This is a genomic window from Gemmobacter fulvus (assembly GCF_018798885.1).
In the GTDB taxonomy this organism is placed as follows: domain Bacteria; phylum Pseudomonadota; class Alphaproteobacteria; order Rhodobacterales; family Rhodobacteraceae; genus Gemmobacter; species Gemmobacter fulvus.
Map to the genome: position 1 here is coordinate 284,579 of NZ_CP076361.1, position 224,380 is coordinate 508,958.

Below are 224,380 nucleotides of genomic sequence, written 5' to 3' on the forward strand. Positions count from 1 at the left end.
CCGCTTTACGCCACCAAGGCCGAATTCGTGATCCAGCAATCGGCCAATCCCAGCAGCCCCGCCGCCGGTCTGGGCGGTTTGCTGCAAGGCTCGCCCATGGCCACCTCGCAGGATTCGATCACCGTGCAGGGCTATCTGCAATCGCGCGACGCCATGTTGCGACTGGATTCCGACAAGGGATTTCGCGCGCATTTCAGTGATCCGGCCATTGATCCGATCCAGCGCCTGACACCCGGCGCCACGCTGGAGGCCGCCTACAAGGCCTATACCCGCAATATCCACATCGCCTATGACCCCACCGAAGGCATCATCAAGATGGAGGTCATCGCCGCCGATCCGCAAAAATCGGTCGAGTTTTCGCGCGCGCTGATCGGCTATGCCGAAGAGCAGGTCGATCACCTGACCCAACGCCTGCGCGAAGATCAGATGAAAGGCGCGGATGACAGCTACAAGAACGCCGAACGCGAAATGCTCGCCTCGCAGCGCCGCGTGGTGGAATTGCAGGAAAAGTTCAAAGTGCTCAGCTCTGAAGTCGAGGTGCAGCTGATCACGGCGCAGATCACCCAGCTGGAGACGCAGCTGACCACCGACAAGCTCTCGTTGCAGCAGATGGAAAGCAATGCCACGCCCAACAAGGCGCGCATGGATCCGCTGAAACGCCGCATCACCGCGATGGAGGATGAGATTGCCAGCCTGCGCTCCAAGCTGACCGAAGCGGGCGCGGGCGGCGAAAGCCTCGCTGTGGTGCAAAGCGAGCTGCTGGTGGCGCAGGCCGATGTGCAGACCCGGCAACTGCTGCTGGCGCAAAGCCTGCAAGCGATGGAAACCGCGCGGATCGAGGCGAACCGGCAGGTGCGCTATCTGTCGGTCTCGGTCAATCCGATCGCACCCGACGAGGCGAGCTATCCACGCGCTTTTGAAAACACCGTGGTTGCGCTGCTGATCTTTGGCGGTATCTACCTGATGATCTCGATGACCGCCGCCATTCTGCGCGAGCAGGTCTCTGCTTAAGGAGCGATGATGAAAGATGTGCAAATCGGCGGGCTGACCGTCAGCAATGACCGCCCGCTGCTGGTGATTGCCGGTCCCTGCCAGTTGGAAAGCCTCGATCACGCGCAGATGATTGCGGGCCGGATGGCCGAGGCCTGTGCCGCCGCAGGCGCGCAATATGTGTTCAAGGCCAGCTATGACAAGGCGAACCGCACCTCGCTGTCCGGGCGGCGCGGCATGGGCATGGAGGCCGGGCTGAAGGTGCTGGAGGCAATCCGCGCCAGTGGCCTGCCGGTGCTGACCGACATCCATGATGCGGGTCAGGCGCGCGAGGCAGCAACCGTGGTCGATGTGATCCAGATCCCGGCCTTTCTGTGCCGCCAGACCGATCTGCTGCTGACAGCCGGGCAAACCGGCGCGGTGGTCAATATCAAGAAGGGCCAGTTCCTCGCGCCCTGGGATATGGCCAATGTCGCCGACAAGGTCGCCAGCACCGGCAATGACCGGATCCTGCTGACAGAACGCGGCGTGAGCTTCGGTTATAACACGCTGGTCGCGGATATGCGCAGCCTGCCCACCATGGCGCGCACCGGCTATCCGGTGATCATGGATGCCACCCATTCGGTGCAGCAACCCGGCGGTCAGGGCAGCAGCAGCGGCGGCCAGCGCGAATTTGCGCCGGTGATGGCGCGCTGCGCCGTGTCGCTGGGCATTGCCGGGGTATTCATCGAAACCCACGAAGCACCGGACAGCGCGCCGTCGGACGGGCCCAACATGATCCCGCTGGATCAGATGCCCGCGCTGATCGACAGCCTGATGCAGTTCGACCGGCTCGCCAAAGCCAACCCGCTGCGGGTGTGAGCCAAACCAAAAGCCGCCCTTCGGGGCGGCTTTTCTGTTCGGGCTGCGGGATTCGACGTCACGTTATGCGCAAACTAGTGCCCTGCACGCAGCAGAGCCTGAACATCTCACCGTAACTCTTTGGAATGCTTGGCGCACCCAGCACGATTCGAACGTGCGACCTTTGCCTTCGGAGGGCAACGCTCTATCCAGCTGAGCTATGGGTGCGTACTGGCGACTAGATAGACCAAGCCGCCGGGGCCTGCAATCGCAAATCGTCAGGCAAACAACTCGTGGCACAATTCCAGTGCCTCGATCAGAACATCGACCTCGGCCTCGGTGTTGTACATGGCGAACGAGGCGCGGCAGGTGGCCCCCACGCCCATATGCGCCATCAGCGGCATGGCGCAATGTGTGCCCGCGCGCACCGCAACGCCCTTCTTGTCCAGCACGGTCGAGATGTCATGCGCATGGGCCGCCCCGTCGAGCGTGAAGGAGAAGATCGCGCCTTTGCCAGCCGAATTTCCCTGCACCGACAACCAGTTCAGCCCGGCCAGCCGGTTGCGCGCATAATCGCGCAGCTGGCGTTCATGGGCGGCGATATTGGCCATGCCGATGCCCATCAGATATTCCAGCGCAACGCCCAGCCCGATCTGCTGCACAATGCCCGGCGTGCCCGCCTCGAACTTCATCGGCGGGTCGTTATAGGTGACGGCATCGCGCGTCACTTCGCGGATCATGTCGCCGCCGCCAAGGAAGGGGCGCATTTCGGCCATGCGCTCGCGCCGGATATAGATCGCGCCGGAGCCGGAGGGGCCGTAAAGCTTGTGCCCGGTGATGGCAAAGAAATCACAGCCCATGGCCTGCACATCCACCGGCATATGCACCGCCGATTGCGAGCCATCGACCAGCACCGGCACACCCTTTTCGCGCGCTGCCCGGCAGATGGCAGCCGTATCCACCACCGTGCCCAGGACATTGGACATCTGCGTGATCGCCACAAGTCTGGTGCGCGGACCGATGGCGTCGATCACCGCCTGCGGATCCAGATCGCCATTGGCGTCACACTCCACCCATTTCAGCACCACGCCCTGCCGTTCACGCAGGAAATGCCAGGGCACGATATTGGCGTGATGTTCCATCACCGACAGCACGATCTCGTCCCCCGGCTGCAAGCGGGGTGCCGCCCAGGCATAGGACACCAGATTGATGCCCTCGGTCGTGCCCGAGGTGAACACGATCTCGTCTTCGGAACCGGCATTCAGGAAGCGCGCGATGGTATGGCGCACCGCCTCGTATTTGTCGGTAGCGAGGTTGGAGAGGTAATGCAGACCGCGATGCACATTGGCATATTCCATCGCATAGGCCTGCGTCACCGCATCAATCACGCAGCGCGGCTTTTGCGCCGAGGCGCCATTGTCGAGGTAAACCAGCGCCTTGCCATTCACCTCGCGCGCGAGGATCGGAAAATCGGCCCGGATTTTTGCCACGTCAAACATCATGCCACCTCGGATGGCGTCTGCGATGCTTCCACAATCGCCCGCGCCCATTGGAACAAAAACCCTGCAAAGGTCAGCAGGCCGATCAGCATCAACTGGCTGCCCGGCCCGATCATGCCCGCCACCAGCCCGACCAGCAGCACAAAGGGGCTGATGGCGACCAGCGCCCAGAACAGCGCCAGCCGCGCGGCATAACCGCCGAGGCCAAAGCCGAAGGCCCGCAGCGCGATATGGCTGATCGCGGCCAGCGCATAAAGAAACGGGATCGTCGCCAGCAGCCCCAACCCCTTGCCCAGCATCTGGGCCGAAACCGGAATTACGGGATCCAGCGCCGTCACCCGCGCCGCTGCCGGAAACTGCGCGATGAAGGCCAGCACCAGAAAGACGATCAGCAGGCTGAAGGCAAATGGCTCTGACCGGCCACGCTGCAAATGCCTGCGCATGACGGCGCGGGGCCGCTGCCAGCTTTGCACGATATCGGTGGTGACAGCCATCTGCGCGCCTGTGCCTTATTGCCCGTGCCGTGCCAGCCAACCTTCCAGCCGGGCGCGGATATCCTCTGCGATGCCGTCATCCTCGATCTCGGCAATCGCCTCGGCCAGGAAGGCCAGCACCAGCAGCGACTGCGCCGCCTTCAGCGGCACGCCGCGCGAGCGCAGGTAATACAGCGCCGTTTCGTCGATCGCGCCCGAAGTGGAGCCGTGGCTGCATTTCACGTCGTCGGCGTAGATTTCCAACTCGGGCTTGGCAAGGAACTGGCTGTCCTCGTCCAGCAGCAGCGACTGGCTGATCTGATAGCCATCGGTTTTCTGCGCCCCGGCCTTGACCAGGATCTTGCCCTGAAACACGCCGACGGCCCCGTTCTTCAGCACCTTCTTGAACACCTGGCGGCTTTCGCAGCGTTCTGCGGCATGGGTCACGAACACCGTGTCATCATGCAGAAACTGGCCATCGCCCACCGCAGCCCCTGCCACATGCGCCATCGCATCGTCGCCGGTCAACTCCAGCACCGCCTCGTTGCGGGTCAGCACGCCATTCGCGGTCAGGGTAAAGCTCTTGAACGCCGACTCGGCCCCGAGCCGGGCGAAGATATGCGTCACCGCGCGGCGCTCATGGTCACGCCCCTGCGAGCGGATGTGGTGGAAGCGCGCGCCATCGGCGATCTCCACTTCCATCACCTGATTGAAGCGCGCCGCCGCCGGGCCGTTTTCCAGCAGGGTGATTTCGGCCCCGGCCTCGACCTTGATGCAGTGATGCAGCGTCGCGTCCGAGGTTTCATCCGCATGCAGATAGATCAGCGAGACGGGTTTGGCCGGTTTGCCAGTGACGCGGATCAGCACGCCATCGGTGGCCGTGGCGGTGTTCAGCGCCGCAAGCGGCCGCGCCACCGGGGTCTGCCCGCGCGTCTCAAGCACGCCATAAAGCGCCTGCGCCCAATGAATATCGGTGCGGTCGGTGGTGGCCAGCCGGTCGATTTCGATCCCGGCCAGCGCCAGATCATCCGAGGCCGCGGCGTCGAACACACCGTCGACGAACACCAGCTTCAGCCGGTCGATGCCGCCGAACACCTCGGCCTCGTCGCCCGCATCAAAGATTGCAGCGCGGGGCGCCTCGGCCTGGGTTAGGCTGGCCGGATCGGTATAGCGCCAGTATTCGTCGCGCTTGCCGGGCAGGCCCATGGCCCGCAACCGTGCCAGAGCATCCACCCGCGCGGACTGTGCCCAGCCGCCCTGCGGCAGGTCCAGCGCCGAAAGCCGATCCTCCAGCGCCTGCTGTTTCGCGTGCGCCAAAGCCATCACTGCACCTCGGCCAGAATACCGGCATAGCCGTTTTCTTCGACCTCCAGCGCCAGTTCCGGCCCGCCGGTCTTCACGATGCGGCCATCGGCCATGATATGCACGACATCGGGTTTGATATGGTCCAGCAGGCGCTGGTAGTGGGTAATCACAAGGAAACCCCGGCCCGCATCGCGCAGCGCATTCACGCCATCCGCGACCAGTTTCATCGCATCGACATCCAGCCCCGAATCCGTCTCGTCAAGGATGCACATCTTCGGCTCAAGCATCGCCATCTGGAGGATTTCGTTGCGCTTTTTCTCGCCGCCCGAGAAGCCGACATTAACCGGGCGCTTCATCATCTCGGCGTCGATCTTTAGCGCCTTGGCCTTTTCGCGCACGACTTTCAGAAACTCGCCCGCCGTCATTTCCTCTTCGCCACGCGCCTTGCGTTGCGCGTTCACCGCCGTGCGCAGGAAGGTCATGTTGCCGACGCCCGGGATCTCCACCGGATATTGGAAGGCCAGAAACAGCCCCGCCGCCGCGCGCTCTTCCGGTTCCATCTCCAGCAGCTCCACGCCTTCCAGCGTGGCAGAGCCTTCAGTGACCTCATAGCCATCGCGGCCCGACAGCACATAAGACAGCGTGGACTTGCCCGAGCCATTCGGCCCCATGATCGCATGAACCTTGCCGGCTTCCACCGTCAGGTTCACACCCTTGAGGATCACCTTGTCCTCTTCTTCCAGCTTCACATGCAGGTTCTTGATTTCCAGCATTTCGTTTTCCTTCATACCCGTCTGCCCGTCTGGGCATGAATTCCGTTAGCCGACCGAGCCTTCAAGGCTGATCGCGACAAGGCTCTGGGCCTCCATCGCGAATTCCATCGGCAGGGCTTGCAGCACTTCTTTGCAGAAGCCGTTCACCACCAGCGCCACGGCTTCTTCTTCGTCCATCCCGCGCGAGCGGCAGTAGAACAGCTGATCGTCATCGACCTTGCTGGTCGTGGCCTCATGCTCCACGCGCGATGAATTGTTCTTCACCTCGATATAGGGCACGGTATGCGCGCCGCATTTGTCGCCGATCAGCAGGCTGTCGCATTGCGTATAGTTGCGGCTGTCGGTGGCCTTGGGGTGCATCGACACCAGACCGCGATAGGTGTTCTGGGCCCGGCCTGCGCTGATGCCCTTGGACACGATCCGCGATTTGGTGCGCTTGCCCAGATGGATCATCTTGGTGCCGGTGTCGGCCTGCTGCGCATTGTTGGCGATGGCGATGGAATAGAACTCGCCCTGGGAATCATCGCCGCGCAGGATGCAGGACGGGTATTTCCAGGTGATCGCCGAGCCGGTTTCCACCTGCGTCCACATCACCTTGGAGCGGTGCCCCCGGCAATCGGCGCGTTTGGTGACAAAGTTGTAGATGCCGCCCTTGCCCTCCTCATCGCCGGGATACCAGTTCTGCACGGTGGAATATTTCACCTCGGCATCATCCAGCAACACGATTTCCACCACCGCCGCGTGCAGCTGGTGGGTGTCGCGTTTCGGGGCGGTGCAGCCTTCCAGATAGCTGACGTAAGAGCCTTTTTCGGCGATGATCAGCGTGCGCTCGAACTGACCGGTATTTTCGGCATTGATGCGGAAATAGGTCGAAAGCTCCATCGGGCAGCGCGTGCCCTCGGGGATATAGACAAACGAGCCATCCGAGAAGACCGCCGAATTCAGCGTGGCAAAGTAGTTATCCGATTGCGGCACCACGCTGCCCAGATATTTCTTCACCAGCTCCGGGTGTTCCTTGATCGCCTCGGAGATGGAACAGAAGATCACCCCCGCCTTGCGCAGCTCGTCCTTGAAGGTGGTGCCGACCGAGACCGAGTCGAACACCGCATCCACAGCCACGCGGCGCGGCTCGTCGCTGCCTTCAACACCGGCCAGAAGCATCTGTTCTTTCAGTGGAATCCCCAGCTTGGCATAGGTTGCCAGCAGCTTGGGGTCCACCTCGTCCAGCGACTGGGGCTTGACGGCCATGCTTTTGGGTTTGGCGTAGTAATACTGGTCCTGATAGTCGATTTCCGGGTAGTGCAGCATCGCCCACCGCGGCTCTTCCATCTGGAGCCAGCGGCGATAGGCGGCCAGACGCCACTCCAGCATCCATTCCGGTTCGCCGTTCTTTTCCGAAATCAGCCGCACGATATCTTCGGACAGGCCCTTGGGCGCATAGTCCATCTCGATGTCGGTTTCCCAGCCGTATTTGTATTTGCCGGCCATGGCCTGCACGGTTTCGATCGTCTCGCGGTCAACGCCTTCGCGCACTTCGATCTGGTCTTCGTTGTCCAGTGCCGTCATGGCTTTTCCCCTGTCATGCCCGCGCGCGGGCCTTGCGATATTGCGCGCCCCACACATCGGCAAAGCGCAACACATCTTCTGTCGTCGTCGCAGGGCCGATGGAGATGCGCAGCGCCGAGCCCGCCGCAACATCGTCAAACCCCATGGCGCGCAGCACCCGGCTGGCCTTCACCTTGCCGCTGGAACAGGCAGAGCCTGCCGAAACGGCAAATCCGGCCAGATCCATCTGCATGACCTGTGTTTCGCCCTTCCAGCCGGGAGTGACGAGGCACAGGGTGTTCGGCAGACGCGGCACACCATTTCCGACCGAAATAGTCTCATTTGCCGTCGCAGACAATGCCGAGTCTAGAATATTTCTAATTTCGGCCACCTGATCCCAGACGCCATTGGCCAGATCGCGGGCCGCCGCCTCGGATGCCGCCGCAAAACCGGCGATGCCGATCAGGTTTTCGGTGCCGGCGCGCCGCCCCATTTCTTGCCCGCCGCCCTTCAGCTGCGCCGCAACATCCAGGCCCCGGCGCAGGATCAGCGCGCCGATTCCCTTGGGCCCGCCCAGCTTGTGCGCCGAGATCAAGCCCATGTCACAGCCCAGCCAGTTAAAGGCGAGTGGCACCTTGCCAAAGGCCTGCGTCAGATCACTGACCGCGAGCCCTTCGGGCAGGGTTTGCAGAATCCCGGTTTCCGAATTGGCATATTGCAGGGCGGTGCGCGCCGGGTCGGTGACATGCACCTGCCCCTGCGCATCGGCGGCAAGATCGGCCTGACACCAGGCCGACACCGCCTCATGTTCGACATCGGCGCAGTGCAGCCCCCGGCCCGCACAGGCCAGCGCCGCCGCCTCTGTTGCGCCCGAGGTGAAGACGATATCCGCCCCGTCGGCCCCCAATGCGGCGGCAATCTGCCCGCGTGCCCGCTCCAGCAGCGATTTCGCTGCCCGGCCCTCGGCATGGACCGAGGACGGGTTGCCGACACACTCCATCGCCGCGATCATCGCCGCCTTCGCCTCGGGGCGCAGCGGCGTGGTGGCGTTCCAGTCGAGATAACTGCGGGGTTTCATAACAGCCCGTCAAGCTTGGTCGCATCAAAGCCCGCGCCCGGAAGCAGCTCTACCCCGGCCTTGGACATGCGCACCTCGACCCCTGCGGCGGTCAACGCGGCTTTCATCGCATCCACCGCCGAGAAATCCTTGGCCGCCATCGCATCGGTCCGCAGTTGCGCCAGCCTGTCGGCATAGGGGCTCAGATCCACGCCGGTCTCCACCCATGCGCCCATATCCGGCAGCAAGAGGCCCAGCAGCTGCGCCGAGGCACACAGCGCCGCAGTATCCCCCTTGCCCGCCAGCGCGTGCAATTCGGCAATCGCGCCTGCGGTGTTCAGATCATCGGCCAGCGCCGCCAGAACCGGCTCTGCCACCTGCCCCGGCCCCACGCCATCGGTCAGCGCCCGCCACTTGCGCAGCGTCGCTTCGGCCTGTGCGGCCTTCTCTGCCGTCCAGTCCATCGGTTTGGTGTAGTGGGTGCCCAGATAGACCATGCGGATCACCTCACCCGGATAGCCCTGATCCAGTAGGTCGCGCACGGTGAAGAAATTGCCCAGACTCTTGGACATCTTCTTGCCCTCGACCTGAAGCATCTCGTTGTGCATCCAGATCTTTGCAAACCCGCCATGCGGATGGGCGCAGCAGCTTTGCGCAATCTCGTTCTCATGGTGCGGAAATTGCAGATCAATGCCGCCGCCGTGAATGTCGAATGTGTCGCCCAGAAGTTCATGGCTCATGGCCGAGCATTCAATATGCCAGCCGGGCCGCCCCCGGCCCCAGGGGCTGTCCCAGCCGGGCAGATCCACACCCGAGGGTTTCCACAGCACGAAATCCATCGGGTCGCGTTTGTAGGGCGCCACTTCGACCCGCGCGCCTGCGATCATGTCATCAATCGAGCGGCCCGACAGCTTGCCGTAATCGGCATAGCTGCGCACATCGAACAGCACATGGCCTTCGGCCTCATAGGCATGGCCCGAGGCGATCAGCCCTTCGATCATATGCACCATGGCGCCGATGAATTCGGTCGCGCGCGGCTCATGCGTCGGGCGCAGCGCCCCCAGCGCATCCATATCGGCGTGATACCAGCCAATCGTTTCATCGGTGATGTCACGGATCGGGCGGCCGGTTTCGGCGGCCCGCGCGTTGATCTTGTCATCCACATCGGTGAAATTGCGCACATAGGTCACCTGCGCGGCCCCATAGACGTGGCGCAGCAGCCGGAACAGCGTGTCAAACACCACCACGGGCCGGGCATTGCCGATATGAGCGCGGTCATAGACGGTCGGGCCACAGACATACAAGCTGATCTGCCCCGGTTTCACCGGCACCAGATCCTCTTTCGTGCGGGTCTTGCTGTTATATAGCCTGATGTGACGCTCGGTCATGGCCAATCCGCCCTCCTTCACCGTCTGTTCCGGGTGCGGGATAGCGGATTGCGCGCGGCTTGAAAACAGCCGATGCGCGGGCCACAAGCGATGTGTCAGGCCTTGTCGGCCAGCGCCAGCCATTCCTCTTCGGCGGCAGCCAGTACGCCCTGCCGCTCTGCCATCATTTCCGAGGCCTTGCGGAATTTCACCGGCTCCTTGGTGAACAGATCCGGCGCTTCCAGCAGTTCGGCCAGCTTGCCGATCTCGCGCTCCAGCTTCTCGATCACGCCCGGCAGTTCATCCAGCCGCTTGCGTTCGGTGAAGGTCAGGCCCTCGGGCTTTTTCGCCGCCGCTTTCGCAGCGGGGGCGGCGCTGGCTGCAGCCTTTTCGGCGCGCTCTTCCAGAACCGCCGGACGCTGCGCCTGATAATCCGACCAGCCGCCGGGATAGGCGGTGGCATTGCCATCGCCTTCCAGCGCGACAGTGGTGGTGGCCACGCGGTCGATGAAATCGCGGTCGTGGCTGACCAGCAGCACAGTGCCGTCGTAATCTCCCAGAATGTCCTGCAACAGATCCAGCGTTTCCACATCCAGATCGTTGGTCGGTTCGTCGAGGATCAGCAGGTTGGATTCCTGCGCCATCAGCCGCGCCAGCAGCAGCCGGGCCTTCTCGCCGCCTGACAGCGACTTGACCGGCGCGCGGGCTTGCCGTTCGTCAAACAGGAAGTCTTTCAGATAGGCCACCACATGTTTGGGCGTGCCGCGTACCATCACCTGATCCGATGCGCCCGAAACGCTCATCTTCGGATCGCCGGTCAGGTTTTCCCACAGGGTCGCCTCGGCGGCCAGTTGCGCGCGGGTCTGATCGAACACCGCCACCTGCAGATTGGTGCCCAGCGTCACCGTGCCCGCATCCGGGGCCACCTCGCCGGTCAGCATCTTCAGCAGCGTGGTCTTGCCCACCCCATTGGGGCCGACAAAGGCCACCCGGTCGCCGCGCAGCACCCGCAGGTCGAAATCGCGGGCAATCTGCAACGCGCCAAAGGCCTTGCAGATGCCCTTCGCCTCGATCACGCGCTTGCCCGAAGTCTGGCCGCTGTCCAGTTCCAGCGCCGCCGTGCCCTGACGGCGAATCTGACTGGCGCGTTCATCGCGCAGGGCGGCCAGCGCCCGCACCCGGCCCTGATTGCGCTTGCGTCGCGCCGAGATGCCCTCGACCGCCCATTTCGCTTCGGCCTTGATCTTGCGGTCCAGCTTGTGCCGCGCCTCGTCCTCCTCGGCCCAGACGGTTTCGCGCCATTCCTCGAAACCGTCAAAGCCCTGATCGCGGCGGCGGACCTGTGCCCGATCCACCCAGAGCGTGCCCCGCGTCAGCGCGCGCAGGAAGGCGCGGTCGTGGCTGATCAGCACAAAGGCGGTGCGGGTGGTCGACAGCTCTGCCTCCAGCCACTGAATCGCCTGAATGTCGAGGTGGTTGGTCGGTTCGTCCAGCAGCATCAGTTCCGGCGCTTCGGCCATCAGCTTGGCCAGAGCCGCGCGGCGACGCTCGCCGCCCGAGGCGCTGAACACCGGGGTTTCAGGGCGGAACTTCAGCCCCTCAGCCACCATTGCCACCCGGTATTCCTCGCCCGAGGGCAGAGCGCTGGCGGCATAATCGCCCAGAGTCTCATAGCCCGACAGATCGGGATCCTGCTCCATGTAACCGACTGTCACGCCCGGCGGCACCACGCGGATGCCCTGATCCGGGTCAACCAGCCCGGCCATCACCTTCATCAGGGTCGATTTGCCAGAGCCGTTGCGCCCCACCAATGCGATGCGATCACCGGGCTGGACCACAAGGTCCAGACCCTCGAACAAGGGATTGCCACCAAAGGTGAGTGAAATGCCGGAAAGCTGAAGAAGGGGTGCGCGTGCCATGCGGGCGAGGTAGCGGGCGGGGCGCACAAGGTCAAGCGGCCAGAGCGCCGCCGCCGTTCAGCCCGCGGCCACCATGCGCAGCGCGCGCGCCCGTGCCGCCGGGATGGCGCGGATCTCGACGCCGGTGAACACATGCAGCGTGTTCATCACCGGATCCACCACCGCATGATCCGACACCCAGCCCCCCATCGCCAGATAGGTGCGCAGCAAGGGCGGCATGGTTGCCATGGCCCGCCGCTGATCCGGCGCGTGGTCTTTCAGCAGATGGGCAAACCGCACCACCTGCGGCGCCTTCACTGCCGGGCCCCAATGCGGCGGCGCCAGATGCGCCTGTTTCAGCACGGCAAAGGCCTCTTGATAGGGGACCGCATCAGTGCCGCTGAACGAGGCGCAGCCCATCAGCAGCTCGGCCCCCGCCAGATCGACAAAGCGGGTCATCGCCCCCCAGGCCAGCCGCAGAACATCAGGGTCACGGCAAGTGGGATGGATGCAGAACCGGCCCATTTCGACCATCGGTGCGGCAAAACCCGCCAGCCGCGACAGATCGTAATATTGCGCGGAATAGCTTTGCCCGATCTGCGCCCCGGTCAGCCGCAACAGCCGGTAGCAGCACAGCAAGGCCCCGCTCTGCATGTCTTCGACCAAGATATGGGTGCAGCGGGCATCAAAGGCATCGGCATCGCGCCCCGGCCCTGCCGCCGCACCGTGAAAGCACAGGTGGCGCAGGCTTTGGGCGCGGTGCAGATCTGCGGCACCCTCGGCGATCCGGGCGATATAGTGGCCTTTGCGCAGCGGCTGCACGCGGTTCTCCTGATGGCTTGGCACGCCGGGGTCAGCGCCCTAGATATGAACCCGGGCAGGTTGCGGCGCAAGTCACCATGGCTTTGCAACCGCATGATGACGGAGACCAGAATGGACAAGATCACCAAGACCGACGAACAATGGCGTGCGCAATTGTCAGAGCTTGCCTACAAGGTCACGCGCAAGCACGGCACTGAACGCGCCTTCAGCCATGACAATTTTCCCAAGGAACCCGGCACCTATCGCTGTATCTGCTGCGATGCGCCGCTGTTCGATCAGGCGCAGAAGTTCGACAGTGGCACCGGCTGGCCGTCGTTCTGGGCCCCGCTGGACCCCGAGCGGATCGAGACTTCCGAAGATCGCAGCTGGTTCATGCGCCGGACCGAGGTGCATTGCGCGGCCTGCGAGGCGCATCTGGGCCATGTCTTTCCCGATGGCCCTGCCCCCACCGGCTTGCGCTACTGCCTGAACGGCGTGGCCCTGACGTTCGAGCCGGAAGACTGACACACGCCCATGAAAAAAACCGCCCGGCGCAGGGCCGGGCGGTGTGATCTGGTGGCAGGGCTGATCAGTCGTCCAGCAGGTCTTCGGCGCGCAGGCGACCGATGCTGCCCATGATCTGACGCAGGAAGCTGACGCCCTCGATATTGGTATCGGTCACGCGGCGCGACAGGGTGATGACGCGGCCATCCTCCAGCCCGAAGCGTTCGACATTCTGCACCACACCGGCATCGGTGAAGGTGATAGAAACCACCTGCCGGTCAATCTCTTTCGGGGCTTTCGCGCCGTAATGTTTCCAGCGGCTTTGCACATAGAACCAGCCGACATCATTCAGCAGGCCCGATGCCGAGGGACGCCCGATCTTTTCGGCCACGGTGTCGCGCGTGTCGCGGCCCACCTCGATCGCCGCCAGATCCGGCTCTGCCGGAATATAGCCATGGTTGCGGAACACCGGCGCACAGGCCAGCAGCGTCACTGCCAGTGCCCCCGCGCCCAGCCAGCGCACCATCCGCCGCAGCCCTGTTGGGCTGCCGCCCTTGTGCCGCTCTCTGCCTGCCAGCCCCATGGTCTCTCCCGCGCGCTGCCGGTGGCGGGTCTTGCCTTCATGGCGCAAGCCCCGTATCCCGGTATCTGTCTGACGCCGTTCCACCGGCACTTCGTCCGGTCGGCCTTTGCTCCGGCTTACAGAAGGACGGGCCACTGTTCAAGAATGGAACGCGGTCCGCTATATCCGGTGGCTCGCCCTGTTGCAGGGCCCATGCTGAGAAAGGGACACCATGACCGGCTCTTCCCCCGGCCCCGAAACCGCGCTGCCCCTGAGCCAGCCGCTGCGCGTGGCCACACTGGCATCGCGCAAGCCGACGCGCTTTGATCTGAAACCCGACGCCGAGGCGCGGGCGCTGCTGGCCGCCGTGCTGGAAATCAGCGCCGTGCCGGAATTCCGCTTCAAGGGCGAATTGCGCCCCGCGGGCAAACATGACTGGGAACTGGAGGCCGATCTGACCGCCGTGGTCGAACAGCCCTGCTCGGTCTCGCTGGCGCCGGTGATCACGCCGATCCGCGAAACGGTGCGCCGCCGCTATTTGGCCGACATGCCCCTGCCCGAGGCCGACGAGATCGAGATCCCCGAGGATGATACGCAGGAAGCCCTGCCCGAAGTGATCGACCCGGGTGCCGTCGCGGTCGAGGCGCTGGCGCTGGCGCTGCCGCTTTATCCGCGCGCCGAGGGCGCCAGCCTGACCGAGGCGGTGTTTGCCGCCCCCGGCGTGGCACCGCTGCGCGACGAGGATCTGCGGCCCTTCGCGGGCCTTGCAGGGCTTGCGCAAAAGCTTGGAACAGGCGATACGGGCCAAAGCTGAGCTGCGGGTGTGCGGCACTCTGGCAGGATCGGACGGGTGCAGAAAAGACTTGCGCCCCGCGAGAATCCCAGTATGTTCCGCGCCTCGTGAACACCGTGGAAACACCGGTTTTTGCCGCATTGGCAAACCGCTTTTCACCATCAAAATCAGGGGCTTGCCCCTCACTAACCCGAGGTCGAGACATGGCTGTCCCGCAGAACCGAGTCACCAAATCCCGTCGCAACATGCGTCGTTCGCATGATGCACTGGTCGCGTCGAACCCGGCCGAGTGCCCGAACTGCGGCGAACTGAAGCGCCCGCACCACGTTTGCGGCGCTTGCGGCCACTACGATCAGCGCGAAATCGTCGCGATGACCAAAGAGGTCGATGTGGACGAGGACGCGGCGTAAGCCGCATCCCTCTCCCCCCGCTGTCAGCATGGTGAACGGAACCTCAAGTCCGGCTCAGGGTGCGCAGCGCACCGTCATATCCGTAGATGCGATGGGTGGGGATCGCGGGCCGGCAGCGGTGGTTGCCGGTCTTGTTGACTCTGCCCGTTCGGATTCCGATATCGCCTTCCTCCTGCACGGGGACGAAGCGGTGCTGCGCCCGATGATCGCGCGCCACACAGAGCTGGCGGGCCGCTGCGAGATCCGCCATGCCGCGCGCGTGGTGACGATGAACGACAAACCCTCGCAGGTCATGCGCAATGGCGAAGGCACGTCCATGTGGTCGGCCATCGACGCTGTGAAGGCGGGCGAAGCGGGGGCCGTGGTCAGCTGCGGCAATACCGGCGCGCTGATGGCGCTGAGCATGATCCGCCTGCGCAAACTGCCGGGCGTGAACCGCCCTGCCATTGCCTGCCTCTGGCCCTCGCGCAATCCGGGCGGCTTCAACGTCATGCTGGACGTGGGCGCGGATATCAAAGCCGAGGCCGAAGATTTCCTGCAATATGCCACGATGGGCGCGGCCTATGCCCGCAACGGGCTGAACCTCAAACGGCCCCGCGTCGGTCTGCTGAATGTCGGCACCGAAGAGCACAAGGGCCGGGCAGAGCTGAAGCTGGCCTTTGACCGCATGGCCGCCGCCGAAGAGGCTGCGGGCTATGAATTCGTCGGCTTCGTGGAGGGTGGCGATATTCCCTCGGACCGCGTGGATGTGATCGTCACCGACGGTTTTACCGGCAATATCGCGCTGAAAACCGGCGAAGGCACGGCCAAGCTGATTGCCGATCTGCTGAAAGAGGCGTTCGGCGCGGGGCTTCTGTCGAAGTTCGCGGCGCTTCTGGCGCTCAACTCCTTGAAGCGGTTGCAAAAACGAATCGATCCGCGCCGGGTGAACGGCGGCGTGTTTCTGGGTCTGAATGGCACGGTGGTGAAAAGCCACGGCTCGGCGGATGCGACAGGTGTGGCCGCGGCGATCCGGCTTGCCGCACAGCTCGCACGTTCGGGCTTTCTGGATCGGCTTGCCGCACGGGTTGCATCGGCAGGCCGCGCGGGGCAGGATGCCGCCGTGAATGGGAGCGGGCAACAAGAATGACAATACGGGCCGTGGTCAGGGGCGTCGGGCATTATCTGCCCGAACGGGTTGTGCCGAACAGCGAGTTCGAGGCAACCATCGACACGTCGGATGAATGGATCCGCTCGCGCTCCGGCATCGAGCGGCGGCATTTCGTGGCCGAGGGGCAGACCACCTCGGATATCGCGACCCGCGCCGCCGAGGCTGCGCTGGCGCAGGCGGGCATGGCTGCGGATGACATTGACGCGATCATTCTGGCCACCTCGACCGCCGATCTCACCTTCCCCTCCGCCGCGACCATGGTGCAGGCCCGGCTGGGCATGACCAAGGGCTATGCCTTTGATGTGCAGGCCGTCTGTGCCGGATTCGTCTTTGCGCTCGCCAATGCCAATGCCCTGATCCTGTCGGGTCAGGCGCGGCGCGTGCTGGTGATCGGCGCCGAAACCTTTTCGCGGCTGATGGACTGGACCGACCGGGGCACCTGTGTCCTGTTCGGCGATGGGGCCGGCGCGCTGATCCTCGAAGGTCAGGAAGGCACCGGCGAGACCAGCGACCGGGGCATCCTCGCCACCGATCTGAATTCCGACGGTCGCCTGCGCGACATCCTTTATGTCGATGGCGGCACCTCGACCGGAACCACCGGCTACCTGCGGATGCAGGGCAAGGAAGTGTTCCGCCATGCCGTTGAAAAGCTTGCGGAAACGGCCCATACCGCGCTGGATAAGATCGGCCTGTCGGGCGCAGATGTGGACTGGATCGTGCCGCATCAGGCCAATATCCGCATCATCGAAGGCACCGCCAAACGGATGCAGGTTCCGATGGACCGGGTGGTTGTGACCGTGCAGGACCACGGCAATACCTCTGCCGCCTCGATCCCGTTGGCGCTTTCGGTCGGTGTTGCACGCGGGCAGATCAAGCCCGGTGATCTGGTGGTGACCGAGGCGATTGGCGGTGGTCTGGCCTGGGGTTCGGTCGTTCTGCGCTGGTAATCGTTGCGCAGGCGCTGACGATCCGGGCAATTCGGCAGGAATTGACCCGAAACGCCTTCTGAACATCCCCCGCCAAGTGGTTGATATTGACTCGAAAACCCAAAGCCCCCAAGCTGCGGGAAAATCCGGGGGGATATGATGAGCGAAAAGACCCTGACGCGTATGGATCTGAGCGAAGCGGTGTTCCGCGAGGTCGGCCTGTCGCGCAATGAATCGGCAGATCTGGTTGAAGCGGTGCTTCAGCATGTTTCGGATGCCTTGGCGGGCGGCGAGACGGTGAAAATCTCGTCCTTCGGCACGTTTTCGGTGCGGGACAAATCGGCGCGCGTGGGCCGCAACCCCAAAACCGGCGATGAAGTGCCGATCAGCCCGCGCCGTGTGCTGACCTTCCGCCCGTCGCATCTGATGAAAGAGCGTGTTGCCGACGGCAAAGCACGCTGATCGGGGCCGAGCGGATGGACAAGTCGCCGGACGCATTCCGCACGATCAGTGAGGTATCAGAACTGCTGGAAACCCCGGCGCATGTTCTGCGATTCTGGGAAACCCGGTTTCCCCAGATCAAACCTGTGAAACGTGCGGGCGGACGGCGCTATTATCGCCCCGCCGATGTCACCCTGCTGTCAGGCATCCGCAAATTGCTGCATGACGAGGGCATGACCATTCGGGGCGTGCAAAAGATCCTGCGCGAACAAGGCGTTCGCCATGTTGCCGGTCTGTCTGGCTCTGACACGGATACGGAGTTCACAGAGATGACCGACGCCCTGGAAGGCGCGCTGGATGCGGTGTTTGACACGCCGGAGGGCGCGGACGCGCCCCAGGTCGGGGCTGAGGTTGTCTCGCTGTCGGAATGGGTGGAGGTGACCGAAATCACCGAAAGCCTGTCTGCCCTGCGGGACGGTGCCGAGCCGGAACCGAAAGCCGAACGGCCACCGCCCGCTGCGCCTGCACCGCCGCTGCAAGGCTCGCTGTTCGATATGGCTGAGGCCCCGCCGTCCGAGGATCCGCATCCGGTGCTGGAACCTGCGACAATCGCGGAACAGCCCCCCGTCACCCCCGAACCTGCGCCAGAGCCCGCCGTTGTGGTGGAGGCCGTGGCAGAAGAGCCAGAGGTGGAACAGCCATCGCCTGAGCCGGTGCAGCAGGCTGCCACCATGGCAGAACCGCCCGAAGCGGAACTGCCAGCCACCGCCCCTGCCCCCGAGTCGCCGCCGGACGACGCGCCCGCCAGGGCCGATGCCCGCGCGCGGGGGCCTGTGCCCGAATCTGTCTGGATTGCCGCGAGCTTGCGTGCCCTGCCGCCCGCCCAATGGCCGCAGAAGGCCACGGAATTACGGCCGTTTTTGCCCCGTCTGACGGCCCTGCGCGCCCGGCTTGGCGAGACGAAAGCGCCGCGTCGCGGATAAATCGCACAGATGCGTTTTGTTGCTTGCCCCCGCCCGGAATATCGTTATGTATCGCCCCGTGTCGGGCCGTGGCGCAGCCTGGTTAGCGCGTCCGTCTGGGGGGCGGAAGGTCGTGAGTTCGAATCTCACCGGCCCGACCAAAACAAAAACGGCCCGCCCTTGGCAACAAGGCGCGGGCGTTTTCTTTAACACCACGGAGATCAGAGCGTGTCACCGACCGGAGTTCTGCCCGCGCAGGCCCTGCGCCAGTTGATTGCCCAAGGCGCGATTGGCGCTGATCCGGCGATCCTGCCCGCACAGATCCAGCCTGCCAGCCTCGATCTGCGGCTGGGCCGCGTGGCCTATCGGGTGCGCGCCTCGTTCCTCGCCGGGCAAGGCCGCAGCGTGGCCGGGCGCATCGCGGAATTTGAAATGCACCGTATGGATCTGACCGAAGGCGCGGTGCTGGAAAAAGGCTGCGTCTATGTGATTCCCCTGATGGAACATCTGGCGCTGCCGCCCGGCATCACGGCGGTGGCCAATGCCAAAAGCTCCACCGGGCGGCTCGATCTGCTGACCCGCACCATCACCGATGGCGGCGTGGAGTTCGACCGCATCCCCGAGGGCTATACCGGCCCGCTCTATGCCGAGGTCTGCCCGCGCAGCTTTTCGGTGCTGGCCCGCGCCGGGCAGCGGCTGAACCAGATCCGGTTCCGCGCCGGGCAAGCGGTGCTGAGCGATGCCGATCTGGCCACCCTGAACGCCGCAGAGCCGCTGGTGAATGGCACGGCGGTGATCTCCGAAGGCCTTGGCTTCTCGGTCGATCTGCGGCCCGCTGAGGGCGATCTGGTGGGCTATCGCGCCAAACCGCATACCGGGGTGATCGACCTGGACCGGATCGGCCATTACCCGGCGGCAGAGTTCTGGGAGGAGGTGCGCACCCGCGATGGCCGCATCATCCTCGATCCGGGGGCGTTCTACATTCTGGTCAGCCGCGAGGCGGTGACGATCCCGCCCGATTATGCCGCCGAAATGGCCCCTTATCTGGCGATGGTGGGCGAATTCCGCGTGCATTATGCCGGGTTCTTCGATCCGGGCTTCGGCCATTCCGACGCGGGCGGTGCCGGGTCGCGCGGGGTGCTGGAGGTGCGCTGCCACGAGGCGCCCTTCGTGCTGGAACATGGCCAGATCGTCGGGCGGCTGGTGTATGAGCGCATGTCAGAGCGCCCCGAGACGCTGTATGGTACAGGGATCGCGTCAAACTATCAGGGTCAGGGCCTGAAGCTGTCGAAACACTTCCGCGCCTGAGCGGGATCAGCTACCAAGGCGGCGGGTCACCTGAGCCGCCTTGCGCGCCTTCTTCACCATATCGCGGGCAGAGGCGGCCTGATCCTTGTCCTTCTGCGTCATGGCCGCCGGTGTCTTGCCGCGCCGCGCCGCATAGTCCACGCCCTTGTTGACCGCCGTATTCACCGCCTTGCGAATGAAGATATTGGCAATCTGCTGGATGATCCGTGCAAAATCCATGTGTCAGTCCTCAAAAAGTTCGGTTTGGCCGCTGGGGTCGTCTTCGTCATCATCGGGCTTTTGCATAGATCCGGGCAAGGGCCGGTTGTCCAGCAGGCCTGCCGCCCGCAGATCTTTCAGGCCCGGCAGATCACGCGCCGATTCCAGCCCGAAATGATCCAGAAAGCCTTCCGTCACCACGAATGTCACCGGGCGGCCCGGTGTCATGCGGCGGCGGCCAAAGCGGATCCATTCCATTTCCAGCAACTGGTCAATCGTGCCGCGCGACACGGCCACACCGCGGATTTCCTCGATCTCGGCCCGCGTGGCCGGCTGGTGATAGGCGATGATCGCCAGCGTTTCGATCGCCGCCCGGCTCAGCTTGCGCTGCTCCACCGTTTCCTTCTGCATCAGATGGCCAAGGTCCGGCGCAGTGCGGAAGGCCCAGCCATCGCCCACCCGCACCAGTCGCACCCCGCGCCCCTCATAGCGCCGCCGCAGATAGGCCAGCGCCTCGGCGGCATCGCAGCCATGCGGCAGACGGGCGGCGAGGGCGGCCACCGTCATCGGCTCGGTCGCGGCAAACAGGATCGCCTCGATCATGCGCTCCTGCTCGGCAATCGGCGGAGCGTCGAACAGGCTCTTTTCGGCGGGCTCGCTCATTCGGGGTCTCTTTTCCGGATCTGGATCGGGGCGAAGACCGCGCCCTGCCGCAATTCCAGCTGACCGCGTTTGGCCATTTCGAGGATCGCCGCGAAATGGGCCGCCACCGAAGATCGTCGCCGCATCGGATGGGTGTCCCACCCCTCGGGCAGCCACATCTCCAGATCGGACCAGCTGTGAACAGCTCCGATCAGGCCGCGCATCCGCTCAAGTGCCTGTTCCATTGTGAACACATGGTCACGATCCATCACGAAGGGGCGGAATTCATCCTTGGTGCGGATCCGGGCATAGGCGCGCATCAGATCGAGCAACGAGGCGCTGTAGGTCACCTTGCGCGCGCGCGTCACCTCTTCGGGCAGGCCCCGGGCAAAGAAATCGCGGCCTAGCTGATCGCGGGCCATCAGCCGCGCCGCCGCCTCGCGCATGGCTTGCAGGCGTTCCAGCTGAAAGGCCAGATGCGCCGCCAGATCCTCGGCGCTGGGGCCATCTTCGGTGGGATCAGGCGGCAGCAGCAGCCGCGATTTCAGATAGGCGAGCCAGGCCGCCATCACCAGATAATCGGCGGCAAGTTCGATGCGCAAGGCCTTGGCCTTGTTGACGAATCCCAGATATTGCTCGGCCAGTTGCAGCACCGAAATGCGGCGCAGGTCCACCTTTTGCGTGCGCGACAGCGTCAGCAGCAGGTCAAGCGGGCCTTCGAACCCGTCGACATCAACGATCAGGGCTTCGGCAGCCAGCCGTTCGCTGACGCTCAGCCGTTCCGCGCCCTGATCCCAGTTGTCAGACATGCCCCTGACCAAGAAGCGCGTCATGTTCGGCCTGAAGCGCGGCCAGATCGGCCTCTTGCGGGGCGCAGCGCGCGGCAAGCGCCGCTGCCGCACGGGCCTGCGCGTCAACGCCCATCTGGCCCGCCGCCGCCGCCACCGCCTGCATTTCCGCCAGATCGCCCTTGCAGTGCAGCGCGATATCACATCCCGCCGCCACGGCCCGCGCCGCGCGCTCGCCCAGGGTGCCGGACAGCGCCTGCATGTTCAGATCATCGCTCATCAGCAGGCCCTGAAAGCCGATCTCGTCGCGGATCAGCCGGGTCATCCGGGCGGAACAGGTGGAGGGTTCGCTGTCAAACGCGGCATAGACGATATGTGCCGTCATTGCCAAAGGCAGGTCGTTCAAGGCCTTGAAGGCGGCAAAATCGCTGCGGCGCAAGGTGTCGGCATCAGCGTTGACCGTGGGCAGATCGTGATGGGTATCGCCTGCGGCGCGGCCATGGCCCGGCATGTGTTTCATCACCGGCAGCACGCCCGCCGCCAGATGCCCGTCCGCCGTGGCGCGGCCCATGGCAATCACCTGCGCCAGATCCTCGCCATAACAGCGGTTCTTCAGGAACGGGTGGGTGTTCTCGGTCGCAATATCCAGACACGGCGCGCAATTGCCGTCAATGCCCGCCGCGCGCAGTTCCGCCCCGATCAGCCGGGCGCGCAGCCACATCATGCGGGCCGCCCCGGCCCCGGCCTGCGCCACCGCATCGCGGGGCGGCAGCCATTCCGTCCAATGCGGCGCGCGCAACCGCTGCACCCGCCCACCTTCCTGATCGACAAAAACCGGCGCATCGCGGCCCATGCAGGCGCGCAGATCCGCCGTCAGCCGGGCCAGCTGTGTCGGAGTTTCGACATTGCGCGCGAACAGGATAAATCCGAACGGATCAGCGTCGCGGAAAAACGCCGCCTCATCCGCTGTCAGCGCCGCTCCGGCAAGGCCGAAGATCGTGGCCCCCCGGCCCATGCTCATCGCAGGGCCACCGGAATGCACTCTGCCCCTTCGGCAGAGATGGCGGCACAGAACCGGCGGGCATCATCTTCGTCAGAAAAGCCATGCGCGCGCAAACGATAGAAGGTGCGCCCGCCGCTTTCGGCAGACTGGATCACCCGCGACTTGCTGGTCAACAACTCGCCAAAGGTTCCGGCCAGTTTGTCCCATTTCGCGCGGGCCTCGTCGGCGCTGTCAAACGCGCCGAATTGCACCAGCCGCGTGCCGGGTTGCAACGTTGCCGCGTCGATCTCGGTGGCGGCCACAGCAATCGCGGCGGTCACGGCACTGTCGACCGCCGCTGCGCTGACACTGCGCCCGCCGGGGCGTGGCAGCGGCCGCAGCGAGGTGCCGATTCCGCCCGGCACCACCGGCGCGTTCACAAAGGCCTCAGCCGCAACTTCGGCCTCCGGCGCGGTCAGCGGCACGGCCCCGGCCGCGAGTTGATCGGCCAGCGCCAGAATATCGGCATTGGGTGCATTTTCCGGCAACGGCGCGATGGTGGTCAGCGGATCCATCGGCGCATCGGCCCCGGTGATCGGGGCCAGCGGCACCGGCGGAGCTGCCGTGGCAGCCAGTTGCGCGGGCGCGGGCAGCAACGGCTGGACCGGCGGCTCTTCCGCCGCAGCGGGCCGCAGCGCGGCGGGCGGCTCGGCGGCCAGACCGGGCGTATCTTCGGCAGACAGATCCACGGCACGCGGCGCCAGAGCGATCTCTTCGGGCAGCGGTGTTGCCACGCCAATCGCGGCCACATCATTGACCGACAGGCCCTGATGCGCGGCCACTTCGCCACCCGGATTGTCGGGCGCGATGCGCATCGGGCCTTCCTGCGCCTTGATCACCGGGATGCCCATCACTTCGCGCACCGCGATCCGGTATCCCCAGACCCCGGCCCCCAGCAGCAGCGCGACCGAAACCGCCCCCGCCGCAAGGTTGATCCAGCGCCGCCCGCGATGGGCGCCACGGAGCATCTGCCCATGGCCCGCATCATAGCCGGCATCGTACTCGTCGAAATCCACGTCTGCCATGCTCTGCCCCGTTGCGGTCCGGCCATGAGCCCCCCGCAGGTTTGCCTGTGTCACGCCGTCGGGCACCATTTGTTTCAGCGCATTTCCTCGACGGGCGTTACGCCCAAGATAGCAAGACCGGAGGAAATCACAACGCCCACGGCGCGCGCGAGGGCGATTTTCGCCTGTGTCACGCCTGCATCCTCTTGCACGAAGCGCAGCGTCACCTCGTCATTGCCGCGATTCCACAGCCCATGCAGGTCCGAGGCCAGCTCATAGAGATAGAAGGCCACGCGATGCGGCTCGTTGCCTTTGGCGGCAACCTCCACCAGACGCGGCCATTCGGCCAGTTTGGCGATCAGCGCGAGTTCGGCGGAATGCGACAGCAGCGCCAGATCGGCCCCAGCCAGCGTGGCATCATCCACCGCAACCCCGGCACCTTGGGCCTTGCGCAGCACCGAATTGATCCGGGCATTGGCGTATTGCACGTAAAAGACCGGATTGTCCTTCGATTGCTCCAACACCTTGTCGAAGTCGAAATCCAGCGCCATGTCGTTCTTGCGGGTCAGCATGACAAAGCGGGTGACATCGGCGCCCACCATTTCCACCACGTCGCGCAGCGTGACAAAGGTGCCCGCGCGTTTCGACATCTTGAAGGGTTCGCCGTTCTTGAACAGCTTCACCAGTTGGATCAGCTTGATGTCAAGCGGCACACGCCCGCCCGACAGCGCCGAAACCGCTGCCTTCATCCGTTTGACATAACCCCCGTGATCGGCACCGAAAATGTCGATCAGCTGATCAAAGCCGCGCTGCACCTTGTTGTAATGATAGGCAATATCCGGCGCGAAATAGGTCCAGGCCCCATCGGATTTCATCACCGGCCGGTCCACGTCATCGCCATGCGCGGTGGAGCGGAACAGCGTCTGTTCGCGCGGCTCCCAATCTTCGGGGGTCTTGCCCTTCGGCGGCTCCAGCACGCCTTCATAGATCAGATCCAGGCCGCGCAGGGTTTCGATCGCGGCTTCAATCTGGCCGGTGCCATAGAGCGCCTTCTCCGACGAGAACACATCCATGCGCACACCAAGCGCCGCCAGATCCTCGCGGATCATCTCCATCATCATCGCGGTGGAAAATTCGCGCAGATCCACCAGCCAGTCGGCTTCGGGGCGATCCAGCAGGCTGGTGCCGTATTTGGCCTTCAGCGCCTCGCCCACCGGGATCAGGTAATCGCCGGGATAAAGGCCCTCGCGGATTTCCGGCTCCAGCCCATTGGCCTCGCGGTAGCGTTCATAGGCCGAGCGTGCCAGAACATCGACCTGCGCGCCGCCATCGTTGATGTAATATTCGCGCGTGACCTGCCAACCGGCAAAGGCCAGCAGATTGGCCAGCGCATCGCCGACCACCGCACCGCGCACATGCCCAACATGCATCGGGCCGGTCGGGTTGGCCGAGACGAATTCGATATTCACCTTGGCCCCGGCCCCGACGGTCGAGCGGCCAAATTCGGTGCCCTGCTCCAGCACCGCCTTCACCAGCCCCTGCCAGACGCCCGGTTGCAGGCGCAGGTTCAGAAAGCCCGGCCCCGCCACTTCGGCGCTGCTGACGCGCGGATCGGTGGCCAGACGGCGGGCCAGCGCATCGGCAATCGCACGCGGCGCAAGCCCAGCCGGTTTGGCCAGCACCATCGCCGCATTGGTTGCCATGTCGCCATGTGCCGGATCGCGCGGCGGCTCGACCGCGACGGCGGTGGTATCAAGGCCCGCGGGCAGCTCGCCTGCGGCAACCATGGCGGCAAGTTCGGCAATCACAAGGCTGCGCAGTTCGGTGAACAGGTTCATCTCTCACGTCCTTCCATTCCCTCTGGCACATGCCAGAGGCGGGAAGGCGGGTCAAGAACGCGGCGGCGGTGCGGCCCCCTGGCGCAGAAAATGCAGGCCCAGAATGGCCGCCACCAGCGCGCAAAGCGGCCAAGGGGTGTGCCGCAGCGCCAGCATCCCGGCAATGTAGCGCGGCGGGTCGACAAAGGCCGCCGCGATCAGGGCAAAGACCGACAGCACCGCCAAAGGGCGCAGCGCCCGGTTCACCATCTCGATCAGCGCCGGAAGCGGCGGCACCTCCGGGCCCAGCCCTGCAAGCAGAAGCGCTCCCACGCGCCGCAGTGTCAGCCCCATGCCGCCACCCGTGCGCGATGCTCTGCCTCGGTCAGATGCAGATGCGGGCGGATGAAGGCCTCGGCGCGGGTGATCCAGCCACCTTTGCCGCCATCACGGCGGCGGGCATATTTGCGGCTGGCCGGGCGGGCATCGGCAAGCGCGTAATAAAAGGCGCGGCGGGCCATGCCATAGGCATCAGCAAAGGCAACCGGATCACCGTCGCTGGCCAGATGCGCCGCCCGCGCCGTGCGTGGCCCGATCACGCCATCCTCGACCAGCGGATAACCCTGCCCGGTCAACAGCCGTTGCAAGAGCTTCACCGCCATGCTGCCCGCATTGACATACATATCAAAGACCGAGGCCTGAATCGCCTCGGGCAATTGCGCCAGTCCGGGCTTGTCATAATAGTCGCGCAGAAAGATCTGCACGGCCTGCGCATGGCTCAGGCGGCGCACATCGGCGCTGGAGATCCGGCCATCGCCGGTCAGATCCAGGCCCAGGCGGCGCATCGTGTGCAGCGTCACACCATATTTGGTGGCCCCGCCAGGATCGTCGGGGTCGTTCACATAGCCGCCCTCACGGGCGACGATCTCTTCGGCGATGCGGGTGACGGATGGCATTGCGGCTCCCCTCTGGCTGATGGTCCGACCATCCGCGCCAAAGGTTAAGCCCGCTCAAATCAACCGTTCGGATCCTGATAGACGCCCTGTTCCTTCAGCGCGTCCATCACCTCTTTCGGCATATAGGTCTCGTCATGTTTGGCGAGGATTTCCGACGCTTCAAACACGCCGCCCACCATCTGCCCGGTGCCGATCATGCCCTGACCTTCGGAAAACAGATCGGGCAATACGCCGGTAAAGGCCACCGGGATCACCTCGGCCCCATCGGTCACGCGGAAGGTGATCGTCTCACCCTGCCCGCGTGTGATGCTGCCAGGCTCCACCAGTCCACCCAGACGGAACACCTCGCCCGCCTCCGGCGGCTCGGCGATCACCTGCGCGGGCGCGCGGAAAAAGTTGATCCCGTCGCGCATCGCATAGCCGATCAGCGCCGTCGATCCCGCCAGGGCCACAAAGGCCAAGGCGATGATCTGGATCCGGCGTGTTTTCTTCAGTCCCTTCATTATCCCCTCACGGGAAAACGGGGGCCAGCATCAGCCCTGCCGTTTCCTCAAGCCCCAGCATCAGATTGGCGTTCTGGATCGCCTGCCCCGACGAGCCTTTCGTCAGATTGTCCAGCACCGCCACGATCAGCGTGCGCCCGGCTATCCGGTCGCCCACCACACCGATGTGACAGAAATTGGACCCGCGAATGTCGCGTGTCGAGGGGAGTGCGCCGAAAGGTAGCACCTCGATGAACGGCTCCAGCGTATAACGCGCCTCCAGCGCCGCCCAGACCGCCTGCGCATCGCCCTTCACATAGACCGAGGCGAGGATGCCCCGGTTCATCGGCGACAGATGCGGGGTGAACTGCACCAGCACCGGACGCCCGGCAATCGCGCTGAACTCCTGATCGAACTCGCCCAGATGCCGGTGCTTGCCGCCAGCCGAATAGGCATGGGTGCCTTCCGACAGTTCGGCATGCAGCAGGTTTTCCTTCAGGCTGCGCCCAGCCCCCGACACGCCCGCCTTCAGATCAATCAGGATATCGTCAAGATCAATGCAGCCCGCCTCGATCAGCGGCCGCAGCGCAAACTGCCCGGTGGCGGCGTTGCAGCCGGTGCCCGCGACCAGACGCGCGCCGCGGATGTCGTCGCGGTAAAATTCGGTCAGACCATAGACCGCTTCTTTCTGCAACTCCGGCGCGGCATGGGGCTGGCCATACCATTTCTGGTATTCGGCCACGTCGCGCAGCCGGAAATCGGCGCTCAGATCCACCACTTTCAGGTCGCGCGGCAATTGCGAGATCACCGCCTGCGAGGTGGCATGGGGCAGCGCACAGAAGGCCAGATCGACCTTGGCAAAATCAATCTCGTCGATCTTGCACAGTTTCGGCAGATCGAGATGGCGCAGGAACGGGAACACCTCGGCCATGGCCATGCCCGCCTTGCGATCCCCGGACAGCGCCACGATCTGCATCTGCGGATGGTTTGCAATCAGGCGGACAAGCTCTGCGCCGGTATAGCCAGATGCACCAAGGATCGCGATTTTCTTTTTCATGTCAGTCAGTTCCGGTCACTTGTTCAAGTCAGTTCAGGCGGCTTCAAAGGTGATCCTGCGGCGCAGGAATTGCGTGGCCTTGCTGGACACATTGCCGGGATCCCCGGTGGTCAGAAACTTCGAGTCCGTGCCAGTCCCGTTGAATTCGGGCCGACGTTCCAGATAATCCGCCAGGCTTTCGGCCACAAGATTGGCCTGGCTGAACACTTTCACATCTGCGCCAAGCGCCTGCTGGAACGCCGCCTGCATCAGCGGGTAATGCGTGCAGCCCAGAATGGCGGCCTGCGGATGCGGCATCCGGCGTTTCAGCGCGTCGACATGGCTGCGCACCAGGGCCTCGGCCAGGATCTCGTCGCCCTGTTCGATCGCATCCACCACGCCGCCGCAGGGCTGCGCCTCGACATCCACGCCGATGGCGCGGAAGGCCAGCTCGCGCTGGAACGCCCGGCTTGCCACCGTGGCCGGCGTGGCAAACAGCGCCACATGTTTGACCGCCACTTCACGCGGCGGGCTGTTGTCGCCCCATTGCCGTTCGGTCAGCGCCTCGATCAGCGGCACAAATACACCCAGCACCCGTTTGTCCTTGGGGATCCAGGTTTCCTGCATCCGTTTCAGCGCCGCCGCCGAAGCCGTGTTGCAGGCAAGGATCACCAGATCACAGCCTTCGTCCCACAGCCGTTCCACCGCCGCACAGGTCAGGTTGAAAATATCGTCATGGGTGCGCACACCATATGGCGCATGGGCATTGTCGCCCAGATAGACAAAGGGCATATCGGGCAGCCGCCGCGCCGCCGCGTCCAGCACCGTCAATCCGCCCAGACCGGAATCAAACACCCCAATTGCCATCTGCTGCCCCTCCCGCTACCGGGTTTTGTATTTAGCCTCGAACTCGTGGCCATAAGCATAAGGGTCCAGCGGCGTCGGGGAAAGCGCATAGGTGGCGCGGCGCAGGAAATCCATCATGCCACGCGCGTCATGGCCAAAGCCCGCCAGCGCGCTGGCCGGGATCGGCGCACCGATGGCCACGCGCACCGGGCGATCCAGCCGGGCGCGGAACTCCTTGATCAGCAGCCCCAGCCGCAACGAGCTGTGCAGATGGCTGGCCAGTTGAAACAATCGGCTGTTGGCCCCGTCGAAAAACACCGGCACCACCGTCGCCCCCGACCGCTGGATCAGCTTGGCCGTGAAATTGCGCCAGCCCGGATCCATCGGGCGGGCAAAGAACGGCCGCGCCGCCGTCGACACCGTGCCGCCCGGAAAGATGCCGATGGCCCCGCCCGCCGCCAGATAATCCAGCGCCACGCGCCGGGTGTGCAGGTTCATCGCAACCGCCGCCTCGGTCGGATCAAAGCTGATCGGCAGCACCACGCGTTGCAAATCCGGCGCTTTTACAAAGACCGAATTGGCCAGAATGCGAAAATCGCCGCGCACCGCATCCAGCAGATGCCCCATCATCAGGCCATCCAGAATGCCGTAAGGATGGTTGGCAATCAGCACCAGCGGCCCCTGCGCCGGAATCGCCTGCAAACTGCCCGCCATGATCCTGAGCGACAGGCCGAACCGCTCTGGCATCACCTGCCAGAAGCTGCGCCCCTGCGCCAGATCGGCCTCATACCCCGCCGCGCGGCGCATCACGCCGCGCCGCCCGGTCACATTTTCGAGCGTGCGGATCAGCACCTGCCCACCGCGCGATTGCGCCGCGCTGGCATAGCTGATGTCGCGGCTTACATCCGATATGGTCATGGCCAGAGCCTCCTGTTGCCTTGCCACTGGCAAGACAACAGGAAGATCACAGCATGATGACGGTCACTCTGCCGCCATGCGCGGCACATCCCCGCCCGCCCGGATCGCGGCCAGCAAGGTCTCGCGCCGCTTGGCCGCCTTGGCGGCATTGGCATCCTTGACCGGGCCGAACCCACGGATGGTCAGCGGCAGTTCCGCCCATTCGCAGATCAGCGCCGCAGTCGCCGGGGTATAAAGCGGCAGCAGCATGTCCAGATCCGCCTCGTATTGCGCGATCAAGGCCCGCTCCATCCGCCGTTCTTCGGTGCGGCCAAACGGATCCAGCGCCGTGCCGCGCAAGCCCTTCATCCTGGCCAGAAGCCCGAACAGCGGCATGATCCACGGGCCGAAGGCGCGTTTCTTCGGGCGGCCATTCGGATCCTTGCCCCCAAGCAGCGGCGGCGCAAGATGGAACGAGGGGCGCATCGGGCCTTCCAGCACCTCTGCGGCCTTGGCCATCGTGTCCAGATGCAGCCGTGCCACCTCGTATTCGTCCTTGTAACTCAACAGCTTGTGATAGCCTTTTGCCACAGGCACACGCAGCGGCTCGGGCAAGGTTTTCAACCGCGCCAGATAGCGTTCGGCCAGTGCGGCGTTCTGATACCGCGTCAGGTGGTCAACGCGGAACGCCACCGGATCCACCGGCACCTTGGCGACTGGCACCATAAGCGCCCGCGCCTGATCGGGATGCACCGCCGCCCAACGACCCAGATCGAAGGCGCGCAGATTGGCCTCGACGCCCGCGCCATTCAGGCGGATGGATTCGCGCAACGCCGCCTCGGACAGGGGCACAAGACCCGACTGCCAGGCCATTCCCAAGAGCAGCATGTTGGAAAAGATCGAATCGCCCAAGGCAACCCGCGCCAGTTCCGACACGTCGAGGAACTGCACGCCTTCGCGCAACCGCGCTTGAAGAGCGACGCGCAAATCCTCGGACGGAATACGGAATTCCGTATTGCGGGTAAATTCGCCGGTCACGATTTCATGGTCATTCACCACGGCCCTAGTGCGGCCCGTCGTCATCAGGCCCAACGTCTTGGCCCCCGCCGTCACCACCAGATCGCCGCCGATCACCGCATCGGCCTCGCCCACCGCCACCCGGATCGCCGAGATGTCTTCGGGCTTCTGCGCCAGACGGCAATGGATATGCACCGCGCCGCCTTTCTGCGCGAGCCCTGCCATTTCCATCATGCCGGCGCCCTTGCCGTCCAGATGCGCCGCCATCGCCAGCAGCGCGCCGATGGTCACGACCCCGGTGCCACCAACGCCGGTGATCACGATGTTATGAGTGCCGCTGATCGTGGGCAGCACAGGCTGCGGCAGATCCGGCAGATCCGGCAGATCCAGCGCCATCGCCCCGGCCTTGCGTGGCTTTGCCCCCGCAAGTGTCACGAAAGACGGACAAAAACCGTTGACGCAAGAGAAATCCTTGTTGCAGCTCGATTGGTCAATGCCACGCTTGCGGCCCAGTTCGGTTTCCACCGGCACAACCGAGACGCAGTTCGACTGCACACCACAATCGCCACAGCCTTCGCAGATGTCAGTGTTGATGAACACGCGCTTGTCGATATCGGGAAAGCTGCCTTTCTTGCGGCGGCGGCGCTTTTCGGCGGCGCAGGTCTGCACATAAACAATGGCCGACACACCTTTGATCTTGCTCATGTTCTCTTGCACGACCATGAGCTCGTCGCGCGTGTGGCGGCTGACCTCGCGTGGGAACAGGCTGAGATCCAGCCCTTCCTTCGGATCATGCACGACGGCCACATGCTTCACGCCCATCGCCAGCAATTCGCGCGCGATCCGATCGGCAGTCAGCCCGCCTTCGTTGAACTGGCCGCCGGTCATGGCCACCGCATCGTTGAACAGGATCTTGTAGGTGATATTGGTGCCCGCCGCCAAAGCGGCGCGGATCGCCAGCGACCCGGAGTGGTTATAGGTGCCGTCGCCAAGGTTCTGGAACACATGGTCCCGCTTGGAAAACGGCGCCTCACCCACCCAGTTCGCGCCTTCGCCACCCATCTGGGTGAAGCCGGTGGTTTCGCGGTCCATCCACTGCACCATGTAGTGACAGCCGATCCCGGCATAGGCGCGCGCGCCGTCCGGCAGTTTGGTGGAGGAGTTGTGCGGGCAGCCCGAACAGAAATAGGGCAAGCGCGCCGCCAGATCGCGGGCATTGTCGGCCCGGCGCATCTCGGCGATGCGGGCGAGGCCCGCCTTCACATGCTCGGTGCCGCGCCCTTCCTCGATCAGGATGCCGCCCAGCTTTTCGGCAATCAGCATCGGGTCCAGCGCATAGCGCGTGGGGAACAGCTCTTCATGGGTGCGGTCATGTTTCCAGCCATGCACCCGGCGGCCCCGGCGGTTGTCAAAGATCGCCTCCTTGACCTGCACTTCGATCAGCTTGCGCTTTTCCTCGACGACAACGATCAGCTCCAGCCCTTCGGCCCAGTCGGAAAAGCCGCGCATGTCCATCGGGAAGGTCTGCCCCACCTTGTAGGTGGTCAGGCCCAGCCGCTCGGCCTCATGCGCGTCGATGCCCAGCAGCGACAGCGCATGGGTCAGATCCAGCCAGTTCTTGCCCGCGGCCACAAAACCGATCTTGGCACCGGGGCGACCCATCACCCGCTTGTCCATCTTGTTGGCATGTGAAAACGCCTCGGCGGCGAAGCGCTTGAAGTCGATCATCCGCGCTTCCTGCGCCACCGGCGTATCGCCCAGCCGGATGTTCAACCCGCCATCGGGCAGGCGGAACTCGGGCAGCACGAAATTCATCCGGTGCGGATTGCCATCCACCACCGCCGTCGCCTCGACCGTGTCCTTCATCGTTTTCAGGCCGACCCACAGCCCGGCATAGCGGCTGAGCGCCCAGCCATAGAGACCGTAATCCAGCACCTCCTGCACCCCCGCCGGGCTGACCACCGGCATATAGGCATCCACCATCGCCCAGTCGGACTGGTGCAGCACGGTGGAGCTTTCGCCGGTATGGTCATCGCCCATCGCCATCAGCACACCACCATGGCGCGACGAGCCCGCCATATTGGCGTGGCGCATCACGTCGCCGGTGCGGTCTACCCCCGGACCCTTGCCATACCACAGCGCAAAGACGCCATCATAGCGCCCCTCGCCGCGCAACTCGGCCTGCTGGCTGCCCCAGATCGCAGTGGCGGCCAGATCCTCGTTCAGGCCGGGCTGAAACAGCACATCTGCCGCCTCCAGCTCGCGTTTGGCCTTGCTCATGGTCAGATCCACCGCGCCCAGCGGCGAGCCGCGATAGCCGGTGCAATAGCCCGCCGTATGAAGCCCCGCCGCCCGGTCGCGCGCCTGCTGCATCAGCATCAACCGCACCAGAGCCTGCGTGCCATTCAGAAGAACCGGAGATTTGGTGAGGTCGTAGCGATCCGAAAGCGAAACATCCTCACGGATCAAATCCTGCCTGCCCATTGTGCACCTCCCCTGTGAAACGAGCCTTGGCGGCATGATAGGTCAAAATTGCTGACCTACAAAGGGGAATTTTTGACGAGGAATTCATTTACAGATCGAATTTACTCTCTAAGTAGGGTCGGAAATGTTAGCGACATACAAAAGAAAAAGAGTTGCGCGATGGATTGGGATAAACTCAGGATATTTCACGCGGTAGCCGATGCCGGCAGCCTGACCCATGCGGGGGACACCCTGCACCTGAGCCAATCCGCCGTCAGCCGCCAGATTCGCGCGCTGGAAGAAAGCCTGAATGTCACGCTGTTCCACCGTCACGCCCGCGGGCTGATTCTGACGGAACAGGGCGAGCTGCTGTTCGATGCCACCACCGCCATGGTGAAACGGCTGGAGGCGACCGCCGCCCGCATCCGCGACAGCGAGGATGAGGTGTTCGGCGAGCTGCGCGTGACCACCACCACCGGCTTTGGCACGCTCTGGCTCGCGCCGCGTCTGCCCAAGCTGTTCAAGAAATTCCCGTCGCTGAAAATCGACCTGATGCTGGAAGAGCGCGTGCTGGATCTGCCGATGCGTGAGGCCGATGTGGCAATCCGCATGAAAGAGCCGTCGCAGGCCGATCTGATCCGGCGGCGGCTGATGAACATCCGCATGCGGCTGTTTGCGACCCCGGAATATCTGGCCGAAAACGGCACCCCGCAAAGCATGGATGATTTCAGCGCGCACCGCCTGATCTGCCAGCACGCGGGCACGGCGCAGGTGGCGGCTGGCGCCCTGCTGGTGGCCGAGCTGATGAGCCATGACATTCCGTCAACGCTTACGGTGAACAACTATTTCGGCGTGCTGCAAGGCGTGCTGAATCATCTGGGGATCGGCGTCCTGCCCGATTACACGACCGAGGATTTCCCGAACCTCGTGCGCGTGCTGCCCGAAACGGAATCGAACGAGGTTCCGGTGTTTCTGGCCTACCCCGAAGAACTGCGTCATTCCAAGCGTGTGGCGGCCTTCCGCGACTTCGTGACGGAAGAGATTTTCCAGTTCCGCAAGGCCCATCAATCCTGACGACAGAAAGCCATGCGCGCAGCGCATGGCAGACATGCTGCACCTGCGGCATGTTTGCCCTTGAACGGAATCGCGGGCAGGCCTAAATCCCACCTCGAAGGCGGTGATCGAGACGTTCTCTCTCATCTTCTTCATACCTCCCTGTTGGACTTGGGCCGAGCTTCTGCTCGGCCTTTTTTTTATTTTCGCCCTGTTTTTTATTTCCTGCCCGACAATGCGGCGGTGCAGCATGGTCCTTGTCCAGAAACGGGGCGGAACAGGTTTCGCGCGCAGGGGTACAAACCCGGCCTGCGATTCGACCAGCAGCCCGCCGCGCAGGATTTTTTACCCGATCCCCCGCTTTCCACCGGAAAGGTCCTGCATCACCCTTCCCCTTTGGCGGCACTTGGCCTAAAGGGGCGCAAACGAGGCCGTTGCGTGGGGATGCTGCCATGAATGAACCCGAAATTACCGCAGAGCTGATCGCCGCGCATGGTCTGAAGCCTGATGAGTATCAGCGCATTCTGGAGATCATCGGGCGGGAGCCAAGCTTCACCGAACTCGGCATCTTCTCGGCCATGTGGAACGAGCATTGTTCCTATAAATCCTCGAAGAAATGGCTGCGCACCCTGCCGACCACCGGCCCGCAGGTGATCTGCGGCCCGGGTGAAAACGCGGGCGTGGTGGATATCGGCGATGGTCAGGCCGTCATCTTCAAGATGGAAAGCCACAACCACCCCTCTTACATCGAACCGCATCAGGGCGCGGCCACCGGCGTCGGCGGCATTCTGCGCGACGTGTTCACCATGGGCGCGCGTCCGATTGCCGCGATGAACTCGCTCAGCTTCGGCCTGCCCTCGCATCCCAAAACCGCGCATCTGGTCAAGGGCGTGGTCGAAGGTGTGGGCAGCTATGGCAATGCGTTCGGCGTGCCGACCGTGGGTGGCGAAGTGCGCTTCCATGCCAGCTATAACGGCAACTGCCTCGTCAACGCCTTTGCGGCGGGTCTGGCCGATGCCGACAAGATTTTCTACTCGGTCGCCTCGGGTGTGGGTATGCCGGTTGTGTATCTGGGGGCCAAGACCGGGCGCGATGGCGTCGGCGGTGCCACCATGGCCAGCGCGGAATTCGATGACACGATCGAGGAAAAACGCCCCACTGTACAGGTTGGCGACCCCTTCACCGAAAAGCGCCTGCTGGAAGCCTGTCTGGAACTGATGGCCTCCGGCTCGGTCATTTCGATTCAGGACATGGGTGCCGCCGGTCTGACTTGTTCGGCGGTGGAAATGGGCGACAAGGGCGGGCTGGGCATCAAGCTGATCCTCGACGCCGTGCCGCAGCGCGAAGCGGCGATGACCGCCTATGAAATGATGCTGTCCGAAAGCCAGGAGCGGATGCTCATGGTGCTGAAGCCGGAAATGGAAGCCATTGCGCGTGCCATTTTCGTGAAATGGGATCTCGATTTCGCGATTGTCGGCGAAACCATCCCCGAGGATCGCTTCCTGATCGTGCATGGCAATGAGGTGAAAGCCGATCTGCCGCTCTCGAAACTGTCCTCCTCGGCCCCGGAATATGATCGTCCCTGGGTGGAAACGCCGAAACAGGCGCCGCTCGGCCCGGTTCCGGCCATTGCCCCCATCGCCGGTCTGATGGCGCTGATCTCTTCGCCCAGCTACGCGCACAAGGCCTGGGTCTATGAGCAATATGATTGCCAGGTCGGCGGCGATACCGTGGTGCGTCCGGGCATGGGCGCGGGTGTGGTGCGGGTGCATGGCACCACAAAGGCGCTGGCCTTCACCTCGGATGTGACACCGCGCTATGTGAAGGCCAACCCGTTCGAGGGCGGCAAGCAGGCGGTGGCCGAAGCGTATCGTAACCTGACCGCCGTGGGCGCGACCCCGCTGGCCACCACCGACAACCTGAACTTCGGCAACCCGGAAAAGCCCGAAATCATGGGTCAATTCGTCGGCGCGATCAAAGGCATCGGCGCGGCGGTGGCGGCGCTGGATATGCCGATCGTGTCGGGCAACGTCTCGCTGTATAACGAAACCGATGGTTCGGGCATCCTGCCGACGCCGACGATTGGCGCGGTGGGTATTCTGGCCTCGCTGGATGATCTGATCTCGGGGCAGCCGGTCGAAGGCGATATCGCGCTGGTGATCGGCGAAACCTTTGGCCATCTGGGCCAGTCGGCGCTGCTGGCCGAGGCCTTCGGGATCGAGGCGGGCGATGCGCCCGAGGTCGATCTGGACGCAGAAAAGCGCCATGGCGATTTCCTGCGTGCGAACCGTCGCGCGCTGCGCTGCGCCACCGATCTTGCGGATGGTGGTCTGGCGCTGGCCGCGTTCGAGATGGCCGAGGCCGCCGGGCTGGGCCTGTCGCTCGACGCGGGCGACATTCCGACGCTGTTTGGCGAGGATCAGGCGCGCTATCTGGTGGCCTGTTCGGCCGAAGGCGCACGCGCGCTGGAAGCGGCGGCCATCACCACCGGCGTTCCGCTGCTGCGGGTGGGCCGGTTTGGTGGCGACACGGTGCGCCTTGGCGCGGATGCGGCCCCGCTGGCCGATCTGTCGCGCGCCTATCGCGGTGCCTTTGCGGCAGCGGTGGAATAAGGGGGGCGGGTGCCCCCTACTATTTTGTCGGGCTGAACGCGGGGCAAGCGCTGTGTTGCCTTGCGGTGGCCGGTTGCGCATCCTAGATTTGGGCAAAGGACAGGAGGCGTTCACATGCCGATGGAAGGCAAGGATATCGAGGCGCTGATCCGGGAAGGTTTCCCGAAGGCGAAGATCACCATCACCGATCTGGCGGGCGACGGAAACCACTGGGCCGCCGAGGTGATTGACGACAGTTTCAAGGGCATGAACCGGGTGCAGCAACAGCGCGCCGTCTATGCCAGCCTCAAGGGCAAGATGGACGGGGCACATGGCGAGCTTCATGCGCTGGCGCTGACCACCAAGGCCCCCGAATGACACCGCAGCTGGTCTGGCTGCTGCTGGCGGGCTTGGCCCTTGTTGTTGCGATTGCCGTCGAGGCTTGGCTGCGGCGCGGGCGCAGCGGTGCGTCGTCGGCACAGCGGTTCGCCGCGAACCTCGGCAAACCTGCCGATTTGGGCACCGAGGCGCTGGATACGGCGCAGTTCCACAGCGACATGGCCCGCAATGCCCCCTTTGCCCAGACCGCCGATTTCAGGGCGCGCCCCGATGCCTTGCAGACCGATCTGCGCCCTGTGAAAGATGACACCAGCTATGCCACCCGCTTTCACGCGGCGTTTGGCAAGAAGAAGGATGACTGAGATGACAAGCGCGCAGGATCAAATCCGCGAAACGGTTGAGAAAAACGACGTGGTGTTGTTCATGAAGGGCACCAAGATGATGCCGCAATGCGGATTTTCGTCCCGCGTCGCAGGCGTTCTGAACTATATGGGCGTCGATTTTGCCGATGTGAACGTGCTGGCCGATGCCGAGATCCGTCAGGGCATCAAGGACTTTTCCGACTGGCCGACCATTCCGCAGCTTTATGTGAAGGGCGAATTTGTCGGCGGCTGCGATATTGTCACCGAAATGACCCTGTCGGGCGAGCTGGACGCGCTGTTCGAGGCCAAGGGCGTCGCCTATGACAAGGACGCTGCCGAAAAGATCCGCGAAGCCAACGCCTGATCCCGGCACAATCTGATGAAAAAGCCCGCCTTCCGGCGGGCTTTTGTCATTCGGCGGCCTGTTCGTCCAGCCGGGCGGCCAGGGCCTCGGCCCTTGCGGCGATCTCGGCCAGGGTTTCTGTCACCTGCGGCGGTATCACCGGCACCTCGATCCGCTGCGGCGCAGGCGCTGCGCGGTTTTCCAGTTCGGCCACACGGGCCTGATGGCTGCGCAGCTCGTCTTCCAGTGCGGCGGTCTTGTCGGCCAGCATCAGCCCGGCCATCAGCAGCATCCGCGATTCCGGCAGACGGCCCATCTGCGTCACCAGCGGCTGCGCCTCGATGTCCAGCATCTTGGCGGCCGAGCGCAGGAAATGCTCTTCGCCGGTCTGGCAGGCCACCTGAAAGCTGCGGCCGCCGATGGTGATTTCAACCTCAGGCATCTGTCTTTTCCTCTGCCAGAATGGGCGCAAGCTCTGCGAGGATCTCGTCCAGTTCCGCCGCTTCGGACGAGCGGGCCGCGCGCAGCGCCTCCAGCTCGGCCAGCATCGCCTTGTTGATCAGATGCGCCTCGACCGAGCCTTCCTGCTGTTCACGCAGGCCCCGCAGCGCCTCGCGCAGCTGGATGGTGCTTTTGCGCATCCGGTGAATCTCCAGCCCCTGCACATCCAGCTGGCGGGTCAGCTGTTCGATCCGCGCCTCCAGCACAGCTTCCTGTTTGCCGTCGCGCTCCTTGATCGCGCGCAGCCGTTCAGTCAGCTGCGCATTGGTGCCGCGCTCGGCCTCCAGCGCCTCTTGCAGGCGGCTGATTTCGGCAGTGTCCACGGCTGGCGTGGCCGGTTCAACAGGCGCGACTTCGGGGGGGGCGGGTTCAGGGTCTTGCGCCTGCACCGCGGTCTGGCTGGCCAATCTGTCCAGCCCCGTTCCGATCCGTGCAAGCGCCGCCGTGATGCGCCGCTCCAGCTCTGCCAAATCGCTCATGCCCTTGCCTTCTGACTTGCGTTCCGCTTGCGATGGGCGCGACCCGCCTGCCCCGGTCTGCCGCCTTGGCCAACCTATGGGCGAATCGCATCGCGCCCCGCTTTTTGTGATCTTAACGCAAAGATTGGCGGGAATGTGCCCCCAATCGACCAGCCTTTCCGCCCAAGGACATGCGCGCCACGCTTGATCTTGCTGACCGGGCTGCTATGGACCTTGGCAATTCATCCGAAACAACGAGGATCTGCCCCGTGGATATTGCAAGCCTGCGCGCCCAGCACCCCGACCATTGGAAAAAAGCCTGTGCCATCCGGGTGCTGACGCTGGATGCGGTCGCAGCCGCGAATTCGGGCCATTCCGGCATGCCGATGGGCATGGCCGATGTGGCGACTGTCCTGTTTGAAAAGCACCTGAACTTCGATCCCTCGGCACCACTCTGGCCGAACCGCGACCGGTTCATCCTGTCGGCGGGCCATGGCTCGATGCTGATCTACAGCCTGCTGCACCTGACCGGCTACAAACAGGCCACGCTGGACGAACTGAAGAATTTCCGCCAATGGGGTGCCCGCACCGCAGGCCACCCGGAATATGGCCATCTGGAAGGCGTGGAAACCACCACCGGCCCGCTGGGTCAGGGCATCTCGAACGCCGTGGGCTTTGCCATGGCCGAAGAATCCCTGCGCGCCCGCTGGGGGGCCAAGGTGATGGACCATTACACCTATGTCATCGCGGGCGATGGCTGCCTGATGGAAGGTGTCAGCCAGGAAGCCATCGGCATCGCCGGCAAGCACGAGCTGTCGCGCCTGATCGTGCTGTGGGACAACAACGGCATCACCATCGACGGCAAGGTCTCGCTGTCGGACGTGACCGACCAGAAGGCGCGCTTTGCCGCCAGCGGTTGGGATGTGTTCGAATGTGACGGGCATGACCCGGTGGCGATTGATGCGGCGATCACCGCCGCCAAGGCCTCGCCCCGCCCGGCGATGATTGCCTGCGCCACGCATATCGCGCTTGGCTCTTCGGCACAGGATACGTCCAAGGGCCATGGCGCCCTGACCGACAAGCAGCTGATCGCCGACACCCGCGCCGCCTATGGCTGGGAGCATGGCCCGTTCGAGATTCCGGCCGATGTGAAAGCGGCATGGGATGCGATCGGCGCGCGCGGCGTGGCAACGCGCCGCGAATGGGAAGGCCGTCTGGCCATGCTGTCCGCCGGAAAACAGGCGGAGTTCAACCGTATCTTCGCAGGCGACGCCCCGGCCAAACTGGCCGCTGCCGTGCGCGGTGTGAAAAAGGCCGCGACCGAAGCGCCGAAGAAGCTGGCCACCCGCTCGGCCTCCGAAATCGCGCTGGCCGCGATCAATCCGGTGATGCAGGAAACCATTGGCGGTTCGGCCGACCTGACCGGATCGAACAACACCAAGACCGCGGATCTGGGTGTGTTCGACCCGATCAACCGCAAGGGCCGCTACGTCTATTGGGGCATCCGCGAGCATGGCATGGCCGCCGCAATGAACGGCATGGTGCTGCATGGTGGCGTGCGCCCCTATTCGGGCACCTTCATGTGCTTCACCGACTATGCCCGCCCCGCGATGCGCCTGTCGGCGCTGATGCAGGTGCCGGTGGTCTATGTGATGACGCATGACAGCATCGGTCTGGGCGAAGACGGCCCGACCCACCAGCCGGTTGAACATCTGGCTATTTCGCGCGCCACGCCCAACACCTGGGTATTCCGCCCCGCCGATCTGGTCGAAGTGGCCGAGGCCTGGGAATGTGCCTTCAGCACCAACACCACGCCGACGGTCATGGCGCTCAGCCGCCAGAACCTTGCGCCGGTGCGTCTGACCCACACCAATCAGAACCTCAGCGCCAAGGGGGCCTATGTTCTGGCCGAGTCCACCGGCAAACGTCAGGTGATCCTGATCGCGACCGGCTCCGAGGTGGAGATCGCCATGAAAGCCCGCGAGATGCTGGAGGCCGAAGGCATCGGCACCCGCGTCGTCTCCATGCCCTGCATGGAGCTGTTCGCGGCGCAGGACGAAGCCTATCGCAAGAAAGTGCTGCCCGCAGGCCCGGTGCGCGTCGCCATCGAGGCAGGCGTGCGCATGGGTTGGGATCGCTGGCTGCTGGGCGAGCGTGGCAAGGAAACGAAGGCCGATTTCGTCGGCATGTCGGGCTTTGGCGCCTCTGCTCCGGCGGACCGCCTTTACAAGGAATTCGGCATCACCGCCGAAAACGCCGTGGCAAAGGCCAAGGCGCTGCTCTGATCCTGCCGCTTGGCAAACGAAAGGGCCGCATCGCAAGATGCGGCCCTTTTTCATACAGGCTTGGGGGGTGACGCTCAGTCTTTCGGCGGCAAGGGCACTTCGACGCTTTGCTGCTCTTCCGGGAACAACTGGTCATCGCCCTGATCGGTCAGGCCCGGCATCTCTCCCTGATTTTCAACCGCCAGCAGCGGCTCGCCCCGGGGCGGGATGGATTGCGCGATGGTCAAGCGCCCCGCCTCGGGGTTTTCAGAGATTTCCAGCAAGGCGCGCGCCCGGTCGACATAGGGTTGCTCACCGCCTTCGGGGCAGCCCGCCTCTTCCCACATGCTATGGGCCTTTTCGGCCACGCGGCGTTCAAAATCGGCAAAGGCTTTCGCATCCATGGCAGTTCTCCTGTTCAGGTGACTGTCAACGGCGCGACCGCCCTTCGGGTTCCGAACGCGTCAATGGGCGGCGGCCTTGCGCCCCGTCACTGCCCCCCAGAGCGGCACGATCACCCGCGTCGCCACCGGGATCAGCAATACCCCCAGGATCAGCCCCAGCACCCCGTCACAAACCGCTGTGACCAGCCAGACAACAAGGCCACGAATGCCTTCGGGCGACGCCGCACCCGCGACCTCGGCCCAGTGATGGATCGTGGCATAGGGTTCGTGCAGGCCGAGCGTATGCAAGCCATGCACGACGATATTGCCGCCCACCCACAGCATCGCCAGGGTGCCCACCGTCGACAGCAGCGCCATCAGCTTGGGCATGCCCACAACCAGCCCCCGGCCAAAGCCGCGTGCCGCCCCGGTGCGGGCCTTGGCGGCCATGTGCAGGCCGATGTCATCCATCTTCACGATCAGCGCCACCGCACCATAGACGGCAAGCGTGATGAACGCCCCCACAACCGCCAGCGTGATTGCCTGCATCCAGAAGCTCGGGCTTTCCACGGTGGCAAGCGCGATGGTCATGATCTCGGCGCTCAGGATGAAATCGGTCTTGATGGCGCCTGCAATCTTTTCTTCTTCCAGATGGGTCGGATCTTTGGTGTCGAAATCAGCCTCCACCACCGCGTCCCCATGCGGGAACAGCGCGTGGAACACCTTTTCGGCGCCCTCAAAACACAGATAGGCCCCGCCCAGCATCAACAACGGCGTGATGACCCAAGGCGCAAAATAGCTCAGCGCCAGCAAGCCGGGCAGCAGCACGACCAGCTTGTTTTTCAGCGAGCCCATGGCGATGCGCCAGATGATCGGCAACTCCCTGTCCGCCGAAAAGCCATGCACATATTTCGGCGTCACGGCGGCATCGTCGATCACGACGCCCGCCGCCTTGGCCCCCGCCTTGGCCGCCGCTGCCGCCACATCATCAACCGAAGCGGCCGCAACCTTGGCAATGGCCGCCACATCGTCCAGCAGCGCAAGCAATCCACTCATACCCGTATCCTTATCCTGTTCACCGGCAGCTTACCCAACGCATCATGTGGCGAAAAGATGCCCATTCCATGAACCCTGTTAGCGGAAACAAAGGAAGTTTGCGCTAACACAATGATAAATCGTCGTTTTTCTGCTATGCGGCAGAAAATGCCCGCGTTATAGGCAAAGCCATTCAAGCGGGCTGACAGCACGGAGACGTTCGGGATGACCATCACCATCGGGATCAATGGCTTCGGCCGTATCGGGCGCTGCACTCTGGCGCATATCGCAGAATCCGGGCGCAACGACGTGCAGGTGGTGGCCATCAATGCCACCGGGCCGATTGAAACCAACGCGCATCTGCTGAAATACGACTCGGTGCATGGCCGGTTTCCGGGCAAGGTGAAGGTTGAGGGCAATACGCTGGATCTGGGCCGTGGCCCGATGCGCGTGATGTCGACCTACAACCCCGAAGAGCTGGATTGGGAAGGCGTTGACGTCGTGCTGGAATGCACCGGCAATTTCAACGAACGCGAGAAGGCGGCGGTCCATCTGGGCCGGGGTGCCAAGCGGGTTCTGGTCTCGGCCCCCGCCAAGCGCGCCGACAAGACCATCGTCTACGGTGTGAACCACCGCCAGCTGCTATCGGAACATCTGGTCGTGTCGAACGGCTCCTGCACCACCAACTGCCTCGCGCCGCTGGCCAAGGTGCTGAACGATGCGATCGGCATCGAAAGCGGCATCATGACCACGATCCACTCCTATACAGGCGACCAGCCGACGCTGGACCGCCGCCACAGCGACCTCTATCGCGCCCGCGCCGCCGCCATGGCGATGATTCCCACCTCCACCGGTGCGGCCAAGGCCCTTGGCGAAGTGCTGCCGGAGTTGGCGGGCAAGCTGGATGGCACCGCCATCCGCGTCCCCACCCCGAACGTGTCGGCGGTGGATCTGACCTTCGTCGCCTCGAAGGATGTGACGGTGCAGGACGTGAACGAGATCGTGCGCGAAGCCGCTGCCGGTTACATGGGCATGGTTCTGTCTTACGACCCGGAGCCGAAAGTCTCGATCGACTTCAATCACACGACGTATTCGTCTATCTTCGCCCCTGACCAGACCAAGGTTGTCGGAAAGCGCACCGTGCGCGTTCTGGCATGGTATGACAACGAATGGGGCTTCTCTTGCCGTATGGCCGACGTGGCCGGGGCGATGGGGCGGCTCCTCCAATAACGGAGGGGTCGTGACAGACCGTCTTGCGCTTGTCCTCGGGCTGTTGCTCGTGACGCTGATTACAGCCGACATCCTCGCCAATGGCGGGGATGTTTTGCTGTTTCTTGCGAAAAAATTTGCCGATCTGACCGAATATCTGATCTTCTGGCGCTGAGCGGGCAGAAGTTCCGGTTGATATTTGCGCCGATCCGCTCATGTTAGCGCTAGCATCGCGCCGCGAGATTCGCAGGCGCATCTGTCCATGGGCAAGGAGGCTACCATGACCGTCAAAGTAGCAATCAATGGCTTCGGCCGTATCGGGCGCAACGTGCTGCGCGGCATCATCGAATCAGGTCGGACCGATATCGAGGTGGTCGCGATCAACGATCTGGGCCCGGTGGAAACCAATGCCCATCTGCTGCGGTTTGATTCGGTGCATGGCCGGTTTCCGGCAACCGTGACCACCACCGCGGACACCATCGACGTGGGTCGCGGCCCGATCCGCGTGACCGCGATGCGCAACCCGGCAGATCTGCCCTGGGGCGATGTGGACATCGTGATGGAATGCACCGGCATTTTCACCTCCAAGGAAAAATGCCTGGCCCATCTGGAAAACGGCTCGAAGCGGGTGCTGATCTCGGCCCCCGGTGACGGCGCCGACAAGACCATCGTCTATGGCGTGAACCATGGCACGCTGACCAAGGACGATGTGGTGGTCTCCAACGCCTCCTGCACCACCAACTGCCTGTCGCCGGTCGCCAAGGTGCTGAATGACGCCATCGGCATCAAGCGCGGCTTCATGACCACGATCCATTCCTACACCGGCGACCAGCCGACGCTGGATACCATGCACAAGGATCTGTATCGCGCCCGGGCCGCGGCCCTGTCGATGATCCCCACCTCGACCGGGGCGGCCAAGGCCGTGGGTCTGGTGCTGCCGGAACTGAAGGGCAAGCTGGATGGCGTGGCGATCCGGGTGCCGACGCCGAATGTCTCGGTGGTGGATTTCGTGTTTGAGACGCTGCGCGAAACGACGGTGCAGGAAGTCAACGATGCGGTCCGGGCGGCGGCCAATGGCCCGCTGAAGGGGATTCTGGGCTTTACCGATCAGCCGAATGTCAGCTCTGACTTCAACCACGACCCCCATTCCAGCGTGTTCCACATGGATCAGACCAAGGTGATGGAGGGCACGATGGTGCGTATCCTCAGCTGGTATGACAATGAATGGGGCTTCTCCAACCGCATGGCGGATACCGCCGTCGCCATGGGCAAACTGATCTGATCGCGGCCACCTCTGGTCAGAGGGGCGCCTTCGGGCGCCCTTTTCACATCGGCAAGCCATGCACATGCTGCATTGCGGCATCCCGGGTTTGATGGGTTGTTAGCGCCATCATCCTCCCCCATCTAGGTGTCATGGCAGGCATACGGCCCGCCATGGACGCCACGAGATGTGGAAAGGATACGACCATGCTGACCTTGATCGAAAAACTGCAAACTGCTGCCCGCAACCATGCACGCTATCGCCAGACCCGTGACGAGATCGCCCGCCTGCCTATGGATGTGGCGCTGGATCTGGGCATCTATCCCGGCGATGCGCATCACATTGCCCGCGACGCGGTCTATGGCCGGGCCTGAGCCCGCCTAGCTGTATTTGGCGCGCAGCGCTTCTTGGACCGGCGGTGTCACGAATTTCGAGACATCGCCATTCAACCGCGCAATCTCTTTCACCAGTTTCGACGCGATGGCCTGCCTGCGGGCATCGGCCATCATGAACACCGTCTCGATGCTGGCATCCAGCGCACGGTTCATTCCAACCATCTGAAATTCATATTCAAAATCGGCAACCGCGCGCAGACCGCGCACGATGACTCCCGCGCCCACGTCGCGGGCGCAGTCGATCAGCAGATTTTCGAACGGATGCACGACAATCTCGCCGCCGGTCTTGGCCAGGATACCGGCACATTCGGCTTCGACCATGGCCACCCGCTCTTCAAGGCTGAACAGCGGGCCCTTGTCCCGGTTGATGGCAACGCCGATCACAAGCCGATCCACCAGCTGCATTGCGCGCTGAATGATATCGACATGGCCAAGCGTGATCGGGTCAAATGTCCCCGGATACAGACCGATGCGCATGGCTTTCCCCTCCGATGCCTCGCGACACGCAACAATATTGCGCGGCGCTTTGCAAGAACAAAGCGCCGCGGCGCAGCATTTGCCGCAGATCGGCGGGTCCCCGGTTCAGAACCCCTTGATCATGCCTTCCAGCGCATCCTTCTCGGCCGCCAGTTCCATCAGGCGCGATTTCACCACGTCCCCGATGGAAATGAGGCCGACCATTTCGTCGCCTTCCATCACCGGCATATGGCGGAACCGGCCATCGGTCATCTTTTGCAACACCGAATGGGTTGTTTCTTCGCGTTTGCAGCTGATGATCTTGGCCGTCATCAGCGTATCCACGGCCTCGGTCAGGCAAGACGGGCCGCGTTTGCCCAATTCGCGCACGATGTCACGTTCCGACACGATCCCCGCCACGCGCTTGCCATCCGGCGACACGATCACCGCCCCGATTCGGCGTGACGACAGCACCTCGGCCACCTGAGCAACGGGCGTTCCGGGCATTACAGTCACAACACCATCATCCGCCTTTGATTTCAGGATCTGCGATACGAGCATGGGCTCCTCCTTCTCTATGGTCAAAGCCTTGCGCCTGCGCAATTTTATGTCAAGCCAAAGCTTCCAGGCGCAACACTTCTTTGCGTATTCCCTGCGCCAGCAAGTCGGCAAAGCGATTGAGCCGTTCGACCCGCCCGTCATCCGCATGACGGATCAGCCAGAAGCTGCGGGTGAGGCTGATCTGGTCGGCTATCACCCGGATCAGCTCGGGTGCCGAAGGCAGCGCAAAGTCATGCACCACGCCGATCCCTGCCCCGTGCCGCAACCAGTTCAGCTGCACCGACACCGAATTTGACGCCAGCGGGATCCGCTCGGCCCCCAATTGGCCCAGATAATCCAGCTCTTTGTCAAAGATCATGTCGGCAATATAGCCCACCATGCGATGCGCCCGCAGATCCTCCACCGACTGCACCGCCGGGTGCTGCGCAAGATATTGGGTCGAGGCCGCCAGATGCAGCCGGTAATCGGTCAGCTTCTGCACCGTCAGCCGCCCGGTTTCGGGGCGCGAGACCGCAATGGCAATATCCGCCTCGCGTTTTGACAGGTTGAACACCCGCGGCAGCGCCACGATCTGCACCTCCAGCCCCGGATTGTTATCGCAGATCGCCGCCAGAACCTGCGGCAGCAGATAGTTGGCACAACCATCCGGGGCACCGATGCGAATCTGCCCGGTCAGCCCATGGGTGCCGCGCAACTCTTCCACCGCCCCCGCCATCGCCAGTTCGGCGCGTTCGGCATGGGCCAGGATGCGGCTGCCCTCGGCGGTCAGCCCATAGCCTTGCGGGCTTTTCACGAAAAGCCGCGCCTCCAGCACATCCTCCAGCCGCGCGATGCGGCGGCCTACCGTCGCCGGATCCAGCCGCAGCGCCTTGCCCGCGCCCGACAGGCTTTCAGCGCGCGTCACCGCCAGAAACAGCCGCAGGTCGTCCCAATCCATCATACACCCAAAAATGCAAAGCGTTTTTGAAATATTGCCGCTTTGCCGGGCAAAAATGCAAGGCTATTGTCAGTGCAGCTTATTGGGCCGGCTGACTTCGGCCAAACCGTTCGGGAGGACGCCATGAAAGAGATCGGACACTGGATCAACGGCAAGCATGTGAAGGGCAACTCGGGCCGCTTTGCTGATGTTTTCAACCCCGCCACCGGCGAAGTGCAGGCGCGTGTCGCGCTCGCCAGCAAGGCCGAGCTGGACGCCGCCACCGCCGATGCGGCCAAGGCGCAGGTCAAATGGGGTGCCACCAACCCGCAGCGCCGCGCCCGGGTGATGATGAAATTCGTCGACCTGCTGAACCGCGACATGGACAAGCTGGCCGAGGCGCTGTCCTCAGAACATGGCAAGACCATCCCGGATGCCAAGGGCGACATCCAGCGCGGCCTTGAAGTGATCGAATTCTGCATTGCCGCGCCGCATCTGCTCAAGGGCGAATTCACCGACAGCGCAGGCCCCGGCATCGACATGTATTCCATGCGTCAGCCGATCGGCGTGGCGGCGGGCATCACCCCGTTCAACTTCCCCGCCATGATCCCGCTGTGGAAAATGGGCCCGGCGCTGGCCTGCGGCAATGCCTTCATCCTCAAGCCGTCCGAGCGTGACCCCTCGGTGCCGATGATGCTGGCCGAGTTGATGAAAGAAGCGGGCCTGCCCGATGGCGTGCTGCAAGTGATCAACGGCGACAAGGAATCGGTCGATGCGATCATCGACAATCCGGATATCGCCGGGATCGGTTTTGTCGGCTCCACCCCGATTGCCGAATATATCTATGGGCGCGGCTGCTCCAACGGCAAGCGCGTGCAGTGCTTCGGCGGTGCCAAGAACCACATGATCATCATGCCGGATGCCGATCTCGATCAGGCCGCCGATGCGCTGGTGGGCGCGGGCTATGGCGCCGCTGGCGAACGCTGCATGGCGATTTCGGTCGCGGTGCCGGTGGGTGATGAAACCGCAGACCGCCTGATCGAAAAGCTGATCCCGCGGATCGAAAAGCTGAAGGTCGGCCCCTATACGGGCGGCAATGATGTGGATTATGGCCCGGTCGTGACCGCCGCCGCCAAGGCCAATATCCTCAAACTGGTGGAAAGCGGCGTGGCACAGGGCGCCAAGCTGGTGGTCGATGGCCGAAACTTCAACCTGCAAGGCTATGAGGACGGCTTCTTTGTCGGCCCGCACCTGTTTGACCATGTGACCACCGACATGGACATCTATCGCAAGGAAATCTTCGGCCCCGTGCTGTCGACCGTGCGCGCCAAAACCTATGAAGAGGCGCTGGGATATGCGATGGACCATGAATATGGCAATGGCACCGCGATCTTCACCCGCGATGGTGACACCGCGCGCGATTTTGCCAACCGCATCAACGTCGGCATGATCGGCATCAACGTGCCGATCCCGGTTCCGCTGGCCTATCACACCTTCGGCGGCTGGAAAAAATCCGCCTTTGGCGACCTGAACCAGCACGGGCCGGATTCCTTCCGCTTCTACACGCGCACCAAGACCATCACCTCGCGCTGGCCCAGCGGCATCAAGGAAGGCGCAAGCCTGAACTTCAAGCAGATGGATTGATCTACGGTGGGTGCCGCCACGGCGGCACCCGCACCCCTTCGGATGCCCCGGCGCGCATCCTCCCCGGCTTCGGCCATGGCTTCGCAGAGCGGCCCTGCAAATCTGTCACCTTGCAAAACTTCTGCAATGTTCCACAATTAAACAGGCGTTCAATTCCAGCAAGGGAGGCTCGGGATGGATTTCGCACTCAGCGAAGAACAGCAGGCCATTTTCGATATGGCGCAGGCATTCGGGCAGGATCATATCGCGCCCCATGCCCGGCAATGGGAGGCCGAGGGCACGATTCCGAAAGCCCTGTGGGCCAAGGTGGCGGAACTGGGTCTGGGCGGCATCTATGTCAGCGAAGATCACGGCGGATCGGGGCTGACCCGGCTGGATGCGACGCTGGTGTTCGAAGCGCTCGCCATGGCCTGCCCGGCGGTGTCCTCCTTCCTGTCGATCCACAATATGTGCGGCGGCATGATCGACAAATTCGGCAGCGACGCGCTGAAGGCGCGGGTTTTGCCAAAGCTGTGCAGCATGGAGCAGATCTTTGCCTATTGCCTGACGGAACCCGGTTCCGGCTCGGATGCGGCGGCGCTGCGCACCAAGGCCCTGCGCGACAACGAGGGTTATCGGCTGACCGGCACCAAGGCCTTCATTTCCGGCGGTGGCTATGCCGATGGCTATATCGTCATGGCCCGCACCGGAGAGGACGGGCCGCGCGGCATTTCGGCCATCGTCGTCCCCGATGGCGCGGCGGGCCTGTCCTTTGGCGGGCTGGAAGACAAGATGGGCTGGCGCGCACAGCCGACGCGGCAGGTGCAGATGGATGATTGCGCCGTGCCTGCCGACAATCTGATCGGCGTGGAGGGCAAGGGCTTTGCCTATGCTATGGCCGGGCTGGATGGCGGGCGGCTGAACATCGCGGCCAGCGCCCTTGGCGGCGCACAGGCGGCCTTTGACGCGACGCTGGCCTATATGGGCGAACGCCGGGCCTTTGGCAAAACGCTGGACCAGTTTCAGGCGCTGCAATTCCGTCTGGCCGAACTGGAGGTCAAACTGCAATCGGCGCGCATCTTCCTGCGACAGGCGGCGTGGAAGCTGGACAATGCCGCCCCGGATGCCACGAAATTCTGTGCCATGGCCAAGCTTTATGTCACGGATGCGGCCTTTGATGTCGCCAATCAATGCCTGCAACTGCATGGTGGTTACGGCTATCTGGCCGATTACGGCGTGGAAAAGATCATGCGGGATCTTCGCGTGCATCAGATTCTGGAAGGTACCAATGAAATCATGCGCCTGATCGTGTCGCGCGCTCTTCTGGAGGCACGCGGATGAGCGAGATCCTGATCCGCCGCGAGGGCCGTGCCGGGCGGATCACGCTCAACCGCCCCGAGGCGCTGAATGCGCTCAGCTATCCGATGTGTCTGGCGCTGGATGCGGCCCTGATCGGCTGGCGCGATGACCCCGATGTGGCGCTGGTGCTGATTGATGCCGCAGGCGACCGGGCCTTCTGTGCGGGTGGCGATATTGCCCAGCTTTATGCCGAAGGCATCGCGGGCAATCACGACCATGGCCGCGATTTCTGGCGCGATGAATACCGGATGAACGCGCGGATTGCCGACTATGCCAAACCCGTGGTCAGTCTGATCCATGGCTTCTGCATGGGCGGCGGTGTCGGGGTGGCCTGCCATGCCAGCCATCGCATCGTCGGCGAAACCGCGCAGATCGCCATGCCCGAATGTGCCATCGGTCTGGTGCCGGATGTGGGCGGCTCGGCCCTGCTGGCCCATGCGCCGGGGCATCTGGGCGCCTATCTGGGCACGACCGGGCGGCGCATGGGGCCTGCCGATGCGATCTATGCCGGGTTTGCCGATTGTTTTGTGCCGCAAGCCGCATGGCCGGACCTGATTGCCACGCTGTGCGCCACCGGTGATGTGGCGGCGATTCGGGGCCAGACGCCCCCGCCCGCCAGCCTGCCCGCCTTGCAACCCCAGATCGACCGGCATTTCGCCAGCGCCGATCTGGCCCGCGTGCTGGCCAGCCTTGACGGCGACGACAGCGATTTCGCGCGCGAGACACGCCTGACGCTCGGCCGTGTGTCGCCGCTGGCGGCGGCGCTGACCCTCGCCATTCAGGCGCAGCTTGGGCCGCCCCCCAGCCTGCGGCAGGCCCTGGAGCTGGAATACCGGGTGTCGTTCCGCGCGCAGGCCGATACCGATTTTCTGGAAGGCATCCGCGCGATGATCATCGACAAGGATCGCAAACCCCGCTGGCAGGCGGCGGCGGATGCGGTGGCGATTGCCGCCCTTCTGGCCCCACTCGGCCCGGATACCCTGACATTCACGGAGGAATAGCCATGCAGATCGGCTTTATCGGATTGGGCAATATGGGCGGGCCGATGGCGGCCAACCTCGCCAAGGCGGGCCATGTGGTGCGCGGCTATGACATGGCCGCCCCAATGCCCGAAGGTGTGGCGGCGGCGGCTTCGGCGGCTGAGGCGGCGGCGGGCGCGGATGTGGTCATCACCATGCTGCCGAATGGCGCGATCCTGCGCGCCGTGGCGGATCAGGTGATCCCGGCCATGCCGCAAGGATCGGTGCTCTGCGATTGTTCCACCGTCGATGTGGAAAGCGCGCGCGCCGTGGCCGAACAGGCGCAGGCAGCCGGGCTTGGCGCACTGGATGCGCCGGTGTCGGGCGGTGTTGGCGGGGCCACCGCAGGCACGCTGACCTTCATGGTTGGCGGCTCCGATGCGGCCTTTGCCACGGTGCAGCCGCTGTTCGCGGTGATGGGGCAGAAAGCGGTGCATTGCGGTGCCGCCGGGGCCGGTCAGGCCGCCAAAATCTGCAACAACATGATTCTCGGCGTGACCATGATCGCCACCTGCGAGGCCTTTGCCCTTGCCGACAAGCTGGGGCTGGACCGGGCGCGCATGTTCGATGTCGTCTCCACCTCCTCGGGGTACAGCTGGACCATGAACGCCTATTGCCCTGCCCCCGGCGTTGGGCCGAAATCGCCTGCCGACAACAGCTACAAACCCGGCTTCGCGGCCGAGCTGATGCTGAAGGATCTGCGCCTGTCGCAACAGGCCGCCGAGGCCGCCGATGCCGACACACCGATGGGGCAACTGGCAGCGGATCTCTATCGCCGCTTTGTCGAGGATGAGGACGGCAAGGGCATGGATTTTTCGGCCATGCTGCCGCGCTTTGAAAAGCGCGGTCGCGGCTGACTGCGACACTTTGGGCAGAGGCCGCGCGGCGCGTGACTTTGGCCTCCTCGCATGTTATATTCGGAATATGTAATATGAAATGCGAGGATGGCCATGTTCACCACCAATGTCGGCGGGATTGATCGGATCCTGCGTATCGTGATCGGCGCGGCGCTGCTGATCTGGTTCTTCACCGATCAGGGTAGCGGCTTCTGGCACTATGCCAAGCTGATCGGCATCGTGCCCTTGCTCACGGGCCTGCTGTCAACCTGCCCGCTCTATTCGGTGCTGGGGATCAGCACCTGCCCGATGAAAGCCTGAGGCGGCGTGCGGCGGATCATTCCGCCGCAACCCTTTTCGGTCTGAGCATGTCTTTCAGATAGCGGCCCGTGTGGCTTTCGGTGGATTTGGCCACCTCTTCGGGGGTGCCCACCGCCACGATCTGCCCGCCGCCATCGCCGCCTTCCGGCCCGATGTCGATCAGCCAGTCCGCCGTCTTGATCACATCCAGATTGTGTTCGATCACCACGACCGTATTGCCCTGATCGACCAGTTCATGCAGCACTTCCAACAGCTTGCGCACGTCTTCAAAGTGCAGGCCGGTGGTCGGTTCATCCAGGATATACAGCGTGCGCCCAGTGGCGCGACGGCTCAGCTCCTTCGACAGCTTGACCCGCTGCGCCTCGCCGCCCGACAGGGTGGTCGCCTGCTGGCCGACCTTGATATAACCAAGCCCGACTTGGCACAGTGCCTCCATCTTGTCACGGATGCTGGGCACGGCCTGAAAGAACTCGCGGGCATCTTCGCAGGTCATATCAAGAACGTCGGCTATGCTTTTGCCTTTGAAGCGAATTTCAAGAGTCTCGCGGTTATAGCGATGACCCTTGCAGGTTTCGCAGGTCACATAAACATCCGGCAGGAAGTGCATCTCGATCTTGATCACGCCATCGCCCTGACAGGCCTCGCAGCGCCCGCCTTTGACGTTGAAGCTGAACCTGCCGGGCAGATAGCCGCGCGCCTTCGATTCCGGCAGACCGGCAAACCAGTCGCGGATCGGGGTGAAGGCGCCGGTATAAGTGGCCGGGTTTGACCGGGGCGTGCGACCGATGGCGCGCTGGTCAATGTCGATCACCTTGTCCAGATGCTCAAACCCCTTGATGGTCTCGCAGGGGGCCGGGGTTTCGCGCGCGCCATTCAGCCGGGTCGCGGCGGTCTTGAACAGCGTTTCAATCGTCAGCGTCGATTTGCCCCCGCCCGACACGCCGGTCACGCAGACAAATTTGCCCAGCGGAAATTCCGCCGTCACGTTGCGCAGGTTGTTCCCGGTCGCCCCGACCACCGTCAGCTTCTTGCCATTGCCCTTGCGCCGCACCTTGGGCACGGCAATCTCGCGCGCGCCCGACAGGTATTGCCCGGTCAGGCTGGCCGGATCGGCCAGAATCTCGGACGGGGTGCCGCGCGAGACGATCTGGCCGCCATGCACCCCCGCACCCGGCCCCATGTCGAACACATAATCCGCCTCACGGATCGCATCCTCGTCATGTTCCACCACCAGCACGGTATTGCCCTGATCGCGCAGGTTCTTCAGCGTGGTCAGCAGCCGGTCATTGTCGCGCTGATGCAGCCCGATCGAGGGTTCATCCAGCACATACAGCACCCCGGTCAGGCCCGAGCCGATCTGGCTGGCCAATCGGATCCGCTGGCTTTCTCCCCCTGACAGCGTGCCCGCATTGCGCGACAGCGTCAGATAGTCCAACCCTACATTCACAAGGAATCCAAGGCGTTCGCGGATTTCCTTCAGTATGGCGCGGGCAATCTCGTTCTTCTGGTTGGTCAGGCTCTCCGGCACGGTGCCGATCCAGTCAAACGCCTCGCGGATTGACATCTGCACCACCTGGCCCACATGCAGCCCGGCGATCTTGACCGCCAGCGCCTCGGGTTTCAGGCGATAGCCGCCACAGGCGCCGCAAGGCCGGTTGTTCTGATAACGCTCCATCTCTTCGCGCGACCAGGCGCTGTCGGTCTCGCGGTAGCGGCGTTCCATGTTCGGAATGACGCCTTCAAACACGCGGCTGACCTGATAGATGCGCCCGCCCTCGTCATAGCGAAACTGGATCTCTTCGCCGCCGGAGCCGTTCAGAAAGACCTGCTGCACCTTTTCCGGCAGATCCTTCCACTTTTTCTTCTTGTCGAACTCGTAATGTTTCGCAATCGCTTCAATGGTCTGCAGGAAGTAAGGCGATTTGCTCTTCGACCAGGGCGCAATGGCCCCCTGAGCCAGGCTCAGCCCCTGATCGGGCACCACGAGGCGCTCGTCGAAAAACAGTTCAACCCCCAAACCATCGCAAACCGGGCAGGCACCGAACGGTGCGTTGAACGAGAACAGCCGCGGTTCGATCTCGGGGATGGTGAAGCCCGACACCGGGCAAGAGAAATTCTCGCTGAAGGTCTTGCGCTCTGGCTCTCCCTCGGTCGGGGCGGTTTCCAGAATGGCGATGCCGTCGGCCAGGTTCAGTGCGGTGCGAAAGCTGTCGGCAAGGCGGGTGCCGATATCACCCCGCACCACGATTCGGTCGACCACCACGTCGATGTCATGGCGGAATTTCTTGTCGAGCGTCGGCGGCTCTTCCAGCTCGTAGAACTGGCCATCCACCTTGATGCGCTGGAACCCCTGCTTGCGCAGCTCCAGAAACTCTTTTTTGTATTCGCCTTTGCGGTCGCGCACGATGGGAGCCAGCAGATAGGCGCGGGTGCCCTCGGGCATCACCAGCACCGCATCCACCATGTCCTGCACCTGCATGGCTTCAATCGGCAGGCCGGTCGCGGGGCTGTAGGGCGTGCCGACACGGGCGAACAGCAGGCGCATGTAGTCGTAGATCTCGGTCACCGTGCCAACGGTGGAGCGCGGGTTTTTCGAGGTGGTTTTCTGTTCAATCGAAATCGCGGGCGACAGCCCGCTGATGTGGTCCACATCCGGCTTGCCCATCATGTCCAGGAACTGCCGCGCATAGGCGCTCAGGCTTTCGACATAGCGGCGCTGGCCTTCGGCATAGATCGTGTCAAAGGCGAGGCTGGATTTGCCGGAGCCGGACAGGCCGGTGATCACCACCAGCTGATCGCGCGGGATATCGAGGTCGATCCCCTTCAGGTTATGTTCGCGCGCGCCGCGCACCTCGATGAACTTCTGTTCCGCCATGATCATACCCACCCTCGTGACGGCTTAGAGATAGGGCAAGATTGGCATCTTTCCAATGGGAAAACGTGAACAATGGATGAACAAGGGCAGATTCAGGCGGCCTTGCGCCGCCCTGCCTGCCAAAGATGCAGCACGATCCCCAAAAGCGAAAAGCCCAGAACAAACAGCGCCAATCCGGCACTGCCCTGTGACAGGATCAGCGCCGACAGGATCGGCGTCCCGGTGGTGGTGCCCAGATTGCCAAGCTGCGCCACGGCCCCCGCCGCCTGCGCCCGTGCCGCACCGCCCGCGTTCAGCTGCGGAATGGCGGCAAAAGACGCCCCCTGCACAAGCCCGAGCGCCCCGGCCATGATCAGACTTCCGGTAATGATCCCATAAGGATGGCCCCAGAAGCTCAACAAGATCAGCGCCGCCGCACAGGCCGCCGCAAACCCTGCCATCACCGCCCGCACCGCCGTCATCCGCCCCAGCAACCAGACCCCGAGGGTCAGGGACACCGCGATGCTGACCAGCGGCATGGCGGTGGCCAGCACCGGCTGCAACGCGCCACCTGCCAGCGGCGGCAGCAGGGTCAGCACCGCGACATAGGTGATGGTGTAACAAAAGAACCCCATGGCCGGGGCCGCCAGCGTGGCGGAGGCATAGATATGGCCATGCTGGCGCAGCACCGCTGTGAAAGACAGCGCCACCCGCTGCGACGGCGGATCGGCGGGCAGCAGCACCGCCAACAGCGCCGCAAACCCCGCCATATAGGTGCCATGTGCCGCCATCAGCGCGCCCGGCCCAAAGGCCTCGGCCAAGGGTCGCCCCACCACCGCCAGCAGGGCAAATGTCACCGCAAAGAAGCTGGACCACAGCGTCATCGCCAGCCCCTGCCGGGCCACCGGCGTCACCTGCGCGATCAGCACCGGGGCCGCGACCACAATCGCCAGATGCGATACGCCTTCCACCGCCCGCAGCGTCAGCATCACCGTCAGCGGCAGATCCAGCGCCTGAACCCCGGACAGCACCGCCCCCAGCGCCAAAGCCGCCACCAGCACCCGCCGATAGCCATAGCCTTGCACCAGAATGCCTGCCGTGGTGCCAAATACCAATCCGGTAAAGCCGACGATGGAGACCAAGAGGCCCAGCCCGGTTGGCCCCGCCTGCGGATAGGAGGCCGCGATCAGATCATAGATCACCGCAATCTTGCCGAATTGCGCCGCAGCGCCCAGCCCGGCACCCCAAAGCGCCAGCACGATCCACAGGGAGGAAATCTGTCTCATGCCTCTTGCTAGCGCGGCACGGAGGCTTGCACCATGCAAAAACGGGCGGCTTTTGACCGCCCGTTCAAATTCATGCCCGTGTCAGCCGCTTACATATGCAGCGCGCGGCCATAGGCATCCAGCACCGCCTCGTGCATCATCTCGCTCAGCGTCGGATGCGGGAACACGGTGTTCATCAGGTCTTCTTCGGTGGTTTCCAGCGCGCGGCCCACCACATAGCCCTGAATCAGCTCTGTCACTTCGGCGCCAACCATATGCGCACCCAGCAATTCGCCGGTTTTCGCATCGAAGATAGTCTTGATCATGCCCTCGGCCTCGCCCAGGGCAATCGCCTTGCCATTGCCGATGAAGGGGAAGCGCCCGACCTTGATGGCGATACCCGCCTCTTTCGCCTTGGCTTCGGTCATACCGACCGAGGCCACCTGCGGATGGCAATAGGTGCAACCGGCAATCGAGCCGGGCTTGATCGGATGCGGATGGCCGCCCGCGATCAATTCAGCCACCATCACGCCTTCATGGCTGGCCTTGTGGGCAAGCCAAGGCGCGCCCGCGATGTCGCCAATCGCAAAAAGGCCCGGCACGCCGGTGCGGCAATATTCATCCGTCACCACATGGGTGCGGTCGATCTTGACGCCAAGCGCCTCCAGCCCCAGCCCTTCGACATTGCCGACAATGCCGACCGCCGAAATCACCGTGTCGAATTCCTGCGTCGTGGTGCCTTTGGCATCTTCCAGATGCGCCACAACCTTGCCATTGCCGCGGTCCAGCTTCTTGACCGTGGTCTTTTCCAGGATCTTCATGCCTTGTTTGACAAAGGCCTTTTTGGCGAAGGCCGAAATCTCGGCATCTTCCACCGGCAACACACGGTCCATCACCTCGACCACCGTCGTATCGGCGCCCAGTGTGTTGAAGAAGCTGGCAAATTCGATACCGATTGCGCCCGAGCCGATGACCAGAAGCTTTTTCGGCATCCGCTTGGGTTGCAGCGCGTGTTTATAGGTCCAGACCAGATCGCCATCGGCCTCAAGCCCCGGCAGTTCCCGCGCCCGCGCGCCGGTCGCCAGCACGATGGCGGGGGCGGTCAGCTCTTCGGTGCCCTTTTCGGTCTTGACCGATACAACACCGGCCTTCGGCAGGGTTGCGGCCCCCATGATCACGGTGATCTTGTTCTTTTTCATCAGATGGCCGATGCCACCCGACAATTGTTTCGCCACGCCGCGCGAGCGGGCGACGACGGCATCCAGATCATAGCTGATGCCCTCGGCCTTCAGGCCGAATTCCTTGGCGCGGTGCATCAGATGGAACACCTCGGCCGAACGCAGCAGCGCCTTGGTCGGGATACAGCCCCAGTTGAGACAGATGCCGCCCAGATGTTCGCGTTCCACGATGGCCACGGATTTGCCCAGCTGCGCCGCACGGATGGCGGCAACATAGCCCCCGGGCCCGGCACCGATCACGATTACATCAAAACTCTTGGCAGCCATCATTCCCCTCCTCTGGAAAAGTAGTTTGGCATTAAACTATATTGTGATTTCAAGCAATGCCAGCGGTGCGCTACCCCCATGCGCCTGCTGCATGACTGTGGCTGTCATACCCCGGCCTCGCGAAGACTGTTTACCATTGAAGCATATCCGCCCTCGGCCAGAAACGCGGCCTCCTCTGCCGTGCTGTCCCGACCAAGCGCGGCATTGCGATAGGGAAAGCGCCCGAAGCGCGCGATGATGGCCTGATGCGCGCGGGCATGCAGCGCCATTTCGGGGTCCGAGGACATGCGTTCGGTCAGCAACGCGACCGACAGCGCCTGATCCTCCGGATCCTCGCTATGCTCGAACGGCATGTAGAAGAACTGCCGCTCCGGCTCTGGTGCCTGAAGATCCCAGCCCTCGGCCAGCGCCCGCCGCGCCGTGGCCCGGGCCAGCGGATCGGTGGCAAAGGCCTGTGCATCGCCCCGGAACATGTTGCGCGGAAACTGGTCGGCCAGAATGATCAGCGCAAGGCTGCCCGCGACGCCTTCGCCCCAGTGGTCCAGCCCGCCGTCGCGTGCGGCCTGCCACAGATCCAGCCACATGCCGCGAATCTCTGCATCCAGATCCTCGCCCCCGGCATACCAGCCTGCCGGGCCAACATCGCCCAGCCAATAATCCAGCACCATGACCGGGTCAGACATCCGTTCCTCCACTACAGCACACAGCCTGAGCGTGAGCCTGACAGGGAAATCCGCCTGCCGCAAGCCAAGGCTCAGCGATGCGAGGGCGCGTCCTCGGCCTGTTCCATGACCGCCCCCACCGCCAGCGCTGAGGCTTGCGGTGTCAGGTTGGCATAGCCGCCGGTCGATTCCGGCGCGTTGCGGCGCGTCATGCGCCATGCGGCATAGCCGGCCAGCCCGATGAAATTGGCGGCTATGAACAAGAAGAACCCGTGCGGCCCGATCACGCCCATGATCCAGCCGGTGATCAGCGGCCCGAAAATCGCACCCAACCCGTTCAGGAACAACAGCCCCGACGAGGCCGCGGCCATTTCCTCTTTTTTCAGGAAGTCGTTGGTATAGGCAATCAGCAGTGAATACAGCGGGTTGGTAATGCCGCCCAGCACCATGGCCACGCCCAGCATCACCACAAACGGCAGATCGAACAGACCGGCCAGCACCATCACCACGCCCGCCACCGCCGACAGGATCAGGATCAGCCGCCGCCGGTCGCCCCGGTCGGAAATCCAGCCGATGGGATATTGCAGGATCAGGCCGCCCACATACATCGCGCCGACAAACATCGAAATCTCGCGCACCGACAGCCCGGATTTGGAGCCCCAGACCGCCGACATGCCGAACATCGCGGCGAATACGCCCCCGGTCAGCAGCATCCCCATGCAGCCCAGCGGCGAAATGCGCCACAGCGCCAGGAAGCTCAGCCGCCGGGTTGTCTCGAAGGTGGGGGCCGGGGTATCGGCCAGCAGCAGGGGCATGAAGGCCAGGCTGACCAGCACCGAAGGGATCACGAACAGCGTGAAACTGGCCGGGCTTGCGACATTGAGCAGAACCTGGCTGGAAATGATGCCGATCATCTGCACGATCATATAGGCCGACAGCGCCTGCCCCCGCGTCTCGTTCGTCGCGGTGTTGTTCAGCCAGCTTTCGGCGGTGATATAGACGCCGCAGAACGAAAACCCTATCAGCACCCGCAAGGCGGCCCAGACCATCCAGTCGGGCGCCACCGGATAAACGACCAGCACGGCAGAGATCATCGAACCGAGTGCTGCAAACACCCGCACATGGCCCACGCGGCGCAACATGCCGGGGATCATCTGCGAGCCAACCAGAAAGCCCGCGAAATAGGCCGACATCACGACCGACAGCTCGAAGGTGGTGAAGCCCTCGATCGTGCCCCGGATGCCCAGCAGCGATCCCTGCATGCCATTGCCCAGCATAAGCAGCATCACGCCCAGAAGCAGCGGCCAGGTGCTGGCAATGACCTTCAACATGATGAAACTCCGGCAGGACCAAGCGCGCAGTCTAGCAGCGCGGCACATGAATGAACGGCAAAAGGCGACATCGGCGCGCGACAAGCGCCCTCAGGGAATCAGCAAAGACGAGTCGCCATAGGAAAAGAAACGATAGCCGTTGCGGATGGCATGATCATAGATCTTCATCACCCGATCCTTGCCGATCAGCGCCGAGACCAGCATCAGCAGCGTCGATTTCGGCAGATGGAAATTGGTCATCAGCGCATCGGCAATCTGAAAGCGGAAGCCCGGATAGATGAAGATATCCGTCTCGCCCTGCCAGGGCTGCAACTGCCCGCCCTGTGCCGCAGTTTCGATCAGCCGCAGGGCCGTGGTGCCCACCGGGATCACCCGCCCGCCAGCGGCCTTGGTCGCGTTGATGGCGGCGGCGGCCTCGGCCGTCACCTCGCCCCATTCGGCGTGCATCCGGTGGGTGGTCACATCCTCCACCTTCACCGGCAGAAAGGTGCCCGCACCGACATGCAGCGTCACTTCGCTGAAGGCCACGCCCCTGTCGCGCAGCGCGGCCAGCAGCGCCGCGTCGAAATGCAGGCTGGCGGTCGGGGCCGCGACCGCGCCGGAGTGGCGGGCAAAGACCGTCTGGTAATCGTCATGGTCCTGCGCATCGGGCGCGCGTTTTGCGGCGATATAGGGCGGCAGCGGCATCGCCCCCGCCGCGGCCAGCGCCGCATCGAAATCGTCGCCGGTCAGGTTGAAGCGCAGCGCCACATCCGTGTCACCCTTGGCCATCACAGTGGCGGTCAGAGCATCGGAAAAGCGGATCTCCTCGCCCTCTGCCAGCTTGCGCAGCGGCTTGGCCAGCGCGCGCCAGTCGCCGCCGGGCTGCGGTTCCAGCAGCGTGATTTCCACCTTCGCCTCGACCGGGCCCTGCGCCGACAGGCGCCGCCGGATGCCCGACAGCCGCGCCGGGATGACCTTGGTGTTGTTCAGCACCAGCCGGTCGCCGGGGCGGAAGATCGTCACCAGATCGGTCACATGCAGATCCCGGATCGCCGCGCCTTCGGCCAGCAGCAATCGCGCCGACGAGCGGGGTTTCGCCGGGCGCGTGGCAATCAACGCTTCGGGCAGATCGAAATCGAAATCGGACAGTTTCATCCCTGCGGCTCCAGCCGGGGCACGGGGCGGCGAAAAATGTCGCGGAACATGCCGGGGGTAAAGATCGACAGCGGGTTGACCGAAACGCGCGGGCGTTCCGACGTGCCGCCAATATCATAGTTGAAGCCGAACAGCCCTTCGCCCCGGCGCGTCAACACCGCGCCAATTCCGTTGAGCAGATAGATCGGAGAGATGACGCCCTGCATGTTGAGCCGCTTGCTGCCAATATCATAGGTTCCCGCCATGGAGACCCCCATCGAGGCCCCCACCGCAGCGCCTCTGGTGACTTCGATCCCTGCGGGCGTCAAGCGGAACTCTGCATCCGCCTCGTTGAACACCAGCCCCTCGCCGTTCAGCTGCTCCAGAATCCCCACGACAGAGATGGCCGACAGCAGCGCCGCCAGCACCGGCGCATTGCGCACCCGGAAATCCTTTGCCGTCACAAGGCCGCGGTAATGCCCCTTGGCCCCGGTGGGCGCGAGTTGCAGATCCATCGCCCCGCCCCGCGCATTGCTGAAGATCCCGGCCGAGGCCAGCACCCCGCCCGCATTGGCAGAGATCAGCCGCAGCGCCGTGCCCGCGCGCATCGGCACCACGGTGCCCCGCACCTCGGCCACCTCGTTCACCCGCGCGGTGAAACTGCCGTTGAAGCCGCCGCGCGTGGCAAACTCGCCGCGCAGCCCGGTCAGTGCGATGCCCTCGGACACCTGCACCCGGTCCAGCGCCACCCGCATCGGCGCGCTGTCACCGCCGCCGCCGCCGCCGCCCAGATCGGGCAGCCGACGCAGATCGAACAGCCCGCCCTCGACACTGACCGCCGCCGACCGGCCCTTGCCGCGCCCGGTCAGCGTGACCGGCGCATCCAGCCAGTCAGCCACCTGCACGCGGCTGAACCGTGCCCGCTCAAGCCCGCCCTCGGGCCGCAGGCTGAGGCTGCCGCGCAGCGACAGGCCGGGGGCCTCCAGCGTCAGCGCCTGCACATTCGCGGGTTTGCCCAGCGTGGCCGAAAGCGTCAGCTTGCCTGCCCGCTCTGCCGGTTTGCGCCAGCCCAGTTCCGGCACCGCCAGCACCAGCCCGCGCAGATCCGAGCTGAGAGAGAGTTGCGGTGCCGCCCCCTTCACCAGATCCAACGTGAAATCGCCGCGCCCCTTGCCCGACAATGCGCCCTTCGGCAGGCCCAGCGAAAACTCGGCCTCGGCGCGGGGCGAAATCTCGGCCCAGCCCGTCACCTGTGACCGGCCCTTGGCTTCGGGTTTGAAATCCTGGCTATAAGTCGCTTCGAACGGCACCGCGCCCATCAGCCCCGCGCCCGAAATGCGCATCCCGGAGGGACTGGCGATCAGCGTCAGCGCCGGGGCCGTCAGCACCTTGCCGGGCACCAGCAGGTCAGAGCGCACATCGCTGAGCCGCCCTTCCACCTGATAGGACACATCCTTGAGCAGGATCTTTTTCACCAACGGCATCCGCAGCACCGCCGTCAGCTCGGCCCGCCCTTCGCCCAGTTCGACCGGACGCCCGGCCTTGGTCAGAAAATTGAAGGGCTTTTCGTCCAGCAAGGACAGCGCCGCCGTCAGGCTGGAAGAGGTGCGCAGATTGATTTCGGCCTGTGCCGGCTTTTGCAGGATGTCCAGCACCGAAAACACCGATCCGGCCATGTCGATGGCCCCGCCCTTGGGCGGCGTCACCTGCCCCTGATCCAGCACCATCGTATAGCTGTTGCCCTCGATGGTCGCATAGCCATGGCCCTTGCGGATCGGCGGCAGGGTTTTCAGAAAGCGCACATCGGCATCGGCAAAATCATAGCCCAGCGAAAAGCGCGGCTCCTGCCCCGGCTCCAGCCGCAGTGCCACTTTCACATTGGCGAGCAGCCCTTCCTGCACATTCTCCACCAGCCATTCGCGCGTCTTGGGCACCGCCGACACCGGCCACAGCGCGAGCAGCCGATCATGCCGGATCGCATCCAGCGCCAGATCGAGCGACAGCCGCCAGCCCTTCGCATCGGCGCTGGCCTGACCGCGCGCCTCCAGCCGCCGCCCCTCTTCCAGCAGGGTCAGTTGCCCCACCTCGATGCGGAACGGATCCAGCCGCAGCCGCAGATCCAGCGCGCCCTGACTGAAGGTCACCGGCTCGGTGAACAGGCCTTCGGGATCCACCATCACCTGCGCAAAGGCGATCTGGCCCAGAAACGCCTCGGGCCGCCCCTGCGTCACCCCCGGCGCATAGACATGCCCCGAGGCCGACAGCCGCAGCGACGGGCTTTGCACCTGCACATCGGTCAGGGTGATCTTTTCTTCGGTCGGATCAAAGGACAGGCCGATCACCGCGCTGTCAAAGGCGATGGGATGGCTTTCCGGGCTGGGCCGCAAGGCCCCCGCCGCCAGCCGCAATTCACCGTCCAGCGCCGCCACCTGCCCGGTCTTGTCCAGCGCCGCGTTCAGCTTGCCAGAGATCGGCGCATCCAGCACCGACAGAAAGCCCAGCACCGGGGCCTGACCGGCAATGTCGCGCGCGGCCACCCGCTCCACCGTGGCGCGCAGCCGGGCCTCGGAGCTGGCCTTTTCCGACGTGACCGACAGCAGCGCCTGCGCCGGATCCTGCCCCGGTGTGGTCAGCGTCAGGCCCAGCTCCATCCCCAGCGTGTCGGCGGCGTTCAGCAGCGCAAAGCGCCCGTCGCCCACCTGCCAGACCCGACCGGCGCGCGCATCCTCCAGCGTCAGCGACAGTGCCTCGGCGGTCACGTCGCGCAGGCTGGCCAGTTCGGGGGCGGCGAACACCCGGTCGATGCCATCCAGCACCTCGGCAAAGCTGCCCAGATCCTTGGCCGCCATGCCGCCACCCAGATCCAGATCAAACCGCCCCGTCGCATCCCGGCGCAACCGCACCGAGGCACCCGACAGCACCACCGACGACGGGCGCAGCGCGCCGCGCAGCAGCGCCGCCGGATCAAAGGCCACCCGCGCTTCGGGCAGGCGCAGGATGGTGCCGCCGCCGCTGCGCCGCGCGAGGTTCAGGTTTTCCAGCCGCAGCCGTGGCACCCAGTCGGTGCCCACCGTCACCTCGACCCCGCCCAGCGACAGCGCGGTTTCCGACAGCGGCAGCGCCGCATTCAGCCGTGCCTCGGCCTCGGCCACCGCCCAGACCGGCAGGCGCAGCGGCTTGCCGGTCAGCGCCAGAACCCCGAACCCCGCAGTCGCCACCAGCAACAGCAGGCTCAGCAGCAGCCACAGGCCGAAACGCGCGCGGCGGCGCGGTTTGGCCTGCGCCGTCGTCTCCGCCGCTGGGGTGCCCGTCTCGGTCATTGTCGGTCTGGTCTCTTCACCTTTGGCCGTTTTGCCGGGGTTGCCTTTATCTTTGCCGGAAGGCAACTAAAACCCGAAGCATGTTCACGCTTTTGGCAAGGAGCCGCCCATGACCGAGATCACCGCCGTCGGACAGCCCGCCCCCGATTTCACCCTGCCGCGCGATGGCGGCGGCGAGATCCGCCTTTCCGCCCTGCAAGGTGGCAAGGTGGTGCTGTATTTCTATCCCAAGGACGACACGCCCGGCTGCACCACCGAGGCGCTGGATTTCACCGCCCGCGCAGCCGAGTTTGCCGCAGCAGGCACCACGGTGATCGGCATTTCCAAGGACAGCGTCAAGAAACACGACAAATTCGTCGCCAAACACGGGCTTGGCATCGCACTGGTCTCTGACGAGGCAGGCACCACCTGCGAGGATTACGGCGTCTGGGTCGAAAAAAGCATGTATGGCAAGACCTATATGGGCATCGAACGCGCCACCTTTCTGATCGGCAGCGATGGCAGGCTGGCCCAGATCTGGCGCAAGGTCTCGGTCCCCGGCCATGTCGATGCGGTGCTGGCGGCGGCGCAGGCGCTCTGATGCCGCAGAGCCTGGCCCAGATGGCGGTGGAGGTGCTGACCACCGCCGACGGGCGCGCCAAATCTGCCCTGTCGCGCGCCCATGCCGCCACATGGCGGGCGGCACGGGCGGCGGGCACGCCGCTGCCCGTCGGCACGGCCACGCCGCCCCTGCATCCGGCCCGGCCCACCACACCACGCCTGCTGCCGCCGCGCGACGTCCCGCGCCGCCGCCCCGGCAGCCCGCAAGGCAGGATCGCCCTGCTGCACGCCGTCGCGCATATCGAGCTGAACGCGGTGGATCTGCACTGGGACATCATCGCCCGCTTCGGCCATGTTCCCATGCCGCTGGGTTTCTATGATGACTGGGTGAAATGCGCCGATGAAGAATCCAATCATTTCAATCTGATCTGTGATTGTCTTGAAGCGCAGGGCAGCCATTATGGCGCCCTGGATGCCCATGCGGGCATGTGGCGCGCCGCCGAGGATACCGCCGAAGACCTGTTCGGGCGGCTGGCGGTGGTGCCGATGGTGCTGGAGGCGCGGGGGCTGGACGTAACCCCCGGCATGATCGAGATCTTCCGCAAGGCCGGGGATCCGCAGACGCTGGCCGCGCTGAGCGTGATCTATGCCGAAGAAGTCGCCCATGTGGCCTATGGTTCCAAATGGTTCAACTGGCTCTGTGGCCGCGACGGGCTGGACCCGAAAGACCAGTTCCACGCGCTGGTGCGCCGCTATTTTCACGGCAGCCTGAAACCGCCGTTCAACGAGGAAAAACGCGCCGAGGCCGGGCTGCCCCCGGATTTCTACTGGCCGCTGACCGAGGCGGATGCCCCGTAAAACAGCCAATAATCGGCGGGATGTTGCCGATTTCCGCCATCGCACCGGAACCCTGCCGCCGAGGCCCGTGCAAATTTGTTGCGACAGCCCCGACCCGGCTCTAAGCACGTCCGGGGATGAGCGGCACAGCAGCGTGCCGAATTGCCGGTTTTGCGCAGAGGGCCCTTCGGACCCGCGCAGCCAGTCCGGCGTTGAAGAAGTGGAACCTGCCTCGTGCTGACGCGCCTTGCCTACCGGATCAATGCCACGCTCGACCGTTATCTGCCCGAGCAGCGGCTGTTCCTGAAATCGGACGCCTCGACCCGGTTTATCCGCCTGCGCCCCACCACGCAGGCGCTCGCCCTTGCCGGGGGCGCCGCCCTGCTGACCTGGACCTTCATTGCCACCTCGATCCTGCTGATGGACAGCATTGCCGCAGGTTCGGACGGCGATCAGGCGCTGCGCCAGCAGGCACTGTTTGAAGAACGGCTGACCGCCCTGTCGAATGACCGCGACCTGCGCGCCGAAGAAGCGCTGCGCGCGCAGGAACGCTTCAACCTTGCCCTGGCCGAAGTCAGCCAGATGCAGGGCCGGCTTCTCGCCTCCGAGGATCGCCGCAAGGAGCTGGAAACCGGCATCGATGTGATCCAGAACACCCTGCGCCGCACCATCAAGGAACGCGACGAGGCGCGCGGCGAGGCCGAGCGTGTGGCGGTTGCCCTGTCGGAACAGACCGGCGCGCCGCGCACCGAAGCGGGCCGCGCCCGCGATGCGCTGGCCACGCTCGACATCATGGCCGGGGCGCTTGGCTCCACCGCCCGCGAACGCGACGAAATGGTCGAAATGGCCAACCGTGCCCGCGAGGAAACCGCCGAAATCGCCCAGGCGAAAGAGGCGCTGGAACTGCGCAATGACGCGATCTTTGCCCGGCTGGAAGAGGCCGTCACCGTGTCGATGGAGCCGCTGGACAATATGTTCCGCGCGGCGGGCCTGTCGCCGGATGACCTGCTCAATCAGGTGCGCAAGGGCTATTCCGGCCAAGGCGGGCCGCTGACGCCTTTCGTCTCCACCAAGGGCGGCGCGCTGGCGCCTGATGAAACCCGCGCCAATGCCATTCTGGGCGGGCTGGACCGGATGAACCTCTATCGTCTGGCCGCCGTCAAATCGCCCTTCGCCAATCCGATCCCGTCGGGCCGCTATCGCTTTACCTCGGGCTTCGGCACCCGCAACGATCCCAAGGGCGCCGGGCGGCGGATGCACGAAGGCCTCGATTTCGCGGGCAGCTATGGCACGCCGATCACCGCCACCGCCGATGGCACGGTGATCGAGGCGGGCTGGGGCAATGGCTATGGCCGGATGGTGAAGATCCGGCATGACTTCGGCGTCACTACACTTTATGCTCATATGTCTGAAATCCACGTCAGCGCCGGTCAAAGGGTATCGCGCGGCGACCGGATCGGTGATATGGGCAATTCAGGCCGGTCGACCGGCACACATCTCCACTACGAGGTTCATATCGGGGGCCGTCCGGTCAATCCGATGACCTTCATCAAGGCAGCGAGCGATGTTTTCTAAAAGCAGAATCAACGAACCCGGTCCGAAGCAGGTCGAGGGCGACAAGCCCAAGGCGCCGGAGGTGCCCGCCGCGAAACCTGCCATGGATTACATGCCTTCCGCGTCGAAGGCCAAGCCGAACGCTTCGGTGCTTTCCTCCGACCTGACGGTCGTGGGCAATCTGAAAACCACCGGCGACATTCAGGTCGAAGGCACGGTCGAGGGCGATATCCGCGCCCATCTGCTGACCGTGGGCGAGACCGCCACCATCAGGGGCGAAATCGTCGCGGATGACATCGTGGTCAATGGCCGGGTGATCGGCCGCGTCCGTGGCCTGAAGGTGCGTCTGACCTCGACTGCGCGGGTCGAAGGCGACATCATCCACAAGACCATCGCCATCGAAAGCGGTGCGCATTTCGAAGGCTCGGTGCAGCGTCAGGATGACCCGCTGAATGGCGTGAAGGCCATTGCACCGCCCGCCGCCGAATAAGCGAATCGGCATTATGTGACCACAAAGGGTGCCCTTGGGCACCCTTTTGCATGGGTCAGACCAGCGCGCGGCGATAGAGATGCCAGGTGGCATGGCCCAGCACCGGCAGCACCACGAACAGCCCCAGAAACCACGGCAGCATCGCTGCAAACAGGCTGATGGCGATAAGGCCGCCCCAGACCAGCATGACCAGCGGATTGGCCTGCACCAGCGCAAAGCTGGTCAGCATCGCGGTCACGAAATCCACCTCGCGGTCCAGCAACAGCGGCAGGCTGACCACGGTCAGCGCATAGAGCAGCGTGGCAAACACCGCCCCCACGCCGCTGCCCACCGCCAGCATGGTCATGCCCTGCGCGGTGGTGAACACCTCCAGCGAGCTGGAAATATTGGTCATCGACATGGTGCCCAGAAACAGCGCGAAGATCATATGCGCCAGAAAGTTCCAGAACAGGAAGAACACCACGATGACCGCCGCAATCGACGGGATCTGGCGGTCCTTCTGGCGGAAGATCACCCCGGCCACGCCGCGCCATGTCAAAGGCTCTGCCTGTTCCAGCCGCCGCGAAATCTCGTAAAAACCGCAGGCGATGAAGGGGCCAAGGATGGGAAACCCGGCGCTGGCGGGCAGCGTCCACCACAATTGCCCCTTTGCGGTCATCGCCCACAGGATCAGCCAGCCCCCGGCCACATAGACGCCGGAGAACAGCAACCCATAGAGCGGTGCCGCCCTGAAATCCCGCCACCCTGCCGCAAGACTGGCGCGCAGATCGCCCCAGCCCACTTGCCCGATCTCGATATCCGTCATGCTGCCTCCCCGGTTGCGGGCAGGGTAAACCGGCTTCGACGGCAACAGAAAGATCTATCTGCGACAGGTCATTTTTCCTGTGCGCGCAATCACATGGCGCAACGGGCAGGATCAGTCGGCATTGGCCTCGGCGCGGGATTTGCCGGCCACGTCCATCGCCAGCGTCGCCGCCATGAACTTGTCCAGATCCCCGTCCAGCGTGCCCTGGGTATCCGAGGTTTCGACCCCGGTGCGCAGGTCTTTCACCATCTGATAGGGCTGCAACACATAGGAGCGGATCTGGTTGCCCCAGCCCGCATCGCCCTTGGCCTCATGCGCCGCGTTGATCGCCGCGTTCCGCTTGTCCAGCTCCATCTGATACAGCCGCGATTTCAGCGCCTTCATGGCGATGTCGCGGTTCTGGTGCTGTGATTTTTCGGAACTGGTGGTCACGATGCCGGTGGGCAAGTGGGTGATCCGCACCGCCGAGTCGGTGGTGTTGACGTGCTGCCCGCCCGCGCCCGACGACCGATAGGTGTCAATGCGGATCTCGTTGGGGGCCACCTCGATTTCGATATTGTCGTCCACCACCGGATAGACCCAGACCGAGCTGAACGAGGTATGCCGCCGCGCCGCCGAATCGTAGGGCGAAATCCGCACCAGACGATGCACGCCACTTTCCGATTTCAGCCAGCCATAGGCATTGGGGCCGGAAATCTTGTAGGCCGCCGATTTGATCCCGGCCTCTTCGCCTTCGGACATGGATTGCAGTTCGACCTTGTAGCCCTTCTTCTCGGCCCAGCGAACATACATGCGCGCCAGCATGCTGGCCCAATCGCAGCTTTCGGTGCCGCCTGCCCCGGCATTCACCTCAAGGAAAGTGTCATTGCCATCGGCCTCACCATCCAGCAGCGCCTCCAGCTCTTTTGCCCGTGCTGTCTCGACCAGCGCGCGGATCGCGGCTTCGGCTTCGGTGATGATCTCCTGATCATCCTCCATCTCGCCCAGTTCGATCAGCTCCACATTATCGCGCAGCCCGCTGTCGATCATCTTGTAGGTGCCGACGGCATCCAGCAGCATCTGGCGTTCGCGCATCAGCTTTTGCGCCTTGGCCGGATCGTTCCACAGGTTCGGGTCTTCGATCATCGCATTGAATTCTTCAAGCCGATGCGGTGCCGTGTCCCAATCCATCCGCTGCGCCAGAAGCTTCAGCGACTTGCGGATGGCGTCAACATGGTTCTGGGTTTCGGAGCGCATGGTCGGGTCTTTCCGGTGATCTGTCGAACAGGGATTGGCGCGGGTGATAGCCGCTTGATGGCCGCCGGGCAAGAGACCCGGCAGCCGCAGGCGGCAGTGGGGTCAATAAAGGCCGCCGGAGCTGAGCGTTCCGAAGTCCGCCTTCTTGGGGATAACCCTGGTCTTGCCGGTCGAGGTGGTCACGGTGGCCGAGGCCCCGCCGGTATCGGCCTCGCCATAAGCAAACAGCGGCAGGTTGGAGCCCATGCCAAAGCCGCCATCGACCATCTGACCGGTGCCGAAGATCGGGTCTTCGCCTTCGCGGAAATACTCGGACACGACATGATCGCCCTGCGCATCATCCGACAGGCGCGCGCCGGTGAAACGGTCGATCTTGATGAAATACCCGCCCGGCGGCACGGCGAACTTGCCGCCGCCGTATTTCTTGATCGCTGTCCGCATGAAGCTTTCAAACACCGGGCCGCAGAAGCCGCCGCCCGACGCACTGCTGCCCAGCGTGCGCGGATTGTCATACCCGATGTAGCAGCCCGCCGCGATGTTCGACGTATAGCCGATGAACCACACGTCCTTAGCATCATTGGTGGTGCCGGTCTTGCCTGCAACCGGCACCGGCAGGTTGATGCCGCGCGCCGTGCCGCGTTCCACCACGCCCTGCATCATTGAGGTGAGCTGATAGGCGGTGATCGGATCCATCACCCGTTCACGGCTGGAGCTGATGCGCGGGGCGGCACCCTTGGGCAGCGTGCCCAGACTGCAATCCTCGCATTTGCGCAGATCGTGACGGTAGACCGATTTGCCATAGCGGTCCTGCACCCGGTCCACCAGCGTCGGCTCCACCCGCTCGCCGCCATTGGCGAACATGGCATAGGCGGCAACCATCTTGAACAGCGTGGTTTCCTGCGAGCCCAGCGAGTTCGACAGGAAGGCCTGCATCCGGTCATAGACGCCAAAGCGTTCGGCATATCCGGCCACGGTTTCCATGCCGATTTCCTGCGCGATCCGCACCGTCATCAGGTTCCGGCTCTGCTCGATCCCGGTGCGCAGCGGCGTCGGGCCGTAGAATTTGTTCGAGGCATTCTTGGGCCGCCACAGGCCCTGCGGCGTGTTCAGCTCGATCGGGGCGTCGACCACGATGGTGGCGGGGGTAAAGCCGCTGTCCAAGGCGGCGGCATAGACGAAGGGCTTGAAGCTCGACCCCGGCTGGCGCGCGGCCTGGGTGGTGCGGTTGAACACCGAATCCTGATAGGAAAACCCGCCCTGCATCGCCAGAACCCGGCCCGAGAACACATCCATCGCCATGAAGGCGCCCTGCACTTCCGGCACCTGCCGCAGCGACCAGCGTTTGAAGCTGCCATCGTCATCCGAGGTGACAGCCCGCACCAGCACCACATCGCCGACATCGAGCAGGTCGGCAGGCACACGGGCCTTCTTGCCCAGCTTGCCATCCTTCAGCCGCTTGCGCGCCCAGGTTACATCCTCAGCCGGGATGAAATGGCCATCGGCATCCTCATCCACGCCTTCGATGCCGATCCGGGCCGAGCTTTCACCCAGTTCCAGCACCACTGCCGGATGCCAGCCCGCAATATCGCGCGGCACTTCCACATCGGCCAGCGCGGCGCGCCATGCGTCTTGTGAGGTCAGCTGCTCCACCGGCAGGGTCTTGCGGGTGCCGCGCCAGACGCCCTGCCCGCGGTCATAGCGTTCCAGCCCGGCGCGCAGCGCTTTCGCGGCGGCCTCTTGCAGCTCGGGGTCGACCGTGGCCCGAATCGCAAGGCCGCCACCGAAGAACTCCTGCTGGCCAAAGCTGCCCGACAGCTGGCGGCGGATTTCGTCGGTGAAATAGTCCCGCGGCGGCAGGCCGTTGCGGAAGGCCGGGTAATCGCCATTCTGCACCGATTTCAGCGGCATGTCCTTTTCGGACAGATAGGTCGCCTCGTCGATATAGCCGTTCTGCCACATCTCGCGCAGCACATAGTTGCGGCGCTGGGTCACGCGCTCCTTGGCGCGCACCGGATGATATTCGCCGGGGGCCTGCGGCATCGAGGCCAGCATCGCCGCCTCATGCGGGGCCAGCTGCACCAGCGATTTGTTGAAATAGGTCTGCGCCGCTGCCGCCACGCCGTAAGAGTTCTGCCCAAGGAAGATCTCGTTCAGATACAGCTCAAGGATCTTGTCCTTGCTCAGCGTCTCTTCCAGCCGGGTGGCGAGGATGATTTCCTTGATCTTGCGCTCTGCCTTGCGTTCACCGCCCAACAGGAAGTTCTTCATCACCTGCTGTGTGATGGTCGAGGCGCCGCGCACATTCTGCCCGCGCGAGGTGACCGCCTCGATGCCCGCCGCAAGAATACCGCGCGCGTCATAGCCCTTGTGGGTATAGAAATTCTTGTCCTCGGCCGAGACGAACGCATGTTTGATCAGGTCGGGCACATCTTCGATCGGTACGAACAGGCGGCGCTCTTCGGCGAATTCGTCGATCATGCGGCCTTCACCGTCATAGATGCGGCTGATCGTCGGCGGGGTATATTGGGCGAGGCTTTCGTGGCTGGGCAGATCGCGCGAATAGATCCAGAACACCGCTCCGATCGACAGGGCAATGAACAACAGCGCCAGCGTCACCGCTGTGAAAATCGCTCCGAAGAAAGACCCGACAAACCTCAGCACGAATTCACCCCCGTTCGATCCCGTTCACATATGCGCGCGCCCCGCGTCCATGGCAGCAGGGTTCGGGATGTGCCCCATATAGGCGCTCTGCGGCCAGAGGTCAAAACCCCGTGCCGCCCTGCCGGGCGTTTTCCCGCTGACCACACGGCTTTGTGCCCACAGGGCCTACGGTGTTACTGCCGCCTGAGGCCCGAGAGGGCCGCGTCCTGCGCCGCCCATGCTGTCAGCCCGTCCCGAACCGCTGCCGCCATTTTCGCCCGCCATGCCGGATCGCGCAGCCGCGCCAGATCGCGTTCCGACGACAGAAAGCCCAGCTCGATCAGGATCGAGGGAATATCGGGCGATTTCAACACCGAAAACCCCGCCTCCTGAATCGGATGGCGGTGCATCTTCAGCTCTGCCCCCTTGATCGCACCTTCCAGCGCCAGCGCCAGCCGGTCGACGCGCGGCATGGTTTCGGTGCGGGCCATATCCATCAGCACGGTCGCCACCAGATCATCCTGTTCGGTCAGATCGACGCCTGCCAGCAGATCGGCCCGGTCATGCCGTTCGGCCAGCGTTTTCGCCGCCGCGTCCGAGGCCTCGTCCGACAGGGTGTAAAGTGTGGCCCCCACCGCCTCGCCTTCGGCCAGCGCATCGGCGTGGAGCGAGACAAACACATGCGCCCCCGCCGCGCGGCTGACCGAGATTCGCGTCTCCAGCGGCACGAAGACATCCTCTTCGCGCGTCAGCACCACCACGAATCCGCCATCGCGCAGCAGCACCTCTTTCAGTTCGCGCGCAAAGGTCAGCATCAGATCCGCCTCGGTGAACCCGTCACGCTCGGCCCCCGGATCAATGCCGCCATGGCCGGGATCCAGCACCACGACCAGCGGCCCCTCGCCCTGACGCGCCGGTTTCGGCAGATCGGCGGGGGCAGGCAAGGCCCAGCCCGCAGGCTCGGGCGCGGCAGCACTGGCGGCGAATGTCTCGGCGGTTGTCGGCTCCAGCACCAGCTGCACATGGGTGCCGCCTTCGGTGTCCATCCCGGCCGTGCGGATGCGGAACGGCCCCGGAAGTTCAGCCACCAGCCGCGACCAGCCGGGGCGGAATATGCCTGCGCGCAGATCGGTGATCCCGGCGCGCGGCACGCGGTCGATCCCAGTCCAGTCCACCTCGCGCACATCCAGCACCAGCCGGGGCGGATCGGCCATCAGACGCACCCGCCACGGCACTGGCTGCGACAGCGCAAGCGTGATCTCCAGCGCAGGCCCGGTCTGCGTGATGGACGACCCCGCAGGCTCCAGCCGCGCCAGTGCCGAAAGCTCCTGCGCGCCGACGTTGCCCGCCCATAATCCCACCGTCCAGATCATCGCCAGCGCCAGTATGACCGCCCGCATCCCGCCCCCCGCATCCCGCGCTATTGTCACACCCAAGCGCGGATAACCGCAGCACGGGCCTCCATCAAATCACGCTTTGGCGCGCGTCGCCATGAAGCGCTGCAACCGTGCCAGCCCCTCGACAATATCCGCCGTCGCCCGCGCATAGGAAAACCGCAGGGTCTGCGCCCCGCGCGCCGGATCGAAATCCAGCCCCGGCGTCACCGCCACCCCGGCGCCCTCCAGAATCTCGGAGGCAAAGCGCAGGCTGTCATCGGTCAGATCCGACACATCGGCATAGACGTAAAACGCGCCATCCGGCGGCGCAAAACGGGTGAAGCCAGCCTTGGGCAGGCCCTCCAGCATCAGGCGGCGGTTTTCGGCATAGACGGCGCGGTTCGCCTCCAGCGCGTCAATGCAGTCCAGCGCCGCAAGCGCGGCGATCTGGCTGGCATGGGGCGGGCAGATGAACATGTTCTGCGCCAGCCGCTCGACCACGCGCACATGATCTTCGGGCACCACCATCCAGCCGATCCGCCAGCCGGTCATGCTGAAATATTTGGAAAACGAGTTGATGACGTAACAGTCATCAGTGATTTCCAGCGCCGAAACCGCGCGGTCGCCATAATGCAGCCCGTGATAGATCTCGTCCGACACGAAGGAAATGCCGCGTGCCGCGCAATGCCCGATCAGCGCCGACAGCGCCGCGCGATCCAGCATGGTGCCCGAAGGATTGCCGGGGCTGGCCACGATCAGGCCCTGCATCTCCACCCCGTCCAGATCGGCGGGCACCGGCTGAAGCCGGTTCGCGGCAGAGGACGGAATGCCCACGGGCGTCAGGCTTAGCGCGCGCAGGATCTGGCGATAGCTGGGATAGCCCGGCTCGCCCAAGGCAACGCGGTTGCCCGCCTCAAACAGCGCGGTGAAGGCCAGAAGGAAGGCGGCAGAAGACCCGGCCGTCACCACCACCCGCTCGGGGTTCAGATCCACCCCATACCAGCGGCGATACAGCGCCGCGATGCCTGCGCGCAGTTCCGGCAGGCCAAGCGCCACGGTATAGCCCAAAGGCCCGGTCTGCATCGCCTGTGCCAGCGCCTGCGCCGCCGGTGCGGGTGCCCCCGTGCCCGGCTGGCCCACCTCCATGTGAATGATGTGCCGCCCCGCGGCTTCGGCAGCCCGCGCCGCCTCCATCACATCCATCACGATGAAGGGATCGACAACACCACGTCTTGAAACCTGCATCCGCACCCCCTTAAAGTCGGCGCGACACTGGCCCGGCGGGGCGCGCGCGTCAAGGCGGGGCCACGGGTCCAGCCCGGTCTCTGCGCCCACCTTGCCCTACGGAGAGACAGATGACCAAGAAGACCTTCCTTGCTGGCACCGCGCTGGCCCTTTTGCTTGCGATGCCCGCACAGGCCTTCGACCCCGCCGCGATGACGGATGCCGAACGCGACGCCTTTGGCGCGCAGGTCCGTGCCTATCTGATGGAAAACCCCGAAGTGCTGATGGAAGCCATCGCCGTGCTGGAACAACGTCAGCAGGATGATTCCGCGCAGGCCGATCTGGCGCTGATGGCCGAAAACAAGGAGGCGATCTTCAATGACGGCGTCTCATGGGTCGGCGGCAACCCGGATGGCGATATCACCATGGTTGAATTCATCGACTATCGCTGCGGATATTGCCGCAAATCCTATGAAGAAACCGAAGAGTTGGTGAAAACCGATGGCAACATCCGTTTTGTGGTCAAGGAATTCCCGATCCTCGGCGAAGGCTCGATGATCTCGTCGCAATTCGCCATTGCGGTGAAACAGGTGGCGGGCGACGCGGCCTACAAGAAGGCGCATGACGCGCTGATCACCCTGCGCGGTGATGCGACGCCCGAAGCGATGGCCGCCCTTGCAACAGAACTCGGTCTCGACAGCGCCGAAATCCTCGCAAAGATGGACACGCCCGAGGTGATGGCCGTCATTCAGGCCAATCACGATCTGGGCACGACGCTACAGATCAACGGCACGCCCAGCTTCATCATTGATCAGACCATGGTGCGCGGTTACGTGCCGCTGGATGCCATGCGCCAGATCGTCGATGGCCAGCGCAAAGACGGCTGACACGGTGCCGGGGGTGTGGGGCTGGCCCAAGCTCCCGGCGCTGTCTTACCGGGGTTCCGCCACCGGAGTGCCCCGCTGGGCCAGCATCACGAGGCCCAGCATCAGGCCAAGCGCCATCAGCCCCAGTGCCATCACGTCAAACGCGCCGCGCAGGCCATAGGCCAGTACCAGCGGTGCCGAAATCAGCGGCGAGGCGAACTGACCGGCGAAAAACGCCGTGGTCAGCAGGCCCGAAGCCCGGCCCCGCTGTGCCGCCGGAACAAAGCCCATGAAATAAGCCGTGTAATTTGGCAGCGACGGCCCCATGCCGATCCCCGCCACCAGCGCACCGGCCACCACCAGCCCCGGCCCCTGTGCCTGCGCGATGATCAGCACGCCCAGCCCCATCAGCACATAAGACATGGCAAAGATTGCCATCGGTGACAGAAACCGCCGGATCCGCCCATACAGAAGCGCGCCCGGCATCTGGGCCACGGTCATCGAGGCCATCAGCGCCCCGACAGCCAGCGTATTGCTGATCCCGATCTCGCCCAGCAGGAAGGGCAGACGCGTCGGCATCACATAAAATGCCGCCATGAACAGAAACGCGAGCGGCCCGACCACGGCATAGGCGCGCCACGGAAAGGCCCCCTCCACCCGCGAGGGCGTGGCAACCCGCAGCCCGCGCTCGGCCCGCAGCCGCCGCGCGTGGGGGGCCAGCATCACCAGCGCAAAAGCCGCAATCGGCAGCACCAGCGCATAGACCGCAAACGCCCCGCGCCAATGCAATGTCGCCAGTGCCCCGCCCAGCAGCATCACCACGATGCCGCCGCCCGACATCGCAGCGCCCTGCCAGCCCAGATAGCGTTCGCGCGCCGCGCCCTGCCACAGATCCGCCGCCCAGGCCATGCTCAGCGTCATGGTGCCTGCAACGCCAAAGCCCAGCAGCAACCTCCCCGCCAGAAGCTGCGGCAGGGTTTCGGCCCAGAGCCCCGTGGTGCCGCCAATCGCATAGGCCAGCGCCGAGGCCGCCAGCATGGTCTGGCGGCTGAAACGGTCGGCCATCCAGCCGACCAGCCCCGCGCTCAGCATGATCGCCAGTGACGGCAGGGTCAGAATCAGCCCGGTCAGCGTATCAATCCCCGCCACATCGGCGAAATGCGCCTTGAGGCCAGGCAGCGAGGGGGCAATCGTGGCATTGGCCATGATGGTCATGGCAGCAAGCAGCAGAACCGAAACGGTCAGCCGCCGCCCCGGTTTCGGAACGTCGGTCATATCAATGTCTTTCGCAGGTTTCCGCTGGTAATCTGGGGCAAAACATAAATCTGGACAAGTCAGCCTCATTTGGAATTATAATCCACGATTATGGACAATGAACTTGATCTTGCCGCCCTGCGCGCCTTCCGGTCGGTGATCCGCGAAGGATCGTTCACGGCAGCGGCCTTGGCGCTGCGGGTGCCCAAAAGCACCCTCTCCAAACGGATTGCCGATCTCGAGGCGTTGCTGGGCACCCGGCTGTTTGAACGCAGCACCCGCCATCTGCGCATCACGCAGGAAGGCGAGGTTCTGGCGCTGCGGGTGGAGCGTTTGCTGGGCGAGGCCGATGACATCCGCCGCGCCTTGGGCGAACAGGGCGGTGCGCCCAAGGGTCATCTGCGGCTGGCGGTGCCGCCGGTGATGGGCCATGTGATGATGGGGCGCATCGCCGCCGAGTTTCGCGCCACCTACCCCGAGGTGACGCTGGAGCTGCATTTCCTCGACCGCACGCCGGATCTGCTGGAACAAGGCTTTGACGGCGCGATCCGCTTTGGCCCGCTGGAGGATTCCACCCAGATCGCCCGCCTGCTGCTGCATGGCCATGCCACACTTGCCGCCGCCCCCGGGTTGGACGGGCTGGACAGGATCCGCCATCCTGCCGATCTGGCAGGCTTTCCGCAGGTCACGCTGGCTGCGGGCTGGATCGGCCCCTGGGTGCTGGAAAATGGCGGCGAACGGGTGGAAATTGCGCCGCGCCCGGGCCTTGCGCTCGGCTCATTTCTGGCGGTGCGGGATGCGGTGGTGGCCGGGGCCGGAGTGGCCCTGCTGCCCTGGCTACTGGCCCAGCCCGCCTTTGCCGATGGCAGCCTGCGCCCGGTGCTGCCCGACTGGGCCACACCGCATCGCGGCATGTATTTCGTCTATCCGTCGGCGCACAGCCTGACTGCCCGCCTGCGCGCCTTCATCGACCATCTGGCCCAGTCGATCCAGCGGCTCGATCTGCCCGCCTGAGGCGGGCGGATGTCACTCTGCCGCCTGCGCCGCCTCGGCTGCTTCGATGGACGCGGCCTTTTCTTCGACCAGCTCGACGATATGGTCGATCATCTGCTCGTTGTTGAGCTTGTGGCTTTGTTTGCCCGCCAGATACACCATGCCCGATCCGGCCCCGCCGCCGGTAAATCCGATATCGGTCATCAGCGCCTCGCCCGGGCCGTTCACCACACAGCCGATGATGCTGAGGCTCATCGAGGTGGTGATATGCGCCAGCCGGTCTTCCAGCGCCGACACCGTCTTGATCACGTCAAACCCCTGCCGCGCACAGGAGGGGCAGGAGATGATGGTGACGCCGCGATGGCGCAGGCCCAGACTTTTCAGGATCTCGTAACCAACCTTCACCTCTTCCACCGGATCGGCAGACAGGCTGACCCGGATCGTATCGCCAATGCCGGACCACAGCAGATTGCCCAGCCCCACCGCCGATTTCACCGTGCCGGACACCAGCCCGCCCGCCTCGGTGATGCCCAGATGGATCGGCGCATCGGTGGCATCGGCCAGTGCCTGATAGGCGGCGGCGGCCAGAAAGACGTCCGAGGCCTTCACCGAAATCTTGAATTCGTGAAAATCGTTGTCCTGCAACAGCTTGATGTGATCGAGACCACTTTCCACCATCGCATCGGGGCACGGCTCGCCGTATTTCTCCAGCAAGTGCCGCTCCAGCGAGCCGGCGTTCACGCCGATACGGATAGAACAGCCGTGATCCTTGGCCGCGCGCACCACCTCGGCCACGCGCTTGGCATCGCCGATATTGCCGGGGTTGATGCGCAGACAGGCCGCCCCCGCCTCGGCGGCTTCAATCGCCCGTTTGTAGTGGAAATGGATATCGGCCACGATCGGCACCGGACTTTCGGCAACGATGGCCTTCAGCGCCCGCGTGCTGTCCTCGTCCGGGGTGGAGATACGCACGATATCGGCCCCGGCGACCGCGCAGCGCTGCACCTGTTCCAGCGTCGCCGCCACATCCGAAGTAATGGTATTAGTCATGGTCTGCACCGAAATCGGCGCATCCCCGCCCACGGCCACCTTGCCCACCATGATCTGACGCGACTTGCGCCGGTCCATGTTGCGCCACGGGCGGATCGGATTATGCGACATGGGTCTGCGCCTTTCGGAAAGCTTCGCGCGATACATAAAGACGCAAAGGCCCCGGAGCAACTGCTGCCGGGGCCCTGTGCATCAAACCTGCTTGAGAGCGGTCACTCGCTGGGTGCTGCCACGGCCTGATCGGCTTGGGCCACGTTCACGATGCGCGCCAGATCGGCATCATCGCTCAGATCCGCCACGGCATATTTCTGCGTCAGCGCATCCTGGGTCAGCGCGATGTTCTTCACCACCTGCGGGCCGGGGGCGGCGGGGCCATAGGTCTGGCCGTTCACCACAAAATAGACCGAACCGGAGTTGCCCGACCGCAGGGTCGAGGGTTCTTCCATCGTCGGCACCTGATAACGTTCGCCGGCATTCAGGATCTTTTCAAACAGCACGGTGCCATCTGCCGCCGATACGCGCACCCAGGACGGGCGCACGGCCAGCACTTCGATGCCCTGCTTGGCATCGGCCATCACCTGCACGCCATCGGATGCAGCGGCAGCGGTACTGCCATCAGCCTGCACCAGATCGGGCTGCGTGGTCGCTGCACTGCCCGCCTGGGCAATCGCCATGCCCATGCCCGGATAGGTGCCGGTCTGGCGCGGATCAATGCTGGCAATCGGGCCGTCACGCGACACCATCACCGGCACATCCAGCGCCTCGGGGCGATAGAGCCGGTTCATCAGATCGGGATTCTGCACCGTGGAGGCATCTGCCACGGCAACATCGCCCGCCGCCGGGGCCGAGCGCACCATCGGCGCCACGCCATCAATATTGCCCAGCGGATCAATCTCGGCCACGACCGAGGGGGCCTGCTCCACCGGCGAGAGTTGCACGCGCTGCACTTCCTGCAACACCGACCAGCCGCCATATCCCAGCGCACCGATCAGCGCGACCAGCACCAGCAACGAGCCCACGGCACCGGGTTCGACCCGGCTGAGGAAGCTTTCGCTGCGCGGCACGAACAGCGCATTGGGATTGGCCAGCGGATCACGGTTTTCTGCCGCCGCACTGCGCGACCGCGCGGCGGTGATCGCCGCCGGGGCGGCTGCGGCAGACATGCCATGCGCCACTTCAAAATTCGCCTCGGCACAGAAGCGTTTGAACGCCCAGTCCGGGTCCATGCCCAGATAGCGCGCATAAGACCGGACATAACCGGCCACAAACCCTTGTGTTTCAAAGGCGGACACATCGCAATTCTCGATCGCGGCGATATAGGTCGCCTTGATCTTCAATTCGCGTTGAACATCCAGAAGTGATTTGCCCAGTGTGGCGCGCTCACCGCGCATCACATCGCCCAAGCGCAGTTCGAAATCGTCAAAGCCCTTTGGTTTGTCGAGTTCTGTCGTCGAAGGTTTCGTCCTCCGCCAGATCATGCGCCCTGCCCCGTGCTGTCTTGCCGTTATCGAGTCGCGTTGCCCCGCGACTCATGCGTTCTATTGGGGCTAACGCTAGCACAGGGCAAGCGCCTTTTGCACCCGCAGAAGGCTTTCAGGCAGAGAGCTCGGCACGATTCAGCGCACAATGCCGCCAGAGTGCATCCATCGCCATCACAACTGCGTCAATCTGCGCCGCATCGTGAACGGGCGACGGGGTGAAGCGCAAACGCTCGGTGCCGCGGGGCACGGTGGGGAAGTTGATCGGCTGCACATAGATGCCGAATTGCTCCAGCAACATGTCGGACAACATCTTGCAATGCACCGGATCGCCGACATGCACCGGCACGATATGCGAGCCGTGGTCGATGATCGGCAGGCCCAGCCCCTTGAGCCGCATCTTGAGGATATTGGCGTGCAGCTGCTGTGCATCGCGCAGATGCTGCGCGGTCTTCAACACCCGCACCGAGGCGGCGGCCCCGGCGGCAATCACCGGCGGCAGCGAGGTGGTGAAGATGAAGCCTGGCGCATAAGACCGGACGGCATCAATCATTTTCGCGCTGGCCGCAATATAGCCGCCAAACACGCCAAAGGCCTTGCCCAGCGTCGCGTTGATGATGTCGACCCGCGCCATCTGCCCGTCGCGTTCGGCCACGCCGCCGCCGCGCGGACCATACATGCCGACGGCATGCACCTCGTCCAGATAGGTCAGCGCGCCCACCTCTTCGGCCAGATCACAGATTTCCTTGATCGGGCCAAAATCGCCATCCATCGAATAGATCGATTCGAAGGCAATCAGCTTGGGCGCCGCCGGATCATCCGCCGCGATCAGCGCCCGCAGATGTGCCACGTCATTGTGGCGGAACACACGCCGCGCGCCGCCATTGCGCCGGATGCCTTCGATCATCGAGGCATGGTTGAGCGCATCCGAATAGATGATCAGCCCCGGAAACAGTTTGTGCAACGTGGACAGCGTGGCGTCATTGGCGACATAGGCCGACGAAAACACCAGCGCCTTGTCCTTGCCATGCAGGTCTGCCAGCTCGGCCTCCAGCCGGTTGTGATAGACCGTGGTGCCCGAGATGTTGCGCGTGCCGCCCGACCCGGCGCCGGTGGCGTCCAGCGCCTCGTGCATTGCCGCCAGAACCTCGGGGTGCTGGCCCATGCCCAGATAGTCATTGCCGCACCAGACGGTGATCGGCTTTTCCGTGCCATCCGCCTTGCGCCAGATCGCATGGGGGAAATGGCCCTTGCGCCGTTCGATGTCGATGAAGGTGCGATAGCGCCCCTCGTCATGCAGACGGGAAATCGCGCTGTCGAGCGCCGCATCATAATCGAATTCGTGGCTCATGTCCGTCTCCCTGGCGCGCGGCAAGATCCGCGCTCTGCTGGGCCTGTCTCTAGGCTGCCTGAATTTTCAGCGCCTTGATATTGGTCAAATCCTGCATCGCAAAGAGGGCATTTTGCCACCCCTGCCGTCAATTCCGACTTTTGGCCCGTTTAATCGGCAATCACCACCGTGCAATCGCCCGCCTTGGCCTTGTCTTCACAGGCTTTTACCGCCGCATCGCCAGCCGCGTCACCCTTGGCGAGGCCGAAAAGCCCGGTCGAGGCCGAAATCGCCAATGCCCCCGGTGCGGCATAATGCGCCTTTAGCGCCGCCGTGGCATCCGCCGAAAGTTGCAGGTCGCGGGCTTCCCAGCCTTCGGGGCGGATCAGCGCCACCACCTGACAGGCCACAGCGCCCTTGCGTTTGGCCTCGCAGCCCTTCAGCGCCGCCGCCTGCGCCGCATCGGTATCGTGATAGTTCACTGAAGCGACCGTCGCCTCGACCATCAGCCCCTCGGCGGGTGAAATCGCAATCGCCCCGTAATAGGGCTGTCCGGTGCCCACGAGGGTCAGGGCGGCGGTATCCTGCGCGCTCAGCCCCTCTTGCGACTGCATTTCCACGGCGGATCCCTCTGCCGGATACATCAGCTTTGCCGCCGCCTTGCCGGTCAGCGATTCCGCCGCTGCGGCCCCGGCCAATGTCAGACAGCACAGCCCCGCGAGGGCAGGCGCACCAAACCACATCATCGCAACATCTCCCTTGCACTTGGCCCCTTTTACCCTGTCCCGGTGGCTCTGGACAGGGGGGCAGAGCCTGCTAGGGTCCGGCGCAACGTCACGAAAAGGAGAAGACCCATGCCGCATGATCCACAGGCGCCCGACGCCGTGCTGGCGCGCATCGACGCCATGCTGCCCGCCGCACTGGACCGGCTGATGGACCTGCTGCGCATTCCGTCCATTTCCACCGACCCGGCCTTCAAGGCCGACTGTGACCGCGCCGCCGACTGGCTGGTGGCCGATCTGCAAAGCCTGGGCTTCGACGCCGCCAAACGGCCCACCCCCGGTCATCCGATGGTGGTGGCGCATGGCGACGGCCCCGCCGATGCCAGCGGCCCGCATCTGCTGTTCTATGGTCATTACGACGTGCAGCCGGTGGATCCGCTGTCGCTGTGGGACCGCGATCCGTTCGACCCGGCCCTTGAAAATACGCCCAAGGGTCAGGTGATCCGGGCGCGCGGGGCCTCGGATGACAAGGGCCAGTTGATGACCTTTCTGGAGGCTCTGCGCGCCTGGAAGGCCGAAACGGGCCAGCTGCCCTGCAAGCTGACGATCTTTCTGGAGGGAGAAGAGGAATCGGGCTCGCCCTCGCTCATCCCGTTCCTGCAAGACAATGCGGCTGAATTGCAGGCCGATATCGCGCTGATCTGCGACACTGGCCTGTTTCAGGATACCGCCCCTGCGATTGTCACCATGCTGCGCGGGCTGCTGGGCGAAGAGATCACCCTGCACGCCGCCAACAAGGATCTTCATTCCGGCATGTTCGGCGGGCTGGCAGCCAACCCGATCCGCGCGCTGACCCGCATCCTTGCCAATCTGCATGACGATCAGGGCCGCATCACCCTGCCCGGCTTTTACGATGGCGTCAGCGAATTGCCCGATGCGATTCGCGCCCAATGGCAAAACCTTGCCTTCGATCACGCGGCCTTCCTCGGTGATGTCGGGCTGTCGGTGCCCGCGGGAGAGCTGGACCGCACGCCGCTGGAAATGCTCTGGTCGCGCCCGACGGCCGAGGTGAATGGCATCTGGGGCGGCTATACCGGCGACGGGTTCAAGACCGTGCTGCCCGCCGAAGCCCATGCCAAGGTCAGCTTCCGCCTTGTCGGCACCCAGGATCCCCATGCGATCCGCGCCGCGTTCCGCGCCTGGGTGCAGGCGCAATTGCCTGCCGATTGCAGCGCCACATTCACCGAACACGGTGCGAGCCCGGCGGGCCTGATGCAGATCACCCACCCCGCCTTCGAGGCCGCCCGCGCCGCGCTTGGCGATGAATGGGGGCGCGCTGCCGCCTATGTCGGCTGCGGCGGGTCGATCCCGATTGCCGGATATTTCAAGACCTATCTCGGCATGGATGCGATGCTGCTGGGCTTTGCCCGCGATGATGACCAGATCCATTCGCCCAATGAAAAATACGATGTGGAATGTTTCCACAAGGGCATCCGCTCCTGGGCGCGACTGCTGGCGCGGCTGGCATGACGGTTCAGATCCGCACGGCCGCAGCCGCAGACGAAACCGGATGGCGCGCCCTCTGGGACGCCTATCTGGCATTCTACAACGTCAGCCTCGATCCCGCGATCACCGCCCACACCTGGGCGCGCATCCTTGATCCCGCCTCGCCGCTCACGGCGCGGCTGGGCTTTGTCGATGGCAGGATGCAGGGATTCGCCCTGCATCATCACCACGCCTCGACCTGGGTCATGGGCGAGGATTGTTATCTGGAGGATCTGTTTGTCGCGGATTCGGCGCGGGGCCATGGGCTTGGCCGCGCCTTGATCGACGATCTGAAGGCGCTGGCCAAGGCGGCGGGCTGGCATCGGCTGTATTGGCACACCGACGAGGGCAATGCCCGCGCCCGTGCGCTATATGATTCCTATGCGCCCTATGATGGCCATGTGCGCTACCGGATCACCTTGTGACCCTCTGCTGCGGGGCCGGATCACCCGGCCCTGCGGCGCAGCCCAATTCCGGAAACGGCGAAAGCCGGACCTGATGGCCCGGCTTTTCGTCGTATAATGGAAAGTCTTGAAACTGGCGCGGTGGACGGGGCTCGAACCCGCGACCCCCGGCGTGACAGGCCGGTACTCTAACCAACTGAGCTACCACCGCGCACTGTTTCAGACATCCGGGGCGAAGGCGGGCGGTGGCGCGGTGGACGGGGCTCGAACCCGCGACCCCCGGCGTGACAGGCCGGTACTCTAACCAACTGAGCTACCACCGCATTGCCGCCCGAGCCTTCGCCCGGATGTGTGGAGGGTATTACGGAAGCCCGCGTGCGCCGTCAAGCGCCCCAAAGCGGATTTCTTTCATAATCTCGCAAATATCTGGAAAGGCGTTACTTTTCGGGTGCCGGGATGAACTCGGCGTCATCTGCCGGTGGCAGTCGGAACCTTCCATGCGCCCAATCCCCCGCGCGCCAGGCTTCTTTGGCCGCATCAATGCGCGCCTGGCTGGAGGCCACGAAGTTCCACCAGATAAAGCGCGGCCCATCCATCGTGGCACCGCCCAGAACCATGACCCGCGCGCCCGACTCTCCGGCCTTCACGCTGATCCGGTCGCCCGGACGGAAGATCAGCATCTGGCCCGGCCCGAACACCTGCCCGCCCACCGACACCTCCCCGCTCAGCACATAGACCCCGCGATCTTCGTGATCGTCGGGCAAGGGCAGCTGCGCCCCCGCCATCAGCACGGCATCGGCATAGATGGTTTCGCTGGCCACCGGCACCGGCGCGCGCGCGCCCCAGCCATGGCCAAGGATCAGCCGCACCTGCTTGCCCTCGCCCTCCAGCATCGGCAAGTCGTCCTTCGGGCTGTGATGGAAGGCGGCCGGATTGTCCTCGGCGTCTTTCGGCAAGGCGACCCAGCTTTGCAGGCCAAACATCTTGTGCGGCGCGCGGCGAATCTCGCCATCCGTGCGTTCGGAATGGGTGATGCCCTGCCCCGCCACCATCAGGTTCACCTCGCCCGGTTCGATCCATCGGTCGGTGCCCAGGCTGTCGCGGTGGTGCAGCTTGCCCTTCAGCAGATAGGTTACGGTGGCGAGACCGATATGCGGATGCGGGCGCACGTCGATGCCCTGCCCGGTCAGAAACTCTGCCGGTCCCATCTGGTCGAAAAAGATGAATGGGCCGACCATCTGCCGCTGCACCGAGGGCAGCGCCCGGCGCACCTCGAAGCCGCCCAGATCGCGGGCGCGCGCCACGATGACCGTCTCGATGGCGTCCACGGCATCGCCAAGCGGAATGTCGGGGTCCAATGCGGGGTTCCAGCTCATGTCGTCCTCCTGTTCTGCTGTTCCCAACATAGGCTCAGAGGCGGCACAGGTCATCTGCTGCAATCGGCAAAGACCTGTGCAAACGGGACGGATACCTACAGGCGCGGAGCAGGAATGCAAAAGGGCCGGGGTTTCCCCCGGCCCGTCGGCATCGCAATTGGAAAAGGCTTATTCGGCCTTGGTGGCTTCGATCGAGATCTGCACCGTCACGTCATCGCCGACGAAGGGCGCGAACTGGCCCAGATTGTATTCGGTGCGCTTCAGGACCGTGGTGCCGGTGAAGCCCAGCCACGGCTTTTTCGCCATCGGATGTTCGCCCGCCTGCGTCAGCGCCGCATCCAGCACCACCGATTTGGTCACGCCGTTCAGCGTCAGGTCGCCGGTGATCTTGGCGGTCTTTTCGCCGGTCACTTCGATGCCGGTGGATTTGAAGCTGACCATCTCGTCATCGGTCGCATCAAAGAAATCCGCGGTCATGAAGTGGTCGAAGCGCTCTTGCCAGCCGGTCAGCATGGTCTTGACCGGGAAGGACACTTCAACGCTGGAATTGGCCGGGGCCTCGGCGTCGAACGTGATCTTGCCGTCAAACCCCGAGAACAGGCCATAGGTGGTCGAATAGCCAAGGTGGTTGTAGCTGAACAGGATCTGGCTGTGGCTGGGATCCAGCACATAGGCCTCCGGTGCAGCGAAAACCGGGGCGGCGGCAAGCGCGCCAAGCAGGGAAAGGGTGGAAAGGCGGATCACGAGGACACTCCGTCTGTTGAATTCATCAGTTGATCGCAGCCCATGCTGCATGTGCAAACAGATAGCGATCCGGCCCATCTGCACACAACTCACTGAATCCGAACAGGGTCTGTTCGCTCACGAACAGTCACCTTTGCGCCAGCCGGTGAAACACCGATCAGGATTGCGCCATCAGGCGCAGCATCCTTGTGCGCTCGCCACTGTCGCCGGGATCCGAGATGGCCGCCGCCAGCCCTTCCAGCGAGGCAATGGAATGGCCCGCGCGAAAGGCATCGACATGCGGCATCATCGCGCGGATTCCGGTGGCCCTGGGGGCGAATCCCTCCCAGCGCAGCAAGGGGTTCAGCCAGATCAGGCGGCGCGCCGACAGGTGCAGCCGCTCCATCTCGCGCGCCAGTTGCCCGGTATCGTCGCGGTCCAGCCCGTCGGTGATCAGCAGCACCACCGCGCCCTGCCCCAGCACGCGGCGCGACCAATCGCGGTTGAACAGATGCAGGCAGGCGCCGATCCGCGTGCCGCCCGACCAGTCCTGCGCCTCGGCCCCCGCCGCCTTCAGCGCCGCATCCACATCGCGGTGGCGCAGATGGCGGGTGATATTGGTCAGCCGCGTGCCAAAGGTGAAGCCATGCACCCGCGCCCAGCCCTGCCCCTTGCGATTGGCGACCGCGTGCAGGAAATGCAGCACCATCCGGCTGTATTGCGACATGGAGCCGGAAATATCGCAGATCACCACCAGATTGGGCCAGCGCGTGGTCGGGCTGCGATGCGCCAGCGCAGTGATCTCGCCGCCCCGGCGCAGGCTGTCGCGCAGGGTGCGCCGCCCATCGGGTCGCCGCCCCAGCGCATCCGCCGCCAGCCGGCGCGAGGGCAAGGGTTTCACCGGCAGCGCCAGCCGCGCCAGCATCCGCTTCGCCTCGGCCATTTCGGCAAGGCTCATCTGTTCAAAATCCAGGGTTTTCAGGCGCTCTTCGCGCGAGAGCGTGGCAGAGGCATCAATCTCCACCTGCTCATCCCCGGTCTGATCCGGCCCGGCCTGCGGCACATCGCGGTTGGCCCCGTCCAGCAGCGCCTCGGCGGCGCGTTTTTCGGCAGCCTCTGCCAGACGTTCCTCCTGCACGCCGCGGATGGCGGGCAGCATCAGGCTCATCATCTGTTCCATATAGCGCGGGTCGCGCCAGTACAGGCGGAAGATCTGCCGGAACACCGGGCGATGTTCGGGGCGATTGACGAAACAGGCGTGCAGCGTCCAATAGAAATCGCGTTTTTCGGTAAAGCCCACCGCCTCCACCGCGCGGATCGCATCAATCACCCGCCCCGGCCCGATTGGCAGCCCTGCCTTGCGCAAGGCCCGCGCGAACCACAAGATGTTGCGGCTCAACTCACCCTGTTCGGGCAGATCCAGATCCGCATAAACCGCCATGTGCCCCCTGCCTGCCCAACCGCCCTGCCGCAGCATAGGCGCAAAGCGCGCGTATCGCGCACTGCCATTAGGTCGGGGTTTGCGATCTGTCGCAAGGGTCAGCTTTGCGCAAACCGGGGCTTGCCCATCCCGATCCGATCCGGTATCGGAAGCGCGGGGGCTGTTAGCTCAGTTGGTAGAGCGCTTCGTTTACACCGAAGATGTCGGCGGTTCGAGTCCGTCACGGCCCACCAGTCCCCTCCCTCGCCATGGAAGTCAGTAGATCTTCTTGCGGATCCGGCGCAGGCCCAGCCAGACCGCGCCGATCACCAGCGGGGTCAGGATCGCCGTGGCCATGCCCTTGCTCAGCCCCACCGCCTCGGTCAGCGGATAGGCGGCATAGGCGGCGAGGCTGACGGCGTAATAGCTGATCGCCACCACCGACAACCCTTCGACCGTATGTTGCAGGCGCAGCGCCAGATCGGCGCGGCGGTCCATGCTTTCCAGCAGCTTCTGATTCTGCGCCGAGCGTTCGACATCGACCCGGGTGCGCAGCAATTCCGCCGCGCGCTGCGCGCGTTCGGCCATGGCCGCCAGCCGGTTTTCGGTGGATTTCACCGTGCGCATCGCCGGATCATAGCGCCGCATCATGAATTCGCCAAAGGTCTGCCGCCCCTGCAACCGGGTTTCGCGCAGCACTTCGATCCGCTGGTTGACGATGGCCTCATAGGCCCCGGTCGCGCCAAAGCGGAACGAAAAGCGCACGGCAAGGCTTTCCAGCTCGGCCGAGATCGACAGCAATTCGTTCAACGCGTCCTCGGGCGAGTGGTTGGACGCATCCAGCCCCGAGACCAGCGCCGACAGCTTGGGGTCCAGCGCATTCAGCCGCGCCGACAATTCGCGCGACCGCATCAGCCCCAGCATCGACATGGCGCGATAGGTCTCGATCTCGCACAGGCGCTGCACGATCCGGCCAATGCGCCGCGCCCCCACGCCCTCGCGCACAAAGACCACAAAGCGCATATGCCCGGCGGCATCTATGCGAAAATCCCCGGCGATGACGGCAGCCCCATCCACCACCCAGGACACCGCAAGGCTTTCGGCCACAAACCATTCCTCAAGCCGCGCCAGCACCTCCTCTTCGGAGTCGGGCAGACGTTCGACCCGGATCAGCACCGAGGCCAGACGTTTGCCGGGGGCCACCGCCAGCCACTCCGCCGGAAACACCTTGGCCTCCATCGGGTCGAAGGGCCGGTCGGACAGGCCGGGCGTGAAGGCCGAATAGGTGACGAACTCGGTATGGCTTTCCCATTTCAGTTCGGCCCGGCCAATGGAGCCGGAGAAATGCGTGGCATCCGGTTGCGGGTGGCCCGATCCGTGCCGGTCCAGCAGTGCCAGCAGATGCGCACGGTCGGCGGCACGGTCACGGTTTGCCGCATCATCGGGTTCCTTGATCGCCACATAGGCGGCCATGCAAGGCACATGCAGCGCCGGAAACGGCCGGGCGTGCAGCTCGTTGACCAGGGAGTAGCGCAGGGGGTGATCGGGGATCGGGGGCATCGGCACTTCCGCAGGGTTTTCCCCTTCTTTCCGCAGCGGAAGGCGCTTTTGAAAGGGATTTGTCGGGATGCCGGGGTATGCCGCAAGGCTGTTGCAGAAATGACAAAGCCCCGGCTTTCTGCCGGGGCCCTGTGCTGTTTTTTACATCGCCCTGTGACTGAACGCGGCGCGTCCGATCACTCGATCATCGGCAGCAGCTGGTCGATGCTCTTCTTGGCATCACCATAGAACATGCGCGTATTCTCTTTGTAGAACAGCGGGTTCTCGATGCCGGAATAGCCAGTGCCCTGACCACGTTTGCTGACGAACACCTGTTTCGCCTTCCAGCATTCCAGCACCGGCATGCCGGCGATGGGGCTGTTCGGGTCTTCCTGTGCCGCCGGGTTCACGATGTCGTTCGAGCCGATGACGATGGCCACATCGGTGGAGGGGAAATCCTCGTTGATCTCGTCCATTTCCAGCACGATGTCATAGGGCACCTTCGCCTCGGCCAGCAGCACGTTCATGTGCCCCGGCAGACGGCCCGCGACCGGGTGGATGGCAAAGCGCACGGTCTTGCCCTTGGCGCGCAGCTTGCGCGTCAGTTCCGACACCGATTGCTGTGCCTGTGCCACCGCCATGCCATAGCCCGGAATGATGATGACCGAATCCGCATCATTCAGCGCCGCCGCCACACCATCGGCATCAATGGCGATCTGTTCGCCGGTGACTTCCATCGCGGGGCCGGTGGTGCCACCGAAACCGCCGAGGATCACGCTGATGAACGAGCGGTTCATCGCCTTGCACATGATGTAGGACAGGATCGCCCCCGAGGAGCCGACCAGCGCGCCAACCACGATCAGCAGGTCATTCGACAGCGAGAAGCCGATCGCCGCCGCCGCCCAGCCGGAATAGCTGTTCAGCATCGACACCACCACCGGCATGTCGGCGCCGCCGATGCCCATGATCAGATGATAGCCGATGAACAGCGCCGCCACCGTCATCACCAGCAGGGCCAGCGTGCTGCCCGATTGCAGATAGACCACCAGCAACACCAGCGAGATCAGCGCCGAGCCCGCGTTCAGAACATGGCCGCCCGGCAGCTTTTTCGCCTTGCCATCCACCTTGCCCGCCAGCTTGCCAAAGGCAATGACAGAGCCGGTGAAGGTGACGGCCCCGATGAACACGCCAAGGAAAGTTTCCACCCGCAGGATGGCGATTTCCACGCCCGACTTATGCGCGATCACACCGGCAAAGCCGTCCAGCGCGGCCCGCGCCGCTTCGTCCAGCGCGGCGACCTGCACCATCTCGATATGGGTGTTGAAGCCAATGAACACCGCTGCAAGGCCGACGAGGCTGTGCATCGCCGCCACAAGCTGTGGCATCTCGGTCATCTGCACGCGCTTGGCCACAACCCAGCCAATCGCGCCGCCTGCCGCGACCATGATCACAGAGATCAGCCAGTTGCCCGCACCCGGGCCATAAAGCGTGGCCGCAACCGCCAGCGCCATGCCGACAATGCCATACCACACGGCGCGTTTCGCGCTTTCCTGGCCGGACAGACCGCCCAGGGATTGAATGAACAGAACTGCCGCAACGACATAGGCGGCCGTGGTGAATCCGTATTCCATTGCTCGGCCTCCCCCTTAAGACTTCTGGAACATGGCGAGCATCCGCCGGGTGACCATGAAGCCCCCGAAGATGTTGATCCCGGCCATGAAGACCGACAGCGCCGCCAGCACGACCACGAGCAGGCTGCCCGATCCGATCTGCATCAATGCGCCCAGAATGATGATCGACGAAATCGCGTTGGTCACGGCCATCAGAGGCGTGTGCAGCGAATGCGACACGTTCCAGATGACCTGCACGCCGACATAGACCGACAGCACGAACACGATGAAATGCGACATGAAGCTGGCGGGGGCATAAAGCCCGGCCAGCAGGATCAGCGCGCCACCGCCGACCAACATGCCGATCTGGTTGCGGGTCTGTGCCTTGAAGGCCGCGGTTTCCTGTGCGCGCTTCTCTTCCGGCGTCAGCTCCTTGGCCTTTTCCTTCGGTTTCTGCGCCGCGATGGCAGCCACTTTCGGCGGCGGCGGCGGGAAGGTGATCACCCCTTCATGTGTGGCCGTCGCGCCGCGGATCACGTCATCTTCCATATTGTGGAAGATGACGCCGTCTTTCTTGGGCGTCAGATCCGTCAGCATGTGGCGGATATTGGTCGAATAAAGCGTGGAGGCCTGCGCCGCCATCCGGCTCGGGAAATCGGTATACCCGACCACCGTCACGCCATTGTCGCTGACGATCTTCTGATCCGGAACCGTCAGATCACAGTTGCCGCCGCGTTCCGCCGCCAAGTCAACGATGACCGAGCCGGGCTTCATCAGCGCCACCATATCGGCCGTCCACAGCTTGGGTGCGGGACGTCCGGGGATCAGCGCCGTGGTGATGACGATATCCATTTCGGGGGCCAGCTCGCGGAATTTCGCCAGCTGCTTTTCGCGGAATTCGGGGCTGGAGGGGGCCGCATAGCCGCCGGTCGCCGCACCGTCCTGCGCCTGTTCGAATTCGAGGAACACGAAATTCGCGCCCATGCTCTCGATCTGTTCGGCCACTTCGGGGCGCACGTCAAAGGCGTTGACGATGGCACCCAGGCTGACTGCTGTGCCGATGGCAGCAAGACCCGCCACACCGGCGCCCACGATCAGCACCTTGGCCGGGGGAACCTTGCCCGCAGCCGTCACCTGCCCGGTGAAGAAGCGGCCAAAATTGCTGCCCGCCTCGATCACCGCACGGTAGCCCGCGATATTGGCCATCGACGACAGCGCATCCATCTTCTGCGCCCGGCTGATACGCGGCACCATGTCCATGGCGATCACGGTCGCGCCACGCGCCTTTGCCGCCTCCAGCAGCTCGGGGTTCTGCGCGGGCCAGAAGAAGCTGATCAGCGTCTGGCCGACGCGCAGCATCGCCACTTCCGACATCTCGGGGCCGCGCACCTTGACGATGACATCCGCCGCATCAATCACCGCCTGCGCCGAGGGCAGAACCTCGACACCCGCCGCAAGATATACCGCGTCGGAAAAGCCCGCCTTCGCGCCCGCCCCGGTTTCTATCACACATGTATGGCCCAGTTTGACCAGTTGCAGGGCCGAATCCGGCGTCATCGAAACGCGGTTCTCTCCCTGATAGATCTCTCTCAGTGCACCAATCTTCACTGGATCTCCCCCGTATGGATGCGCCGGGTGGCGCAGAATCTTTCAAACTTCACTAGAGCCTGCGCAACAAAATTACAAAGCAAAATTGCTGCTCTGCGGCATACTTTGGTCTTGGCGCTGCGGCAGCTGCCGTTTTTTGCCGTTTTCCTGCCCGTGCTCTGGTGTCCGCGATCACTCGCCTGCGCGATCTTCCGCCCATGCTGTTCACAAACGGCATATTCCCGTTGATTTCCGACTTTGCAACCCTTCGCAAACCCCGGCCACCATATCTTCGCAACCTGTGTCACAGACTGTCTCAACCTATAAATTTTAAGCTTGAAATTTAACGGCGGATCCGCTTGAACTGAAGCGACCTCCGGCGCATCCTGCGCAGGCCGAAGAAGGACAGATCATGACCACCGATTTCGCCGCCACCCGCGCCCTGTTCGACCTGCCGGAGGGCATGGTTTACCTTGATGGCAATTCGCTGGGTCCGCTGCCACGGGCCACGGCGGCACGGGTGGCGCAGACCGTGACCGAGGAATGGGGCAAACTGCTGATCACCGGCTGGAACAAGGCCGGATGGATGGAGCAGCCCGCCCGTGTCGGCAATCGCATCGCGCGGCTGGTGGGGGCAGAACCGGGCAGCGTGGTGATGGGCGATACCCTGTCGATCAAGGTCTATCAGGCGCTGGCCTCGGCTCTGGAGATGGTGCCGGGCCGCAAGATCATCCTGTCCGATACCGGCAACTTCCCGTCAGACCTTTACATGGCCGAAGGCCTGTGCCGCACGCTTGGCCCGGATTACCAGTTGAAGACGGTCGCGCCCGAGGCGGTGATGGACGCGCTGGATGACAGTATCGCCGTGATGATGATCACCGAAGTGGATTACCGCACCGGGCGGCGGCATGACATGGCGGCGCTGACAGAGCGCGCGCATGCGGTGGGCGCGCTGGCCATCTGGGATCTGGCGCATAGCGCCGGCGCGCTGCCGGTTGAACTGGCCAAGGGGGGGGCGGATTTCGGGGTGGGATGCAGCTATAAGTATCTCAATTCCGGTCCCGGTGGCCCGGCCTTCATCTATGTGGCGCCGCGCCATGCCGACCGCGTGCGCCCGGCCCTGTCCGGCTGGCTGGGCCATGACGCTCCCTTTGCCTTTGACCTGAGCTATCGCCCCGGCGCGGGGATCGAGCGGATGCGGGTCGGCACCCCGCCCGTGCTGCAACTGGCGGCACTGGAGGCCTCGCTCGACATCTGGGATCAGGTCGATATGGCCGATCTGCGCGCCACCTCGCTGGCGCTGACCGATCAGTTCATCGCGGGCGTCGAGGCGGCCTGCCCAAGCCTGCACCTGGCGACCCCGCGCAATCATGCGCAGCGCGGCAGCCAGGTCAGCTTCCGCCACCCGCAGGGCTATGCCATCATGCAGGCACTGATTGCGCGCGGCGTGGTCGGCGATTTCCGCGCCCCCGACATCCTGCGCTTCGGCTTTACGCCGCTGTTCATCAATGCCGAGGATGTGGCCCGCGCCATCGCCATCATCGCCGAGGTGATGCAGGGCGATCTGTGGGACCGGCCCGAATACATGACCCGCGCCAAGGTCACCTGATGGCGCTGCATCTGGCCATTGCCCCACCGCCCTTATGCCGCCCGGCAGGCTGGATCTGCCTGTGGCGCACCCTCGGGGCCTTTTCGGTGCTGAACCGGCGGCGCGCGGCCTGAGCCGCCCTGCCCCAGTTTGACCGGAGAGAGAAAAATGACCACCTATGATCCCAGCCGCGACGGCGCCCAGATGTCTTTCGACGGCCGCATGTCTTACGGCGATTATCTGCAGATCGACACGATCCTGAACGCCCAGACCCTGCTGACCGGCGCGCATGATGAAATGCTGTTCATCATCCAGCACCAGACCTCGGAACTGTGGATGCGGCTTGCGCTGCACGAGATGGATGCCGCGCGCGCGGCCATTGCGGCGGGCGAGGTGCGCGCCGCCTTCAAGATGCTGGCGCGCATTGCCCGGATCTTCGAACAGCTCAACTCGGCCTGGGATGTGCTGCGCACCATGACGCCCTCGGAATACACCCGTTTCCGCGACGGGCTGGGCCAAAGCTCGGGCTTTCAGTCCTGGCAATACCGCCTGATCGAATTCGCCGTGGGCAACCGCAATGCCGCCATGCTGCGCCCCCATGCCCACCGCCCCGACCTGTTGGCGCGGCTGGAGGCGGAACTGGCGCGCCCATCACTTTATGACGAGGCGCTGCGCCATCTGGCGCGTGAGGGCCTGCCGGTCCCCGCCGAGGTTCTGAACCGCGATCTGCGCGGGCCCTGGGTCGCGCATGAGGGTGTGCAGGCGGTGTGGGAAATCGTCTACCGTGCGCCGGAACAGCATTGGGAGGCCTATGAGCTTGCCGAAAAGCTGGTGGATTTCGAGGATTATTTCCGCCGCTGGCGCTTCAACCACGTCACCACGGTGGAACGGGTGATCGGGTTCAAGCGCGGAACCGGGGGCACATCTGGTGTGCAATACCTGCGGCGTATGCTGGAAGTGGAGCTTTTCCCCGAATTGTGGCACCTGCGCACGTCTCTGTGATCATTTGAGAGGTGGACCGCTGCGGCACTCTCCCTTAATCCTGAAAATGGTGTAACGGGTGAAAAAGTTCCGTATCGGATTCTGCTGGAGATGATCGACATGCTGCGCAATGTGATGAGCCTCGTTCTGGGGGGCGCGCTGGTGGGGGCGCTTGGGGCTTGTGTGCCGGACCCTTCGCTCACCGGGGCAACCAAAGCGCCTGCCGAACAGGCCCCGGTGGTCAAGCAGCCGGTGCCGGAAGATTTCGTCAACGCTTATACGGCGCGGCAGGATGGGGCCTTCACCGTTCCCGCCGTGCCGGAAGACAAGATCCCGCCGCATCTGAAACGGCAGGAAGTGGCCTATGCCTCGGACGATGCGCCGGGCACGATCATCATTGATCCGACCGCCAAGACCCTGCACCTGATCACCGCACCCGGCAAGGCGATGCGCTATGGCATCGCGGTCGGCAAGGACGGGTTCCAGTGGGCGGGCGAGTCGCTGATCACCAACCGCCGCCACTGGCCGACCTGGACACCGCCCAAGGAAATGATCGCGCGCAAGCCCGAACTGTCGAAATGGGAAAAGGGTCAGCCCGGCGGGCCGACCAACCCGCTTGGCGCGCGCGCGCTGTATCTGACCACCAATGGTGTGGATTACGGCTTCCGCATCCATGGCACGCCGGAATGGAATTCGATCGGGCGCAATGCCTCGTCGGGCTGTTTCCGCATGATCAACCAGGACGTGATGGATCTGTATGACCGGGTGCCGAATGGCGTGAAGGTGGTGGTGCTGAATGCCGATGGCAGCCGCCCCACCGCGCTGAAACTGCCGCCGCCCGCCCCGGCTCCGAAGAAAAAGGCCGCCGCCGCGAAGCCGAAGGCCACGCCCGCCGTTGCCCCGGCAAGCCCCGGTGCGCCAGCCCCCGGCTTCCCCACCATGATGGCCCCGATCACCGCACCGCCGGTGATTGCGCCCGCAGCGCCCGCGCCCGCTGCAACGCCGACGGCGGCAACCCCGGCACCTGCGCCGGTCGTCGTGCCCCCCGCCCCCGCACCTGCCGCGGTCACGCCAGCGCCTGCCGCAGATACCCCGCCGGAACCGCCAGCTCCTGCCGCAGCGGCGACTTGCGTTGCCACGGCTGAAAAACCCTGCCCGTAACAGCGCAGACCCCGGAACGCAAAAGGGCGGCCCCGCATCGGGCCGCCCTTTTCTGTTCTGTGTCGGCCTTGTTCCGGCTCAGCGCGCCAGCCAGCGGTCGTAATCGCTGACCAGAAGATGCAGCGGCGGCACGTCCTCGTCGATTTCGGCAAAGCGGCCGATCGGGGCGCGGAAGATATTGTCGGTCAGGTCATCATTCACCGTCGACACTTCGCCGATCAGCACATCGCCGCCCTCACCCCAGAAGGCATGCCAATCGCCCGGCATCAGGGTCACGCTTTCGCCCGGGGCCAGCCGCAGCTTTTCGCCCGGCGCATAGTCGCGCAGAATGCCGTCGCACAGCACTGATCCGCCACGATCCTCGGCAAAGCCGCCCGCATCATCCGAGCCATACAGCTCGATCAGCAGCGTGGCCCCGCCGCGGTTGATGATGTCTTCGGCCTTGATGACATGGGTGTGCATTGGGCTGATCTGATCCTGCCGCGAAATCAGCAGTTTTTCGGCGTAGCACATGCCGCCGCCGCGTTGCAGATCCGCCAGCTCGCCATTGCGCAGCGTGAACAGGAACAGGCCCAGATCATCAAAGTTGCCCTGCCCGTAATCGGTGATGTCCCAGCCCATGCGCCGCGCCACGATCCGTTCGGCATCCGGGCGGGCGCGAAACTGCTCGGGCGTCCAATAGGCAAAGGGCGGCAGCACAAAGCCGTAATGCCGGATCATCTCATCCGCCGCCTGCATGATCTCGTTGATGCGTGACCGTTTCATCCTGCCCTCCCATGATGCGGGAGCAGCATATCACGCCCGTTAGCGCAAACAAGCCGCGCCGTGGTCAGCCGACCGAGGCCGCCCGTCCCACAGGCGGCGCGTCTGCCACCGCGCGCTGCCCCGCGGCCCAATCGGCCACCGCCTTGCCAAAGGCGGTGAACAGCGGGCGCGAGACCGGATCGCCCGCCGCATTCCATTCAGGGTGCCATTGCACCGACAGGGTGAAGCCCGGCGCATCCTGCACATAGATCGCTTCCGGTGTGCCATCCGGGGCCAGCCCGTCGATCACGATGCGGCAGCCCGCGCGGTTGATGCCCTGCCCGTGCAGCGTATTGGTCATCACCTCTTGCGCGCCCAACAGCCGCGCGAACACACCATCCGGCGTGAACTGCACCGGATGGCGCAGCGCGAACTTCTCTTCCAGCGTGCCATCCGGCGGCATGCGGTGGTTCATCCGGCCCGGCAGGTCGCGGATTTCAGGGTAAAGCGTGCCGCCCATCGCCACGTTCACCTCTTGAAAACCACGGCAGATGCCCAGAAACGGCTGGCCCCGATCCACACAGGCGCGGATCAGTGGCAGGGTGATCGCATCGCGGCACCGGTCAAAATCGCCATGCGCCGGGGTTTCATCCTCGCCATATTCCGACGGATGCACATTGGGCCGCCCACCGGTCAGCAGAAAGCCGTCGCACAGATCCAGCAGTTCATCCACGCTCACCAGATGCGGATCGGACGGGATGATCAGCGGCAGACAGCCCGCCACCTGCGCCACCGCTTCGGAATTCATCGTGCCGCCCGCGTGAACGGGATAACTTTCGTTCAGCAGGTTCATGTTGCCGATGATGCCCACGACGGGGCGGCGCGAGGCGAGATGGGGCATTTCTGGGCCATTTCCGGTTATGCCCCCTCAATCTAGGCCCGCGCGCCCCGGCGGTGAAGGGGAAAAGCGGGCTGTTTGCGTGCATCACCGCAGAACTCGCCTGCTTTTCGGGCAGAGTGGCCCGAGGCTGCCCCGGATGCTGCCCCCGATGCGACCATAGAACTCACGCGGTGGTGACTTGCCCTCCCCCCACTGGAAGGCTGCACCGTGGCGCAGCACCCAAAAAGGAGGTCCAGATGAAAACCCTTGCCCTTGCGCTGACGCTCGCCCTGTCTGCCCCCGCCTTTGCCGAAGGCGAGATGGATCACTCCGGCCATGGCATGACCGGCACCGAAAGCGCCGCAACGCGCGCTTATATGGAGGCCAATGCCCGGATGCACGCCGATATGGCCGTGCCCTATACCGGCAATGCCGATGTGGATTTCATCGCGGGCATGATTCCGCATCATCAGGGCGCGGTGGAAATGGCCCGGATCGTGCTGGAACATGGCAGCGACCCGGAGGTGCGCAAGCTGGCCGAAGATGTGATCGCCGCGCAGGAGGCGGAGATTGCCTGGATGACGGACTGGCTTGTCAAAAACAAAAAATAAGTCTTTTAAGAAAAATAAAAGCAACTATTGCGGAAAACTTTACAACATACCATAAATTCCACCAAGGAATCAGCCTTGGGGGCATTTATGGATCTGGATGAAACCGACCTGCGCATTGCCGCCCTCCTGCAACAGGATGGGCGGCTCTCGGCGACAGAGATCGCCCGCGAGATCGGGCTTTCCGTCTCGGCTGCGAATGAACGGCTGCGCCGCCTGCTGAGCAATGGCACGGTGCGGCAGACGGCGGCCCTGCTGGATCCCGCAGCGGTGGACGCGGCCTGTTGCTGTTTTCTGCTGCTGGATCTGGCCTGGCAGGGCGAGGCCGAGGCGATTGCCGCCCTCGCAGCACGCCCCGAGGTGATGGAGCTGCATCACATTTCGGGGCCACATTCCTATCTGATGAAGATCCGCGTCAAGGATCCCGCCGCCGTGCAGCGGTTCCTGACCGAGGCGGTGAAGCCGCTGCCCGCCATCCTCAGAACCGAGACGATCTTTTCGCTTCAGGCCGAAAAGGAAAGCCCGACCCTGCTACTGCCGGAGGGTAAGGCATGAGCGCCTTTGCCACCGGGGCCCTGATGGGCTTTGCCATTGCCGCGCCCGTGGGGCCGATCGGGTTGCTGTGCATCCGCCGCAGCCTTGCCGATGGCCGGGCCGCCGGGCTGGCCACCGGGCTGGGGGCGGCAGCGGCGGATGCGACCTATGGCATTGCCGTGGCGATGGGCCTCGCCGCCACCGGGCTGCTGGCCTATGCGCTGCCGATGCAGATCCTGGGCGGGCTGTTGCTGATCTGGCTGGGCATAGGCCCATTGCGCAGCTTTCTGCACCCGGCCACGCATCCCCCCGCAGGTCGCACCGGGCTCGACACGCTGCGCGCCTTTTCCGGCACCTATCTGCTGACGCTGTCGAACCCGGCCACCATTCTGGCGTTTCTGGCCATGCTGGCGGGGCTTGGCACTGCGGCAGCCGGTGGCCCGGTCTGGCTGGTTGCCGGGGTCTTTGCTGGATCGGCGCTGTGGTGGCTGATGCTGGTGCATGCCGCGCTTTACGCAGGCCGCTATCTGACACCACAAAGCCTGCGCCGGATCGACCTCGCTTCGGGGGTGATCCTGATCCTGTGGGGGGCCGTTCTGGTGGTGAAGCCGCTGATCTAAAGCGTCTTGCGGAAGAACACCCGGTCAAACCCCTGATCCTGGCGCCGCTCGATTTCGGCATAGCCCAGCCGGGGATAGAGCCGCAGCGCGCCGGCCATCGCGGCATTGGTGTAAAGCTCCACCACAGGCAGACCGGCAGACCGCGCCAGCGCCTCGCACTGCGCCACCAGCCCCGCTGCCAGCCCCCGGCCCTGCGCCTCGGGGGCGATGGCAAGGATGTCCAGCTCCATCGCGCCGGGTTTGGCGAAACAGGCCATCACTCCCGGCCCGTCCACTAGCCAGACCTGCCCCGCCGCGATCTGGCCCGCGTGATCGGCATCCATCGGTGCTGGGCGTCGCCCGATCTGCGCCACAAAGGGCGCAAAGGCGGCGGTGATACAGGCCTGCACCAGCGGCAGATCTGTGGCGGTGGCGCGGCGCGGCGTCATGCGCCTGCCGCCCCGGCCACCACGCGGGCGGCGGCATCCAGCGCGCCCGGCCCATGCGGAATGTCCAGCGCCACCATGCCCGCCTGCATCGCGGCCAACACGCCCAGCGTCATATGCGCATTGACATGGCCCATATGCGCCACGCGCAGAAAGCCGTCATAGGCAGGCTCTGATGGCAGCGCCATGCCCAGACCGATGCCAAGCGTGACCCCGGCCTTCTGCTCCAGCCAGATGCGCAGACGGGTTGCGTGCGGCGCGCCAAGCCGTGCCGCCGTCACTGCATGGCCACGATGCGCCGGGTCGGCCACGTTCAGCGCGATGTCGGGGTTGCCCACGCCCCAGGCCTCGAACGCGGCCCAGACCGTGCGCGCCAGCGCCGCATGCCGCGCCCAGACCACCGCGCGCCCTTCCTCGGCAATCATGTTCAGGCTTTCGCGCAGGCCGAACAGGTGATGCGTCGGCGCGGTTCCGGCCCAGTGCTGCCAGAATTCCGTCGCAGTGGCACGCGGCGTCCAATCCCAATAGGGCGTGCGCAGATCGGCAGAACGGCTCCGCGCCAGCGCCTGGTCAGAAAACCACAGGATGCCCAGCCCCGGTGGCACCATCAGCCCCTTCTGGCTGGCTGCCACCGCCACATCGACGCCCCAGGCATCCATCTCGAACGGATCGCAGCCCATCGAGGCGATGCAATCCACCGCCAGCAAGGCCGGATGCCCCACCACATCCAGCACGGCGCGGATGGCGGCAATGTCATTCTTCACCGAAGACGCGGTATCGACATGCGTGACCAGCACCGCCTTGAGTTCATGCCCCGGATCCGCCCGCAAGGCTGCCTCCAATTGCGCCAGATCGACCGGCGCGGATTTGCCGAAATCGAGACATTCGGCCCGCACCCCCATCGCCAGCGCGCTTTCCTTCCAGCCATGGCCAAAGCGCCCGGTCGCCAGCACCAGCGCGCGGTCCCCCCGGCTGAACAGGTTGGCATTGGCCGCCTCCCACGCGCCATGGCCATTGGCGATATAGAGCGCCACATGCCCCGCCGTGCCCGCCAGCGCCCGCAGATCGGGCCAGAGCGTCTGCACCATATCGGGCAAGGCCCCGGCATAGATGTTCGGCGCGGCCCGGTGCATCGCCGCCAGCACCCGGTCCGGCATGACCGAGGGACCGGGAATGGCAAGATAGGGGCGACCGTTGGCTAGGTTCATGGCTGTCTCCGCGCTGTGCGCCCCATGGCTACGCCTGCCCCCGGCGAAGGTCAACGCAGGCAAGGTCAACGCGGCCCCAGTCAAGTTGGCCGAAGTGAACCCGGGTTGCCCTGCCCCGCCTGCCGGGCTAGACCCAAGCCACCCTGAACGGAGTTTCCTGTGGCCAAGGCCCCGCAAGACCCGCGCTATACCACCGGCCCGCTGTTCCGCAGATTGTGGCGCGGTTACCTGCATGGCCATGCGCCGCTGATGGCCGTGGCCTTCCTGCTGATGGTGCTGGAGGGCAGCACGCTCGGCGCGCTGTCCTGGCTGCTGGAGCCGCTGTTCGACACGGTGTTCGCGCCCGGCGGCTCGGATGCGCTGATTTGGGTCGGGCTGGCAATCCTTGGCCTGTTCCTGATCCGCGCCGTGACCTCGGTTCTGTCCAAGACCCTGCTCACCACCATTGCGCAGAAAAGCTCCACCGCGATGCAGGTCGATCTGCTGGCGCATGTGCTGACGCTCGACAGCCGGTTTTTCCAGCAAAACCCGCCCGGTGCGCTGATGGAGCGGCTGGTGGGTGACACCGCCGCCGTGCAGCGTGTCTGGTCGGCGGTGATTGTCGGCGTGGGCCGGGATTTCGTGGCGCTGATCGCGCTGTTCGTCGTGGCGCTGTCGATCGACGTGACCTGGACCTTCGCCGCCCTGATCGGCGCACCGCTGCTGCTGCTGCCCGCGCTGATCGTGCAGCGCTATATCCGGCGCAAGACGATGCAGATGCGCGAACAGGCAGGGAGCCGCGCCACGCGGCTGGACGAGATCTTTCACGGCATTCAGGCGATCAAGCTGAACCGGATGGAAACCTATCAGACCGGGCGCTTCCGCCGCATCGCAGGCTCCATCGTGCGGGCCGAAGTGCGCACCATGCTGGGCCGCTCCACCATCCCGGCGCTGATCGACGTGGTGACCGGCATCGGCTTTTTCACCGTGCTGATCCTTGGCGGCCGCGAGATTGCCGCAGGCACCCGCACGACAGGCGAGTTCATGGCGTTTTTCACCGCCATGTCGCTGACCTTCCAGCCGATCCGTCGGCTGGGCGAGATGTCGGGCGTCTGGCAGATCGCCTCGGCCAGCCTCGAGCGGCTCTATCGGCTGTTCGATACCACCGCAGCCCCGCGCGCCGCCCCCGGCCCGGACCGCCCCGTCCCCGGCGCGCCCGAAGTCCGGCTGGAGGATCTGCGCTTTTCCTATGGTGATGCGCCGGTGCTGAACGGCCTCAGCTTCACCGCCGAGGCGGGGCGGATGACGGCGCTTGTCGGGGCGTCCGGCGCGGGCAAATCCACCGTGTTCCATCTGCTGACCGGGCTGGCCGAGCCTGACAGTGGCCGCATCTCGCTGGGCGGGGCCGATATTGCGCAGATCCCGCTGGCCGATCTGCGTGGCAATTTTGCCGTGGTGTCGCAGGATTCCATGCTGTTCGATGAAACCATCCGCGAAAACGTGGCGCTTGGCCGCGATCTGCCGCCAGAGCGGCTGACCCGCGCGCTGGAGGCCGCCCATGTCAGCGAATTCCTGAAATCCTTTCCGCAGGGCATGGATACGCCCGCAGGGCCGCGCGGCTCTGCCCTCTCGGGCGGGCAGCGGCAGCGCGTGGCGATTGCGCGCGCCCTGATCTCGGACGCGCCGGTGCTGCTGCTGGACGAGGCCACCTCGGCGCTGGATGCGCAATCCGAGGCGCTGGTCGCCGATGCGATCCGCCGCCTGGGTGAGGGCCGCACCACGCTGGTCATCGCCCACAGGCTCGCCACTGTGCGCGAGGCCGACAAGATCGTGGTGATGGACAAGGGCCGTGTGGTGCAGCAGGGCAGCCACGACGACCTGCTGGCCGAGGGCGGGCTTTACGCCGATCTCTATCGTTTGCAGTTTCAGGGCTGATCTTCCCCCCGCCGCGCCAGATGCTATATCTGAGGCGTATCAAGGAGAGATGTCATGATGGGCGAAACCGCGCCGCACCGCCGCCTTGTCGCGCTGCAAGGCCCCGATGCGCTGACCTTCCTGCAAGGGCTGGTCAGCAATGACGTGCTGCCGCTGACCAAGGCCGAGGGGGTGGTCTATACCGCGCTGCTGTCGCCGCAGGGCAAATATCTTGCCGATTTCTTTGTGGTGCAGACCGGCGGGCAGGTGCTGCTAGATCTGCCCGAGTCGCTGGCCGATGGCATCCTGCGCCGCCTGACGCTGTATCGGCTGCGCGCCGCCGTCAGCTTTGCGCCCTGTGACCTCAGCGTGACCCGTGGCCTTGGTGAACCGCCTGCCGGGGCCCTGCCCGACCCGCGCCACAGCGCGCTTGGCTGGCGCGCCTATGGCGCCCCCGGCGCGGCACCGCAGATCGACTGGGATGCGATCCGCGTGGCCCATGTGATCCCCGAAACCGGGATCGAACTGATCCCCGACGAGACCTTCATTCTAGAAGCCGGGTTCGAGACGCTGCATGGCGTCGATTTCCGCAAGGGCTGTTACGTCGGGCAGGAAGTGACCGCGCGCATGAAACACAAAACGGAACTGCGCAAGGGCCTGATCCGCGTCGGAGTCAGCGGCAGCGCCCCGCCCGGCACGCCGATCCTGATGGCGGACGGGCGCGAGGCGGGCACGCTTTACACCCAGTCGGGCGGTGCCGCGCTGGCGCATCTGCGATTTGACCGGCTGTCCGGCCCGCTGACCGCCGGGGACGCCAGCCTGATGGCCGCCTGAACAAAAAGGCCCCCTCGAGGGGGGCCGTTTTCTTAGGCGCGTTCCGAATATTCCATCAGTTCCGTATGCACGATGATGTCCTCATCCGGCCCGATGAACGGCGGGATCATGATCCGCACGCCATTGTCCAGCACCGCCGGCTTGAAGCTTTTGGTCGCGGTCTGCCCGTTCAGCACCGGCTCGGTTTCCACCACCTTGCAGGTCACTTTCTGCGGCAGCTGCACCGACAGCGGCTCCTCGCCGTAGAACAGCACCGTGGCGGTCATGCCGTCTTGCAGGAAGGGGCGGCGGTCGCCCAGCAGTTCGGCGTCAATCTCGATCTGCTCATAGCTTTCCGCATCCATGAACACCAGACGGCCATCGGTCTCGTACAGGAATTGCTGATCCTTGTTTTCCAGCGTGACCTGATCGACCTTGTCTTCCGACCGGAAGCGTTCGTTCAACTTGCGCCCGTCACGCAGGTTCTTCAGCTCAACCTGCGCGAAGGCCCCGCCCTTGCCCGGCTTCACATGGTTGACCTTGACGGCCGCCCAGAGCCCGCCTTCATGCTCGAGGATATTCCCCGGACGGATTTCATTCCCGTTGATCTTCGGCATTGCGGCAAAACCTTGTCAAAAGCTTGAGTTTCTTCAGCGGGCCCCTATATATCGGCAGCGAACCGCTGACAAGGCAACTAGATGCAGTAGCACGATGAAGAACCCATGCAGCATACGCATGGCGGATATGTTAAAGGTGGCATACCGAATCGTTGCGAAAACGTCATATTCCCGGTGCGCCGGAACATGCAAGAGCAAGAACAAGGACAACTCAAATGGCTGACTTCATCGACGGCACTGCGTTCAACTATGAGCAAGGGCAACGCGCCCGCAAGCTTTTTGCCGCCGTGGTGCTGGCTGCGCTGGATGACGCAATTGCCGATGACAAGAAATATGGCAACGGGCCGGAACAGATCGCCCGTTGGGCACGGTCGCGCGATGGGCGTGAAGTGCTGTCCTGTGCCGGGATCGACCCGAACGAGCGGGTTGTGAAGGGCCTGATGGAATTTGTGTCGAAGGGCATTCGCACCTCTGTCGCGCTGTCGCGCGAAGAAAGCGAACGCCGTCACGCCCTGGAACTGGATCAGGCCGAAGCCGCCTGATCCAGCCTGCGGCATTACGAAAAAGCGCGCCCATCTTGGGCGCGTTTTTCATTTCAGATCTGCGGGTTATGGCGCGACCTTCATGCAAGGCATGAGGTCAGTTCAACTCGCGGCTCGACAGAACCCGGTTGATCTCGGCCCGCACCAGCTTGCGCACATTGCGGGTGATACGTTCGCCCAAGGCGCCCTGCAATTCCTCACGGATGATGTCGCGCACCAGATCCCCCAGCGCCTCTTCATCCAGAACCTGATCCTCGTCGTCGAACATGCGGGTGGTGGTGTTCGGCGCATCGGCCCCGCTGGCGCGCTGGATTTCGGCCACGGCGGCGGCTTCGGCCAGATCGGCCAGCGTGCTGTCCTCCGGCCCGGTCACATCGTCCAGATCCGCCTCCAGCGGCCCGCCCGGCCAGGCGCCATCGCGCCAGGCCTCGTCCAGACGTGACTGGTCCGGGGCGACGACCTGCAGAACCTCGGCCTCTTCGACCTGATCCAGATCGACCTCGACCACCTCAGGTGAGGCCCAGCCCGCCTGCGGCCAACCGGCATTTGCCATGTCCTCCACCAGATCTTCGGCCTCGGCCTCCCACCCTTCGGGGCTGACACGCGCGCCGACAGCGGCCACCACATCCTCCAGCGAGGGCGAGGCCCCGACATGGGCATCCTCGGCCGGATCGGGCAGATCTTCCGCCTCGGTCAGGCGCGGCGTGCCATCGGCGATCTGCTCCAGCAGCGCTGCCAGAACCGAGCCATCCTGCGATACGGAGGCAGGTTTTGCAACGGACTCGGGCACAACCGGATCGGACACCACGCGCAGCGCCGGCGTCAGGATCAACCTGTCAGAGGTTTTGGCTGGCAGGCCGCCCGCGCGGCTCTGCGGCCGCAGATCTTCAGAGACGAGCCGCCGGATGGAGGACAGCACATCTTCGATCTCCACAGAACTCATCGGCTCGCTCATGCCTGCCCCGTTATGCTCATTGTGGAAACAGTAGCTGTTGCGCCATCGTCTTACAAGACAATGGCGCAACAGCAGTTAACAATTCACAAGGATCAGAGGCACTTGGCGCGGATCGCCGCCTGACGGCGCATCAGTCCTTGCCGATGGCGCGCAGCACGCGGTCCAGACTGTCACCCTGAAACGACGGGGCCGGGGCATCCTTGACCACGTTGTAATAGGCCGTCACGTCATAGGTCGGGATGCCAAGGTTCATGCCCTCGACCGTCAGCAGACCCATCGCCGACAGCACGTTGTAGACGGCGTAATAGCGCTGCGCTTCGGATTGCACGCGGGCGGCGCGGGCGTCGAGCAGATCCTGCTCGGCATCGAGAACCTCCAGCGTGGTGCGCGCGCCCAGCTTGGCCTCTTCGCGCAGACCGTCAAAGGCCACCTGCGCCGCTTCGATCTGGCGGATATTGGCCGCGATCTGCGCTGCCGACACATCCAGATTGGCCCAGGCATTGCCCAGATTCTGATCAATACTCACCCGCGTCTGATGCAGGGCGGCGCGCTGCGCCTCGCGCTGCGCCATGGCCCGGCGATACAGCGCCGACAGACGCCCGCCAGCATAAAGCGTCTGATTGAACGACACGCCCGCCGACTGGTAATCATAATCGCTGTTGAATTGGTTGGAGCTGTTGACGCCCGCGCTCGCCTGAAGCCCAATGGTCGGGCGCATATTGGCCTGCGCCAGTTCCACGTTAAGGTCGGCGACCTTCACCAGATGCTGCGCGCGGATCATGTCGGGATGGGTACGCCGCGCAATGGCCAGCGCCTCGTCAAGCGAGCGCGGCAATTTCGGGGCTTTCGGCACCGCGGCCAGACGGCCCGGATAGGCCCCGGTCGAGGCCTTGTAGGACTCGCGCGCCACCAGCACATCGCCTTCGGCGGCGGCCAGCGCCGCCCGCGACGCCGCCAGCTGCGATTCCGCCAGCGCCACGTCGGTGCGCGTCACCTCACCCACATCAAAGCGGTCTTCGGCAGCGCGCAATTCTTCGGTCAGCAGGCGCAGGTTGTTCTGGCGCAGCTCGACAATCTCTTGTGCCAGCCGCACATTCACATAGGCCTCAACCGTGCCCAGCAGCACCGATTGTTCCACCCCCACCAGCCCGGCGCGGGTGGCCAGCACGCTTTCCTTGGCCGCCGCAATACTGGCCGCCGTGCGTCCGAAGTCGAACAGCATCAGCTCCCACGACAGTTCCAGCGCGGTGTTTTCGGTAAAGCTTTCGTTGCCGGTCAGATCCGACACCCGGCGCTGGCGCGACGACGAGGCGGTGAATTCCACCACCGGCCGCATCGCCGAAACCGCTGTCGCCACATCCTCATCCGCCGCGCGCAGCAGGGCGCGGTTCTGGTCGAGCAGGTGCGAATTCTTGTAGGCGGCGATCATTGCATCGCCCAGCGTTTCGGCCCGCGCCATGGGGGCCAATGCCACCAGCACTGTCGCAGCCGTTGCCGCCAAGACCTGCCTCATCCCGAACATCGCCTGCTCCTGTTGTTGTATCGCCCCTGATCAGATCAGAGCGTGAACGCCTTCTTGGCCGCAAAGCCGGGCAGAACCGGAGCCGATGCGTTGAATACATTGCGCCAGGTCACCTGGCCGTCGATCTTGTAGCCGACGCGCGCCACACCCAACGCGCCTTCCATGAAGATGCAGCCGATCCGCCCGCCCTCTTTCAACTGCGCCAGCAGCGCGTCGGGCACGACCTCGACAGCGCCTTGCAGCGTGATCACGTCATAGGGGCCGGGTTTCACCGCCCCGGCGGCCAGCGGCCCGACGATCACCGCCGCATTGTCGACACCCTGCGACGACAACGTACGCTGCGCCTCGGAGGCCAGCGCCTCGTTCTCTTCCACCGCCACCACGGCTTCGGCCATGCGGGCAATCACCGCCGTCGAATAACCAAGCCCGCAGCCCAGATCAAGCACGGTTTCCGTCGGCTGGATATCCAGCGCATCCAGCAGCTTGGCCAGCGTGCGCGCATCCAGAACCACCCGGCCACCACCGATCATCACATGCTCGCCCATATAGGCGGCCTCGCGCTTGTCATAAGGCACATAGGCCTCGCGCGGCACCGACAGCATCGCCGCGATGATCGGGAATTTCGTGACATCGGAGGGACGAACCTGGGTGTCGACCATGATGGTGCGGCGGGCAGCGAAATCGGTCATGCTAAACTCATCGGTCTAGTTTCTGTCCCTTCCGTGATGCCACAGAAACGGACCAACAGCAACACGCCTTCTAAGCCCGCAACGCAGCACATATTCCACCCTTGCAATACAATCACAGGTGCATTTTGCCCTGCCTGTTCCGGCTTTGAACGCCGCCCGGATCGCCCTCCGTCGCCAAAGACACAGATAAACTCTGCCGCCCCGCAAGGCCCGGCACATGGGCCCGAGATGAATTAGCCAAATCCTAATCAAAGCTGAAAAACACAATGCTTTTCCCTTAAGCCATGCTGCGCCACTGTAGGGGAACCCGCTTCACTTGGCACAATGCCACGGAACCGCAAAGGGCACCGCGATGAACAAGCATACCCCCCTGAGCCCCGCACAGGAATTGCACGCAAATGTCGCCGTGCCGTTCACCGAAGCCCATGCCATGCCGAAATCGGTCTATACCGATCCGGGGTTTCTGGCGCTGGAACAGAAACACATCTTTGCGCAGGACTGGCTCTGCGTGGGTCGGGCCGAAAGCCTGCCCAATCCGGGCGATTACCTGACGCTGCAAATCGCCGATGAGCCGGTGATCGTGCTGCGCGACCGCGAAGGGCAGATCCGCGCGATGTCCAACGTCTGCCGCCACCGCATGTCGACGCTGTTGCAGGGCCGCGGCCATACCCGCAGCATCGTCTGCCCCTATCACGCCTGGACCTATAATCTGGACGGCAGCCTGCGCGGCGCACCCGCGATGTCCCTCAATTCAAGCTTCTGCAAAGAGGCCCAGGGTCTGCCCGCCATCCGCTGTGAGGTCTGGCAGGGCTGGATCATGGTCTCGCTCAACCCCGACGCCCCGGCCCCCGCCGAGACCCTGGCCGAGGCGGCAGCGCTGATCGCGCCGCTGGACATGACGACCTATACCGAAACCTTCCGCGAAACCTTCCGCTGGGCCACCAACTGGAAGGTGCTGGCCGAGAATTTCATGGAAAGCTACCACCTGCCCGTCTGCCATGCCGGCACGATCGGCGGCGCGTCGAAGCTCGAAGAGATGGTCTGCCCCGAAGGACTGGCGGCCTTCAACTATCACTGGATCCTGAAGAACGATACCGTGCCGCTGGCCCTTGCCCATCCCGGCAATACCACGCTGACCGGCGATGACCGCCGCAAGACCTGGCTTCTGGCGATCTATCCGGCGCTGCTGATCACCCTGACCCCCGGCTATTTCTGGTATCTGTCGCTGACGCCCGATGGCCCCGGCCATGTGAATGTGCTGTTCGGCGGCGGCATGTCTGCCGATTGGCTGGCCGATCCCGAGGCGGCGACCCATCTCGCCAATGTCAAAGCCCTGCTGGACGATGTGAACATCGAGGACAAGGGCTGCACCGAAAAGGTCTATCGCGGCCTCTCTGCCGGCCTGGCACAGCCCGGCCCGCTCAGCCATCTGGAGCGGCCCAATTACGATTTTGCCCGCTACCTCGCCTCGCGCATCCCCGCGTGATCCTCCCGCGTGTCTGGGCCAGGCGATCTCGCCTGCTGCCCGAAATCTGCTGAATTCCAAAGGACATGATGATGTCAGTCGAAAAGATCGAAGCGCTGGTGGTCGGCGCCGGCCAGGCCGGTGTGGCCATGAGCGAACATCTGAGCCGCTGCGGCGTGCCGCATCTGGTGCTGGAAAAAGGCCGCATCGCTGAACGCTGGCGCACCGCGCGCTGGGATTCGCTGGTGGCCAATGGCCCCGCCTGGCATGACCGCTTTCCGGGCATGGAGTTCTCCGGCGACCCCGAGGCCTTTGTCGGCAAGGATCAGGTGGCCGATTACTTCGCCGCCTATGCCGAAAAATTCCACGCCCCGATCCGCTGCGGCGTCTCTGTTACCGAAGTGGTGCGCAAACCCGGCGGCGGCTTCCGGGTCGACACCTCGCAAGGCCCGGTCGAGGCGCAATATGTGATCGCCGCCACCGGCGCGTTTCAGGTGCCGCTGATCCCGGCGCTGGTGCCGGAAACGGACGGCATCACCCAGATCCACTCCAACAGCTACCGCAACCCCGGCCAATTGCCGCCCGGCGCGGTGCTGGTGGTCGGTGCCGGATCCTCCGGCGCGCAGATCGCCGAAGAGCTGATGGAGGCCGGTCGCAAGGTCTATCTCTCGGTCGGGCCGCATGACCGCCCGCCGCGCCGCTACCGGGGCCGCGATTTCGTCTGGTGGCTGGGCGTGTTGAACATGTGGGACGCCGATGCCCCGAAAGGCGCAGACCATACCACCATCGCCGTCAGCGGCGCCCATGGCGGCCAGACAGTCGATTTCCGCAAACTGGCCGCGCGCGGCATGACCCTGGTGGGCCGGACCGAACAGTTTGCCGATGGCACCATGACCTTCGCCCCTGATCTGGTCCGCAACATCGACCGCGGCGATGCCAACCTGCTGGCACTGCTGGACGAGGCCGACGCCTGGGTCACCCGCAACGGCATCGACCTGCCGGAAGACCCCGAGGCCCGCGCCATCGGCCCCGCCCCCGACTGCATGGTCAACCCGCTGCTCAGCCTCGATCTGGCCGAAGCGGGCGTGACCACGATCCTCTGGGCCACCGGCTTCCGCAATGATTACGGCTGGCTCAAGGTCGATGCGCTGGATGACACCGGCAAACCCCGCCACCAGCGCGGCGTCTCCTCCGAACCGGGGATCTACTTCCTGGGTCTGCCCTACCAGTCCCGCCGCGGCTCGTCCTTCATCTGGGGCGTATGGCATGATGCCAAATTCGTGGCCGACCATATCGCCAAACAACGCAGCTACCTGGCCTACCGCGCGCCCGGCGATGCCGCCGCCGCCGAATGAAAGAGACCACCATGGAACATACCCGCTACCGCACCTTCAACACCAAGGACACCTATCCCGAACAACGGCTGGACAATGATCTGTGCCAGGCAGTCGCCACCCGCGGCGGCACCACGCTCTGGATGCGCGGCCAATGCCCGCAAGACCTTGATACCGCCGTCAACATCAAGGGCAATGATCCGGTGGAGCAAACCCACAAGGTGATGCAGAACATCCGGCAACTGGTTGAAGAGGCTGGCGGATCCATGACTCACGTGGTCAAGCTGGTGGTCTACCTGACCGATGTGCGCCACCGCGAGGTGGTCTATCGCACCATGGGCGAATATATCAAAGGCGTGCATCCGGTCTGTACCGGCCTGACCGTGGTGGCGCTGGCCCGCCCCGAATGGCTGGTGGAAATCGATGCCACCGCCGTGATCCCCGATTGACCCCACAGGGCCGACGCTCCGCCACTCCGGCTCCCGCTGGCCAGACTGGCCCATTCTGAAAACACCCGCCTTTCATCTTGGCAAAAATATCCTCGGGGGTCCGGGGGCAGACAGCCCCCGGCCTCTCCAACCCAAGGCACCGCATGACCTTTTCCCTCGTCGCCCGCTGCGCGAAAACCGGCCAGTTCGGCATGGTGATCGCCTCCTCCTCGCCCGCTGTTGCGGCCCGCTGCGCCCATACCCGTGCGGGCGTGGGGGTAGTGGCCAGCCAGAACGTCACCGACCCGGCGCTGGGGCCTTTGGTGCTCGATGCGCTGGCCTCTGGCCTTGGCGCGGCCGCGGCGCTGGCTCACGTCAAGACTGGTCGCGAACATATTGATTACCGTCAGATTCTCGTGATTGACCGCGATGGTGGCGTGGCCATTCATTCGGGCGGTCAGGTGCTGGGCCTCTGGGGCGAGGCGCAGGGGCGCGACTGTGCCGCGGGCGGCAATCTGCTAGCCAATGAGGACGTGCCCCGCGCCATGGTCGCGGCTTTCGAGAGCGCCACAGGCCATCTGGGCGACCGGCTGATGGCCGCCTTGCAGGCCGGGTTGTCAGCGGGCGGCGAGGCGGGGCCGGTGCATTCCGCCGGGCTGCGCATCGCCGACCGGCTCAGCTGGCCGCTGGTTGATCTGCGCTGCGACTGGACCGACAGCTGCCCGATCCAGGCCGTTGAAACCGCTTGGAAAATCTACAAACCGCAGATGGCCGCCTATGTGCAGCGCGCCATGGATCCGACGCAGGCACCCTCTTACGGCGTGCCCGGAGACGAATGAGGACATGATGTTCACCCATGCCGAATGGCAGACCCGTACCGCTGCCCTGACCTTCCGCAACCAGATCTGGCTGGATGGCAAGCCCGTGCCCGCCGCCTCGGGCGCGCGCTTCGAGTCCGTGAACCCGGCCACGGCGCAGATCCTGACAGATGTTGCAAAGGGCGGCGCCGAAGATGTTGATCGTGCTGTCAAATCCGCGCGCCGCGCCTTTGACGACGGGCGCTGGAGCCGCAAGACCCCCGGAGACCGCAAGGAGGTGCTGCTGCGCCTTGCCGCGCTGATCCGCGACAATATCCCCGAACTGGCGCTGCTCGACAGTCTGGATATGGGCAAGCTCATCACCGATGCCGCCACCATCGACGCGCCCGGCTCGGCGCATTTCTTCCAATGGCACGCCGAGGCGATCGACAAGCTCTATGACGAGATTGCCCCCACGGGTGGCCGCGATCTGGCTATGGTGCGCCGGGTGCCGCTGGGCGTGATCGGCGCGGTGGTTCCGTGGAACTTCCCGCTCGACATGGCCACATGGAAACTCGCGCCCGCCCTTGCCATGGGCAATTCGGTGGTGCTGAAACCGGCCGAACAAAGCCCGCTTTCGGCGCTGCGGCTGGCCGAACTGGCCAGCGAGGCCGGGCTGCCGGATGGGGTTCTGAACGTGGTGCCCGGCTTTGGCCAGGATGCCGGGCAGGCACTTGGCCGCCACCCCGATGTCGATGCGCTAGTGTTCACCGGATCGACCGCCGTGGGCAAGCTGTTCCTGCGCTATGCGGGCGAAAGCAACATGAAACAGGTCTGGCTGGAGACGGGCGGCAAAAGCCCGAACCTGATCTTTGCCGATTCCGATCTGGATGCGGCGGCGGATATGGCCGCCTTCGGCATCTTTTTCAATCAGGGCGAGGTTTGTTCCGCCAATTCCCGCATGTTGGTCCATACATCCATCGCCGAGGAGATGATCGAGCGGATGCGCAGCCGCGCCGCTGCCATGCAGCCGGGCGATCCGCTTGATCCCGCCTCGCGCATGGGGGCCATGGTCGATCAGGCCCATGCCGATACCGTGATGGGCTTCATCGACAGCGGCAAACAGCAGGCGCGGCTGGTCTGCGGCGGCGAGCGGGTCCGGCTGAACGGGGCGGAAACCTTCATCCAGCCGACAATCTTTGCTGATGCCGGATCCGAGGCACGCATCGTGCGCGAAGAGATCTTCGGCCCCATCCTGTCGATCCAGACCTTCACCTCGGAAGACGAGGCCATCGCCATGGCGAATGACAGCCCTTATGGTCTGGCCGCCTCGGTCTGGACGCGTGATCTGAGCCGGGCCTTGTCGGTGTCGGATCGTCTGGTGGCGGGCACGGTGTCAGTGAACACGGTAGATGCGCTGTCGGCCATGACGCCGTTCGGCGGCATGAAACAATCGGGCTTCGGGCGCGATCTGTCGCTGCACAGCTTTGACAAATATTCGGCGCTGAAAACAACTTGGATCAAATACTGAATGCGCTTAGGATTATCCTAACCCCAACGGGAGGTGGATAAGCCATGCCCTTGCGCTTCACCCTGCGACAACTTGAATATCTGGTGGCGGTGGGCGAGTCCGGCTCCATCGCCATGGCGTCGGAAAAGGTGAATGTGTCGTCGCCGTCGATTTCGGCGGCGATTTCGCAATTGGAACAAGAATTTGGTCTGCCGCTTTTCGTGCGCAAACATGCGCATGGCCTGTCGTTGACCCAAGGCGGCAAACAGTTTGTCGAACAGGCCAAGGTGGTGCTGGCCCATGCCGCGCGGCTGAACAATCTGGCCAATGACATCACCGGCAAGGTGCGCGGCCCGCTGCATGTGGGCTGCCTGCTGACCTTTGCCCAAGTGGTGCTGCCGCATCTGCGCCGCGGCTTTGTCGACATGAACCCCGAAGTCGATTTCCATCAGTTCGAACGCAACCAGTCCGAGATCTTCGAGGGGCTGCGCAATGCCACCCTTGATCTGGCGCTGAGCTATGACCTCAACATCCCGCCCGATCTTGAGTTCGTGCCGCTGACCAGCCTGCCCCCCTATGCCGTGCTGCATGACACGCATGAGCTGGCGCATCTGACGGCAGTCTCCCCGGCAGAGTTGGCAGAATACCCGATGGTGCTGCTGGATCTGCCGATGAGCGCCGAATATTTCCTGTCGTTTTTCAGCGAGATCGGCGTGAAACCCCGGATTGCCGAACGCACCCGCGACATGGCGGTGATGCAAAGCCTTGTCGGGCAGGGATTCGGCTATTCCATTGCCAATATCCGCCCGCACAGCAACCACGCCCCCGATGGCCGCAAGCTGCGTTATGTGCCGCTGACGGGCCCGGTGCGCCCGATGGAACTGGGGCTGGTGCTGTCAGAAGGCGCGCGCGCCTCGCAAACCGTGCGGGCTTTTGTCGATCATTGTCAGGCCCAGTTGACGCCGGAAAACACGCCGGGGTTGCGCCTGCGGCTGAGCGATACCGACACGGGCGTCTGACACCTTCCTATGCTGCCGAAAGCGCGGGCACTTCGCCCAAATCGAACGCGCCGGGACGACCTGTTAGCCTTTCCCTAAGTCCAGCTTCCAGAAGCAATCATTTACCAAAGCCGCTGCGACGGGTCTTTTGGCCGCACCGCCGCGACGCTGTGCCGCATCGCGCATCCACTGAAGGGAGCCAGGGCCTTGCGCGATCCTCGCTATGATATCCTGTTTGAACCGATGGCCATTGGCCCGCTGATGGCGAAGAACCGCTTTTATCAGGTGCCGCACTGCAATGGCGGTGGCTACCGCGACCCTTCGGCCGCCGCCGCGATGCGGGGCATCAAGGCCGAGGGCGGCTGGGGCGTGATCTTCACCGAACAGACCGAGATGCACCACACCTCGGAAATCACCCCGTTCATCGAGCTGCGGCTGTGGGAGGACAAGGATATTCCGATGCTGCGCAAGATGGCGCAGGCGATGAAAACCCATGGGGCGCTGGCGGGCATCCAGCTGGCCTATTCCGGCATCAATGGCCCAAACATGTATACCAAAGAGGTGCCGCTGGCGCCCTCGGCGCTGCCGATCCGCACCTTCACCAATGATCCGGTGCAGGCCCGCGCGATGGACAAGACCGACATCCGCAATCTGCGCCGCTGGTTCGTCAATGCCGCCAAACGCTGCAAGCTGGCAGAGTTTGACCTGATCTGCCTGTATGGCGCGCATGGCTTCGGCATCTTTCAGCATTTCCTCAGCCGGGCCACCAACCAGCGCAGCGATGAATATGGCGGCAGCCTGGAAAACCGCTCGCGCTTTGCCCGCGAAGTGATTGCCGACATGCGCGATGCCGTGGGTGACAGCATGGCGATCACCCTGCGGGTCAGTCTGGATGAAACCATTGGCGAGCTTGGCTTTTCCAACGCCGAGGTGCGCGATTTCATCGCGATGAATGCCGAACTGCCCGACCTGTGGGATCTGGCGCAGGGCACCTGGGAAGATTGCTCTGGCCCGTCGCGCTTCAAGGAGGAAGCCGCGCAAGAGGCCCTCGTGCGCGGCATCCGCGACCTGTCGCCGAAACCCGTGGTCGGCGTGGGCCGCTTCACCTCGCCCGATGTGATGGCCAAGATGATCCGGCAGGGCACGCTTGATTTCATCGGCTGCGCCCGCCCGTCGATTGCCGACCCGTTCCTGCCGAAAAAGATCGAAGAGGGCCGGATCGACGATATCCGCGAATGTATCGGCTGCAATATCTGCATCACCGGCGACATGACGCAGGCGATCAGCCGCTGCACCCAGAACCCAACCTTCATGGAGGAATGGCGGCGCGGCTGGCACCCCGAAAAGATCGCCACACGCGGTGACAGCGAAAATGTGCTGGTCATCGGCTCCGGCCCTGCCGGGCTGGAGGCGGCGCGGGCACTGGCCCTGCGTGGCTATGACGTGGCGGTGGCCGAGGCGCGCGACAGCTTTGGCGGCCGGGTGGCGCGCGAACGGATGTTGCCGGGCCTGTCGGCCTGGGGCCGGGTGGCGGATTACCGACTGTATCAGATCGGCCAACGCCCGAATGTGCAGATGTATCCGGGGTCGGATCTGGGCGTGCAGGATGTGCTCGATTTCGGCTTCCAGAACATCTGCATCGCCACTGGCAGCCGCTGGCGCGCCGATGGTGTCGCGCGTCAGCATGTGCTGCCGATGCCCGGCGCCGATGCCCTGCCCGTCTTTACCCCCGATGATCTGATGGAGGGGCGCATGCCCGCAGGCAAGGTCATGGTCTTTGATGACGACCATTATTACATGGGCGGCGTTCTGGCCGAACTGGCGGCGCAGAAGGGCTGCGATGTGACGCTGGTGACGCCCTCGGCCTATGTCAGCGACTGGACGATCAACACGCTGGAACAGGGGGCGATTCACCGCCGCCTGATCGCCGCCGGGGTGAAGATCGTGCTGAACACCGGCATTGCCCGCCTGCACGCGGATGGGGTGGAAACCAGTTGCAGCTATACCGATCAGCGCGGGCGCCTGGCCTGCGATGCCGTGATCATGGTCGCCTCGCGCGTGGCGAATGACAGCCTGTTCCATGCGCTGAAGGCCCGGCAGGCCGAATGGGCGGATGCGGGCATCCGTTCGGTGCAGCTGATCGGCGATGCTAGCGCGCCCGGCCCGATCGCCTGGGCCACCTTTGCCGGCCACCGCTATGCACGCGAGCTGGACAGCGGGGTCTGGGCCGATGAGCATGGCGGCGATTGGGGCGACAGCCTGCCCTTCCGCCGAGAGATCACCGAACTGGCGGCGGATTGAGCCATGGATACCCGTAACAAAGCCATCGAGGTCGTCAATGTCGCCAAATCCTTCGGCACCTATCAGGCGCTGAAAGGGGTCAGCTTCGACATCTATGACAACGAGTTCTTCACCATGCTCGGCCCGTCGGGCTGTGGCAAGACCACGCTGCTGCGCATGATCGCCGGGTTCGAAGCCCCGACCAGCGGCACCATCCGCCTGCATGGCAAGGACATCCTGAGCCTGCCCCCGCACAAGCGACGGGTGAATACGGTGTTCCAAAGCTATGCGCTGTTCCCGCACATGACACTGGAGGCGAATATCGCCTTCGGGCTGGAGAACATGGGCTGGGCGAAAGACCGGCGCGAGGCCCGCGTGGCCGAGATGCTGGCCATGGTGCATATGTCGCAATTCGCCCGCCGCAAACCGGCGCAGCTGTCGGGCGGCCAGCGGCAGCGCGTGGCGCTGGCCCGCGCGCTTGCCCCCGAACCCGAAGTGCTGCTGCTGGACGAGCCGCTCTCGGCGCTGGACCTCAAGCTGCGTCAGGCGATGCGCGATGAATTGCGCGCCCTGCAACGCGCCACCGGCATCACCTTTGTCTTCGTGACCCATGATCAGGAAGAGGCGCTGGATATGTCGGACCGGATCTGCGTGCTGGGCCATGGCGAGATTCAGCATCTGGGCACCCCGACCGACATTTACGAAGACCCGGAAAACCGCTTTGTCGCGGATTTCATCGGCGAGACGAATTTCTTCGAGGTCGATGTGCTGCGCGTGGACGGCGATCAGGCCACCGTGCGCACGCCGATGGGGGTCACGCTGACCACCCTGCACAAGGGCGCACAGCCCGGCCAGCGCGCCACCCTGTCGCTGCGCCCCGAAAAGATCGGGATGGAGGATCAGGCGGCGGGCGAGCTGATGGAAGGTCAGATCATCACCAAGAATTACATGGGCGGCTATACCCATTACACGGTCGATGTGGGCGGCACCAAATTGCGCGTGTCCAAACGCAACGCGATTTCGCACAGCACCAGCTTCGATCTGGGCCGCCGGGTGAAACTGGGCTTCCGCCATGACAGCGCACGGGTGCTGGCGCGATGAAAACCCCCGATTTCCGCCTCTGGGGCCTTGCCCCGGCCTGGATCATCATGGCCTTCACGCTCATCCTGCCGATTGCCATCGTGCTGATGGTCAGCTTTGCCACGCGCGGCGCCTATGGCGGGTTTGAATGGGGCTTTTCGCCTGCCTCCTACACCCAGATCCTGTTCGAGGAAGGCTGGGAGGGCGAAACCGAATTTACCGCGCAATATCTGTGGATCATCGGGCGCACGCTCTGGCTTGCCGGGCTCACCACGCTGATCTGCGCCGCACTGGCCCTGCCCGCCGCCTATACCATCGCGCAGGCCGGGCCACGGCTGCGCGCGGTTCTGATCTATCTGGTGACGCTACCGTTCTGGGTGTCGATGATCGTGCGGGTCTATGCCTGGATCATCATTCTGGGCAATGACGGCGTGATCGAGAAAACCCTGCGCGGGCTGGGGCTGCTGGCCGATATCGACAGCCTGCTGTTCACCAATGGCGCGATGCTGACTGGCCTTGTTTACTCTTATATCCCGCTGATGATCCTGCCGGTGTTCGCCTCGGTCGAAAAGCTGGATCCGGCACTGATCGAGGCCAGCCATGATCTCTATGGCTCGCGCTGGGTCACGGCCCGGCGGGTGATCCTGCCGCTGGCGATGCCGGGGCTGATGGCCGGGGCGATCCTTGTGTTCGTGCCCTGCCTGGGGGCGGTGCTGGAGCCGATCCTGCTGGGCGGCGGCAAGGCCATGCTGATGGGCAACCTGATCCAGACGCAGTTCGGCGGCGGGCGCAACTGGCCCTTCGGCGCGGCCATTGCCATCCTGCTGATGGGGCTGGTGATGATCTTTCTGATGCTGAACGCGCTCAGGGCGCAGCGCGAGGTGGCCCATGGCGCATGATGTGAAACGCTATCCCGGCGCGCGCCTGTTTACCGCGCTGTTCTTTCTGTATCTCTATCTGCCCATCGCTGTGGTCATCGCGTTTTCCTTCAACGAAAACCGGCTCGTCTCGGTCTGGACCGGGTTTTCGCTGAAATGGTATGAAAGTGCGCTGTCCAACCGCGCGCTGATGGATGCGGTGAAGATCTCGCTCACCGTGGCGGTGATCGCCACCGCCATTGCCACCACCGTCGCACTGATGGCCGCGCTGGTGATCGTGCGGGGCCGCGATGTGCGCTTTCGCCGGGTGTCGGAAACCGTGGTCAACCTGCCCCTGCTGCTGCCCGAGATCGTGCTGGCGGTGGCGGTGCTGATCCTGTTTTCGCAGCTGGGCCTGCAAAACGGCATGGCCAAGCTGATCATCGCCCATACCGCCTTCTGCATCCCCTTTGCCTTCCTGCCGATCCGCGCCCGTCTGCAAGGCATGGAGGCGGATTTCGAAGAGGCGGCGCAGGATCTTTATGCCAGCCCCTGGGTGACCTTTCGCCGGGTCACGCTGCCGCTGATCGCGCCGGGGGTGTTTGCGGGGGCCATGCTGGCCTTCGTGATCTCGATGGATGATTTCATCACCTCCAACCTGCTGAACTCGGGCGGGTCGACCACCCTGCCCGTCTATATCTTCGGCCTGATCAAACAGGGCACCACGCCGGAGCTGAACGCGATTTCCACTCTGATCGTCGCAGGCTCGCTCATCCTTGCCACCACGGCCCTTGTGCTGACCTTCCGCAACCCGAACCGGGGCTGAACCCCGGCCCAATCTCAACAGGAGATCCCCATGAAACGCTTGCTTCTTACCTCCACGCTCATCACCCTGCCGCTGGCCGCCCAGGCCGCGGGAGAGCTGAACCTCTATGTCTGGTCCGACAGCATCGCGCCCGAGCTGATCGCCAAGTTCGAGACAGAGACCGGCATCAAGGTCAATGTCGACGGTTACAACTCCAACGAAGATCTGCTGACCAAATTGCAGGCCGGGGCCTCGGGCTATGATGTTGTCACCCCGTCGCAGCACTTCCTGAAGATCATGGTCGATGAAGGGCTGCTGGAGGATATCGACGCCCATTCGCTGGCGGCCTATCAGGCGGTCGACGTCAAATGGCGCAGCCAGTGGTGGGATCCGACCAACGAATTTTCGATTCCCGTTGCCTATGGCACCGCCGGTTTCACCGTGAACCGCGACCAATATACCGGCCCGGTCGACAGCTGGGCGGTGTATTTCGAACCGTCGGCAGAGCTTCAGGGCAAGATCGCCTCGCTGTCCTACCCCGACGAGGTGATCGGCGCGGCACAGCTCTATCTCGGCGTGCCCTTCTGTTCGGAGGATTCCGCCGAAATGAAAAAGGTTCTGGATCTGCTGATGGCGCAAAAGCCCTTCGTGGCCGCCTATACGTCGGACAATATCGAGAACCGCATTGGCGGCGGCGAGGTTGCGGCGCATTTCTGGTGGGATGGCAATTCGATGAAAACCCGGATGAATGACGGGGCAAAGATCGAATTTGCCATGCCGAAAGAAGGGCTTGTTGGCTGGCTTGACAGTTTTGCCGTGCCGAAGGGCGCGCCGAACGTCGACAATGCGAAAGCCTTCATCGACTTCATGTCGAAGGTCGAAAACGCGACGATGCAATACAATTACTACGGCCATTCCGCCCCGGTGGCGATTGATACCGCCACGGCGAAATACACGCCGGAAAATGCGCCGGAGCTGTTCCCCACGGTCCCGGTCGAGTTTTCGCGCACCTGCTCGCCCGCCGCGCAGGATCTGGTGACCAAGGTCTGGACCCAGCTCCTGCAATAACCCCCCAATCCCCCCGGCCCGCGTCGGGGGGGCTTTTTGCCTGAGGTGGCGCATGACGGCTGATCTTCTGTTGCACAACGCCCGCCTGTTCGGCGGCACGGCCCCGGTGGCGCTGGCGATCAGGGCGGGTCTGATCGACTGGATCGGGCCGGATGCCGATGCGCCGCCCGCGCAGCGCCGGATGGACGCCGAAGGGGCCACCCTGCTGCCCGGCTTCACCGAAAGCCATCTGCACATCTTTCTGGGCGGCACGGCGCTGGGGCAGCTCAATCTGGCCAGCCTCAGCACGGCAGAGGATTTCGCCACCGCGCTGCGCCGCTTTGCCGACACGCTGCCGCCCGGCGCATTCCTCTGCGCCTATGCTGCCAATTACGAAATGCTCGGCCCCGGCACCCGGCCCGATCGGCATGCGATTGACGCCGTGGTGGCGGACCGGCCAGTGTTCATCACCTCGACGGATTTTCACGCCGCCTGGGCCAATACCGCCGCCCTGACGCTGGCGGGCCTGTTGCACGGGGCCGAAACGCCGCCCGGCTCCGAAGTTGTGCTCGGCCCCGATGGTTTGGCGACCGGCGAGCTGCGCGAAGGGGCCGCGATGGAGCTGGTGCGCTGTCTGACCCCGACCGGCGGGCGCGACAGCACGGCGATGATCGGGCAGGAACCGCCCCATACCACGCCCGAACACCGCGCCCGCGACAAGGCCACCATCCTGCGCGCGCTGGAGTATTGTGCGCGCCATGGCATCACCTCGGCGGTGAACATGGATGGCAACCTCTATCAGGCCGGGCTGTTCACTGAACTCGCAGACCAGCTGCCGATCCGCGTCAAACTGCCGATGAACCTGACCGAAGATCAGGACGAAGCCCGGCGCGCAGCGCTGATTGCACAGGCGCAAAGCCCCGACCTCGGCAAGCTGTCCTTCGGTATGATCAAGATGTTCATGGACGGCGTCTATGACACCTGGACCGCGCATGTGGTCGGCGGCTATCCCGGCGATCCCGGCAATGACGGGCCGCGCCTGATTTCTGCGGCGGGCTTTGCCGATCTGGCGACCCGCGCCGATGCGGCGGGGCTGCAAATCGCGGTGCATGCCGTGGGTGATGGCGCGGTGCGGACGGTGATCGACGGTTATCAGGCGGCGCAGACCGCGAATGGCGCGCGCGACAGCCGCCACCGGATCGAACATATCGACACGATCCAGCCCGCCGATCTGCCGCGCCTGAAGGCGCTGGGGATCATGGCCTCGATGCAGCCGGTGCATCCGCCCGGCAGCGCGGGCCTGCCGCTGGAGCCGACGACCACGATCATGGGGCGCGACCGCTGGCCCACCGCCTTTCCGTGGCGGATGATCGTGGATCAGGGCACGCCGCTGGCCTTTGGCACCGATTGGCCGGTCTCGCCGCTGGATCCGCTGTTCTGCCTGCATTGCGCGCTGACCCGTCAGCTCTGGGCCGAAGACCTGCCCGACCAGCGGCTGACCCTGCCCGAGGCGCTGGCCGCTTATAGTGCCGCCGGGGCCTATGGCATGTTTGCCGACACCCGGCGCGGCCGTCTGGCGGTGGGGATGCAGGGCGATGTGATCCTGGTGGCGGGCGATCTGGCCGGGCTGTCGCACCACCCCGATGCCGCCCGCGTCACGCTGACGCTTTGTGACGGCAAGGTGATCTGGCAGGGCTGAGCCTCAGCGCTGCCGCCGCACCACCGGAACCCGCGATTTGTTGAGCGGATAGGCCACCGGCGGATGCGCCGGATGGCCCTCGGTCCGCCGCCAGAACCCCGGCCCGCCGCGCCGCGCCCAGGGGATCAGCGCCATGGCAAGGCCCGACACAAAGCCGCCCGCATGGGCCCAATAGGCCACGCCCCCCATATCGGTGGGCGTGTTCAGCCCGCCCAGAATCTGGATCCCGAACCAGAGGCCGAGCACGATCCACGCGGGAATCGCAAAGATGCGGAAGAAGATGATGAAGATGAACAGCACATCGACCTTGGCGCGCGGGAACAGCAGCAGATAGCCCCCCATCACCCCGGCAATCGCGCCCGAGGCCCCGACCATCGGGATCATCGACACCGGGTCCATCGCCACTTGCAGCAGCGCCGCGCCGATCCCGCTGAGGACATAAAAGGCCAGAAAGCCCAGATGCCCCATCAGATCTTCCAGATTGTCGCCGAAGATCCACAGGAACAGCATATTGCCGAACAGGTGCATCCAGCCGCCATGCAGGAACATCGAGGTCAGCACCCCGCCCCAGGCCCCGCTTTGCGTCAGTTCGGCGGGCACAAGGCCATAGGTATAGAAGAACCAGCCAATCGCATCCTCGTCCGGCAGGGTAAACCAGTAGCCAAGGAAGATCAGCACATTGGCCGCGATCAGCGCCCAGGTGACATATGCGGTGCGCCCCGAAGGGTTATGGTCGCGGATCGGAAACATGGCTCACGCTTTCCGATCCGCGCCCATCCGTCAAGCCATCAGCTGCCCGAAACCTCGGCCAGAAGCTGTGCATTGCCGCCCGAAGCGGTGGTGTCGATGCAGACGTGGCGTTCCAGCACCACATGCGCCAGATCCGGCATCCCGCCGATCAACGGCAGAATCGGCCCGCGCCGCTGGGCCAGTGCCTGCGCATGGGCACGCGGTTCTGTCCCCCAGTAGAGCGCGCCCGAAAAGCTCGACAGCCGGGTCAGTGCTGCCGGATCAAGGCCGGGGGCCTCGACCGCGAGCCCGCCCAGACGGCGCACCGCCTCGGCCTGCGCCAGGGCCGTCGCGGCATCAGGGCCAAGGCACAGAAGCGGCTGGCGCTGATAACCAGACAGGCGGTTGCTTTCGCCCGTCGGCCCCGGCAGATCATGGGTGAACAGGGCCGCCGCAGCCGGTGTCACCGCCGCAAGCTGGCGCGCGACCTCGGCTTCGGAAGCGGCGACCGCCGTTGAGGTTTCAGGGGCCGCCGGTTGGTACTGCACCGAGAACCGCGCCAGATAGTCTGGGCCGCCCGCTTTAGGGCCAGTGCCCGACAGGCCCTCGCCGCCAAAGGGCTGGCTGCCCACCACGGCGCCGATCTGGTTGCGGTTCACATAGGTGTTGCCGACATGCAGCCGTTCGATGATGCGCTGCACCCGGTCGTCGATACGGGTGTGCAGGCCGAAGGTCAGACCATAGCCGGTGGCATTCACCGCGTCGATCACCGCGTCGATCTCGCTGGCCTTGAATGGCACCACATGCAGCACCGGTCCGAAAATCTCGCGCGTCATCTGCGCGATGCCCGACACCCGGATCACCGTCGGCGCGATGAAGGTGCCGCCTTCGGGGGCTGTCAACTCCTTGACCACCCGGCCCTCGGCGCGGGCCGCCGCGATATAGGCGCGGATGTCGGCCTGTGCCTCGGCGTCGATCACCGGGCCGATGTCGGTGGCCAGATGCCAGGGGTTGCCCAGCGTCAGCTCGTCCATCGCGCCGGACAGCATCTCCAGCAGGTGATCGGCAATATCCTCCTGCACATAAAGGCAGCGCAGCGCCGAACAGCGTTGCCCCGCCGATTGGAACGAGGCCGCCAGAATATCGCGCACCGCCTGTTCGGGCAGCGCCGTGCTGTCGACCAGCATGGCATTCAGCCCGCCGGTTTCCGCGATCAGCGGCGCGGTCGGATCCAGATGATCGGCCATGGATTTGCGGATCAGCAGCGCGGTTTCGGTCGATCCGGTGAAACAGACGCCATTGACGCGCGGGTCGCGGGTCAGGGCCGCGCCGACGGTCGGGCCATCGCCGGGCAGCAGTTGCAGCGCCGTCGCCGGCACCCCTGCCCGGTGCAGGAGATCCACCGCCAGCGTCGCAATCAGCGGCGTCTGTTCGGCGGGTTTGGCCAGCACCGCATTGCCCGCGGCCAAAGCGGCGGCAATCTGGCCGGTGAAGATGGCAAGAGGGAAGTTCCACGGGCTGATACAGGTGAACAGGCCGCGCGGCGCGCCGGTCAGGCTTTCGCCCTGATCGGCATAATAACGCAGGAAATCCACCGCTTCGCGCAGTTCGGCGACGGCATCGGCCAGAGACTTGCCCGCCTCCCGCGCCAGCAGCGCGAAGATCGGGCCGAACTCGGCCTCGTAAAGATCGGCGGCGCGGCGCAGGATGGCGGCGCGCTCCATCGCGCTGGCCTCCCATATCTGCGCCCGGGCCAGCGCGGTCTCCACATCCGGCGTGCTGGCGGGCAGCACATTGCCGACGTGATCGCCCGTGGCGGGGTTGCGCATCTCGATCCGCTGCCCTCCGGCCACCGACCCGGCAAGGCGGGGGCGCGCATCAAAAATGGTGGTCTCGTGCGGATCGCGCGCTGCCGCGATGGCGGCCAGATCGGCGCTGTCGGTCAGATCCCAGCCCTTGGAATTGGTGCGGCGGCCAAATAGGCGTGGCCCGGTGGCGATGGCCGGGCTTTCCACCGGCATCATGCGTTCCATCGCGGTGATCGGGCAGGCCGCCACCTCTTCGGGAGTAACCTCCTCGTTGACGATCTGGTTCACGAAAGAGCTGTTGGCCCCGTTTTCCAGCAGACGCCGCACCAGATAGGCCAGCAGATCGCGATGCGCCCCGACCGGCGCATAGATGCGGCAGCGAGTCTTGCGGTCGGTCAGCACGATGTCATGCAGCCGCTCGCCCATGCCATGCAGGCGTTGGAATTCAAAGGATTTCAGATCGGTTGCCAGATCGAGGATCGCGGCCACCGTATGCGCATTATGCGTGGCGAATTGCGGATAGATCCGGTCGGTCATGCCCAGAAGCTTCTTGGCATTGGAGATATAGGACACATCGGTCGCCTGTTTGCGGGTGAACACCGGAAAGCTTTCCAGCCCCATCACCTGCGCCCGCTTCACCTCGGCATCCCAATAGGCGCCTTTCACCAGACGCACCATGATCTTGCGGTCCAGCCGGGCGGCAAGCGCATAGAGCCAGTCGATCACCGCGCCGGCCCGGCGGCCATAAGCCTGCACCACCACACCGAACCCGGCCCAGCCTTTCAGGCTTTTATCCTTCAGCACCTCTTCGATCACCTCCAGCGACAACGCCAGACGGTCCGCCTCTTCGGCGTCGATGTTGAAGCCCAGGCCCGCGGCCTTGGCCAGCCCGGCCAGAGCGCGCACGCGCGGCACCAGTTCGGCCATCACCCGGTCGCGCTTGGCAACCTCGTAGCGCGGATGCAGCGCCGACAGCTTGACCGAAATGCCCGGATTTTCGCGGATGTCGGCGCTGTGGGCGGCGGCGGCAATCGCGGTGATCGCCTTGGAATAGGCCAGATGATAGCGCCGGGCATCGCCTTCGGTGCGCGCCGCCTCGCCCAGCATGTCATAGCTGTAGGTATAGCCCTGCCCCTCCAGTTCGCGCGCGCGTTTCATCGCGGCTTCGATGGTTTCACCCAGCACGAACTGGCGGCCCATTTCTTTCATCGCGCGGCTCACGGCGGTGCGGATCACCGGCTCGCCCAGCCGTTTCATCGCGGCGCGCAGATGGCCGACGACGCCGGGCTCGCGGTCCTCCAGCACCTTGCCGGTCAGCATCAGCGCCCAGGTCGAGGCATTCACGAGGCTGGAGGCCGACCGGCCCAGATGGCGACCCCAGTCGGAGGGCGCAATCTTGTCCTCGATCAGCGCATCCATGGTTTCGGCATCCGGCACGCGCAGAAGCGCCTCTGCCAGACACATCAGCGCGATGCCCTCTTCGGTGGACAGGCCATATTCGGCCAGAAACACCTCCATCAGGCCGGGCTTCACCGAATTGCGGATGCGGCGCACCAGATCCGCACCCGAGGCGGTGATGCGGGTGCGGGTCGGCTCGTCCAGCCCCGCCTCTGCGATCAGGCTGCGCACCAATGCGGCCTCATCGCGCAGGCTTTGAGTGTCGATGATGGTCCAGCTGTCCTGATGGTCGCGCGGCATGGTGCCCTCCTGATATTTGCGCCAAGAATAGCGCGGAAGTTGCGGGCGGTTTTCCCGATCCTGTGACAACATGCAGGCGATTCGCCTGAAATTGAGGGGACAGATCATGCCATCCGCCCGCATCGCACTGGATTCCTTTGATGATGCGATTCTGCGCATCCTCGCCGCCGAAGGACGGATCAGCGCCACCGAACTGGCCCGCCGCATCGGCCTGTCCAAATCACCCACCCAGGCCCGGCTGAAGCGGCTGGAGGACAGCGGCGTGATTGCCGGCTATCGTGCCCTGCTGGACCCCATCGCCATGGGCCTTGCGCATGTGGCCTTTGTCGAGGTCCGCCTATCGGACACGCGCGAGGCGGCGCTGCAAGCCTTCAACCGCGCGGTGCGTGCCATCCCTGAGGTGGAACAATGCCACATGATCGCCTCGCGTTTCGACTATCTGCTCAAGGTGCGCACCGCCGATATTCAGGATTATCGCCGTGTTCTGGCCGAGCGGCTGTCGGCCCTGCCCCATGTCGCCGCCACCTCGACCTATGTGGCGATGGAAGCGGTGAAGGAAAGCCCGATCTGACCGCGACCCTGCCACGTTTGCTATAAAACCGCCTGCGTGGTAGCCTGTGAGGGTTCGGGCACCGCGTTTTCAAAAGGCAGGTCATGGCCAGAATCGTTTTCTTTTCCCCGCAGGATTTCCGCAGCTTCACCGTCAGCAACCGGGATGTTCAACTGGGCGATGACATTGATATGTCCTTCGACATCATCGGTGTGGGCGCGCGCAGCTTTGCCGATGCGCTGTTCCTTCAGGCCCCAGCCGCGCCGCTGCATCCCCAGCAGCTGTTCGTCGGCTCCGGCGTCAGCGCCACAGGCAGCGGCATCAGCGGCGGGCGCTTCACCGGCTGGTTTGACTATGACACCGTGGCCTATAGCGACTATATCCTCGGCTTCTCGATCCGGTCCGAGACGGTTTTCGCCGCCGCCAACACCGCCCGCCTGACCGATGATCGGGCACTGTTGCGGCAGATGCTGGCGGGTGATGACAGCATCACCCTGCACCATGCCGCAGACGATGGTCGCTCCAATCTGGTCTTTGGCGGTGCGGGGCGGGATACGATCCGTGGTGCCGCGGGGGACGATCAGCTCACCGGCGATGTGGGCAATGACCGGCTGTTCGGGGGCCGGGGCGATGACACCCTGCGCGGCGGCGCGGAGGAAGACCGCCTGTCGGGCGCGGGTGGCGCGGATCGGCTGGTCGGTGACAGCGGGGCCGATACCCTGCTGGGTCACGCCGGGGAGGACAGTCTGGAGGGCGGCCGCGACGCCGATCTGCTGCGGGGCGGCACCGGGCACGACAGCCTGACCGGCGGCAGGGGCGATGATACCTGCGCCGGGGGCACGGGTGCCGATATCTTTGTCTTTCGGGCCGGAGACGGGCATGACCTTCTGCGCGATTTTGATCAGGGCAGCGACAAGATCCATATTCTTCTGGCGCGCGACGACCCCGAAGAGGTGCAGTTCGACATCCGCTATCAGAACGGAGATGCCGAGCTGCGCTTTTTGGATGTGGTCATCACCCTCGACAACATCGCGCAGGGCAGCCTGATCTTCAACGGCCCGGATGCGGATGTGGAGCTGATCCGCCTTTAATCCCCGGTGTCGGGTCGCTCTTTCAGGGGGCCATGCAGCACAGATGGAGACTTGGAGGCGGGTACCGGAATCGAACCGGTCTTCACGGATTTGCAATCCGCTGCGTAACCTCTCCGCCAACCCGCCGTTCCTTCAAGGTAGGCAGCATTTAGACTGTGGCGGCGACATGTGCAAGATATCTTCGCAACATTGCGGCCTTGATCATGCGATGAATTTTGTGTGCGAAAGGTGCAAACACCTTGGGCACGGGGGTGTCGGGGACGTATCGCCCTCGCGCCGCAAACCGATGCACGGCCGCTGCCTTCCGGCGCTGATTTTCAGGCATATGGTAGGCCCACTGGGACTCGAACCCAGACTGTATGGAGTTTAAGTCCACTCTCTCTACCGGTTGGAGTATGGGCCCCGGGATCCGAGCAATATCAGCCCTGTGGCGGGCGTTCAACCTCGCATGGGGTGCGGCGCTGACGGCAAAAGCCGCAGAGCCCGCGGCATGTCTTGCGGCACTCGACCGCTGATGCGGTCTCATGCCCTGCGCGTCAGACAGCCGCCGTTACATCAGCGGTTTCGCAGGCCCGCCGCAGAGCAGCGTGACAATCGTCTCACCGCCCGTCATCTCGATGGCGGCGACATCCATCGGGCGGCGGTCAAGATCGCCGCCGCTCAGCTCGATCGTGCCTGCGCCATGAAAGGTCGCGTCCAGCAGACTGATCAGCGCGTCACCACGCAGGGTGGCGGTGACGCCGCCTGCAATGCGGTGGATGGCCGAAGGGGTGATGCGACGTGCGCCTACGATCAGTTCCATGCAATGTCCTTCGGCCCGCGCCGGGGTGAGAAAGCTGGAAAAAGCCCCTCTGATCAGGGGCTTTTCCGGTGTTTTGCCAGTCGGGGCCAAGGATATGCGCGGGCCGGAACTGCCCGGAGGGATACCCTCTCCCCCCTGTTCTCAGCTACAGCCGCTCGTCCCGCCGCAGGTATTGCACTTCATGCAGGTGCCGTTGCGGACCAGCGTGTAATTGCCGCATTCGCCGCAGGCTTCGCCCTCGTAACCCTGCATTTTGGCCTTGGTGCGCGCGTCCATCGACACCGAGCCAGAGCTGAGGGCCGTGCTGCCGTGGGTGCCGGTGGCAAGACCGGCTTCCGGCAGCAGCATCGACAGGGCGCTGCTGTCCCCGGCCAGCGAGGTCGCGCCCATGCCGCCTTGCAGCACCACCAGATCCTTCGGCAGCCGCTTGCGCAGATAGCCGGTCGACGAGATCTGGCGCAGCACTTCCAGCGATTTGGAGGCGGCGCTTTCGCTCACCGGCTCCACATTGCTGCGTTTGCCTTCGCCCACACCACCGCCGATGTCATCGAAGCTGGCGCCCTTTGGGGCCACATGCGCGAGGTCGGTGCGGTCCAGATAGCTGACGGCCAGTTCCCGGAATACATAGTCGAGGATCGAGGTTGCGTTCTTGATGCTGTCATTGCCCTGCACCATGCCCGCCGGTTCGAACTTGGTGAAGGTGAAGGCATCGACAAACTCTTCCAGCGGCACGCCATATTGCAGGCCGACCGACACCGCGATGGCGAAGTTGTTCATCATGGCGCGGAAGCCCGCCCCTTCCTTGTGCATGTCGATGAAGATCTCGCCCAGCTGACCATCGCCATATTCGCCGGTGCGCAGATAGACCTTGTGACCACCGACCACCGCCTTCTGGGTATAGCCCTTGCGGCGCTCGGGCAGCTTTTCGCGATGGCTGCGCACGATTTCCTTGACGATCACCTTTTCGATGATCTTTTCGGCCAGCACGATGGCCTTTTCCTGCTGCGAGCCCGAGGCCAGGATCTCTTCGGCCTCTTCGTCATCCTCGACCAGAGCTGAGGCGAGCGGCTGGCTCAGTTTCGATCCGTCCCGATAGAGCGCGTTGGCCTTGATGCCGAGGCTGTGCGACAGCTCATACGCCGCCAGCGTCTCACCGATGCCTGCCGAATTCGGCATGTTGATGGTCTTGGAGATCGCACCCGAAATGAAGCTCTGCGCGGCGGCCATCATGTGAATGTGGCTTTCCACCGACAAGTAACGCGTGCCCTTCTTGCCGCAGGCATTGGCGCAATCGAACACCGAATAATGCGCCGCTTTCAGGAAGGGCGCGCCTTCCAGAGTCATCGTGCCGCACACATGGTCGTTGGCGGCGTCGATCTGGGCCTTGGTGAAGCCAAGGTGGCGCAGCAGATCGAAGGTCGGATCGTTCAGCTTGTCAGCCGGGATGCCCAGCGTGCCCTTGCAGAACTCTTCGCCCAGCGTCCACTGGTTGAACACAAAGCGGATGTCAAAGGCCGAGGGCAGCGCCGCTTCGATCTTTTCCAGCTCGCGCGGGCCGAACCCATGGCCGATCAGCGCGGTGTGATTGATGCCCGGGCAATTGCCTATGGTGCCATGGCCCACGGCATAAGCGACGATTTCCGCGATCTGGCCGCTGGAATAGCCCAGCTTTTCCAGCGCCGCCGGAACCGACTGGTTGATGATCTTGAAATAACCCCCGCCCGCCAGTTTCTTGAACTTCACCAGCGCGAAGTCCGGCTCGATCCCGGTGGTGTCGCAATCCATCACCAGACCGATGGTGCCGGTGGGCGCAATCACCGTGGTCTGCGCATTGCGGTAGCCGTGCTTTTCGCCAAGGGTCAGCGCGTCATCCCAGGCGGCTTTCGCCAGCGTGACCAGTTCGGCATCGGGGCAATTGGCGGCGTCCAGCGCCACCGGCACCACATTCACCGCCTCATAGCCGTCGGTATGGCCATAGGCCGCGCGGCGGTGGTTGCGGATCACGCGCAGCATATGGCTGGCATTGCGGGCATAGCCTGCAAAGGCGCCACGTTCCGAGGCCACTTCGGCCGAGGTGGCATAGGTCACGCCGGTCATCAGCGCGGTCAGCGCGCCGCACAGCGCCCGGCCTTCGGTGCTGTCATAACCAAGGCCCATGTTCATCAGCAGGCCGCCGATATTGGCGTAACCAAGGCCCAGGGTTCGGAAATCATACGAAAGCTGGGCAATTTCCTTCGACGGGAATTGCGCCATCATCACCGAGATTTCGAGCGTGAGCGTCCAGAGCCGGGTCGCATGCACATAGGCCTGCGCATCAAACTTGCCCGCCTTGAAGAAGGTCAGCAGGTTCATCGACGCCAGATTGCAGGCGGTATCATCAAGGAACATATATTCCGAACAGGGGTTCGATCCGCGGATCGGGCCGTCTTCGGGGCAGGTGTGCCAGGCGTTCACGGTGTCGTGGAACTGGATGCCCGGATCGGCACAGGCCCAAGCGGCATGACCGATCTGGTCCCACAGCTCTTTCGCCTTGACGGTCTTGGCCACCTTGCCATCGGTGCGGCGGATCAGCGCCCAGTCGGCATCGTCCTTGACCGCCGTCAGGAAGGCATCGGTGACGCGGACCGAGTTGTTGGAGTTCTGGCCCGACACCGAAATATAGGCCTCGGAATCCCAATCGGTGTCATAGGTCGGGAATTCGATGCTGGTGAAACCCTGCCGCGCATATTGCAGCACGCGGTTGATATAGGTTTCCGGGATCATCGACTTTTTCGCCGCGCGGATCGCGGTTTTCAGCGCCGCGTTCTTGGTCGCATCGGCGGCATCTTCCGCCGTGCCATCCCATTGGGCGATCGCCGCGAAGATCGCGTTCAGATGCGCCTCGTGCATCTTCGAGCCGGCAACGAGGCTGGCGACCTTCTGTTCTTCGATCACCTTCCAGTTGATGAAGGCTTCGACATCGGGGTGATCCATGTCGCAGATCACCATCTTGGCCGCGCGCCGCGTGGTGCCGCCCGATTTGATCGCGCCGGCAGCCCGGTCACCGATCTTGAGGAAGCCCATCAGGCCCGAGGATTTGCCGCCGCCAGAAAGTTTCTCGCCCTCGCCGCGCAAGCTGGAGAAGTTGGTGCCGGTGCCCGAGCCATATTTGAACAGACGTGCCTCGCGGACCCAGAGGTCCATGATGCCGCCCTCGCCCACCAGATCATCCTTCACCGACTGGATGAAACAGGCATGGGGCTGCGGATGTTCATAGGCGCTGGCCGATTTGGTCAGCACGCCGGTTTCGTGATCGACGTAGAAGTGGCCCTGCGACGGGCCGTCAATGCCATAGGCCCAATGCAGCCCGGTGTTGAACCACTGCGGGCTGTTCGGGGCCGCCATCTGGCGGGCGAGCATGTAGCGCATTTCGTCATAATAGGCGCGGGCGTCGGCTTCGGTGGTGAAATAACCACCCTTCCAGCCCCAATAGGCCCAAGCCCCGGCCAGACGGTCGAACACCTGCTTGGCCGAGGTTTCGCCGACAATACGCTGATCTTCCGGCAGTTTTGCCAGCTCGGCCTCGTCCGCGACCGAGCGCCACAGGAACTCGGGCACGCCCTTTTCCTTCACGCGCTTCAGACGGGCCGGAACCCCGGCCTTGCGGAAGTATTTCTGCGCCAGAACGTCGGAGGCGACCTGGCTCCAGCCCTCGGGCACTTCGACGGCTTCGTTGCGGAACACCACTTTGCCATCCGGGTTGCGGATTTCGGACAGGGTGGTGCTGAACGACATGGCACCATAAGCGCCGGTGGTTTCCGTCGTGAACTTCCGCTCGATCTTCATCTGCCCCAAGGTCCCTTGTGTGTGGCGGGCCTTCGCCCTGCCGTTTGTCCTCGTCCGCGCTTTGCGTCGGCATACAGGAACCATCGCGCTGCCCGTCTGGCCGGACAGCGCGCACCACAGCATGACATGCGGCGCATCTTGTGATTCTGATCTGCATCCCCACGACAAAACACCAGATTTTGTGTGCTGTGTCGTTGCGATGACAAACTGTCGGAAATTTCTTCCCCATTCAACGAGAAAATTTGCTCCCCGCCGCGCTATTTAGTGTTGACGGGTGACTTACCCACAAGGGGTATGATTTCTGATCGATTCAGACCACGGGCGGGCCGCTGTGGATGGTTTCGGGGACAACTGCGGGACACCTTGGCCAAAGCCCCGCAAATATTCAGGGAATGGGCAGATTTGCGGGAAAGGCTTCATGCCCTGCCTGAACGGGGATAACTCGGTTGCCGTAACGGAAGATGCGCCACGATCTGCCGCCAGCAGATTTTGTGCCAACACAAGCTGTTGTGGCGGCAAAGTAACATTCCCTTAATCTGACACTAAGGCTGGATCAGAATCGGGCAAGCGCCGGGCTGATTCCCGCAGCCGGTCGGCAAGGGAGTGATGCGCCCGGTTTTTCCCATTGGCAGCGCGGGAACCAAACCGCAGTCTCGGGCCTGTTTCCTGCGGGCATATCTGCCGCGCAGCATCACAAGGGGAAAGCGGATGAGCCTGATCAAGACTCTGGCCAAGGTTGCCATCGGCGTGGCGATTGCCAAGGGCGTGAACCATGTCACACAGAACGGTCTGCCGGGCCGCAGCAGCGGCAGCGCGGGCACCAGCCGCAGCGGCGGTGGCCTGGGCGATCTGGGCAATCTGCTCGGCGGCAAGGCCGGTGGCGGCATGTCGGGCGGGCTGGGGGGGCTGCTGGATGGTTTGACCGGCGGCGGCACGACCAGCCGCAGCACCAGCCGCCGCAGCTCCGCCCCCTCGGGTCTGGAGGGGCTGCTGGGCGGCGCCGGTGGGTTGGGCGGGCTGCTCGGGGGCTTGCTGGGCGGGGCGTCGGCAACCACCCGCACGAGTTCGCGCAGCACGGGCGGGCTTGGCGCGATGCTGAATGATGCGCTGACGGGGCAGGCTTCGCCCGAGGAACCGAGCCGCGATCAGGAACTGGCCGCCGCCCTGATGCTGCGCGCGATGGTGCAGGCCGCCAAGGCCGATGGCGTGCTGGATGCCGAGGAGAAGGCGCAGCTGATGCAGGCGCTGGACGGGGCCGAAGATGCCGAAATCGCCTTTGTTAATCAAGAGCTTGCCGCCCCGGTCGATGTGGACGCACTGGTGCGGCAGGTGCCCGTCGGCATGGAAGCGCAGGTCTATGCGGTGTCATTGGCCGCCATCCGGCTCGATCATCCGAGCGAGGTGCGCTATTTGCAGGATCTGGCGCAGGCACTGGAACTGGACCGGCAAGAGGTGAATGACATTCACCGCAGTGCCGGTGTGGCCCCCCTTTACGCCTGACCGCAGGGGGAAGGGTCGACCACCCTTCCCTTTCCCTATGGAGCCGCCCGCGCAAATCCCGTAAACGGGGCAAAAGACGGGATCAGAGGGGCCCATGAGCGAGACGATCATCACCCGCTGCGAGGCCAAGGGTCTGCGCATGACCGAACAGAGGCGCATCGTCGCGCGTGTCATCGGGGCGGCGGACGATCATCCTGATGTGGAAGAGCTTTATGCCCGCGCTGCCGCCATCGACCCGCGCATTTCGCTGGCCACTGTCTATCGCACCGTCAAACTGTTCGAAGAGGCGGGGATTCTGGAAAAGCTGGAATTCGGCGATGGCCGCGCGCGCTATGAAGATGCCGACCGCGATCACCACGACCATCTGATCGACGTCAACTCTGGTCAGGTCATCGAATTCATTGATCCCGACATTGAAGAGCTGCAAGAACGCATCGCCCAGCGGTTGGGCTATCGGCTGATCGGGCATCGGCTGGAACTTCTGGGCGTGCCGCTCAAGAAAGCATGACATGACCGATACAAAAGACAACCTGCGCGGCATCCTGCTGATGGTCGCCGCGATGGGCGGCTTTGCTCTGGAAGATATGTTCATCAAATGGGCCGCCGCCGATCTGCCCACCGGGCAGATCCTTGTCATGCTGGGCGTGGTCGGCACGCCGGTCTTTGCGCTGATGGCGAGGATGGAGGGCGCGCGGGCCTGGTCGCGCCTTGCCTGGCACCCGGCGGTGATCTGGCGCAATCTGGGCGAGATGGTGGGGACATTCGGCTTCATCACCGCGCTGGCGCTGACACCGCTGACCACTGCCACCGCGATCTTTCAGGCCGCGCCACTGGCCGTCACGCTGGGGGCTGCGCTGTTTCTGGGCGAAAAGGTCGGCTGGCGACGGTGGAGCGCGATCCTGCTGGGCTTTGTCGGCGTGCTGATCATCATCCGCCCCGGTTTCGACGGTTTTGTGCTGGCCTCGCTCTGGTCGGTGCTGGCGGTGATCGGCCTGTCGGTGCGCGATGTGGCCACCCGGCGCATCCCTGGCAGCATCACCACGGCGCAGATCTCGGCCTGGGGCTTTTTCGCCGTGGCCCTGCTGGGCGCGATGATGCTGGCGGTGACGGGTGGTGCGGTGATGCCGACTGTGGCGCAATCGGGCTATATGGCCGGGGCACTGTTCTTCGGCATTTCGGGCTATTGGGCGATCACGCAGGCGATGCGCGTGGGCGAGGTGTCGGTGGTCACGCCCTTCCGCTATGCGCGGCTGGTCTTTGCCATGGTGATCGGCATGGTGGTGTTTGCCGAACGGCCCGATGCCATCACCTTTGCCGGGGCGGCGCTGATCATCGGATCTGGGCTTTACACCTTTGCGCGTGAACGGATGCGCAAACGCGCGGCGGCCCGGCTTCAGGCCTGAGGCCGGATCCTGCCAGGCACGGCGATCCCGGTCGTTGGGCTGGGACGTCGGGCGTCTGTGCGCGTCATCAAACCGGCATATCGCCGCCCTATACCCGCCCCAACGCCGCAACCCGGCGCTTGCACCGCCAATTTCACCGCCCAAAGCCCTGCTACCGCAAACGCGCCCTTCCCACATGCGGCAACGCAAGGTAAAGACCGGGCCGAGAGCATGCTTCCTCAGGAGGAACACCCCCATGAGCACAATCATCGACATTCACGCCCGCGAAATCCTCGACAGCCGCGGCAATCCCACCGTCGAGGTGGATGTGACGCTGGAAAGCGGCGCCATGGGCCGGGCTGCCGTGCCCTCGGGCGCCTCGACCGGCGCGCATGAAGCGAACGAGCGCCGCGACGGCGACAAGTCGCGCTACATGGGCAAGGGCGTGCTGGAAGCCGTCGCTGCCGTCAATGGCGAGATTGCCGAAGAACTGGTCGGTTATGATGCGACCGAACAGGTCGGCATCGACCGCACCCTGATCGAGATGGACGGCACCCCGAACAAGGCCCGTCTTGGGGCCAATGCCATCCTCGGCGTGTCGCTGGCCGTGGCCAAGGCCGCTGCCGAAGTGACCGGCCAGCCGCTGTATCGGTATGTCGGCGGCACCTCGGCCCGGGTTCTGCCGGTGCCGATGATGAACATCATCAATGGCGGCGAACATGCCGACAACCCGATCGACATTCAGGAATTCATGATCATGCCGGTCGCGGCATCGAACATCCGCGAAGCGGTGCGGATGGGGGCCGAAGTGTTCCACACCCTGAAGAAAGAGCTGTCGGCGGCGGGTCTTTCGACCGGCATCGGTGACGAGGGCGGCTTTGCGCCGAACCTTAGCTCCACCCGCGTGGCGCTTGATTTCATTCTGAAATCCATCGAAAAAGCTGGCTACAAGCCGGGCGAGGACATCTATCTGGCCCTCGATTGCGCCTCGACCGAATATTACAAGGGCGGCAAATACGAGATGAAGGGCGAAGGCCTGTCGCTCAGCTCGGACGAGAATGTCGACTATCTTGCCAAGCTCTGCGCCGACTATCCGATCATCTCGATCGAGGATGGCATGGCCGAGGATGACTGGGCCGGCTGGAAAGCCCTGACCGACCGTCTGGGCGGCAAGGTGCAGCTGGTGGGCGACGATCTGTTCGTGACCAACCCGCGCCGTCTGGCCGAAGGCATCGCCAAGGGCTGTGCTAACTCCATGCTGGTCAAGGTCAACCAGATCGGCACGCTGACCGAAACGTTGCAAGCCGTCGATATGGCGCATCGCGCGCGGTATACCAACGTCATGTCGCACCGCTCGGGCGAGACCGAGGATGCCACGATTGCCGATCTGGCCGTGGCCACCAATTGCGGTCAGATCAAGACTGGCAGCCTTGCGCGGTCTGACCGGTTGGCGAAATACAACCAGTTGATCCGTATCGAAGAAATGCTGGGCGAAGTGGCCGAGTTTGCGGGCCGGTCGATCCTCAAGGCCTGATCGGTTTCCACGGTTTTCTGCACACGGCGCGTCTTTCGGGGCGCGCCGTTCTGCATGGTGCCGTTCGCATCTGTTCCCGTCGTAGAGACATAAGTGCCATTGCGGGCACGCCCCCGCCTCGACCAGCTTGGCGCGGACCGTTGCAGCAAGCAGCGGCATTTCGGGAGGAGGAACTTCATGAATATCATCACCGCATTGGCGATCTCCATCGGGGCGCTGGCCGCTGTCGCGACCTGGCTGTGCCTGGGCACCGGGCTGGGATTGCAGGTCTGGGCGCTGTTCATTGCCTGGGGCAGCTTTTACCACACCGGCGGCAAGACCGACGGGCTGAGCAAATCCGCGATCAACCATCTGTGGGGTGTGGCGGTGGCGGCGGTCACGCTGGTGATCGTGGGCACGGTGGGCGGCTCGGTCATCGTGACCTCGCTGATTGTCGGCACTTCTGTCGTGGTGCTGGTGCTGGGCGCGCATCTGCCGCTTCTGGCGACCATCCCGGCGGCGGTCTATGGCTATGCCTCGACCGCAGCCTTCTGCCTGCTGACCGGGGTGGCGATTGGCGATGCGGCGGCGGTGGCCGCAGCGGCGGGGATCGTGTTCATCTCGCTGTTGCTGGGCAATCTGTTCGGCTTCGTCTCTGAAAAGCTGGCCGGTATGCTGGCCAAATCGGCCTGATCGCGCGACGGATCCGGCGCGGGAGGGCGCGCCGGACCGGCCCCCGAGGCCGAATTGTGCCGGGCACAAGATAGCCATGGCACCGCGCCTGCCAAAGATTTAGGCAAGACGCATGAAGGATATGCCCCAAACCCAAGACTCGCCGCGCGGCCTTGCATTCGCGCTGTCTGCCTATGTGATGTGGGGCTTCCTGCCCCTCTACATGAAGGCGCTGGCCCATATTCCGGCGGCAGAGGTGATTGCCCATCGGGTGATGTGGTCGGTGCCGGTGGCCGGGCTGGTGCTGATCTGGCTGGGCCGCACGGCGGATCTGGCGACAGCCCTGCGCAATCCGCGCATGTTGGGCATGGGCGTGGTGACGGCGGCGCTGATCTCGCTCAACTGGGGGATCTATGTCTGGGCGATCCAGAACGGCCATGCGCTCGACGCCGCGCTTGGCTATTACATCAACCCGCTGTTCAGCGTGTTTCTGGGCGCGGTGCTGTTGGGCGAAAAGCTGAACCGGGCACAGCTGGTGGCCATTGCGCTGGCCGTCTGTGCCGTGGCGGTGCTGACCTGGGATGCGGGCCGCCTGCCCGTGCTGGCACTTGGCATGACGCTGACCTGGGCCGCCTATGCCTATTTCAAGAAACAGCTCCCCATCGGGCCCAATCAGGGCTTCATGCTGGAAGTGCTGCTGCTGCTGCCCTTCGCGCTGATCTATGCGATCTGGTTGCAGGCCACCGGGCAAAGTCATTTCCTGAATGGCGTCGGGTTTGACAGCCTTATGCTGGCACTGGCCGGGATCGTGACGGCGGTGCCGCTGATCCTCTATGCCAATGGGGCCAAGCTGCTGCGCCTGTCGACCATCGGCATCCTGCAATATGTCGCACCGACGATGATCTTCCTCACGGCGGTGTTTGTCTTTGGTGAGCCGTTCGGCACAGCCAAGATGGTGGCCTTCCCGATGATCTGGGCGGCGCTGGCGATCTATACTTTCGGCATGGTGCAATCTGCTCGCAGCCGCAACGCGACGGCGGGATAAGCGCCGGATCAGACGCCGGGCCTGCTGATCTGCCCACCGCCAACCTGCCCGGCCACGCCTGTCGTCGTCGGGCCAGAGGTTGGCAGACCACGCGCCACGCGCACCGCCAGAAAGGCGAAGGCCTGCGCCTCCAGCATATCGCCGTCCAGCCCAACCGCCTCGACCGGCAGCACATCGCAGGGCATCAGCGCGGCCAGATGCGCCATCAGCGTGGCATTGTGCCGACCGCCGCCGGTGACCAGCAGCTGCGACACCGGCAAGGGGAAATGCTCGGCCCCGCGGGCCACGGCTTCGGCGGCGGCACGGGTCAGCGTGGCGGCGGCATCGGCATCGGACAGGTGCGACACCGCCTGAAGAAGTGCGTGGAAGTCATTGCGGTCCAAGGATTTTGGCGGTATCCGGTAAAAGAACGGATGCGCCAGAAAGGCGGCGATGATCGCCGGATCAGCCTGTCCCTGCGCCGCCAAAGCGCCGCCCTCATCCTGCGTCAGCCCGCGCCGCGCGCGCATCAGATCATTGACCGGCGCATTGGCCGGGCCCGTATCGAAGGCAAGGCAGGCCCCTTCGGCATCCGGCGCAGACCGGGACGGATCGACCCAGGTCAGATTGCCAACGCCCCCGAGATTGAGAAAGGCCACCGGCGCTTCGGCCTTGATGCGTTTGGCACAGGCAAAGTGGAAATAGGGGGCCAGCGGCGCACCCTGCCCGCCCAGCCCAACATCGGCGCTGCGGAAATCCCAGACCACCGGCACACCCAGCACCTCGGCCAGAACCGAGCCATTGCCCGCCTGATGTGTGCCACGCCCGCCCGGATCATGCGCCAGCGTCTGGCCGTGAAAACCGATCAGGTCAGCCCCGGCAATCTGGCTCAGCAATTCGGCATGGGCGGTCTCGACCACCTCGGCCGCCGCCTCTACCCCCGGATCACCGGGCCAGAGACCAAGGGCATCGCGGATCAACCCGCGTTCTTCCTCATCATAGGCGCGATAGCCGGTTTCGCCGAATTCGAGGATACGTTCGCCATCGGTGAACAGCATGGCGGCATCGACCCCGTCCAGCGAAGTGCCCGACATCGCCCCGAGCGCCCAGATCGGCCCCGCCTTCAACATGGCTTCCCCTCGCCCTCTGCCGCAGATATATGCGTCACGTTGATATAAAGCACGAGAACGCCATGACCTACCACCCGAAATCCGACTTCATGCGCGTGATGATGGAGCGCGGCTATCTGGCCGACTGCACCGATTATCAGGCGCTCGACGAGGCTTTGGTCAAGGGGATCGTGCCCGCCTATATCGGCTACGATGCCACGGCGGCCTCGCTGCATGTGGGGCACCTGCTCAACATCATGATGTTGCGCTGGCTGCAAAAGACCGGGCACAAGCCGATCACCCTGATGGGCGGCGGCACCACCAAGGTGGGCGACCCGTCCTTCCGCAGCGAAGAGCGCCCGCTGCTGACGCCGGAAAAGATTGACGACAATATCGCCGGCATGAAGCAGGTCTTTGCCCGCTACCTCGATTACGGCGATGCGCCCAACGGGGCCATCATGCTGAACAATGCCGAATGGCTGGACAATCTGAACTACCTCGATTTCCTGCGCGACATCGGGCGGCATTTCAGTGTCAACCGCATGCTGTCGTTTGAATCGGTGAAATCGCGGCTGGACCGGGAACAAAGCCTGTCCTTCCTCGAATTCAACTACATGATCCTGCAAGCCTATGATTTCCTTGAAATCCATCGGCGCTATGGTTGCCTTTTGCAGATGGGCGGCTCGGATCAATGGGGCAATATCATCAACGGGATCGACCTGACCCGCCGGGTGATCGACGCGCAGATCTTTGGCCTGACCTCGCCGCTGCTGACCACCAGCGACGGCAAGAAAATGGGCAAATCGGCGGGCGGCGCGGTCTGGCTGAATGGCGCGATGCTGAGCCCCTATGAGTTCTGGCAATTCTGGCGCAATACCACCGATGCCGATGTGGGCCGGTTCCTCAAGCTCTATACCGAACTGCCGGTCGAGGAATGTGACCGGCTGGGCGCGCTGGCGGGGGCCGAGATCAACGGCGCGAAGATCATTCTGGCCAATGCGGTGACGACGCTGCTGCATGGCCCGGATGCGGCTGCGGCGGCTGAGGCGACGGCGCGGGAAGTGTTTGAAAAGGGCGGCGTGGGCGATGATCTGCCGACCCTTGCGCTATCGGTCGCGGATCTGGCCGATGGCATCACCGTGGCACAGCTGTTCGTGCGTACCGGCCTGTCACCCTCGGGCAAGGATGCCAAACGGCTGATTCAGGAGGGCGGCGCGCGGCTGAATGATGAGATCGTGCTGGATGCGGGGCACAAGCTGCACGCGGGCGATCTGGTCGATCCGGTGAAGCTGACGGCGGGCAAGAAGCGCCACGCACTGGTCACCCTGGGCTGAGCGCAAAAAAAGGGCGCGCCGCGATGTGGCGCGCCCCGGTCTGTTGTCAGGCCAGTTCAGGCAACAAAGATATGATCGCCAATGACCAGAGAATCCACAGCCACATTCTCGACGATCAGCCGCCCCGAGGCAAAGCGCAGAATGGCATCGCCATCGCGGTAGACTACATCAAATTCACCGGTCACGCGCAGCCTGTCAGCGTCCAGATCGAAATCCGTGACCACGTCGTTGCCGTCCCCGCTAGCGAAGACGAAGATATCAGCCCCGCCATCGCCGGTCAGTGTATCGGCCCGGATCCCGCCTGACAGGGTATCCCGCCCGGCACCGCCAAACAGCTGATCACTCCCGTTTTCGCCGAACAGACGGTCATTGCCGCGCCCGCCAAACAGGAAATCATTGTCGCCGCCGCCAAACAGCGAGTCATTGCCGGTGGCGATTTCGCTTTCGCCCAGACGATCCTTGCCGCCGCCGCCATAGACCCGGTCATTGCCATTGGAATCGTAGATCACATCATCGCCGTATCCGGCGTTGATCCGGTCATTTCCATCGCCCCCGCGCGCCGTGTCGTTGCCGCCGAGCAGGTCAAGCACAAAGCCGTTTTTGGAATGGAAGCCCAGCGGATTGTCGAGGAAGATCGCGTTGGCCTTCACGGTGCCGGCCACCCGCCAGTCCATATCCGCAAGGATCTGCGCCAGTTGCGCGGCCCCTGCGGGTTTGCTCAGATTGGGCAGATCGTCCAGCGACAGGTTCAGGCCGCTGAACTTGCCGATCAGGGCGTTGGAACCGGCCTCACGGATGGTCAGCCCGGTAAAGGTGCCATCCAGCAAGGCCGTCACCAGCCCGTCCTTCAGCCGGTAGTCAAAGTCAGACCCGCTGAAGTCGTATTTGAAGAAGTCATTCTGCAACACGAGCGAATCCGCGTCTTCGCGTTGCACGGCAACCCCGCCGAACAGGGACAGGACAGCATTTGAAAGGGCACTCGTTGAAATGAGATTGGATAAGACTGGCATAGCAGACTCCATTTTTCATATGCCGTTACGTTAGGCCTCGCCGTGGCACAGGTCAACAAAACTGCTTGCCCCAAGGGCAGGCCAGATATGAAAACGGCGGCCCCGGGGGACCGCCGTCTGCTGTCTGTGCGAGGGTCGGTTATTCGACCAGGCTGACCTTGGCCATCCGGTCCGGCGCGCTCACCTCGCCATTGCCGCCTGCGCCCTTCTTGATCGCATCGACCACATCCATGCCTTCGACCACACGGCCGACGATGGTGTATTGGCCATCCAGATGCGGCGCCGGGGCAAACATGATGAAGAACTGGCTGTTGGCCGAGTTCGGATCCATCGAGCGTGCCATGCCGACGACACCCCGGTCAAAGCTGAGCGAAGAAAATTCGGCCGCCAGATCAGGCTTGGACGATCCGCCCATGCCCGCCTCGGCAGAGCCACCGGCCTTGCCATATTGCACGTCGCCGGTCTGCGCCATGAAGCCGTCGATCACGCGGTGGAACACCACATCATCATAAGCGCCTTCCTTGGCCAAGGCCGCGATCTGCGCCACATGGTTCGGAGCAACATCCGGCAGCAGATCAATCACGATCTGGCCCTTGGTGCTGCCATCCACCTCGATCACCAGATTGGGGCCGGGGCCGTCATCGGCCAGTGCGGGCGTGGCGCTCTGGCTCAGGGCAAAGCCGCCCAGAACCGCCATGCCAAGCGCGAACAGCCCGCCTGCCACAAACCGCTCACGCGACATCAGCAGCCACCTTGACCGAGATCATGCGATCCGGGGTTGCCGGCGGCTCGCCACGCAGGATCTTGTCAACGAATTCCATGCCCGAGATCACGCGGCCATAGACCGTGTATTGACCATTCAGGAAGTGGTTGTCCTTGAAATTGATGAAGAACTGGCTGTTGGCCGAATTCGGGTTGGACGAGCGGGCAGCGCCCAGCGTGCCACGGTCATGCGGCAGCTTGGAGAACTCGGCCGGCAGATCCGGCAGATTCGATCCGCCCGTGCCTGCGCGGCGCAGGTTGAAGTTGTTTTCCATATTGCCGTTTTCCACGTCGCCGGTCTGGGCCATGAAGCCGTCGATCACGCGGTGGAAGCACACATTGTCATAGGCACCGGCGCGGGCCAGTTCCTTCATGCGGGCGCTGTGCAGCGGCGCAACATCCGCCAGAAGTTCAATCACCACCTCGCCGTCTTTCAGCGCCATGATGATGGTGTTTTCGGGGTCTTTGATCTCGGCCATCCGGTCGGTCTCCTCTGTTCTGGCGCGCAAGGTAATGGGGCGGCGGGCCGAGGGAAAGGGCAAACCCGCGTGATCGGTTGACGCGGGGGACTGTTCGGCGGAAACAGGAGGAAAGACACCCCTGAGGAGGCTGCAATGGGCTGGAAGACACTCGACGACATGGATCTGGCGGGCAAAGTGGTGCTGCTGCGCGTGGATGTGAACGTGCCGATGGAACATGGCGTGGTCACCGATGCGACGCGGATCGAAAAGATCGTGCCGACGGTGAAGGACATTCAGGCCAAGGGCGGCAAGGTGGTACTGCTGGCGCATTTCGACCGGCCCAAGGGCAAGGTCGTGCCCGAGATGAGTCTGGGCCATGTGCAGGCGGCGCTGGCGGGCGCGCTTGACTGCAAGGTGGTCTTTGCGGCGGATTGCATCGGCCCGGTTGCGGCAGAGGCGATTGCGGCAGCGGCCCCCGGCGATGTGGTGCTGCTGGAGAACACCCGTTTCCACGCGGGCGAGGAAAAGAACGACCCGGCGCTGGCCCGCGCCATGGCCGATCTGGGCGATGTCTTTGTGAATGATGCGTTTTCGGCGGCGCACCGCGCCCATGCCTCGACCGAAGGGCTGGCGCGGCTGTTGCCTGCGGCGGCGGGGCGGCTGATGGCGGCAGAGCTGAAGGCGCTGGAAGCGGCGCTGGGGCAGCCGCAGCGCCCGGTGGTGGCGGTGGTGGGCGGCGCGAAAGTGTCGACCAAGCTGGATCTGCTGGGCAATCTGGTCAGCAAGGTGGACCATCTGGTGATTGGCGGCGGCATGGCCAATACCTTCTTGGTGGCGCAGGGGATCGAGGTCGGCAAAAGCCTTGCCGAACGCGACATGGCCGATACCGCGCGCGAGATTCTGGCCAAGGCGCAGGCGGCGGGCTGCACCATCCATCTGCCGATCGACGTGGTGGTGGCGCGCGAGTTCAAGGCCCATGCCGCGCATGACACCGTGGCGGCGGCGGCCTGCCCCGCCGATGCGATGATTCTGGATGCCGGGCCGCAAACGGTGGCGGCGCTGGAAGCCGTGTTTGCCTCGGCCAAGACCTTGATCTGGAATGGCCCGCTGGGCGCGTTCGAGCTGGAGCCGTTTGACGCCGCGACCAATGCCGCGGCCCGGTCGGTGGCGCGGCTGACGCGCGCGGGCAGCCTCATCTCGGTCGCGGGCGGCGGTGATACGGTGGCGGCGCTGAACAAGGCGGGCGCGGCTGAGGACTTCAGCTTCATCTCCACCGCAGGCGGTGCCTTCCTGGAATGGATGGAAGGCAAGGCCCTGCCGGGCGTGGCCGCACTCGACGTCTGACCGAAAGCAAAGGCCCGCGCGGAGTGATCTGCGCGGGTCTTTTGACGTTTCTTAGGGTCGGGTCAGATCAGATCCATCGTGCCAAGCCGCGAGGCCAACGCGTCGATATCCGTCCAGCCGAGGATCTTGATGGAATTGCCATCCAGTTCGAGGAAGGTGCTACCGCCGCGCGTGACGGCATAGGCCTCCAGCACGTCCTGAGCCGTCTCCATGCCCTCCCAATATTCGGCCCCCAGAATGAGGCGGTCTTCGTCGGTCATGTCGGTCACGACATCCGCGCCGGACTTGCCAGAGAAGATGAAGTAATCCGTGCCCTCGCCGCCGCGCAGCCGGTCAGCACCCAACCCGCCGTCAAGCCGATCTTCGCCACCGCCGCCCCGCAGCTGATCGTTGCCGGTGCCGCCCATCAGCGTATCCTGCGCGAAGCCGCCAATCAGGGTATCATTGCCGCGATTGCCTTCCAGCAGGTCGCGCCCGGCCTCGCCTTGCAGCAGATCCGCGCCGCCATCGCCCGCAAGCGTGTCATTGCCAGCGCCACCGTTCAGCGTGTCATCGCCGCCGAAGCCTTGCAGATTGTCGCGCCATTTGGTGCCCGACATCCGGTCGGCATCCGCAAAGAGTTCCGCAAAGAACGCGCGACCCGAGGCACCTTCCAGAAAATCCAGCAAATCGGCCAGATCAATCGGCGCGCTGGTCATGCGCAGGATGGGTTGCCCGAACACCGTGATCTGCGCCGCCGTGACCGTGCCTTCTCCCACGCCGTTTTCAAAGGTGTAATCGCCGGTCAGCGCAAGCCGCTTGCCCGCAAAGCTGAGGCTGAGACGACCGGCATCGTCAGCCGAGACCGGGCCGAATGTGCCGTCGAAAAAGGCCGACAGATCAATGCCTTTTTTGATGTTCCGGGTGGCGTCAAGTGTGGACACAGTAATCTCCTTACAGGAAAGATCCCGGACCGAGGGTCCGTGAAAACCAAGATTAACAAATCATTAAGGGGGCCTCGCGCGCGACGTCAAGATTTTGCGATAGCGGCCCGCCCCGCCTGACGGCGCGCGCGACAATCCACCGTGCAGATACCCGGTTGTTCCCGCAGGGCGGATAATGCGCGGGGGCGGCGGCGCCGACAAACGCATGATTCGGGCGGGAGCCACTGCGGACCGGAGATCGGCGGAATGATGCCTGATGCGGTGATTTTCCGGCCTTGTCACAACATTTTTGCGGATCGCGGAGACTGTTAGCGCCAACAGGATTGCGCGACGCTCAGGGCGGCACTAGTGGCAGGCCAAAGGCCTTGCGGCCTTGCGCAGTGCAAACAGATGAGGAGCATCCGACATGCGGGCCACCAAGCAGGTGCAGAAGATCCTGAGCAATTACGAAGGCGAGAATGCCGGTGTGAAAGGCAACCTCTGCCGGATGCTGATGGAAGGCAAACTGGGCGGCACCGGCAAGATGATCATCCTGCCCGTCGATCAGGGTTTCGAGCATGGCCCGGCACGGACCTTTGCCGCCAATCCGGTCGGCTATGACCCGCATTACCACTATCAGCTGGCCATCGACGCCGGGCTGAACGCCTATGCCGCCCCGCTGGGCATGCTGGAAGCAGGCGCGGATACCTTTGCAGGCCAGATCCCGACGATCCTGAAAGTGAACTCGGCAAACTCGCTGATGAGCGATGGCGCGGGCAAAAATCAGGCGGTCACCGCCTCGGTCGATGATGCGCTGCGCCTTGGCTGTGCTGCCATCGGCTTTACCATCTACCCCGGCTCGGACTGCCAACTGGACATGTACGAAGAAATCGTCGAGATGCGCCGCGAGGCTGCGGCCAAGGGCGTGGCGACGGTGATCTGGTCCTATCCGCGCGGCGAAGCCATCACCAAGGACGGCGAGACCGCCATCGACGTGGCCGCCTATGCGGCCCAGATTGCGGCGCTGATCGGTGCGCATATCATCAAGATCAAGCTGTCGACCGATCACCTGATGCTGGGCGAGGCCAAGAAGGTCTATGAAGCGCAGAACATCGACATCGCCACGCAGGCCGCCCGTGTGCGGCATTGCATGGATGCCTCGTTCGGCGGGCGTCGGATTGTCGTCTTCTCGGGCGGGGCCAAGAAGGGCGAAGACTCGGTCTATGACGATGCCCGCGCCATCCGTGACGGCGGCGGCAACGGCTCGATCATCGGGCGCAACTCGTTCCAGCGCGAACGCGGCGATGCGCTGGCCATGCTGGCCAAGCTGGTCGACATCTACAAAGGCAAGGCCTGATCCTGGCCTTCAGGGCGGGGGTTCCCCGCCCTGAACCGCCTTCGGGCGGCAGAAATCTGCAACTTTCTGGATTCCTCACGTTTTTTCCCGATTCACATTGTGATTCGGCCATGCCATAGTGTGCGGACCCCGCCCGATGATCGCGGCGCGGCACTGGCAGAGACGCATATGACCGCACATCGCCCCTCCATTGGCAGCCTGATGATTTTCGCCCTCGCGCTGACGCTGGGCGGCTATTTCACCTTTGCGGCCGTGCAGGGCGATTACGGCGTGTTCCGCCGCGTGCAGATCAATGCCGAGGCCGATGCGCTACGGACCGAGCGTGACCGGCTGCAAAAAGAGCTGGCGGAATTGCAGAACCGCACACTGCGCCTGTCGGATGCCTATCTGGACATCGACCTGCTGGATGAGCAGGTGCGCGATGTTCTGGGCTATATCCGCGCCGACGAGATCGTCATCCGCTGATCCCCCTTTCATACCGCGAAGATCAGGCGCCCGGCACCGGGTCTGGCCTGCCGTTGGGCCTGCGCAAATCCAAGGCCCATGCCGCAGCGCGGCGGAGGAAAGTCTTGCGCGACTCCTTATTTCTCCGATAAAGTGAAGATAGTTTAACGCTGAACTATTTTGCCACCACGGGAGGGAGCCGCATGGCCACCAAGAAGGCACCAGAGAGACCGAATGTCTCGAAAGATGAGCTTCTGAAATTTTACCGCGAGATGCTTTTGATCCGCCGGTTCGAGGAAAAGGCGGGCCAGCTTTATGGCATGGGCCTGATCGGTGGGTTCTGCCACCTTTATATCGGGCAGGAAGCTGTGGTCGTGGGCCTTGAGGCGGCGACCAAAGAGGGCGACAAGCGCATCACCTCCTACCGCGATCACGGCCATATGCTGGCCTGCGGCATGGACCCCAAGGGTGTCATGGCCGAACTGACCGGGCGCATCGGTGGCTATTCCAAGGGCAAGGGCGGCTCCATGCACATGTTCTCGAAGGAGCGCCATTTCTACGGCGGCCACGGGATCGTGGGCGCGCAGGTGCCGCTGGGGGCAGGCCTTGCCTTCGCCGACAAATATCTGGGCAATGACAACGTGACCTTCGCCTATTTCGGCGATGGGGCGGCCAACCAGGGCCAGGTCTACGAGACCTACAACATGGCAGAGCTGTGGAATCTGCCGGTGATCTTCGTGATCGAAAACAACCAATATGCCATGGGCACCAGCGTCAAACGCTCGACCAAATCCCCCTCGCTGTGGGAACGTGGCGCGGCGTATGGCATCAAGGGCGAAGCTGTGGACGGCATGGATGTGCTGGCCGTGAAAGCGGCGGCTGAAAAGGCCGTGGCGGCCTGCCGTGCGGGCGAAGGCCCCTATATCCTTGAAATGATGACCTATCGCTATCGCGGCCACTCGATGTCTGACCCGGCGAAATACCGCACCCGCGAAGAGGTGCAGAAAATGAAGGATGAAAAGGACGCCATCGAGCATGTGCGCGACCTGCTGGTGCAGGGCGGACTGGCCTCGGATGACGATCTGAAAGCCATCGACAAGGAGATCAAGGCCATCGTCAACGAGGCCGCAGAATTCTCCAAGGAAAGCCCGGAGCCGCCTGTCAGCGAGCTTTGGACCGATATCTACGCGTAAGGGGGAAAGACATGGCAATTCAGGTTCTCATGCCCGCGCTTTCTCCGACGATGGAGGAAGGCACGCTGGCCAAATGGCTGGTGAAAGAGGGTGATGCGGTGAAATCCGGCCAGATTCTGGCCGAGATCGAGACCGACAAGGCGACGATGGAGTTTGAAGCGGTTGATGAAGGCATCATCGGCAAGCTTCTGGTCGCGGAAGGCACCGCGAATGTGAAGGTGAACACGCCGATCGCACTGCTGGTGGAAGAGGGCGAAAGCGCCGATGCACCTGCGGCAGCGGCGGCGGCGCCTGCCCCAGCAGCAGCAGCAGCTGCGGCCCCGGCGGCGGCGGCCCCCGCACCGGCGGCGGCAAAGGCCCCGGTCGAGGTTGTGTCGAAAGCATCGCCGGATTGGCCGGAAGGCACCGCGATGAAAACCATGACCGTGCGCGAGGCGCTGCGCGAGGCCATGGCCGAAGAGATGCGGGCAAACCCCACGGTTTTCCTGATGGGCGAGGAAGTCGGCGAATATCAGGGTGCCTACAAGATCAGCCAGGGCCTTCTGGACGAGTTCGGCGCCAAACGGGTGATCGACACGCCAATCACCGAACATGGCTTTGCCGGTTTGGCAGTGGGCGCGTCCTGGGGCGGCCTGAACCCGATTGTGGAGTTCATGACCTTCAACTTCGCCATGCAGGCGATTGACCACCTGATCAACTCGGCGGCGAAAACCAACTACATGTCGGGCGGCCAGATGGGCGCGCCGATCGTGTTCCGCGGGGCCAATGGCGCTGCCGCCCGCGTGGGCGCACAGCACAGCCATGATTACGCAGCGTGGTATGCGCAGATTCCGGGCCTGAAAGTGGTGATGCCCTATTCGGCAGCAGATGCGAAAGGCCTGCTGAAACAGGCGATCCGCGATCCGAACCCGGTGATCTTCCTGGAAAACGAGATCCTCTATGGTCGGTCGTTCGAAGTGCCGGTGCTGGATGATTTCACCATTCCCTTCGGCAAGGCCCGCGTCTGGCGCGAAGGCAGCGATGTGACCATCGTATCTTTCGGCATCGGCATGACCTATGCGCTGGAAGCGGCGGATCTGCTGGCGAAAGACGGGATTTCTGCCGAGGTGATCGACCTGCGCACCCTGCGCCCGATTGATTACGATACGGTTCTGGCCTCGGTGATGAAAACCAACCGCTGCGTGACCGTCGAGGAAGGTTTCCCCGTCGGCTCCATCGGCAACCACCTGTCCGCCACGATCATGGAGCGCGCCTTCGATTACCTCGATGCGCCGGTGATCAACTGCACGGGCAAGGATGTGCCGATGCCCTATGCGGCCAATCTTGAGAAACTCGCTCTGGTGACGACGGCGGAAGTTGTCGAAGCCGTCAAATCCGTCTGCTATCGCTGAGGTGTGACATGGCTGTTCAAGTTCTGATGCCCGCGCTCTCGCCCACGATGGAAGAGGGCACGCTGGCAAAATGGTTGATCAAGGAAGGGGATACGGTCAAATCAGGCCAGATCCTCGCCGAGATCGAAACCGACAAGGCAACGATGGAGTTCGAGGCCGTTGATGAAGGTGTGATCGGCAAGCTTCTGATCGCCGAGGGCACGGCGGGGGTGAAGGTCAACACACCCATCGCCCTGCTGCTGGAAGATGGCGAAAGCGCCGATGCGGCGGTGGCGGCTCCGGCCCCTGCGGCGGCAGCGGCGGCCCCGGTTGCTTCGGCCCCGGCCCCGGCGGCTGTTGCAGCGGCACCCGCTGCTGCGGCCCCCAAGGCCGAAGGCGCGCGTGTCTTCGCCTCGCCCCTCGCCCGGCGCATCGCGGCGGAAAAAGGGCTGGATCTCAGCGCGGTCAAAGGCTCCGGCCCGCATGGCCGCATTGTGAAGGCCGATGTGGAAGGCACTGTCGCAGCCCCGAAAGTGGCAGCAGCAGCGGCCCCGGTTACCGCCCCGGCGGCAGCCCCCGCCCCGGTGGCCGCCGCCGCGGCACCGACCGGCCCGTCGACCGAGACTGTGCTGAAAATGTATGCGGATCGGGCCTTTACCGAAGTGCCGCTGGACGGGATGCGCCGGACCATCGCGGCGCGGCTGACCGAGGCAAAACAGACCATCCCGCATTTCTATCTGCGCCGCGAAGTGCAGCTGGACACGTTGATGGCCTTCCGCGAACAACTGAACAAATCGCTGGAAGGGCGCGGCGTGAAGCTGTCGGTCAATGACTTCATCATCAAGGCCTGCGCGCTGGCGCTGCAAGCCGTGCCTGCGGCGAATGCCGTCTGGGCCGGGGACCGGATGCTGCGGCTGAAGCCTTCGGATGTGGCGGTGGCCGTGGCGATTGACGGTGGCCTGTTCACCCCGGTTCTGCGCGATGCCGACAAGAAGTCGCTGTCGGCGCTGTCGGCCGAGATGAAGGATCTGGCCACCCGCGCGAAAACCAAGAAGCTCGCCCCGCACGAATATCAGGGCGGCAGCTTCGCCATCTCGAACCTCGGCATGATGGGGATCGAGAATTTCGACGCCGTGATCAACCCGCCGCATGGGTCGATTCTGGCGGTTGGCGCGGGCATCAAGAAGCCGGTGGTCAATAAGGCGGGTGAGGTGGTCGTGGCCACGATGATGAGCATGACGCTTTCGGTGGATCACCGGGTCATCGACGGGGCCTTGGGGGCAGAATTCCTCAAGGCGATCATCGACAACCTTGAAAACCCGATGACCATGCTGGCCTGAACCGGCCTGCAGCAGAATGGAAAAAGGCCCCGGAGCATCTGCTCCGGGGCCTTTTTCATGGCGCTGCGCTTTGGTTCAGTCGCAGCCGCGGATCACCTGATCCATCATCACGGCGGGCTGCGGACACCCCGCTTCCCCCACCACTTTGGCCGGAACGCCCGCGACGGTGGTGCAGGGCGGCACGTCTTGCAGAACCACCGACCCCGCCGCGATTCGCGAGCAATGGCCGATATGGATATTGCCCAACACCTTCGCCCCAGCTCCGATCAGCACGCCATCACCGATCTTGGGATGGCGGTCACCATCCTCCTTGCCGGTGCCGCCCAGCGTCACCGAATGCAGCATCGACACGTTGTCACCGACCACCGCCGTCTCGCCAATCACGATGGAATGGGCGTGGTCGATCATGATGCCCTTGCCCAGCCGCGCTGCGGGATGGATGTCGACGCCGAACACCTCGGACACACGCATCTGCACGAAATAGGCCAGATCAATCCGGCCGCAGGTCCAGAGCCAATGGCCGATCCGATATGCCTGAACCGCCTGATATCCCTTGAAAAACAGGATCGGTTGCAGGTAGCGGTGGCAGGCGGGATCGCGGTCATAGACCGCCATCAGATCGGCCCGCGCCGATTGCCCCAGTTCGGGATCGGCCTGATAGGCCTCGTCGGCAATCTCGCGCAGGATCTGCTCGCTCATCTCGCCCGAGGCGAGTTTCAGCGAAAAGCGATAGGCCATCGCGCGTTCCATCGTCGGATGATGCAGCAGGCTGGAATGGACCAGACCGCCCAGCAAAGGCTCAACGCCAATGGCCGCAACCGCCTCGTCACAGACCCGCGACCAGACAGGATCAAGTGGCATCACCTTCTGTTTGACTTCGGGCATCTTCGCTCTCCGCAGATATTTCGGCTATTATAGCGCAGATACGCCGTTCTGCCAGCGGTTCAAGCCGGATCACGGCGCCCATACCAGTGCAGCAGACGCTGAATTGTCAGGGCGATGGCGTCCAGATAGGCCGGATCGGCCCAGCACGGCTCTTGCCGCTGCGGCAGAACGGCGGCCCGCGCCAGCAGGCTGCCATTGCCCCAGACCGGATGGGCCCGGCCAAAGCGCTTGGCATAGTGATGCGCAAAATGGGCCTCTTGCAGCATCCGGTCGACCACAGCCGGGCGTGCCGCCGCAGGGGCGGCCAGCACCACCCGTGCGGCGGCCTGAAGATCTCCGGGCAGGATGCGCCGCATGTGGATCAGAGCCCGATGGGCAGCACACGAAACGGACCATGCCCGAAGCTGGTCGATATCTGCGCCACGGCAATCGCTATGCCATCCGGCGCCCCATCCTCGGCCATCATCGCCGCGCTGTAGTGCCAGACCGGGGTCGAGACCGTGATCTCGCGCAGAATGGTCGCATCGCGCATAACGCGGACCAGATACTGTTCGCGCTCCTCGCCCAGTGGCACATCCGCACCTTCCCAACTGTCACCGTCGATCCGGGTGCGGCGGATCCAGCCGAAGCGGAGGCCGTCGCCTTCGGGCTGCATACGCAGATGGGCGGGCGCATAGGGCCGAAGGCCGACACCGGCAAAGGCGCGCACCCGATGCACCACCGCCGGATCATCATAGCCCCGCGAGGCAAGACCCACGCGATAGTGCCGGTCCAGCCCGCGCGCCGAGGGCGCAAGCTCAAGCGGCACAAGGGTTCTGTCCAGCAGCACGATCTGGCTGCCGATCGGCCATTCCAGTGGCTGGACGCCATCGGTGCCCAACTGGCCGCGCAGGCGCAGCGACAGCTCGTAGGTGGAAGGTCCGACCAGCGTGGCGGTGACAAACTGGAACACTTCCCAGACACCCATCACCGGATCACCGATGGCCAGCGCATTCGCCCCATTCAGCACCGCAGCCTGCGAGGCGGAGGACAACTGGCCTGCCGTCATGCGCACCCGCAGCGGTGCCCCCCTGTCCCACAGGCCCGGTGCCACCGCTGCCAGCACTGTCTCTGTCCGCCCGACGGTGGCAGAGGCGGCAACAAGCTTGTTGAACACATATCCCGCATCCTCGGAGGCGGCCCAGACCGCAACCGTCCGGGCCAGGGCTTTGCCGCAACCGCGATATGCGGCGCATGGGGCGCTTCGTCGCCGGTCATCAACGGCAGATCCAGAAACACCGGATAGACCGGCAGCGGCGCAATGAAACTGCGAGGGGCGATGCGTTCTTCCTCATATTCGCTGGGGCGATAGATGCCCGCCTCGGTGCGGACCGCATCAACCAGCAAAGCCTCGGCCTGCTCCACCCTGTCGATGCGATAACGCTGGCCCGCATGATCAACCACATCGCCCGCCCCCAGATGGCAAAGCGAACGCGGCAGCGCGAACCGCGCCGTGTCGCGGGCGATCCGCGCTTCGGCCAGCCAGCGTTCGGCAATCGACATGCCCTCGGCGGTGGTCAGCACCAGCGGCAGATCGGATTGCGATACGCCCGGCACGGCATCACCGGGAAATTGCGCCTCGGCCTGCCGCAGCGCAAAATCGCCCTCGGCTTCGATATGGCCAATCAGCACCCGCCCGGCCATTTCCGCCTCGGCAGTCCGCGAGGTCTCGAACGCGCCGCTCAGTTCGTTGGACAGAGCGAGCATGTCATCGGTGATCCGGGCCGTAACCTGCCCGTCGCGCATCCTGAACTGCAAAACACCGTCACGGTCCACCGCCTCGAACCCATAGGCCAGCATCAAGGCCTGCAATGCCGCGCGCGCCGTGCCGAGATCTGAGATGTGATAGCCGCGCACCACCCCATGCAGGGCCGATACATCAAAGCTGTGCAGCCCGGCCCGGTCGCAGAGCTCGGCCACAACTGCGGCCAGCGTCTGACCGCTCGCCCGGCCAGACAGCCAGTGCCCCCGGGCATAATTGTCGCCATCGGCCCAGACAGAAACCGTGTTGGGAAAGGCCGGAAATGGCCGGGCATCCCAGGCCCAGACATGCGCGCGCGCCATGTCAATCATCCGCCCGTCATACAGGGCAGAGGCCGGGTTGTGGCGCGCATCACTCCAATATTCCCGCATGGCCCGCAGATATTGCATCTGCATCAGATCATCGCGCCGCCCGCTGGAAAACTTGGGCAAGACCGATTCCGACGATTTGGGATCGAGGAACTTGTTCGGCTGATTGGCGCCTTTGTCGATGGCGGCACAGCCATATTCGGTAAAGCGCACAGGTTTGGAGCCGGGCACCCAAGCGGTCGCCACAGCAGAGCGCACCCCGCCAATCCGATCATGGTGCAGTTCCGACCACCAGGACCGGATATCCTTGTAACGAAACACCCAGGGCTCGCCATGGGCACCATCCTCGATGGGTTTGCGGCGTTGCAGGATTTCGGCCTCGGCACTGTCGTAATACCAGTCGAAGCCTTCGCCGCCCGCCACATTGGCCTTCAGATAGTCGAGGTTGTAAAGGCTGCCCCATGCGGCATCGGCATGGCTTTCCCCATCGCGCCAATCGGCCAGCGGCATGTAATTGTCGATGCCCAGTCAAATCGAGGCCAGATAGCACTTAAAGTGTTGTTTTATTAGTGTTTTTCGGCTTGCCATTTTGTCAGCCAGACCCGAGAAACTCAATTGAGACCCTAAATCGACAGAAATCCATTCTTCAGCTTCTTCAATGGTTTAGGTTTGCAGTCCTCCCTAGCACAATCAGGTGAAGTTCCCTTTGTGCAGGTAACAACGTGCTACCCACCCTAGAAAGCATCGTGCCCGGTCTCGAAGGGGTAGAAAGCCTCAGCGAGTTTGCTGAGAAGTTTGTCAGCCTTGTTCCTTCCCGCACTTCTCAGAGGTTGGCCCTGCCGCTAGCACTTTTGGCCCGAGATGCAATTGGGAAGAAGTGGAGCGACTTGGCAACACGGCAGTCCGTTCGACGCACCCAAAGGCTTAAGATGGTGCGTGACGAAAAGAGGGCGCAGCAGGAATTACTGGAGCTTAACCGCCAGGCAGCAGCAAAAGAACGCGAACGTCAGCGGGGGCGAGAAACCTCACGCCAACTACTTTCAACCCCCGAAGGCCGAGCAAAACACGTGGCGGCCACACGGAAGCACCACAAGGCCAACCCCCATCGCCAGATAGCGAACAAGTTGCGGGTTCGGGTTGGCGACGCCTTGAAGAACGATGGGGCACGGAAAGGCGCGAAAACCATGGAGCTAGTCGGCTGCACGATAGAGCATCTTATGGCCCACCTGGAACGCCAGTTTCAGCCTGGCATGAGCTGGGCCAACCAAGGCTTGTGGCACATCGATCACGTTCGCCCCTGTGCATCGTTCGACCTGACGTGTCCCGATGCCCAGCGAGAGTGCTTCAATTGGAAGAACTTACAGCCCTTATGGGCCGCCGACAACTTGACCAAAAGTGACAGACTGGACTGGACTAGTCGGGTCAACATTCCCCAAAGGTGAACTATACTGTCACCGCAAAAATCGCCCTTGCAACACGCTCAACTAAATCAAACGTATACTCGACCTGAGCGCGGTCAATAGGCCATCTCTGATTTGGATATGATGGGTCAATATCTGCTTCATGTGCAATTTTGTTCCGCCGATCAACAATAAGACCAAAGTTAGTCTTCAATGTCTTGGCATCCACACCAACACTTGCACCTACCTCAACCCACAACGAAACTGGACTAAACAATCGAACCGCGTCAGCCACTTTATCAGGTTGCTGAAATGAAACATACCCATGTCGGCTGCGTATCTCCGCTTCCAGAGTAGCCGGAGTTACACCAATCATCACACCAATAGGGATTGGAAACTTATTAAAGGCATCAGTTCGATTTCTAATGGCGCCATAACACTCCAGCATACCAAGACGAGTGAGCTCATGAATAAAAAAATCAAAGGCGCTTACCGCCATTACAATCTCTGATCTCAATATATCAGACAAATCAACGGCCGCAGTAAGTTGAGCTGACAAAGAAGCATGTAACCCATGAAGCTCCCTTGCCCTAACCATTGCCTGCTCGAAAGCGTCAAGTGCCTGCTGCATTCAGCACCGCAATCACTTTGTCAGCACATTCATCGAACAAACGCAAAAAATCCTCTTGGGAACCTTGGGTGTTTTCCAAAACTTTGCCAACCTGCTTTAGTTGGTCTGGAGTTAGTTCAAAAATTGGAACTTGATGCTCTTGAGAAAACGCAATAAGTGAGTTGAAGTCGGGCATCTGCAGAATTGGAATAGATGGATCAATATTTGCCGCTGCATAAATTTCCTGAGGCAACAATAAGCCAGATTTGCTAAGGACGGGCAGAAGAGTGTCCCTCACATTACTTTCGAGCTGGTCAATCCAAGACTGAAACGCTCGTGATGGCGCCTTTGCTCTCGGCCGATACTTCTGAACGACGTAGCCGATGAACTTAGTGCTCACGTCTGGAAAGGGGTAAGCGGCATCCTTAAGAGCTGTCGTACTAGCAGCCGCATCAGCCCAAGACTTCCACTTGGGAATAACATTTGCGAGTGATTTGACCGCCATATTGGAAAAATAATCAGGGTGCATTGGTATGATAAAGAAATCACTAATAGACAACAAATTCTGATTTAGAGCACCCAAGCTTGGACTCATGTCAACAATAGCAATATCTATATTGTTCTCAGCGGCAGTCATTTTAAGAAGGTGATTTATGGCTCCTGGCAAGTTCCTAAGCGTAACAACTGACCCAGATAGCTCCTGCGAAATACCAAGTGTGACTTCATATTCAGCTAAACCGATATTGCCCGGTAGCAAAAATAGGTTGTCGTTCTTGGGGATACTGACAAGGCGAACAGGGACAATAGGACTGGGCCGCGACTCAAAAGCAGGCACCAAGCCCTCTTTAATATTGAGAGGAACGCCTGCGTCCATTCCTTGTATGCTATCGCTTGTCTCAAGATCCTCAAGGCCAAGAACCATACCCGTCAAATTACATTGCGGATCACAATCGACAAGCATCACTCGCTTACCCTTTCGGGCAAGCATCCATCCAAGATTAAACGCTGTGGTCGTTTTGCTTACGCCGCCCTTGTGGTTGAAAAGGCTAAGAACCGCCACCATCGTAGTCTCCCATGCTTTGCCTTAACACTACTTTGCCTTGCTCTGCTAAGCTAGTGAAATATCGAGATGATTTCCTTGGCGCACAACAAGCAGTCAGGTGCTCGGACAGCTTTTTGCTTAAGCATGTCAGGTGCTTAGTCACCGAGACCACCCGGCAGGACTCGACCAGGGCCAAAACGATGTGCCTAGTTGGCGTAGCGTTGCAGCGCATCCCGTTCAGCGGCCATGATTTCAGCCTTGGGGCGCCACGTTGGATCGACTTGGCTTGCCTCAAACAGGCGCCCGGTTAGCCGCCTTGCGACGAACAGCTTCTCGCGACCATTTGGCAGGGCATCAAAGTTTGCGAAGTCATCTGCAATCCCCTTCTGCCGCTTGTTCGGCAGCTTCATGCCTTCTTTGGTGACAGCAACCCCTGTGATGATCCTGGGCTGGCCAGGGCGGAACAGCTTGGTCTTGTGACCGTGCAGCCGATAGGACGAAAAGATCTTCCTTGCTGCATACAGGAGCCCCCTGGTCGCACCTATGCCAGTGAACACAACATCATCAACGTAGACAGTAATCACGCAACCCTTTGTGGCCGCCAGCTTGGCCAAAGCGTCGAACATGTCCTCGTAGGCAAAGTAGGAAAGGATCGGGCTGGAGCTGCTGCCAGTTGGCAAGTGACCATCTACGGTGAGCAACTTGGTCAGAATGCCAGAGACGTCTCCCGAGCAAAGCATTCGATCCAGAAAGAAGTGGTGGACTGCCTGCGATCGGACGGAGGGGTAAAACTTCCGCACATCGATCTTCACGCAGCCCGCATCCACAGAATGCCCGCTAGCGTTGGTGATGTATGACCTCCCCCTGATTGCAGAATGCAGGTAATCTGGGGTGTCAATTTTGGCCAGAAGCAAGGCTACGCGCTTGTGCACCTTGTCCAGCTTCGGCTTGGGTTCTTGGATCGGCCGACCGGTTTTCTTGTCGGTCCATCTCTTGTAGTTGTCCGTTGCTGCGCAAAGCTCGTTCAGCTCATCGAGCGTTACCCGCAACCGGTCCGCCAGCATTTGGGGACTGGTGATCTTGTAGAAAATGGACTGGTTGCGGGGGTAGCTCATCGCTCAGACCCTCTGTAATCCGAAATTGTCGCCACCCAGTCCAGCATCTTCACTGCCTTGTCGGCGACGAACACCCTTACATTTTCGGCCTTCCCCGCCCCTTCCACCTTCTCGGCGAACAAAAGCAAGGAGGACATGGGAATGTCGAAGGCGTCGGAATACTTCTGAAGCGTGGCCATTGAGACGTTCTTGTCGCCCTTCTCGATTTCAGACACGTAGGATTTTGAAAGGCCCAAGCGCTCAGCGGCATCGACCTGTGACAGGTCATGATAGACCCTCACAAGGCGCAGGGCTTTGTTCAGCATTTTCTCCCTCCAAACAATGAACACCTAGGGGCCGTCGAAGAAGAACCGCGCCAGTTTCGCGATGGCATTTACCATCCAAAACGCGGCCAAGAGTATCGACCTGTTCCGAAGAACACGCCGATACCAACGACGGACCCGTTGCCCGGTGTTCAGGGGCTTCTTGGGATCATTGGTTCCCATTTCAGCATCCTCCTGGGCATCACCACCGGACAACCCGATGGCTGTGCGCCGACCCCAAGAGGCAAAGTGGGCAAACGGTAACCCCCAGGTATCCCCGTGCCGCAACGTGCGCTGCGGCCTTAAGTCGGAAGTCGTCGCCGATCGCATCGCTCGCGCGCGATCGCCGCTGCCCCCAAAGTGGGTAGAGACCGAAGCCTCCTCGACTGGTGAACCAGTCAGCCTGTGGCGCTATCCATCGCCTGAACACTGTAGCCTAGATAGCAGATTCGGTCGCCAACGCAAGAAGAAAGTTCGCCTGTAGCGATTTCAGTCCGCTCATTCGATCACTTAACCACAAAATGTCGTAGCTCGGTTTGGCGTGAATGTCAGGATCACACGTTGTCTAGCCCGAAAGTGAATGAATATCAGGGCGTTAGCGCCCCGCTCAGACCCGTAGGCTCAATATGGGCTGACCGACAAGCGAAAAGGCCCGCCGAAGCGGGCCTCTGATTGTCATTCGGCTGCTATGGGCCATCGCCGCTTTGGCTCTCTTGTCGTCATGACCTCCCGCAGGGAAGTCATGGTGGCCATTTCTTCCCGCAAGGCTTCTTCGAACCTTGCCCGCTTGGCCTGTCCAGCCAATGCCCTCGCCCGTCTCTTTGCAGTTTCGGACAGGGGTTCCTTCGGCCGATCCACCCTGTTCAGCAAAAGGTAGGGCAGCCTCATTCAGCAGCCTTGGCTTTGCGACGGTGGGGAACGTCCACGCCCGTTTTCCGCAGGCGGGCAGCGATGGACGCAACCGACCTTGCAGACGTGGAGGCATTGTCAAACTGGGCATGGATCAGGTTGACGATCATGTCGTAGGAAAGGGTCACGTCCATGACCAACTCAGCAACCACGCTGCCGATGGTCTCTTTCTTCTCGGCCTTCGGTTCAGGCGTGGCTTCCACTTTCTCGGTCGGGGTGGCCGCTTCGGTCAGCACCTGATCTGCATCTTGGTCAGGATCAGCGCCCGCGAGGACAGCAGACACAGCGTTCTCAAAGGTTTTCTTGGTCATGGTCATGGTCAGTCTCCAGGTTCCACCAGGCCACAGCGACCTGATAGAGCTATCCTGTCGCGTGGGCAGAACCTCGAACGCCCCCTAACCCACCGTTCCCGCTCACTAAATGCTTCGACTTTCAGGCGCTCGGATCGGGCTGCCTGATAGTGCCAGGTGCACGGCCACCGAAAGCCCTGGTAACCAGGACACGAAGCCGGGGGATGATCCGGGTCGGGCCGATGTGCCGGTTCGGACAGCTTGCCACTATCAAGAACGAAGAAGACCGGCACCCTGTGAGACGCCGGTCTTTGGGATCATAGCCGGGGAAGCCTAGTGCTTGCGCAACCCCTGCTTGCAGATAACGCTGGCAACCACGCGCTCATTCTTGAAGCCGCTGAGGTCAGCATACCGTTTACAGTCAGCCTGGGGCTCCAACTTCATCCAGAACCGCAGGCGCTCGGTGCAGGTCTTGAAACGGGCGTTGATGATGTCGATTTGATCCTGGCTCATGCCACAACTCCCTTCATTCGCAGGATGGGATAGGCGTCTTGATTATAGGTCAGGTTGTGCTGCCGTTCCACGCACACCCGAGCGATAGCGTTGTGCATGTCCCACCCATTTTCCTCAAGAATGCACAAAAGCGTCTTGATGTCATTCTTCTTCAACCCGGTAAGGGAATTGATGGCCCCGGCGTTGGTGGTGCCCATGGCAAGGGCTGCAATGGCCACCTTTTCAACGTCGGTGAGGTAGCATCCAGACTTCTTGTCGCTGAGCGGGATGACCCCGACAGATTTGACTTCCATAGTCTCTCCATGTATTCAGTAATTGTGATCGTTTTCCTGTCTAGTCACCTTATAAGGGGCGATGTCACAATCTCTAGAGACTGGATCGGCCGGGCGCAAGCGAAATATATAGGTATGGCACAAATTCTCATGAAAAAGTTGAACGTGGCTCTTCCCGACGAGATGGTTGATGCGTTGACCAAGCACGCAGAGGAGCGTGGCAAGACGATCAGTGACGCCGTGCGGGACCTACTGGCCTCGGCGCTGACGATCCGCCCGCATCGGACAATCGGGGAAGTTGCGATGGAGGCCATCCGGGCCGGCGCGACCAACCAGCAGACCTTGGCCCACGTGCACAAGCTCTTTCCCGACAGCAACGCCTCTGCGGCATCGATCGCGTGGTATCGAATGACCTTGAGGAAGGAGGGGGAAGCCGTGCCCACCGATCGAGAGGCAAAGCTTGCGGCAAAGTGGCCCTGAAAACTGGTGGCAAACGGGCCCGGTTCGGACCTCGTGCCAGAGAGTTCTGGTCAACACCCTGGCCCGGAAACATTAAACTTCCATCATCACAGGACTGATAATCCTATGACGCCGAAAAGCAGAAAGGCGCCAGGTTTGACCCTGACGCCTTCGCCTTTACCCGCACAGCCCATGCGCAACACCTGAACGCCAGGCCACACGGGAAGATGGTCCTGGACGCGACGAACCTGCAACGCCGCGCCCAGGTATCCCGACGACCATGGCGCTTGACAACCAGGAGCCGGGAATTTGCGGACGGGCTGGATGACAACCCGCCCCGAGGACACACCCTTACTGGCAATGCCGAGGGGCCTCTATCCGTCCACCCGCCGCTGAAAAGGAGGCGAGATACCCCACGGCAGATGGACGTGTCCAAATTGGTGGAGACGACCGAATTCCCGCCAGGCCAACCGGCCGTCTCCATGGTCCGCACCCGCCTCCACGGAGAGAAGCGGGGGAACCTACAACAACGCCACTTTCTGGAGGTGGGCGGCGTTGCTGATGCGAATTTCTCAGTCGAGCACGGGGGCGCTTTCCACGAAACGAGCCGCTTCCTCCCGGTGGGTCAACAGCGACTTGCCGATGGCGTCCACCGAGGTCACATGCTCATAGGCGTCAAAGTAGCTGACACCAGTCTCCGCAGCGTGGTCCTTGGCCATCTGGTCCAGAAGGCCATCAGCATCCTTGACCAGGGAGTGCGCCCGTTTGCGGACGTCCTGTTCGCCTGCGTGCTTGGCAATAAGCGCTTCAAGTTTGTCGTTCATGGTGGATTGTCCTTTCAACCGAGGGGATCGGGCTCGCCCAGCCGGGCAGCCAAATCGTAATTTGCGGGGCGAGACATATCGCTCAGCCCGTTGTTGGAACCCTGGCCCGTCATGCGACCACCAGTCAGCTTCCACAATGCAGGCGCCTTGTCCCGGATCGACCGCTTGAGACCCAAGGCCATCATGCCGTAGGACGCGCGGTTCCGGTCGCCCTCACCCAACTGGCGGTCCAGGCTGGCGATCTTGGCGCTGATTTCCTGAAAGCTGACCAGGCTTGCGTCCGCGTCGGCCAGAGCGGCATCGACCTCAAGGGAAGCTTCATGCCGAAGGGCGAGAAGTTCTTCGCGTTCAGCGACCATGATTGCAGCCTGGCGGGCACGTTCGGCAGCTTGTTCGCGGGCCAAGTCCTCCTGGAGAACACCGTGCGCCGCCTCTGCGCGGATCAACTCAATCGTCTCGGCCTGGAGGGACTGGACCAGGGAGTCGAATTTCTCGGGGTCACTGACGGCAAGGCGACGTTCGTCCTGGGTAAGAGGACGTGGCTGCCGGTTGCGGGCAACAAAGGCCGCGACCTTGGGCGCAAGTTCTGCGATCTTCTCGGCAATGTTCATGTGGCTTTCTCCGTGTTGCAGTCAACATGTCATGCTGCCTGGCTAGCGCGGACCAGCAAATGATACTCATCTGGCAGGGTGATATAGCGGGACACGCGGGCTTCATCGGTCGAAAGCAGAGACCGATACCAACGCAGCATACCGCCGGAGTAGCGATGGCCCGTCCGTTCCTTTAGCACCTCGCCAATGATCCCAAGCGCACCAACTGGCAGCTTCAACTGCTGGGCCTCAACCATTGTCCATACAAGGAGCGACAAGCCGTTTGCAGCCACTTGATTGGTGACGCTGAGGTCTGCGCGGTCGGCTGCTTTGTTCACCAGGTCACGTAAGGTCATTGCGTGCCACCTTCGTAATAGGCAGATTTCCTGATGTGGGCCGCCAGTTGTTCGCGCAATTCAGGCTTGAGGCCAGGCATCCTGGCAGCTTCTTCTGCCGACTGGTCCCGCACCAGTTTTGACACCCAAGGCACCGGGTGGCTGCCACTCTCGAAGTGGGTGCCTTCCATCTCCCCGTTCATCTCCGCAAGGACGCCGCCTGGCGAGTAGATGTGGCCAAGGGTAATACGGGCTGTGATGTGGCCGTCGGCGACTTGGCGTTGGCCAATCCCACTGGGAAGAACATAGGTCGTGACCACGTGGAGCGTTTCAGCCATCTTCGGTATCTCCTGGAATTACGAGCCTGGGCCGTGGCGGCAATTCGGTGCCCACATTATTGTTGATCTGGATGGCTGCCATTGGTGCGGCCTTGTCGGCAGAGGGGATCATCTTCTCAATGAGCTTGGTCATGACGGCTGAATTGGAATGGACCAGGCGTTTGACGCGTACGGGTTGGAAGTCGTCGTTCAGCATCAATTCCCCGGTGTCCGGGTCCTTGGCGTCCACTTCAACGACCTGGCCACAGGCCACCAAGGCACGGTCCATCAGGACGTGGCGAAGGCGATCCATTGCAGCTTCGTCGATCATGGCCCACAATTCGGCGAACGCCGGGTCGCGGGTCCGTTCCAGATAGATCGCAGACGATGCAGCCCCAGACGCAAGAATGGCCTCGGCTGTCATGCCCGTCTCAGTCAGCACCTGCAAAAAGGTCCGCTTCTGGTCGGGTGTGGGAGAGGCGATAAGTTCCTGCTGCATGAAGTTTTATTTCGGGCCTGGGTTTTTGCCAACGTTCAACTGTCTGATAACGAAGGGGAAAACAGGCCCTTTTCGGGGGCGTGTAATCTCTGATCCTACGTCGCCAGCATGTCGCAGACGGCGACCAGTGCTAACCAGCAAATGACCGGCTGACGTTTACACGGTCAGACTGACACCAGGACACTCCCCTGGCTCGACGTGCTCGTGCCAGGGGCTTCGGTGGTCGTTCGGCAGGTGCTTTACAGCTTCGGCTTTCGATAGCCCCCAGATGCAGCCCTGAGAAACTGGCGCCTGGTGATGGGGATCGGCTCGAACCTGTTGTCTAGGATCAGCTCACCCTTTTCATCCCGCAACCACATTTCCACTGTGTGATTGCGCATGATGGGCAAGCCATTCCTCACGGCGTCAAACTGATCGCGGAAGGCAGAGTTGTTCTGGGCCCTCACATAGACCGAACCCCTTGCCACACCTACCGCCTTCGCTGCATCCGAGACTGACTGCCCTGCTGCAACGCGACGGAGCAATTCAGCCCACTTGTGGTCAGGGTATTCAAAGCCCATCGCTCGCGTCCAATGTGATGTTGATGTCCCCTAAGGCTTCTGTGAGGGTGCGCAAATACATGGCGATTTCATCACCCGCCGCTGCGTTCACATAGGCTGCAATAAGAGTGGCGCGGGCAGCCGGTGGGTATTCGGGAAACCACTCCTCCACAAAGGTCTTGGCTTCCAGAATCCAGGTGTTGGCAGTCATTCCGGCCTGCTTCATCAGAAGATTGGTTTCAGGTATTATCATTTATCTCGGACTCCATTTTTCCAATGGACTTGGCCATTCCAAGCCATGCCGATAAAATGACGCTCAATGCTGAAAATTGACACCGTCATTTCTAGCGGCAATCCTCCAATAACCCATAGCTGCCAATTGCTGAGGCCAAGTCAAGACTCCCAGTCTAAACACTGATCTGACCGATCCGGCCTAAATCGACTCGGTCTTATAATCGTTTTTGTATTTACCACTTATTGCCTTATGACTTAAGCGAGTAATTCGCTTATTTTATTATTTAAGACTTATGATTTATGCCAGATCAGTCAGATCAAAAAGCCAATAGGACAACTGGGAAAATCATCCTTTTCGGACTGATCCGGCTGATCTGACCTGTTTTCAGAGGGTCACGATTTTGCACCCCGCAACTTCAGGCCAGATCAGCCAGATCGGCCACCCGCTCGCTCGGCCCTTGCCGTCCCCTTGCTTTCTAGTCGGATCAGCCAGATCAGCGGGCCCCGCCATACGCAGCGCCGCGTCACCCCTTGGTTTTCGGCCAGATCAGCCGGATCAACGGGAAGCAAGAAAAAGGCAGGACCGAAGCCCTGCCCTACGCGATCTCCGCCAATCAGCCAGCCAGCCTGTCAGTCAAACGGCCCTTTCCAGGCAAGACCACGGATCGAAGGCACCTGTTCGCCGTTGATCCGAGGCTTGGTGGTCACCACGTCCGGGTAGTTGTCATAGAGTTGGCTGAAGAAGTGGTCGTAGTGGACAGCTACCGTGGTGCTGAACCCTTCCAGCCACGTTTCGAAAGCCATGAAGACCTCATCCTTTGGAAGCACGCTGTTCGCATCCACCACCATCTGGTCTTCGACAAAGGTCTTCGTGGGCATCGTCCTGACCCGCACATTCTTGAACAGGGGTGCCGCCGACCTTGGCTGGACAAACGACCCACGCTTCTTGAGGCGGTCCAGCCCGTCCAGCGCCCAGTTCAGAATGCCCGCCATTTCTGCCTTGAGCTTCATCGGCAGGAGCTTGTCTTCACGCCCAAGATAGGAGTTGGGATATTGCAGCAGCAGCATACGACCAGCCACAGCCCCAGCGCTATCATTGAACCGGGGCAACAGATTGGATGCAAACACAAGGCGAGCGGGCAGCACCTTGTCCACCACCTTCTCATTCTTGCGATTGACGGGCACCTTATCGCCACCAACGATCTTGAGGATTTGGCTGACCAGGCGGCTCATGGTCTTGGTGTTCGAGTTACGAAAATCCCCGAACGTAATGACCTGGGCGTCTTCATACAGTTCCAGCCCGAAAGTATCGGTGAAGCTGTCTTCCTCCGCCCCCTTGCAGTTGCCATCACCCAGCAGCATGGAAAGGGTCGTCAGCAGCGTGCTTTTTCCCGACCTAGTGGGCCCCATCACATATAGAAACTTCTGCTGGGAAATGTCCTGGGTCAGGCAATACCCCAGATACTCTTGAAGAAGCTCGATTGCCTCGGTGTCACGGACGCCAACGTTGGGCCCTTGCTCCGGGGTGAACCACTGGTCAACAGCCCGAAGCCAGGTCGGGCAAGTTGCATCGGCGTCATAGTGGACAGCCGAGACGTTCACGTTGACGAACATGGGAGTGGCGGGAAGCAATCGACGGGTGGGCAGGTGCAGAAGGCCATTGCTGACGGGCATCAAAACCGAGGGCAACGGCAGAGTGGCGCTGCCCGAGTAGTTCCATGCAGGCAACTCTTTCGGTCCTGCACTGTGCGCCATTGCAGCCTTTTTGACGTTCGTCACCAAGGCAGCGTTTTCCTCGATGATCTTCAAACCAGTGCCGGCGATGTATTTGCGCCCGTGAAGAAACTTCCAGATTTCGCCTTCGATGTGTTCATCGCCAGGAGGGAGCACAGCGTAGCAGCCCTTCTGCTTGTCGTATTCAAGCCAGCGGCCTTGAACCCGCAGCAGCTTGTAGGGCTGGGCATTCAGAAAAGCCTGGGCCAAAACGGTGATATTCTTGCTGGCGAGAGGGGCTTCCTGATCTGCGTTCCCAGAGAACACGTCGTTGGCGATCATCTTGTCCAACTCGGACGTTTCAAAGTCCAGCAGAGCAAAGTCACTGGCAGCCCGGACCTTCACAATCCAGGCTTCAACGTCCGCCTTGTGACCCGGCAGGCAGTATTGCAGCGCGAGCTTGGCCAAGGTGCCGAAGGTTACGGGGGTGCCGTCATACTGGCCGAACCCACACCAACGGTCCTGGATTTCTGCATCAGCATCAACCCAGCCTTCAAGTTCGGCCAGCACATCAATGTCACCACTGGCAGCGAAGTGGGCGGCCATCAGGAACATCACCCAGTCCAGATAGTCGCCATGTCCCGAGGGGATGGACACCCACGGCAGCAGTTCGGCAATCTGTCCGGCATCGATCCTCGTCCGGGCATCTTCCCTGGAGCCATCTGTGGCCCTCCGGGCGCGCTCGGACCAGTCCTGGTTAGTTCGGCTACGCCCGATACGCTCCGAGAGCCCAGGAGCCAATTCTGGAAGCGCCTTGAAGTCTCCGAAGGCATCCTGCACGGCCACGTAATGCCGCCCCGTATCGGGATGAATTGAACCGGGCGCCACAACCTGACGGCCAAGCGATTTGTATTCGATGCCCGGATATTCGGGCAGGCTGTCCTTGACCGAAAGCGTGGCGGGCTTGGCCATGTAGATGTGATACCCACCGCTCCCAGTTTCCACCCTCGGATAGTCTGCCAGGTCCATGCTGCAATCGTCCAACAGGCGTTCGAGCGGGTTGCCCTTGGAGGTCAAGGTGTGCTCGACCCAACTGGCGCCCATTAGGGCTTTGGTGGCAGCGGTCGGTTTGCCGTTCTTGTCCAGCGTGGCTTTGATTTCCGCCTCTTTCAGGCGTTCCTTGGCCTCGTCGGTCAGACCAAAGTTGCGGGGATCAACGTCAACAACAAGCTGGGTTGCCGTAAGACGGACACCCAGGTTGCGGCCATGCTTTTCAGCTTCGGCCAGGACCTCAGCATTGCTGTAGAGCTTGGTGGTCCATTTGTTGTCGAGCGGGCGTTTTCCAGCCTGCTTCCTCTTGCCCTTGACGGATACCATTGCATCATATCGATGAAGTGGGATCAGAGAAAAGCCCGCATCGGACACAATACGGCTGTCATCATAATTCGGTTTCATTGCTGATTACTCCCCGGCGCCGGGAAGTGCAGCTTTGTCAGCCACGAGCTTGTCAAGTGCCACCAAGGCGGCCGGGCGATGTGCCACCAGCCATTCCTTGAATTGCTCAACGGGTGTGTAGTTGCGGGAAAGCCGGATCGTGCGGCCTGTGAAGGCAACGACGTCTGCCGGATGGCGAGTGCCAATCGGCATGTTCAGATTGCGACGATTGTGGCGCAACGTGGTGTGGGTAACACCCAGCACGACAGAGATTTCCTCGTCGGTGAGGTGGGTTTGGTAAAACGATGGCGTAAAGACAGCGCCACTGATGCTATTATCCATAGCATGTGCTCCTATGTCAGAGTGGGATTTGCACTGTCTATACAAGGGCGTTGGGACTGGTCGGGTCCTGACGCCCTAAATCGTTTCGTAGCGTCAGCTTACACTGACAGGCCACCTCCCTTAAACCAACAAACGCAGCCTTTAGCCGAACACTGGCCTCACATCATGGCACGTTCAAATTCAGCGTCGCTGATGGGTCGAGGACGGCGCTTCTCGGAAACGAGCACAAGGCCCAGGGCGTCGGGCATGATGTAGCTGTCGGGGTATGGATGCGGCCACTGCCCCTTCTCAACTTCCTTTTCGAGCTTGGCCAGCAGGTAGCGCTCAAAGGCAGCTTGGCCTGGCCGCCGCAGCAAGCGCATCAGCATGAGAACCTGGTCACAGCTATAGGTCCTCGGACGGGGTTTGATGTGCTGGGTGTCAAGCCCGCGATCATCGATGATGGTTGCCCGGTCCAGCTTGTCCTTGGTGATACCAAGCACGCTCGCAATCTTGGTCGCCCGAACAAGTGTGCTGGGCATATCGGACGCGAACGAGCGAGGTCGAATTGCCGGTTTCCAAGTGACCGGCACGAGCATATATTCCATGATGTAGCTGCCTCCTATGGCGCTGCGTTTCGTTGAGACTGACCTAGCAATCAGCATCTTCTATGTGGCCATCGGGTTCCCGCCCGGTGGCCACGACTCACTTTGCCACACTGGTCAAACCCCCGACAACCAACACTTGCAGCCCCAAACGACGGTTCGGTGCCCAGGCACCTTGCGACAGTGTGTCGGCATGTGCCGAAGACCCTGTTTGCTGAGCGGATTGGCCCAGGCGATCGCATAGAAAAGCCCCCGAGAGCGTTGTGGCTCACGGGGGCTTTTTGCTTTGTGGACGGTGGGTCGATCAGGCGAGAGGTTTCTGGCGCCGGGCTTCCATCCATTCCCGAAGATCAGCCACAGCATACATCACCTTGCGCCCTACGCGAACGAAGGCAGGGCCGGTTGCCTGTGATCGCCACACCTCAAGTGTGTTCGGCTGCAAACCCAGGAATGAGGCAGCAGCATCGTTGTCGAGATACTCACGGGCACCCTGGGCAAGCATGGCTTCGATCCTGTCCAGCCGCTCTATGATTTCCTGCATTGTCTTTTCCTTTCAGTATCATAGAGCGATTATGGAGGCATGGAGGGACGGGGCAAACCCTCAAACTGGGACGGGCTTGCCCCTGAACGAAAGCAGCTTCTCTGCCACCTTTTCCTGGCACTCACGAAGGTGGCCAGTCAGGTGAGCACGGGTCACATACCGAAAAGAGACGGTAGGGTTGCTGTGATCCAAAAGCAGGGTGACGGACTGGAAGTCTAGGCCACACTCGAAGGCCCACGTCCTATAGTTGTGGCGAAGGGCATGAGGCTGATACGGAAAGCCACGGTCTGACCTGAGCACTGACACATGGCCCGAGCGGGTGGTGGTGGCCGGGAACATGAAGGGCGAGGCCAGGGGCTTGGTGTAGGCACGGAGCGCCTCCAATTCCTGGATCAGGAACCGAGGCAGCGGGCACTTGAAGACCCGCCCTGCCTTGGTGCGGGGCACGGTCAACACCCCATCTTCATCAAGCCAATCCCATCGGGCAGTGCGGGCGTTGCCAGACCGAAGCCCCGTAAAGAGCATCAGCATGAAGCAGCCTCGCGCCACCTGATCGTCCAGGGTGTCGAGCGATCGCCAAAGGGCGGGCATCTGTTCAGCGCTGACAGCCCAGTTACGGCTTTCCTCTTTGTTGAACCTCACGGCCAGCGACACGGGGTTGGGCGGAAGGTCATGGTCCCGCATCGTGTCATTGTAGAGAAGGCGAAGCATCCTGAGGCTGGTATTGGCAGCATATGGCCCATTCTTGCGGGTCATTTTCTCGTGCAAGTTCCTGCAAAGCGCCCTGTCGATCGAAGACATTGGCAGCTTCATGATGGACCTGAACGGGCCTTCGGTGTGCCTGCGGTAGTCAGCGAGCGTGGAGGGCTGGAGGTCATTCTTCCTTGCTTCCAGGTATCGGTCCAGGGCTTGCTGGACGGTGGGCACTGCGGACTTGGGGCGCCTTGGATCATCCCCACGGGCAAGAGCTTGCCGAAGCTCAATGGCCTTCTGCCTAGCAGTCTTGAGGGACATTTCCTCCACCCTGCCAATAGTCAGGGTGACGTAAAGCCCGCTGCCATCGTTGATGCGGCCCACGAGCTTCCAAGACGATGATTTCGAGCCCACGACAATGCGAAGGCCCGAGACTTCTTCATCATAAATCAGGGTGCCAGGGGGGCTTGTCTCAGCCAAGTTGGTAGCCAGTGATTGCGTGAGTTTGGTTGCCAATATTCATCCTCCAGTTGTGAAACGAGACCGAGTTTCAGACCCTATGCAAAGCACAGCTAGACAAAGCTCGATCAGGCTAGATGAAGGGATTATGACCTGAAAACAGGGACTTGGGGACCATGATTAGAGCGGGTAAAGCTCAGCAAAACGGACGACAAGCAATTGTCGATGCCGACAAAGTCGATGTCGGGGTCAGCCCAGAGTGGGTCCAGATGGAAATACACATTGCCATCCGCATGATAGCCGAAATACTCGGACCAATCGGCGGCATAGCTGATCTTGACCTCGGGCCCAAGGATCGCGCGCACCTCGGTCAGCAATTGCCGCAACGCCGCCACTGCCGGAAAGCTGTCGCCAGCGCCGCGGATCTGCGTCAAGGCCCGCATTTCCGAGCCGATGCAGAAGGCGTCAACGCCACCCGCTGCGGCGCAAAGATGCGCGTAATGCAGGATGAACCGGCGATAGCGCCAGTCTTCCGGGCCGGAATAGCTGATCTGCCCCGCCTCGACGGTGAAATCCCCGGGCTGTGCCGTGCCGAAAAACGCCGCGACCTCGGCGGCGGCCGCCGCCGTGCGATCCGTGCTGTCCGCCTGCCCCGGCGCCGCATCCAGCGTGATGCGCCCGCGCCAAGGCAAGACCGGCTGATCCGGCGCGCCTGTCCAAGGGTCCGGCAGGTCATTGCCCGCCAGTTGTTCCATCAGGATGAACGGATAGAACATCACCTCTTGCCCCGCAGCCCGCAGCGCCGTGATGGCCTCGATCACCGAGGCATCCGCCGGGGTGCCGCCATAGACAGATTTGCCTTCGACGCGCGCCACTTCCTCGGCGGCATCGCGCCCGATGCCGCCCGCCCGCCAGATCATGCCTTTGCCTTCCAGCGCGCGCTGTTCGACCTTCGGTTTGACCTGACAACTGCCACAGCGCAGATCGTCACCGAACCACGACACCACCAGCGACACTGATCCGCAATGCGGCAGTTCTTCGCGCAATTGTTCCAGTGCTGTAGAGAAATCCGGCTTTCCTGACGGAGAGTTCACATTGGCAGAGCGCACAGCCGCATCGCCTTCGGAATAATGCACCGGAGTCGTCGCCAGCGCATATTCCCCCGTGCCGGGGATCAGCGCCACGGCACGGACAGCGCGTTGCAGATCGGTCATCGCATCGGCCGCCGGGCTTTGCGCGGGGCGGATCACCTCGAATGACAGTTGCGGTACCCGATTTCCGAAAGGGGCCAGATCCAGATCCTCGATCACCACATAGGCAATTCCGCGATAGGCGGGGGCCAAACCCGCCCCCTCCACCGCCTCGATCTTCGGATCTGGCAGTTGGTCGTCATCACCATGATAGACCCGCAGATTGACCGAGCTTGGCGCGATTTCCACCCCATCGGCCCAGATCCGCCCAACACTGGCAATCCGCCCCGCACAAAGCGCGACCGCAAGGCTGACGGAATAGGAATAGGTCGTGGTGCGCGGGCTTGGCGCGCCTTTGCCGCCGCCCGTGCTGGCCGCCGTTTCCATGAACCGCGTGGCCCAGATCACCTGCCCCGCCACACGGATCCTGCCAAACACCTGCGCCACTGCCGCCCCTTCCGAGGCGCCCATCAGGCGGAACCGCTCTACCCGGCCAATCTCCACCGCATCGGATCCGGCACCGATCAGCTTCTGGTCGATGATCCGGCCCAGGGTGGCCCCGGCGGCCCGCCCGATGACAGCCCCCGACAGGCCAAGGATCGTGCCGCCAAAGCCCGATCCGATGGCGGCTCCGGCCGCAGACAGCAGTATCGTCGCCATTCAACGCGCTCCTTCAGGAAAAGCAAACCGCGCCACGATCCGGCGCGCCCAGGGCCCGGACAGCGGGCTTTCGATGACCCCATGCCCGGTATAGGCATGGATAAACGAGGCCTCCGCCCCGATGCGTCCGGCAATACCCAGATGCTTCGCCACGCTGCCCTGCCGCATCCGAAACAGCAGCACATCCCCCGGTGCCGCCGCACGACCGGGCTTTGGCCGCAGCCAGCGGGTCGCCGCGGCCAACAGCAGCTCTTCGCCCGAGGGTTCTGCCCAATCCTGGGTATAAGCGGGCACAGCCTCCGGCTCGGCGCCATGCACCGCCCGCCAGACCCCGCGCAACAGGCCCAGACAATCGCTGCCTGCGCCCTTGGTCGAACATTGATGCTGATAAGGCGTGCCGATCCAGCCCCGCGCCTCTGCCACGATCCGCGCGCCATTGGTCATCCGCGCAGCCTCCCGCCATCATTGACAGTGGACGAGGATGGGAACGAGGTCAGCCAATCTTCACCCGGAATATGCGGAAAGCCCCGGAAGTTGATGAAATTGGCGAACTTTGTCCGGCAGGTCTCTGCCCGTTTGTCGCAGCCCGCCTCAAGCCGCAGCATGTCACCCTCTGCGATATCGGCGGCGAGGCTTTGCCACAGCTCGATCTCGCGCGTGCCATCGGCCAGCAGGCGGTCACGCTTGATAAAGGCTCTCAGCCCCGCCGCGTCCCCGCTTTGCACAATCAGGCGGCCCCGCTCGAACCAGCGGTCATCGAACCCGATGAACCGGGCAAAGCGGAACACCTGCCGCTGATCCACGTGCTCGACTGCACGTTTCAGCACATAGCCCGGCGTTTCCAGATCGAAGCCGCAGGACACGTCGCCCAGCAAAGCCGAACAGTTGCGCTGATAGACGCGCCCCTGCGGCTGATTCAACCGCTCGGCAAGCCCGCGCAATTCGGCCTCGAACGCACCTGCGCCGCGCGTGATCTCGCCCAGGGATCCACGAAACTGCAACACCCGCTGCGACAGGTCTGCCCAATTCACCAGCCAGGCAAAAACCTCTGCCCCGTCATAGCGCCCGGCCAGAATATCCGCCTCTGTCACCGCCGCATCGGACAGCGCGCCCAGCGCCTGCGAGTTGTCGACCGAAAGCCCGGTAGATTGCTGCACAGCGCGGGCGGTCAGCCCGCTGTCCGCCTTGAACCGGATCCCCTCGAACGAAAAGGCGCGGTCGTGATCGGTAAAGCCCAGCGTGACGCCATCACTGCGCCGCAAGGCCCATGCCCGACATACCGTGGTCGCACCCGTGGCCAGATGCGCATAAAGCCCGGTCGGATCCGCCGTCATACCCGCACCTCCACCACCGGCACATTCGGCACATCCCCCGCCTGAAACGAGGCCACAGAGGTCTGGATCCGGTCGGTATCAAAACGCACCGCCACATCGAATTCAAACCCGGCGCTGATCACCACACCAGTATCCGGGGGCGTTTCAAAGGTGATCAGGCCGCGCGTGGGATCGACGCTGAATTCCAGTCCCTCCATCTTCAGATCGCGGTCCACGGCCACCACCACACTGCCCGCGACAGGTTTCAGGATCGGGCGCAGATAGGTTTCCGCACCCGAGCGATAGGTCTTGCACAGGTGGAACTGCACCGTCTTGCCATCGCCCGCGCCGATGATCTGATCAAAGGCCGACACCACGCGTGAGGCTTTGCCCGATTTGTAATCGGACCAGTCTTTCCAGCGAAAGCCGAACATCTGGCCGCGCCGCGCCTCGAAAAACGCGATCAGCGCCTCTACATCATCCAGTGACCGCAGGCCCACGCCCGCGTCATAGCGACGACGCGAGTGTTCCCAGGGGGTGTTGCGCTCTTCGAACCCATTGGCCAGCGTCACGATTTCCGTGCGCCGCTCTGGCCCGCCAACCGAGCCGAAGCTCAGATTGGCCGGAAACCGAACCTCGTGAAATGCCATGTTCCGCCCTTACCTGTTGCGTTGCCCGCGCGACAGCGCGCGCGCGGCCTGTGCCGCGATCTGCGCCTGACTGCGCTGAAATCCCTGCACATCGGGTGTGGCGATATTCATCACCACCGTGACGGGCCGCCCACCGCCCGCCATCTGCACGCCCAGACGGCCATCCGCCCCGCGCGACAGTGGCATGATCGCCTCCGGCCCGGCCTCGCCCATCAACCCGCGCCCACCGCGCATCGGAAACTGTGTGGGCGCGGTCACCACGCCCCCCTTGGCAAAGGGCATCACCCGGCCCTGACTGAACGAGCCGCCCTTTTCGAACGGCATCATGCCTCCGATCAGCCCATTCAGACCCTGCGCGATCAGCCCGCCAAAGGCATTCTGCACCGGCTTCATCGCGACGCTATAGGCCGTGTCCAGCATGGTCTTCGCCACACCGCGCAGCGCATCCGACAATTTGAGGCCATCAAACACCACGCCGTCAAAGGCCCGCCGCAGCCCGCCGCCAATCCCGTTGGACAGCTGGTTCACTTCGCGCCCAGTATAAAGCAGGCTGTCCCGCATCCGCGCAAGTTCGCCCTCAAAGGCCCCGACCATGGCGGTGGCGCCCCCCAGCGTCGCTTCAAGCGCGGCCACCTGATCTTCCAGCGTTTCGATATCCGCCATCGCCTACCCTTTCCTCGCATCGGGAAACGCCGCCGCCAGTTCGTCCAGCCGCGCCCGCGTCAACGGGGGGGCGGCGCTTTCCGCCCCCAGCATGATTTTCAGCTCGATCGGGCTCAGCCGCCAGAACTCGGTCGGGGTCAGGCCCAGCCCGCACAGGCCCGCCCGCATCAGACCGGGCCAGTCGATGCCGCTCATCCCGCCCCCGGCAAGGCAAAGGCACGCGCCAGAAGCTCTGCCGCCGCCCGCGCTGCCTCGACCGGGCCGCCCGCGATCTCCACCGTGCGCAGATCCGCTGCCGTGCCCTGCCAGCCGCCGCCGCGCAGCCCCGCCACGATCAGCGCCAGCACATCCCGCGTGGAAAACCGCCCCCCTTCAAAACGCTCCACCAGATCGAGCAGCGATCCGGCCTCCAGCGCCGCCTCCAGTTCGGCCAGCGCCCCCAGCGTCAGCTTTGCGACATGCCGCTGGCCATCCAGCACCAGTGCCACTTCCCCCGCCCAAGGATTTGCCATGTCAGAGCGCCGTAAAGGTCAGCACCCCGGCCGAGGCGAGCGACAATTCATAGGTGGCCTCGCCATTGTGGCTGCCCGCATATTCGATCGAGGTGATCTGGAACGGCCCCTCCACCACACCGAAATCGGGGATGATCACCTGAAAATTCGGCACCTCGCCGTCAAAGAAGATCTGACGCGCGCGTTCATCGGTATTGGCATCGCGAAACACGCCCGATCCCGAAATCGCGGCCGAGCGCACGCCCGCCCCGGCCAGAAGTTCGCGCCAGCCGCCCTGGCTTTCCAGGCTGGTCACATCCACGGTTTCCGCGTTGAAACTGATGCGCGAGGCCCGCAGCCCGGCGATGGTTTCAAATTGCAGGCTTCCGTTCACGTCAATCTTGATCAGCAGATCCTTGCCGTTTTGCACAGCCATGGTCAGTCTCCGATATTGAAAGTTGAACCCGGCTCATCGGCGCGACAAGCCAATGGCGCAGTCAGTCCTCCACCCGTGCCGCAAAGCGCAGGTCGATCCGCCGCAGCGCGCCCGCCTCCAGCCGCCGCGCCCGCGCCTTCTGGAAAGCCAGCCCGACCAACCGGCCCCGGCTCAGCGTCAGCACGGCATCCACCAGCGCATCCGAGATCTGCACCGCAATCTCTTTCGCCGCCAGAAAGCCGCTGCTGTCACTTATCACGCTGACGATGAACCGATGCTCAGCGCCGCCACCGCTTTTGTCGCTGGCATCCCGCGCCTCTTCCGGCCCGATCAGCACGAATGTGCCCGCCCCCCCGCCGGGCGGCACCGCATCATGCACCGCCACCCCCGGAAGCTGCGCCACCAGCCGCTGATACACCGCCGCCTGCAAGGCGGCTGCCACGCCATAACTCATGTCGGCACCTCCTCCCGGGCAAAGCAGGTCAGAAACCGGCCCGCCGTGTCCTGTTCCGTCACCGCCAGAATAGTAAAGACGCGAGCGCCCTCGCGGAACCGCTGCCCCGGTGCCGGGCGCGAGGCCGCACCCTGCGCTGCCGCCCGCACCGTGATCCGGTAGGGCACGGCGGCCAGCGTCACCTCCTGCCCGGCCATATTGCGCCCGCTGCCCGCCACCACCGCCGCCCAGAGCGTGCCCAGCGCCACCCAGCTTTCGCCAAAGCCACCCAGACCATCCGCCACGCGCTGCACCGCCTCCAGCACCAGCGGGCGCGTCAGATGCGGCGCGCTCATGCCGCGCCCCCGCCGAGCACCCGCACATTGCGCCAGCGTTCGATCAGCATCTGCACCGCCATCGGCAAACCGCCTTCCCGCGCGCCTGCCTCGTGGCGATGTTCATAGAATTCCGCCGCCAGCAGAAACACCGCCTGTGCCAGATCGGCAGGCACCGCCGCCCAGGCCGCGCCAAACCCCGCCTCGAACAGCACCTCCACCTGCCCGTCGACCGGAACCGCAGGCAGCAGCGTGCCCACCGCCACCAGCTTCGGGCGATGCCGGTCCTGCACCAGCCGATAGCGCGCTGCCGCAAGCACCGTGCCCGCGCCCTGCGCATCCAGCAGCGTCACACTGTTGACCACAGTCACCGGGGCCACCGGCAAGGCCTGCCCGGCAGCATCGCGCCAAGTCTCCAGCACCAGCTTGAAGTTGCGGCTGATCAGCGCCTTGCCGATCCGCCCTTCAATCGCCGCCATCGCCGCACGCAGACAGCTTTCCACCAGCCCATCCTGCATTGCACCATCGGCAAAGCCGGTGCCCAGCCGCAAATGATCCTTCAGCGCCTGAACCGGCAGGGCCGCGCCCGGCACCGGGGTCAGCTCAATCAACATCATGTCCATGCTCCTTTGCCCCCAGCGGCAGGTTCGGACGCGCGCCCCGCACCACTCGGACGGAGGGGGGAGCAGCTAGAAGGCGCGTCACAGGCGCGCGTCCACAGGCCCGGCCATCACAGCCGGGCCATCTGGCAACCGGTCAGGACACCGCGATCTTCAGCAGCTTGATCGCGGCAAAATCGGTGATGTCGCCCCCCACACGCTTGCTGGCATAGAACAGCACATGCGGCTTGGCCGAGAAGGGGTCACGCAGCACCCGCAGATCCGGGCGTTCGGCAATCGTGTAGCCCGACTGGAAATCCCCGAACGCAATCGGATAGGTATTGGCCGCGATGTCGGGCATGTCCTCGCAGACCAGCACCGGATAGCCCATCAGCCGCGCAGGCTCGCCCGCCGCCAGCCCGTCCGACCACATGAACCGCCCGTCGGCGTCCTTCATCTTGCGCACCGCGCCCGCCGTCTTGGAATTCATCACGAAGGTGCCATTGGCGCGGTAATCCGCGCCCAGCGCATAGACCAGCGAGATGATGCAATCCGCCGCATTGGTGGTGGCAAAATCCGCCGCCGCCCCGGTGGGGATGTAGCCGAGGCTGCCCCAGGTCCAGCTGGCATTGGCCACCTTGGCGGGCAGCAGGATGCCCTTGGGCTTGTCTACCCCGTCACCATTGATGAAGGCCGCCGATTCCGCGCGGATGAACCGCGTGGCAATCTTGCCCGCCAGCCAGCCTTCCACGTCAAAGGCGCTGTCATCCAGCAGGCGCTGGCTCGCCTTCGGCATGGCCGACAGCTCGTGCAGCTTGATCGAGATCCGCTCCACCGTCGGCGTCGCGGTTTCGCTCTGTGCCCCGGATTCCGTGGCCCAGCCCGAACCAACCTCGCTGCGGTCGATCAGCACATCAAAGCTCGAGGCCTCCACCTGCACCACATTGCCGATGGCCCGCAGCGACGAGGTGGAGATCAGCATCGACCGGATCGTATCCGAGGTTTTCGGATCCACCAGATAGCCGCCATCCGCCGCCACTGCCGTCGACATGGCCTTGCCTTCCAGCACCAGCCCGCGCAGCCCGTCATCATCGCCCGACCGCAGATAGGCGTCAAACGCCTTCACATGCGGCACATCCCCCTCGGCCTGTGCCGAAAGTGCGGGGCGCCCGTAGGTCATGGTTTTCCGATCCAGCATGGTCAGTCGCTCTTCCTGTTGTTGCAACGCAGATTTCATCTCGCCCTGAAAGCCTTTGAGTTCTTTCAGGAACCCCGTCATGGCGGCGGCAACCTCCGCCCCCGGATTCAGGCCATTGGGCATGACGCCGCCGGCCCGAGCCTCTGTCTCGGTCATGTCGATCTTTCCTCTGAATGTGGTCGTGAAAGCCGCCTAGCGGTCGGCCAGATCCCGGCGCGCATCCTCAAAGATCTGCGCCAGCGAACGCCAGGTCTCTGCCGCGGGGTCATCGCCCTTGGCTGCCACCCGCGCGTCAGGCAGCATCGGAAATGTCACCAGAGACACTTCCCACAGCTCGAGTTCCGTCAGGGTCCGCTGCCCCTTTGCCCCGCGATCCGCCCGCAGCGTGCGATAGCCGATGGACAGCCCGTCAATCGCACCCGCCCCCAGCAGCGCCACCGCCTCGCGGCCCCGCGCCACCTCGGTCAGGATCCGCCCCTTGACCCAAAGCCCGGTCGCATCCTCGCGCACCTCGTCCCAGACACCGATCGGCTGCGACGGATCATGCTGCCACAGCATCTTGACCCGCCGCCCCGATGCGCCCAGCGCCGCGAGGCTGGCCTCATAGGCACCGCGCTGCACCACATCGCCGCCCTGATCGCGTTTGCCAAACAGGCTGGCATATCCCTGCACCAGCTGCCCTTCGGTCACACTCAGCCCCGAGGCCGCATCCCCGCCCAGCGCCATGAACTTGCGTTCCGGTGCCCCGAACAGATCCATATATCCCATGTTCACCTCATCGCCGCCGTCAGAAGCGCCTCTGCCCCCTGCGCCAGCAGGAAAGCCGCCACGCCGTAAACCCCCAACCAGATGCGTTTCTCCAGCCGCTCCAGCGTGCCTTCGATCTGCACCAGCCGATATTCCAGCCCGCTCCAGCGTTCTTCCGCGACCCGTTCGTTGGCCTCGATCCGCGCCGCCGCCGCGTCAAAACTGTCATACAGGAACCGTGATCCGCCCGAGCTTTTCGGTCGGATGCTCATTCCTCCTCCGAAAGCCTCGGCAGGCCCAGCAGCACGCGCTTTTCGGCCTGCGTCAGAAACTCTGCCGCGCCCACCCGTGCCCATTGCTGATCCCGCTCTGCCGCCAGCGCCGGCACCTGATCCAGATCGGGTTTCAGCTCCACCGCCTCACCGCTGAACCCGGTCAGCCAATGCGACACCGCCGCCATCACCTTGGCCACCAGCGGCAGCACCGTCAGACGGTAAAACGCCCGGTTCGCCTCCTGGTAATTGGCATAGGTGGCGTCGCCCTGAATCCCGATCAGCATCGGTGGCACGCCGAATGCGATGGCAATATCGCGCGCCGCCGCCTCCTTGGTTTTCTGAAACTCCATGTCCGACGGGCTGAAGCCCATCGGCTTCCAGTCCAGACCACCTTCCAGCAGCATCGGCCGCCCGGCATTGCGCGCGCCCTGATGGTTCGCCTCGATCTCGCCCACCAGCCGGTCATACTGATCCGCCGACAGGCTCGCCTGCCCATCCGGCCCCTTGTAGACAATGGCCCCCGAGGGCCGCGCGGCATTGTCCAGCAACGCCTTGCTCCAGGCACTCGCCGCCATATGCACATCCAGCGCCACCGCCGCCGCCTGCAAGGGCGAGAACCCATAGTGATCGTCCGTCGGATGGAAGTTGCGGATATGGCAGACAGGCTGCACCGCACCCATCATGTCAAAGCGATGTTTGCGCCCGCCGACGCTATAATCATAGGCCACCGGCCAGCCATCCGCCCCCGGCACCAGCGACATCCGGTCACTGCGCAGGACATGCAGCTCGCCCGGCAACCGGTCCGCCCCCGGCACCGCCTCCAGATAGGCATTGCCGCTCAGCAGCAGCTGCGCATAGACCGCCTCGAACAGATCGGCCCGCCCCTGCGCCGCATTGGGCCGCCGGATCAGATCCAGCACCGGGTGCAGATCATAGCGCCGCTCTGCATCTTGCAAGATCAACGGCAAGGCCGCCGCCGCCTCGGAAATCAGCTTCACCGCGCGGAATCCGATAGGATTGCCCTGAAAGCCGTTGCGCATCAGGCTCGCCCCGTCGCGCGGGCTCCACGCCACCCGCCCCGAGGTGCCAAAGGCCACCACCCGCCCGGTGGCCGAGGCCTTGCTTTCCGGCACCACCGGGGCCGCCCGTCGCAGAAAATCAAACACCATGCCGCCCGTCTCCCTGATCGCAGACATGCGCCCGCCCTGCCATGCCTGCGCACGACCCCGGCAGCACCTGCCCTTCAACCTGATCCAAATATCCCGCCCAGGGCGGTTACAGCCGCCGCACCTGCGGGTTCCGATAGCTTTGCGCCGGGTCGATCATCAACTCGGTCAAGGCCCAGACCAAAGCATCCACCCGGTCGGGCGAGCCTTTGCCCTCGTATCCCCGCGCCGTCATCCGGCACATCTGATCCTCCAGCCCCGCCAGACCGCGCAGGTGGCTGACCCGCCCCTGTTCATACAACGCCGCCACCGGCTCGGCCCGGGCAACCTTGCCCTTGCTCGCCCGCACCGCGCGGTAAGGCACCAGCGGATCCACCTGCCGGATCACCGATTGCACCAGATCACCGCCCTGATTGACCTCGGCCACCAGACGCTCTGCCCCATGCCGCGCCATCGCGGCAATCGCCGCCCGCGCCCAGGCATCGGGCGAGGCCCCCTGCACGCTGGCATCCTCCAGCACCACCGCGCGCCAGTCCTGCACCGGCCCTTCGGTAAGCGCGCCGACCACGATGATCCCGCATTCATCCGATCCACCATGGCCCGTCACCGGCGGATCCACCGCCACCACGATCCGGCTCAGCTTCGGCACCCGGTCGATCCGCCCGCGTTCCAGCATCGCCGTGGTCCAGAGCGCGCCCTCCGCATCCTCGATCAGCACGCCATCCAGTTCCTGTCGGCCTTGCCGCGTGCCGCCATAGCGCGCCTGCACCTCCTCCAGAAAGCTCGCGGCCAGATGCGCCCGGTTGGCATCGGTCGGCGCATGGGTCACCACCGAGGACGGGTTGTTCAGAATGGCCTTCAGCACCGCCACATTCCGTGGCGTGGTTGTCACCACCTGACGCGGATTCTCGCCCAGCCGCAGTGCGAATTGCAGCTGATCCCAGGTCTCCTCGGCCTTCTTCCACTTCGCCAGTTCATCCACCCAGGCGGCATCGAATTGCGGCCCGCGCAGGGATTCCGGCTCATGCGCCGAAAACACCTGCGCCACCGCCCCATTCGGCCAGACCAGCCTGCGCCGCCCGGCCTCCCACTCCGGGCGGCGGTCCGGGGGCGAACAGGCCAGAATGCCGCTGTCCCCGAACACCATCACTTCGCGCACCTGGTCAATCGTCTCGCCAACCAGCGCAACCCGTCTGGCGCGACCGGGATCTGCCGGGCGCGGGCCTTCCACCTCCGCCCGCACCCATTCCGCCCCGGCGCGGGTCTTTCCCGCACCGCGTCCGCCCATGATGACCCAGGTTTTCCAGGCCCCTTCGGGCGGCAGTTGATGCGGCAATGCCCAGAATTCGAACATCCAGGGCAGCGCCAGCAAGGCCTGATCGCTCAGCCCTCCCAGAAAATCATCCACCACTTCCGGCGTCACGGAGGCGAGCCAGCCTGCGCCCGATCTCATCCCGCGCCGCGGCGAAATCCAGCTCTCCGGCCTGGCCTCCAACGACCCCGGCAACCTGCTTGCGGAGTTTGTCAACGCGTGTCCTCTCATCCATGACCAACTGGAAGGCCGCGCGCAGATCCTTGACAGCCTGAACCGCTGCCTTGACCTCGCCCAACTCGCCGTCCCGCAGCTTTTGCGTGGCCTGAACCAGCTCCAGCGCGACCTCCCGATACAAATCTTCCGATGCCTTCAGCAAAGCTTCCGGCCCCGTATCTCCCCCGGAGAATTCCATTCCCATCCTGCTGCCGCCCGCCTCTCATGCCTCCGCACGAGTGAAACAAAAAAGCGACGGGCCCGGGTTTCCCCTTCTCCGTCGCTCGTCCGTTTCTTCTAGCATGGGCCAATCTTTGGACCATCTTGCCGCAAATGTCAAATAGTTTTTTTATTTTCAATATCTTAACGATGCGTACGTTGCTCCGGCCCGCAACGCAACACCAAGGCGCAAGCCCGCATCAAAACAAAAAGGGGGCAGGCTTTCGCCTCCCCCCTCTGTCATCCGCAATACGCGCGCAGGTCTTACTGACCCTGCACCCCGCCGCCTTCGGTTCCCTGCTGCGCCTCGATGGCCCGCCAGCGTGCAACATTCTCGTTATGCTCGGCCAGCGTCTTTGCAAACGCATGGCCGCCGCTGCCATCTGCCACAAAGAACAGATATTCGGTCACATCCGGGTTCAGCGCCGCCTCGATGCTCAACCGCCCCGGATTGGCAATCGGTGTCGGCGGCAATCCCTGAATGACATAAGTATTCCAGGGCGTTGCGCGCCGAAGTTCGCTCTGACGCAAGCCGCGCCCCAGCACACCTTCGCCCTTGGTCACACCATAGATCACCGTCGGGTCCGTTTGCAGCCGCATCCCGGCGCGCAGACGGTTGATGAACACACTCGCCACCTGTTTGCGTTCTGCCGCGATGCCGGTTTCCTTCTCGACGATCGAGGCCATGATCAGCGCCTCTTCCGGCGTGTCATAGGGCAGGCCCTCCACGCGCGAGGCCCAGAGATCGGCCAGAATACGGGTCTGCTTGTCCTGCATGGCAGTCAGCAAGGCCGCCCGCGCGCCGCCCTTCTCAACCTCATAGCCATCCGGTGCGAGGCTGCCTTCCGGCGGCACGGCATCCACCGCGCCCTCCAGAAAATCGGCGCGTTTCAGGCTTTCCACCACCATCCAGCTGGTCACGCCCTCGGCCAGCGTCACCTGCCAGCGCAGATCGCCGGCAAGTGTCGCATCGACATAGGGCTGGGGGGCCGCTTCCGCCGCCGGATCGAACTTCACCACCTCGACATAGCGGTTCGTCGCCGGATCCAGCTCGCGCAGCACGATTTCCGCCTTGGCCACGCCAATCCGGTAATTGACCTCGCGCCCGCAGGTCGATGCGCCCCCGGCCGTCAGCACATCCAGCACCTGAACCATCGACGCGCCTTCCGGCACCAGATAGGAGCCGAATTTCAGCCCCTGCCCCTTGCCCGAATAATCGGCCCCGATGCGGAAGATCCGCGCATCCGACACCGCCCCCTGCGCCTCAAGCGTACGGCTGACTTCGCTCAGCGATGCGCCCTTCTCCACCTTGACGCAGATCGCCTCGGTCAAGGGCCCCGGTCCGTTGAACTCCTGCCGCCCCCAGGCCAGCAGCCCGGCCAGCGCCACCAGCAGCACAATGAACAGCGTCAGCGCGTTCGAGGCGATGGAGCGCCACATCAGTCGCGCACCCGGCCCAGCACCAGCGAGGCATTGGTGCCGCCAAAGCCAAAGCTGTTGGACAGCGCAATGTCGATCTTGCGTTTGCGCGCGGCATTCGGGGCCAGATCCAGTTTCGGGGCCACCGCCGGATTGTCGAGGTTGATCGTCGGCGGGGCCACCTGATCGCGGATCGCCAGCACGCAGAAGATCGCCTCAACCGCGCCCGCAGCCCCCAACAGATGCCCGATGCTCGATTTGGTCGACGACATGGTCGCCGCCGCCGCCGCATCGCCCATCAGCCGCTCCACCGCGCCCAGCTCGATGGTATCCGCCATGGTCGAGGTGCCATGCGCATTGATGTAATCCACCTGATCCGGCGTGATCCCGGCCCGTTTCAGCGCCGCCTGCATCGACCGGAAGCCGCCATCGCCATCCTCGCTCGGCGCGGTGATGTGATAGGCGTCCCCCGACAGGCCATAGCCCAGCACTTCGGCATAGATCTTTGCGCCGCGCGCCTTGGCATGTTCGTATTCTTCCAGCACCACGACACCGGCCCCCTCGCCCATGACAAAGCCGTCACGGTCGGCATCATAGGGACGGCTGGCCTTGGCCGGATCATCGGCGCGTTTGGTCGACAGCGCCTTGCAGGCATTGAACCCGGCAATGCCGATCTCGGAAATCGGGCTTTCCGCGCCGCCTGCGATCATCACATCGGCATCGCCCCACTGGATCAGCCGCGCCGCATCGCCGATGGCATGGGCGCCGGTGGAACAGGCGGTCACGACGGCATGGTTCGGCCCCTTGAAGCCGAAGCGGATCGAAACCTGCCCCGAAATCAGGTTGATCAGCGCGCCCGGAATGAAGAACGGGCTGACCCGCTTCGGACCTTTTTCCTTGATCAGAACCGCGGTTTCGGCAATCGACGACAACCCGCCAATGCCCGAGCCGATCATCACGCCGGTGCGCAACCGGCCTTCTTCGTCCTGCGGCTCCCATCCCGCATCGCGCACCGCCTGCACTGCCGCCGCCATGCCGTAAAGTATGAAATCATCCACCTTGCGGCGGTCCTTCGGCTCCATCCAGTCGTCGGGATTGAAGGTGCCGTCGGACCCGTCGCCCTGCGGAATCTCGCAGGCATATTGCGTCACGACGTTCGAGGCGTCAAAGCGCGTGATCGGCCCCGCCCCCGACTGCCCGTCCAGCAGACGCTTCCAGGTCTCCTCCACACCACAAGCCAGCGGCGTGACCATTCCAAGACCCGTGACAACAACGCGACGCATCGGCAATTCCTTCGTTCCGCGACCCAGAGCCGGGCCCTATCCGCCCGCTGTGATACACGCCCGGTTTCCCTTAAGCAACAATCGCCCCGCATCGGTGGCGCGCATCTGCCGGATGCCTGTGCAAACAGGCCGTCGGCGCAATGCAAAAGGCGCCCCGCTCAGGGGGCGCCTTTTCCAACAGGTCACGCAGAAGGATCAGACTGCGCCGGAGATGAACTTCACCGCATCCCCGAAGGTCTGGATGGTTTCTGCAGCGTCATCCGGGATCTCGATGCCGAATTCTTCTTCGAAGGCCATCACCAGCTCGACGGTGTCGAGGCTGTCCGCGCCCAGGTCGTCGATGAACGAGGCATTCTCGGTCACCTTGTCCTCTTCGACGCCGAGATGCTCGACGACGATCTTCTTCACGCGATCAGCGATGTCGCTCATGTCACTTCCTCATATCGTTGCGGGGTGGCCCCCGGTCTGGTGTCCCTGCCAGGGGTGGCCCCTGGCGATTTCCCCCGCATTGCGGCAGGGAACCGGCCCCTTGCGGCACCGGCAGTTCCGTTCGCGGCTATAGCAAGCGGGCAAAGGCTTGGCAAACGCTTTAAATACCCGCCCCGCCGGCGTTACAGCATCGCCATACCGCCATTCACATGCAGCGTCGTGCCCGTCACATAGCCGGCTTCCGGGCTGGCCAGATACAGCACCGCCGCCGCGATCTCCGAGGCCTCGCCCATGCGCCCGGCCGGAACCTGCGTCAGGATGCGGCCCTTCTGCTCATCATTCAGCTTGTCGGTCATCGCCGTGGTGATGAAGCCCGGTGCCACACAGTTCACCGTGATTCCCCGGCTGGCCACCTCGGCGGCAAGGCTTTTCGACATGCCGACCATGCCCGCCTTCGACGCCGCGTAATTGCCCTGCCCCGGATTGCCGGTGGCCCCGACGATGGACGAGATATTGACGATCCGCCCCCATCGCGCCTTCATCATGCCGCGCAGCACGCCCCGGCACAGCCGGAAGGTCGAGGTCAGATTGACCTCCAGCACCGACAGCCACTCGTCATCCGACATGCGCATGAACAGATTGTCGCGCGTGATGCCCGCATTGTTCACCAGCACATCCACCGATCCCATCGCCGCAATCGCCGCCTTGGGCAGCGCCTCGACGCTTTCGGCATTGCCCAGATCACAGGTCAGCACATGCACGCGGTCGCCCAACTCTGCCGCCAGCGCCTCCAACGGGGCCAGCCGCGTGCCCGACAGGGTCACCGTGGCCCCCGCGCCATGCAGCACGCGCGCAATCTCGCCGCCAATGCCGCCTGACGCCCCGGTGACCAGTGCCGTCTTGCCGCTCAGATCAAACATCCCAAATTCCTTTCCCGCGCCGGAACCCCGTTCCGGCCTTCATCCTGATCCAGACACCCGCAGAGGCGCGCGGGCAAACACCCCGGCCCCCGCGCGGGCGTCCATCATCCCTTTGCCGCGATCACATCCTCGGGCGTGCCGATGGCGCGTGTGGTGGCGTCCTTGGCAATCCGCTTGATCATGCCCGACAGCGCCTTGCCCGCCCCGATTTCCCAGAACTCGGTCACGCCCGCGCCCGCCATCCACAACACGCTTTCACGCCAGCGGACCGAGCCTGTCACCTGCGCCACCAGCAGATCACGGATGCGGTCCGGCTCAGTCACCGCTTCGGCCCGAACATTGACCACCACCGGCACCACCGGCTTTTCCACCACCACGGCGGCCAGCGCCTCGGCCATCACATGCGCGGCTGGCTGCATCAGCGCGCAATGGAACGGGGCGCTGACCGGCAGCAGCAGCGCCCGTTTCGCGCCGCGCGCCTTGGCAATCTCCAAAGCCCGCTCCACAGCGGCCTTGTGGCCGGAGACCACGACCTGCGCCGGATCATTGTCATTCGCGGCCTGACAGACTTCGTCCTGCGCGGCCTCGGCGGCCACCGCCGTCGCCGCCTCGAAATCGAGGCCCAGCAGCGCGGCCATCGCGCCCACGCCCACCGGCACCGCTTCCTGCATCGCCCGGCCGCGGATGCGCAGCAGACGCGCCGTATCCGAAAGGCCCAGCGCACCCGCAGCACAGAGGGCCGAGTATTCGCCCAGGCTGTGCCCGGCCACGAACGATGCGCTTTCGATGCCGATGCCTTCGCTCTCCAGCGCCCGCAGCGCCGCGATCGAGGTCGCCATCAACGCGGGCTGCGCGTTCTGCGTCAGCGTCAGCTCGGCAATATCGCCGTCCCAGATCAGGGCGGACAGCTTTTCGCCCAGCGCCTCATCCACCTCGTCAAACACGGCTTTCGCCGCCGGATAGGCCTCGGCCAGGGCCCGGCCCATCCCGATGGTCTGCGCTCCCTGTCCGGGAAATACGAATGCGCGGCTCATGTACTCTCCTTCACGGCCTTCTCATCCAAACGTCACACAAGACTGGCAACACTCACGGTCACTGGCAATCGCCATGACGTTTGGACGTCTGTCTGTTTTGCCGGGTTTGCGGCCCCGGTGCCCCTGCGGACCTGCCGCAAATCGCCCCGCAGGTCTACATGAGTCTCACCAAAGGTGCCACTCCCTGCCGGTTGCGCGGCCCGTCACAGCAGCAGGATATCGAAATTGTCGATCCCCGCCGCCGCGACGAACTTGTAGCTGATCTCGATGCCATACGGCGCGGTGAATGACACCGGCACTTCGCGCACTTCCGGGCGGCTGCCGCTATAGATGTTGCAGATCAACTGCTTGGCCCCACCGCCATTGCCATCCGCATCATACCACAGGGCCCCGTTGTCTGCGTCATACAGGATGAAGTCATTCCCATCGCGCGCCTCGCTGCCCAGCACGAAATTGCCGCGTGCAATGGCCCGGCCGCTGTCGCCGGTCAGGCTGGTGAACACCGATCTGTCCAGCATGATGAAATCACGGCTGTCAAAATCGGCGATCAGATCCGCATCTTCGCGCCCGGCGGCGGTATCGAAGACAAACCTGTCCTCGGAGGGCGCGGTCAGATCCACCAGCCGCCCATCCACAAAATCGAAATCGGTATCTCCGCTCAGCGTGTCGCGGCCCAGACCGCCCGAGAGCATGTCCAGCCCGCGCCCGCCCATGACCAGATCATTGCCCGATCCACCGTCGATCACATCCGCGCCCTTGCCGCCAAACAACTCGTCAAGGCCGCCAAGGCCATTGATCGTATCATCGCCGCCTTCGCCGTCGATCACCTGCCGCGCGCTGCGCTGGGTGGTGGATCCGGTCAGCTGATTGTCGGCCTCATTGCCGAACAGCAGGATCGGCAGACCGAAGCCGAGGTATTCGCCGCCGATCTTGGCGATGACAGTGGCGTTTTCGATATTGGCCTCAAGCGTATATTCCCGCGCGCTGACGATCACCCGGTCAATACCGCCTGCGGTGCCGTTCAGCTCTACACAGCGGTCATAGCTGTCAAACGGATCCAGCGGATAGGGTGCCTGATTGACATAATAGAGGTCGTCGCCGTCGCCGCCGGTCATCGTGTCGCCACCGGCGCCCCCGTCCAGCGTATCGCCCTCGCTGCCGCCCGACAGCACATCATCCGCAGCCCCGCCGAACAGAACGTCGCGGCCCGAGTCGCCATGCAGGGTATCGGCCGCCGCCGCCCCCCCCAGCGTATCGGCCCCGGTGCCGCCGAACAGCAGATCGGCATCCGCGCCGCCCGCCACCCCGTCATTGCCCGAGCCGCCAAACAACGCGTCGCCGCCGCTGCCGCCCAGCAGGCTGTCGTCGCCCTGCTCGCCGAACAGCGTATCCGCGCCGCCGCCACCGTTCATCGTGTCATCGCCCAAGGCCATCGCCGCGATATTGCCCATCGCGCCAAAGCTGACCGACTGTCCGATATCGGTGCGGTTGAAGGTGAACATGGCAGCGGTCAGGCCGGTCACGGTATCCAGGTCGATCCGGGTGCTGCCCCAGTTCATGCCGCGCCCGCCCGAGGGGGCCACCGCCGCCATGGCCAGCACGGTGTCCATCTCGCCGATGCCGAAATTGAAGGTCGACAGGCCCGCCCCGCCCAGATTGGACACATCCACCTTGTCGCCCTGCACCAGCGCGAAATCGCGCCAGGTTTCGGTGCCATGCCCGGCCCCGGTCAGCGCATCATGGCTCAGCTTCACCCGGTCGGCCCCAAGGCCGCCAAGGATCGTGTCATTGCCCGTTCCGGCCACGATCTCATCCGCGCCGCTGCCGCCGTTGATGGTATCCGCCCCGGCATCGCCAAACAGCGTGTCATTGCCCGATCCGCCAAACACCATGTCATTCCCGCTGCCGCCCAGCACGGTATCCTTGCCCTGCTCGCCGAACAGCGTGTCATTGCCCGCCTCGCCATCGACAAAATCATGGCCCCCGGACAGCGCGAGGATGCTGTTGCCGCTGCCAAGGGTAAAGACATCCGCCGTAGTCGACTGGTTGAACACGAAGTTGGAACTGCCCAGATCCGCGATATTGCTCACGCCCTCCAGCGACAGCCGCGAGGTGCCCCACTGGATTTCGACATAGGTGCCGCCGGAGGTGAACACATAAAACATCATGGCCTTGATCGTCTCGATCTCGCCAATACCGATGGCCCCGCCGCTGCTTGATCCCTGTCCGGTGTCCGAAACGTCGATCCGGTCCAGCTCTGCGGCGTCAAAGTCGATCCAGCGGTCGGCGCCGAAACCTGTGCCATTGAAGGCGTCATGTTCCAGGATCACCCGATCCGCCCCGCCACCGCCAAAGATCTGGTCAAACCCCGTGCCCGCAAGAATGACATCTGTCAGCTCTGCGCCAAACAGCGTGTCGTTGCCATCAAGCCCGGCAAGGCTATTGGTCTCGCCCGCCACGCCCCGCAGCACGCGCCCGATACCGTCGGCCTCATCCGTGATCACCGCCATCGTCCTGCACTCCGATTCTAGAGACTGGAAACCGCGCATCGGCAGCACCGGGCCATATCGGATGGCGGATCTGCCTGAAAAACAGTCACCCTGAAAACCTGTCCAGAGTTCCTTGTGGCCGACGCTGCGTCAAGCCTGCGCAGCGGGCAAAATCGGCTACAAAAACAAGACTTATGCAGATCTCGCGCGATCCGGCCCGCCACCAGACACCCCTGCGCTGAAAACCGGGCACCGCCACGCAGGGCCCGACACATGGAATGTGATCGGCTGGCGCAGTTGACAGTTCCATGACGGCCCCCCAGATATGGGAACCAAAGGGGGAGGCGAGGGCTGCCGATGAGCGGGGCCGATGCCTTCCTGCCAGACAAGGACACGCGAATGAGCGAACAACATTCCCCCAGCTACCCTGTCCTGCCGCTGCGCGATATTGTGGTGTTTCCGCATATGATCGTGCCGCTGTTCGTAGGACGCGAGAAATCGGTCCGGGCGCTGGAAGAGGTGATGGCAGAAGATCGTCAGATCCTGCTGTCATCGCAGATCGACCCCACGGTGGATGATCCTCAGGCGGATGGCATCTATCGCGCGGGTGTGCTGGCCAATGTGCTGCAATTGCTGAAACTGCCCGATGGCACCGTCAAGGTGCTGGTCGAAGGCAAGGCGCGGGTGAAGATCACCGAATTCCTGCCCAATGACAGTTTCTTTGAGGCGCGGGCCGAGGTGCTGGACGAAACCCCGGGCGATCAGGCCGTGGTGGATGCCCTGCTGCGGGGCGTCGCCGAAGAGTTCGAGCGTTACGCCAAGATCAAGAAGAACATCCCCGAAGAGGCGCTGGCCGCCGTTTCGGACACGCGCGAACCGGCGCGGCTGGCCGATCTGGTGGCCGGGCATCTGGGCATTGACGTGGCGCTGAAACAGGCGCTGCTGGAAACGCTGGATGTGGCCGAGCGGCTGGAAAAGGTCTACGGCCACATGCAGGGCGAAATGTCCGTGCTTCAGGTCGAAAAGAAGATCAAGTCCCGCGTGAAAACGCAGATGGAGCGCACCCAGCGCGAATATTACCTGAATGAGCAGATGAAGGCCATTCAGAAGGAGCTGGGTGACGGCGAGGACGGCCAGAACGAGCTGAACGAGCTGGAAGAACGCATCCGCAAGACCGATCTGTCGAAAGAGGCGCGCGAAAAGGCGGAAGGCGAGCTGAAAAAGCTCAAATCCATGAGCCCGATGAGCGCCGAGGCAACGGTCGTGCGCAACTATCTCGACTGGCTGCTGGGCGTGCCATGGGGCGTCAAATCGCGCACCAAGAAAGATCTGGCCGCCGCACAGAAGGTTCTGGACGCCGATCACTATGGTCTGGAAAAAGTCAAGGAACGCATCGTCGAATATCTGGCGGTGCAGGCACGCTCGGCCAAGATGAAAGGTCCGATCCTCTGCCTCGTCGGCCCCCCCGGCGTGGGTAAAACCTCGCTTGGCCGGTCGGTCGCCAAGGCCACCGGGCGAGAATTCATCCGCATCAGCCTCGGCGGCGTGCGCGACGAATCGGAAATCCGGGGCCACCGCCGCACCTATATCGGCTCCATGCCCGGCAAGATCATTCAGGCGCTGAAAAAGGCGAAAACCACCAATCCGCTGATCCTGCTCGATGAGATCGACAAGATGGGCCAGGATTTCCGGGGAGACCCGGCCAGCGCCATGCTGGAGGTGCTGGACCCGGAACAGAACGCGACCTTCGTCGACCACTATCTTGAAGTGGAATACGATCTGTCGAACGTGATGTTCCTGACCACCGCCAACAGCTACAACATGCCTGGCCCGTTGCTGGACCGGATGGAGATCATTTCTCTGGCCGGCTACACCGAGGACGAAAAGCGCGAGATCGCCAAGGGTCACCTGATCCAGAAGCAGATCACCAACCACGCGCTGAAAAAAGGCGAGTTCACGATCAGCGACGACGCGCTGCTGGAAATGATCCGCACCTATACCCGCGAAGCGGGCGTGCGGAATCTGGAACGCGAGATTGCGAAACTCGCCCGCAAGGCGGTGACCGAGATCGTCAAGGGCAAGACCAAATCGGTCGAGATCGGCCCGGAGCAGCTTGAGGATTACCTCGGCGTGAAGCGCTACCGCTATGGCCTTGCCGAAGCGACCGATCAGGTCGGTGTGGTGACGGGTCTGGCCTGGACCAGCGTCGGCGGCGATCTGTTGCAGATCGAAGCGTTGAAACTGCCGGGCAAGGGCCGGATGAAGACCACCGGCAAGCTGGGCGATGTGATGAAGGAATCCATCGAGGCGGCGTCGAGCTATGTGCGGTCCATCAGCCCCGACATCGGGGTGAAACCGCCCAAGTTCGAGGCGATCGACATCCACGTCCACGTCCCCGACGGGGCCACGCCGAAAGACGGGCCTTCGGCCGGTCTGGCGATGGTGACGGCGATTGTCTCGGTGCTGACCGGCATCCCGGTGCGCAAGGACATTGCGATGACTGGCGAAGTGACGCTGCGCGGCAATGCCAGCGCCATCGGCGGCCTGAAAGAGAAACTTCTGGCGGCCCTGCGCGGCGGCATCAAGACGGTGCTGATCCCGCAGGAAAACGAGAAGGATCTGGCCGAGATCCCCGAGAATGTGAAGCAGGGCTTGCAGATCATTCCGGTGTCGCATGTGCGCGAGGTTCTGAAACTGGCTCTGGTGCGCGCACCCGAGCCGGTGGAATGGGACGAAGCCGCCGAAGAGGCCGCTGCGGCGGCACGCAAGGCGGGCACCGACGGGCAGGCAGGCCAGACCGCACACTGAGCGGTTGCCACCGGATACAGCAGAAGGGCGCGGTCTCCGCGCCCTTTTTCTTATGCAAAGCGGCCCTTTGACGACAAAGCTGTAGTTTCTTGTTCAGAATTTCTGGCATAGTGTTGTCGCAGAATGAGAAACAATAGGGACAGATGATGGCCACCAAACCTGCGGATGCCAAGGCTGCAACATCCAAGGCACGCGCGTCGCGCAGCCCTGCCACCAAAACCGCCAGCAAGACACCGGGCCGCCCCGTCGCCCCCAAGGCAGAGGCCCCGCTGGTCGATACGGCCATCGCCTCGGCCGCGCCGGATCTGACGGTCAAGGCCACGGCAGATGTGATGAAGCTGAAAACCCTGCTGGACGAGGTCGTGAAAGCAACCGGCGGCAAGAAGAAGGGTGTCAAAGAGATTGTCGAGGCAACGCTGGCCGCGCTTGGTGCCGCGCTGTCCAAGGGGCATGACCTGAATCTGCCGCCGCTGGGCAAGGCCAAGGTCGGGCGTCAGAAAAGCAATGCCAGCAATGACGGTGAAATGCTGGTCATCAAGCTGAAGCGCGGCGGCACAAAACAGCCCGGTAAGAATTCTGTGAAAAAAGATGTCACAGAGGGGCTTGCAGAGGCCGAAGAGTAAAGTTAGAACCCGCGCCAACGGGTGATTAGCTCAGTGGTAGAGCGCTTCGTTCACATCGAAGATGTCAGGAGTTCAAATCTCTTATCACCCACCATCATACTGCCGCAGGGTCCGTTAAACCCACCGGCGCACGGACAAAAGGCCGCTCCCCATCCGGGTGAGCGGCCTTTTCCTTTGGCCCCCCCACACACAGTTGCGTGAAGCGGCGCTGCGCCGATGCACAGGCCCTGTGCAGGCGCTGCAAGTTCCGGCACAGAGCCGAACCTGCTACTCTGCACCGCAGCAAAAGGAGCCGACATGCCCGCAACCAACACCTCCACCGCTTATGGCGGCATTGCGCGAAGCCTGCACTGGCTGACGGCGCTGCTGATCCTTTCCGCCATCGGCCTTGGGCTTTATGCCGAAAGCCTGCCCTATGACAGCTCTGCCGCCCTCGCCCAGAAGGCGCAGATCTTTTCGCTGCACAAGACCATCGGCATCGCCGCCTTCTTTGTCGCTGCCGCGCGAATCCTCTGGGCGCTGAGCCAGCCGCGCCCCGCGCCGCTGCATCCTGATCGTCGGCTGGAAACGCTGGCGGCGGAAACCGTGCATTGGGCGCTCTATATCTCCATGCTGGCGGTGCCGCTGTCCGGCTGGGTGCATCATGCTGCCGTCGACGGATTCGCGCCAATCCTCTGGCCGTTCGGGCAGAACCTGCCGCTGGTGCCGAAATCCGAAGCCCTGGCCGCTGGTGCCACCACGCTGCACTGGCTGTTCGGCAAGCTGCTGATCGGTTCGATTCTGCTGCATGTTGCAGGGGCGTTGAAACATGCGCTGATCGACCGCGATGGCACCCTGGCCCGCATGACCAAAGGCACCCCCTCCGGCGGGCGGGCGCATCATCCGCGCGGCCCGATCTTTGCCGCGCTGGCGCTGTATGCGGCGGGCACGGCGACGGCGCTGTCGCTGACCGCCGCCCCGACGCCAAGCCCCGCGCCGCAGGCCGTGGCCGAAACCCCTGCCCCGACCACGCCCGCAACCGGCGGCAACTGGCAGGTGGTGAATGGCACATTGGGCTTTAGCGTCAAACAGATGGGCGCGGATGTCGCGGGCAGCTTCCCCGACTGGCAGGCCGAGATCACCTTTGCCGAATCCCCCACCGATGGCCGCCACGGCCGCGTGCGCGTGACCATCGACACCACCAGCCTGACGCTGGGGGCTGTCACCGATCAGGCCAAAGAGGCCGAGTTCTTTGACGTGGCCCAGCACAAACAGGCGGTGTTCGAGGCCGAGATCCTGCCCGCCGCCGCCGGGGCCACCGGCTATGTCGCGCAGGGCAGCCTGACGCTGCGTGGGGTGACGGTGCCGCTGTCGCTGCCCTTCACGCTGGATCTGCAAGGCGACAGCGCCACCATGCAGGGCAGCGCCACTCTGGACCGCCGCGACTTTGGCATGGGGGCCTCGTATAGCGATGAAAGCAGCGTCGGCTTTGGCGTGACGGTGACTGTCACCCTGACCGCCACCCGCAAGGGCTGAGACCGCAGACCGCATGGAATTGCCGCCCGATTTGATCAAAATCGGGCGGCTCCCCTTGCCCTCCCCCGCGCCAGCGCCTAGCCTCCCCCGACCCGGAAAGGCGCGCGCATCCCATGCCCCAGACAGATACGAAACGCGGCATCCTGTTGATGCTGACGGCGATTGCCATCTTCACCACGATGGATGCGCTGGCCAAAACCCTTGTGGCCATCTACCCGACGCTGCAAGTGGTCTGGGCGCGCTATACAGGGCAGAGCGTGATCGTGGCGCTGGTGTTCCTGCCCCGGCTGGGCAGCCTGCTGCGCACCCGCTATCCGGGGCTGCAAACGCTGCGCTCGCTGTTCCAGTTCGGAGCCACCGCGTTTTTCTTCTTCAGCCTTGGCCATATCGGTCTGGCCGAGGCCACCGCGATCACCGACATCAACCCTGTGCTGATCACCCTGGGGGCTGCGGTGTTTCTGGGCGAAAAGCTGGGGCCCCGACGCATCTTCGGCGTGCTGGCAGCCCTCGCCGGGGCGCTGATCATCATCCGGCCCGGTGCGGGCGTGTTTCAGCCCGCCGCCCTGCTGCCGCTGTGCTGCGCCATCTGTTATGCGGGCTATGCCATCTTCACCCGCCGCGTCGGCCATGATGAACATCCCTCGACCTCGCTGCTCTATTCGGCGCTGTTCGGCACGCTTGTCACCTCGGTCCTGCTGCCGTTCAGCTGGCAACCGATCGCCACGGCGCATATCGCGGGGTTTGTTGCCATCGGCGCCTTGGGGGCCTTGGCGCAGTTCTTCCTGATCCGCGCCTTTACCGTGGCCGAGGCCTCGGCCATCGCACCTTTCGGCTATGTCGGCATCGTGTTTGCGACCGGCTGGGGCATCCTGCTGTTTGACGAATGGCCCGACGCCTACACCCTGCTCGGTGCCCTTGTGATCGCGGGGGCCGGTGTCTATGTCTGGCAACGCGAAACGCGGGCCAACCGCGCCAGATGAGAGATCCATGGCCACTTCCCCAGACCATCTGCCGGCCAGTCCGGCGCATTGGCTGCAAAACCTCGTTCTGCGCGGGCTGATCGGCGGGCTGCTGCTGCTGCCCTATCGCTGGCGTGTGCCGCTCTGTGGCTGGATCTTTGCGCGGGTCATCGCCCCTCTGGCAGGTTACAACCGCCGCATCCGCGACAATCTGGCGCTGATCTTCCCCGAGATGCCCGCCGCCGAGGTGCGGCGCATGGTGCGCGCTGTGCCCGACAATGTGGGCCGCACCATCATCGAACTGTATTCCGGCGCGGCCTTCACCGCCCGCGCCAAGGCGGCACCGATCCACGGCCCCGGTCTGGCCGCGCTGGAACAGGCCCGCGCGACAGGCCGCCCGGTGCTGCTGGTGACCGGCCATTTCGGCAATTACGATGCCAGCCGCGCGGCGCTGATTGCGCGGGGCTTTGCGGTGGGCGGCCTCTATCGCCCGATGACCAACCGCTATTTCAATGCCCATTACGTTGCCGCGATTTCAGGCATCGGCGAGCCGCTGTTTGCGCGCGGTCGGCAGGGCATGGCGGGCATGATCCGCTTTCTGCGCGGTGGCGGCATGTTGGGCATCGTGCAGGATCAGCATATGAAACACGCGCCCAAGCTGCGCTTTTTCGGCCATCCTGCCAAGACCGCGCTGTCGGCTGCGGAACTCGCGCTGAAATATGACGCGCTGCTGGTTCCCACATATGCGATCCGGCAAGAGAACGGGCTGGATTTCGACATTCTGGTCGATGCACCGATCCCGCACAGCACCGCCGAGGCGATGACGCAAGCGCTGAACGACCATCTGGAGGCGCATGTGCGCCAGCATCTCGATCAGTGGTTCTGGATCCACAAACGCTGGAAAGACTAGGCTCCCGCCTCAGTCGACCCGCGCGGCCGCCACGATCTCTGCCGGGCCTTCGCGTTGCAGGATCACCACCGCAGGCTCCTGCCCCGCCATCGCCGCGTCAATGTCCAACGGCGGATGCCCGGCCCATTCGCCCAGCTTTTCCCAACTGGTGACGATGTTGCGATAGGTCACGCTGCGCCCGGCGTTTTCGCCATGCGTGATCTCGACCGTTGCTTCCTTGCGATAGCGCACAAGCTGCACCCGAAGCGGCATACCGATGCCTTCGGCAGATTCGGCGCGGATGTGCAGGGTATCGCCCTCGCGCTGCACCTGAAGCTGCACCGGCTCCAGCGATTGCCGCGCCGCCGTGATCGCCGCTGCCACCGCCTCGGGATCATTCCCTTCGACCCGCGCGCCGCCATCGACGATCATCTGCGGCGTATAGATCGTGCGGCTGCCCGCCGCGCGGGCATAGGCCTTCTGCCGCGCGGTATAAGAGGGGCTGGCAAACCGATCCTCCCAGCCGATGTAATCCCAATAGTCCACATGCAGCGCCAGCGGGATCAGGCTCGGATCATCGGCCAGTGTTGCAAAAAATTCATCCGCAGGCGGGCAGGACGAACAGCCCTGCGAGGTGTAGAGTTCCACCACCACCGGCCCCTGTTGTGCCGCTGCCATTGCGGCAAAACCGATCCATAGGCCGCAAGCGGCGCTGATTGCCTGACGCATGGTGGCGTTCCCGATCCCAGTTGATCCCTCGCTTCTAGTCAAACAGGCGCTTTTCTGCCAATCAAGGTTTTGCGAGAGGCCGCGCACATGCCGTGAAGCGCGGCAGGATGGCCACAGGCAGCTGCCAAAGTGGCGACAAGATGCCAACACCGCCGCGCCCTGAAATCTGCACTGGATTTTCGGCATACAATTGCATACAAACCTGTTCGACTCCCTTGCGCGATGTGCCGCGATGCGGCATGACAAGGGGGAAGATCCGAATACCGAGCCCATTTCCCGAGCCAAAGCCAGGAGGCGACAGATGACCGTCACCGTCGGACACGACAGCAGCAAAACACGGCAGACCCTGACCGCAGGCGGCGCATCCGTCGCCTATTACTCGATCCCGGCGGCGCAAGCGGCTGGTCTGGGCGATTTCGCCAATCTTCCCGCCGCCCTGAAGGTGGTGCTGGAAAACATGCTCCGCTTTGAAGACGGCAAGACCGTCACGGTGGATGACATCAAGGCCTTCTCCGACTGGGGCAAACTGGGCGGCAAGAACCCGCGCGAGATTGCCTATCGCCCGGCCCGCGTGCTGATGCAGGATTTCACCGGGGTTCCGGCCGTGGTCGATCTGGCGGCCATGCGCGACGGCATCCTTGGCCTTGGCGGCGATGCGCAGAAGATCAACCCGCTGAACCCGGTTGACCTCGTGATCGACCACTCGGTGATGATCGACGAATTCGGCACCCCGCGCGCCTTCCAGGCCAATGTGGACCGCGAATACGAGCGGAACATGGAACGCTATGTGTTCCTGAAATGGGGCCAGAACGCCTTCAACAACTTCCGCGTGGTGCCGCCGGGCACCGGCATCTGCCACCAGGTCAACCTGGAATATCTCGCGCAGACCGTCTGGACCGACAAGGACCAGAATGGCGAGGAAGTGGCCTACCCGGATACGCTGGTCGGCACCGACAGCCACACCACCATGGTCAACGGTCTGGCCGTGCTGGGCTGGGGTGTCGGCGGGATCGAAGCCGAGGCGGCCATGCTGGGCCAGCCGGTGTCGATGCTGATCCCCGAAGTGGTCGGCTTCAAGCTGACCGGCGCGATGCTGGAAGGCACCACCGCCACCGACCTCGTGTTGAAGGTCGTGCAGATGCTGCGCAAACATGGCGTGGTGAACAAGTTCGTCGAATTCCACGGCGAAGGTCTGGATCACCTGCCGCTGGCCGACCGGGCGACCATCGCCAACATGGCCCCGGAATATGGCGCCACCTGCGGCTTCTTCCCGATCGACGGCGAAACCCTGCGTTACCTGCGCCAGACCGGCCGTGACGAGGCGCGCATTGCGCTGGTCGAGGCCTATGCCAAGGCCAATGGCATGTGGCGCGGTGCCGATTACGCGCCGATCTACACCTCCACGCTGGAGCTGGACATGGGCACCATCGTGCCCGCGATCTCGGGTCCGAAGCGCCCGCAGGACTATCTGCCGCTGACCGATGCGAAAGCCTCGTTCGCCAAGGAAATGGATGCGTCCTTCAAACGTCCGGTGGGCGTTGAAGTGGCGGTGAAGGGCGAAGATTACACCATGTCCTCGGGCAAGGTCGTCATCGCGTCGATCACCTCCTGCACCAACACCTCCAACCCCTATGTGCTGATCGGTGCGGGCCTTGTGGCGCGCAAGGCGCGTGCGCTGGGTCTGAACCGCAAGCCCTGGGTGAAAACCTCGCTGGCCCCCGGGTCACAGGTCGTGTCGGAATATCTGAATGCCGCAGGGCTTCAGGAAGATCTGGATGCGGTCGGCTTCAACCTGGTCGGTTATGGCTGCACCACCTGCATCGGCAACTCCGGCCCGCTGCAACCGGAAATCTCGGCAGCGATTGCCGAAGGTGATCTTGTGGCGACCGCCGTTCTGTCGGGCAACCGCAACTTCGAAGGCCGCATCTCGCCTGACGTGCGCGCCAACTACCTCGCCTCGCCGCCGCTGGTTGTCGCCTATGCGCTGGCCGGGGACATGAACATCGACATCACCACCGAACCGCTGGGCACCGGCTCCAATGGTCAGCCGGTCTATCTGAAAGACATCTGGCCGACCAACAAGGAAATCGCGGATCTGGTGCATGAAGTGGTGACGCGCGAGGCGTTCCAGAAGAAATACGCCGACGTGTTCAAGGGCGATGAAAAGTGGCAGGCGGTGGAGGTCACGGATTCCGAGACCTATGACTGGCCCGCCTCGTCGACCTACATCCAGAACCCGCCCTATTTCAAAGGCATGGCGAAAGAGCCGGGCGTGATCAAGAACATCGAGGGCGCACGTGTGATGGCGCTGCTCGGCGACATGATCACCACCGACCACATCAGCCCGGCCGGCTCGTTCAAGTCGACCACCCCGGCCGGCAAGTATCTGACCGAACGTCAGGTGCCGGTGTCGGAGTTCAACTCCTACGGCGCGCGCCGCGGCAACCACGAAGTGATGATGCGCGGCACCTTCGCCAATATCCGCATCAAGAACGAGATGCTGGATGGCGTCGAGGGCGGTTACACCAAAGGCCCGGATGGCGTTCAGACCTCGATCTTCGACGCCTCGATGGCCTATCAGGCCGAGGGCACGCCGTTGGTGATCTTCGGCGGCATCGAATACGGTGCCGGTTCGTCGCGCGACTGGGCTGCCAAGGGCACTGCCCTGCTGGGCGTCAAGGCCGTGATCGCGGAATCGTTTGAACGCATCCACCGCTCCAACCTCGTGGGCATGGGCGTGATCCCGTTCGAATTCACCGCAGGCGACACCCGCAAATCGCTGGGCCTGACCGGCGATGAGGTCGTGTCGATCACCGGTCTGGACGGCGATCTGAAACCGCTGAGCCTGGTGCCCTGCACCATCACCTATGCGGATGGCACGGTGAAAACCATCCAGATTAAGTGCCGGATCGATACCGAAATCGAGATCGAATATGTCGAACATGGCGGCGTGCTGCACTATGTGCTGCGCGATCTCGCCAAGTCCTGATCAGGTCTGAGCAGTGGAAAAGGCCCCGGAGTAATCCGGGGCCTTTTTGTTGGTGGGGGCGTCAGGATGGCATGGCAGCCGATGTCAGCTTTGTGGGATGAAGCAGATGTTGACCTCACAGGCATCCGCCATCAAGATACGGCGATCTGGCGCGCATGGCAGGTGATTATGAACTTTGAAGTCCTTCGCGGAGAACTCGAGAACGCGAAACGGGCGAGCCTGAGGGAAGTCTGGATTTGTCCCTCAGGATGGCAGGCTGTCCTAGTTGAAGACGCGACAGGAGCCTGCTGGAGACTCGACTATCCCAATAGTGAAAATCATGGAGGTTGACGTTGCCCCCTCCGCCTAATCCAGTTTGAGGTAGACTCTGGCCCAACTGAAAGGACCAGAGATGAAGCGCAGCAGGTTCACCGAAGATCAGATCATCGGCATTCTGAAGGAGCACGAGGCCGTGATTTCCGTCGCCGATCTGTGCCGCAAGCATGGCGTCAGTGATGCGACGGTCTACAAGTGGAAAGCCAAGTATGGCGGTATGGATGTGATCGAGGCCAAGCGGCTGAAGGGTCTCGAGGACGAAAACGCCCGGCTGAAGCGGTTGCTGGCGGATGCGATGCTCGACAATGCCGCGCTGAAGGATCTCCTGGGAAAAAAGTGGTGACGCCCGCCGCAAAGCGACAAGCGGTCGCGCATCTGGTGGCAGATCACGGGATGAGCGAGCGGCGGGCGTGTCGGGTGATCGGTTGTTGCCGGATGACCATGCGCTACGAGGCGATCCGTCAGGATGACCCGGTGCTGCGTGAGCGGCTGAAAGAACTGGCGCGGGTGCGCCGCCGGTTCGGCTATCGGCGGCTGCATGTGTTCTTGCGGCGCGAGGGGCATGAGGTGAACCACAAGCGTCTGTTCCGCATCTACCGCGAGGAGCGGCTGCACGTGCGTCGCCGCGGTGGGCGCAAGCGGGCGATAGGGACGCGAGCCCCAATGACGCTGCCGCTGATGCCGAACCAGCGCTGGTCGCTCGACCTCGTCTCCGACCAACTGACCGACGGCCGCCGCTTCCGCGTGCTGACCGTTGTGGATGACTGCACGCGGGAGTGCCTTGCCCTGATCGCCGACACGTCTTTATCTGGCGCAAGGGTAGCGCGGGAGTTGGCGACCCTGTTCGAGGCCCGCGGCAAGCCGATCACGGTGGTCAGCGACAACGGGACCGAGTTTACGTCGAACGCCATCCTGACCTTCGCTGACAACCGCAAGATCGACTGGCACTACATCGCGCCCGGCAAGCCGACCCAGAACGCCTTCATCGAGAGCTTCAACGGTCGCCTGAGAGACGAGCTTTTGAACGAGACCCTGTTCCCGTCCCTGAACCACGCCCGCGCCATGCTCGCCGTCTGGCGCAAGGACTACAACACCGAACGCCCGCATTCACGCCTTGGCTGGCAGACGCCTGCCGAGTTCGCCCAAACCTTCACCCCGCAACGGGGCCAGACGCTGCGCAACCCGCAAAGCTCCGCGCCAGCCCCCGTTGCCCAACCCGACCAAAACAGCCAAACTCAAACTCGGAGTCTCGCTCACGCTGGATAAAAGTCGGGGGCAACGTCACACCGCATCCCGTCAGGTGTCATTTTGTTTCGCGCGCTGCAACGGGCTGTTTCCCGCCATCTGCGCAGCCGTTATGTTCGCGTTAAGTTCTCCGTCCGCATGGTGCCCTCAGTCAAGATGGAGCCCGCCATGCCCTTTCCCAACCTCGTCACGCAGGCCGAGCTGTCGGCCCACCCGCGCGACTGGCCGCCGAGTCTGCCCTGGGCAGAGTTGGCGCTGATGCTGCTGTTGGGCAGCCTGCTGGCACTTGGGTAGGTTATTGCGCGGCCTTGGCCATGGCCGGGCGGATCAGCCGCTCCAGTTCCTGCGCGGTGATCGGCCCGGCAAAGCGCAGCACCACCTTGCCCGCGCCGTCGATCACAAAAGTCTCGGGCACGCCATACAGGCCCCAGTCCAGCGCCATCCGGCCCGCATCGGCCCCGATCGTCGCATAGGGATTGCCCAGCTCTGCCAGAAACGCCTCAGCCTTCACCGGGTCATCCTTGTAGTTCACGCCATGGATCACCACACCTTCGGCGCGCAGCGCCTCCAGTTGCGGATGTTCGGCGCGGCAGGGTGCGCACCAGCTCGCCCAGAAGTTCACCAGCTTGACGCCAGGGGCCGTCAGCGCCGCGGCATCGAACACCGGCAGATCGCCCAGCGGCACCACCTGCACCGCCGGGGCGGCGCGGCCGATCATCGCCGAGGGCAGCGCCTCGGGATCTTCGCGCTGCATCCCCAGCCAGAACATCGCTGCCAGCGCCGCAAAGGCCACCGGCGGCACAAACATCAAGGCTTTAGCCATCCTGCTTCCCCTGCCGCATTTCCACCTCGTGCAGTGCGCGCTTCACCCGCGCCGCCCGCCACAGCGACAGGCCCACCACCGCCAGCAGCAACAGCATCGTCACCGCATAAGAGGACAGCACGACCCCCGCATATTTGCCCAGCTCCGGCATCATGCCAGTCTCTCCCGCGCCAACAACACCGCCAGCCGCCGCGCGCGGATCTCTGTCACCGTGCGCAACAGCACCAGCGCCACGAACAGCGCCACAAACCCGGCAAGGCACAACAGCAGCGGATACCAATAGACATCCGACACGTTCTCTTCCTTGTCGAGCGACAGCGACGCCCCCTGATGCAGCCCCTGATTCCAGAAATTCACCGCATAGCGGCTGAGCAGCGCAAAGACTGATCCCACGATACACAACAGCCCTGTCAGATCGGCGGCGGTATCGGGGTTCTCCACCGCCTGCCACAGCGCGATATAACCCAGATAGAACAGGAACAGGATCAGGAACGAGGTCAGCCGCGGATCCCATTCCCACCAGGTGCCCCACATCGGCTGGCCCCAGAAGGCCCCCGTCATCAGCGCGATCAGCGTGAACACCATGCCCACCGGCGCTGCCGCCTTGGCCGCAAGCGCGCTGACATGATGGCGGCGCACCAGCCAGATCAGGCTGGCCACCAGCATCATCACCCAGGCATTGATCGCCATCATCGCGGCGGGCACATGGATATAGATGATCTTGACCGTCGAGCCTTGCTTGTAATCATCCGGCGTGAAGAAAAAGCCCCAGATCAGACCGGTTCCCAGCGTCAGCACCGCAAGGGCGGCCACGAACGGCAGCAGCCGCGCGGCGGTCTGCATGAACTTCTTCGGATTGGCATATTCCCACAGCGACATGGATCCTCGCTAAATCCCGGTTGAACGAACGGCAAGCGGCAAGTCGCGCCCTCACCGCAGATTGATGCGCAGCGCCAGCGCCGAGGCAAAGGGCAGCAGCGCCGCCGCCCCCAGCGTGATCCCGGCCAGCAACAGCAGTGGCGCCTCGACCGCCTGCCCCGCCGCGCCGCGCTTGACCACCTCGGCACCAAAGATCAGCGTCGGCACATAAAGCGGCAGCACCAGCAGCGACAGGAGCAGGCCGCCACGCTTCAGCCCCACGGTCAGCGCCGCCCCGAAGGTGCCGATCACCGACAGCGCAGGCGTGCCAAGCGCCAGCGACAGCAGCAACCAGCCAAACCCCGCCCCCGGCAGATGCAGCAGCACCGCCAGCAAGGGCGCGGCAAGCGTCAACGGCAGCCCTGTCACCAGCCAATGCGCCAGCGACTTGACCGCCACCACCCCCTCCAGCGGGATCGGCGCGGTGGCCAGCAGATCGAGCGAGCCATCCTCGTAATCCAGCGCGAAAATCCGGTCGAGGCTCAGCAGACAGGCCAGCAGCGCGCCAAGCCACAGGATGCCCGGCGCGATCTTCGCCAAGGTGCCGCCCTCGGGGCCCACACCCAGCGGCACCAGCACCGCCACCAGCAGGAAAAATGCAAGGCCAAGGCCAAAGCCGCCGCCCGCCCGCATTGCCAGACGCAGATCCCGGACCAGCAGGGCAATCATGCAAAGGCCTCGTCAAAGCCACGCGCCGCCTGCACCCGCCCTGTGGCACGGAACGACGTAAGGTCCAGCACCTCGGCCTCGGCCAGCCCGAGGTCGATATGCGTGGCGATCAGCGCCGCCCCCCCCGCCGCAAGATGGCCGCGCACCAGATCGGAAAACAGCGCAGCCGAAGCGGCGTCGAGGCTGACCGTCGGCTCATCCAGCATCCAGATCGGCCGACCGCTGACCAAGAGCCGCGCCAGCCCCAGCCGCCGCTTCTGCCCGGCCGACAGATTGGCCGCCGCCCGGTCGCGCAGGGCAGTCAGGTTCATCTGCACCAGCGCGGTCTCAACCCGGTCGGTGCCATAGATGGCGGCCCAGAAGCCCAGATTCTCGGCCACGCTCAGCGTGGCCTTCAGCCCATCCGCATGGGCGGCATAGGCAATGCTGTCCGGCGGCACCGCAACTCGGCCCTGCACCGCAGGCTGCAATCCCGCCAGAGTGCGCAACAAGGTGGTCTTGCCGATGCCATTCGGCCCACGCAACACCAGCGCGCGCCCGGCGCGCAGGGTGAAACCCACGCCCTCCAGCACGGTCAGCCCGCCGCGCGCACAAGCCAGATCGGTGACGACATATTCCATGCGCCCTGCCTATCCGATTGCGAAAGCGCCGCAAAGCGAAAGCCGCCCTCTGCGACAAAGGGACAAGACGCGCCCTCATCACACGCGCCCCCCTGCAACTTGCATTTTGCAAAAATACTCACAGCCACGACGGTCATCCCGACATCCCGCCGGGCAAAGGCGCAGGCGCGCTCAGACCGGCAGAACCGCCAGCGCGATGCGCCGACCCTCGCTCAGCAGCACGTTATAAGTGCGGCAGGCAGCGGGAGAAGACATGACCTCCACCCCGATATCCGCCGCTTCCAGCGTGCTGCGGAAGGGCAGCGGCGCATGGGCGATCTCGGCGCCCATGCCCAGAAACAACACGTCGATCCGCCCGGCCAGCGCCAGGATCGGGTCGGCATCCGCCAGCCCGCCCCAGCCACCTGCCGCCCAGGGGGTGATTAGGCAGGGCCCATGCAGCACCGTGCCACCGATGCGGAAAAAGCCGGGGCCATAGCCCTCGACCGGCTGGGCTTCCGCATAAGTGATCTCGGTCAATTGCATGGCGCGCTCCTCAGGCGTCGATATTGGCGAATTCGTGATCCGGCTTCGCGCCTTCTTTCTTCGGCTTGTCGCTGCGATCAAGGCCCAGCATCAGCACGATGTTCTTGGCTACATAGAGCGTCGAATAACAGCCGATGAACACCCCGAACAACATGGCGAACACAAACCCGCGGATCACATCGCCGCCAAAGATCAACAGCGCGGTCAGCGCAATCGCCGTGGTCGTCGCCGTCATGATGGTGCGCGACAGCGTTTCATTCGTGGTCAGGTTCATCAGGTCGCGCAGCGGCATTGCCTTGTATTTCAACAGGTTCTCGCGAAGCCTGTCGAAAATCACCACCGTGTCGTTCACCGAATAGCCCAGAATGGTCAGCAGTGCTGCCACGATGGTCAGATCGAATTTCAGCTGGAACACCGAAAACACGCCGACCGTCACGATCACGTCATGCACCAGGGCCGCCACGGTGCCGATGGCGAACTGCCATTCAAAGCGCAGCCAGATATAGATCCAGATCCCGGCAGAGCCGGTCAGAACCGCGATCAACGCCGACCAGATCAGCTCGGACGAGACTTTCGGCCCCACCGATTCCACCGACGGAAAGGTGATCGCCGGGTCGACGGCGCGCAGGGCGGTTTCCATCGTCTCGATCACCTCGGGCGTCACCGCCTCGCTGCCCTCCTGCGGCGAGATGCGCAGCATCGCCACATGCTGATCGGCGCGGAACGAGGGGTCGAACACTTCGGTGATCGACACTTCACCAAGGTCAAGGCCTTCCAGCGCCTGCCGGTATTCCCCGACATCCACCGCCTGCGTGCTTTCGGTGCGGATCGTGGTGCCGCCCTTGAAGTCGATGCCGAAGTTCAACCCCAGCACGGCGACGGACAGCAGCGACAGCACCACCAACACGACCGACGTGCCGAAGGTGATGTATTGCCATTTGAAGAAGTCGATATTGGTTTTGGTCGGAACCAGTTTCAGACGAAACGCCATTGCCCGCTCCTCCTCACACGATGATCGTCCGGGGGCGACGCCACCGGATATAGAGATTGACGATGGCACGCGTGACGTAAACGGCGGTGAACATCGAGGTGATGATCCCCACCCCGGTCGTCACCGCAAAGCCCCGCACCGGGCCCGCCCCGATCACGAACATGATGATGGCGGTAATCATGCCGGTGACGTTGCTGTCCATGATCGCAGACAGCGCCTTGCCGAACCCGATGTCAATCGCCGCACCGGGCGACCGCCCCTCACGCAATTCTTCGCGGACCCGTTCATAGATCAGCACATTGGCATCCACCGCCATGCCCATGGTCAGCACGATCCCCGCGATGCCGGGCAGCGTCAGCGTTGCCCCGATGATCGACAGGATGGCAAAGATCAGCGCGATGTTGATGCCCAGAGCCAGTACCGAGAACATGCCAAACAGCCCGTAGCTGGCAATCATGTAAAGCGCGACAAGCCCCGCCCCTACGATGGCCGCCATCTGGCCCGCATCAATGCTGTCCTGCCCCAGTTCCGGGCCGATGGTGCGCTCTTCCAGAAAGGTCATCTCGGCGGGCAGCGCGCCTGCGCGCAGCAGCACGGCGAGTTCGGTGCTTTCCTCGACAGTGAAACTGCCGGTGATGATGCCACGCCCGCCGGGAATATGGCTCTGGATCACCGGGGCCGAAATCACCTCGCTGTCCAGCACGATGGCAAAGGGTTTGCCGATGTTGTTGGCGGTATAATCGCCAAACTTGCGGGCGCCGGTGGCATCGAACTGAAACTCCACTGCGGGCGTGCCGTTCTGGTCGAAGGCGGGCTGCGCATTGGTCAGCTCTTCGCCGGTCACCACCGGGGTCTGCTCCACCACGTAATAGGTATTGGCCTCGTTCATCGCGGGCAGCAGCAGATTGCGCGGGCCGGGCGTGGCCCCTGCATCCGCCGTGCGGCTGACAACCGGGTGGAAGGTCAGCTTGGCCGTGGTGCCGATCAGCGATTTCAGTTCCGCCGCCGATCCGATGCCCGGCACCTGAATCAGGATGCGGTCCTCGCCCTGACGCTGGATCGTCGGTTCGCGGGTGCCCACCTCATCCACCCGGCGGCGGATGATCTCAAGGCTTTGCTGGATGGTGCGCTGATCCGTCGCCACCCGTTCGGCGGGCGACAGTTGCACCACGATGTCACTGCCTTCGGCGCTGACATCAATATCATTGGAGCCGATGCCGGTCAGGCTGACAACCGGGGTCGCCAGCGCGCGCACCTTTTCCAGCGCGACCGCCATACCTGCGGGATTGGAGATGGTGACGCGCAGCACCCCGTCGACCGAGGGCTGACGCCGCACATTGCCGACCTGATCGCGCACATCGCGCAGGCTGTCGCGCACTTCGGGCCACATCGCATCAATGCGGGCGGCATAGACATCCGCCACCTTCACCTCGGCCAGCAGATGCGCCCCGCCGCGCAGATCGAGCCCCAGCGGCACCAGAGACGAGGGCAGCCAGTCGGGCCAGAGATCCAGCGCCGCCTGCTGTTCCGGCAGCACGGTGCCGCCAGCGGCTTCCACCGCGGCGGCAGCGTCATTGTGTCTTTCGACCCGCTCGTAGAACAGGTTCGGCGCGGCGAAAGCCAACCCGAGAAGCACAAGCCCCCAGATCAGCAGGCTTTTCCACAGCGGGGTCTGCGTCATGTCGACATTCCGTCATTCGGAGTAGGGGGCCGCGCTCAGGCGGTGGCGGGCTCGGTCTTGCTCATGACCTGGGCGATGGTGCTGCGCGGGGTGCGCACTTTCACACCTTCGGCAATCTCCACCTCGAGGATGCCATCCTCATGCACCTTGACCACCTTGCCGAGGATGCCGCCCTGCGTCAGCACCTGATCGCCCCGGCGCAGCTGCTCGACCATGGCTTTATGCTCTTTCACCTTTTTCTGCTGCGGACGGATCAGCAGGAAATACATGATGGCAAAAATCAGGATCAGCGGCACGAAGCTGGTGAAGGCGCTGGCGGCGCCACCGGCACCGGCAGCCTGAGCGAAGGCGGGAGTTGCGAACATGGGGTATCCTCTTTCGTCGTCTTGGCACCGGGAACCCCGGCAATTTGGTGGCGCACCCTATCTGCGGGCCTGCATGATGGCAAGGCAGAGGGCCCGCAGCTTGCGCTGCAGATAGGGGCGCGGATGTGGCGTACCAAGGGGCAAAGCGCAAATCCCCTGCCCTTTGGGCCATGTTCGCGGGCGCAAGGCCCGTGCTGCGCGCCTTTTCCCTTCACCCCGCCCCCCTGATGTTGCATATGAAGGCACCTGCAACCAAAGGTGAGATCATGCACGACATCCGCGCCATCCGCGAAAACCCAGCCGCTTTCGATGCCGCTCTGGCACGCCGGGGCCTGTCGTCGATGGCGTCAGAGGTGTTGGCCGTGGACGAGGCACGCCGCGCCCGCATCCTTGCCGCAGAAACCGCGCAGGCCGCCCAGAATGCCGCCTCCAAACAGGTGGGCGCTGCCAAGGCCAAGGGCGATGACGCCGAATTTGAACGGCTGCGCGCGCTGGTGGCCGAAAAGAAGGCCGAGATTGCCGCGCTGACCGCTGAGGCCGATGCCGAAGATGTGAAGCTGCGCGACCTGCTGCTGCGCATCCCGAATCTGCCGCTGGACACGGTGCCCGATGGCAAGGACGAGGCCGATAACGTCGAGATCCGCCGCTGGGGCACGCCGCGTGCCTTCGACTTTGCGCCGAAGGAACATTTCGACATTGCGGGTGTGCAGCCCGGCATGGATTTCGCCACCGCCGCCAAACTGTCGGGGTCGCGATTCGTGGTGCTGCGCGGGGCGGTGATCCGGGTGCATCGCGCTCTGGCGCAGTTCATGCTGGACACCCATATCACCGACCATGGCCTGACCGAGACCTGGACCCCGGTTCTGGTCAAGGAAGAGGCAATGTATGGCACCAACCAATTGCCGAAATTCGCGGAAGACAGCTATCAGACCACCAATGGCTGGTGGCTGGTGCCGACCTCCGAGGTGACGCTGACCAATACCGTCGCCGGGGATCTGCTCGACGAAGGCCAGCTTCCGATCCGCATGACCGCACATACCCAGTGCTTCCGCTCCGAAGCCGGGTCGGCGGGGCGCGATACCACCGGCATGTTGCGCCAGCACCAGTTCGAAAAGGTGGAAATGGTGTCGATCACCACGCCCGAGACCAGCCTTGCCGAACATGACCGCATGACCAAATGCGCCGAAGCGATCCTTGAAAAGCTCGGCCTGCCCTATCGCACCGTGGTTCTGTGCAGCGGCGACATGGGGTTCGGCGCCACCAAGACGCATGACCTCGAGGTCTGGCTGCCGGGCCAGAACACCTACCGCGAGATCAGCTCCGTTTCGGTCTGTGGCGATTTTCAGGCCCGCCGGATGAACGCGCGCTTCCGCCCGGCGGGCGGGGGCAAGCCCGAGTTCGTGCATACGCTCAACGGCTCCGGCCTTGCGGTGGGGCGCTGCCTGATCGCGGTGCTGGAAAACGGCCAGCAGGCCGACGGCTCGGTCGATCTGCCCGCCGCGCTGCACCCCTATCTGGGCGGCAAGACCCGGATCAGCGCCACCGGCACCATGGAATGAACGAAAGGGGCCGCAAGGCCCCTTTTTCTTTCCGTATCAAGATCTTGTCGGACGACCTTCAGCCGCCCAGAATGACCTTCACGTAATTCTTGGTTTCAGCATAGGGCGGGATGCCACTGTGTTTTTCCACCGCCTGCGGACCGGCGTTATAGGCGGCCAGCGCCAGACGCCAGCTGCCGAATTTGTTATACATCATAGACAGATAGCGCGCGCCGCCCTCAAGATTCTGATGCGGGTCGTTGATGTCCACCCGCAGCAGCTTTGCGGTGCCGGGCATCAGCTGCGCCAGCCCGGTCGCGCCCTTGGGCGACACCGCCCCCGCGTTCCAGCCGCTTTCCTGCTGCACCAGCCGCAGGAACAGATCTTCGGGCACGCCATGTTTGCGCGCCATGGACTTGGCGACCTCCAGAAACTCGCCCTTGTAACGCCCGCGATAGCGCGGGGCCGAGACGGCGCTGGCCTCTTCGATCATGGGCGGTTTTGGCATCAGCCGGGTCGAGCCGGAATATTGCTTGGCCAACCGGCCATCCAGCAGCGAGGTTTGCGATTTGAACAGCAAGGACCGCGATTTGCTGGACCCGGACAGCTTGAGCCCTTCGGCCCCTGCGCTGCCCACCGTGGCCAAACCGGCCAACAGAGTGATGAAAACAACCGTGCGACGCATCCGCCACCCTTTGGAAAATCCACAAGCCGCGACTATACGGATTTCAGGCTCTTTCGCCAGAGCCTTTCGCCACCGGCTCAACCGGCCTCGGCGGTCGGTTCCTTGGCGGCTGCGGGTATCGGCGGCTTCTCGCCCATCAGCGGCGCGCGGAGCAGATCCTCGATCAGAAGCGAGACCAGTTGCCCTCGGCCGCTGACCCCGGCCTTGCGATAGATCGCGTTCAGATGCGTCTTGACCGTCGCCTCGGCCGAGCCACGGAACACCGCGATTTCGGCAATCGCATAGCCCTTGATGGTGAAGGCCGCGATGTCCTGCTCCGATGGCGTCAGCTTCCACTCGCGGAAATAACCCTCCATCACCTCGTTCAACGCGCCGGCGGCCACGCTCATCTGACGCTCCAGATGCGCCTGTTTGCGAAGAAGGCGCATCAAATAGCGGATTTCAAACGCAATTCCCAGAATGATGCCCAGCGTCGCCCCAATCTCTGGCAGGATATGCCCGTCATGCAGCGTGTCCCATCCGGCGATGCGGACATCCTCGATTACATCCGCCACGAAAAACAGCACACAGGCGCATTGGAACAGGATCAGCGCGGTCAGCCCGATCTGGCGGCGATCGGGCTTGGGTGTGGCGGGGGGCTGGGTCATCTCGGCTCCGGCTCAATCCTCGGGAAGGGTCTTGTAGCCTGTCACCATGGATCGGGGAAGGTTGATCCCGAGCCGACGCGATTCAAACACCACCGCCGCGATATGCAGAACAACCGAGGCTTCGGCCCAGAGCACGGCGGCTTCGTGCAGTTCCTCGACCCATTCGATGCCGAAAAACGCAAGCGTGGTCATCATATACCCCGAGATGCCGATCACCAGCAGCGTCGCCAGCAGGTTGTAGATCATCAGCGCGCCCAGCGGCGAATGGCCCGCATGGGCATGGCGGCGCCCGGTGGCCATTTCGGCCAATTGGCCGACAGCGGCGGCGGGATCGGGCGGAAAGTCACTGAACCGGGCATGGCGGCTGCCGAACAGGCCCCAGACCACGCGCGCGATCACCAGCGCCAGCACGGTATATCCGACATAGCGGTGCAGCGACGATTCGTCCTCGGTGAAAAAGGCATTGGCGGTAAAGGCCGCAACCAGCGACCAGTGAAACAGGCGCACGAAGGCGTCCCAGACAAATATGGTGCGGCGCATGGCGACATCCTGACAAAAGCGGGCTGAAACAGAGGGGACGCACCCGGCCCGAAGGCCGGGTGCTGTGCGGCTTATTCGGTTTTCGACTTCACGATTTTCAGCTGCGCGTCGAGATAGAGTTCGTAGGTCTTGCCGTCTTTCACGGCGTAGACCTCGATCATGCCGTCTTCGCTGTCGATCTTGCGGACCTCATAGCCCTGCGCGGTCATCTCTGCCGTCACCTTGTCTTTCAGCGCGGCGTCGATGTTGTCGCCCGAGGCGAAGGCCAGCGGGGCCGACAGGGCAAGGAAAGCAACGGTGAGGAGGGAAAGCGATTTCATCGGGAACATCCTTTTCGGAGGGTTGCCCGCCATCCGGTTGCGGCGGGATAAGCCGGATATGCCGCCCTGCCCGGCCTGCCACCATCGGCGCAAAGGCGCAGATGACCGCTCTAGCCCCGCAGTTGCAGACGCGTCGGGGCCGTTGCCCGCGCGCTCTGCCCCCGGTATAGGTGCGGTCAATCATCGTTTTGCCAAAAGCGGGCGCGCCTTGCCTGCAAACAAGAATCGGGGGCATCCATGGCGGGTTCGGTCAACAAGGTCATCATCGTCGGCAATCTGGGGCGTGACCCGGAAGTGCGCAGCTTTCAGAATGGCGGCAAGGTGGTGAACCTGCGCATCGCCACCTCGGAAACCTGGCGCGACCGCAATTCGGGCGAGCGCAAGGAGCGCACCGAATGGCATTCCGTCGCCATCTTTTCGGAACCGCTGGCCAAGATCGCCGAACAATATCTGCGCAAAGGTTCCAAGGTCTATATCGAGGGCGCGCTGGAAACGCGGAAATGGCAGGATCAATCCGGCCAGGACCGCTACACCACCGAAATCGTGCTGCGCCCGTATCGGGGCGAGCTGACGCTGCTGGATGGCCGCGGTGAAGGCGGTGGCGCGGGCGGCGGTGCGGCAGGCGGCTATGGTGATGACCAGGGCGGCGGCTATGGCGGCGGCGATTACGAAGGCGGCTCGGGCGGCGGCGGCGGCAGCCGGGGTGGCGCAGGCGGCGGTTACGGCGGCGGCGCCGGTCGTGGCAGCGCAGGCGGCGGCTTTGGCGGCGGCGCGGCGGCAGGTGGCCGCAACGACATGGACGACGAAATCCCGTTCTGAGCCGGGCTGACGGATTTTTCGCATGACCACCCCCACCACCGGCCGCAACCGCGCCATCGACCTTCTGAAGCTCGGCCTTGCGCTGATGGTGGTGGGGATACACGCCAACCCGTTCGTCCCCTTGGGGCGGACGGCGATCCTGTTGACCGGCGACGGTCTGTTCCGGCTGGGCGTGCCGGTGTTCCTGATCTTCAACGGCTATTTTCTGCACGCCGCCGTCGAGGCGGGCCGTCCCTGGCTTTATGTCAAACGCGCGGTGCAGCTTTATGCAATCTGGATGCTGCTGTATCTGCCGGTCTATTGGGGCATGTTCTCGGGGCAGAGCATGGTCGAACGGGTCAAGATGCTGGTCTTTGGCTTCTGGCATCTGTGGTATCTGTCGGGCATGGCCATGGCGGCGGCGCTGGTGACGCTGCTCAGGCACTGGTCGGCGCGCGCGATGTGGGGGCTGATGGCCATCACGTTTCTGTGTGGCATCGCCATCACCTATGCCATCGCCTGGGAGCTGATCACGGTGAACAAGGCGGTGTTCGGTGATACGCTGAAACCCAACCGCAATGCGCTGTTCCTGTGCCTGCCCTTCCTGCTGGCGGGCTATCTGATCCGGCGCGACTCGCTGGCCGATCACATCAGCCTGCGGCTGGCGCTGACGTTGGCGGCGCTGGGATCGGTGCTGATCCTGGCAGAATCGCTGTTCCTGCATCATGTTGCGCCGCGCGGCGTCGCGCATGACACCATGCTCAGCCTTGGGCTGGCGGCTCCGATGCTGGCACTGGCCGCGCTGAAATGGCCGGGCATCGCGCAAAGCCGGGCGGCGGGTGATTACGCCAGTGGCATCTATTTCATCCATGTGGCGATCTGCGCGATGCTGTTCCGTCACACCGAATTGCAGCGCCCCGCCGTCTATGCGCTGACCGTCGCGGGGGCGGTTGCGGGGACCTGGATGATCCGTCGGGCGGGACTGACACGAAAACTTCTGTGACACTGGACCTTGGGGCCGGGATTTCCTATATAATCTCTCAACTAACCCAGCGAGACCGAAATGACCCAGGCTCAGGACACGATCGAGGGCACCCCCCTCATCAAACCGTCAACCACCGATCATCCCCTTTACGACAGCGTGGTCGATGCTTGCCGCACCGTGTTCGACCCGGAAATCCCGGTGAACATCTTTGATCTGGGCCTGATCTACACCATCGAGATCGGCACCGAAAACGAGATCGAGATCATCATGACGCTGACCGCGCCGGGATGTCCCGTGGCGGGCGAGATGCCCGGCTGGGTGGCCGATGCGGTGGAGCCGCTGGCCGGGGTGAAATCGGTGAATGTGCAGATGACCTTCGATCCGCCCTGGGGCATGAACATGATGTCCGATGAAGCCCGGCTGGAGCTGGGATTCATGTGATCGGCCCCCCCTTGAGCGGGGCGGCGTAAAAACCTATCTTTACGCCATAACAAAAGGAATTGCTCCATGTTCGGCATCCCCGGCAAACAGGCCGTCACGCTTACCCCCGCCGCCGCCCGGCAGATTGCGCGGCTGATGGCGAAGCAGGACAGCCAGGGCCTGCGCATCGGCATCAAGAAGGGTGGCTGTGCGGGCATGGAATATACCATGGATTACGTCTCGGACGTGAATCCGATGGATGAACTGGTGGAACAGGATGGCGCGCGGGTGATGATTGCACCGATGGCGCAGATGTTCCTGTTCGGCACGGAAATCGACTATCAGATTTCCGCGCTGGAGTCCGGGTTCAAATTCAACAATCCCAATGTGTCCGAAGCCTGCGGCTGCGGCGAATCCATCAAGTTCAAAGACCAACCGGCGCAGTAAACGCGCCGCCGCGGGCGGTTGCACCTTTTCCCGCGCGCGGCGCAATGGCATAACAGCCCCGATCCATGGGAGGACTGAGATGCGCAAACTTGCCGCCGGAAACTGGAAGATGAATGGCACCGCCGCCGCCCTGGCCGAGGTGCAGGCGCTTCTGGCTGCCCATCCCGCCCCGGCCTGCGACATGCTGCTGTGCCCGCCTGCCACGCTGATGTCGCGCATGGCCGATCTGGCACGCGGCACGGCGCTGCGGATCGGCGGGCAGGATTGCCATGCTGCTGCCTCGGGTGCCCATACCGGCGACATTGCTGCGGCGATGCTGGTGGATGCAGGCGCAAGCCATGTGATCCTTGGCCATTCCGAACGCCGCGCCGATCATGGCGAAACCGACAGTCTTGTGAATGCCAAGGCCGTGGCCGCGCTGGTGGCGGGTCTGATCGCGGTGATCTGTGTCGGCGAAACCGAGGCCGAGCGGGATGCCGGCACCACGCTGGATGTGATCGGCACGCAACTGGCCGGATCGGTGCCCGATGCGGCCACGCCCGACACCGTGGTCATCGCCTATGAGCCGGTCTGGGCCATCGGCACCGGCCGCACCCCCACCCTGTCTGAAATTGCCGAGGTGCATGGCTTTCTGCGCGCGCGCCTGACCGCGCGCTTTGGTCAGGCCGCAGCCGGGATGCGGCTGCTTTATGGCGGGTCTGTCAAACCCTCCAACGCCGCCGAGATTTTTGCGGTGCCGCATGTCGATGGCGCTCTGGTCGGCGGGGCGAGCCTGAAAGCCGCCGATTTCGGGGCGATTGTCGCCGCCCTCGCCGCCGCCTGATCCCCTCTTGGCACGCAAGGGGCCAGACCGGCCCTTTGCGCGGTATCTCCCCATGAAAGTCACCGATATGTCGCCGCTCAAGGCCAATAGCCTGTGCCTGCTGTCCATGCTGGTCTGGGCGATGGGCCTGCCCGCCGCCGAATACCTGATCGGGCCGGTGCCGCCCCTGCCGCTGACGGCGATGCGGCTCGGCCTTGCCGCGCTGGCCTTGCTGCCGGTCTGGCTGGCGGTTGAGGGCTGGAGTGCGCTGCGCCACGCGCCCTGGGGCCGCGGCATCGCCATCGGCAGCCTGATGCTGGGGCTTGCCGGGTTTCTGCTGGTGGTGGCACAGGCGATCACCGGGGCCGTCACCGTGGCGGTGATTTCGGCCACCATGCCGGTGATCGGCATTGCCATCGAATGTGTGCTGGATGGCCGCCGCCTGACCCTGCTGCTGGTGCTGGGGGTGCTGCTGTCGCTGGCGGGCGGGCTGCTGGCCTATGCCGAGGGCATGGGCGGCTTTCATCTGGGCTTTGGCGCGCTCTGTGCCTTCGGCTCGATCCTCGCCTATACGTTCGGCTCGCGGCTCACAGTCACCGGCCTGCCCGACATGACGCCGCTGGGCCGGTGCAGCCTGACAATGGCGGGGGCGGCCATCGCCACCACGGCAGGCGCGCTGCTGGCCGCCGCCTTCGGCGCCCCCGGCCCCGACTGGGCCGCCCTGGGGATGCGCGAGGCCCTGGCTCTGGCGGTCTTTTCTCTGGTGGGCATCGCGCTGTGTCAGATCCTGTGGATCGCCTCGGTGGGCCATCTGGGCATCGGCCTTGCCTCGCTGCACATGAATGCCGCACCGTTTTATGTGATGATCTTCCTGTTCCTGCTGGGCCAGCCCTGGAACTGGATTCAGGCCCTTGGGGCCACCATCGTCGGGGCGGGCGTGCTGATCGCCCAGAGCCGCCCCGCCCGACCTGCCACGGAGTGACCATGCAGACCCTTTCGCAATCGCCGCTGGATCCCGCCTTCGTGCAGAACCCCTATCCGTTCTATGAACGCGCCCGCGCGGCGGGGCCGTTCTTCCACTGGCAGGATTATGGGCTGACCTGCACCACCTCTTATGCGGCAGTCAGCGCCCTGTTCCGCGACCGGCGGCTGGGGCGGGAAATTCCGCCCGAAAAGCAGCAGGCGATCCCCGATCATCTGAAACCGTTCTACGCGGTCGAGGCCCATTCCATGCTGGAGCTGGAGCCGCCCCGCCACACCCGCCTGCGCAGCCTTGTGCTGCGCGCCTTCACCTCGCGCCGGATTGCCGCCCTCGCGCCCGAAATCACCGCCCTGTGCGACCATCTGGCCGAAACCCTGCCCGATGGCGAATTTGACCTGCTCAGGCATTTCGGCCAGCGCCTGCCGGTGGTCGTGATCGCGCGCCTGCTGGGCGTGCCCGAAGAAATGGGCGACGACCTGCTGCGCTGGTCCAATGCGATGGTCGGCATGTATATGGCCGGGCGCGACCGCGCGCGCGAGGATGCGGCGGTGGCGGCGACCGAAAGCTTCGTGGCCTTCATGCGCCGCTATGTCGACCAGCGCCGCCACGATCCGCGCGACGATCTGATCACCGCGCTGATTGCCGCCGAGGAGGCGGGCGAGAAGCTCAGCACCGACGAGCTGATCACCACCTGCATCCTGCTGCTGAATGCCGGGCATGAGGCCACGGTGCACAGCTTTGGCAATGGTGTGAAAACCCTGCTGGAAACCGCCACCGCGGCCAGCGCCCTCGCGCCCGAGCGGATCGAGGCCACGGTCGAGGAAATCCTGCGCTTTGATCCGCCGCTGCATATGTTCACCCGCCATGTCTATGAGGATGTGGAGGTGATGGGCACCACCCTGCCGAAAGGATCCGAAGTGGCGCTGCTGCTGGCGGCGGCCAACCGCGATCCGCAGACCTATGCCGATGCAGCGCGCTTCGATCCGGCACGGGTGGGCAAGGCCAATACCAGCTTTGGCGCGGGCATCCATTTCTGCGTCGGCGCGCCGCTGGCCCGGCTGGAGCTGCAAATCGCCCTGCCGATCCTGTTCCGCCACAAACCCGCCCTGCGCCTGACCGAACCGCCGCGCTATGGCGATGTCTATCATTTTCACGGGCTGGAACGGCTGATGGTGCGCGCGGATTAGTGCAAGGGCAGCCTGCCGAAGTTGGTTCAGGGCGGGATCGCTACGCCTGATGGCAGGATGCTGTCTGGCGAGCATATCGGAGCAGAACGGAGCCCTTTGTTCGAGGGAATGTGGCTGCTATGCGGACGAAGCGGACACTTGCCAGAAGGCTCACGTTTGGCGACGACGTACTAGAAGTGGCCTAGCGGCCAAGGAAGATGTGTAACTACCATGTTCGTACATACACCCGATGACGGCAAAATCCTCGATGCTTATTGCAAGCATTTTTCGAAGGTTTGGGTGGTACTTTCGCCGTTTCTGAGGCCACAAGCGCTTCCATTTGAGCGCTTCTTTCCGGGGACCTACCCGACGCGCAATGAAATCCTTGCTGACTGCACGCCAGTGACATGGTCGGAAGTGTTGCACAAGGGAGGCTTCGAGACGCTCAGCGATATCGATATCGCCTTAAGGTCCTACGTCCTCGGCCTGACGTACCCAAACCAGCGTCTGAGTGATCAACTCGCGAATATGGTCGAAGGGCAAAAGCTCATCCCGCCAGTCGAAGGTTGTTTTGCCCCGCACAACGAACGAAGATTCCTACTACGCCTGATTGAACGTAAGCGGTGCGCCGGCCCCGTGGTTTCGGCTTGATGTGACTTGGGGCATGCCGTTCTGCAACTGAGTTTGCGGGAGGCTGGCCGTGGAGCACCAAAACGAGCACCGGATGGAGGTGCGTGGGTCGAAGGAAGTATCCCGGATCGAGATCCTTGATGGCCCGACCGGGCGGCGGCGATGGCCGGATGATCTCAAGGCGCGGATTGTGGCTGAGAGTTTTCAGCCTGGCGCGCGGGTCTGCGATGTTGCGGCGAAGTATGGGTTGATTGCGCGGCACCTTTCGGGATGGCGTGGTCAGGCGCGCAAAGGGGAACTGGTGGTGCCGGTCGCTACGGCCCCGACCTTCGTGCCGCTGGTGATCGAGCCATTGGCTGATGCGTCGGCCGACACGGGCGTGATCAGGGTCGAGATCTGTGGGGTCGTTCTGCATGTGATGCCGGATTGCAGTCCAGACCGCGCGGCGGCCTTGGCGGCGGCGTTGAGGAAGGTGCTGTGATCTTTCCGGATCAGGCCGTCCGGATCGTGATTGCGACCAAGCCTGTGGACTTCCGCAAGGGACATGACGGGCTGGCGGCCATGGCGCATGCCGCGTTGGGCTTTGCGCCCAAGGCGGGGGTGATGGTTGTCTTCAGGTCCAAACGTGGTGATCGGCTTTCATTCCACATACCAACTGCGTGATTTGCGGATCGAATATCCTTGGCACCCTCTTTACGGGCGGGTTCTACGCGCGCGCGATGGGGGACGCAGGCACGGATCGGACTCTGTGCTGGTCGAGGAACGGCAGGGGTTCTTCCGGACTTTGCCCCCCTGGATGTGCGATGCCGCCTATTGCGCACGCATGGAAAGCGGCCCGCCGGTTGTTGCTCTCGAAGCCTTGCGGTCGCTTGCACAGACACTCGATCTAATGCGTCACGGTCAGCTTGCGTCATCCTGTGGGGGATCGATTCCCGAGGAGGATACGCATGCCCTGCCGACCCCGACCCCTCTCGCAACAAAAGCAAGCGACGCCGAGTCAGCTCTGCCTGGACCTGAACGACAGCCCGAACCGCCCCCCGGCCGCGCCCGCGACACCGGCGATCCTGGAGGCATTGGCAGACCTGCTGCTGATGGCGGCGGGCAAGATTGCGGAGGGCGCAGGTCATGATGCACGCAAAGATCACCGCTGAGCACCTTGCCCGCAGCGCACTCGTCTACGTTCGCCAGTCGACGATGGCTCAGGTGCTCGGGAATCTCGAAAGCCAGAAGCGGCAATACCAGCTGGCCGAAGCCGCCCGCGACACCGGCTTCGCCGAGGTCCGGGTCATCGATGAGGATCTGGGACGCTCCGGCTCTGGTCTGATTGCCCGCCCGGGCTTCCAGCGTCTGGTCGCGGAAGTCTGTGCCGGGACGGTGGGGGCGGTCTATTGCATCGAAGCCTCGCGGCTTTCCCGTAATGGCCGGGACTGGCATCATCTGATTGACCTCTGCGCCTTGACGGGGGCCTTGGTCGTTGACCCGGAGGGGGTCTACGATCCGCGTCAAATGAATGATCGACTGCTGCTGGGGCTGAAGGGCACCATGTCGGAATACGAACTCAGTCTTCTGCGGCAACGTGGGCTGGCGGCCCGCGATGCGAAGGCGAAGCGGGGAGAACTCCGCTTTACCTTGCCGCCTGGGTTCTGCTGGAGCGAGGACGACAGGATTGAGATGGATCCTGATGAGCGGGTCCGGCAGGCCATCCACCTGATCTTCGCCAAGTTCCGCGAGCTTGGCAGCGGTCGCCAGGTGTTCCTGTGGCTGCGCGCGGCCGATGTCCATCTGCCAGTGGTCCTGCGCAACGGTGCCCTGCGCAAGATCGCTTGGCGCAAGCCTGCCTATCACAGCGTGATGCAGGTGCTGCATAATCCGGTCTACGCTGGTGCCTATGCCTTCGGCCGGACCGGTAATCGGATGGCGGTGGTCGAGGGCGAGGCGCGCAAGACCAGCGGCCATCACCGGGCGATCGAGGAGTGGGGCGTGCTGATCAAGAGCAATCACGAAGGATACATCGACTGGCAGGCCTATGAGGAGAACCGCGTCCTGCTGGGGGAGAACGCGCATATGCAAAAGCGAACGGCCCGCAAATCCGGGCGCGGCGGACAGGCGCTGCTGAGCGGCATGGCGCGTTGCGCAAGGTGCGGCCGGATGATGCGGGTCTTTTACAAGACCGGGACCGACCTGTCCCATCGTTACCAATGTCGGGGCGATGACAGCCATGTCGGGGCTGGGCTCTGCATCGGTGCGGGCGGGGGCGGCATCGATGCGGCCGTGACCGGCCAACTGCTCGAAGCGGTCTCCGGCCGCGCCGTGCAGGCTGCCCTATTGGCGGGACAGCAGGCCACCCGGGCACAGGAGGTGGTGCGGCTTGCTGTCGAGAAGGAGCTTGATGAGGCACGATACGCCGCGGAACTGGCCGAGCGGCGATATGAGCATGTCGATCCCGCCAAACGGCATGTTGCGCGCACGCTGGAGGCGCGGTGGAACGCAGCCCTGGAGCGGGTGGCCTCGGTCGAGCAAAAACTTGCCGCTTTGGGCGCAGAACTCATCGCGAGGCCCGGGGTCGATCCTGATGTCCTCTTGCGGCTCGCCACCGACCTGCCCTCGGCATGGAATGCCGCCGGGACCGATGCCCGCGCGCGGCAGCGACTGGTGCGCCTGCTGATCGAGGAAGTGGTGATCGACATCGATCAGGCGGAGAACGCCTTCGTTCTGCTCATTCACTGGATCGGCGGGCGCCACACCGAGGTCAGGCTGGCCCGGCGCCGAACCGGTCGCTTCCCACCGGGGCCAAAGCGCACTGCTGCCGACATCTTGCGCAAACTTGGCGGGCACTGGCCAGACAGGGAACTTGCCGTGACCCTCAACCGGATGCGCTGCCGCACTGAGGATGACGAGACATGGACGACCGTCCGCGTGGCTGAATTGCGCGACAGGCTCGCGATCCCACCCTATGATCCCGAGGCCGAGGAGGAGAAGACCGTGAGCGTCGATGCTGCCGCCAAGCGGCTCGGCGTCTGCGTGGCATCTGTCCACAAACTGATCCGCGCGCAGATCCTCCCCGCGACACAGATCCTGTATTCCGCCCCATGGAAAATACCGCTGGCCGCGCTCGAAACCGAGGCGGTTCGGATAGGCTTGCAGGAAATAGCCGCGCGCAGGCCAAGGCAAGCGCTTGATAAGATTGCAGACAGGTCCATGACCCTACCCGGATTCTGAAGGAGGAGATGCATTATGAAACGTGATCGGGCGACAGGATCAAGGTTCTGTTTTGGGACGGCAGTGGGATCGTGATGATCTACAAGCGACTGGAACAGGGCGGCTTTGCCTGGCCAAAGGTTGGCGACGGGGTCATGCGGCTGTCGCGGGTGCAGTTCGAGGCGCTGTTTGCAGGGCTTGACTGGCGCCGCATCCATGCGCCCAGGCCGACGCATCCCCCCGCGACAGAGTGACTCGGATCGCCTTGTAAATATGGGCAATCCTGGGGGCACGCGGTATAAACAGCCATGCCTGCGCCCGCCGATCTCCCCTTTGATATGGACAGCCTTCCGCCCGCCGTGCGTGAGGCGTTTGCGACCATGCAGGCCAAGGTCACCGGGCTGGAGGCGCAGACCGAACGTCAGGATTACCTGATCGCCGAGCTGCGCCATGCGCTTTACGGCAAGCGGTCCGAGCAGTTGGCACCCGACGAGCGCCAGCTGGCTTTCGAGGATCTGGAAACGGCGGTCGCCGAAGCCGAGGCCGCGCGGGCAGCGCTGGCGGAGCGCAATGCCGATGGCAGGCCCAGGCGTCCGGCAGCCAAACGCAACCTTGGCCATCTGCCAGATCACCTACCGCGCATCGAGCAGGTGATCGAACCCGCGCAGAAGATATGTCCCTGCGGCTGCACCGACATGGTGACGATCGGCGAAGACCGCGCCGAACGTCTCGACATCGTTCCTGCCCGCTTCCAGGTCATCGTCACCATTCGCCCCCGCTATGCCTGTCGTCGTTGCGACGCAGGCATCATACAGGCCGACACGCCCAACTGGCTGATCGAAGGCGGTTTGCCGACCGAGGGCACGCTCGCCCATGTCGCCGTCTCCAAATATGCGGATCACTTGCCGCTTTATCGCCAATGCCAGATCTATGGCCGGGGCGGCGTGGATCTGGACCGGTCAACCCTGGCAAAGTGGTGTGGCGTAGCAGCCTATCATCTGGCCCCGGTCGTTGACCGGATGTTGGTCCACCTCAAGCGATCCGGCCGCCTGTTCATGGACGAGACCCGGGCACCGGTCCTCGATCCCAAGGCGGGCAAAACCAAAACCGGCTACCTTTGGGCGGTGACCCGCGATGATCGCGGCTGGGGTGGAGGCGATCCGCCCGCGGTCGTCTTCACCTATGCGCCCGGGCGCCATGGCCGCCATGCGATGGACATCCTGACAGGCTTCGAGGGCATTCTTCAGGTCGATGGATATACCGGCTATGACGCCTTGGCCGAACCAAAGCGCGTGGGCGGCATGCCCCTGACGCTGGCCTACTGCTGGGCCCATTCCCGGCGCAAACTGCATGACATCTATCAAAAGGACGGCTCCGAGATCGCCGCCGAAGGCCTGCGCCGCATCGCCCAGATCTACAAGATCGAAGCCAGCGTCCGGGGACGCTCACCCGAGGAGCGCCTAGCGGCCCGCCAAGCGCGATCGGCCCCGCTGATTGCCGACTTCCGCCTTTGGCTGACCCACCAGCGCAGCCGGATCTCCGCCAAATCCCGCTTGGGCGAGAAGCTCGGCTATATCCACCGGCACTGGGATGGCCTGCAGATCTTCCTGTCCGATGGCCGCGTCGAGATGGATACAAACCCGGTCGAAAATACCATCAGACCCCTAACCCTCAATCGTAAAAACGCGCTGTTCGCCGGTCATGACGAGGGCGGCCGAACCTGGGCGCGCCTGGCCTCGCTTATTGAGACCTGCAAGCTGAACGCCATCGATCCCTACGCCTACTTGCGCGAAACCCTGACCGCCATCGCCAACGGCCACCCCGCAGCGCGCATCGACGACCTCATGCCCTGGGCCTTCCAAAAGCCGTCAAGCTGAAAGCCTGACGGGGATCACGCACCGCTTACGATTGAACTGGGTCATTCCCACCTGCTTGTCTCTGATGAATTCGGAGAGCAGACCAAGCGCCACGCCATCGACAAGATGCTCAGAGAAGACTGCGTGACTGGTCATTGTGTGATTTCAACTGAAGACGGCTCAATC

General features: G+C 63.6%; 225 protein-coding genes, 8 tRNA genes and 1 pseudogene (2 of these 234 cut by a window edge). 99 read left to right on the forward strand and 135 right to left on the reverse strand.

What is annotated here, in order from left to right; all coding sequences use genetic code 11:
- Nucleotides 1-1,011, forward strand: partial view of a KpsE/RkpR family capsule polysaccharide export protein gene (locus KM031_RS01290; RefSeq protein WP_215504168.1) — the 3' portion only. The gene continues 651 nt to the left of window position 1, outside the view; 1,011 of the gene's 1,662 nt are visible here — the last part of the coding sequence; its start codon lies beyond the left edge, outside the window; it ends in the stop codon at nt 1,009-1,011.
- A 9-nt stretch (nt 1,012-1,020) separates the two neighbouring features.
- Nucleotides 1,021-1,851 (forward strand): 3-deoxy-8-phosphooctulonate synthase, encoded by an 831-nt coding sequence (gene kdsA / locus KM031_RS01295; RefSeq protein ID WP_215504167.1) that lies wholly within the window; start codon nt 1,021-1,023, stop codon nt 1,849-1,851.
- Nucleotides 1,852-1,981: 130 nt separating this feature from the next.
- Here kdsA and KM031_RS01300 read toward each other — a convergent pair.
- The 10 genes from KM031_RS01300 to KM031_RS01345 form a co-directional block, all read right to left on the reverse strand.
- Nucleotides 1,982-2,058, reverse strand: a tRNA-Arg gene (locus KM031_RS01300).
- Nucleotides 2,059-2,108: 50 nt separating this feature from the next.
- Nucleotides 2,109-3,329, reverse strand: a complete 1,221-nt coding sequence (locus KM031_RS01305) for a cysteine desulfurase (protein ID WP_215504570.1) — start codon at nt 3,327-3,329, stop codon at nt 2,109-2,111.
- Nucleotides 3,329-3,823 (reverse strand): YIP1 family protein, encoded by a 495-nt coding sequence (locus KM031_RS01310; RefSeq protein ID WP_215504166.1) that lies wholly within the window; start codon nt 3,821-3,823, stop codon nt 3,329-3,331. Before KM031_RS01310 ends, KM031_RS01305 begins: the two co-directional genes overlap by 1 nt.
- A gap of 15 nt (nt 3,824-3,838) precedes the next feature.
- Nucleotides 3,839-5,125 carry a Fe-S cluster assembly protein SufD gene (gene sufD, locus KM031_RS01315; protein ID WP_215504165.1) on the reverse strand — a complete coding sequence of 429 codons (1,287 nt, stop codon included), beginning with the start codon at nt 5,123-5,125 and terminating at the stop codon, nt 3,839-3,841.
- The gene (gene sufC, locus KM031_RS01320) at nt 5,125-5,880 is read right to left on the reverse strand and encodes a Fe-S cluster assembly ATPase SufC (protein WP_215504569.1); all 756 of its coding nucleotides are present in this window, start codon (nt 5,878-5,880) and stop codon (nt 5,125-5,127) included. The genes sufD and sufC overlap by 1 nt, the downstream gene beginning before the upstream one ends.
- A 45-nt stretch (nt 5,881-5,925) precedes the next feature.
- Nucleotides 5,926-7,446: a Fe-S cluster assembly protein SufB gene (gene sufB / locus KM031_RS01325; RefSeq protein WP_215504164.1), complete on the reverse strand. Its 1,521-nt coding sequence runs from the start codon at nt 7,444-7,446 to the stop codon at nt 5,926-5,928.
- A 13-nt stretch (nt 7,447-7,459) separates the two neighbouring features.
- Nucleotides 7,460-8,503 carry a cysteine desulfurase family protein gene (locus KM031_RS01330; protein ID WP_215504163.1) on the reverse strand — a complete coding sequence of 348 codons (1,044 nt, stop codon included), beginning with the start codon at nt 8,501-8,503 and terminating at the stop codon, nt 7,460-7,462.
- Nucleotides 8,500-9,870 carry a cysteine--tRNA ligase gene (cysS, locus tag KM031_RS01335; protein ID WP_215504162.1) on the reverse strand — a complete coding sequence of 457 codons (1,371 nt, stop codon included), beginning with the start codon at nt 9,868-9,870 and terminating at the stop codon, nt 8,500-8,502. The genes KM031_RS01330 and cysS overlap by 4 nt, the downstream gene beginning before the upstream one ends.
- 95 nt (nt 9,871-9,965) lie before the next feature.
- Nucleotides 9,966-11,768 carry an ABC-F family ATP-binding cassette domain-containing protein gene (locus KM031_RS01340; RefSeq protein ID WP_215504161.1) on the reverse strand — a complete coding sequence of 601 codons (1,803 nt, stop codon included), beginning with the start codon at nt 11,766-11,768 and terminating at the stop codon, nt 9,966-9,968.
- 57 nt (nt 11,769-11,825) lie between these two features.
- Nucleotides 11,826-12,569, reverse strand: coding sequence for a GNAT family N-acetyltransferase (locus KM031_RS01345; protein ID WP_215504160.1), 744 nt, complete (start codon nt 12,567-12,569; stop codon nt 11,826-11,828).
- Nucleotides 12,570-12,680: 111 nt separating this feature from the next.
- On the opposite strand from KM031_RS01345, the gene msrB reads away from it, so the two are divergent.
- On the forward strand, nt 12,681-13,073 hold the full coding sequence (msrB, locus tag KM031_RS01350; RefSeq protein WP_371879001.1) for a peptide-methionine (R)-S-oxide reductase MsrB: 393 nt from the start codon (nt 12,681-12,683) through the stop codon (nt 13,071-13,073).
- 64 nt (nt 13,074-13,137) lie between these two features.
- On the opposite strand, the gene KM031_RS01355 is transcribed toward msrB, so the two are convergent.
- Nucleotides 13,138-13,578, reverse strand: coding sequence for an outer membrane protein assembly factor BamE (locus KM031_RS01355; protein ID WP_246566945.1), 441 nt, complete (start codon nt 13,576-13,578; stop codon nt 13,138-13,140).
- 268 nt (nt 13,579-13,846) lie between these two features.
- On the opposite strand from KM031_RS01355, the gene KM031_RS01360 reads away from it, so the two are divergent.
- From KM031_RS01360 to KM031_RS01395, 8 genes are all read left to right on the forward strand, one after another.
- The gene (locus KM031_RS01360) at nt 13,847-14,428 is read left to right on the forward strand and encodes a YceD family protein (RefSeq protein WP_215504158.1); all 582 of its coding nucleotides are present in this window, start codon (nt 13,847-13,849) and stop codon (nt 14,426-14,428) included.
- A gap of 182 nt (nt 14,429-14,610) precedes the next feature.
- Nucleotides 14,611-14,817 carry a 50S ribosomal protein L32 gene (gene rpmF / locus KM031_RS01365; RefSeq protein WP_215504157.1) on the forward strand — a complete coding sequence of 69 codons (207 nt, stop codon included), beginning with the start codon at nt 14,611-14,613 and terminating at the stop codon, nt 14,815-14,817.
- A 28-nt stretch (nt 14,818-14,845) separates the two neighbouring features.
- A complete protein-coding gene (plsX, locus tag KM031_RS01370; protein WP_215504156.1) occupies nt 14,846-15,946 on the forward strand; it encodes a phosphate acyltransferase PlsX in 1,101 nt (366 codons plus the stop codon).
- Complete coding sequence (locus KM031_RS01375) at nt 15,943-16,914, forward strand: beta-ketoacyl-ACP synthase III (protein WP_215504155.1); 972 nt, start codon at nt 15,943-15,945, stop codon at nt 16,912-16,914. The genes plsX and KM031_RS01375 overlap by 4 nt, the downstream gene beginning before the upstream one ends.
- 138 nt (nt 16,915-17,052) lie before the next feature.
- Nucleotides 17,053-17,355, forward strand: coding sequence for an integration host factor subunit alpha (ihfA, locus tag KM031_RS01380; RefSeq protein WP_215504154.1), 303 nt, complete (start codon nt 17,053-17,055; stop codon nt 17,353-17,355).
- Nucleotides 17,356-17,369: 14 nt separating this feature from the next.
- A complete protein-coding gene (locus tag KM031_RS01385) occupies nt 17,370-18,317 on the forward strand; it encodes a MerR family transcriptional regulator (protein WP_246566884.1) in 948 nt (315 codons plus the stop codon).
- A 62-nt stretch (nt 18,318-18,379) separates the two neighbouring features.
- Nucleotides 18,380-18,457: transfer RNA gene (locus KM031_RS01390), tRNA-Pro, on the forward strand.
- A 67-nt stretch (nt 18,458-18,524) separates the two neighbouring features.
- Nucleotides 18,525-19,604 (forward strand): 2'-deoxycytidine 5'-triphosphate deaminase, encoded by a 1,080-nt coding sequence (locus tag KM031_RS01395; RefSeq protein WP_215504153.1) that lies wholly within the window; start codon nt 18,525-18,527, stop codon nt 19,602-19,604.
- A gap of 6 nt (nt 19,605-19,610) precedes the next feature.
- On the opposite strand, the gene KM031_RS01400 is transcribed toward KM031_RS01395, so the two are convergent.
- The 13 genes from KM031_RS01400 to KM031_RS01460 form a co-directional block, all read right to left on the reverse strand.
- On the reverse strand, nt 19,611-19,823 hold the full coding sequence (locus tag KM031_RS01400; protein WP_215504152.1) for a hypothetical protein: 213 nt from the start codon (nt 19,821-19,823) through the stop codon (nt 19,611-19,613).
- A 3-nt stretch (nt 19,824-19,826) separates the two neighbouring features.
- Nucleotides 19,827-20,465 (reverse strand): SMC-Scp complex subunit ScpB, encoded by a 639-nt coding sequence (gene scpB, locus KM031_RS01405; RefSeq protein ID WP_215504151.1) that lies wholly within the window; start codon nt 20,463-20,465, stop codon nt 19,827-19,829.
- On the reverse strand, nt 20,462-21,253 hold the full coding sequence (locus KM031_RS01410) for a segregation and condensation protein A (RefSeq protein ID WP_215504150.1): 792 nt from the start codon (nt 21,251-21,253) through the stop codon (nt 20,462-20,464). Before KM031_RS01410 ends, scpB begins: the two co-directional genes overlap by 4 nt.
- Entirely contained in the window at nt 21,246-22,253 is a 1,008-nt protein-coding gene (gene nagZ, locus KM031_RS01415; RefSeq protein WP_371879002.1) for a beta-N-acetylhexosaminidase, read from the reverse strand. Before nagZ ends, KM031_RS01410 begins: the two co-directional genes overlap by 8 nt.
- Nucleotides 22,250-23,299: an SPOR domain-containing protein gene (locus tag KM031_RS01420; RefSeq protein WP_215504149.1), complete on the reverse strand. Its 1,050-nt coding sequence runs from the start codon at nt 23,297-23,299 to the stop codon at nt 22,250-22,252. The genes nagZ and KM031_RS01420 overlap by 4 nt, the downstream gene beginning before the upstream one ends.
- 74 nt (nt 23,300-23,373) lie before the next feature.
- A complete protein-coding gene (argS, locus tag KM031_RS01425) occupies nt 23,374-25,116 on the reverse strand; it encodes an arginine--tRNA ligase (protein ID WP_215504148.1) in 1,743 nt (580 codons plus the stop codon).
- Nucleotides 25,117-25,167: 51 nt separating this feature from the next.
- Nucleotides 25,168-25,449, reverse strand: coding sequence for a hypothetical protein (locus KM031_RS01430; protein ID WP_215504147.1), 282 nt, complete (start codon nt 25,447-25,449; stop codon nt 25,168-25,170).
- A complete protein-coding gene (locus KM031_RS01435; protein ID WP_215504146.1) occupies nt 25,440-26,051 on the reverse strand; it encodes a holin-associated N-acetylmuramidase in 612 nt (203 codons plus the stop codon). Before KM031_RS01435 ends, KM031_RS01430 begins: the two co-directional genes overlap by 10 nt.
- A 59-nt stretch (nt 26,052-26,110) precedes the next feature.
- A complete protein-coding gene (ccmE, locus tag KM031_RS01440) occupies nt 26,111-26,554 on the reverse strand; it encodes a cytochrome c maturation protein CcmE (RefSeq protein WP_215504145.1) in 444 nt (147 codons plus the stop codon).
- Between the two features lie 7 nt (nt 26,555-26,561).
- Nucleotides 26,562-27,590 carry an N-acetyl-gamma-glutamyl-phosphate reductase gene (argC, locus tag KM031_RS01445; protein ID WP_215504144.1) on the reverse strand — a complete coding sequence of 343 codons (1,029 nt, stop codon included), beginning with the start codon at nt 27,588-27,590 and terminating at the stop codon, nt 26,562-26,564.
- Between the two features lie 33 nt (nt 27,591-27,623).
- A complete protein-coding gene (gene murI, locus KM031_RS01450; RefSeq protein ID WP_215504143.1) occupies nt 27,624-28,436 on the reverse strand; it encodes a glutamate racemase in 813 nt (270 codons plus the stop codon).
- Between the two features lie 15 nt (nt 28,437-28,451).
- Nucleotides 28,452-29,333 carry a lysophospholipid acyltransferase family protein gene (locus KM031_RS01455; RefSeq protein ID WP_215504142.1) on the reverse strand — a complete coding sequence of 294 codons (882 nt, stop codon included), beginning with the start codon at nt 29,331-29,333 and terminating at the stop codon, nt 28,452-28,454.
- Nucleotides 29,334-29,396: 63 nt separating this feature from the next.
- Entirely contained in the window at nt 29,397-32,798 is a 3,402-nt protein-coding gene (locus tag KM031_RS01460; protein WP_215504566.1) for an indolepyruvate ferredoxin oxidoreductase family protein, read from the reverse strand.
- Nucleotides 32,799-32,972: 174 nt separating this feature from the next.
- Between KM031_RS01460 and KM031_RS01465 the strand changes: the two genes are divergently transcribed.
- The 5 genes from KM031_RS01465 to grxD all read left to right on the forward strand — a co-directional run bounded on the left by KM031_RS01465 (nt 32,973) and on the right by grxD (nt 37,501).
- The gene (locus tag KM031_RS01465; RefSeq protein WP_215504141.1) at nt 32,973-33,866 is read left to right on the forward strand and encodes a LysR family transcriptional regulator; all 894 of its coding nucleotides are present in this window, start codon (nt 32,973-32,975) and stop codon (nt 33,864-33,866) included.
- 431 nt (nt 33,867-34,297) lie between these two features.
- On the forward strand, nt 34,298-36,457 hold the full coding sequence (purL, locus tag KM031_RS01470) for a phosphoribosylformylglycinamidine synthase subunit PurL (RefSeq protein WP_215504140.1): 2,160 nt from the start codon (nt 34,298-34,300) through the stop codon (nt 36,455-36,457).
- Nucleotides 36,458-36,571: 114 nt separating this feature from the next.
- Complete coding sequence (locus KM031_RS01475; protein WP_215504139.1) at nt 36,572-36,814, forward strand: BolA/IbaG family iron-sulfur metabolism protein; 243 nt, start codon at nt 36,572-36,574, stop codon at nt 36,812-36,814.
- The gene (locus KM031_RS01480; RefSeq protein ID WP_215504138.1) at nt 36,811-37,137 is read left to right on the forward strand and encodes a hypothetical protein; all 327 of its coding nucleotides are present in this window, start codon (nt 36,811-36,813) and stop codon (nt 37,135-37,137) included. Before KM031_RS01475 ends, KM031_RS01480 begins: the two co-directional genes overlap by 4 nt.
- Nucleotide 37,138: 1 nt before the next feature.
- Entirely contained in the window at nt 37,139-37,501 is a 363-nt protein-coding gene (gene grxD, locus KM031_RS01485; protein WP_215504565.1) for a Grx4 family monothiol glutaredoxin, read from the forward strand.
- A gap of 46 nt (nt 37,502-37,547) precedes the next feature.
- Here the strand turns inward: grxD and KM031_RS01490 are convergent, their stop codons facing one another.
- Together KM031_RS01490 and KM031_RS01495 are read right to left on the reverse strand one after the other, a co-directional pair.
- Complete coding sequence (locus tag KM031_RS01490) at nt 37,548-37,922, reverse strand: cell division protein ZapA (RefSeq protein WP_215504137.1); 375 nt, start codon at nt 37,920-37,922, stop codon at nt 37,548-37,550.
- Nucleotides 37,915-38,460 (reverse strand): hypothetical protein, encoded by a 546-nt coding sequence (locus KM031_RS01495; protein WP_215504136.1) that lies wholly within the window; start codon nt 38,458-38,460, stop codon nt 37,915-37,917. Before KM031_RS01495 ends, KM031_RS01490 begins: the two co-directional genes overlap by 8 nt.
- Before the next feature lie 248 nt (nt 38,461-38,708).
- On the opposite strand from KM031_RS01495, the gene tkt reads away from it, so the two are divergent.
- On the forward strand, nt 38,709-40,724 hold the full coding sequence (tkt, locus tag KM031_RS01500; RefSeq protein ID WP_215504135.1) for a transketolase: 2,016 nt from the start codon (nt 38,709-38,711) through the stop codon (nt 40,722-40,724).
- A 74-nt stretch (nt 40,725-40,798) separates the two neighbouring features.
- Here the strand turns inward: tkt and KM031_RS01505 are convergent, their stop codons facing one another.
- Nucleotides 40,799-41,107, reverse strand: coding sequence for a DUF2934 domain-containing protein (locus KM031_RS01505; RefSeq protein ID WP_215504134.1), 309 nt, complete (start codon nt 41,105-41,107; stop codon nt 40,799-40,801).
- A 60-nt stretch (nt 41,108-41,167) separates the two neighbouring features.
- A complete protein-coding gene (locus tag KM031_RS01510) occupies nt 41,168-42,142 on the reverse strand; it encodes a DUF808 domain-containing protein (protein ID WP_215504133.1) in 975 nt (324 codons plus the stop codon).
- A gap of 204 nt (nt 42,143-42,346) precedes the next feature.
- On the opposite strand from KM031_RS01510, the gene gap (KM031_RS01515) reads away from it, so the two are divergent.
- The 4 genes from gap (KM031_RS01515) (at nt 42,347) to KM031_RS01530 (ending at nt 44,965) form a co-directional block, all read left to right on the forward strand.
- Nucleotides 42,347-43,351, forward strand: coding sequence for a type I glyceraldehyde-3-phosphate dehydrogenase (gap, locus tag KM031_RS01515; protein ID WP_215504132.1), 1,005 nt, complete (start codon nt 42,347-42,349; stop codon nt 43,349-43,351).
- Nucleotides 43,352-43,361: 10 nt separating this feature from the next.
- Nucleotides 43,362-43,505 carry a hypothetical protein gene (locus tag KM031_RS01520; protein WP_215504131.1) on the forward strand — a complete coding sequence of 48 codons (144 nt, stop codon included), beginning with the start codon at nt 43,362-43,364 and terminating at the stop codon, nt 43,503-43,505.
- 105 nt (nt 43,506-43,610) lie between these two features.
- Nucleotides 43,611-44,612 carry a type I glyceraldehyde-3-phosphate dehydrogenase gene (gene gap / locus KM031_RS01525; RefSeq protein ID WP_215504130.1) on the forward strand — a complete coding sequence of 334 codons (1,002 nt, stop codon included), beginning with the start codon at nt 43,611-43,613 and terminating at the stop codon, nt 44,610-44,612.
- 185 nt (nt 44,613-44,797) lie between these two features.
- Nucleotides 44,798-44,965 (forward strand): hypothetical protein, encoded by a 168-nt coding sequence (locus KM031_RS01530; protein WP_215504129.1) that lies wholly within the window; start codon nt 44,798-44,800, stop codon nt 44,963-44,965.
- Nucleotides 44,966-44,971: 6 nt separating this feature from the next.
- Here KM031_RS01530 and coaD read toward each other — a convergent pair whose 3' ends face one another.
- The 3 genes from coaD to KM031_RS01545 all read right to left on the reverse strand — a co-directional run bounded on the left by coaD (nt 44,972) and on the right by KM031_RS01545 (nt 46,940).
- On the reverse strand, nt 44,972-45,463 hold the full coding sequence (coaD, locus tag KM031_RS01535; RefSeq protein ID WP_215504128.1) for a pantetheine-phosphate adenylyltransferase: 492 nt from the start codon (nt 45,461-45,463) through the stop codon (nt 44,972-44,974).
- 105 nt (nt 45,464-45,568) lie between these two features.
- The gene (locus KM031_RS01540; protein ID WP_215504127.1) at nt 45,569-46,003 is read right to left on the reverse strand and encodes a CBS domain-containing protein; all 435 of its coding nucleotides are present in this window, start codon (nt 46,001-46,003) and stop codon (nt 45,569-45,571) included.
- Nucleotides 46,004-46,052: 49 nt separating this feature from the next.
- Nucleotides 46,053-46,940: a LysR family transcriptional regulator gene (locus KM031_RS01545; RefSeq protein ID WP_215504126.1), complete on the reverse strand. Its 888-nt coding sequence runs from the start codon at nt 46,938-46,940 to the stop codon at nt 46,053-46,055.
- Between the two features lie 123 nt (nt 46,941-47,063).
- Here KM031_RS01545 and KM031_RS01550 point away from each other — a divergent pair, with 123 nt between their 5' ends.
- The 5 genes from KM031_RS01550 (at nt 47,064) to KM031_RS01570 (ending at nt 52,077) form a co-directional block, all read left to right on the forward strand.
- Nucleotides 47,064-48,563 carry a CoA-acylating methylmalonate-semialdehyde dehydrogenase gene (locus KM031_RS01550; RefSeq protein ID WP_215504125.1) on the forward strand — a complete coding sequence of 500 codons (1,500 nt, stop codon included), beginning with the start codon at nt 47,064-47,066 and terminating at the stop codon, nt 48,561-48,563.
- Nucleotides 48,564-48,737: 174 nt separating this feature from the next.
- Nucleotides 48,738-49,883 (forward strand): acyl-CoA dehydrogenase family protein, encoded by a 1,146-nt coding sequence (locus KM031_RS01555; RefSeq protein WP_215504124.1) that lies wholly within the window; start codon nt 48,738-48,740, stop codon nt 49,881-49,883.
- Nucleotides 49,880-50,902, forward strand: coding sequence for an enoyl-CoA hydratase/isomerase family protein (locus KM031_RS01560; protein ID WP_215504123.1), 1,023 nt, complete (start codon nt 49,880-49,882; stop codon nt 50,900-50,902). The genes KM031_RS01555 and KM031_RS01560 overlap by 4 nt, the downstream gene beginning before the upstream one ends.
- A 2-nt stretch (nt 50,903-50,904) precedes the next feature.
- Nucleotides 50,905-51,777, forward strand: a complete 873-nt coding sequence (gene mmsB / locus KM031_RS01565; RefSeq protein ID WP_215504122.1) for a 3-hydroxyisobutyrate dehydrogenase — start codon at nt 50,905-50,907, stop codon at nt 51,775-51,777.
- Nucleotides 51,778-51,870: 93 nt separating this feature from the next.
- Nucleotides 51,871-52,077, forward strand: coding sequence for a YgaP family membrane protein (locus KM031_RS01570; protein WP_215504564.1), 207 nt, complete (start codon nt 51,871-51,873; stop codon nt 52,075-52,077).
- A gap of 16 nt (nt 52,078-52,093) precedes the next feature.
- Here the strand turns inward: KM031_RS01570 and uvrA are convergent, their stop codons facing one another.
- From uvrA to KM031_RS01605, 7 genes are all read right to left on the reverse strand, one after another.
- A complete protein-coding gene (uvrA, locus tag KM031_RS01575) occupies nt 52,094-54,952 on the reverse strand; it encodes an excinuclease ABC subunit UvrA (RefSeq protein ID WP_215504563.1) in 2,859 nt (952 codons plus the stop codon).
- Between the two features lie 92 nt (nt 54,953-55,044).
- A complete protein-coding gene (locus KM031_RS01580) occupies nt 55,045-56,217 on the reverse strand; it encodes an MFS transporter (RefSeq protein ID WP_215504121.1) in 1,173 nt (390 codons plus the stop codon).
- 89 nt (nt 56,218-56,306) lie between these two features.
- Nucleotides 56,307-57,701: a dihydrolipoyl dehydrogenase gene (lpdA, locus tag KM031_RS01585; protein WP_215504120.1), complete on the reverse strand. Its 1,395-nt coding sequence runs from the start codon at nt 57,699-57,701 to the stop codon at nt 56,307-56,309.
- Between the two features lie 104 nt (nt 57,702-57,805).
- Nucleotides 57,806-58,384 carry a DUF924 family protein gene (locus KM031_RS01590; RefSeq protein WP_215504119.1) on the reverse strand — a complete coding sequence of 193 codons (579 nt, stop codon included), beginning with the start codon at nt 58,382-58,384 and terminating at the stop codon, nt 57,806-57,808.
- Between the two features lie 71 nt (nt 58,385-58,455).
- Nucleotides 58,456-59,694, reverse strand: coding sequence for an MFS transporter (locus tag KM031_RS01595; RefSeq protein ID WP_215504118.1), 1,239 nt, complete (start codon nt 59,692-59,694; stop codon nt 58,456-58,458).
- Nucleotides 59,695-59,784: 90 nt separating this feature from the next.
- Complete coding sequence (gene queA / locus KM031_RS01600) at nt 59,785-60,831, reverse strand: tRNA preQ1(34) S-adenosylmethionine ribosyltransferase-isomerase QueA (protein ID WP_215504117.1); 1,047 nt, start codon at nt 60,829-60,831, stop codon at nt 59,785-59,787.
- Nucleotides 60,828-64,130: a YhdP family protein gene (locus KM031_RS01605; protein ID WP_215504116.1), complete on the reverse strand. Its 3,303-nt coding sequence runs from the start codon at nt 64,128-64,130 to the stop codon at nt 60,828-60,830. The genes queA and KM031_RS01605 overlap by 4 nt, the downstream gene beginning before the upstream one ends.
- A 118-nt stretch (nt 64,131-64,248) precedes the next feature.
- On the opposite strand from KM031_RS01605, the gene KM031_RS01610 reads away from it, so the two are divergent.
- From KM031_RS01610 to KM031_RS01625, 4 genes are all read left to right on the forward strand, one after another.
- A complete protein-coding gene (locus tag KM031_RS01610) occupies nt 64,249-64,710 on the forward strand; it encodes a peroxiredoxin (protein ID WP_371879020.1) in 462 nt (153 codons plus the stop codon).
- A complete protein-coding gene (locus tag KM031_RS01615; protein ID WP_246566882.1) occupies nt 64,710-65,528 on the forward strand; it encodes a ferritin-like domain-containing protein in 819 nt (272 codons plus the stop codon). The genes KM031_RS01610 and KM031_RS01615 overlap by 1 nt, the downstream gene beginning before the upstream one ends.
- A 213-nt stretch (nt 65,529-65,741) precedes the next feature.
- Complete coding sequence (locus KM031_RS01620) at nt 65,742-67,082, forward strand: M23 family metallopeptidase (RefSeq protein ID WP_215504114.1); 1,341 nt, start codon at nt 65,742-65,744, stop codon at nt 67,080-67,082.
- The gene (locus KM031_RS01625) at nt 67,072-67,551 is read left to right on the forward strand and encodes a bactofilin family protein (protein ID WP_215504113.1); all 480 of its coding nucleotides are present in this window, start codon (nt 67,072-67,074) and stop codon (nt 67,549-67,551) included. The genes KM031_RS01620 and KM031_RS01625 overlap by 11 nt, the downstream gene beginning before the upstream one ends.
- Before the next feature lie 55 nt (nt 67,552-67,606).
- Here the strand turns inward: KM031_RS01625 and KM031_RS01630 are convergent, their stop codons facing one another.
- The 5 genes from KM031_RS01630 to KM031_RS01650 form a co-directional block, all read right to left on the reverse strand.
- Nucleotides 67,607-68,356, reverse strand: coding sequence for a DUF2189 domain-containing protein (locus KM031_RS01630; RefSeq protein ID WP_215504112.1), 750 nt, complete (start codon nt 68,354-68,356; stop codon nt 67,607-67,609).
- 111 nt (nt 68,357-68,467) lie between these two features.
- Nucleotides 68,468-69,592, reverse strand: coding sequence for a peptide chain release factor 2 (prfB, locus tag KM031_RS01635; RefSeq protein WP_215504111.1), 1,125 nt, complete (start codon nt 69,590-69,592; stop codon nt 68,468-68,470).
- A gap of 102 nt (nt 69,593-69,694) precedes the next feature.
- Nucleotides 69,695-72,253 (reverse strand): penicillin-binding protein 1A, encoded by a 2,559-nt coding sequence (locus KM031_RS01640; protein WP_215504110.1) that lies wholly within the window; start codon nt 72,251-72,253, stop codon nt 69,695-69,697.
- A gap of 173 nt (nt 72,254-72,426) precedes the next feature.
- Nucleotides 72,427-73,632 carry an N-acetylmuramoyl-L-alanine amidase gene (locus KM031_RS01645; RefSeq protein WP_215504109.1) on the reverse strand — a complete coding sequence of 402 codons (1,206 nt, stop codon included), beginning with the start codon at nt 73,630-73,632 and terminating at the stop codon, nt 72,427-72,429.
- A 69-nt stretch (nt 73,633-73,701) separates the two neighbouring features.
- Nucleotides 73,702-74,853: a pyridoxal phosphate-dependent aminotransferase gene (locus tag KM031_RS01650; protein WP_215504108.1), complete on the reverse strand. Its 1,152-nt coding sequence runs from the start codon at nt 74,851-74,853 to the stop codon at nt 73,702-73,704.
- A 110-nt stretch (nt 74,854-74,963) separates the two neighbouring features.
- Between KM031_RS01650 and KM031_RS01655 the strand changes: the two genes are divergently transcribed.
- Nucleotides 74,964-75,719 (forward strand): DsbA family protein, encoded by a 756-nt coding sequence (locus tag KM031_RS01655; RefSeq protein WP_215504107.1) that lies wholly within the window; start codon nt 74,964-74,966, stop codon nt 75,717-75,719.
- A gap of 45 nt (nt 75,720-75,764) precedes the next feature.
- Here KM031_RS01655 and KM031_RS01660 read toward each other — a convergent pair whose 3' ends face one another.
- On the reverse strand, nt 75,765-76,973 hold the full coding sequence (locus KM031_RS01660; RefSeq protein WP_215504106.1) for an MFS transporter: 1,209 nt from the start codon (nt 76,971-76,973) through the stop codon (nt 75,765-75,767).
- Between the two features lie 90 nt (nt 76,974-77,063).
- Between KM031_RS01660 and KM031_RS01665 the strand changes: the two genes are divergently transcribed.
- Entirely contained in the window at nt 77,064-77,966 is a 903-nt protein-coding gene (locus KM031_RS01665) for a LysR family transcriptional regulator (protein ID WP_215504105.1), read from the forward strand.
- Between the two features lie 12 nt (nt 77,967-77,978).
- Here the strand turns inward: KM031_RS01665 and ispG are convergent, their stop codons facing one another.
- The 4 genes from ispG to KM031_RS01685 all read right to left on the reverse strand — a co-directional run bounded on the left by ispG (nt 77,979) and on the right by KM031_RS01685 (nt 82,549).
- A complete protein-coding gene (ispG, locus tag KM031_RS01670; RefSeq protein WP_215504104.1) occupies nt 77,979-79,106 on the reverse strand; it encodes a flavodoxin-dependent (E)-4-hydroxy-3-methylbut-2-enyl-diphosphate synthase in 1,128 nt (375 codons plus the stop codon).
- Between the two features lie 101 nt (nt 79,107-79,207).
- The gene (locus KM031_RS01675) at nt 79,208-80,473 is read right to left on the reverse strand and encodes a helix-turn-helix domain-containing protein (RefSeq protein ID WP_215504103.1); all 1,266 of its coding nucleotides are present in this window, start codon (nt 80,471-80,473) and stop codon (nt 79,208-79,210) included.
- Nucleotides 80,474-80,588: 115 nt separating this feature from the next.
- The gene (gene hemA / locus KM031_RS01680) at nt 80,589-81,824 is read right to left on the reverse strand and encodes a 5-aminolevulinate synthase (protein WP_215504102.1); all 1,236 of its coding nucleotides are present in this window, start codon (nt 81,822-81,824) and stop codon (nt 80,589-80,591) included.
- A gap of 149 nt (nt 81,825-81,973) precedes the next feature.
- Nucleotides 81,974-82,549 (reverse strand): DUF4189 domain-containing protein, encoded by a 576-nt coding sequence (locus KM031_RS01685; RefSeq protein ID WP_215504101.1) that lies wholly within the window; start codon nt 82,547-82,549, stop codon nt 81,974-81,976.
- A gap of 108 nt (nt 82,550-82,657) precedes the next feature.
- Here KM031_RS01685 and KM031_RS01690 point away from each other — a divergent pair, with 108 nt between their 5' ends.
- Nucleotides 82,658-84,055 carry a M20/M25/M40 family metallo-hydrolase gene (locus tag KM031_RS01690; RefSeq protein ID WP_215504100.1) on the forward strand — a complete coding sequence of 466 codons (1,398 nt, stop codon included), beginning with the start codon at nt 82,658-82,660 and terminating at the stop codon, nt 84,053-84,055.
- On the forward strand, nt 84,052-84,495 hold the full coding sequence (locus tag KM031_RS01695) for a GNAT family N-acetyltransferase (RefSeq protein WP_215504099.1): 444 nt from the start codon (nt 84,052-84,054) through the stop codon (nt 84,493-84,495). The genes KM031_RS01690 and KM031_RS01695 overlap by 4 nt, the downstream gene beginning before the upstream one ends.
- Before the next feature lie 113 nt (nt 84,496-84,608).
- Here KM031_RS01695 and KM031_RS01700 read toward each other — a convergent pair.
- The 5 genes from KM031_RS01700 to KM031_RS01720 all read right to left on the reverse strand — a co-directional run bounded on the left by KM031_RS01700 (nt 84,609) and on the right by KM031_RS01720 (nt 88,014).
- Nucleotides 84,609-84,685: transfer RNA gene (locus tag KM031_RS01700), tRNA-Asp, on the reverse strand.
- A gap of 35 nt (nt 84,686-84,720) precedes the next feature.
- A tRNA-Asp gene (locus tag KM031_RS01705) sits at nt 84,721-84,797 on the reverse strand.
- A 114-nt stretch (nt 84,798-84,911) separates the two neighbouring features.
- Nucleotides 84,912-85,850, reverse strand: coding sequence for a pirin family protein (locus KM031_RS01710; RefSeq protein WP_215504098.1), 939 nt, complete (start codon nt 85,848-85,850; stop codon nt 84,912-84,914).
- Nucleotides 85,851-86,018: 168 nt separating this feature from the next.
- Nucleotides 86,019-86,594: a YceI family protein gene (locus KM031_RS01715; protein ID WP_371879003.1), complete on the reverse strand. Its 576-nt coding sequence runs from the start codon at nt 86,592-86,594 to the stop codon at nt 86,019-86,021.
- 157 nt (nt 86,595-86,751) lie between these two features.
- Nucleotides 86,752-88,014, reverse strand: coding sequence for a vWA domain-containing protein (locus KM031_RS01720; RefSeq protein WP_215504096.1), 1,263 nt, complete (start codon nt 88,012-88,014; stop codon nt 86,752-86,754).
- Between the two features lie 157 nt (nt 88,015-88,171).
- Between KM031_RS01720 and KM031_RS01725 the strand changes: the two genes are divergently transcribed.
- Nucleotides 88,172-88,247, forward strand: a tRNA-Val gene (locus KM031_RS01725).
- Between the two features lie 22 nt (nt 88,248-88,269).
- Here KM031_RS01725 and KM031_RS01730 read toward each other — a convergent pair.
- From KM031_RS01730 to KM031_RS01740, 3 genes are all read right to left on the reverse strand, one after another.
- Entirely contained in the window at nt 88,270-89,553 is a 1,284-nt protein-coding gene (locus tag KM031_RS01730; RefSeq protein WP_215504095.1) for a DUF3422 family protein, read from the reverse strand.
- 176 nt (nt 89,554-89,729) lie between these two features.
- The gene (locus KM031_RS01735) at nt 89,730-91,163 is read right to left on the reverse strand and encodes an NAD(P)(+) transhydrogenase (Re/Si-specific) subunit beta (RefSeq protein WP_215504094.1); all 1,434 of its coding nucleotides are present in this window, start codon (nt 91,161-91,163) and stop codon (nt 89,730-89,732) included.
- A gap of 15 nt (nt 91,164-91,178) precedes the next feature.
- Nucleotides 91,179-92,750, reverse strand: coding sequence for a Re/Si-specific NAD(P)(+) transhydrogenase subunit alpha (locus KM031_RS01740; protein ID WP_215504093.1), 1,572 nt, complete (start codon nt 92,748-92,750; stop codon nt 91,179-91,181).
- Nucleotides 92,751-93,141: 391 nt separating this feature from the next.
- Here KM031_RS01740 and kynU point away from each other — a divergent pair, with 391 nt between their 5' ends.
- The 3 genes from kynU (at nt 93,142) to KM031_RS01755 (ending at nt 96,459) form a co-directional block, all read left to right on the forward strand.
- Nucleotides 93,142-94,338: a kynureninase gene (gene kynU, locus KM031_RS01745; protein ID WP_215504092.1), complete on the forward strand. Its 1,197-nt coding sequence runs from the start codon at nt 93,142-93,144 to the stop codon at nt 94,336-94,338.
- Between the two features lie 147 nt (nt 94,339-94,485).
- A complete protein-coding gene (gene kynA, locus KM031_RS01750; RefSeq protein WP_215504091.1) occupies nt 94,486-95,319 on the forward strand; it encodes a tryptophan 2,3-dioxygenase in 834 nt (277 codons plus the stop codon).
- A gap of 90 nt (nt 95,320-95,409) precedes the next feature.
- The gene (locus KM031_RS01755) at nt 95,410-96,459 is read left to right on the forward strand and encodes a L,D-transpeptidase (RefSeq protein ID WP_246566881.1); all 1,050 of its coding nucleotides are present in this window, start codon (nt 95,410-95,412) and stop codon (nt 96,457-96,459) included.
- 78 nt (nt 96,460-96,537) lie between these two features.
- Here KM031_RS01755 and KM031_RS01760 read toward each other — a convergent pair whose 3' ends face one another.
- Together KM031_RS01760 and KM031_RS01765 are read right to left on the reverse strand one after the other, a co-directional pair.
- Complete coding sequence (locus KM031_RS01760; protein ID WP_215504090.1) at nt 96,538-97,224, reverse strand: D-lyxose/D-mannose family sugar isomerase; 687 nt, start codon at nt 97,222-97,224, stop codon at nt 96,538-96,540.
- A 64-nt stretch (nt 97,225-97,288) separates the two neighbouring features.
- Nucleotides 97,289-98,104 carry a gamma-glutamyl-gamma-aminobutyrate hydrolase family protein gene (locus KM031_RS01765; protein WP_215504089.1) on the reverse strand — a complete coding sequence of 272 codons (816 nt, stop codon included), beginning with the start codon at nt 98,102-98,104 and terminating at the stop codon, nt 97,289-97,291.
- 236 nt (nt 98,105-98,340) lie between these two features.
- Between KM031_RS01765 and copM the strand changes: the two genes are divergently transcribed.
- From copM to KM031_RS01780, 3 genes are all read left to right on the forward strand, one after another.
- Complete coding sequence (copM, locus tag KM031_RS01770) at nt 98,341-98,694, forward strand: CopM family metallochaperone (RefSeq protein ID WP_215504088.1); 354 nt, start codon at nt 98,341-98,343, stop codon at nt 98,692-98,694.
- 87 nt (nt 98,695-98,781) lie between these two features.
- Nucleotides 98,782-99,246, forward strand: a complete 465-nt coding sequence (locus KM031_RS01775) for an Lrp/AsnC family transcriptional regulator (RefSeq protein ID WP_215504087.1) — start codon at nt 98,782-98,784, stop codon at nt 99,244-99,246.
- Entirely contained in the window at nt 99,243-99,845 is a 603-nt protein-coding gene (locus KM031_RS01780) for a LysE family transporter (RefSeq protein WP_215504086.1), read from the forward strand. The genes KM031_RS01775 and KM031_RS01780 overlap by 4 nt, the downstream gene beginning before the upstream one ends.
- On the opposite strand, the gene KM031_RS01785 is transcribed toward KM031_RS01780, so the two are convergent.
- Both KM031_RS01785 and KM031_RS01790 read right to left on the reverse strand, forming a co-directional pair.
- Entirely contained in the window at nt 99,842-100,273 is a 432-nt protein-coding gene (locus KM031_RS01785; protein ID WP_215504085.1) for a GNAT family N-acetyltransferase, read from the reverse strand. The two genes, KM031_RS01780 and KM031_RS01785, sit on opposite strands and share 4 nt — an antisense overlap.
- Nucleotides 100,270-101,478: a pyridoxal-phosphate-dependent aminotransferase family protein gene (locus KM031_RS01790; RefSeq protein ID WP_215504084.1), complete on the reverse strand. Its 1,209-nt coding sequence runs from the start codon at nt 101,476-101,478 to the stop codon at nt 100,270-100,272. The genes KM031_RS01785 and KM031_RS01790 overlap by 4 nt, the downstream gene beginning before the upstream one ends.
- Before the next feature lie 159 nt (nt 101,479-101,637).
- On the opposite strand from KM031_RS01790, the gene KM031_RS01795 reads away from it, so the two are divergent.
- Both KM031_RS01795 and ygfZ read left to right on the forward strand, forming a co-directional pair.
- The gene (locus tag KM031_RS01795; protein WP_215504083.1) at nt 101,638-103,392 is read left to right on the forward strand and encodes an ABC transporter ATP-binding protein; all 1,755 of its coding nucleotides are present in this window, start codon (nt 101,638-101,640) and stop codon (nt 103,390-103,392) included.
- Between the two features lie 54 nt (nt 103,393-103,446).
- A complete protein-coding gene (gene ygfZ, locus KM031_RS01800) occupies nt 103,447-104,205 on the forward strand; it encodes a CAF17-like 4Fe-4S cluster assembly/insertion protein YgfZ (protein ID WP_215504082.1) in 759 nt (252 codons plus the stop codon).
- A 32-nt stretch (nt 104,206-104,237) separates the two neighbouring features.
- Here ygfZ and efp read toward each other — a convergent pair whose 3' ends face one another.
- On the reverse strand, nt 104,238-104,801 hold the full coding sequence (gene efp / locus KM031_RS01805) for an elongation factor P (protein ID WP_215504081.1): 564 nt from the start codon (nt 104,799-104,801) through the stop codon (nt 104,238-104,240).
- A gap of 215 nt (nt 104,802-105,016) precedes the next feature.
- On the opposite strand from efp, the gene KM031_RS01810 reads away from it, so the two are divergent.
- Nucleotides 105,017-105,343 (forward strand): DUF6280 family protein, encoded by a 327-nt coding sequence (locus KM031_RS01810; RefSeq protein WP_215504080.1) that lies wholly within the window; start codon nt 105,017-105,019, stop codon nt 105,341-105,343.
- Nucleotides 105,344-105,440: 97 nt separating this feature from the next.
- Here the strand turns inward: KM031_RS01810 and KM031_RS01815 are convergent, their stop codons facing one another.
- The 3 genes from KM031_RS01815 to KM031_RS01825 all read right to left on the reverse strand — a co-directional run bounded on the left by KM031_RS01815 (nt 105,441) and on the right by KM031_RS01825 (nt 108,509).
- The gene (locus tag KM031_RS01815) at nt 105,441-106,298 is read right to left on the reverse strand and encodes a hypothetical protein (protein WP_246566879.1); all 858 of its coding nucleotides are present in this window, start codon (nt 106,296-106,298) and stop codon (nt 105,441-105,443) included.
- Nucleotides 106,299-106,428: 130 nt separating this feature from the next.
- Complete coding sequence (locus tag KM031_RS01820) at nt 106,429-107,820, reverse strand: TolC family outer membrane protein (RefSeq protein ID WP_246566878.1); 1,392 nt, start codon at nt 107,818-107,820, stop codon at nt 106,429-106,431.
- 35 nt (nt 107,821-107,855) lie between these two features.
- The gene (locus KM031_RS01825; RefSeq protein WP_215504079.1) at nt 107,856-108,509 is read right to left on the reverse strand and encodes a protein-L-isoaspartate O-methyltransferase family protein; all 654 of its coding nucleotides are present in this window, start codon (nt 108,507-108,509) and stop codon (nt 107,856-107,858) included.
- Between the two features lie 352 nt (nt 108,510-108,861).
- On the opposite strand from KM031_RS01825, the gene KM031_RS01830 reads away from it, so the two are divergent.
- The 12 genes from KM031_RS01830 to KM031_RS01885 all read left to right on the forward strand — a co-directional run bounded on the left by KM031_RS01830 (nt 108,862) and on the right by KM031_RS01885 (nt 122,809).
- Nucleotides 108,862-109,995, forward strand: a complete 1,134-nt coding sequence (locus KM031_RS01830) for an aromatic ring-hydroxylating oxygenase subunit alpha (RefSeq protein WP_215504078.1) — start codon at nt 108,862-108,864, stop codon at nt 109,993-109,995.
- Between the two features lie 71 nt (nt 109,996-110,066).
- The gene (locus tag KM031_RS01835; RefSeq protein WP_215504077.1) at nt 110,067-111,329 is read left to right on the forward strand and encodes a flavin-containing monooxygenase; all 1,263 of its coding nucleotides are present in this window, start codon (nt 110,067-110,069) and stop codon (nt 111,327-111,329) included.
- Nucleotides 111,330-111,340: 11 nt separating this feature from the next.
- The gene (locus KM031_RS01840) at nt 111,341-111,757 is read left to right on the forward strand and encodes a RidA family protein (RefSeq protein WP_215504076.1); all 417 of its coding nucleotides are present in this window, start codon (nt 111,341-111,343) and stop codon (nt 111,755-111,757) included.
- A 143-nt stretch (nt 111,758-111,900) separates the two neighbouring features.
- Nucleotides 111,901-112,575, forward strand: a complete 675-nt coding sequence (locus tag KM031_RS01845) for a DUF1028 domain-containing protein (RefSeq protein ID WP_215504075.1) — start codon at nt 111,901-111,903, stop codon at nt 112,573-112,575.
- A 7-nt stretch (nt 112,576-112,582) separates the two neighbouring features.
- On the forward strand, nt 112,583-114,064 hold the full coding sequence (locus KM031_RS01850; RefSeq protein WP_369694655.1) for an aldehyde dehydrogenase: 1,482 nt from the start codon (nt 112,583-112,585) through the stop codon (nt 114,062-114,064).
- Between the two features lie 44 nt (nt 114,065-114,108).
- Nucleotides 114,109-115,062, forward strand: a complete 954-nt coding sequence (locus KM031_RS01855) for a LysR family transcriptional regulator (RefSeq protein ID WP_215504073.1) — start codon at nt 114,109-114,111, stop codon at nt 115,060-115,062.
- A gap of 186 nt (nt 115,063-115,248) precedes the next feature.
- A complete protein-coding gene (locus KM031_RS01860; protein WP_215504072.1) occupies nt 115,249-117,342 on the forward strand; it encodes an oxidoreductase in 2,094 nt (697 codons plus the stop codon).
- Nucleotides 117,343-117,345: 3 nt separating this feature from the next.
- A complete protein-coding gene (locus KM031_RS01865; RefSeq protein WP_215504071.1) occupies nt 117,346-118,422 on the forward strand; it encodes an ABC transporter ATP-binding protein in 1,077 nt (358 codons plus the stop codon).
- On the forward strand, nt 118,419-119,300 hold the full coding sequence (locus KM031_RS01870; RefSeq protein ID WP_215504070.1) for an ABC transporter permease: 882 nt from the start codon (nt 118,419-118,421) through the stop codon (nt 119,298-119,300). The genes KM031_RS01865 and KM031_RS01870 overlap by 4 nt, the downstream gene beginning before the upstream one ends.
- Entirely contained in the window at nt 119,290-120,084 is a 795-nt protein-coding gene (locus tag KM031_RS01875) for an ABC transporter permease (RefSeq protein ID WP_215504069.1), read from the forward strand. Before KM031_RS01870 ends, KM031_RS01875 begins: the two co-directional genes overlap by 11 nt.
- A gap of 30 nt (nt 120,085-120,114) precedes the next feature.
- Nucleotides 120,115-121,131, forward strand: coding sequence for an extracellular solute-binding protein (locus KM031_RS01880; RefSeq protein WP_215504068.1), 1,017 nt, complete (start codon nt 120,115-120,117; stop codon nt 121,129-121,131).
- Nucleotides 121,132-121,183: 52 nt separating this feature from the next.
- Nucleotides 121,184-122,809 carry an amidohydrolase gene (locus tag KM031_RS01885; protein ID WP_215504067.1) on the forward strand — a complete coding sequence of 542 codons (1,626 nt, stop codon included), beginning with the start codon at nt 121,184-121,186 and terminating at the stop codon, nt 122,807-122,809.
- A gap of 3 nt (nt 122,810-122,812) precedes the next feature.
- On the opposite strand, the gene KM031_RS01890 is transcribed toward KM031_RS01885, so the two are convergent.
- Complete coding sequence (locus KM031_RS01890; protein ID WP_215504066.1) at nt 122,813-123,559, reverse strand: rhomboid family intramembrane serine protease; 747 nt, start codon at nt 123,557-123,559, stop codon at nt 122,813-122,815.
- Between the two features lie 38 nt (nt 123,560-123,597).
- The gene (putA, locus tag KM031_RS01895) at nt 123,598-127,044 is read right to left on the reverse strand and encodes a bifunctional proline dehydrogenase/L-glutamate gamma-semialdehyde dehydrogenase PutA (RefSeq protein WP_215504065.1); all 3,447 of its coding nucleotides are present in this window, start codon (nt 127,042-127,044) and stop codon (nt 123,598-123,600) included.
- Between the two features lie 106 nt (nt 127,045-127,150).
- Here putA and KM031_RS01900 point away from each other — a divergent pair, with 106 nt between their 5' ends.
- Nucleotides 127,151-127,615 (forward strand): Lrp/AsnC family transcriptional regulator, encoded by a 465-nt coding sequence (locus KM031_RS01900; RefSeq protein WP_215504064.1) that lies wholly within the window; start codon nt 127,151-127,153, stop codon nt 127,613-127,615.
- Nucleotides 127,616-127,698: 83 nt separating this feature from the next.
- A complete protein-coding gene (locus KM031_RS01905) occupies nt 127,699-128,685 on the forward strand; it encodes a calcium-binding protein (RefSeq protein ID WP_215504063.1) in 987 nt (328 codons plus the stop codon).
- Between the two features lie 52 nt (nt 128,686-128,737).
- On the opposite strand, the gene KM031_RS01910 is transcribed toward KM031_RS01905, so the two are convergent.
- The 4 genes from KM031_RS01910 to KM031_RS01925 form a co-directional block, all read right to left on the reverse strand.
- A tRNA-Cys gene (locus KM031_RS01910) sits at nt 128,738-128,811 on the reverse strand.
- A 200-nt stretch (nt 128,812-129,011) separates the two neighbouring features.
- A tRNA-Leu gene (locus tag KM031_RS01915) sits at nt 129,012-129,088 on the reverse strand.
- Nucleotides 129,089-129,235: 147 nt separating this feature from the next.
- Nucleotides 129,236-129,487 carry a hypothetical protein gene (locus KM031_RS01920; protein WP_215504062.1) on the reverse strand — a complete coding sequence of 84 codons (252 nt, stop codon included), beginning with the start codon at nt 129,485-129,487 and terminating at the stop codon, nt 129,236-129,238.
- Nucleotides 129,488-129,628: 141 nt separating this feature from the next.
- Nucleotides 129,629-133,312, reverse strand: coding sequence for a vitamin B12-dependent ribonucleotide reductase (locus KM031_RS01925; protein WP_215504061.1), 3,684 nt, complete (start codon nt 133,310-133,312; stop codon nt 129,629-129,631).
- Nucleotides 133,313-134,020: 708 nt separating this feature from the next.
- Here KM031_RS01925 and KM031_RS01930 point away from each other — a divergent pair.
- The 6 genes from KM031_RS01930 (at nt 134,021) to rarD (ending at nt 139,424) form a co-directional block, all read left to right on the forward strand.
- Nucleotides 134,021-134,812 (forward strand): DUF533 domain-containing protein, encoded by a 792-nt coding sequence (locus KM031_RS01930; protein ID WP_215504060.1) that lies wholly within the window; start codon nt 134,021-134,023, stop codon nt 134,810-134,812.
- A 94-nt stretch (nt 134,813-134,906) separates the two neighbouring features.
- Nucleotides 134,907-135,320, forward strand: coding sequence for a Fur family transcriptional regulator (locus KM031_RS01935; protein WP_215504059.1), 414 nt, complete (start codon nt 134,907-134,909; stop codon nt 135,318-135,320).
- 1 nt (nt 135,321) lies between these two features.
- Entirely contained in the window at nt 135,322-136,215 is an 894-nt protein-coding gene (locus KM031_RS01940) for a DMT family transporter (protein ID WP_215504058.1), read from the forward strand.
- A 235-nt stretch (nt 136,216-136,450) separates the two neighbouring features.
- Nucleotides 136,451-137,728, forward strand: a complete 1,278-nt coding sequence (gene eno / locus KM031_RS01945) for a phosphopyruvate hydratase (RefSeq protein ID WP_215504057.1) — start codon at nt 136,451-136,453, stop codon at nt 137,726-137,728.
- Between the two features lie 177 nt (nt 137,729-137,905).
- Entirely contained in the window at nt 137,906-138,400 is a 495-nt protein-coding gene (locus KM031_RS01950; RefSeq protein WP_215504056.1) for a DUF1097 domain-containing protein, read from the forward strand.
- Nucleotides 138,401-138,512: 112 nt separating this feature from the next.
- A complete protein-coding gene (rarD, locus tag KM031_RS01955) occupies nt 138,513-139,424 on the forward strand; it encodes an EamA family transporter RarD (protein ID WP_215504055.1) in 912 nt (303 codons plus the stop codon).
- Between the two features lie 8 nt (nt 139,425-139,432).
- Here rarD and KM031_RS01960 read toward each other — a convergent pair whose 3' ends face one another.
- Complete coding sequence (locus KM031_RS01960) at nt 139,433-140,533, reverse strand: anhydro-N-acetylmuramic acid kinase (protein ID WP_215504054.1); 1,101 nt, start codon at nt 140,531-140,533, stop codon at nt 139,433-139,435.
- A gap of 62 nt (nt 140,534-140,595) precedes the next feature.
- On the opposite strand from KM031_RS01960, the gene tyrS reads away from it, so the two are divergent.
- Complete coding sequence (gene tyrS / locus KM031_RS01965) at nt 140,596-141,846, forward strand: tyrosine--tRNA ligase (RefSeq protein ID WP_215504053.1); 1,251 nt, start codon at nt 140,596-140,598, stop codon at nt 141,844-141,846.
- 56 nt (nt 141,847-141,902) lie between these two features.
- On the opposite strand, the gene KM031_RS01970 is transcribed toward tyrS, so the two are convergent.
- The 3 genes from KM031_RS01970 to KM031_RS01980 all read right to left on the reverse strand — a co-directional run bounded on the left by KM031_RS01970 (nt 141,903) and on the right by KM031_RS01980 (nt 144,097).
- Nucleotides 141,903-142,781, reverse strand: a complete 879-nt coding sequence (locus tag KM031_RS01970) for a calcium-binding protein (RefSeq protein WP_215504052.1) — start codon at nt 142,779-142,781, stop codon at nt 141,903-141,905.
- Between the two features lie 214 nt (nt 142,782-142,995).
- The gene (locus KM031_RS01975; protein ID WP_215504051.1) at nt 142,996-143,598 is read right to left on the reverse strand and encodes a peptidylprolyl isomerase; all 603 of its coding nucleotides are present in this window, start codon (nt 143,596-143,598) and stop codon (nt 142,996-142,998) included.
- Nucleotides 143,588-144,097: a peptidylprolyl isomerase gene (locus KM031_RS01980; RefSeq protein WP_215504050.1), complete on the reverse strand. Its 510-nt coding sequence runs from the start codon at nt 144,095-144,097 to the stop codon at nt 143,588-143,590. Before KM031_RS01980 ends, KM031_RS01975 begins: the two co-directional genes overlap by 11 nt.
- Nucleotides 144,098-144,232: 135 nt before the next feature.
- Between KM031_RS01980 and KM031_RS01985 the strand changes: the two genes are divergently transcribed.
- Nucleotides 144,233-145,423: a phosphoglycerate kinase gene (locus KM031_RS01985; protein ID WP_215504049.1), complete on the forward strand. Its 1,191-nt coding sequence runs from the start codon at nt 144,233-144,235 to the stop codon at nt 145,421-145,423.
- 62 nt (nt 145,424-145,485) lie between these two features.
- Here KM031_RS01985 and KM031_RS01990 read toward each other — a convergent pair whose 3' ends face one another.
- Nucleotides 145,486-146,346, reverse strand: a complete 861-nt coding sequence (locus tag KM031_RS01990) for a calcium-binding protein (protein WP_215504048.1) — start codon at nt 146,344-146,346, stop codon at nt 145,486-145,488.
- Between the two features lie 406 nt (nt 146,347-146,752).
- On the opposite strand from KM031_RS01990, the gene KM031_RS01995 reads away from it, so the two are divergent.
- The 5 genes from KM031_RS01995 to KM031_RS02015 all read left to right on the forward strand — a co-directional run bounded on the left by KM031_RS01995 (nt 146,753) and on the right by KM031_RS02015 (nt 152,029).
- The gene (locus KM031_RS01995) at nt 146,753-147,682 is read left to right on the forward strand and encodes a class I fructose-bisphosphate aldolase (protein ID WP_215504047.1); all 930 of its coding nucleotides are present in this window, start codon (nt 146,753-146,755) and stop codon (nt 147,680-147,682) included.
- A 168-nt stretch (nt 147,683-147,850) separates the two neighbouring features.
- Nucleotides 147,851-148,147, forward strand: coding sequence for an FtsB family cell division protein (locus KM031_RS02000; protein WP_215504046.1), 297 nt, complete (start codon nt 147,851-147,853; stop codon nt 148,145-148,147).
- Nucleotides 148,148-148,329: 182 nt separating this feature from the next.
- Nucleotides 148,330-149,319, forward strand: a complete 990-nt coding sequence (pdhA, locus tag KM031_RS02005) for a pyruvate dehydrogenase (acetyl-transferring) E1 component subunit alpha (protein ID WP_215504045.1) — start codon at nt 148,330-148,332, stop codon at nt 149,317-149,319.
- Between the two features lie 11 nt (nt 149,320-149,330).
- Nucleotides 149,331-150,710 carry a pyruvate dehydrogenase complex E1 component subunit beta gene (locus tag KM031_RS02010; RefSeq protein ID WP_215504044.1) on the forward strand — a complete coding sequence of 460 codons (1,380 nt, stop codon included), beginning with the start codon at nt 149,331-149,333 and terminating at the stop codon, nt 150,708-150,710.
- An 8-nt stretch (nt 150,711-150,718) separates the two neighbouring features.
- The gene (locus KM031_RS02015) at nt 150,719-152,029 is read left to right on the forward strand and encodes a pyruvate dehydrogenase complex dihydrolipoamide acetyltransferase (protein ID WP_215504043.1); all 1,311 of its coding nucleotides are present in this window, start codon (nt 150,719-150,721) and stop codon (nt 152,027-152,029) included.
- Nucleotides 152,030-152,104: 75 nt separating this feature from the next.
- Here the strand turns inward: KM031_RS02015 and cysE are convergent, their stop codons facing one another.
- From cysE to KM031_RS02035, 4 genes are read right to left on the reverse strand one after another with little or no spacing between them, the layout of a single operon-like run.
- On the reverse strand, nt 152,105-152,914 hold the full coding sequence (gene cysE, locus KM031_RS02020; RefSeq protein ID WP_215504042.1) for a serine O-acetyltransferase: 810 nt from the start codon (nt 152,912-152,914) through the stop codon (nt 152,105-152,107).
- Between the two features lie 59 nt (nt 152,915-152,973).
- Nucleotides 152,974-153,270: a DUF7742 family protein gene (locus KM031_RS02025; protein ID WP_215504041.1), complete on the reverse strand. Its 297-nt coding sequence runs from the start codon at nt 153,268-153,270 to the stop codon at nt 152,974-152,976.
- Nucleotides 153,271-153,275: 5 nt separating this feature from the next.
- Nucleotides 153,276-154,019 (reverse strand): GTA baseplate fiber-binding domain-containing protein, encoded by a 744-nt coding sequence (locus KM031_RS02030; RefSeq protein WP_215504040.1) that lies wholly within the window; start codon nt 154,017-154,019, stop codon nt 153,276-153,278.
- Nucleotides 153,959-155,533, reverse strand: a complete 1,575-nt coding sequence (locus KM031_RS02035; RefSeq protein WP_215504039.1) for a baseplate megatron protein TIM-barrel domain-containing protein — start codon at nt 155,531-155,533, stop codon at nt 153,959-153,961. The genes KM031_RS02030 and KM031_RS02035 overlap by 61 nt, the downstream gene beginning before the upstream one ends.
- A gap of 419 nt (nt 155,534-155,952) precedes the next feature.
- On the opposite strand from KM031_RS02035, the gene KM031_RS02040 reads away from it, so the two are divergent.
- Complete coding sequence (locus KM031_RS02040) at nt 155,953-156,465, forward strand: hypothetical protein (protein ID WP_260692058.1); 513 nt, start codon at nt 155,953-155,955, stop codon at nt 156,463-156,465.
- Nucleotide 156,466: 1 nt separating this feature from the next.
- On the opposite strand, the gene KM031_RS02045 is transcribed toward KM031_RS02040, so the two are convergent.
- The 7 genes from KM031_RS02045 to KM031_RS02075 form a co-directional block, all read right to left on the reverse strand.
- Nucleotides 156,467-157,054 (reverse strand): hypothetical protein, encoded by a 588-nt coding sequence (locus KM031_RS02045; protein WP_215504037.1) that lies wholly within the window; start codon nt 157,052-157,054, stop codon nt 156,467-156,469.
- Nucleotides 157,038-158,096, reverse strand: coding sequence for a ParA family protein (locus KM031_RS02050; RefSeq protein ID WP_215504036.1), 1,059 nt, complete (start codon nt 158,094-158,096; stop codon nt 157,038-157,040). The genes KM031_RS02045 and KM031_RS02050 overlap by 17 nt, the downstream gene beginning before the upstream one ends.
- Before the next feature lie 185 nt (nt 158,097-158,281).
- Nucleotides 158,282-159,190: a reverse transcriptase family protein gene (locus KM031_RS02055; RefSeq protein WP_215504035.1), complete on the reverse strand. Its 909-nt coding sequence runs from the start codon at nt 159,188-159,190 to the stop codon at nt 158,282-158,284.
- Nucleotides 159,187-159,495, reverse strand: coding sequence for a helix-turn-helix domain-containing protein (locus KM031_RS02060; RefSeq protein WP_072244762.1), 309 nt, complete (start codon nt 159,493-159,495; stop codon nt 159,187-159,189). The genes KM031_RS02055 and KM031_RS02060 overlap by 4 nt, the downstream gene beginning before the upstream one ends.
- Before the next feature lie 881 nt (nt 159,496-160,376).
- Nucleotides 160,377-160,718, reverse strand: coding sequence for a hypothetical protein (locus tag KM031_RS02065; RefSeq protein ID WP_215504034.1), 342 nt, complete (start codon nt 160,716-160,718; stop codon nt 160,377-160,379).
- 306 nt (nt 160,719-161,024) lie between these two features.
- Nucleotides 161,025-161,204 carry a hypothetical protein gene (locus KM031_RS02070; protein WP_215504033.1) on the reverse strand — a complete coding sequence of 60 codons (180 nt, stop codon included), beginning with the start codon at nt 161,202-161,204 and terminating at the stop codon, nt 161,025-161,027.
- Entirely contained in the window at nt 161,201-161,497 is a 297-nt protein-coding gene (locus KM031_RS02075; RefSeq protein ID WP_215504032.1) for a hypothetical protein, read from the reverse strand. Before KM031_RS02075 ends, KM031_RS02070 begins: the two co-directional genes overlap by 4 nt.
- 114 nt (nt 161,498-161,611) lie before the next feature.
- Here KM031_RS02075 and KM031_RS02080 point away from each other — a divergent pair, with 114 nt between their 5' ends.
- Nucleotides 161,612-161,956, forward strand: a complete 345-nt coding sequence (locus KM031_RS02080; protein WP_215504031.1) for a ribbon-helix-helix domain-containing protein — start codon at nt 161,612-161,614, stop codon at nt 161,954-161,956.
- Nucleotides 161,957-162,507: 551 nt separating this feature from the next.
- Here KM031_RS02080 and KM031_RS02085 read toward each other — a convergent pair.
- The 35 genes and pseudogenes from KM031_RS02085 to KM031_RS02250 form a co-directional block, all read right to left on the reverse strand.
- On the reverse strand, nt 162,508-162,759 hold the full coding sequence (locus KM031_RS02085) for a hypothetical protein (protein ID WP_215504030.1): 252 nt from the start codon (nt 162,757-162,759) through the stop codon (nt 162,508-162,510).
- Between the two features lie 14 nt (nt 162,760-162,773).
- On the reverse strand, nt 162,774-163,370 hold the full coding sequence (locus tag KM031_RS02090; RefSeq protein WP_215504029.1) for a hypothetical protein: 597 nt from the start codon (nt 163,368-163,370) through the stop codon (nt 162,774-162,776).
- A 29-nt stretch (nt 163,371-163,399) separates the two neighbouring features.
- Nucleotides 163,400-163,705: a hypothetical protein gene (locus KM031_RS02095; RefSeq protein ID WP_215504028.1), complete on the reverse strand. Its 306-nt coding sequence runs from the start codon at nt 163,703-163,705 to the stop codon at nt 163,400-163,402.
- On the reverse strand, nt 163,702-164,022 hold the full coding sequence (locus KM031_RS02100) for a hypothetical protein (RefSeq protein ID WP_215504027.1): 321 nt from the start codon (nt 164,020-164,022) through the stop codon (nt 163,702-163,704). The genes KM031_RS02095 and KM031_RS02100 overlap by 4 nt, the downstream gene beginning before the upstream one ends.
- Entirely contained in the window at nt 164,015-164,500 is a 486-nt protein-coding gene (locus tag KM031_RS02105) for a hypothetical protein (protein ID WP_215504026.1), read from the reverse strand. Before KM031_RS02105 ends, KM031_RS02100 begins: the two co-directional genes overlap by 8 nt.
- A 239-nt stretch (nt 164,501-164,739) precedes the next feature.
- Nucleotides 164,740-165,060, reverse strand: a complete 321-nt coding sequence (locus tag KM031_RS22675) for a helix-turn-helix domain-containing protein (RefSeq protein ID WP_215504025.1) — start codon at nt 165,058-165,060, stop codon at nt 164,740-164,742.
- On the reverse strand, nt 165,050-165,250 hold the full coding sequence (locus KM031_RS02110; protein WP_215504024.1) for a hypothetical protein: 201 nt from the start codon (nt 165,248-165,250) through the stop codon (nt 165,050-165,052). Before KM031_RS02110 ends, KM031_RS22675 begins: the two co-directional genes overlap by 11 nt.
- Before the next feature lie 653 nt (nt 165,251-165,903).
- Nucleotides 165,904-168,441 carry a phage/plasmid primase, P4 family gene (locus KM031_RS02115; protein WP_215504023.1) on the reverse strand — a complete coding sequence of 846 codons (2,538 nt, stop codon included), beginning with the start codon at nt 168,439-168,441 and terminating at the stop codon, nt 165,904-165,906.
- A 6-nt stretch (nt 168,442-168,447) separates the two neighbouring features.
- A complete protein-coding gene (locus tag KM031_RS02120) occupies nt 168,448-168,762 on the reverse strand; it encodes a hypothetical protein (protein WP_215504022.1) in 315 nt (104 codons plus the stop codon).
- 158 nt (nt 168,763-168,920) lie between these two features.
- Nucleotides 168,921-169,349 (reverse strand): hypothetical protein, encoded by a 429-nt coding sequence (locus tag KM031_RS02125; RefSeq protein WP_215504021.1) that lies wholly within the window; start codon nt 169,347-169,349, stop codon nt 168,921-168,923.
- A 301-nt stretch (nt 169,350-169,650) separates the two neighbouring features.
- On the reverse strand, nt 169,651-169,887 hold the full coding sequence (locus KM031_RS02130; protein WP_215504020.1) for a helix-turn-helix domain-containing protein: 237 nt from the start codon (nt 169,885-169,887) through the stop codon (nt 169,651-169,653).
- A 60-nt stretch (nt 169,888-169,947) separates the two neighbouring features.
- Nucleotides 169,948-171,096: a tyrosine-type recombinase/integrase gene (locus KM031_RS02135; RefSeq protein WP_215504019.1), complete on the reverse strand. Its 1,149-nt coding sequence runs from the start codon at nt 171,094-171,096 to the stop codon at nt 169,948-169,950.
- A gap of 161 nt (nt 171,097-171,257) precedes the next feature.
- Nucleotides 171,258-172,889, reverse strand: a pseudogene (locus KM031_RS02140) (baseplate multidomain protein megatron); the annotation flags it as partial.
- Nucleotides 172,890-173,333 (reverse strand): NlpC/P60 family protein, encoded by a 444-nt coding sequence (locus KM031_RS02145; protein WP_215504017.1) that lies wholly within the window; start codon nt 173,331-173,333, stop codon nt 172,890-172,892.
- A complete protein-coding gene (locus KM031_RS02150) occupies nt 173,330-174,223 on the reverse strand; it encodes a phage/gene transfer agent baseplate hub protein (protein WP_215504016.1) in 894 nt (297 codons plus the stop codon). The genes KM031_RS02145 and KM031_RS02150 overlap by 4 nt, the downstream gene beginning before the upstream one ends.
- Nucleotides 174,220-174,852: a DUF2460 domain-containing protein gene (locus KM031_RS02155; RefSeq protein WP_215504015.1), complete on the reverse strand. Its 633-nt coding sequence runs from the start codon at nt 174,850-174,852 to the stop codon at nt 174,220-174,222. Before KM031_RS02155 ends, KM031_RS02150 begins: the two co-directional genes overlap by 4 nt.
- 9 nt (nt 174,853-174,861) lie before the next feature.
- Nucleotides 174,862-175,515, reverse strand: coding sequence for an RcGTA-type gene transfer agent tail tape measure protein (locus tag KM031_RS02160; RefSeq protein ID WP_215504014.1), 654 nt, complete (start codon nt 175,513-175,515; stop codon nt 174,862-174,864).
- Between the two features lie 3 nt (nt 175,516-175,518).
- Nucleotides 175,519-175,710, reverse strand: coding sequence for a rcc01693 family protein (locus KM031_RS02165; protein ID WP_215504013.1), 192 nt, complete (start codon nt 175,708-175,710; stop codon nt 175,519-175,521).
- Nucleotides 175,707-176,027 (reverse strand): gene transfer agent family protein, encoded by a 321-nt coding sequence (locus tag KM031_RS02170; RefSeq protein ID WP_215504012.1) that lies wholly within the window; start codon nt 176,025-176,027, stop codon nt 175,707-175,709. The genes KM031_RS02165 and KM031_RS02170 overlap by 4 nt, the downstream gene beginning before the upstream one ends.
- 1 nt (nt 176,028) lies before the next feature.
- Nucleotides 176,029-176,442, reverse strand: coding sequence for a phage major tail protein, TP901-1 family (locus KM031_RS02175; protein WP_215504011.1), 414 nt, complete (start codon nt 176,440-176,442; stop codon nt 176,029-176,031).
- Between the two features lie 61 nt (nt 176,443-176,503).
- Nucleotides 176,504-176,896 (reverse strand): DUF3168 domain-containing protein, encoded by a 393-nt coding sequence (locus KM031_RS02180; RefSeq protein ID WP_215504010.1) that lies wholly within the window; start codon nt 176,894-176,896, stop codon nt 176,504-176,506.
- Entirely contained in the window at nt 176,893-177,231 is a 339-nt protein-coding gene (locus tag KM031_RS02185; RefSeq protein WP_215504009.1) for a head-tail adaptor protein, read from the reverse strand. The genes KM031_RS02180 and KM031_RS02185 overlap by 4 nt, the downstream gene beginning before the upstream one ends.
- On the reverse strand, nt 177,228-177,827 hold the full coding sequence (locus KM031_RS02190; RefSeq protein ID WP_215504008.1) for a head-tail connector protein: 600 nt from the start codon (nt 177,825-177,827) through the stop codon (nt 177,228-177,230). The genes KM031_RS02185 and KM031_RS02190 overlap by 4 nt, the downstream gene beginning before the upstream one ends.
- 139 nt (nt 177,828-177,966) lie before the next feature.
- The gene (locus tag KM031_RS02195) at nt 177,967-179,163 is read right to left on the reverse strand and encodes a phage major capsid protein (protein ID WP_215504007.1); all 1,197 of its coding nucleotides are present in this window, start codon (nt 179,161-179,163) and stop codon (nt 177,967-177,969) included.
- A 36-nt stretch (nt 179,164-179,199) separates the two neighbouring features.
- Complete coding sequence (locus KM031_RS02200; RefSeq protein WP_246566925.1) at nt 179,200-179,766, reverse strand: HK97 family phage prohead protease; 567 nt, start codon at nt 179,764-179,766, stop codon at nt 179,200-179,202.
- An 11-nt stretch (nt 179,767-179,777) separates the two neighbouring features.
- Entirely contained in the window at nt 179,778-180,026 is a 249-nt protein-coding gene (locus KM031_RS02205; protein WP_215504005.1) for a GTA head formation protein, RCAP_rcc01685 family, read from the reverse strand.
- Nucleotides 180,023-181,198 carry a phage portal protein gene (locus tag KM031_RS02210; RefSeq protein WP_215504559.1) on the reverse strand — a complete coding sequence of 392 codons (1,176 nt, stop codon included), beginning with the start codon at nt 181,196-181,198 and terminating at the stop codon, nt 180,023-180,025. The genes KM031_RS02205 and KM031_RS02210 overlap by 4 nt, the downstream gene beginning before the upstream one ends.
- A gap of 106 nt (nt 181,199-181,304) precedes the next feature.
- Nucleotides 181,305-182,648: a DNA-packaging protein gene (locus KM031_RS02215; protein ID WP_215504004.1), complete on the reverse strand. Its 1,344-nt coding sequence runs from the start codon at nt 182,646-182,648 to the stop codon at nt 181,305-181,307.
- Nucleotides 182,596-182,922: a hypothetical protein gene (locus tag KM031_RS02220; RefSeq protein WP_246566876.1), complete on the reverse strand. Its 327-nt coding sequence runs from the start codon at nt 182,920-182,922 to the stop codon at nt 182,596-182,598. Before KM031_RS02220 ends, KM031_RS02215 begins: the two co-directional genes overlap by 53 nt.
- Before the next feature lie 284 nt (nt 182,923-183,206).
- Nucleotides 183,207-184,382, reverse strand: coding sequence for an endolytic transglycosylase MltG (gene mltG / locus KM031_RS02225; RefSeq protein ID WP_215504002.1), 1,176 nt, complete (start codon nt 184,380-184,382; stop codon nt 183,207-183,209).
- Nucleotides 184,382-185,644 carry a beta-ketoacyl-ACP synthase II gene (fabF, locus tag KM031_RS02230; protein ID WP_215504001.1) on the reverse strand — a complete coding sequence of 421 codons (1,263 nt, stop codon included), beginning with the start codon at nt 185,642-185,644 and terminating at the stop codon, nt 184,382-184,384. The genes mltG and fabF overlap by 1 nt, the downstream gene beginning before the upstream one ends.
- A gap of 195 nt (nt 185,645-185,839) precedes the next feature.
- Nucleotides 185,840-186,073, reverse strand: coding sequence for an acyl carrier protein (locus tag KM031_RS02235; RefSeq protein WP_091300786.1), 234 nt, complete (start codon nt 186,071-186,073; stop codon nt 185,840-185,842).
- A 182-nt stretch (nt 186,074-186,255) separates the two neighbouring features.
- Entirely contained in the window at nt 186,256-186,993 is a 738-nt protein-coding gene (gene fabG / locus KM031_RS02240) for a 3-oxoacyl-[acyl-carrier-protein] reductase (RefSeq protein WP_215504000.1), read from the reverse strand.
- Between the two features lie 104 nt (nt 186,994-187,097).
- Nucleotides 187,098-188,027 (reverse strand): ACP S-malonyltransferase, encoded by a 930-nt coding sequence (gene fabD / locus KM031_RS02245; RefSeq protein ID WP_215503999.1) that lies wholly within the window; start codon nt 188,025-188,027, stop codon nt 187,098-187,100.
- A 203-nt stretch (nt 188,028-188,230) separates the two neighbouring features.
- Nucleotides 188,231-190,537, reverse strand: coding sequence for a calcium-binding protein (locus tag KM031_RS02250; RefSeq protein ID WP_215503998.1), 2,307 nt, complete (start codon nt 190,535-190,537; stop codon nt 188,231-188,233).
- A 378-nt stretch (nt 190,538-190,915) separates the two neighbouring features.
- Between KM031_RS02250 and lon the strand changes: the two genes are divergently transcribed.
- The 6 genes from lon to KM031_RS02280 all read left to right on the forward strand — a co-directional run bounded on the left by lon (nt 190,916) and on the right by KM031_RS02280 (nt 197,331).
- Nucleotides 190,916-193,324, forward strand: coding sequence for an endopeptidase La (gene lon, locus KM031_RS02255; protein ID WP_215503997.1), 2,409 nt, complete (start codon nt 190,916-190,918; stop codon nt 193,322-193,324).
- Between the two features lie 146 nt (nt 193,325-193,470).
- Nucleotides 193,471-193,947, forward strand: coding sequence for an HU family DNA-binding protein (locus tag KM031_RS02260; protein ID WP_215503996.1), 477 nt, complete (start codon nt 193,471-193,473; stop codon nt 193,945-193,947).
- Nucleotides 193,948-193,966: 19 nt separating this feature from the next.
- Nucleotides 193,967-194,041: transfer RNA gene (locus KM031_RS02265), tRNA-Val, on the forward strand.
- A 203-nt stretch (nt 194,042-194,244) separates the two neighbouring features.
- A complete protein-coding gene (locus KM031_RS02270) occupies nt 194,245-195,462 on the forward strand; it encodes a cytochrome b/b6 domain-containing protein (RefSeq protein WP_215503995.1) in 1,218 nt (405 codons plus the stop codon).
- A gap of 113 nt (nt 195,463-195,575) precedes the next feature.
- Nucleotides 195,576-196,442, forward strand: coding sequence for a DMT family transporter (locus tag KM031_RS02275; protein WP_215503994.1), 867 nt, complete (start codon nt 195,576-195,578; stop codon nt 196,440-196,442).
- Between the two features lie 7 nt (nt 196,443-196,449).
- The gene (locus KM031_RS02280) at nt 196,450-197,331 is read left to right on the forward strand and encodes a lysophospholipid acyltransferase family protein (protein ID WP_215503993.1); all 882 of its coding nucleotides are present in this window, start codon (nt 196,450-196,452) and stop codon (nt 197,329-197,331) included.
- A 9-nt stretch (nt 197,332-197,340) separates the two neighbouring features.
- Here the strand turns inward: KM031_RS02280 and KM031_RS02285 are convergent, their stop codons facing one another.
- Entirely contained in the window at nt 197,341-198,039 is a 699-nt protein-coding gene (locus tag KM031_RS02285; RefSeq protein ID WP_215503992.1) for a DUF1223 domain-containing protein, read from the reverse strand.
- Between the two features lie 301 nt (nt 198,040-198,340).
- On the opposite strand from KM031_RS02285, the gene acnA reads away from it, so the two are divergent.
- The 4 genes from acnA (at nt 198,341) to KM031_RS02305 (ending at nt 202,882) form a co-directional block, all read left to right on the forward strand.
- On the forward strand, nt 198,341-201,028 hold the full coding sequence (gene acnA / locus KM031_RS02290) for an aconitate hydratase AcnA (RefSeq protein WP_215503991.1): 2,688 nt from the start codon (nt 198,341-198,343) through the stop codon (nt 201,026-201,028).
- Between the two features lie 66 nt (nt 201,029-201,094).
- Complete coding sequence (locus tag KM031_RS02295; protein WP_215503990.1) at nt 201,095-201,358, forward strand: hypothetical protein; 264 nt, start codon at nt 201,095-201,097, stop codon at nt 201,356-201,358.
- A gap of 61 nt (nt 201,359-201,419) precedes the next feature.
- A protein-coding gene (locus tag KM031_RS02300; protein ID WP_260691981.1) for an IS3 family transposase occupies nt 201,420-202,609 on the forward strand; the annotation gives its coding sequence in 2 pieces (ribosomal slippage) (nt 201,420-201,678 and nt 201,678-202,609; 1,191 coding nt in all).
- 147 nt (nt 202,610-202,756) lie between these two features.
- The gene (locus tag KM031_RS02305; protein WP_260692073.1) at nt 202,757-202,882 is read left to right on the forward strand and encodes a hypothetical protein; all 126 of its coding nucleotides are present in this window, start codon (nt 202,757-202,759) and stop codon (nt 202,880-202,882) included.
- Nucleotide 202,883: 1 nt separating this feature from the next.
- On the opposite strand, the gene KM031_RS02310 is transcribed toward KM031_RS02305, so the two are convergent.
- The 9 genes from KM031_RS02310 to yajC all read right to left on the reverse strand — a co-directional run bounded on the left by KM031_RS02310 (nt 202,884) and on the right by yajC (nt 209,180).
- Entirely contained in the window at nt 202,884-203,411 is a 528-nt protein-coding gene (locus KM031_RS02310) for a DsbE family thiol:disulfide interchange protein (RefSeq protein WP_215507877.1), read from the reverse strand.
- Nucleotides 203,404-203,565: a heme exporter protein CcmD gene (gene ccmD, locus KM031_RS02315; RefSeq protein ID WP_215507879.1), complete on the reverse strand. Its 162-nt coding sequence runs from the start codon at nt 203,563-203,565 to the stop codon at nt 203,404-203,406. Before ccmD ends, KM031_RS02310 begins: the two co-directional genes overlap by 8 nt.
- Nucleotides 203,562-204,290, reverse strand: coding sequence for a heme ABC transporter permease (locus KM031_RS02320; protein WP_215507881.1), 729 nt, complete (start codon nt 204,288-204,290; stop codon nt 203,562-203,564). The genes ccmD and KM031_RS02320 overlap by 4 nt, the downstream gene beginning before the upstream one ends.
- A gap of 51 nt (nt 204,291-204,341) precedes the next feature.
- Nucleotides 204,342-204,998, reverse strand: a complete 657-nt coding sequence (ccmB, locus tag KM031_RS02325) for a heme exporter protein CcmB (RefSeq protein WP_215507883.1) — start codon at nt 204,996-204,998, stop codon at nt 204,342-204,344.
- Nucleotides 204,995-205,618, reverse strand: coding sequence for a heme ABC exporter ATP-binding protein CcmA (gene ccmA / locus KM031_RS02330; protein ID WP_215507885.1), 624 nt, complete (start codon nt 205,616-205,618; stop codon nt 204,995-204,997). Before ccmA ends, ccmB begins: the two co-directional genes overlap by 4 nt.
- A 171-nt stretch (nt 205,619-205,789) precedes the next feature.
- Nucleotides 205,790-206,143: an Mth938-like domain-containing protein gene (locus tag KM031_RS02335; protein ID WP_215507887.1), complete on the reverse strand. Its 354-nt coding sequence runs from the start codon at nt 206,141-206,143 to the stop codon at nt 205,790-205,792.
- A 10-nt stretch (nt 206,144-206,153) separates the two neighbouring features.
- Nucleotides 206,154-207,134 (reverse strand): protein translocase subunit SecF, encoded by a 981-nt coding sequence (secF, locus tag KM031_RS02340; protein WP_215507889.1) that lies wholly within the window; start codon nt 207,132-207,134, stop codon nt 206,154-206,156.
- A 13-nt stretch (nt 207,135-207,147) separates the two neighbouring features.
- Nucleotides 207,148-208,815 (reverse strand): protein translocase subunit SecD, encoded by a 1,668-nt coding sequence (secD, locus tag KM031_RS02345; protein WP_215507891.1) that lies wholly within the window; start codon nt 208,813-208,815, stop codon nt 207,148-207,150.
- Between the two features lie 35 nt (nt 208,816-208,850).
- Entirely contained in the window at nt 208,851-209,180 is a 330-nt protein-coding gene (yajC, locus tag KM031_RS02350) for a preprotein translocase subunit YajC (RefSeq protein ID WP_215507893.1), read from the reverse strand.
- Between the two features lie 266 nt (nt 209,181-209,446).
- Here yajC and serS point away from each other — a divergent pair, with 266 nt between their 5' ends.
- Nucleotides 209,447-210,739: a serine--tRNA ligase gene (gene serS, locus KM031_RS02355; protein WP_215507914.1), complete on the forward strand. Its 1,293-nt coding sequence runs from the start codon at nt 209,447-209,449 to the stop codon at nt 210,737-210,739.
- Nucleotides 210,740-210,797: 58 nt separating this feature from the next.
- Here serS and KM031_RS02360 read toward each other — a convergent pair whose 3' ends face one another.
- From KM031_RS02360 to KM031_RS02375, 4 genes are all read right to left on the reverse strand, one after another.
- Complete coding sequence (locus KM031_RS02360; protein WP_215507896.1) at nt 210,798-211,403, reverse strand: lytic transglycosylase domain-containing protein; 606 nt, start codon at nt 211,401-211,403, stop codon at nt 210,798-210,800.
- A gap of 77 nt (nt 211,404-211,480) precedes the next feature.
- Complete coding sequence (locus KM031_RS02365; RefSeq protein WP_215507897.1) at nt 211,481-212,050, reverse strand: helix-turn-helix transcriptional regulator; 570 nt, start codon at nt 212,048-212,050, stop codon at nt 211,481-211,483.
- 12 nt (nt 212,051-212,062) lie between these two features.
- On the reverse strand, nt 212,063-212,590 hold the full coding sequence (locus tag KM031_RS02370; RefSeq protein ID WP_215507898.1) for a cytochrome b/b6 domain-containing protein: 528 nt from the start codon (nt 212,588-212,590) through the stop codon (nt 212,063-212,065).
- Between the two features lie 71 nt (nt 212,591-212,661).
- Nucleotides 212,662-212,910 (reverse strand): PepSY domain-containing protein, encoded by a 249-nt coding sequence (locus KM031_RS02375; RefSeq protein ID WP_215507899.1) that lies wholly within the window; start codon nt 212,908-212,910, stop codon nt 212,662-212,664.
- A 237-nt stretch (nt 212,911-213,147) separates the two neighbouring features.
- Here KM031_RS02375 and ssb point away from each other — a divergent pair, with 237 nt between their 5' ends.
- From ssb to KM031_RS22750, 15 genes are all read left to right on the forward strand, one after another.
- A complete protein-coding gene (ssb, locus tag KM031_RS02380; RefSeq protein WP_215507900.1) occupies nt 213,148-213,729 on the forward strand; it encodes a single-stranded DNA-binding protein in 582 nt (193 codons plus the stop codon).
- A 22-nt stretch (nt 213,730-213,751) separates the two neighbouring features.
- Nucleotides 213,752-214,711 carry an acyltransferase family protein gene (locus tag KM031_RS02385; RefSeq protein WP_215507901.1) on the forward strand — a complete coding sequence of 320 codons (960 nt, stop codon included), beginning with the start codon at nt 213,752-213,754 and terminating at the stop codon, nt 214,709-214,711.
- 60 nt (nt 214,712-214,771) lie between these two features.
- The gene (locus KM031_RS02390; protein ID WP_215507902.1) at nt 214,772-215,134 is read left to right on the forward strand and encodes an SUF system Fe-S cluster assembly protein; all 363 of its coding nucleotides are present in this window, start codon (nt 214,772-214,774) and stop codon (nt 215,132-215,134) included.
- A 66-nt stretch (nt 215,135-215,200) separates the two neighbouring features.
- Nucleotides 215,201-215,560, forward strand: a complete 360-nt coding sequence (locus KM031_RS02395) for a HesB/IscA family protein (RefSeq protein WP_215507904.1) — start codon at nt 215,201-215,203, stop codon at nt 215,558-215,560.
- Between the two features lie 79 nt (nt 215,561-215,639).
- Entirely contained in the window at nt 215,640-216,383 is a 744-nt protein-coding gene (tpiA, locus tag KM031_RS02400) for a triose-phosphate isomerase (RefSeq protein ID WP_215507906.1), read from the forward strand.
- 52 nt (nt 216,384-216,435) lie between these two features.
- Nucleotides 216,436-217,344, forward strand: a complete 909-nt coding sequence (locus KM031_RS02405; RefSeq protein WP_215507907.1) for an EamA family transporter — start codon at nt 216,436-216,438, stop codon at nt 217,342-217,344.
- Nucleotides 217,345-217,346: 2 nt separating this feature from the next.
- Nucleotides 217,347-218,531 (forward strand): cytochrome P450, encoded by a 1,185-nt coding sequence (locus KM031_RS02410; RefSeq protein ID WP_215507909.1) that lies wholly within the window; start codon nt 217,347-217,349, stop codon nt 218,529-218,531.
- A gap of 210 nt (nt 218,532-218,741) precedes the next feature.
- Complete coding sequence (locus KM031_RS02415; protein ID WP_215507911.1) at nt 218,742-219,161, forward strand: DUF2711 family protein; 420 nt, start codon at nt 218,742-218,744, stop codon at nt 219,159-219,161.
- Between the two features lie 49 nt (nt 219,162-219,210).
- The gene (locus KM031_RS02420; protein WP_260692076.1) at nt 219,211-219,621 is read left to right on the forward strand and encodes a transposase; all 411 of its coding nucleotides are present in this window, start codon (nt 219,211-219,213) and stop codon (nt 219,619-219,621) included.
- A complete protein-coding gene (gene tnpB / locus KM031_RS02425) occupies nt 219,618-219,803 on the forward strand; it encodes an IS66 family insertion sequence element accessory protein TnpB (protein WP_215507579.1) in 186 nt (61 codons plus the stop codon). The genes KM031_RS02420 and tnpB (KM031_RS02425) overlap by 4 nt, the downstream gene beginning before the upstream one ends.
- Nucleotides 219,804-220,087: 284 nt before the next feature.
- Nucleotides 220,088-220,291: a hypothetical protein gene (locus tag KM031_RS02430; protein ID WP_035714909.1), complete on the forward strand. Its 204-nt coding sequence runs from the start codon at nt 220,088-220,090 to the stop codon at nt 220,289-220,291.
- A complete protein-coding gene (locus KM031_RS02435; RefSeq protein WP_035714956.1) occupies nt 220,269-222,359 on the forward strand; it encodes a recombinase family protein in 2,091 nt (696 codons plus the stop codon). The genes KM031_RS02430 and KM031_RS02435 overlap by 23 nt, the downstream gene beginning before the upstream one ends.
- 38 nt (nt 222,360-222,397) lie before the next feature.
- Nucleotides 222,398-222,592 carry an IS66 family insertion sequence element accessory protein TnpB gene (tnpB, locus tag KM031_RS02440; protein ID WP_260692135.1) on the forward strand — a complete coding sequence of 65 codons (195 nt, stop codon included), beginning with the start codon at nt 222,398-222,400 and terminating at the stop codon, nt 222,590-222,592.
- 54 nt (nt 222,593-222,646) lie between these two features.
- Entirely contained in the window at nt 222,647-224,215 is a 1,569-nt protein-coding gene (gene tnpC, locus KM031_RS02445) for an IS66 family transposase (RefSeq protein ID WP_215502983.1), read from the forward strand.
- Between the two features lie 36 nt (nt 224,216-224,251).
- Nucleotides 224,252-224,380 carry the beginning of a DUF2711 family protein gene (locus KM031_RS22750; protein WP_501162180.1) on the forward strand. The gene runs 132 nt beyond the window's last position, so 129 of the gene's 261 nt are visible here — the first part of the coding sequence; it begins with the start codon at nt 224,252-224,254; its stop codon lies off the right edge, out of view.

What these genes read in the sequence shown, in the direction of transcription:
- kdsA (WP_215504167.1), top strand. Translation starts at nt 1,021, where the DNA reads ATGAAAGATGTGCAAATCGGCGGGCTGACCGTCAGCAATGACCGCCCG.
- KM031_RS01305 (WP_215504570.1), bottom strand. Translation starts at nt 3,329, where the DNA reads ATGTTTGACGTGGCAAAAATCCGGGCCGATTTTCCGATCCTCGCGCGC.
- KM031_RS01310 (WP_215504166.1), bottom strand. Translation starts at nt 3,823, where the DNA reads ATGGCTGTCACCACCGATATCGTGCAAAGCTGGCAGCGGCCCCGCGCC.
- sufD (WP_215504165.1), bottom strand. Translation starts at nt 5,125, where the DNA reads ATGGCTTTGGCGCACGCGAAACAGCAGGCGCTGGAGGATCGGCTTTCG.
- sufC (WP_215504569.1), bottom strand. Translation starts at nt 5,880, where the DNA reads ATGCTGGAAATCAAGAACCTGCATGTGAAGCTGGAAGAAGAGGACAAG.
- sufB (WP_215504164.1), bottom strand. Translation starts at nt 7,446, where the DNA reads ATGACGGCACTGGACAACGAAGACCAGATCGAAGTGCGCGAAGGCGTT.
- KM031_RS01330 (WP_215504163.1), bottom strand. Translation starts at nt 8,503, where the DNA reads ATGAAACCCCGCAGTTATCTCGACTGGAACGCCACCACGCCGCTGCGC.
- cysS (WP_215504162.1), bottom strand. Translation starts at nt 9,870, where the DNA reads ATGACCGAGCGTCACATCAGGCTATATAACAGCAAGACCCGCACGAAA.
- KM031_RS01340 (WP_215504161.1), bottom strand. Translation starts at nt 11,768, where the DNA reads ATGGCACGCGCACCCCTTCTTCAGCTTTCCGGCATTTCACTCACCTTT.
- msrB (WP_371879001.1), top strand. Translation starts at nt 12,681, where the DNA reads ATGGACAAGATCACCAAGACCGACGAACAATGGCGTGCGCAATTGTCA.
- KM031_RS01355 (WP_246566945.1), bottom strand. Translation starts at nt 13,578, where the DNA reads ATGGTGCGCTGGCTGGGCGCGGGGGCACTGGCAGTGACGCTGCTGGCC.
- KM031_RS01360 (WP_215504158.1), top strand. Translation starts at nt 13,847, where the DNA reads ATGACCGGCTCTTCCCCCGGCCCCGAAACCGCGCTGCCCCTGAGCCAG.
- rpmF (WP_215504157.1), top strand. Translation starts at nt 14,611, where the DNA reads ATGGCTGTCCCGCAGAACCGAGTCACCAAATCCCGTCGCAACATGCGT.
- plsX (WP_215504156.1), top strand. Translation starts at nt 14,846, where the DNA reads ATGGTGAACGGAACCTCAAGTCCGGCTCAGGGTGCGCAGCGCACCGTC.
- KM031_RS01375 (WP_215504155.1), top strand. Translation starts at nt 15,943, where the DNA reads ATGACAATACGGGCCGTGGTCAGGGGCGTCGGGCATTATCTGCCCGAA.
- ihfA (WP_215504154.1), top strand. Translation starts at nt 17,053, where the DNA reads ATGAGCGAAAAGACCCTGACGCGTATGGATCTGAGCGAAGCGGTGTTC.
- KM031_RS01385 (WP_246566884.1), top strand. Translation starts at nt 17,370, where the DNA reads ATGGACAAGTCGCCGGACGCATTCCGCACGATCAGTGAGGTATCAGAA.
- KM031_RS01400 (WP_215504152.1), bottom strand. Translation starts at nt 19,823, where the DNA reads ATGGATTTTGCACGGATCATCCAGCAGATTGCCAATATCTTCATTCGC.
- scpB (WP_215504151.1), bottom strand. Translation starts at nt 20,465, where the DNA reads ATGAGCGAGCCCGCCGAAAAGAGCCTGTTCGACGCTCCGCCGATTGCC.
- KM031_RS01410 (WP_215504150.1), bottom strand. Translation starts at nt 21,253, where the DNA reads ATGTCTGACAACTGGGATCAGGGCGCGGAACGGCTGAGCGTCAGCGAA.
- nagZ (WP_371879002.1), bottom strand. Translation starts at nt 22,253, where the DNA reads ATGAGCATGGGCCGGGGGGCCACGATCTTCGGCCTTGCCGGAGCGGCG.
- KM031_RS01420 (WP_215504149.1), bottom strand. Translation starts at nt 23,299, where the DNA reads ATGGCAGACGTGGATTTCGACGAGTACGATGCCGGCTATGATGCGGGC.
- argS (WP_215504148.1), bottom strand. Translation starts at nt 25,116, where the DNA reads ATGAACCTGTTCACCGAACTGCGCAGCCTTGTGATTGCCGAACTTGCC.
- KM031_RS01430 (WP_215504147.1), bottom strand. Translation starts at nt 25,449, where the DNA reads ATGGGGCTGACACTGCGGCGCGTGGGAGCGCTTCTGCTTGCAGGGCTG.
- KM031_RS01435 (WP_215504146.1), bottom strand. Translation starts at nt 26,051, where the DNA reads ATGCCATCCGTCACCCGCATCGCCGAAGAGATCGTCGCCCGTGAGGGC.
- ccmE (WP_215504145.1), bottom strand. Translation starts at nt 26,554, where the DNA reads ATGAAGGGACTGAAGAAAACACGCCGGATCCAGATCATCGCCTTGGCC.
- argC (WP_215504144.1), bottom strand. Translation starts at nt 27,590, where the DNA reads ATGAAAAAGAAAATCGCGATCCTTGGTGCATCTGGCTATACCGGCGCA.
- murI (WP_215504143.1), bottom strand. Translation starts at nt 28,436, where the DNA reads ATGGCAATTGGGGTGTTTGATTCCGGTCTGGGCGGATTGACGGTGCTG.
- KM031_RS01455 (WP_215504142.1), bottom strand. Translation starts at nt 29,333, where the DNA reads ATGACCATATCGGATGTAAGCCGCGACATCAGCTATGCCAGCGCGGCG.
- KM031_RS01465 (WP_215504141.1), top strand. Translation starts at nt 32,973, where the DNA reads ATGGATTGGGATAAACTCAGGATATTTCACGCGGTAGCCGATGCCGGC.
- purL (WP_215504140.1), top strand. Translation starts at nt 34,298, where the DNA reads ATGAATGAACCCGAAATTACCGCAGAGCTGATCGCCGCGCATGGTCTG.
- KM031_RS01475 (WP_215504139.1), top strand. Translation starts at nt 36,572, where the DNA reads ATGCCGATGGAAGGCAAGGATATCGAGGCGCTGATCCGGGAAGGTTTC.
- KM031_RS01480 (WP_215504138.1), top strand. Translation starts at nt 36,811, where the DNA reads ATGACACCGCAGCTGGTCTGGCTGCTGCTGGCGGGCTTGGCCCTTGTT.
- grxD (WP_215504565.1), top strand. Translation starts at nt 37,139, where the DNA reads ATGACAAGCGCGCAGGATCAAATCCGCGAAACGGTTGAGAAAAACGAC.
- KM031_RS01490 (WP_215504137.1), bottom strand. Translation starts at nt 37,922, where the DNA reads ATGCCTGAGGTTGAAATCACCATCGGCGGCCGCAGCTTTCAGGTGGCC.
- KM031_RS01495 (WP_215504136.1), bottom strand. Translation starts at nt 38,460, where the DNA reads ATGAGCGATTTGGCAGAGCTGGAGCGGCGCATCACGGCGGCGCTTGCA.
- KM031_RS01505 (WP_215504134.1), bottom strand. Translation starts at nt 41,107, where the DNA reads ATGGATGCGAAAGCCTTTGCCGATTTTGAACGCCGCGTGGCCGAAAAG.
- KM031_RS01510 (WP_215504133.1), bottom strand. Translation starts at nt 42,142, where the DNA reads ATGAGTGGATTGCTTGCGCTGCTGGACGATGTGGCGGCCATTGCCAAG.
- gap (WP_215504132.1), top strand. Translation starts at nt 42,347, where the DNA reads ATGACCATCACCATCGGGATCAATGGCTTCGGCCGTATCGGGCGCTGC.
- gap (WP_215504130.1), top strand. Translation starts at nt 43,611, where the DNA reads ATGACCGTCAAAGTAGCAATCAATGGCTTCGGCCGTATCGGGCGCAAC.
- KM031_RS01530 (WP_215504129.1), top strand. Translation starts at nt 44,798, where the DNA reads ATGCTGACCTTGATCGAAAAACTGCAAACTGCTGCCCGCAACCATGCA.
- coaD (WP_215504128.1), bottom strand. Translation starts at nt 45,463, where the DNA reads ATGCGCATCGGTCTGTATCCGGGGACATTTGACCCGATCACGCTTGGC.
- KM031_RS01540 (WP_215504127.1), bottom strand. Translation starts at nt 46,003, where the DNA reads ATGCTCGTATCGCAGATCCTGAAATCAAAGGCGGATGATGGTGTTGTG.
- KM031_RS01545 (WP_215504126.1), bottom strand. Translation starts at nt 46,940, where the DNA reads ATGGATTGGGACGACCTGCGGCTGTTTCTGGCGGTGACGCGCGCTGAA.
- KM031_RS01550 (WP_215504125.1), top strand. Translation starts at nt 47,064, where the DNA reads ATGAAAGAGATCGGACACTGGATCAACGGCAAGCATGTGAAGGGCAAC.
- KM031_RS01555 (WP_215504124.1), top strand. Translation starts at nt 48,738, where the DNA reads ATGGATTTCGCACTCAGCGAAGAACAGCAGGCCATTTTCGATATGGCG.
- KM031_RS01560 (WP_215504123.1), top strand. Translation starts at nt 49,880, where the DNA reads ATGAGCGAGATCCTGATCCGCCGCGAGGGCCGTGCCGGGCGGATCACG.
- mmsB (WP_215504122.1), top strand. Translation starts at nt 50,905, where the DNA reads ATGCAGATCGGCTTTATCGGATTGGGCAATATGGGCGGGCCGATGGCG.
- KM031_RS01570 (WP_215504564.1), top strand. Translation starts at nt 51,871, where the DNA reads ATGTTCACCACCAATGTCGGCGGGATTGATCGGATCCTGCGTATCGTG.
- uvrA (WP_215504563.1), bottom strand. Translation starts at nt 54,952, where the DNA reads ATGGCGGAACAGAAGTTCATCGAGGTGCGCGGCGCGCGCGAACATAAC.
- KM031_RS01580 (WP_215504121.1), bottom strand. Translation starts at nt 56,217, where the DNA reads ATGAGACAGATTTCCTCCCTGTGGATCGTGCTGGCGCTTTGGGGTGCC.
- lpdA (WP_215504120.1), bottom strand. Translation starts at nt 57,701, where the DNA reads ATGGCTGCCAAGAGTTTTGATGTAATCGTGATCGGTGCCGGGCCCGGG.
- KM031_RS01590 (WP_215504119.1), bottom strand. Translation starts at nt 58,384, where the DNA reads ATGTCTGACCCGGTCATGGTGCTGGATTATTGGCTGGGCGATGTTGGC.
- KM031_RS01595 (WP_215504118.1), bottom strand. Translation starts at nt 59,694, where the DNA reads ATGTTGAAGGTCATTGCCAGCACCTGGCCGCTGCTTCTGGGCGTGATG.
- queA (WP_215504117.1), bottom strand. Translation starts at nt 60,831, where the DNA reads ATGAAACTGTCCGATTTCGATTTCGATCTGCCCGAAGCGTTGATTGCC.
- KM031_RS01605 (WP_215504116.1), bottom strand. Translation starts at nt 64,130, where the DNA reads ATGACCGAGACGGGCACCCCAGCGGCGGAGACGACGGCGCAGGCCAAA.
- KM031_RS01615 (WP_246566882.1), top strand. Translation starts at nt 64,710, where the DNA reads ATGCCGCAGAGCCTGGCCCAGATGGCGGTGGAGGTGCTGACCACCGCC.
- KM031_RS01625 (WP_215504113.1), top strand. Translation starts at nt 67,072, where the DNA reads ATGTTTTCTAAAAGCAGAATCAACGAACCCGGTCCGAAGCAGGTCGAG.
- KM031_RS01630 (WP_215504112.1), bottom strand. Translation starts at nt 68,356, where the DNA reads ATGACGGATATCGAGATCGGGCAAGTGGGCTGGGGCGATCTGCGCGCC.
- prfB (WP_215504111.1), bottom strand. Translation starts at nt 69,592, where the DNA reads ATGCGCTCCGAAACCCAGAACCATGTTGACGCCATCCGCAAGTCGCTG.
- KM031_RS01645 (WP_215504109.1), bottom strand. Translation starts at nt 73,632, where the DNA reads ATGCGGGCGGTCATACTGGCGCTGGCGATGATCTGGACGGTGGGATTA.
- KM031_RS01650 (WP_215504108.1), bottom strand. Translation starts at nt 74,853, where the DNA reads ATGCAGGTTTCAAGACGTGGTGTTGTCGATCCCTTCATCGTGATGGAT.
- KM031_RS01655 (WP_215504107.1), top strand. Translation starts at nt 74,964, where the DNA reads ATGACCAAGAAGACCTTCCTTGCTGGCACCGCGCTGGCCCTTTTGCTT.
- KM031_RS01660 (WP_215504106.1), bottom strand. Translation starts at nt 76,973, where the DNA reads ATGACCGACGTTCCGAAACCGGGGCGGCGGCTGACCGTTTCGGTTCTG.
- KM031_RS01665 (WP_215504105.1), top strand. Translation starts at nt 77,064, where the DNA reads ATGGACAATGAACTTGATCTTGCCGCCCTGCGCGCCTTCCGGTCGGTG.
- ispG (WP_215504104.1), bottom strand. Translation starts at nt 79,106, where the DNA reads ATGTCGCATAATCCGATCCGCCCGTGGCGCAACATGGACCGGCGCAAG.
- KM031_RS01675 (WP_215504103.1), bottom strand. Translation starts at nt 80,473, where the DNA reads ATGATCTGGCGGAGGACGAAACCTTCGACGACAGAACTCGACAAACCA.
- hemA (WP_215504102.1), bottom strand. Translation starts at nt 81,824, where the DNA reads ATGAGCCACGAATTCGATTATGATGCGGCGCTCGACAGCGCGATTTCC.
- KM031_RS01685 (WP_215504101.1), bottom strand. Translation starts at nt 82,549, where the DNA reads ATGATGTGGTTTGGTGCGCCTGCCCTCGCGGGGCTGTGCTGTCTGACA.
- KM031_RS01690 (WP_215504100.1), top strand. Translation starts at nt 82,658, where the DNA reads ATGCCGCATGATCCACAGGCGCCCGACGCCGTGCTGGCGCGCATCGAC.
- KM031_RS01695 (WP_215504099.1), top strand. Translation starts at nt 84,052, where the DNA reads ATGACGGTTCAGATCCGCACGGCCGCAGCCGCAGACGAAACCGGATGG.
- KM031_RS01710 (WP_215504098.1), bottom strand. Translation starts at nt 85,850, where the DNA reads ATGAGCTGGAACCCCGCATTGGACCCCGACATTCCGCTTGGCGATGCC.
- KM031_RS01720 (WP_215504096.1), bottom strand. Translation starts at nt 88,014, where the DNA reads ATGGCGGTTTATGCGGATCTGGATCTGCCCGAACAGGGTGAGTTGAGC.
- KM031_RS01730 (WP_215504095.1), bottom strand. Translation starts at nt 89,553, where the DNA reads ATGCCCCCGATCCCCGATCACCCCCTGCGCTACTCCCTGGTCAACGAG.
- KM031_RS01735 (WP_215504094.1), bottom strand. Translation starts at nt 91,163, where the DNA reads ATGGAATACGGATTCACCACGGCCGCCTATGTCGTTGCGGCAGTTCTG.
- kynU (WP_215504092.1), top strand. Translation starts at nt 93,142, where the DNA reads ATGACCACCGATTTCGCCGCCACCCGCGCCCTGTTCGACCTGCCGGAG.
- kynA (WP_215504091.1), top strand. Translation starts at nt 94,486, where the DNA reads ATGACCACCTATGATCCCAGCCGCGACGGCGCCCAGATGTCTTTCGAC.
- KM031_RS01755 (WP_246566881.1), top strand. Translation starts at nt 95,410, where the DNA reads ATGATCGACATGCTGCGCAATGTGATGAGCCTCGTTCTGGGGGGCGCG.
- KM031_RS01760 (WP_215504090.1), bottom strand. Translation starts at nt 97,224, where the DNA reads ATGAAACGGTCACGCATCAACGAGATCATGCAGGCGGCGGATGAGATG.
- KM031_RS01765 (WP_215504089.1), bottom strand. Translation starts at nt 98,104, where the DNA reads ATGCCCCATCTCGCCTCGCGCCGCCCCGTCGTGGGCATCATCGGCAAC.
- copM (WP_215504088.1), top strand. Translation starts at nt 98,341, where the DNA reads ATGAAAACCCTTGCCCTTGCGCTGACGCTCGCCCTGTCTGCCCCCGCC.
- KM031_RS01775 (WP_215504087.1), top strand. Translation starts at nt 98,782, where the DNA reads ATGGATCTGGATGAAACCGACCTGCGCATTGCCGCCCTCCTGCAACAG.
- KM031_RS01780 (WP_215504086.1), top strand. Translation starts at nt 99,243, where the DNA reads ATGAGCGCCTTTGCCACCGGGGCCCTGATGGGCTTTGCCATTGCCGCG.
- KM031_RS01785 (WP_215504085.1), bottom strand. Translation starts at nt 100,273, where the DNA reads ATGACGCCGCGCCGCGCCACCGCCACAGATCTGCCGCTGGTGCAGGCC.
- KM031_RS01790 (WP_215504084.1), bottom strand. Translation starts at nt 101,478, where the DNA reads ATGAACCTAGCCAACGGTCGCCCCTATCTTGCCATTCCCGGTCCCTCG.
- ygfZ (WP_215504082.1), top strand. Translation starts at nt 103,447, where the DNA reads ATGATGGGCGAAACCGCGCCGCACCGCCGCCTTGTCGCGCTGCAAGGC.
- efp (WP_215504081.1), bottom strand. Translation starts at nt 104,801, where the DNA reads ATGCCGAAGATCAACGGGAATGAAATCCGTCCGGGGAATATCCTCGAG.
- KM031_RS01810 (WP_215504080.1), top strand. Translation starts at nt 105,017, where the DNA reads ATGGCTGACTTCATCGACGGCACTGCGTTCAACTATGAGCAAGGGCAA.
- KM031_RS01815 (WP_246566879.1), bottom strand. Translation starts at nt 106,298, where the DNA reads ATGAGCGAGCCGATGAGTTCTGTGGAGATCGAAGATGTGCTGTCCTCC.
- KM031_RS01820 (WP_246566878.1), bottom strand. Translation starts at nt 107,820, where the DNA reads ATGTTCGGGATGAGGCAGGTCTTGGCGGCAACGGCTGCGACAGTGCTG.
- KM031_RS01825 (WP_215504079.1), bottom strand. Translation starts at nt 108,509, where the DNA reads ATGACCGATTTCGCTGCCCGCCGCACCATCATGGTCGACACCCAGGTT.
- KM031_RS01830 (WP_215504078.1), top strand. Translation starts at nt 108,862, where the DNA reads ATGAACAAGCATACCCCCCTGAGCCCCGCACAGGAATTGCACGCAAAT.
- KM031_RS01835 (WP_215504077.1), top strand. Translation starts at nt 110,067, where the DNA reads ATGTCAGTCGAAAAGATCGAAGCGCTGGTGGTCGGCGCCGGCCAGGCC.
- KM031_RS01840 (WP_215504076.1), top strand. Translation starts at nt 111,341, where the DNA reads ATGGAACATACCCGCTACCGCACCTTCAACACCAAGGACACCTATCCC.
- KM031_RS01845 (WP_215504075.1), top strand. Translation starts at nt 111,901, where the DNA reads ATGACCTTTTCCCTCGTCGCCCGCTGCGCGAAAACCGGCCAGTTCGGC.
- KM031_RS01850 (WP_369694655.1), top strand. Translation starts at nt 112,583, where the DNA reads ATGTTCACCCATGCCGAATGGCAGACCCGTACCGCTGCCCTGACCTTC.
- KM031_RS01855 (WP_215504073.1), top strand. Translation starts at nt 114,109, where the DNA reads ATGCCCTTGCGCTTCACCCTGCGACAACTTGAATATCTGGTGGCGGTG.
- KM031_RS01865 (WP_215504071.1), top strand. Translation starts at nt 117,346, where the DNA reads ATGGATACCCGTAACAAAGCCATCGAGGTCGTCAATGTCGCCAAATCC.
- KM031_RS01870 (WP_215504070.1), top strand. Translation starts at nt 118,419, where the DNA reads ATGAAAACCCCCGATTTCCGCCTCTGGGGCCTTGCCCCGGCCTGGATC.
- KM031_RS01875 (WP_215504069.1), top strand. Translation starts at nt 119,290, where the DNA reads ATGGCGCATGATGTGAAACGCTATCCCGGCGCGCGCCTGTTTACCGCG.
- KM031_RS01880 (WP_215504068.1), top strand. Translation starts at nt 120,115, where the DNA reads ATGAAACGCTTGCTTCTTACCTCCACGCTCATCACCCTGCCGCTGGCC.
- KM031_RS01885 (WP_215504067.1), top strand. Translation starts at nt 121,184, where the DNA reads ATGACGGCTGATCTTCTGTTGCACAACGCCCGCCTGTTCGGCGGCACG.
- KM031_RS01890 (WP_215504066.1), bottom strand. Translation starts at nt 123,559, where the DNA reads ATGTTTCCGATCCGCGACCATAACCCTTCGGGGCGCACCGCATATGTC.
- putA (WP_215504065.1), bottom strand. Translation starts at nt 127,044, where the DNA reads ATGCCGCGCGACCATCAGGACAGCTGGACCATCATCGACACTCAAAGC.
- KM031_RS01900 (WP_215504064.1), top strand. Translation starts at nt 127,151, where the DNA reads ATGCCATCCGCCCGCATCGCACTGGATTCCTTTGATGATGCGATTCTG.
- KM031_RS01905 (WP_215504063.1), top strand. Translation starts at nt 127,699, where the DNA reads ATGGCCAGAATCGTTTTCTTTTCCCCGCAGGATTTCCGCAGCTTCACC.
- KM031_RS01920 (WP_215504062.1), bottom strand. Translation starts at nt 129,487, where the DNA reads ATGGAACTGATCGTAGGCGCACGTCGCATCACCCCTTCGGCCATCCAC.
- KM031_RS01925 (WP_215504061.1), bottom strand. Translation starts at nt 133,312, where the DNA reads ATGAAGATCGAGCGGAAGTTCACGACGGAAACCACCGGCGCTTATGGT.
- KM031_RS01930 (WP_215504060.1), top strand. Translation starts at nt 134,021, where the DNA reads ATGAGCCTGATCAAGACTCTGGCCAAGGTTGCCATCGGCGTGGCGATT.
- KM031_RS01935 (WP_215504059.1), top strand. Translation starts at nt 134,907, where the DNA reads ATGAGCGAGACGATCATCACCCGCTGCGAGGCCAAGGGTCTGCGCATG.
- KM031_RS01940 (WP_215504058.1), top strand. Translation starts at nt 135,322, where the DNA reads ATGACCGATACAAAAGACAACCTGCGCGGCATCCTGCTGATGGTCGCC.
- eno (WP_215504057.1), top strand. Translation starts at nt 136,451, where the DNA reads ATGAGCACAATCATCGACATTCACGCCCGCGAAATCCTCGACAGCCGC.
- KM031_RS01950 (WP_215504056.1), top strand. Translation starts at nt 137,906, where the DNA reads ATGAATATCATCACCGCATTGGCGATCTCCATCGGGGCGCTGGCCGCT.
- rarD (WP_215504055.1), top strand. Translation starts at nt 138,513, where the DNA reads ATGAAGGATATGCCCCAAACCCAAGACTCGCCGCGCGGCCTTGCATTC.
- KM031_RS01960 (WP_215504054.1), bottom strand. Translation starts at nt 140,533, where the DNA reads ATGTTGAAGGCGGGGCCGATCTGGGCGCTCGGGGCGATGTCGGGCACT.
- tyrS (WP_215504053.1), top strand. Translation starts at nt 140,596, where the DNA reads ATGACCTACCACCCGAAATCCGACTTCATGCGCGTGATGATGGAGCGC.
- KM031_RS01975 (WP_215504051.1), bottom strand. Translation starts at nt 143,598, where the DNA reads ATGTCGCGTGAGCGGTTTGTGGCAGGCGGGCTGTTCGCGCTTGGCATG.
- KM031_RS01980 (WP_215504050.1), bottom strand. Translation starts at nt 144,097, where the DNA reads ATGGCCGAGATCAAAGACCCCGAAAACACCATCATCATGGCGCTGAAA.
- KM031_RS01985 (WP_215504049.1), top strand. Translation starts at nt 144,233, where the DNA reads ATGGGCTGGAAGACACTCGACGACATGGATCTGGCGGGCAAAGTGGTG.
- KM031_RS01995 (WP_215504047.1), top strand. Translation starts at nt 146,753, where the DNA reads ATGCGGGCCACCAAGCAGGTGCAGAAGATCCTGAGCAATTACGAAGGC.
- KM031_RS02000 (WP_215504046.1), top strand. Translation starts at nt 147,851, where the DNA reads ATGACCGCACATCGCCCCTCCATTGGCAGCCTGATGATTTTCGCCCTC.
- pdhA (WP_215504045.1), top strand. Translation starts at nt 148,330, where the DNA reads ATGGCCACCAAGAAGGCACCAGAGAGACCGAATGTCTCGAAAGATGAG.
- KM031_RS02010 (WP_215504044.1), top strand. Translation starts at nt 149,331, where the DNA reads ATGGCAATTCAGGTTCTCATGCCCGCGCTTTCTCCGACGATGGAGGAA.
- KM031_RS02015 (WP_215504043.1), top strand. Translation starts at nt 150,719, where the DNA reads ATGGCTGTTCAAGTTCTGATGCCCGCGCTCTCGCCCACGATGGAAGAG.
- cysE (WP_215504042.1), bottom strand. Translation starts at nt 152,914, where the DNA reads ATGCCCGAAGTCAAACAGAAGGTGATGCCACTTGATCCTGTCTGGTCG.
- KM031_RS02025 (WP_215504041.1), bottom strand. Translation starts at nt 153,270, where the DNA reads ATGCGGCGCATCCTGCCCGGAGATCTTCAGGCCGCCGCACGGGTGGTG.
- KM031_RS02035 (WP_215504039.1), bottom strand. Translation starts at nt 155,533, where the DNA reads ATGCCGCTGGCCGATTGGCGCGATGGGGAAAGCCATGCCGATGCCGCA.
- KM031_RS02040 (WP_260692058.1), top strand. Translation starts at nt 155,953, where the DNA reads ATGGTGCGTGACGAAAAGAGGGCGCAGCAGGAATTACTGGAGCTTAAC.
- KM031_RS02045 (WP_215504037.1), bottom strand. Translation starts at nt 157,054, where the DNA reads ATGCAGCAGGCACTTGACGCTTTCGAGCAGGCAATGGTTAGGGCAAGG.
- KM031_RS02050 (WP_215504036.1), bottom strand. Translation starts at nt 158,096, where the DNA reads ATGGTGGCGGTTCTTAGCCTTTTCAACCACAAGGGCGGCGTAAGCAAA.
- KM031_RS02055 (WP_215504035.1), bottom strand. Translation starts at nt 159,190, where the DNA reads ATGAGCTACCCCCGCAACCAGTCCATTTTCTACAAGATCACCAGTCCC.
- KM031_RS02060 (WP_072244762.1), bottom strand. Translation starts at nt 159,495, where the DNA reads ATGCTGAACAAAGCCCTGCGCCTTGTGAGGGTCTATCATGACCTGTCA.
- KM031_RS02065 (WP_215504034.1), bottom strand. Translation starts at nt 160,718, where the DNA reads ATGACCATGACCAAGAAAACCTTTGAGAACGCTGTGTCTGCTGTCCTC.
- KM031_RS02070 (WP_215504033.1), bottom strand. Translation starts at nt 161,204, where the DNA reads ATGAGCCAGGATCAAATCGACATCATCAACGCCCGTTTCAAGACCTGC.
- KM031_RS02075 (WP_215504032.1), bottom strand. Translation starts at nt 161,497, where the DNA reads ATGGAAGTCAAATCTGTCGGGGTCATCCCGCTCAGCGACAAGAAGTCT.
- KM031_RS02080 (WP_215504031.1), top strand. Translation starts at nt 161,612, where the DNA reads ATGGCACAAATTCTCATGAAAAAGTTGAACGTGGCTCTTCCCGACGAG.
- KM031_RS02085 (WP_215504030.1), bottom strand. Translation starts at nt 162,759, where the DNA reads ATGAACGACAAACTTGAAGCGCTTATTGCCAAGCACGCAGGCGAACAG.
- KM031_RS02090 (WP_215504029.1), bottom strand. Translation starts at nt 163,370, where the DNA reads ATGAACATTGCCGAGAAGATCGCAGAACTTGCGCCCAAGGTCGCGGCC.
- KM031_RS02095 (WP_215504028.1), bottom strand. Translation starts at nt 163,705, where the DNA reads ATGACCTTACGTGACCTGGTGAACAAAGCAGCCGACCGCGCAGACCTC.
- KM031_RS02100 (WP_215504027.1), bottom strand. Translation starts at nt 164,022, where the DNA reads ATGGCTGAAACGCTCCACGTGGTCACGACCTATGTTCTTCCCAGTGGG.
- KM031_RS02105 (WP_215504026.1), bottom strand. Translation starts at nt 164,500, where the DNA reads ATGCAGCAGGAACTTATCGCCTCTCCCACACCCGACCAGAAGCGGACC.
- KM031_RS22675 (WP_215504025.1), bottom strand. Translation starts at nt 165,060, where the DNA reads ATGGGCTTTGAATACCCTGACCACAAGTGGGCTGAATTGCTCCGTCGC.
- KM031_RS02110 (WP_215504024.1), bottom strand. Translation starts at nt 165,250, where the DNA reads ATGACTGCCAACACCTGGATTCTGGAAGCCAAGACCTTTGTGGAGGAG.
- KM031_RS02115 (WP_215504023.1), bottom strand. Translation starts at nt 168,441, where the DNA reads ATGAAACCGAATTATGATGACAGCCGTATTGTGTCCGATGCGGGCTTT.
- KM031_RS02120 (WP_215504022.1), bottom strand. Translation starts at nt 168,762, where the DNA reads ATGGATAATAGCATCAGTGGCGCTGTCTTTACGCCATCGTTTTACCAA.
- KM031_RS02125 (WP_215504021.1), bottom strand. Translation starts at nt 169,349, where the DNA reads ATGGAATATATGCTCGTGCCGGTCACTTGGAAACCGGCAATTCGACCT.
- KM031_RS02130 (WP_215504020.1), bottom strand. Translation starts at nt 169,887, where the DNA reads ATGCAGGAAATCATAGAGCGGCTGGACAGGATCGAAGCCATGCTTGCC.
- KM031_RS02145 (WP_215504017.1), bottom strand. Translation starts at nt 173,333, where the DNA reads ATGACCAATGGCGCGCGGATCGTGGCAGAGGCGCGGGGCTGGATCGGC.
- KM031_RS02150 (WP_215504016.1), bottom strand. Translation starts at nt 174,223, where the DNA reads ATGACGGCGGATCCGACCGGGCTTTATGCGCATCTGGCCACGGGTGCG.
- KM031_RS02155 (WP_215504015.1), bottom strand. Translation starts at nt 174,852, where the DNA reads ATGGCATTTCACGAGGTTCGGTTTCCGGCCAATCTGAGCTTCGGCTCG.
- KM031_RS02160 (WP_215504014.1), bottom strand. Translation starts at nt 175,515, where the DNA reads ATGGCGGATATCGAAACGCTGGAAGATCAGGTGGCCGCGCTTGAAGCG.
- KM031_RS02165 (WP_215504013.1), bottom strand. Translation starts at nt 175,710, where the DNA reads ATGAGCGGCATCGACTGGCCCGGTCTGATGCGGGCGGGCCTGTGCGGG.
- KM031_RS02170 (WP_215504012.1), bottom strand. Translation starts at nt 176,027, where the DNA reads ATGGCAAATCCTTGGGCGGGGGAAGTGGCACTGGTGCTGGATGGCCAG.
- KM031_RS02175 (WP_215504011.1), bottom strand. Translation starts at nt 176,442, where the DNA reads ATGGCTGTGCAAAACGGCAAGGATCTGCTGATCAAGATTGACGTGAAC.
- KM031_RS02180 (WP_215504010.1), bottom strand. Translation starts at nt 176,896, where the DNA reads ATGAGTTATGGCGTGGCAGCCGCCTTGCAGGCGGCGGTGTATCAGCGG.
- KM031_RS02185 (WP_215504009.1), bottom strand. Translation starts at nt 177,231, where the DNA reads ATGAGCGCGCCGCATCTGACGCGCCCGCTGGTGCTGGAGGCGGTGCAG.
- KM031_RS02190 (WP_215504008.1), bottom strand. Translation starts at nt 177,827, where the DNA reads ATGATGTTGATTGAGCTGACCCCGGTGCCGGGCGCGGCCCTGCCGGTT.
- KM031_RS02195 (WP_215504007.1), bottom strand. Translation starts at nt 179,163, where the DNA reads ATGACCGAGACAGAGGCTCGGGCCGGCGGCGTCATGCCCAATGGCCTG.
- KM031_RS02200 (WP_246566925.1), bottom strand. Translation starts at nt 179,766, where the DNA reads ATGGATCTGTTCGGGGCACCGGAACGCAAGTTCATGGCGCTGGGCGGG.
- KM031_RS02205 (WP_215504005.1), bottom strand. Translation starts at nt 180,026, where the DNA reads ATGAGCATCCGACCGAAAAGCTCGGGCGGATCACGGTTCCTGTATGAC.
- KM031_RS02210 (WP_215504559.1), bottom strand. Translation starts at nt 181,198, where the DNA reads ATGGTGTTTGATTTTCTGCGACGGGCGGCCCCGGTGGTGCCGGAAAGC.
- KM031_RS02215 (WP_215504004.1), bottom strand. Translation starts at nt 182,648, where the DNA reads ATGAGATCGGGCGCAGGCTGGCTCGCCTCCGTGACGCCGGAAGTGGTG.
- KM031_RS02220 (WP_246566876.1), bottom strand. Translation starts at nt 182,922, where the DNA reads ATGGAATTCTCCGGGGGAGATACGGGGCCGGAAGCTTTGCTGAAGGCA.
- mltG (WP_215504002.1), bottom strand. Translation starts at nt 184,382, where the DNA reads ATGTGGCGCTCCATCGCCTCGAACGCGCTGACGCTGTTCATTGTGCTG.
- fabF (WP_215504001.1), bottom strand. Translation starts at nt 185,644, where the DNA reads ATGCGTCGCGTTGTTGTCACGGGTCTTGGAATGGTCACGCCGCTGGCT.
- KM031_RS02235 (WP_091300786.1), bottom strand. Translation starts at nt 186,073, where the DNA reads ATGAGCGACATCGCTGATCGCGTGAAGAAGATCGTCGTCGAGCATCTC.
- fabG (WP_215504000.1), bottom strand. Translation starts at nt 186,993, where the DNA reads ATGTTTGATCTGAGCGGCAAGACGGCACTGGTCACCGGGGCGTCAGGC.
- fabD (WP_215503999.1), bottom strand. Translation starts at nt 188,027, where the DNA reads ATGAGCCGCGCATTCGTATTTCCCGGACAGGGAGCGCAGACCATCGGG.
- KM031_RS02250 (WP_215503998.1), bottom strand. Translation starts at nt 190,537, where the DNA reads ATGGCGGTGATCACGGATGAGGCCGACGGTATCGGGCGCGTGCTGCGG.
- lon (WP_215503997.1), top strand. Translation starts at nt 190,916, where the DNA reads ATGAGCGAACAACATTCCCCCAGCTACCCTGTCCTGCCGCTGCGCGAT.
- KM031_RS02260 (WP_215503996.1), top strand. Translation starts at nt 193,471, where the DNA reads ATGGCCACCAAACCTGCGGATGCCAAGGCTGCAACATCCAAGGCACGC.
- KM031_RS02270 (WP_215503995.1), top strand. Translation starts at nt 194,245, where the DNA reads ATGCCCGCAACCAACACCTCCACCGCTTATGGCGGCATTGCGCGAAGC.
- KM031_RS02275 (WP_215503994.1), top strand. Translation starts at nt 195,576, where the DNA reads ATGCCCCAGACAGATACGAAACGCGGCATCCTGTTGATGCTGACGGCG.
- KM031_RS02280 (WP_215503993.1), top strand. Translation starts at nt 196,450, where the DNA reads ATGGCCACTTCCCCAGACCATCTGCCGGCCAGTCCGGCGCATTGGCTG.
- KM031_RS02285 (WP_215503992.1), bottom strand. Translation starts at nt 198,039, where the DNA reads ATGCGTCAGGCAATCAGCGCCGCTTGCGGCCTATGGATCGGTTTTGCC.
- acnA (WP_215503991.1), top strand. Translation starts at nt 198,341, where the DNA reads ATGACCGTCACCGTCGGACACGACAGCAGCAAAACACGGCAGACCCTG.
- KM031_RS02295 (WP_215503990.1), top strand. Translation starts at nt 201,095, where the DNA reads ATGGCATGGCAGCCGATGTCAGCTTTGTGGGATGAAGCAGATGTTGAC.
- KM031_RS02305 (WP_260692073.1), top strand. Translation starts at nt 202,757, where the DNA reads ATGCCCTTTCCCAACCTCGTCACGCAGGCCGAGCTGTCGGCCCACCCG.
- KM031_RS02310 (WP_215507877.1), bottom strand. Translation starts at nt 203,411, where the DNA reads ATGGCTAAAGCCTTGATGTTTGTGCCGCCGGTGGCCTTTGCGGCGCTG.
- ccmD (WP_215507879.1), bottom strand. Translation starts at nt 203,565, where the DNA reads ATGATGCCGGAGCTGGGCAAATATGCGGGGGTCGTGCTGTCCTCTTAT.
- KM031_RS02320 (WP_215507881.1), bottom strand. Translation starts at nt 204,290, where the DNA reads ATGTCGCTGTGGGAATATGCCAATCCGAAGAAGTTCATGCAGACCGCC.
- ccmB (WP_215507883.1), bottom strand. Translation starts at nt 204,998, where the DNA reads ATGATTGCCCTGCTGGTCCGGGATCTGCGTCTGGCAATGCGGGCGGGC.
- ccmA (WP_215507885.1), bottom strand. Translation starts at nt 205,618, where the DNA reads ATGGAATATGTCGTCACCGATCTGGCTTGTGCGCGCGGCGGGCTGACC.
- KM031_RS02335 (WP_215507887.1), bottom strand. Translation starts at nt 206,143, where the DNA reads ATGCAATTGACCGAGATCACTTATGCGGAAGCCCAGCCGGTCGAGGGC.
- secF (WP_215507889.1), bottom strand. Translation starts at nt 207,134, where the DNA reads ATGGCGTTTCGTCTGAAACTGGTTCCGACCAAAACCAATATCGACTTC.
- secD (WP_215507891.1), bottom strand. Translation starts at nt 208,815, where the DNA reads ATGACGCAGACCCCGCTGTGGAAAAGCCTGCTGATCTGGGGGCTTGTG.
- yajC (WP_215507893.1), bottom strand. Translation starts at nt 209,180, where the DNA reads ATGTTCGCAACTCCCGCCTTCGCTCAGGCTGCCGGTGCCGGTGGCGCC.
- serS (WP_215507914.1), top strand. Translation starts at nt 209,447, where the DNA reads ATGCACGACATCCGCGCCATCCGCGAAAACCCAGCCGCTTTCGATGCC.
- KM031_RS02360 (WP_215507896.1), bottom strand. Translation starts at nt 211,403, where the DNA reads ATGCGTCGCACGGTTGTTTTCATCACTCTGTTGGCCGGTTTGGCCACG.
- KM031_RS02365 (WP_215507897.1), bottom strand. Translation starts at nt 212,050, where the DNA reads ATGACCCAGCCCCCCGCCACACCCAAGCCCGATCGCCGCCAGATCGGG.
- KM031_RS02370 (WP_215507898.1), bottom strand. Translation starts at nt 212,590, where the DNA reads ATGCGCCGCACCATATTTGTCTGGGACGCCTTCGTGCGCCTGTTTCAC.
- KM031_RS02375 (WP_215507899.1), bottom strand. Translation starts at nt 212,910, where the DNA reads ATGAAATCGCTTTCCCTCCTCACCGTTGCTTTCCTTGCCCTGTCGGCC.
- ssb (WP_215507900.1), top strand. Translation starts at nt 213,148, where the DNA reads ATGGCGGGTTCGGTCAACAAGGTCATCATCGTCGGCAATCTGGGGCGT.
- KM031_RS02385 (WP_215507901.1), top strand. Translation starts at nt 213,752, where the DNA reads ATGACCACCCCCACCACCGGCCGCAACCGCGCCATCGACCTTCTGAAG.
- KM031_RS02390 (WP_215507902.1), top strand. Translation starts at nt 214,772, where the DNA reads ATGACCCAGGCTCAGGACACGATCGAGGGCACCCCCCTCATCAAACCG.
- KM031_RS02395 (WP_215507904.1), top strand. Translation starts at nt 215,201, where the DNA reads ATGTTCGGCATCCCCGGCAAACAGGCCGTCACGCTTACCCCCGCCGCC.
- tpiA (WP_215507906.1), top strand. Translation starts at nt 215,640, where the DNA reads ATGCGCAAACTTGCCGCCGGAAACTGGAAGATGAATGGCACCGCCGCC.
- KM031_RS02405 (WP_215507907.1), top strand. Translation starts at nt 216,436, where the DNA reads ATGAAAGTCACCGATATGTCGCCGCTCAAGGCCAATAGCCTGTGCCTG.
- KM031_RS02410 (WP_215507909.1), top strand. Translation starts at nt 217,347, where the DNA reads ATGCAGACCCTTTCGCAATCGCCGCTGGATCCCGCCTTCGTGCAGAAC.
- KM031_RS02415 (WP_215507911.1), top strand. Translation starts at nt 218,742, where the DNA reads ATGTTCGTACATACACCCGATGACGGCAAAATCCTCGATGCTTATTGC.
- KM031_RS02430 (WP_035714909.1), top strand. Translation starts at nt 220,088, where the DNA reads ATGCCCTGCCGACCCCGACCCCTCTCGCAACAAAAGCAAGCGACGCCG.
- KM031_RS02435 (WP_035714956.1), top strand. Translation starts at nt 220,269, where the DNA reads ATGCACGCAAAGATCACCGCTGAGCACCTTGCCCGCAGCGCACTCGTC.
- tnpC (WP_215502983.1), top strand. Translation starts at nt 222,647, where the DNA reads ATGCCTGCGCCCGCCGATCTCCCCTTTGATATGGACAGCCTTCCGCCC.